General features: G+C 39.0%; 245 protein-coding genes, 3 tRNA genes, 5 pseudogenes, 6 riboswitches and 4 other annotated features (2 of these 263 only partly in view). Of the genes and pseudogenes, 151 read left to right on the top strand and 102 right to left on the bottom strand.

Features of this window, described 5'->3' with window-relative positions; all coding sequences use genetic code 11:
- Both C8270_RS03025 and C8270_RS03020 read right to left on the bottom strand, forming a co-directional pair.
- Positions 1 to 1,118, bottom strand: the 5' portion of a protein-coding gene (locus C8270_RS03025; protein WP_106495352.1) for a DUF1538 domain-containing protein. 388 nt of this gene lie to the left of the window's left edge; the window shows 1,118 of its 1,506 coding nt (coding positions 1-1,118); its start codon is at positions 1,116 to 1,118; its stop codon lies beyond the left edge, outside the window.
- A gap of 52 nt (positions 1,119 to 1,170) precedes the next feature.
- Positions 1,171 to 1,734, bottom strand: a complete 564-nt coding sequence (locus C8270_RS03020) for a site-specific integrase (RefSeq protein ID WP_106495349.1) — start codon at positions 1,732 to 1,734, stop codon at positions 1,171 to 1,173.
- Between the two features lie 326 nt (positions 1,735 to 2,060).
- Here C8270_RS03020 and C8270_RS20740 point away from each other — a divergent pair.
- The 4 genes and pseudogenes from C8270_RS20740 to C8270_RS02995 form a co-directional block, all read left to right on the top strand.
- Positions 2,061 to 2,159, top strand: a pseudogene (locus C8270_RS20740) (undecaprenyl diphosphate synthase family protein); the annotation flags it as partial.
- A gap of 197 nt (positions 2,160 to 2,356) precedes the next feature.
- Positions 2,357 to 2,731, top strand: a complete 375-nt coding sequence (locus C8270_RS03010; RefSeq protein ID WP_106495345.1) for a hypothetical protein — start codon at positions 2,357 to 2,359, stop codon at positions 2,729 to 2,731.
- Positions 2,732 to 2,775: 44 nt separating this feature from the next.
- Positions 2,776 to 3,351 (top strand): hypothetical protein, encoded by a 576-nt coding sequence (locus C8270_RS03005; RefSeq protein WP_106495343.1) that lies wholly within the window; start codon positions 2,776 to 2,778, stop codon positions 3,349 to 3,351.
- Positions 3,352 to 3,942: 591 nt separating this feature from the next.
- The gene (locus tag C8270_RS02995; protein ID WP_106495338.1) at positions 3,943 to 4,629 is read left to right on the top strand and encodes an RluA family pseudouridine synthase; all 687 of its coding nucleotides are present in this window, start codon (positions 3,943 to 3,945) and stop codon (positions 4,627 to 4,629) included.
- Between the two features lie 45 nt (positions 4,630 to 4,674).
- Here the strand turns inward: C8270_RS02995 and C8270_RS02990 are convergent, their stop codons facing one another.
- Positions 4,675 to 5,487: a YihY/virulence factor BrkB family protein gene (locus C8270_RS02990; protein ID WP_106495335.1), complete on the bottom strand. Its 813-nt coding sequence runs from the start codon at positions 5,485 to 5,487 to the stop codon at positions 4,675 to 4,677.
- A 240-nt stretch (positions 5,488 to 5,727) separates the two neighbouring features.
- Here C8270_RS02990 and C8270_RS02985 point away from each other — a divergent pair, with 240 nt between their 5' ends.
- Positions 5,728 to 6,579: a DUF72 domain-containing protein gene (locus C8270_RS02985; RefSeq protein WP_106495333.1), complete on the top strand. Its 852-nt coding sequence runs from the start codon at positions 5,728 to 5,730 to the stop codon at positions 6,577 to 6,579.
- Positions 6,580 to 6,724: 145 nt separating this feature from the next.
- Here the strand turns inward: C8270_RS02985 and C8270_RS02980 are convergent, their stop codons facing one another.
- The 3 genes from C8270_RS02980 to C8270_RS02970 all read right to left on the bottom strand — a co-directional run bounded on the left by C8270_RS02980 (position 6,725) and on the right by C8270_RS02970 (position 10,513).
- Positions 6,725 to 8,968, bottom strand: coding sequence for a bifunctional 2',3'-cyclic-nucleotide 2'-phosphodiesterase/3'-nucleotidase (locus tag C8270_RS02980; protein ID WP_106495331.1), 2,244 nt, complete (start codon positions 8,966 to 8,968; stop codon positions 6,725 to 6,727).
- A gap of 243 nt (positions 8,969 to 9,211) precedes the next feature.
- The gene (locus C8270_RS02975; protein WP_106495329.1) at positions 9,212 to 9,421 is read right to left on the bottom strand and encodes a hypothetical protein; all 210 of its coding nucleotides are present in this window, start codon (positions 9,419 to 9,421) and stop codon (positions 9,212 to 9,214) included.
- Positions 9,422 to 9,514: 93 nt separating this feature from the next.
- On the bottom strand, positions 9,515 to 10,513 hold the full coding sequence (locus C8270_RS02970; RefSeq protein ID WP_106495327.1) for an LLM class flavin-dependent oxidoreductase: 999 nt from the start codon (positions 10,511 to 10,513) through the stop codon (positions 9,515 to 9,517).
- Between the two features lie 229 nt (positions 10,514 to 10,742).
- Here C8270_RS02970 and C8270_RS02965 point away from each other — a divergent pair, with 229 nt between their 5' ends.
- On the top strand, positions 10,743 to 11,408 hold the full coding sequence (locus C8270_RS02965) for a YtxH domain-containing protein (RefSeq protein ID WP_158701580.1): 666 nt from the start codon (positions 10,743 to 10,745) through the stop codon (positions 11,406 to 11,408).
- 235 nt (positions 11,409 to 11,643) lie between these two features.
- On the opposite strand, the gene C8270_RS02960 is transcribed toward C8270_RS02965, so the two are convergent.
- A complete protein-coding gene (locus C8270_RS02960; RefSeq protein WP_106495323.1) occupies positions 11,644 to 13,248 on the bottom strand; it encodes a catalase in 1,605 nt (534 codons plus the stop codon).
- Between the two features lie 200 nt (positions 13,249 to 13,448).
- Between C8270_RS02960 and C8270_RS02955 the strand changes: the two genes are divergently transcribed.
- The gene (locus tag C8270_RS02955; RefSeq protein ID WP_106495322.1) at positions 13,449 to 16,190 is read left to right on the top strand and encodes a UPF0182 family membrane protein; all 2,742 of its coding nucleotides are present in this window, start codon (positions 13,449 to 13,451) and stop codon (positions 16,188 to 16,190) included.
- A gap of 110 nt (positions 16,191 to 16,300) precedes the next feature.
- On the opposite strand, the gene pdxK is transcribed toward C8270_RS02955, so the two are convergent.
- Positions 16,301 to 17,110 carry a pyridoxine/pyridoxal/pyridoxamine kinase gene (pdxK, locus tag C8270_RS02950; RefSeq protein WP_106495320.1) on the bottom strand — a complete coding sequence of 270 codons (810 nt, stop codon included), beginning with the start codon at positions 17,108 to 17,110 and terminating at the stop codon, positions 16,301 to 16,303.
- Positions 17,111 to 17,350: 240 nt separating this feature from the next.
- Here pdxK and brnQ point away from each other — a divergent pair, with 240 nt between their 5' ends.
- The gene (brnQ, locus tag C8270_RS02945) at positions 17,351 to 18,706 is read left to right on the top strand and encodes a branched-chain amino acid transport system II carrier protein (protein WP_106495318.1); all 1,356 of its coding nucleotides are present in this window, start codon (positions 17,351 to 17,353) and stop codon (positions 18,704 to 18,706) included.
- A 41-nt stretch (positions 18,707 to 18,747) separates the two neighbouring features.
- Here the strand turns inward: brnQ and C8270_RS02940 are convergent, their stop codons facing one another.
- Both C8270_RS02940 and C8270_RS02935 read right to left on the bottom strand, forming a co-directional pair.
- Positions 18,748 to 19,404 carry a GntR family transcriptional regulator gene (locus tag C8270_RS02940; protein ID WP_106495316.1) on the bottom strand — a complete coding sequence of 219 codons (657 nt, stop codon included), beginning with the start codon at positions 19,402 to 19,404 and terminating at the stop codon, positions 18,748 to 18,750.
- 98 nt (positions 19,405 to 19,502) lie between these two features.
- A complete protein-coding gene (locus tag C8270_RS02935) occupies positions 19,503 to 20,138 on the bottom strand; it encodes a DUF3298 and DUF4163 domain-containing protein (protein ID WP_106495314.1) in 636 nt (211 codons plus the stop codon).
- Positions 20,139 to 21,411: 1,273 nt separating this feature from the next.
- On the opposite strand from C8270_RS02935, the gene C8270_RS02930 reads away from it, so the two are divergent.
- The 3 genes and pseudogenes from C8270_RS02930 to C8270_RS02920 all read left to right on the top strand — a co-directional run bounded on the left by C8270_RS02930 (position 21,412) and on the right by C8270_RS02920 (position 23,377).
- Positions 21,412 to 22,200: an arginase family protein gene (locus C8270_RS02930; RefSeq protein ID WP_106495311.1), complete on the top strand. Its 789-nt coding sequence runs from the start codon at positions 21,412 to 21,414 to the stop codon at positions 22,198 to 22,200.
- A 68-nt stretch (positions 22,201 to 22,268) separates the two neighbouring features.
- Positions 22,269 to 23,004, top strand: a pseudogene (locus tag C8270_RS02925) (EcsC family protein).
- Positions 23,005 to 23,080: 76 nt separating this feature from the next.
- Positions 23,081 to 23,377: a heme biosynthesis protein HemY gene (locus C8270_RS02920; RefSeq protein WP_106495310.1), complete on the top strand. Its 297-nt coding sequence runs from the start codon at positions 23,081 to 23,083 to the stop codon at positions 23,375 to 23,377.
- Between the two features lie 189 nt (positions 23,378 to 23,566).
- On the opposite strand, the gene C8270_RS02915 is transcribed toward C8270_RS02920, so the two are convergent.
- Positions 23,567 to 24,340, bottom strand: a complete 774-nt coding sequence (locus C8270_RS02915; protein ID WP_106495307.1) for a DUF3891 family protein — start codon at positions 24,338 to 24,340, stop codon at positions 23,567 to 23,569.
- A gap of 180 nt (positions 24,341 to 24,520) precedes the next feature.
- Between C8270_RS02915 and C8270_RS02910 the strand changes: the two genes are divergently transcribed.
- The 3 genes from C8270_RS02910 to C8270_RS02900 all read left to right on the top strand — a co-directional run bounded on the left by C8270_RS02910 (position 24,521) and on the right by C8270_RS02900 (position 27,255).
- Entirely contained in the window at positions 24,521 to 25,372 is an 852-nt protein-coding gene (locus C8270_RS02910; protein ID WP_106495304.1) for a VOC family protein, read from the top strand.
- Between the two features lie 4 nt (positions 25,373 to 25,376).
- Positions 25,377 to 25,778 carry a hypothetical protein gene (locus C8270_RS02905; RefSeq protein ID WP_106495302.1) on the top strand — a complete coding sequence of 134 codons (402 nt, stop codon included), beginning with the start codon at positions 25,377 to 25,379 and terminating at the stop codon, positions 25,776 to 25,778.
- A gap of 283 nt (positions 25,779 to 26,061) precedes the next feature.
- A complete protein-coding gene (locus C8270_RS02900) occupies positions 26,062 to 27,255 on the top strand; it encodes an amidohydrolase (protein ID WP_106495299.1) in 1,194 nt (397 codons plus the stop codon).
- Positions 27,256 to 27,760: 505 nt separating this feature from the next.
- On the opposite strand, the gene C8270_RS02890 is transcribed toward C8270_RS02900, so the two are convergent.
- Complete coding sequence (locus C8270_RS02890; RefSeq protein WP_106495295.1) at positions 27,761 to 28,246, bottom strand: QueT transporter family protein; 486 nt, start codon at positions 28,244 to 28,246, stop codon at positions 27,761 to 27,763.
- 8 nt (positions 28,247 to 28,254) lie between these two features.
- Positions 28,255 to 28,299: riboswitch (PreQ1 riboswitch) on the bottom strand.
- 151 nt (positions 28,300 to 28,450) lie between these two features.
- On the opposite strand from C8270_RS02890, the gene C8270_RS02885 reads away from it, so the two are divergent.
- A complete protein-coding gene (locus C8270_RS02885) occupies positions 28,451 to 29,050 on the top strand; it encodes a lysophospholipid acyltransferase family protein (RefSeq protein ID WP_106495292.1) in 600 nt (199 codons plus the stop codon).
- A gap of 117 nt (positions 29,051 to 29,167) precedes the next feature.
- On the opposite strand, the gene C8270_RS02880 is transcribed toward C8270_RS02885, so the two are convergent.
- Positions 29,168 to 29,944, bottom strand: coding sequence for a TerC family protein (locus tag C8270_RS02880; RefSeq protein ID WP_106495291.1), 777 nt, complete (start codon positions 29,942 to 29,944; stop codon positions 29,168 to 29,170).
- Positions 29,945 to 30,298: 354 nt separating this feature from the next.
- Complete coding sequence (locus C8270_RS02875) at positions 30,299 to 30,499, bottom strand: CDGSH iron-sulfur domain-containing protein (RefSeq protein ID WP_106495288.1); 201 nt, start codon at positions 30,497 to 30,499, stop codon at positions 30,299 to 30,301.
- Positions 30,500 to 30,719: 220 nt separating this feature from the next.
- On the opposite strand from C8270_RS02875, the gene C8270_RS02870 reads away from it, so the two are divergent.
- From C8270_RS02870 to C8270_RS02860, 3 genes and pseudogenes are all read left to right on the top strand, one after another.
- Positions 30,720 to 32,354 (top strand): acetolactate synthase large subunit, encoded by a 1,635-nt coding sequence (locus tag C8270_RS02870; protein WP_106495285.1) that lies wholly within the window; start codon positions 30,720 to 30,722, stop codon positions 32,352 to 32,354.
- 96 nt (positions 32,355 to 32,450) lie between these two features.
- Positions 32,451 to 33,873 (top strand): annotated as a pseudogene (locus C8270_RS02865) (aldehyde dehydrogenase family protein).
- Positions 33,874 to 34,007: 134 nt separating this feature from the next.
- Positions 34,008 to 35,420: a LysM peptidoglycan-binding domain-containing protein gene (locus C8270_RS02860; protein WP_106495283.1), complete on the top strand. Its 1,413-nt coding sequence runs from the start codon at positions 34,008 to 34,010 to the stop codon at positions 35,418 to 35,420.
- A 77-nt stretch (positions 35,421 to 35,497) separates the two neighbouring features.
- On the opposite strand, the gene C8270_RS02855 is transcribed toward C8270_RS02860, so the two are convergent.
- Complete coding sequence (locus C8270_RS02855) at positions 35,498 to 36,712, bottom strand: MFS transporter (protein ID WP_106495281.1); 1,215 nt, start codon at positions 36,710 to 36,712, stop codon at positions 35,498 to 35,500.
- A gap of 73 nt (positions 36,713 to 36,785) precedes the next feature.
- The gene (locus C8270_RS02850; RefSeq protein WP_106495277.1) at positions 36,786 to 37,355 is read right to left on the bottom strand and encodes a DUF2087 domain-containing protein; all 570 of its coding nucleotides are present in this window, start codon (positions 37,353 to 37,355) and stop codon (positions 36,786 to 36,788) included.
- Between the two features lie 727 nt (positions 37,356 to 38,082).
- Positions 38,083 to 38,265, top strand: a riboswitch (cobalamin riboswitch).
- Positions 38,266 to 38,388: 123 nt separating this feature from the next.
- Here C8270_RS02850 and C8270_RS02845 point away from each other — a divergent pair.
- Positions 38,389 to 38,859 (top strand): acyl-CoA thioesterase, encoded by a 471-nt coding sequence (locus C8270_RS02845; RefSeq protein ID WP_106495274.1) that lies wholly within the window; start codon positions 38,389 to 38,391, stop codon positions 38,857 to 38,859.
- 31 nt (positions 38,860 to 38,890) lie between these two features.
- Here C8270_RS02845 and C8270_RS02840 read toward each other — a convergent pair whose 3' ends face one another.
- On the bottom strand, positions 38,891 to 39,334 hold the full coding sequence (locus C8270_RS02840) for a YaiI/YqxD family protein (protein ID WP_106495272.1): 444 nt from the start codon (positions 39,332 to 39,334) through the stop codon (positions 38,891 to 38,893).
- A gap of 373 nt (positions 39,335 to 39,707) precedes the next feature.
- Positions 39,708 to 39,866 (bottom strand): hypothetical protein, encoded by a 159-nt coding sequence (locus C8270_RS19685; RefSeq protein ID WP_158701579.1) that lies wholly within the window; start codon positions 39,864 to 39,866, stop codon positions 39,708 to 39,710.
- A 268-nt stretch (positions 39,867 to 40,134) separates the two neighbouring features.
- Here C8270_RS19685 and C8270_RS02835 point away from each other — a divergent pair, with 268 nt between their 5' ends.
- Positions 40,135 to 40,641 carry a GNAT family N-acetyltransferase gene (locus C8270_RS02835; protein ID WP_106495269.1) on the top strand — a complete coding sequence of 169 codons (507 nt, stop codon included), beginning with the start codon at positions 40,135 to 40,137 and terminating at the stop codon, positions 40,639 to 40,641.
- A 143-nt stretch (positions 40,642 to 40,784) separates the two neighbouring features.
- A complete protein-coding gene (locus tag C8270_RS02830; RefSeq protein WP_106495266.1) occupies positions 40,785 to 41,012 on the top strand; it encodes a group-specific protein in 228 nt (75 codons plus the stop codon).
- 741 nt (positions 41,013 to 41,753) lie between these two features.
- Here the strand turns inward: C8270_RS02830 and C8270_RS02825 are convergent.
- Positions 41,754 to 42,890, bottom strand: coding sequence for a conserved virulence factor C family protein (locus C8270_RS02825; RefSeq protein WP_106495264.1), 1,137 nt, complete (start codon positions 42,888 to 42,890; stop codon positions 41,754 to 41,756).
- 185 nt (positions 42,891 to 43,075) lie between these two features.
- Between C8270_RS02825 and C8270_RS02820 the strand changes: the two genes are divergently transcribed.
- Positions 43,076 to 44,449, top strand: coding sequence for a chloride channel protein (locus tag C8270_RS02820; RefSeq protein WP_199794632.1), 1,374 nt, complete (start codon positions 43,076 to 43,078; stop codon positions 44,447 to 44,449).
- A gap of 60 nt (positions 44,450 to 44,509) precedes the next feature.
- On the opposite strand, the gene C8270_RS02815 is transcribed toward C8270_RS02820, so the two are convergent.
- Positions 44,510 to 46,603 (bottom strand): MMPL family transporter, encoded by a 2,094-nt coding sequence (locus tag C8270_RS02815; RefSeq protein ID WP_106495261.1) that lies wholly within the window; start codon positions 46,601 to 46,603, stop codon positions 44,510 to 44,512.
- Positions 46,604 to 46,848: 245 nt separating this feature from the next.
- Positions 46,849 to 47,424 (bottom strand): TetR/AcrR family transcriptional regulator, encoded by a 576-nt coding sequence (locus tag C8270_RS02810; RefSeq protein ID WP_106495258.1) that lies wholly within the window; start codon positions 47,422 to 47,424, stop codon positions 46,849 to 46,851.
- Between the two features lie 161 nt (positions 47,425 to 47,585).
- On the opposite strand from C8270_RS02810, the gene C8270_RS02805 reads away from it, so the two are divergent.
- Positions 47,586 to 48,782 (top strand): class I SAM-dependent rRNA methyltransferase, encoded by a 1,197-nt coding sequence (locus C8270_RS02805; protein WP_106495255.1) that lies wholly within the window; start codon positions 47,586 to 47,588, stop codon positions 48,780 to 48,782.
- Positions 48,783 to 48,922: 140 nt separating this feature from the next.
- Here C8270_RS02805 and thrB read toward each other — a convergent pair whose 3' ends face one another.
- The 3 genes from thrB to C8270_RS02790 are packed head-to-tail and all read right to left on the bottom strand — an operon-like array spanning position 48,923 to position 52,181.
- Complete coding sequence (thrB, locus tag C8270_RS02800) at positions 48,923 to 49,825, bottom strand: homoserine kinase (RefSeq protein WP_106495253.1); 903 nt, start codon at positions 49,823 to 49,825, stop codon at positions 48,923 to 48,925.
- Positions 49,822 to 50,883 carry a threonine synthase gene (gene thrC / locus C8270_RS02795; RefSeq protein WP_106495250.1) on the bottom strand — a complete coding sequence of 354 codons (1,062 nt, stop codon included), beginning with the start codon at positions 50,881 to 50,883 and terminating at the stop codon, positions 49,822 to 49,824. The genes thrB and thrC overlap by 4 nt, the downstream gene beginning before the upstream one ends.
- On the bottom strand, positions 50,880 to 52,181 hold the full coding sequence (locus C8270_RS02790) for a homoserine dehydrogenase (RefSeq protein WP_106495247.1): 1,302 nt from the start codon (positions 52,179 to 52,181) through the stop codon (positions 50,880 to 50,882). Before C8270_RS02790 ends, thrC begins: the two co-directional genes overlap by 4 nt.
- Positions 52,182 to 52,337: 156 nt before the next feature.
- Between C8270_RS02790 and C8270_RS19680 the strand changes: the two genes are divergently transcribed.
- A complete protein-coding gene (locus C8270_RS19680) occupies positions 52,338 to 52,562 on the top strand; it encodes a hypothetical protein (protein WP_158701578.1) in 225 nt (74 codons plus the stop codon).
- A gap of 219 nt (positions 52,563 to 52,781) precedes the next feature.
- On the opposite strand, the gene C8270_RS02785 is transcribed toward C8270_RS19680, so the two are convergent.
- Positions 52,782 to 53,951 carry an MFS transporter gene (locus tag C8270_RS02785; RefSeq protein ID WP_106495246.1) on the bottom strand — a complete coding sequence of 390 codons (1,170 nt, stop codon included), beginning with the start codon at positions 53,949 to 53,951 and terminating at the stop codon, positions 52,782 to 52,784.
- Between the two features lie 243 nt (positions 53,952 to 54,194).
- Between C8270_RS02785 and C8270_RS02780 the strand changes: the two genes are divergently transcribed.
- From C8270_RS02780 to C8270_RS02765, 4 genes are all read left to right on the top strand, one after another.
- The gene (locus tag C8270_RS02780; RefSeq protein WP_106495244.1) at positions 54,195 to 55,730 is read left to right on the top strand and encodes a methyl-accepting chemotaxis protein; all 1,536 of its coding nucleotides are present in this window, start codon (positions 54,195 to 54,197) and stop codon (positions 55,728 to 55,730) included.
- A 211-nt stretch (positions 55,731 to 55,941) separates the two neighbouring features.
- Entirely contained in the window at positions 55,942 to 56,340 is a 399-nt protein-coding gene (locus C8270_RS02775; RefSeq protein WP_106495242.1) for a GntR family transcriptional regulator, read from the top strand.
- Positions 56,337 to 57,449, top strand: coding sequence for a DUF1648 domain-containing protein (locus C8270_RS02770; protein ID WP_234028466.1), 1,113 nt, complete (start codon positions 56,337 to 56,339; stop codon positions 57,447 to 57,449). Before C8270_RS02775 ends, C8270_RS02770 begins: the two co-directional genes overlap by 4 nt.
- Positions 57,450 to 57,472: 23 nt before the next feature.
- Positions 57,473 to 58,801: an alpha/beta hydrolase gene (locus C8270_RS02765; RefSeq protein WP_106495239.1), complete on the top strand. Its 1,329-nt coding sequence runs from the start codon at positions 57,473 to 57,475 to the stop codon at positions 58,799 to 58,801.
- 87 nt (positions 58,802 to 58,888) lie between these two features.
- Here the strand turns inward: C8270_RS02765 and C8270_RS02760 are convergent, their stop codons facing one another.
- The 3 genes from C8270_RS02760 to C8270_RS02750 form a co-directional block, all read right to left on the bottom strand.
- Positions 58,889 to 60,043 carry an AI-2E family transporter gene (locus C8270_RS02760; protein ID WP_106495238.1) on the bottom strand — a complete coding sequence of 385 codons (1,155 nt, stop codon included), beginning with the start codon at positions 60,041 to 60,043 and terminating at the stop codon, positions 58,889 to 58,891.
- A 290-nt stretch (positions 60,044 to 60,333) separates the two neighbouring features.
- On the bottom strand, positions 60,334 to 61,284 hold the full coding sequence (locus tag C8270_RS02755; protein ID WP_106495236.1) for an ATP-grasp domain-containing protein: 951 nt from the start codon (positions 61,282 to 61,284) through the stop codon (positions 60,334 to 60,336).
- A gap of 17 nt (positions 61,285 to 61,301) precedes the next feature.
- Positions 61,302 to 62,348, bottom strand: a complete 1,047-nt coding sequence (locus C8270_RS02750) for an LLM class flavin-dependent oxidoreductase (protein WP_106495235.1) — start codon at positions 62,346 to 62,348, stop codon at positions 61,302 to 61,304.
- A gap of 78 nt (positions 62,349 to 62,426) precedes the next feature.
- Positions 62,427 to 62,536: riboswitch (SAM riboswitch) on the bottom strand.
- A 214-nt stretch (positions 62,537 to 62,750) separates the two neighbouring features.
- Here C8270_RS02750 and C8270_RS02745 point away from each other — a divergent pair.
- The 3 genes from C8270_RS02745 to C8270_RS02735 all read left to right on the top strand — a co-directional run bounded on the left by C8270_RS02745 (position 62,751) and on the right by C8270_RS02735 (position 65,840).
- Positions 62,751 to 63,059, top strand: a complete 309-nt coding sequence (locus C8270_RS02745) for a DUF3219 family protein (protein WP_106495233.1) — start codon at positions 62,751 to 62,753, stop codon at positions 63,057 to 63,059.
- A 255-nt stretch (positions 63,060 to 63,314) separates the two neighbouring features.
- Positions 63,315 to 64,868 (top strand): BCCT family transporter, encoded by a 1,554-nt coding sequence (locus C8270_RS02740; RefSeq protein WP_106495230.1) that lies wholly within the window; start codon positions 63,315 to 63,317, stop codon positions 64,866 to 64,868.
- 141 nt (positions 64,869 to 65,009) lie between these two features.
- On the top strand, positions 65,010 to 65,840 hold the full coding sequence (locus C8270_RS02735; protein WP_106495229.1) for a squalene/phytoene synthase family protein: 831 nt from the start codon (positions 65,010 to 65,012) through the stop codon (positions 65,838 to 65,840).
- Positions 65,841 to 65,953: 113 nt separating this feature from the next.
- Here the strand turns inward: C8270_RS02735 and C8270_RS02730 are convergent, their stop codons facing one another.
- Complete coding sequence (locus tag C8270_RS02730) at positions 65,954 to 66,139, bottom strand: hypothetical protein (protein ID WP_106495226.1); 186 nt, start codon at positions 66,137 to 66,139, stop codon at positions 65,954 to 65,956.
- A gap of 95 nt (positions 66,140 to 66,234) precedes the next feature.
- Entirely contained in the window at positions 66,235 to 66,747 is a 513-nt protein-coding gene (locus C8270_RS02725; RefSeq protein WP_106495224.1) for a hypothetical protein, read from the bottom strand.
- A 229-nt stretch (positions 66,748 to 66,976) separates the two neighbouring features.
- Between C8270_RS02725 and C8270_RS02715 the strand changes: the two genes are divergently transcribed.
- Positions 66,977 to 67,717 (top strand): MerR family transcriptional regulator, encoded by a 741-nt coding sequence (locus C8270_RS02715; RefSeq protein ID WP_106495222.1) that lies wholly within the window; start codon positions 66,977 to 66,979, stop codon positions 67,715 to 67,717.
- A gap of 88 nt (positions 67,718 to 67,805) precedes the next feature.
- On the opposite strand, the gene thiE is transcribed toward C8270_RS02715, so the two are convergent.
- The 6 genes from thiE to C8270_RS02685 all read right to left on the bottom strand — a co-directional run bounded on the left by thiE (position 67,806) and on the right by C8270_RS02685 (position 73,213).
- A complete protein-coding gene (gene thiE, locus C8270_RS02710) occupies positions 67,806 to 68,387 on the bottom strand; it encodes a thiamine phosphate synthase (protein WP_442785821.1) in 582 nt (193 codons plus the stop codon).
- A 47-nt stretch (positions 68,388 to 68,434) separates the two neighbouring features.
- Positions 68,435 to 69,202, bottom strand: a complete 768-nt coding sequence (thiM, locus tag C8270_RS02705) for a hydroxyethylthiazole kinase (protein WP_106495217.1) — start codon at positions 69,200 to 69,202, stop codon at positions 68,435 to 68,437.
- Positions 69,199 to 70,008 carry a bifunctional hydroxymethylpyrimidine kinase/phosphomethylpyrimidine kinase gene (gene thiD, locus C8270_RS02700; protein ID WP_106495214.1) on the bottom strand — a complete coding sequence of 270 codons (810 nt, stop codon included), beginning with the start codon at positions 70,006 to 70,008 and terminating at the stop codon, positions 69,199 to 69,201. Before thiD (C8270_RS02700) ends, thiM begins: the two co-directional genes overlap by 4 nt.
- Positions 70,005 to 70,694 (bottom strand): thiaminase II, encoded by a 690-nt coding sequence (gene tenA / locus C8270_RS02695; protein ID WP_106495212.1) that lies wholly within the window; start codon positions 70,692 to 70,694, stop codon positions 70,005 to 70,007. Before tenA ends, thiD (C8270_RS02700) begins: the two co-directional genes overlap by 4 nt.
- Positions 70,695 to 70,766: 72 nt before the next feature.
- Positions 70,767 to 70,870, bottom strand: a riboswitch (TPP riboswitch).
- Between the two features lie 7 nt (positions 70,871 to 70,877).
- A complete protein-coding gene (thiW, locus tag C8270_RS02690; RefSeq protein WP_106495209.1) occupies positions 70,878 to 71,366 on the bottom strand; it encodes an energy coupling factor transporter S component ThiW in 489 nt (162 codons plus the stop codon).
- Between the two features lie 82 nt (positions 71,367 to 71,448).
- Positions 71,449 to 71,562: riboswitch (TPP riboswitch) on the bottom strand.
- Between the two features lie 163 nt (positions 71,563 to 71,725).
- A complete protein-coding gene (locus tag C8270_RS02685) occupies positions 71,726 to 73,213 on the bottom strand; it encodes a peptide MFS transporter (protein WP_106495207.1) in 1,488 nt (495 codons plus the stop codon).
- Between the two features lie 301 nt (positions 73,214 to 73,514).
- On the opposite strand from C8270_RS02685, the gene C8270_RS02680 reads away from it, so the two are divergent.
- The 3 genes from C8270_RS02680 (at position 73,515) to C8270_RS02670 (ending at position 75,978) form a co-directional block, all read left to right on the top strand.
- Complete coding sequence (locus C8270_RS02680; protein ID WP_106495204.1) at positions 73,515 to 73,952, top strand: MarR family winged helix-turn-helix transcriptional regulator; 438 nt, start codon at positions 73,515 to 73,517, stop codon at positions 73,950 to 73,952.
- Positions 73,953 to 74,078: 126 nt separating this feature from the next.
- Positions 74,079 to 75,578: a DHA2 family efflux MFS transporter permease subunit gene (locus tag C8270_RS02675; protein ID WP_106495201.1), complete on the top strand. Its 1,500-nt coding sequence runs from the start codon at positions 74,079 to 74,081 to the stop codon at positions 75,576 to 75,578.
- Positions 75,579 to 75,711: 133 nt separating this feature from the next.
- On the top strand, positions 75,712 to 75,978 hold the full coding sequence (locus C8270_RS02670; RefSeq protein ID WP_106495199.1) for a hypothetical protein: 267 nt from the start codon (positions 75,712 to 75,714) through the stop codon (positions 75,976 to 75,978).
- A gap of 35 nt (positions 75,979 to 76,013) precedes the next feature.
- Here C8270_RS02670 and C8270_RS02665 read toward each other — a convergent pair whose 3' ends face one another.
- Positions 76,014 to 77,369 (bottom strand): MFS transporter, encoded by a 1,356-nt coding sequence (locus C8270_RS02665; protein WP_106495196.1) that lies wholly within the window; start codon positions 77,367 to 77,369, stop codon positions 76,014 to 76,016.
- A gap of 163 nt (positions 77,370 to 77,532) precedes the next feature.
- Between C8270_RS02665 and C8270_RS02660 the strand changes: the two genes are divergently transcribed.
- The 4 genes from C8270_RS02660 (at position 77,533) to C8270_RS02645 (ending at position 81,138) form a co-directional block, all read left to right on the top strand.
- Complete coding sequence (locus C8270_RS02660; RefSeq protein WP_106495195.1) at positions 77,533 to 77,913, top strand: hypothetical protein; 381 nt, start codon at positions 77,533 to 77,535, stop codon at positions 77,911 to 77,913.
- The gene (locus C8270_RS02655; RefSeq protein WP_106495192.1) at positions 77,913 to 78,455 is read left to right on the top strand and encodes an aminoglycoside phosphotransferase family protein; all 543 of its coding nucleotides are present in this window, start codon (positions 77,913 to 77,915) and stop codon (positions 78,453 to 78,455) included. The genes C8270_RS02660 and C8270_RS02655 overlap by 1 nt, the downstream gene beginning before the upstream one ends.
- A gap of 153 nt (positions 78,456 to 78,608) precedes the next feature.
- Positions 78,609 to 79,757, top strand: a complete 1,149-nt coding sequence (locus C8270_RS02650) for a winged helix-turn-helix domain-containing protein (protein ID WP_158701577.1) — start codon at positions 78,609 to 78,611, stop codon at positions 79,755 to 79,757.
- A gap of 103 nt (positions 79,758 to 79,860) precedes the next feature.
- Positions 79,861 to 81,138 carry an MFS transporter gene (locus C8270_RS02645; protein WP_158701576.1) on the top strand — a complete coding sequence of 426 codons (1,278 nt, stop codon included), beginning with the start codon at positions 79,861 to 79,863 and terminating at the stop codon, positions 81,136 to 81,138.
- 503 nt (positions 81,139 to 81,641) lie between these two features.
- Here C8270_RS02645 and C8270_RS02640 read toward each other — a convergent pair.
- The 3 genes from C8270_RS02640 to C8270_RS02630 all read right to left on the bottom strand — a co-directional run bounded on the left by C8270_RS02640 (position 81,642) and on the right by C8270_RS02630 (position 83,319).
- Complete coding sequence (locus tag C8270_RS02640; protein ID WP_106495184.1) at positions 81,642 to 81,992, bottom strand: type II toxin-antitoxin system PemK/MazF family toxin; 351 nt, start codon at positions 81,990 to 81,992, stop codon at positions 81,642 to 81,644.
- Between the two features lies 1 nt (position 81,993).
- The gene (locus tag C8270_RS02635; protein WP_106495182.1) at positions 81,994 to 82,260 is read right to left on the bottom strand and encodes an AbrB/MazE/SpoVT family DNA-binding domain-containing protein; all 267 of its coding nucleotides are present in this window, start codon (positions 82,258 to 82,260) and stop codon (positions 81,994 to 81,996) included.
- 986 nt (positions 82,261 to 83,246) lie between these two features.
- Positions 83,247 to 83,319: transfer RNA gene (locus C8270_RS02630), tRNA-Ala, on the bottom strand.
- A gap of 408 nt (positions 83,320 to 83,727) precedes the next feature.
- Between C8270_RS02630 and C8270_RS02625 the strand changes: the two genes are divergently transcribed.
- The 3 genes from C8270_RS02625 to panF all read left to right on the top strand — a co-directional run bounded on the left by C8270_RS02625 (position 83,728) and on the right by panF (position 87,554).
- Positions 83,728 to 85,014: a S8 family peptidase gene (locus tag C8270_RS02625; RefSeq protein ID WP_106495180.1), complete on the top strand. Its 1,287-nt coding sequence runs from the start codon at positions 83,728 to 83,730 to the stop codon at positions 85,012 to 85,014.
- A gap of 828 nt (positions 85,015 to 85,842) precedes the next feature.
- On the top strand, positions 85,843 to 86,118 hold the full coding sequence (locus tag C8270_RS02620; protein ID WP_106495177.1) for a YhdT family protein: 276 nt from the start codon (positions 85,843 to 85,845) through the stop codon (positions 86,116 to 86,118).
- Positions 86,115 to 87,554, top strand: a complete 1,440-nt coding sequence (panF, locus tag C8270_RS02615) for a sodium/pantothenate symporter (protein WP_106495176.1) — start codon at positions 86,115 to 86,117, stop codon at positions 87,552 to 87,554. The genes C8270_RS02620 and panF overlap by 4 nt, the downstream gene beginning before the upstream one ends.
- A gap of 50 nt (positions 87,555 to 87,604) precedes the next feature.
- On the opposite strand, the gene C8270_RS02610 is transcribed toward panF, so the two are convergent.
- On the bottom strand, positions 87,605 to 88,630 hold the full coding sequence (locus C8270_RS02610; RefSeq protein ID WP_106495174.1) for a YeiH family protein: 1,026 nt from the start codon (positions 88,628 to 88,630) through the stop codon (positions 87,605 to 87,607).
- Positions 88,631 to 88,740: 110 nt separating this feature from the next.
- Between C8270_RS02610 and C8270_RS02605 the strand changes: the two genes are divergently transcribed.
- Positions 88,741 to 89,643 carry a LysR family transcriptional regulator gene (locus C8270_RS02605; protein WP_106495172.1) on the top strand — a complete coding sequence of 301 codons (903 nt, stop codon included), beginning with the start codon at positions 88,741 to 88,743 and terminating at the stop codon, positions 89,641 to 89,643.
- A 68-nt stretch (positions 89,644 to 89,711) separates the two neighbouring features.
- On the opposite strand, the gene C8270_RS02600 is transcribed toward C8270_RS02605, so the two are convergent.
- Both C8270_RS02600 and C8270_RS02595 read right to left on the bottom strand, forming a co-directional pair.
- Positions 89,712 to 91,703 carry an acetoacetate--CoA ligase gene (locus C8270_RS02600; protein WP_106495170.1) on the bottom strand — a complete coding sequence of 664 codons (1,992 nt, stop codon included), beginning with the start codon at positions 91,701 to 91,703 and terminating at the stop codon, positions 89,712 to 89,714.
- 244 nt (positions 91,704 to 91,947) lie between these two features.
- A complete protein-coding gene (locus C8270_RS02595; protein WP_106495169.1) occupies positions 91,948 to 92,193 on the bottom strand; it encodes a DNA alkylation repair protein in 246 nt (81 codons plus the stop codon).
- 70 nt (positions 92,194 to 92,263) lie between these two features.
- On the opposite strand from C8270_RS02595, the gene C8270_RS02590 reads away from it, so the two are divergent.
- Positions 92,264 to 92,467, top strand: a complete 204-nt coding sequence (locus tag C8270_RS02590) for a hypothetical protein (RefSeq protein WP_158701575.1) — start codon at positions 92,264 to 92,266, stop codon at positions 92,465 to 92,467.
- Positions 92,468 to 92,818: 351 nt separating this feature from the next.
- On the opposite strand, the gene C8270_RS02585 is transcribed toward C8270_RS02590, so the two are convergent.
- Positions 92,819 to 92,989 carry a YfhD family protein gene (locus C8270_RS02585; RefSeq protein WP_106495165.1) on the bottom strand — a complete coding sequence of 57 codons (171 nt, stop codon included), beginning with the start codon at positions 92,987 to 92,989 and terminating at the stop codon, positions 92,819 to 92,821.
- A gap of 193 nt (positions 92,990 to 93,182) precedes the next feature.
- Between C8270_RS02585 and C8270_RS02580 the strand changes: the two genes are divergently transcribed.
- Positions 93,183 to 94,052: a YitT family protein gene (locus tag C8270_RS02580; protein ID WP_106495163.1), complete on the top strand. Its 870-nt coding sequence runs from the start codon at positions 93,183 to 93,185 to the stop codon at positions 94,050 to 94,052.
- A gap of 93 nt (positions 94,053 to 94,145) precedes the next feature.
- Here C8270_RS02580 and C8270_RS02575 read toward each other — a convergent pair whose 3' ends face one another.
- Positions 94,146 to 94,943 (bottom strand): TIGR00266 family protein, encoded by a 798-nt coding sequence (locus C8270_RS02575; protein ID WP_106495161.1) that lies wholly within the window; start codon positions 94,941 to 94,943, stop codon positions 94,146 to 94,148.
- A 157-nt stretch (positions 94,944 to 95,100) separates the two neighbouring features.
- On the opposite strand from C8270_RS02575, the gene C8270_RS02570 reads away from it, so the two are divergent.
- Together C8270_RS02570 and C8270_RS19675 are read left to right on the top strand one after the other, a co-directional pair.
- Positions 95,101 to 97,053 carry an aconitate hydratase gene (locus C8270_RS02570; RefSeq protein WP_106495158.1) on the top strand — a complete coding sequence of 651 codons (1,953 nt, stop codon included), beginning with the start codon at positions 95,101 to 95,103 and terminating at the stop codon, positions 97,051 to 97,053.
- A gap of 20 nt (positions 97,054 to 97,073) precedes the next feature.
- A complete protein-coding gene (locus C8270_RS19675; RefSeq protein ID WP_158701574.1) occupies positions 97,074 to 97,250 on the top strand; it encodes a hypothetical protein in 177 nt (58 codons plus the stop codon).
- Positions 97,251 to 97,326: 76 nt separating this feature from the next.
- Here the strand turns inward: C8270_RS19675 and C8270_RS02565 are convergent, their stop codons facing one another.
- From C8270_RS02565 to C8270_RS02555, 3 genes are all read right to left on the bottom strand, one after another.
- Positions 97,327 to 99,315, bottom strand: coding sequence for an LTA synthase family protein (locus C8270_RS02565; protein ID WP_106495157.1), 1,989 nt, complete (start codon positions 99,313 to 99,315; stop codon positions 97,327 to 97,329).
- A gap of 165 nt (positions 99,316 to 99,480) precedes the next feature.
- Positions 99,481 to 100,050 (bottom strand): spore coat protein, encoded by a 570-nt coding sequence (locus tag C8270_RS02560; RefSeq protein WP_106498437.1) that lies wholly within the window; start codon positions 100,048 to 100,050, stop codon positions 99,481 to 99,483.
- A 163-nt stretch (positions 100,051 to 100,213) separates the two neighbouring features.
- On the bottom strand, positions 100,214 to 100,669 hold the full coding sequence (locus C8270_RS02555; RefSeq protein WP_106495155.1) for a hypothetical protein: 456 nt from the start codon (positions 100,667 to 100,669) through the stop codon (positions 100,214 to 100,216).
- 163 nt (positions 100,670 to 100,832) lie between these two features.
- Here C8270_RS02555 and C8270_RS02550 point away from each other — a divergent pair, with 163 nt between their 5' ends.
- The 9 genes from C8270_RS02550 to ilvA all read left to right on the top strand — a co-directional run bounded on the left by C8270_RS02550 (position 100,833) and on the right by ilvA (position 111,457).
- Positions 100,833 to 101,777 carry an MBL fold metallo-hydrolase gene (locus C8270_RS02550; RefSeq protein ID WP_106495154.1) on the top strand — a complete coding sequence of 315 codons (945 nt, stop codon included), beginning with the start codon at positions 100,833 to 100,835 and terminating at the stop codon, positions 101,775 to 101,777.
- Positions 101,778 to 102,372: 595 nt separating this feature from the next.
- Complete coding sequence (ilvB, locus tag C8270_RS02545) at positions 102,373 to 104,097, top strand: acetolactate synthase large subunit (RefSeq protein WP_106495151.1); 1,725 nt, start codon at positions 102,373 to 102,375, stop codon at positions 104,095 to 104,097.
- Positions 104,094 to 104,609: an acetolactate synthase small subunit gene (gene ilvN, locus C8270_RS02540; protein WP_106495150.1), complete on the top strand. Its 516-nt coding sequence runs from the start codon at positions 104,094 to 104,096 to the stop codon at positions 104,607 to 104,609. Before ilvB ends, ilvN begins: the two co-directional genes overlap by 4 nt.
- A 47-nt stretch (positions 104,610 to 104,656) precedes the next feature.
- Positions 104,657 to 105,691, top strand: a complete 1,035-nt coding sequence (ilvC, locus tag C8270_RS02535) for a ketol-acid reductoisomerase (protein ID WP_106495147.1) — start codon at positions 104,657 to 104,659, stop codon at positions 105,689 to 105,691.
- Positions 105,678 to 107,222: a 2-isopropylmalate synthase gene (locus C8270_RS02530; protein WP_106495144.1), complete on the top strand. Its 1,545-nt coding sequence runs from the start codon at positions 105,678 to 105,680 to the stop codon at positions 107,220 to 107,222. Before ilvC ends, C8270_RS02530 begins: the two co-directional genes overlap by 14 nt.
- A gap of 101 nt (positions 107,223 to 107,323) precedes the next feature.
- Positions 107,324 to 108,430, top strand: coding sequence for a 3-isopropylmalate dehydrogenase (gene leuB / locus C8270_RS02525; protein ID WP_106495143.1), 1,107 nt, complete (start codon positions 107,324 to 107,326; stop codon positions 108,428 to 108,430).
- Positions 108,431 to 108,448: 18 nt separating this feature from the next.
- On the top strand, positions 108,449 to 109,855 hold the full coding sequence (leuC, locus tag C8270_RS02520; RefSeq protein ID WP_106495140.1) for a 3-isopropylmalate dehydratase large subunit: 1,407 nt from the start codon (positions 108,449 to 108,451) through the stop codon (positions 109,853 to 109,855).
- Positions 109,856 to 109,866: 11 nt separating this feature from the next.
- Positions 109,867 to 110,457, top strand: coding sequence for a 3-isopropylmalate dehydratase small subunit (leuD, locus tag C8270_RS02515; RefSeq protein WP_106495138.1), 591 nt, complete (start codon positions 109,867 to 109,869; stop codon positions 110,455 to 110,457).
- 52 nt (positions 110,458 to 110,509) lie between these two features.
- The gene (ilvA, locus tag C8270_RS02510) at positions 110,510 to 111,457 is read left to right on the top strand and encodes a threonine ammonia-lyase (protein ID WP_106495135.1); all 948 of its coding nucleotides are present in this window, start codon (positions 110,510 to 110,512) and stop codon (positions 111,455 to 111,457) included.
- Positions 111,458 to 112,141: 684 nt separating this feature from the next.
- Here the strand turns inward: ilvA and C8270_RS02505 are convergent.
- The 4 genes from C8270_RS02505 to selD form a co-directional block, all read right to left on the bottom strand.
- Positions 112,142 to 112,477, bottom strand: coding sequence for a hypothetical protein (locus C8270_RS02505; protein ID WP_106495133.1), 336 nt, complete (start codon positions 112,475 to 112,477; stop codon positions 112,142 to 112,144).
- A gap of 66 nt (positions 112,478 to 112,543) precedes the next feature.
- Positions 112,544 to 112,936 carry a hypothetical protein gene (locus tag C8270_RS02500; protein WP_106495130.1) on the bottom strand — a complete coding sequence of 131 codons (393 nt, stop codon included), beginning with the start codon at positions 112,934 to 112,936 and terminating at the stop codon, positions 112,544 to 112,546.
- A gap of 75 nt (positions 112,937 to 113,011) precedes the next feature.
- On the bottom strand, positions 113,012 to 114,064 hold the full coding sequence (mnmH, locus tag C8270_RS02495) for a tRNA 2-selenouridine(34) synthase MnmH (protein WP_106495129.1): 1,053 nt from the start codon (positions 114,062 to 114,064) through the stop codon (positions 113,012 to 113,014).
- Positions 114,065 to 114,091: 27 nt separating this feature from the next.
- Positions 114,092 to 115,135 carry a selenide, water dikinase SelD gene (gene selD, locus C8270_RS02490; protein ID WP_106495126.1) on the bottom strand — a complete coding sequence of 348 codons (1,044 nt, stop codon included), beginning with the start codon at positions 115,133 to 115,135 and terminating at the stop codon, positions 114,092 to 114,094.
- 887 nt (positions 115,136 to 116,022) lie between these two features.
- Between selD and C8270_RS02485 the strand changes: the two genes are divergently transcribed.
- The 4 genes from C8270_RS02485 to C8270_RS02470 are packed head-to-tail and all read left to right on the top strand — an operon-like array spanning position 116,023 to position 119,150.
- Entirely contained in the window at positions 116,023 to 116,397 is a 375-nt protein-coding gene (locus C8270_RS02485) for a GntR family transcriptional regulator (protein ID WP_106495123.1), read from the top strand.
- A 12-nt stretch (positions 116,398 to 116,409) separates the two neighbouring features.
- On the top strand, positions 116,410 to 117,099 hold the full coding sequence (locus C8270_RS02480) for an ATP-binding cassette domain-containing protein (protein ID WP_106495120.1): 690 nt from the start codon (positions 116,410 to 116,412) through the stop codon (positions 117,097 to 117,099).
- 8 nt (positions 117,100 to 117,107) lie between these two features.
- Positions 117,108 to 117,929 (top strand): hypothetical protein, encoded by an 822-nt coding sequence (locus C8270_RS02475; protein ID WP_325034721.1) that lies wholly within the window; start codon positions 117,108 to 117,110, stop codon positions 117,927 to 117,929.
- A gap of 12 nt (positions 117,930 to 117,941) precedes the next feature.
- On the top strand, positions 117,942 to 119,150 hold the full coding sequence (locus C8270_RS02470) for a hypothetical protein (protein WP_106495115.1): 1,209 nt from the start codon (positions 117,942 to 117,944) through the stop codon (positions 119,148 to 119,150).
- 180 nt (positions 119,151 to 119,330) lie between these two features.
- Here the strand turns inward: C8270_RS02470 and C8270_RS02465 are convergent, their stop codons facing one another.
- Positions 119,331 to 119,930 (bottom strand): short chain dehydrogenase, encoded by a 600-nt coding sequence (locus C8270_RS02465; protein ID WP_106498436.1) that lies wholly within the window; start codon positions 119,928 to 119,930, stop codon positions 119,331 to 119,333.
- An 874-nt stretch (positions 119,931 to 120,804) separates the two neighbouring features.
- Positions 120,805 to 121,143, bottom strand: a complete 339-nt coding sequence (locus tag C8270_RS02460; protein WP_106495114.1) for a thioredoxin family protein — start codon at positions 121,141 to 121,143, stop codon at positions 120,805 to 120,807.
- Positions 121,144 to 121,309: 166 nt separating this feature from the next.
- Here C8270_RS02460 and helD point away from each other — a divergent pair, with 166 nt between their 5' ends.
- Both helD and C8270_RS02450 read left to right on the top strand, forming a co-directional pair.
- Positions 121,310 to 123,625, top strand: coding sequence for an RNA polymerase recycling motor HelD (helD, locus tag C8270_RS02455; protein WP_106495111.1), 2,316 nt, complete (start codon positions 121,310 to 121,312; stop codon positions 123,623 to 123,625).
- A gap of 45 nt (positions 123,626 to 123,670) precedes the next feature.
- Complete coding sequence (locus C8270_RS02450) at positions 123,671 to 123,880, top strand: hypothetical protein (RefSeq protein ID WP_106495110.1); 210 nt, start codon at positions 123,671 to 123,673, stop codon at positions 123,878 to 123,880.
- A gap of 26 nt (positions 123,881 to 123,906) precedes the next feature.
- On the opposite strand, the gene C8270_RS02445 is transcribed toward C8270_RS02450, so the two are convergent.
- The 4 genes from C8270_RS02445 to C8270_RS02430 form a co-directional block, all read right to left on the bottom strand.
- Positions 123,907 to 123,997: transfer RNA gene (locus C8270_RS02445), tRNA-Ser, on the bottom strand.
- Between the two features lie 10 nt (positions 123,998 to 124,007).
- A tRNA-Thr gene (locus C8270_RS02440) sits at positions 124,008 to 124,083 on the bottom strand.
- A 140-nt stretch (positions 124,084 to 124,223) separates the two neighbouring features.
- Positions 124,224 to 125,186 carry a lipoyl synthase gene (gene lipA, locus C8270_RS02435; RefSeq protein ID WP_106495107.1) on the bottom strand — a complete coding sequence of 321 codons (963 nt, stop codon included), beginning with the start codon at positions 125,184 to 125,186 and terminating at the stop codon, positions 124,224 to 124,226.
- Positions 125,187 to 126,020 carry a lipoate--protein ligase family protein gene (locus C8270_RS02430; RefSeq protein ID WP_106495104.1) on the bottom strand — a complete coding sequence of 278 codons (834 nt, stop codon included), beginning with the start codon at positions 126,018 to 126,020 and terminating at the stop codon, positions 125,187 to 125,189. It lies immediately after the preceding gene.
- A 92-nt stretch (positions 126,021 to 126,112) separates the two neighbouring features.
- Positions 126,113 to 126,217, bottom strand: a riboswitch (TPP riboswitch).
- 189 nt (positions 126,218 to 126,406) lie between these two features.
- On the opposite strand from C8270_RS02430, the gene C8270_RS02425 reads away from it, so the two are divergent.
- On the top strand, positions 126,407 to 127,183 hold the full coding sequence (locus C8270_RS02425) for an ABC transporter ATP-binding protein (RefSeq protein ID WP_106495102.1): 777 nt from the start codon (positions 126,407 to 126,409) through the stop codon (positions 127,181 to 127,183).
- Positions 127,184 to 127,224: 41 nt separating this feature from the next.
- On the opposite strand, the gene C8270_RS02420 is transcribed toward C8270_RS02425, so the two are convergent.
- Complete coding sequence (locus C8270_RS02420; protein ID WP_106495100.1) at positions 127,225 to 127,731, bottom strand: YusW family protein; 507 nt, start codon at positions 127,729 to 127,731, stop codon at positions 127,225 to 127,227.
- A gap of 872 nt (positions 127,732 to 128,603) precedes the next feature.
- Here C8270_RS02420 and C8270_RS02415 point away from each other — a divergent pair.
- The gene (locus C8270_RS02415; protein ID WP_106495097.1) at positions 128,604 to 128,801 is read left to right on the top strand and encodes a hypothetical protein; all 198 of its coding nucleotides are present in this window, start codon (positions 128,604 to 128,606) and stop codon (positions 128,799 to 128,801) included.
- A gap of 72 nt (positions 128,802 to 128,873) precedes the next feature.
- Here C8270_RS02415 and trpA read toward each other — a convergent pair whose 3' ends face one another.
- Genes trpA through trpE form a run of 7 tightly spaced genes read right to left on the bottom strand, consistent with a single transcriptional unit; the run spans position 128,874 to position 135,265 of the window.
- Positions 128,874 to 129,677, bottom strand: a complete 804-nt coding sequence (trpA, locus tag C8270_RS02410; RefSeq protein ID WP_106495094.1) for a tryptophan synthase subunit alpha — start codon at positions 129,675 to 129,677, stop codon at positions 128,874 to 128,876.
- Positions 129,670 to 130,875, bottom strand: a complete 1,206-nt coding sequence (gene trpB / locus C8270_RS02405; protein ID WP_106495092.1) for a tryptophan synthase subunit beta — start codon at positions 130,873 to 130,875, stop codon at positions 129,670 to 129,672. The genes trpA and trpB overlap by 8 nt, the downstream gene beginning before the upstream one ends.
- Positions 130,853 to 131,485: a phosphoribosylanthranilate isomerase gene (locus C8270_RS02400; protein WP_106495090.1), complete on the bottom strand. Its 633-nt coding sequence runs from the start codon at positions 131,483 to 131,485 to the stop codon at positions 130,853 to 130,855. Before C8270_RS02400 ends, trpB begins: the two co-directional genes overlap by 23 nt.
- Positions 131,475 to 132,275 carry an indole-3-glycerol phosphate synthase TrpC gene (gene trpC, locus C8270_RS02395; RefSeq protein ID WP_106495088.1) on the bottom strand — a complete coding sequence of 267 codons (801 nt, stop codon included), beginning with the start codon at positions 132,273 to 132,275 and terminating at the stop codon, positions 131,475 to 131,477. The genes C8270_RS02400 and trpC overlap by 11 nt, the downstream gene beginning before the upstream one ends.
- Complete coding sequence (gene trpD / locus C8270_RS02390) at positions 132,276 to 133,301, bottom strand: anthranilate phosphoribosyltransferase (RefSeq protein WP_106495086.1); 1,026 nt, start codon at positions 133,299 to 133,301, stop codon at positions 132,276 to 132,278.
- Positions 133,285 to 133,884 (bottom strand): anthranilate synthase component II, encoded by a 600-nt coding sequence (locus C8270_RS02385; protein ID WP_106495084.1) that lies wholly within the window; start codon positions 133,882 to 133,884, stop codon positions 133,285 to 133,287. Before C8270_RS02385 ends, trpD begins: the two co-directional genes overlap by 17 nt.
- Positions 133,868 to 135,265: an anthranilate synthase component I gene (trpE, locus tag C8270_RS02380; RefSeq protein WP_106495082.1), complete on the bottom strand. Its 1,398-nt coding sequence runs from the start codon at positions 135,263 to 135,265 to the stop codon at positions 133,868 to 133,870. The genes C8270_RS02385 and trpE overlap by 17 nt, the downstream gene beginning before the upstream one ends.
- A 66-nt stretch (positions 135,266 to 135,331) precedes the next feature.
- Positions 135,332 to 135,637 (bottom strand) — a binding site (T-box leader).
- A 46-nt stretch (positions 135,638 to 135,683) separates the two neighbouring features.
- Positions 135,684 to 135,929: a binding site (T-box leader), on the bottom strand.
- 301 nt (positions 135,930 to 136,230) lie between these two features.
- Between trpE and C8270_RS02375 the strand changes: the two genes are divergently transcribed.
- The 3 genes from C8270_RS02375 (at position 136,231) to ddlA (ending at position 138,481) form a co-directional block, all read left to right on the top strand.
- Complete coding sequence (locus C8270_RS02375; RefSeq protein WP_106495080.1) at positions 136,231 to 136,797, top strand: DUF6036 family nucleotidyltransferase; 567 nt, start codon at positions 136,231 to 136,233, stop codon at positions 136,795 to 136,797.
- Entirely contained in the window at positions 136,784 to 137,161 is a 378-nt protein-coding gene (locus C8270_RS02370) for a hypothetical protein (protein WP_106495077.1), read from the top strand. Before C8270_RS02375 ends, C8270_RS02370 begins: the two co-directional genes overlap by 14 nt.
- 213 nt (positions 137,162 to 137,374) lie before the next feature.
- Positions 137,375 to 138,481, top strand: a complete 1,107-nt coding sequence (ddlA, locus tag C8270_RS02365) for a D-alanine--D-alanine ligase (protein WP_106495075.1) — start codon at positions 137,375 to 137,377, stop codon at positions 138,479 to 138,481.
- 59 nt (positions 138,482 to 138,540) lie between these two features.
- On the opposite strand, the gene C8270_RS02360 is transcribed toward ddlA, so the two are convergent.
- A complete protein-coding gene (locus C8270_RS02360) occupies positions 138,541 to 139,101 on the bottom strand; it encodes a nitroreductase family protein (protein ID WP_442785787.1) in 561 nt (186 codons plus the stop codon).
- Positions 139,102 to 139,521: 420 nt separating this feature from the next.
- Here C8270_RS02360 and C8270_RS02355 point away from each other — a divergent pair, with 420 nt between their 5' ends.
- The 6 genes from C8270_RS02355 (at position 139,522) to C8270_RS19670 (ending at position 143,835) form a co-directional block, all read left to right on the top strand.
- A complete protein-coding gene (locus C8270_RS02355) occupies positions 139,522 to 139,812 on the top strand; it encodes a cupin domain-containing protein (protein WP_106495071.1) in 291 nt (96 codons plus the stop codon).
- A 27-nt stretch (positions 139,813 to 139,839) separates the two neighbouring features.
- Complete coding sequence (locus tag C8270_RS02350; RefSeq protein WP_234028465.1) at positions 139,840 to 140,103, top strand: amino acid decarboxylase; 264 nt, start codon at positions 139,840 to 139,842, stop codon at positions 140,101 to 140,103.
- A gap of 110 nt (positions 140,104 to 140,213) precedes the next feature.
- Complete coding sequence (locus tag C8270_RS02345; protein ID WP_106495066.1) at positions 140,214 to 140,666, top strand: nucleoside deaminase; 453 nt, start codon at positions 140,214 to 140,216, stop codon at positions 140,664 to 140,666.
- A gap of 340 nt (positions 140,667 to 141,006) precedes the next feature.
- Positions 141,007 to 142,806, top strand: coding sequence for a ribosomal protection-like ABC-F family protein (abc-f, locus tag C8270_RS02340; protein WP_106495064.1), 1,800 nt, complete (start codon positions 141,007 to 141,009; stop codon positions 142,804 to 142,806).
- A gap of 191 nt (positions 142,807 to 142,997) precedes the next feature.
- Complete coding sequence (locus tag C8270_RS02335; RefSeq protein ID WP_106495063.1) at positions 142,998 to 143,450, top strand: DUF2269 family protein; 453 nt, start codon at positions 142,998 to 143,000, stop codon at positions 143,448 to 143,450.
- A 13-nt stretch (positions 143,451 to 143,463) separates the two neighbouring features.
- A complete protein-coding gene (locus C8270_RS19670; protein WP_158701573.1) occupies positions 143,464 to 143,835 on the top strand; it encodes a hypothetical protein in 372 nt (123 codons plus the stop codon).
- Here C8270_RS19670 and C8270_RS02330 read toward each other — a convergent pair.
- The 5 genes from C8270_RS02330 to pepT all read right to left on the bottom strand — a co-directional run bounded on the left by C8270_RS02330 (position 143,783) and on the right by pepT (position 149,924).
- Positions 143,783 to 145,678, bottom strand: a complete 1,896-nt coding sequence (locus C8270_RS02330; protein ID WP_106495060.1) for a PTS fructose transporter subunit IIABC — start codon at positions 145,676 to 145,678, stop codon at positions 143,783 to 143,785. The genes C8270_RS19670 and C8270_RS02330 overlap by 53 nt on opposite strands.
- A gap of 12 nt (positions 145,679 to 145,690) precedes the next feature.
- On the bottom strand, positions 145,691 to 146,608 hold the full coding sequence (pfkB, locus tag C8270_RS02325; protein WP_106495058.1) for a 1-phosphofructokinase: 918 nt from the start codon (positions 146,606 to 146,608) through the stop codon (positions 145,691 to 145,693).
- The gene (locus tag C8270_RS02320) at positions 146,605 to 147,351 is read right to left on the bottom strand and encodes a DeoR/GlpR family DNA-binding transcription regulator (RefSeq protein ID WP_106495056.1); all 747 of its coding nucleotides are present in this window, start codon (positions 147,349 to 147,351) and stop codon (positions 146,605 to 146,607) included. The genes pfkB and C8270_RS02320 overlap by 4 nt, the downstream gene beginning before the upstream one ends.
- A gap of 190 nt (positions 147,352 to 147,541) precedes the next feature.
- Positions 147,542 to 148,543: a D-alanyl-D-alanine carboxypeptidase family protein gene (locus C8270_RS02315; protein ID WP_106495054.1), complete on the bottom strand. Its 1,002-nt coding sequence runs from the start codon at positions 148,541 to 148,543 to the stop codon at positions 147,542 to 147,544.
- Between the two features lie 154 nt (positions 148,544 to 148,697).
- Positions 148,698 to 149,924: a peptidase T gene (gene pepT / locus C8270_RS02310; RefSeq protein WP_106495051.1), complete on the bottom strand. Its 1,227-nt coding sequence runs from the start codon at positions 149,922 to 149,924 to the stop codon at positions 148,698 to 148,700.
- Positions 149,925 to 150,050: 126 nt separating this feature from the next.
- Here pepT and C8270_RS02305 point away from each other — a divergent pair, with 126 nt between their 5' ends.
- From C8270_RS02305 to C8270_RS02295, 3 genes are read left to right on the top strand one after another with little or no spacing between them, the layout of a single operon-like run.
- Positions 150,051 to 150,545, top strand: a complete 495-nt coding sequence (locus tag C8270_RS02305; protein WP_106495049.1) for a GNAT family N-acetyltransferase — start codon at positions 150,051 to 150,053, stop codon at positions 150,543 to 150,545.
- 26 nt (positions 150,546 to 150,571) lie between these two features.
- Positions 150,572 to 151,414: a sulfurtransferase gene (locus C8270_RS02300; RefSeq protein WP_106495047.1), complete on the top strand. Its 843-nt coding sequence runs from the start codon at positions 150,572 to 150,574 to the stop codon at positions 151,412 to 151,414.
- 23 nt (positions 151,415 to 151,437) lie between these two features.
- Positions 151,438 to 152,004 (top strand): DNA-3-methyladenine glycosylase I, encoded by a 567-nt coding sequence (locus C8270_RS02295; protein ID WP_106495045.1) that lies wholly within the window; start codon positions 151,438 to 151,440, stop codon positions 152,002 to 152,004.
- Positions 152,005 to 152,261: 257 nt separating this feature from the next.
- Here C8270_RS02295 and C8270_RS02290 read toward each other — a convergent pair whose 3' ends face one another.
- Positions 152,262 to 154,013 (bottom strand): methyl-accepting chemotaxis protein, encoded by a 1,752-nt coding sequence (locus tag C8270_RS02290; RefSeq protein ID WP_106495042.1) that lies wholly within the window; start codon positions 154,011 to 154,013, stop codon positions 152,262 to 152,264.
- Between the two features lie 196 nt (positions 154,014 to 154,209).
- On the opposite strand from C8270_RS02290, the gene C8270_RS02285 reads away from it, so the two are divergent.
- Positions 154,210 to 154,701: a GNAT family N-acetyltransferase gene (locus C8270_RS02285; RefSeq protein WP_234028464.1), complete on the top strand. Its 492-nt coding sequence runs from the start codon at positions 154,210 to 154,212 to the stop codon at positions 154,699 to 154,701.
- 277 nt (positions 154,702 to 154,978) lie between these two features.
- Here the strand turns inward: C8270_RS02285 and C8270_RS02280 are convergent, their stop codons facing one another.
- From C8270_RS02280 to C8270_RS02275, 3 genes are all read right to left on the bottom strand, one after another.
- Positions 154,979 to 156,094, bottom strand: coding sequence for an IS4 family transposase (locus tag C8270_RS02280; RefSeq protein ID WP_106495038.1), 1,116 nt, complete (start codon positions 156,092 to 156,094; stop codon positions 154,979 to 154,981).
- A gap of 372 nt (positions 156,095 to 156,466) precedes the next feature.
- Positions 156,467 to 156,667: a hypothetical protein gene (locus C8270_RS19665; RefSeq protein ID WP_158701572.1), complete on the bottom strand. Its 201-nt coding sequence runs from the start codon at positions 156,665 to 156,667 to the stop codon at positions 156,467 to 156,469.
- A 59-nt stretch (positions 156,668 to 156,726) separates the two neighbouring features.
- Positions 156,727 to 158,169, bottom strand: coding sequence for an amidase family protein (locus tag C8270_RS02275; RefSeq protein WP_106495036.1), 1,443 nt, complete (start codon positions 158,167 to 158,169; stop codon positions 156,727 to 156,729).
- A 201-nt stretch (positions 158,170 to 158,370) separates the two neighbouring features.
- On the opposite strand from C8270_RS02275, the gene C8270_RS20600 reads away from it, so the two are divergent.
- From C8270_RS20600 to C8270_RS02265, 3 genes are all read left to right on the top strand, one after another.
- Positions 158,371 to 158,505: an RAxF-45 family protein gene (locus tag C8270_RS20600; protein ID WP_267894827.1), complete on the top strand. Its 135-nt coding sequence runs from the start codon at positions 158,371 to 158,373 to the stop codon at positions 158,503 to 158,505.
- A 134-nt stretch (positions 158,506 to 158,639) separates the two neighbouring features.
- A complete protein-coding gene (locus C8270_RS02270; protein ID WP_106495034.1) occupies positions 158,640 to 160,172 on the top strand; it encodes an ABC-F family ATP-binding cassette domain-containing protein in 1,533 nt (510 codons plus the stop codon).
- 150 nt (positions 160,173 to 160,322) lie between these two features.
- On the top strand, positions 160,323 to 161,147 hold the full coding sequence (locus C8270_RS02265; RefSeq protein WP_106495032.1) for an aldo/keto reductase: 825 nt from the start codon (positions 160,323 to 160,325) through the stop codon (positions 161,145 to 161,147).
- 129 nt (positions 161,148 to 161,276) lie between these two features.
- Here C8270_RS02265 and mntA read toward each other — a convergent pair whose 3' ends face one another.
- Both mntA and C8270_RS02255 read right to left on the bottom strand, forming a co-directional pair.
- On the bottom strand, positions 161,277 to 161,573 hold the full coding sequence (mntA, locus tag C8270_RS02260; protein WP_106495030.1) for a type VII toxin-antitoxin system MntA family adenylyltransferase antitoxin: 297 nt from the start codon (positions 161,571 to 161,573) through the stop codon (positions 161,277 to 161,279).
- Complete coding sequence (locus tag C8270_RS02255; protein WP_106495027.1) at positions 161,566 to 161,874, bottom strand: HI0074 family nucleotidyltransferase substrate-binding subunit; 309 nt, start codon at positions 161,872 to 161,874, stop codon at positions 161,566 to 161,568. The genes mntA and C8270_RS02255 overlap by 8 nt, the downstream gene beginning before the upstream one ends.
- Between C8270_RS02255 and ybaK the strand changes: the two are divergent.
- The 13 genes and pseudogenes from ybaK to C8270_RS02195 all read left to right on the top strand — a co-directional run.
- Positions 161,816 to 162,157: pseudogene (gene ybaK, locus C8270_RS02250) on the top strand (Cys-tRNA(Pro) deacylase); the annotation flags it as partial. The gene C8270_RS02255 and the pseudogene ybaK sit on opposite strands and share 59 nt — an antisense overlap.
- Before the next feature lie 125 nt (positions 162,158 to 162,282).
- Positions 162,283 to 163,107, top strand: a complete 825-nt coding sequence (locus C8270_RS02245) for an aldo/keto reductase (RefSeq protein ID WP_106495023.1) — start codon at positions 162,283 to 162,285, stop codon at positions 163,105 to 163,107.
- A 65-nt stretch (positions 163,108 to 163,172) separates the two neighbouring features.
- Positions 163,173 to 164,099, top strand: a complete 927-nt coding sequence (locus C8270_RS02240) for a GNAT family N-acetyltransferase (RefSeq protein ID WP_106495021.1) — start codon at positions 163,173 to 163,175, stop codon at positions 164,097 to 164,099.
- Between the two features lie 142 nt (positions 164,100 to 164,241).
- Complete coding sequence (gene rsgA, locus C8270_RS02235; RefSeq protein WP_106495019.1) at positions 164,242 to 165,291, top strand: ribosome small subunit-dependent GTPase A; 1,050 nt, start codon at positions 164,242 to 164,244, stop codon at positions 165,289 to 165,291.
- Between the two features lie 26 nt (positions 165,292 to 165,317).
- On the top strand, positions 165,318 to 165,842 hold the full coding sequence (locus C8270_RS19660; protein WP_158701570.1) for a hypothetical protein: 525 nt from the start codon (positions 165,318 to 165,320) through the stop codon (positions 165,840 to 165,842).
- A 68-nt stretch (positions 165,843 to 165,910) separates the two neighbouring features.
- Positions 165,911 to 166,966, top strand: a complete 1,056-nt coding sequence (gene fni, locus C8270_RS02230) for a type 2 isopentenyl-diphosphate Delta-isomerase (protein WP_106495016.1) — start codon at positions 165,911 to 165,913, stop codon at positions 166,964 to 166,966.
- A 167-nt stretch (positions 166,967 to 167,133) separates the two neighbouring features.
- On the top strand, positions 167,134 to 167,994 hold the full coding sequence (locus C8270_RS02225; RefSeq protein ID WP_106495015.1) for an MBL fold metallo-hydrolase: 861 nt from the start codon (positions 167,134 to 167,136) through the stop codon (positions 167,992 to 167,994).
- An 89-nt stretch (positions 167,995 to 168,083) separates the two neighbouring features.
- The gene (locus tag C8270_RS02220) at positions 168,084 to 168,809 is read left to right on the top strand and encodes a DsbA family oxidoreductase (protein ID WP_106495013.1); all 726 of its coding nucleotides are present in this window, start codon (positions 168,084 to 168,086) and stop codon (positions 168,807 to 168,809) included.
- A 314-nt stretch (positions 168,810 to 169,123) separates the two neighbouring features.
- Positions 169,124 to 170,077, top strand: a complete 954-nt coding sequence (locus C8270_RS02215; protein ID WP_106495012.1) for an ABC transporter permease — start codon at positions 169,124 to 169,126, stop codon at positions 170,075 to 170,077.
- Positions 170,067 to 171,017: an iron chelate uptake ABC transporter family permease subunit gene (locus tag C8270_RS02210; RefSeq protein ID WP_106495011.1), complete on the top strand. Its 951-nt coding sequence runs from the start codon at positions 170,067 to 170,069 to the stop codon at positions 171,015 to 171,017. The genes C8270_RS02215 and C8270_RS02210 overlap by 11 nt, the downstream gene beginning before the upstream one ends.
- Positions 171,011 to 171,769, top strand: a complete 759-nt coding sequence (locus C8270_RS02205; RefSeq protein WP_106495009.1) for an iron ABC transporter ATP-binding protein — start codon at positions 171,011 to 171,013, stop codon at positions 171,767 to 171,769. The genes C8270_RS02210 and C8270_RS02205 overlap by 7 nt, the downstream gene beginning before the upstream one ends.
- Positions 171,770 to 171,824: 55 nt before the next feature.
- Positions 171,825 to 172,775, top strand: a complete 951-nt coding sequence (locus C8270_RS02200) for a siderophore ABC transporter substrate-binding protein (protein ID WP_106495007.1) — start codon at positions 171,825 to 171,827, stop codon at positions 172,773 to 172,775.
- A gap of 212 nt (positions 172,776 to 172,987) precedes the next feature.
- Positions 172,988 to 173,698 (top strand): SurA N-terminal domain-containing protein, encoded by a 711-nt coding sequence (locus tag C8270_RS02195; protein ID WP_106495006.1) that lies wholly within the window; start codon positions 172,988 to 172,990, stop codon positions 173,696 to 173,698.
- A gap of 82 nt (positions 173,699 to 173,780) precedes the next feature.
- Here the strand turns inward: C8270_RS02195 and hisC are convergent, their stop codons facing one another.
- From hisC to hisZ, 9 genes are read right to left on the bottom strand one after another with little or no spacing between them, the layout of a single operon-like run.
- Complete coding sequence (gene hisC / locus C8270_RS02190) at positions 173,781 to 174,866, bottom strand: histidinol-phosphate transaminase (protein ID WP_106495004.1); 1,086 nt, start codon at positions 174,864 to 174,866, stop codon at positions 173,781 to 173,783.
- Positions 174,859 to 175,500 (bottom strand): bifunctional phosphoribosyl-AMP cyclohydrolase/phosphoribosyl-ATP diphosphatase HisIE, encoded by a 642-nt coding sequence (hisIE, locus tag C8270_RS02185; protein WP_106495002.1) that lies wholly within the window; start codon positions 175,498 to 175,500, stop codon positions 174,859 to 174,861. Before hisIE ends, hisC begins: the two co-directional genes overlap by 8 nt.
- On the bottom strand, positions 175,491 to 176,261 hold the full coding sequence (gene hisF, locus C8270_RS02180) for an imidazole glycerol phosphate synthase subunit HisF (RefSeq protein WP_106495001.1): 771 nt from the start codon (positions 176,259 to 176,261) through the stop codon (positions 175,491 to 175,493). Before hisF ends, hisIE begins: the two co-directional genes overlap by 10 nt.
- Positions 176,261 to 176,974 carry a 1-(5-phosphoribosyl)-5-[(5-phosphoribosylamino)methylideneamino]imidazole-4-carboxamide isomerase gene (gene hisA, locus C8270_RS02175; protein WP_106495000.1) on the bottom strand — a complete coding sequence of 238 codons (714 nt, stop codon included), beginning with the start codon at positions 176,972 to 176,974 and terminating at the stop codon, positions 176,261 to 176,263. The genes hisF and hisA overlap by 1 nt, the downstream gene beginning before the upstream one ends.
- Positions 176,974 to 177,576: an imidazole glycerol phosphate synthase subunit HisH gene (gene hisH / locus C8270_RS02170; RefSeq protein WP_106494998.1), complete on the bottom strand. Its 603-nt coding sequence runs from the start codon at positions 177,574 to 177,576 to the stop codon at positions 176,974 to 176,976. The genes hisA and hisH overlap by 1 nt, the downstream gene beginning before the upstream one ends.
- Before the next feature lie 19 nt (positions 177,577 to 177,595).
- The gene (gene hisB / locus C8270_RS02165; protein ID WP_106494996.1) at positions 177,596 to 178,180 is read right to left on the bottom strand and encodes an imidazoleglycerol-phosphate dehydratase HisB; all 585 of its coding nucleotides are present in this window, start codon (positions 178,178 to 178,180) and stop codon (positions 177,596 to 177,598) included.
- A complete protein-coding gene (gene hisD, locus C8270_RS02160) occupies positions 178,173 to 179,456 on the bottom strand; it encodes a histidinol dehydrogenase (protein ID WP_106494995.1) in 1,284 nt (427 codons plus the stop codon). Before hisD ends, hisB begins: the two co-directional genes overlap by 8 nt.
- 6 nt (positions 179,457 to 179,462) lie before the next feature.
- Positions 179,463 to 180,089 carry an ATP phosphoribosyltransferase gene (gene hisG / locus C8270_RS02155; protein ID WP_106494993.1) on the bottom strand — a complete coding sequence of 209 codons (627 nt, stop codon included), beginning with the start codon at positions 180,087 to 180,089 and terminating at the stop codon, positions 179,463 to 179,465.
- Positions 180,090 to 181,328: an ATP phosphoribosyltransferase regulatory subunit gene (gene hisZ / locus C8270_RS02150; RefSeq protein ID WP_106494992.1), complete on the bottom strand. Its 1,239-nt coding sequence runs from the start codon at positions 181,326 to 181,328 to the stop codon at positions 180,090 to 180,092.
- A gap of 121 nt (positions 181,329 to 181,449) precedes the next feature.
- Here hisZ and C8270_RS02145 point away from each other — a divergent pair, with 121 nt between their 5' ends.
- The 4 genes from C8270_RS02145 to murB all read left to right on the top strand — a co-directional run bounded on the left by C8270_RS02145 (position 181,450) and on the right by murB (position 184,560).
- Entirely contained in the window at positions 181,450 to 182,259 is an 810-nt protein-coding gene (locus tag C8270_RS02145) for a histidinol-phosphatase HisJ family protein (protein ID WP_106494990.1), read from the top strand.
- Between the two features lie 105 nt (positions 182,260 to 182,364).
- Positions 182,365 to 182,745, top strand: a complete 381-nt coding sequence (locus tag C8270_RS02140; protein ID WP_106494989.1) for a DUF454 family protein — start codon at positions 182,365 to 182,367, stop codon at positions 182,743 to 182,745.
- A gap of 5 nt (positions 182,746 to 182,750) precedes the next feature.
- Complete coding sequence (locus C8270_RS02135) at positions 182,751 to 183,569, top strand: alpha/beta fold hydrolase (protein ID WP_234028463.1); 819 nt, start codon at positions 182,751 to 182,753, stop codon at positions 183,567 to 183,569.
- 67 nt (positions 183,570 to 183,636) lie between these two features.
- Positions 183,637 to 184,560, top strand: a complete 924-nt coding sequence (gene murB / locus C8270_RS02130) for a UDP-N-acetylmuramate dehydrogenase (RefSeq protein WP_106494987.1) — start codon at positions 183,637 to 183,639, stop codon at positions 184,558 to 184,560.
- A 50-nt stretch (positions 184,561 to 184,610) separates the two neighbouring features.
- Here murB and ehuA read toward each other — a convergent pair whose 3' ends face one another.
- From ehuA to ehuB, 4 genes are all read right to left on the bottom strand, one after another.
- Entirely contained in the window at positions 184,611 to 185,381 is a 771-nt protein-coding gene (gene ehuA, locus C8270_RS02125) for an ectoine/hydroxyectoine ABC transporter ATP-binding protein EhuA (protein ID WP_106494986.1), read from the bottom strand.
- A gap of 3 nt (positions 185,382 to 185,384) precedes the next feature.
- Positions 185,385 to 186,107: an ectoine/hydroxyectoine ABC transporter permease subunit EhuD gene (ehuD, locus tag C8270_RS02120; RefSeq protein WP_106494984.1), complete on the bottom strand. Its 723-nt coding sequence runs from the start codon at positions 186,105 to 186,107 to the stop codon at positions 185,385 to 185,387.
- On the bottom strand, positions 186,107 to 186,766 hold the full coding sequence (ehuC, locus tag C8270_RS02115) for an ectoine/hydroxyectoine ABC transporter permease subunit EhuC (protein WP_106498434.1): 660 nt from the start codon (positions 186,764 to 186,766) through the stop codon (positions 186,107 to 186,109). The genes ehuD and ehuC overlap by 1 nt, the downstream gene beginning before the upstream one ends.
- 158 nt (positions 186,767 to 186,924) lie before the next feature.
- Positions 186,925 to 187,830 carry an ectoine/hydroxyectoine ABC transporter substrate-binding protein EhuB gene (gene ehuB / locus C8270_RS02110; protein WP_106494982.1) on the bottom strand — a complete coding sequence of 302 codons (906 nt, stop codon included), beginning with the start codon at positions 187,828 to 187,830 and terminating at the stop codon, positions 186,925 to 186,927.
- Positions 187,831 to 188,403: 573 nt separating this feature from the next.
- On the opposite strand from ehuB, the gene C8270_RS02105 reads away from it, so the two are divergent.
- From C8270_RS02105 to ytzI, 3 genes are read left to right on the top strand one after another with little or no spacing between them, the layout of a single operon-like run.
- Positions 188,404 to 189,318: a ketopantoate reductase family protein gene (locus C8270_RS02105; protein WP_106494981.1), complete on the top strand. Its 915-nt coding sequence runs from the start codon at positions 188,404 to 188,406 to the stop codon at positions 189,316 to 189,318.
- Positions 189,319 to 189,330: 12 nt separating this feature from the next.
- Positions 189,331 to 189,762, top strand: coding sequence for a GNAT family N-acetyltransferase (locus C8270_RS02100; RefSeq protein WP_106494979.1), 432 nt, complete (start codon positions 189,331 to 189,333; stop codon positions 189,760 to 189,762).
- Between the two features lie 22 nt (positions 189,763 to 189,784).
- A complete protein-coding gene (gene ytzI, locus C8270_RS02095) occupies positions 189,785 to 189,916 on the top strand; it encodes a YtzI protein (protein WP_106494978.1) in 132 nt (43 codons plus the stop codon).
- A gap of 81 nt (positions 189,917 to 189,997) precedes the next feature.
- On the opposite strand, the gene C8270_RS02090 is transcribed toward ytzI, so the two are convergent.
- Positions 189,998 to 190,573 (bottom strand): M15 family metallopeptidase, encoded by a 576-nt coding sequence (locus C8270_RS02090; protein ID WP_325034719.1) that lies wholly within the window; start codon positions 190,571 to 190,573, stop codon positions 189,998 to 190,000.
- A 720-nt stretch (positions 190,574 to 191,293) separates the two neighbouring features.
- Here C8270_RS02090 and C8270_RS02085 point away from each other — a divergent pair.
- The 4 genes and pseudogenes from C8270_RS02085 to C8270_RS02070 all read left to right on the top strand — a co-directional run bounded on the left by C8270_RS02085 (position 191,294) and on the right by C8270_RS02070 (position 193,639).
- Positions 191,294 to 191,713 (top strand): annotated as a pseudogene (locus tag C8270_RS02085) (glycerol-3-phosphate acyltransferase).
- Between the two features lie 18 nt (positions 191,714 to 191,731).
- Positions 191,732 to 192,220 (top strand): DUF456 domain-containing protein, encoded by a 489-nt coding sequence (locus tag C8270_RS02080; RefSeq protein ID WP_106494976.1) that lies wholly within the window; start codon positions 191,732 to 191,734, stop codon positions 192,218 to 192,220.
- An 18-nt stretch (positions 192,221 to 192,238) separates the two neighbouring features.
- Complete coding sequence (gene thiD / locus C8270_RS02075) at positions 192,239 to 193,066, top strand: bifunctional hydroxymethylpyrimidine kinase/phosphomethylpyrimidine kinase (protein ID WP_106494974.1); 828 nt, start codon at positions 192,239 to 192,241, stop codon at positions 193,064 to 193,066.
- Between the two features lie 21 nt (positions 193,067 to 193,087).
- Positions 193,088 to 193,639, top strand: a complete 552-nt coding sequence (locus tag C8270_RS02070) for a cysteine hydrolase family protein (RefSeq protein ID WP_106494972.1) — start codon at positions 193,088 to 193,090, stop codon at positions 193,637 to 193,639.
- A 119-nt stretch (positions 193,640 to 193,758) separates the two neighbouring features.
- Here C8270_RS02070 and C8270_RS02065 read toward each other — a convergent pair whose 3' ends face one another.
- Positions 193,759 to 193,992: a hypothetical protein gene (locus C8270_RS02065; protein WP_106494971.1), complete on the bottom strand. Its 234-nt coding sequence runs from the start codon at positions 193,990 to 193,992 to the stop codon at positions 193,759 to 193,761.
- 5 nt (positions 193,993 to 193,997) lie between these two features.
- Complete coding sequence (locus tag C8270_RS02060) at positions 193,998 to 194,288, bottom strand: hypothetical protein (RefSeq protein WP_106494969.1); 291 nt, start codon at positions 194,286 to 194,288, stop codon at positions 193,998 to 194,000.
- Positions 194,289 to 194,875: 587 nt separating this feature from the next.
- Positions 194,876 to 195,101, top strand: a binding site (T-box leader).
- Positions 195,102 to 195,286: 185 nt separating this feature from the next.
- Here C8270_RS02060 and C8270_RS19655 point away from each other — a divergent pair.
- Genes C8270_RS19655 through serA form a run of 3 tightly spaced genes read left to right on the top strand, consistent with a single transcriptional unit; the run spans position 195,287 to position 198,287 of the window.
- Positions 195,287 to 195,487, top strand: coding sequence for a hypothetical protein (locus C8270_RS19655; RefSeq protein ID WP_158701569.1), 201 nt, complete (start codon positions 195,287 to 195,289; stop codon positions 195,485 to 195,487).
- Between the two features lie 49 nt (positions 195,488 to 195,536).
- Positions 195,537 to 196,697 carry a pyridoxal-phosphate-dependent aminotransferase family protein gene (locus tag C8270_RS02055; RefSeq protein WP_106494967.1) on the top strand — a complete coding sequence of 387 codons (1,161 nt, stop codon included), beginning with the start codon at positions 195,537 to 195,539 and terminating at the stop codon, positions 196,695 to 196,697.
- 3 nt (positions 196,698 to 196,700) lie between these two features.
- Positions 196,701 to 198,287, top strand: coding sequence for a phosphoglycerate dehydrogenase (gene serA, locus C8270_RS02050; RefSeq protein WP_106494965.1), 1,587 nt, complete (start codon positions 196,701 to 196,703; stop codon positions 198,285 to 198,287).
- A gap of 78 nt (positions 198,288 to 198,365) precedes the next feature.
- Here serA and C8270_RS02045 read toward each other — a convergent pair whose 3' ends face one another.
- Complete coding sequence (locus C8270_RS02045) at positions 198,366 to 199,664, bottom strand: MFS transporter (protein ID WP_106498432.1); 1,299 nt, start codon at positions 199,662 to 199,664, stop codon at positions 198,366 to 198,368.
- A 248-nt stretch (positions 199,665 to 199,912) separates the two neighbouring features.
- On the opposite strand from C8270_RS02045, the gene C8270_RS02040 reads away from it, so the two are divergent.
- The 3 genes from C8270_RS02040 (at position 199,913) to C8270_RS19650 (ending at position 202,673) form a co-directional block, all read left to right on the top strand.
- Positions 199,913 to 200,458 (top strand): GNAT family N-acetyltransferase, encoded by a 546-nt coding sequence (locus tag C8270_RS02040; RefSeq protein WP_106494963.1) that lies wholly within the window; start codon positions 199,913 to 199,915, stop codon positions 200,456 to 200,458.
- A 37-nt stretch (positions 200,459 to 200,495) separates the two neighbouring features.
- Positions 200,496 to 200,714 (top strand) — a binding site (T-box leader).
- 286 nt (positions 200,715 to 201,000) lie between these two features.
- The gene (proS, locus tag C8270_RS02035) at positions 201,001 to 202,398 is read left to right on the top strand and encodes a proline--tRNA ligase (RefSeq protein WP_442785820.1); all 1,398 of its coding nucleotides are present in this window, start codon (positions 201,001 to 201,003) and stop codon (positions 202,396 to 202,398) included.
- Entirely contained in the window at positions 202,380 to 202,673 is a 294-nt protein-coding gene (locus C8270_RS19650; protein ID WP_158701568.1) for a hypothetical protein, read from the top strand. The genes proS and C8270_RS19650 overlap by 19 nt, the downstream gene beginning before the upstream one ends.
- 8 nt (positions 202,674 to 202,681) lie before the next feature.
- Here C8270_RS19650 and C8270_RS02030 read toward each other — a convergent pair whose 3' ends face one another.
- Entirely contained in the window at positions 202,682 to 203,164 is a 483-nt protein-coding gene (locus tag C8270_RS02030) for a glutathione peroxidase (RefSeq protein ID WP_106494960.1), read from the bottom strand.
- A 212-nt stretch (positions 203,165 to 203,376) separates the two neighbouring features.
- On the opposite strand from C8270_RS02030, the gene C8270_RS02025 reads away from it, so the two are divergent.
- Both C8270_RS02025 and C8270_RS02020 read left to right on the top strand, forming a co-directional pair.
- Positions 203,377 to 204,390: a TAXI family TRAP transporter solute-binding subunit gene (locus C8270_RS02025; protein ID WP_106494958.1), complete on the top strand. Its 1,014-nt coding sequence runs from the start codon at positions 203,377 to 203,379 to the stop codon at positions 204,388 to 204,390.
- Positions 204,391 to 204,500: 110 nt separating this feature from the next.
- On the top strand, positions 204,501 to 206,408 hold the full coding sequence (locus C8270_RS02020) for a TRAP transporter permease (RefSeq protein ID WP_106498431.1): 1,908 nt from the start codon (positions 204,501 to 204,503) through the stop codon (positions 206,406 to 206,408).
- 81 nt (positions 206,409 to 206,489) lie between these two features.
- On the opposite strand, the gene trhO is transcribed toward C8270_RS02020, so the two are convergent.
- Positions 206,490 to 207,464 carry an oxygen-dependent tRNA uridine(34) hydroxylase TrhO gene (trhO, locus tag C8270_RS02015; RefSeq protein ID WP_106494957.1) on the bottom strand — a complete coding sequence of 325 codons (975 nt, stop codon included), beginning with the start codon at positions 207,462 to 207,464 and terminating at the stop codon, positions 206,490 to 206,492.
- A gap of 516 nt (positions 207,465 to 207,980) precedes the next feature.
- Between trhO and C8270_RS02010 the strand changes: the two genes are divergently transcribed.
- The 6 genes from C8270_RS02010 (at position 207,981) to C8270_RS01985 (ending at position 210,674) form a co-directional block, all read left to right on the top strand.
- Positions 207,981 to 208,229: a hypothetical protein gene (locus C8270_RS02010; protein ID WP_106494955.1), complete on the top strand. Its 249-nt coding sequence runs from the start codon at positions 207,981 to 207,983 to the stop codon at positions 208,227 to 208,229.
- Positions 208,230 to 208,257: 28 nt separating this feature from the next.
- A complete protein-coding gene (locus C8270_RS02005) occupies positions 208,258 to 208,455 on the top strand; it encodes a hypothetical protein (protein ID WP_106494953.1) in 198 nt (65 codons plus the stop codon).
- A 301-nt stretch (positions 208,456 to 208,756) separates the two neighbouring features.
- Positions 208,757 to 208,954: a cold shock domain-containing protein gene (locus C8270_RS02000; protein ID WP_017795660.1), complete on the top strand. Its 198-nt coding sequence runs from the start codon at positions 208,757 to 208,759 to the stop codon at positions 208,952 to 208,954.
- A 53-nt stretch (positions 208,955 to 209,007) separates the two neighbouring features.
- Positions 209,008 to 209,628, top strand: coding sequence for a hypothetical protein (locus C8270_RS01995; RefSeq protein ID WP_158701567.1), 621 nt, complete (start codon positions 209,008 to 209,010; stop codon positions 209,626 to 209,628).
- 57 nt (positions 209,629 to 209,685) lie between these two features.
- Entirely contained in the window at positions 209,686 to 210,375 is a 690-nt protein-coding gene (locus tag C8270_RS01990; protein WP_106494950.1) for a class I SAM-dependent methyltransferase, read from the top strand.
- Positions 210,375 to 210,674, top strand: coding sequence for a hypothetical protein (locus C8270_RS01985; protein WP_106494949.1), 300 nt, complete (start codon positions 210,375 to 210,377; stop codon positions 210,672 to 210,674). The genes C8270_RS01990 and C8270_RS01985 overlap by 1 nt, the downstream gene beginning before the upstream one ends.
- 18 nt (positions 210,675 to 210,692) lie before the next feature.
- Here the strand turns inward: C8270_RS01985 and C8270_RS01980 are convergent, their stop codons facing one another.
- The gene (locus C8270_RS01980; RefSeq protein ID WP_106494947.1) at positions 210,693 to 211,568 is read right to left on the bottom strand and encodes an NAD(P)-dependent oxidoreductase; all 876 of its coding nucleotides are present in this window, start codon (positions 211,566 to 211,568) and stop codon (positions 210,693 to 210,695) included.
- 70 nt (positions 211,569 to 211,638) lie between these two features.
- Here C8270_RS01980 and C8270_RS01975 point away from each other — a divergent pair, with 70 nt between their 5' ends.
- Positions 211,639 to 212,133 carry a GNAT family N-acetyltransferase gene (locus tag C8270_RS01975; protein WP_106494945.1) on the top strand — a complete coding sequence of 165 codons (495 nt, stop codon included), beginning with the start codon at positions 211,639 to 211,641 and terminating at the stop codon, positions 212,131 to 212,133.
- A gap of 64 nt (positions 212,134 to 212,197) precedes the next feature.
- On the opposite strand, the gene C8270_RS01970 is transcribed toward C8270_RS01975, so the two are convergent.
- The 4 genes from C8270_RS01970 to C8270_RS01955 all read right to left on the bottom strand — a co-directional run bounded on the left by C8270_RS01970 (position 212,198) and on the right by C8270_RS01955 (position 215,366).
- A complete protein-coding gene (locus tag C8270_RS01970; protein ID WP_158701566.1) occupies positions 212,198 to 213,328 on the bottom strand; it encodes a tyrosine-type recombinase/integrase in 1,131 nt (376 codons plus the stop codon).
- Positions 213,329 to 213,392: 64 nt separating this feature from the next.
- Positions 213,393 to 213,848: an ImmA/IrrE family metallo-endopeptidase gene (locus C8270_RS01965; protein ID WP_106494942.1), complete on the bottom strand. Its 456-nt coding sequence runs from the start codon at positions 213,846 to 213,848 to the stop codon at positions 213,393 to 213,395.
- 83 nt (positions 213,849 to 213,931) lie between these two features.
- Positions 213,932 to 214,702: a hypothetical protein gene (locus tag C8270_RS01960; protein WP_106494941.1), complete on the bottom strand. Its 771-nt coding sequence runs from the start codon at positions 214,700 to 214,702 to the stop codon at positions 213,932 to 213,934.
- 19 nt (positions 214,703 to 214,721) lie between these two features.
- Complete coding sequence (locus C8270_RS01955) at positions 214,722 to 215,366, bottom strand: helix-turn-helix domain-containing protein (RefSeq protein WP_106494939.1); 645 nt, start codon at positions 215,364 to 215,366, stop codon at positions 214,722 to 214,724.
- Positions 215,367 to 215,489: 123 nt separating this feature from the next.
- Between C8270_RS01955 and C8270_RS01950 the strand changes: the two genes are divergently transcribed.
- The 32 genes from C8270_RS01950 to C8270_RS01805 form a co-directional block, all read left to right on the top strand.
- Positions 215,490 to 215,723 carry a helix-turn-helix transcriptional regulator gene (locus C8270_RS01950; protein ID WP_106494937.1) on the top strand — a complete coding sequence of 78 codons (234 nt, stop codon included), beginning with the start codon at positions 215,490 to 215,492 and terminating at the stop codon, positions 215,721 to 215,723.
- Positions 215,723 to 216,415, top strand: a complete 693-nt coding sequence (locus C8270_RS01945) for an ORF6C domain-containing protein (protein WP_106494935.1) — start codon at positions 215,723 to 215,725, stop codon at positions 216,413 to 216,415. The genes C8270_RS01950 and C8270_RS01945 overlap by 1 nt, the downstream gene beginning before the upstream one ends.
- Entirely contained in the window at positions 216,415 to 216,726 is a 312-nt protein-coding gene (locus C8270_RS01940; protein ID WP_106494934.1) for a hypothetical protein, read from the top strand. The genes C8270_RS01945 and C8270_RS01940 overlap by 1 nt, the downstream gene beginning before the upstream one ends.
- 108 nt (positions 216,727 to 216,834) lie before the next feature.
- Complete coding sequence (locus tag C8270_RS01935; protein ID WP_106494932.1) at positions 216,835 to 217,116, top strand: helix-turn-helix domain-containing protein; 282 nt, start codon at positions 216,835 to 216,837, stop codon at positions 217,114 to 217,116.
- The gene (locus C8270_RS01930) at positions 217,113 to 217,397 is read left to right on the top strand and encodes a hypothetical protein (protein ID WP_106494931.1); all 285 of its coding nucleotides are present in this window, start codon (positions 217,113 to 217,115) and stop codon (positions 217,395 to 217,397) included. The genes C8270_RS01935 and C8270_RS01930 overlap by 4 nt, the downstream gene beginning before the upstream one ends.
- Positions 217,398 to 217,483: 86 nt before the next feature.
- Positions 217,484 to 217,657, top strand: coding sequence for a hypothetical protein (locus C8270_RS19645; protein ID WP_158701565.1), 174 nt, complete (start codon positions 217,484 to 217,486; stop codon positions 217,655 to 217,657).
- 108 nt (positions 217,658 to 217,765) lie between these two features.
- A complete protein-coding gene (locus C8270_RS01925) occupies positions 217,766 to 218,002 on the top strand; it encodes a hypothetical protein (RefSeq protein WP_106494930.1) in 237 nt (78 codons plus the stop codon).
- A gap of 87 nt (positions 218,003 to 218,089) precedes the next feature.
- Positions 218,090 to 218,890 carry a hypothetical protein gene (locus tag C8270_RS01920; protein WP_106494928.1) on the top strand — a complete coding sequence of 267 codons (801 nt, stop codon included), beginning with the start codon at positions 218,090 to 218,092 and terminating at the stop codon, positions 218,888 to 218,890.
- Complete coding sequence (locus C8270_RS01915) at positions 218,887 to 219,159, top strand: replicative helicase loader/inhibitor (protein ID WP_106494926.1); 273 nt, start codon at positions 218,887 to 218,889, stop codon at positions 219,157 to 219,159. The genes C8270_RS01920 and C8270_RS01915 overlap by 4 nt, the downstream gene beginning before the upstream one ends.
- A complete protein-coding gene (gene dnaB, locus C8270_RS01910; RefSeq protein ID WP_158701564.1) occupies positions 219,143 to 220,417 on the top strand; it encodes a replicative DNA helicase in 1,275 nt (424 codons plus the stop codon). The genes C8270_RS01915 and dnaB overlap by 17 nt, the downstream gene beginning before the upstream one ends.
- Entirely contained in the window at positions 220,407 to 220,613 is a 207-nt protein-coding gene (locus C8270_RS01905) for a hypothetical protein (RefSeq protein WP_106494924.1), read from the top strand. The genes dnaB and C8270_RS01905 overlap by 11 nt, the downstream gene beginning before the upstream one ends.
- A gap of 55 nt (positions 220,614 to 220,668) precedes the next feature.
- On the top strand, positions 220,669 to 220,935 hold the full coding sequence (locus C8270_RS01900) for a hypothetical protein (protein ID WP_106494922.1): 267 nt from the start codon (positions 220,669 to 220,671) through the stop codon (positions 220,933 to 220,935).
- Between the two features lie 39 nt (positions 220,936 to 220,974).
- Positions 220,975 to 221,322, top strand: coding sequence for a hypothetical protein (locus tag C8270_RS01895; protein ID WP_106494920.1), 348 nt, complete (start codon positions 220,975 to 220,977; stop codon positions 221,320 to 221,322).
- A 37-nt stretch (positions 221,323 to 221,359) separates the two neighbouring features.
- Positions 221,360 to 221,551 (top strand): hypothetical protein, encoded by a 192-nt coding sequence (locus C8270_RS01890; RefSeq protein WP_106494919.1) that lies wholly within the window; start codon positions 221,360 to 221,362, stop codon positions 221,549 to 221,551.
- A 42-nt stretch (positions 221,552 to 221,593) separates the two neighbouring features.
- On the top strand, positions 221,594 to 221,902 hold the full coding sequence (locus C8270_RS01885) for a hypothetical protein (protein ID WP_106494918.1): 309 nt from the start codon (positions 221,594 to 221,596) through the stop codon (positions 221,900 to 221,902).
- A 177-nt stretch (positions 221,903 to 222,079) separates the two neighbouring features.
- Positions 222,080 to 222,379, top strand: coding sequence for a hypothetical protein (locus C8270_RS01880; RefSeq protein WP_106494916.1), 300 nt, complete (start codon positions 222,080 to 222,082; stop codon positions 222,377 to 222,379).
- Positions 222,376 to 222,591, top strand: coding sequence for a hypothetical protein (locus C8270_RS01875; protein WP_106494914.1), 216 nt, complete (start codon positions 222,376 to 222,378; stop codon positions 222,589 to 222,591). Before C8270_RS01880 ends, C8270_RS01875 begins: the two co-directional genes overlap by 4 nt.
- Entirely contained in the window at positions 222,588 to 222,983 is a 396-nt protein-coding gene (locus C8270_RS01870) for a hypothetical protein (protein WP_106494913.1), read from the top strand. Before C8270_RS01875 ends, C8270_RS01870 begins: the two co-directional genes overlap by 4 nt.
- Positions 222,980 to 223,222: a hypothetical protein gene (locus C8270_RS01865; RefSeq protein WP_234028461.1), complete on the top strand. Its 243-nt coding sequence runs from the start codon at positions 222,980 to 222,982 to the stop codon at positions 223,220 to 223,222. The genes C8270_RS01870 and C8270_RS01865 overlap by 4 nt, the downstream gene beginning before the upstream one ends.
- 120 nt (positions 223,223 to 223,342) lie before the next feature.
- Entirely contained in the window at positions 223,343 to 224,002 is a 660-nt protein-coding gene (locus C8270_RS01860; protein ID WP_106494911.1) for a dUTP diphosphatase, read from the top strand.
- A 350-nt stretch (positions 224,003 to 224,352) separates the two neighbouring features.
- On the top strand, positions 224,353 to 224,478 hold the full coding sequence (locus tag C8270_RS20595; RefSeq protein WP_267894826.1) for a hypothetical protein: 126 nt from the start codon (positions 224,353 to 224,355) through the stop codon (positions 224,476 to 224,478).
- Positions 224,479 to 224,499: 21 nt separating this feature from the next.
- Complete coding sequence (locus tag C8270_RS01855; protein ID WP_106494910.1) at positions 224,500 to 224,685, top strand: DUF3954 domain-containing protein; 186 nt, start codon at positions 224,500 to 224,502, stop codon at positions 224,683 to 224,685.
- A gap of 177 nt (positions 224,686 to 224,862) precedes the next feature.
- A complete protein-coding gene (locus C8270_RS01850; RefSeq protein WP_106494909.1) occupies positions 224,863 to 225,042 on the top strand; it encodes a hypothetical protein in 180 nt (59 codons plus the stop codon).
- Complete coding sequence (locus tag C8270_RS01845) at positions 225,035 to 225,217, top strand: hypothetical protein (protein WP_106494907.1); 183 nt, start codon at positions 225,035 to 225,037, stop codon at positions 225,215 to 225,217. Before C8270_RS01850 ends, C8270_RS01845 begins: the two co-directional genes overlap by 8 nt.
- 29 nt (positions 225,218 to 225,246) lie before the next feature.
- Positions 225,247 to 225,720: an ArpU family phage packaging/lysis transcriptional regulator gene (locus C8270_RS01840; RefSeq protein WP_325034718.1), complete on the top strand. Its 474-nt coding sequence runs from the start codon at positions 225,247 to 225,249 to the stop codon at positions 225,718 to 225,720.
- Positions 225,689 to 226,231 (top strand): tyrosine-type recombinase/integrase, encoded by a 543-nt coding sequence (locus C8270_RS01835; protein WP_106494905.1) that lies wholly within the window; start codon positions 225,689 to 225,691, stop codon positions 226,229 to 226,231. Before C8270_RS01840 ends, C8270_RS01835 begins: the two co-directional genes overlap by 32 nt.
- A gap of 166 nt (positions 226,232 to 226,397) precedes the next feature.
- Positions 226,398 to 226,697 (top strand): hypothetical protein, encoded by a 300-nt coding sequence (locus tag C8270_RS01830; protein ID WP_106494904.1) that lies wholly within the window; start codon positions 226,398 to 226,400, stop codon positions 226,695 to 226,697.
- Between the two features lie 395 nt (positions 226,698 to 227,092).
- On the top strand, positions 227,093 to 227,407 hold the full coding sequence (locus tag C8270_RS01825; RefSeq protein ID WP_106494902.1) for a hypothetical protein: 315 nt from the start codon (positions 227,093 to 227,095) through the stop codon (positions 227,405 to 227,407).
- Between the two features lie 203 nt (positions 227,408 to 227,610).
- Entirely contained in the window at positions 227,611 to 228,198 is a 588-nt protein-coding gene (locus tag C8270_RS01820) for a hypothetical protein (RefSeq protein WP_199794631.1), read from the top strand.
- Complete coding sequence (locus C8270_RS01815; protein ID WP_106494900.1) at positions 228,170 to 230,011, top strand: phage terminase large subunit family protein; 1,842 nt, start codon at positions 228,170 to 228,172, stop codon at positions 230,009 to 230,011. Before C8270_RS01820 ends, C8270_RS01815 begins: the two co-directional genes overlap by 29 nt.
- A 36-nt stretch (positions 230,012 to 230,047) precedes the next feature.
- Positions 230,048 to 230,266, top strand: coding sequence for a DUF6148 family protein (locus tag C8270_RS01810; RefSeq protein ID WP_106494899.1), 219 nt, complete (start codon positions 230,048 to 230,050; stop codon positions 230,264 to 230,266).
- Positions 230,267 to 230,280: 14 nt separating this feature from the next.
- Positions 230,281 to 230,686 carry the 5' portion of a phage portal protein gene (locus C8270_RS01805; RefSeq protein WP_106494898.1) on the top strand. The gene runs 1,163 nt beyond the window's last position, so only the first 406 of its 1,569 coding nucleotides appear in the window; it begins with the start codon at positions 230,281 to 230,283; the stop codon falls past the right edge of the window.

The raw sequence follows: 230,686 nt of genomic DNA, 5'->3' as shown, positions 1-230,686 counted from the left end.
ACAACCTTCGCCTTCACATAGCCGCTCGTGACATCTTCTATCTGATCAGTAAGGACATGTACTGCCGGTTCAGCTAATATCGTAACGATACCTAAAACAAAGGCAATAACAATAATATATGCTTTATTATCCATGGATGCTAACGCATATCCTACTGTACTTCCAACGTCCATAAATCCAGCGTTTACGCCAACTAGAAACAAGACAAGTCCAATAAATGTTAAGAACAGTCCTACTAAAATTCTTTTGACTTCCTTCCCTGTCATTTTAAATGATTTTTTCTGAAATACAAGGAAAATTATTAAGATCGGTAACAAAGCTACAATAATTTCAGTGGTGATGGTTGGAAATTCATGTAGAAAAGGGCTGATTATCGAGTTTGCATCCGTATTCGTTTCTTCCAGACTCCCGGTCATTTTATCCGTTTGCATAATGATATTCATAATCATTACGGTTATGATGGCTCCTGTTGAAGCAATGGCTACTAATCCGAAACTGTCTTTCTCGGAAGCTTTACTATCTTTTTTTAATGTAGAAATACCTAAAGCAAGTGATAGAATAAACGGTACGGTCAATGCGCCAGTGGTGGCTCCGGATGCATCGAAAGAAATAGCTAAAAATTCAGGAGATGTAAATATCGCAAGTACAAAAATAATAAGATACAAGATTGATAATAGCTTGTATAGTGGAAAGTTGTAGACGATTCTGGTTAGACCGGTAGCAATGAGTAAGCCAATTCCGATTGATACAACAATAACAAGACTTGTCTTTGTTATCAGTCCTGACGTGACCATTTCAACCTGTCCGGCAAGGATGTGTAAATCAGGCTCGGCAATGGAGATAAAAAAGCCCAGTAATAAACCTGCAATTAATAGGATCCAGATCTTATTTGACCTCGCAATGGCTTTTCCGATTGCTTGACCGATTGGAGTAATTCCAATGTCAACTCCAAATAAAAAGATAGATAATCCAATAATGATTAAAATCGCTCCAATAATAAAGCGGGTAAATAGTGAAATGTCAAGAGGTGTTAGCGTAAAACTTAAAATTAATACCATAACGGTAATGGGGAGGACTGCCATTAAGACTTCTTTTAACTTCGAAACGAGTACATTCAAAATTCAGTCATTCCTTTCTCTTTTTTTACAGAATCAGAACCATAGTCGAGTGTTATAAATTGACATCCACTTTCACTAAATGGTTTTCATTTTTGTCAATTCCAATATAATGCAGCGTTTCAGAGGGCGAATGGTGATTTAAAATTTTTGCTATAAATGAGACAGCAATTCCTTTACGGTACGCATGATAACCGAATGTTTTCCTTAATGTATGTGTACCGATTTTTCCGGTCATTCCCGCGTCTTTTGCTGCCTTATTAACGATACGGTAAGCTTGTTGCCGGGTAATGGGATGATTATCCTTTTTTGATTTGAAAAGGTAGTCCATCTGATCGAAATCAATTTTGGCTAGATAAGTTTTTAGCTCTCTTTCCACACTCCTATTTAAATAGAAAGCTTTTCCTTCATGAGTACAGGGGTCTGCGATATGTAAAAAATCCCTGATTGCTGTTCCATTCCACACATCATTTACTTTTAATGAAAGTAAATCGCTAATCCTTAAGCCTGTATTAATTCCAAGGACAAAAAATAATAAATCGCGCTGTGAGTGCAGTTTCAATATCCTTTTAATTTTTTTAATGTCTTCAACATTCCTTATAGGCTCAACGAATTCCATAAGCAATCCTCCAATATCTCATGTTACATAATTATATCATACCTTATGATATGTAGCATTAATCTCCACCCCTATTTGTCGGAAAATTAATACAGTAAGCAGCAATTATGTATTTTATGGTAATACTGAAATTTAGTTCGGGGTAATTATTTGTTAATAACTCAACTTTTGCAGCGTGAAATGGACAAATAAGCCTTGATAGAATGAGGAAGGATGGAGATTCACTGCTCAAGTTGACTTGGATTAATCACATTTAATCAAGCTGTGACTGTTAGACTCTTTTCTATAAGCACGCGCATTTCCCGCCGTCCGGGATCGTTCCGGGTGGGGGGAAGAGGATAAGTAATTTCCTCCTATGGCAGTCCGCTGAATCGGAGCTGTATTTTTCGGATGTATATTTTCCCGATTTCACGGGGGAGATGCTTGCCAAGCGATTGGTCACAACCGGTGAACGGTTATTTGAGCGGATGAATGACACCATAACAATGAGAAATGAAAGATTTCTTTTTCCATTATTACCCCCATCCGGCGTCACTCCGCAAAACTAAACTGGGACAACAAACCTGTCCCCATGTCCCGCTTAAGATGATATACTTGCCTTGAAAGTCAAAGGGGGTTTGAAGTGAAAATGCGTAACAGATATATTGGTATGCTTATTGGTGGGATTATCGGGGTTGGTGTTACAAGTCTTATCGTGGGTAAAATGCAATGGGGATTATTAATCGGACTTCTTAGTGGTATAAGCATTGCTGAATGGAGAACAAAAGGCAAGGAAAGTCCAAGTGATGCTGAAACTGATAAAAATGTTGATAATAAAATTAGGAAATTTATGCTCTCAACAATGGGTTTATCCTTCTTTCTGTTGCTAATCTATTTGATTGTGTGTGATAAAATACTAGATCAACAATTCATTAAGGTAAGATATTTGATTTATTATGTTTTAGCAACATTCTTCATCTGTCTATTTATCGGACCTGCGATTCTAAGAAGAAAATAAGAGTTTAAAACTCCTGTAGTTTGTTTGAGAAAGGAGTGATTTAGATGAACATACTTATGGATATCCTATTTTTAATTGCCTTCGGTTACGCTGGTTATAGATTTATTCAGGTATTGATAAAAATGAAGCAGAATGTTATTTTTCCGATTAAAGAAGAGGAGATTGCTGCTATTCGAATTTACCAACAAAAACCGGTGAAATTTCCGACCTATACCGAACAAAAAGCCGGAATCATTATGTATTCCTTCATCCTTCTATTTGTATTGATTATGTTCTTCATCGGAAGGTTGTTAATGGACTCCGAGTTGTCATTCTATCCATTGATTCTTCTTCCTTTGTTCTATACATATAATTTTCTCGATTTATTTGCCGTAGCGGATGATGGCATAATTTGTGGTGCCCGCTTTATAGCCTGGAATAAAATTAAATCATTTGAATTTGTAAAAATTGACATCAACCATAAATATTATGGTTTCTCTAAAGAGGTCAATGATAAATATGAGTTGAGAATTAAGGGCAAATTTCGCTTTATCAGTTGTATTGTTACTACAGATGAAGTTAAGGAGAGGCTGAACAGTATTTTAAATGGACATGTAGCAGTGAATGAAAGGGGGGAATAACAATACTCCAGCCAGTGCGTCTATAATTTTAACAATCATAAAAAGACGTTAGAGTTAGACAGTTTAAGAAAAAGTGTTTTATGGGTGTTCTAGCCGTCCTTAAATATTCGATTCTCCCAATAGCGGCAATTAGCCTATTGGCACCATGGATAGCTGGTGCGGCGACAATGGCATACAGCTCTGTAAGTGTTGTTTCTAACCCCCTTCGATTAACGCAATGGCATATCATCATGCAAATGGTTTGTGGATTTAGTCACAGGTGATGTTACGTATGATGATGCAAAGGTTACTACGCAAGACATGCAAGAAGTGATAGAAGATCAAGGCTATGAAACGTTAATGGAATGAACCATAATTATTTAATAACATACAGAAAGAGAAAAATTTAAACAGTAACACCTCTAATTTAGTCGTATTTTCTGTAGAGTGGCTACTTTTAAATTCCTAGTGTGAGTTACTCTTTTACACAATTATGGACAAAGGTAGAATGAAGTTAAGCTATCAATAATTTAAACATATTGCTTTCTGCTTAAAAATTCCTCATTTTACCATTTTTAAAATACATGTATCTAAGGAGATTGAAAAAATTCTATGGATATACCCATTCTTTATGAAGACAATCATTTACTAGTGGTTGAAAAACCAGTTAACATACCTGTTCAGGAAGACAAATCTAAAGATAATGATCTTCTGACATTGTTAAAGCACGATTTGAAAGTTCGTTATCAGAAACCGGGCAATGTGTTTTTGGGGCTTGTTCATCGTCTTGATCGGCCAGTTGGTGGTGCAATGGTGTTTGCCAAAACGTCCAAAGCTGCTTCAAGGTTGTCTGATGTGATCCGCAGAAATGCACTTGAACGGAAGTATTTGGCCGTTGTCAGAGGGGCCCCAGCCAAAACGCGCGCAAAATTGGAGCATTATCTGATTAAAGATAAACGTAAAAACATTGTACATACCGTGCCTGCCAGTCATGAGAAGGCAAAAAAGGCGTTATTAAACTATGAAACAATTAATCGAATGAAAAACTTGAGTTTGTTGTCAGTAAAGCTTCATACGGGGAGGCCCCATCAAATACGTGTTCAACTTTCCGAATTAGGAACTCCAATCTATGGTGACCAAAAGTATGGCCAAAAGGTAAATAAACCTGGCCAGCAGATCGCACTATGGGCACATGAATTGCAATTCAAACATCCTACGAAAGATGAAGTGGTTACAATCAAGTCCTTCCCACCGAAAGAGTACCCATGGAATCACTGGCTAAATTATTGTAAAGGTTAAAAGGTGAAAGTAACAGGGCAGGAATTGCTCTGTTACTTTCTAAAATTATGGCTGTTTTTTATATAGGGATGCATTAATCATTCCACCGATGAGCAGGACCACAGCCGTAAGATAAAACCAGACCATCAAAGCAATGATACTTCCAAGCTGTCCATAGAATTCAGCGTAATTACCAATACCAGCAAATCTTGAAAATACAATGGATACAACTTGCCAGCCAATCGTTGCAAAAAGTGCTCCTGGAAAAACACCTCTCCACGGTACTCTGATACTAGGAACAACCTTGTACAGTATGGAAAAGAAAAGATACAAAAATAATGTGCCAAGTCCCCATCTCGTTAAAAACCATAAGCGGTACCATAATTCATCCACTGTGACCCTGGTTAGAACGTATGTACGGATAAAGTCCTCAATAATTGGGACAAGTAAGGAAAAGGAAAAAATGATCATAAAGCCTAAAGTAAGTAATAAATCACTAATAACCCCTTGTAGGAAGAAAGACTGTTTGCGTTTAATATCGTAAGCTTTGTTTAACGATCGGACGAGGGATTGGATGGCCATTGAGGCAAGCCAAAAAGCAGCTATGAGACTAAAAGACAACAATTCACCTCGTCCTTTATCCAATATGCTTTCCAATGTGTTACGGACAACGATATATGTATCATGGGGGGCAAACGGTTCGATCATGACAAGTATGTTATCCGGATCAATCTGCAGAAAGCTAATCAGAGAAAAGAGGAAAATTAAAAAAGGGAACAATGATAACATAAGATAATATGCCATTTGTGCCGATTGGTCATAGAATCGATCGGCAAAAAAGCGGACAAGAATTTGCTTAGTGGTTGTTATTAAATTCACAAATAAATTCTCCTTTCTCTCACGATAGCTGATGCATGTCCATTTAGTTTAATCCTATGACGAAAAACGTTTTTTTATCCAATCGAATCAGAAATTGACAGGGTTGACGATTTTACTTCTTTACATTCGTGACCCAGATCAAAATGTTGTGATGGTCTGTACTAGATGAGAAAGGTTCAGAAATCGTCATATGACTTCCACTTTTAATGTTATGCTAAAATAATAGCAGGAGGGAACGTGATGATCTATATAGGTTTAACGGGATGGGGGGACCATCATTCTCTATATCCTGCTCACATGAAAGCGAAAGATAAACTACCTGAATATAGCAGTCATTTTCCGGTTGTGGAAGTCGATGCATCTTTCTATGCGGTACAACCTACTAAAAATGCTTTAAAGTGGATGAGGGAAACACCGGAAAATTTCCGTTTTGTTGTGAAGGCTTATCAAGGAATGACAGGGCATCAACGTCAGGAACTTCCTTTTGCGACAAGAACAGAGATGTTTCAGGCCTTTAAGGAATCCTTACAACCATACCAAGATGCAAATAAACTGGCAATGGTGCTATTTCAATTTCCACCATGGTTTGACTGCAAGAAAGAGAATGTCGATTATTTACGGTATTGCAAACAGATGATGGGGGATATTCCGGTTGCGCTTGAATTTAGGAATCAATCTTGGTTTAACGATAAGTATCGTGCCAATACGCTTTCTTTTATGAAACAGGAGGGCTGGATTCATTCCGTCGCTGATGAGCCACAAGCTGGAGATGGATCGATTCCGATTGTGCCTGTGACAACGAATGAAAACATGACATTAGTACGGATGCACGGTAGAAATCTGCATGGATGGAATAAACCGAACGGAGCTGACACAAACTGGCGGGAAGTTCGCTATTTATACAAATATAATCGTAATGAGCTTTTGGAATGGAAAAACAGAATCATTCAGCTGACAAAGGATACGAAAGATATTATCGTTTTATTCAACAATAATTCGGGTGGAGATGCAGCGGGTAATGCGAAGGAGTTTCAAAACATGCTTGGGATTGAATATGAAGGACTTTCGCCAAGGCAGTTGGATTTATTTTGATAGGTATATACTGGAAAAAGGAGACTTGTACGGTAAGTTAAGCAATCCTTGATAAAATTTTGCTTAATATATATCTTATGAGTAAAGATCCCCTGTGGAATAATGTTTTCCACAGGGGATAAATGAACAAATGGAGGTCTCTCGTTTAATTCCAACTGTTAAGTAAACTTTGAACAGCATTATTTAAGCTTTCTTTCGCTTCTTTGTTAATGAATTTACCCATCGCTTTGTTGTTTAAATGTTTCAAGAATCCTTCCATCTTTTTAATAGCTTGATGATGATGACCTTTATTTAATTGATGTTCCGCTTGTTTTACCTTGTTGGTAAGTTTTTTGGCCAATGGATGATCCATATCACCAGATTGTTTGTATGCTGCAACATCCTGTTTAATCGAGGATAGTGTTACTGGTTCCTCTTCATCTGGCGTTAGATCCATCGCATATTTGGCAAAGCCGTCTGTCCCCTCGCTAAGATATGAGATGTTTCCGTCTTGCTGGATGAATTGCTGTGCTTCCGATGATGACTGGAATATAAGCTGTGCATCACCGTCAATCGGCGCAAATGACCAGTTATCGTCTGCTGATGGATCGATTGTGCCGTTTTCTTTGATATAATCGATTACTACTTGCCTGTTTTCTGCCTGTGGAGAAAGGACAATTTGGCTACCATCTAAACTCGGGAAGTTACCCCCTCCACCAGCACGGTAGTTATTTGTTGCAACGAGAAATTCCTGCTCGTCTTGAACGTTTTCACCATTGTATTGTAAATTCACGATGCGATGGGTATCCGGATTGATTAGTTCACCATCACGGTTATAGCGGGTTGGTTCTGTAACATCAATTTCATATGTGACACCATCGATCACATCAAAGTTATAAGTTGGAAAGTCATTGTTAACTAACGACTGCTCTTCCGATGCGTTCAGGTCAATTTGGTTAAACTGCCCCGCAGCCATTTCTAGCCATTCATGAATTTGATCCCCGGTTAGTTTTACAACTTTCAAGGTATTTGGATATACGTAAAGGTCAGATACGTTTTTAATGGCAATCGGACCTTCTGGAATATAGGTATAGTAGCTGGATCCGCTTCTGCCGCCGGCTTTAAATGGTGCAGCGGCTGATAAAATTGGCAATCCTTCATACTCGGTACCCTTAACAGCCTTTTCCGTGTACCATTTTTGTGCGTTTGAAACAATTTGTACCGATGGGTCATCTTTGACAAGTGCAAAGTAACTATAAATTGGTGCAGTAGTTTCACCAACTTGAGATCGAATATAGTCAAGTGTTGCCTGGTGATCTTCGGAAATGGCGTCTAAGATTTCTTGATCCGGTTCTACAAGTGCTTCACCGGTACTGTCATCGTAAATTGATTGTACTTCGGCACTGGAATCGATCACTTCCCAATTGTCTCCGTTCTTTTGGAGTTTTAGATCGATGATTCCTAAGTGGTTACCCCAGAATCCTGCTTCAACGGAAGGTACACCATTGATCGTCCCCTTTTCCAAGTTAACCCCAGGGATTTCCGCAAATGTCTTACCTGGAAAAACTTCGTGAGCATGGCCAAACATGATTGCATCAATGCCTTCCACTTCTGTTAAGTTGTAAGTGGCATTCTCTTCACGTTCCTTTAATTCAACAGACCCCAGTCCGGAGTGTGGAACTGCAACAATAACATCAGCACCTTGTTCTTTCATTTCTGGAACATATTTTTGAGCCGTTTCATAGATATCTTTGGTAATTACTTTTCCTTCAAGGTTTGTTTTGTCCCATTGCATGATTTGTGGTGGAACAAAGCCGATGACTCCCACATTTACCGTTTGTGTATTACCGTTTGAATCCATTACTTGTTTAGGTAAAATTTTGAATGGCTCAAAAAACGGCTGATCGTTCGTTGGGTCATCGTCACCATCGTCATAGTAGACGTTTGCATTGACGTATGGGAAATTAGCATCGTCAATTGCTTCTTTTAAATAATCGATTCCATAGTTGAATTCGTGGTTACCAATATTTCCTGTGTCATAGTCTAATAGATTCATCGCCTTGTAAACAGTATGTACTTCTCCTTCTTCAAGTCCTTTTTGGGCGATGTAATCCCCGAGCGGGTTACCCTGAATTAGGTCACCGTTATCAAATAGCATGCTATTGTTAACTTCGCTTCGGGCTTGCTTGATAAGCGTTGCTGTCATTGCTAACCCAAATTCGTTTGTCTCCTCATCTTGATAATAATCGTAATTTGCAAGATGTACATGTATATCTGTCGTTTCCATAAGTCTCAAGTTGACAGTGCCTTCTTCAGTCTCTTCTGCGCTTGCAGAGTTGTTACTAAGTGGTATAGAAATAAGCAGGATTGATAAGAACATGAGTGCAATTTTAATCCTAATTTTCATCATGAAACCCCTTTCAATTTTTTGTTCAATTACTAGATTAAAGGAAGATTAGCCATTTTGGAATAGAGCAATGGTAATGGGAGAAATGGATTAATATTGGTGTGAGGAAGGCTTGTTACGCAATTTATATATATTCGATCGCTCATGCTATAATAAAATGGAAAAGTCGCTAATGAGATGTGATTTAAATAAAAAGTGGTATGAATACGACTTCATACCACTTTTTCAATAGGGAAGAGTTGAATATTAAGAATTATTATTGACCTGCGATATTATTCTTTCGGCAATCGTTTCATTAGCAGATTCCAATTCTTTATGTTCATCAACCGAATCCCCTGCAAAATTATCTTCTTCATTTAAAGGATTATTCGTGTCTAATCCGTTATTGACACTAATCTCACCATCCATATTTGCCTTTGTCGGAAATGGGAACTTCTTTTTTGGTTTATCCGTCATTATTATCACCTCGTAAAATAGCTTGTGTACCGCAGTGTTTTTTATGCTATTGAACGGGAAAGTCGAAACTATATGGATCTTTATGTCAGATAATCATAACTGGAATGCTTCTGCGAGTAATTCGATGCCTCTTAACCGGTTTTGAAATCCTGAAACGTTTGGTATGATCATGACTTCATCCGCCTGAAACCAATTAGCAACCTTTTCAATCTCTTCTTTTACTTGTTGGGGAGTTCCAATGATCATGCGTTTCCGATTTTCGCTTACCTTTTCTTGCTCAACAGAACTAAAGCCTCTGCGTTTTGCAGTTTCAATTGAAGGATAATAGGCAGGGGGATTGTTCGATTCAACAAATAATAGCCATAAATCAAAAGCTTTAGCTATTTCCTCTGCTTCTTCCTCTGTATCGGCAACCACAGCAAATAGGGCTATCATGGTATTAGGAATTTCGAGTAAAGACGAAGGTTTAAAGTGTTTTCGATAATTGGTAACTGCCTCAATACCTTTTTCAGATGGGTTAGCAAAGTGTCCAAAAACATAAGCGGATCCGTTTTCTGCAGCAATTACCCCACTTCGGCTGCTAGTTCCGAGCATCCATATTTCTGGACTTGTTTTTGTTTTCGGAGTTGCCATCAACTTACGGAAGCGATGGTCTTCCAAGGTATTATCTGTAAGGTATTTTTGTAAATCCTTAACTTTTTGTTCATAGGATTGCCGGGTCCCTTTTTCTTCATTCAACGCTTTATTTACAATTTGATAACTAGGCGACCGACCTACACCTAAGTCAATTCGATTCGGATGAAGTGCCTCTAACATTCGAAAATTCTCTGCAACCTTATAGGAACTGTAATGTGGTAACATAACCCCTCCTGATCCGATACGAATAGTACTGGTAGAAGTAGCTAAATGCATCATCAGCATTTCTGGACTGCTGTTTGCAACTGACAATACATTGTGATGTTCCGACACCCAAAAACGTCTGTAGCCAAGCTGATCAGCTCGTTTTGCCAATTCTGTTGTTTGTAGCAATGCTTCACGTGCATCTGACCCTTCATCAACGGGTGAATAATCAAGAATATTTAAAGAAAACATTACAAAAACCCCTTTAGGTTAAAAATACAAAAGTGCTGTCTACAATTTTCCTATATTGCATGAGGGATAGCAATTAAATGAATTTTAATGGTTTCCCATAAAATTAGACTATTTTCCGAATAAATTTAAATGCATGGTACGAAACGTTATAGGATGTTCATATTCCATATTTTTTAGTATTATAGGTTATGGGCCTATTATAAGGATAAAATTTAGGAGGCAAACATATATGGCAGAGAAAAAGAAACAAAACAAAAAACAAGTAACAGGTAAAGGTATTGTAACAGGAACAATTGTTGGTAGTATGTTAGGTGTAGCTACAGCATTGCTTTTTGCTCCTAAACCTGGCAAAGAATTACGTGGTGACATTAGATTCCAAGCGGATACTGTAAGAAGTAAAACTGTCGACAAAACAAAAGAACTTGGCGATACTACAAAAGCTCAAATTACTGAAATTAAGACCGAGGTATCTAATAAATCAAAACAAGTTGATAGTAATAGTATAGATAAGGTAGAGAAAAGTGAAAAAGTGGATAATAAGCAAGATGCCCAATCGCAGTCAGATAAAATGGAAAAATCAAAGAAAAATGACACCGCTGAGAAGGAAATAAAAGAAGAAAAAGTACAACAAAATAAAGAGCCAAAAGAAGAAAAGGCAAAAACAAGCAAGAAAAAAATAGAAGCTGCAAATACAAAAGAAACGAACAGTAAAAAAAGTACGAAAAGCAAGTCCGCTTCCACAAAGCAAACATCGTCTACTTCAAAGAAAAAGACACAATCTAATAGCAGTAGTAAAGCAGAATCAAGTAAAACGACAGCAAATAAAAGTACGTCTAAGTCCGGAACAGATGCAAAAGAAAAAGCTGCTAAAAAAGCAACCGCTAAAAGTGAATAACTGCGTTTGATCTTGATCCGAGTAAAATCCAATTCTGAAAAAAGAAGAACCAATTCACCATAGTTACATGTAGAAACAGAATATCCTTAGTACTTGTATCATATTGACTAACGATATAGGATCTATGGTGAATATGATTCTTGATTAAATGTTATTTGTGTTAATTAATTGTTCATGTAATTGAATGATTAAGCCAAGCCTATTCCTAATGTGAAAATAGGCTCAGCTAAATCAACTAATATGGATTTGCATCATTCCCTTTTTGTTCAGCTTGTTTAGGGGCCTTTTCACTATCCTTATTTCCTATTGGGTTTTTGCTTGATCCATCCTTAACGGAATTTGCTAAACCTTCCCGTAAACGACGACCATATTCTTCATCTGCTTCTTCCGCAAGAGCGACCATTTTATCTTGAATTCTTTGGTCACATTGAGAGAGATCTCCAACTAGATTTGAAATTAATTCGTCTTTTTCCCAGTCTTCAAAACTGCGATAGGTTTGTCCAGCTTGCTTTGTGTTACTTTGTCTGTCAATGGGTTCACGAACAAGTTTTCCTTCAACCTTTGGTGTATGTTCTTTACCGACTTGCTCAGCTTCTTTTAATCCACCTAATATGGATGGTTCATAATTAATGTGAGGGTTTTTCCCAGGTGTATGCTCTGCTTCGTGACGCATTTGCCCGCCTTCTTGGTTTGTTGCCGTTCGTTTTTTAGCTGCATTAATTGGCAGCTGTAAATAGTTGGCCCCAACACGATAGCGTTGTGTATCGGAATAGGAAAATGTACGACCTTGTAGCATTTTGTCATCAGAAAAATCAAGTCCATCTACAAGTACTCCTGTTCCAAATGCTGCTTGCTCTACTTCTGTAAAGTAATTTTCGGGGTTTTTATTTAATACTAGTCTGCCAACTGGTAACCATGGGAATTGATCCTCAGGCCAAAGCTTTGTATCATCAAGCGGATCGAAATCCAATTCTGGATGGTCATCATCACTCATAATTTGTACATAAAGCTCCCATTCCGGATAATCACCACGCTCAATTGCATCGTATAAATCCTGTGTTGCGTGATTAAAGTTTGATGCTTGGATCTCATTTGCTTGTTTAACCGTCAAGTTTTTAATACCTTGTTTTGGTTCCCAATGATATTTGACAAGTACTGCTTCCCCCTCGCTATTCACCCATCTATAGGTGTTTACTCCAGAGCCTTGCATCATACGATAATTTGCAGGAATACCCCATGGTGAGTAAACAAATGTAACCATATGGAAGGTTTCAGGTGAGTTAGCACAGAAGTCAAAAAAACGCTGACTATCTGGAATATTTGAAACTGGATCTGGCCTAAATGCATGAATCATGTCCGGAAACTTCATCGCATCACGAATAAAGAAGATTTTTATGTTGTTCCCTACTAAATCCCAGTTGCCATCTTCTGTATAAAATTTGATAGCAAATCCACGTGGGTCTCTTAATGTTTCTGGAGAATGCCTTCCATGGATCACTGTGGAGAAACGAACAAATACAGGTGTCATTTTCCCTTTTTCTTGAAACACTTTTGCACGTGTATATTTTGAAACAGGTTCATCACCAGCCGTTCCATATGTTTCAAAATAACCATGAGCACCTGCTCCACGCGCATGAACAACCCGCTCAGGTACAGGCTCTCGATCAAAGTGACTTATTTTCTCAATAAAATCATAGTTCTCTAATGTTGCGGGGCCTCGGTTCCCAACGGTTCTGATGTCTTGATTATTGGTAACAGGATGCCCTTGTTTATTTGTCAGTGTATCATCGTTCTCGATATTGGTTTGAGGACTATTGCGATTTGATTGTTCGTTGGCCATTGGTCTCATCTTCTTTCTGTTATAGTTTTCGTCATTTACGTTACCCAATATAGTTTAAATAATGCATTCCATCAGGCGACTTTAGGATTCGTGATTTAGGGCGATGAAAAACATTTGAAACCTTTTTCCTTTTCATTCGTACGTCTATATGAATAGAATAGTTACATAGACTTATAAGTAAGGTTGGGAGGAGGGTAATATTGGATTTTAAAGAAACATTTAACATTACTCAGTCTAAAAAGTGGAAAAACGTATTGCGCTGGTTTGGGTATGTTTTATTAGTAATTGTATTAATTATGATAGTAGGCTTATTATCCAACCAAATGATTACGGATTACATCTGGATGGATTCACTTGGATTTTCACAAGTGTTTACTACTGTTTTGGGGAGTAAAGTTCTGCTTGGTGTGATTGGATTTGTCTTATTTGCTGTATGTACATATGTTACGTTTTTTTGGATTCGGCGATCATATATTAGTCACTTTGATCAAGTTCAGTTGCCGCAAATCATGTTTGCACGTAAAAAAATGACATTAATTATGCTGGGGGTTTCAGTCCTAGTTGGATTAATTGGTAGTATGATTACACAAGGAATCGGTTGGGAGCAAATGTTGAAATTTGTCCATCATGCTTCCTTTGGGCAAACAGATCCATACTTTAACCTGGATATTTCGTTCTACATGTTTGTATTGCCATTTTTAAAATTTATCGTTTTTCTATTACTAGGGTTGAGTATCTTTTTCCTACTACTGGAAGCAGGTGCTTATTCAGCATTTAAAATGTATCGGTCAAGTAGACTGGCGCAATTGCATCTTGGTGTAACACTTACAATCATCGGTTTGCTTTTAGCTGGGAACCATCTTTTAGGGCCCTATGGAACACTTTTAACAAACCAGGTAAACATTTTTCAGGAAAGTGCTGTTTACGGGTTAAGTTACACTGATAAGGTTATCAATATTCCGAAATCATATGTGCTCGCAGCAGTGGCACTTATCGGTACGATTTGGATGATTGTCGCATTGATTAGGGGAAAATTACGATCGATGGTTGCTCCTGTTGTGATTTATATTGGATTGGTGATCGTTGGACAACTGGCATCTGTCGGCGTGCAGCACTTTCTTGTATCACCAAATGAATTTTCCAAAGAAAAGCCTTTTTTGAAACACAATGTAGCATTAACTAGAGAGGCTTACGATTTGGATAGTATTAAGGAAATGGAACATCCCGGGAATTACTCGTTGGATGAAGCAATGTTGGATCGTAACAAGAAAACAATTGAAAATATACGGGTGAATGATTCAAGGCCGTTGCTTGAAGTTTATAACCAGTTGCAAACATTCCGTACGTACTATAATTTTAATGATGTTGATATTGATCGTTATAAAATTGATGGTGATTATGAACAAGTCTTTTTAGGAGCACGAGAATTGAGTACGGTTGACCTGCCTGATCAAGCCAAAACATGGGTTAATCGCTACTTAAGGTATACACATGGTTACGGGGTAACAATGAGCCATGTCAATCAAGTAACAAAACAAGGTCAGCCAGAGTATATGGTGAAAAATCTTCCGCCAGAAGGGGTGTTGGATGTTACGCGTCCACAGATCTACTTCGGGGAGGAGGATTACCAAAATGTTATTGTTAATAGCGGAGTAGATGAATTTGATTACCCGTCAGGAGATGAGAATGTCGAGAATCAATATGAAGCAGATTCAGGGATTCCACTACAAGGTATCAACCGTCTATTATTTGCTTTAAATGAAGGGTCTTTCCGGATGTTTATATCGGACCAAATTACCAAAGACAGCCAATTACTTGATACGCGAAATATTAAGGATCGTGTAAAAAGAATTGCACCATTTTTCACGTATGACAAAGATCCATATATTGTTGTCCGGGATGATGGTAGTCTTGTCTGGATTATTGATGCTTATATGACGGCAGAGCGCTATCCTTATTCAGAGCCTTATCAAGGTAATAAAAACTATCTAAGAAACCCTGTGAAAGTGGCTGTTGATGCTTATACAGGGGAAGTGAATTTTTATGTGAATCAACCTGATGATCCGTTAATGCAAACGTATCAAAACATGTTTCCAAAGTTATTTACGGAAGAAATACCGGATGATATTCTTGCACACTTCCGTTATCCGGAAAAATTGTTTACAACACAAGCGTCCATGTACGGAACCTATCATATGGAGAACCTAGAAGTATTTTATAACCGGGAGGACTACTGGCAGTTTCCAACTGAAAAGTACTTCAATGAAGATATTGTGATGGAACCTTATTACATGACGATGAAGTTGCAGGAAGAAAAAGATGAAGAATTTATTTTAATGATGCCTTACACACCGAAAAAGCGGCAAAATATGATTTCCTGGATGGGTGTCCGCAATGATGGGGATCACTATGGTGAAGTTTTTGTGTATCGTTTTCCAAAGCAAAAGAATATATACGGTCCACAACAAATTGAAAACCGGATTAACCAGGATAGTGACATTTCCAAACAGTTAAACCTATGGTCGCAAGGTGGATCAAAAGTTATCCGAGGAAACTTGCTGGCAGTGCCTATAGAAGATACGATTCTTTATGTGGAACCGGTTTATATCGAATCTTCCAATGCTACTTCCTTACCAGAAGTGAAGCGAATCATCTTGGCTTATGGAGATAATATCGTCATGGAGCCTTCGTTTGACAAAGCACTAGATAAGATGTTGAATCTAATTGATCCTGAACATCAAAGTGGATCGGAAGAAGGCGATGATGGAGACGAGGACGAAAAGTCAGATGAGCCTTCACAGCCGATTACAGGTGCGGATGAAACATTACAACAGTTAGCTGATCTATTTGATGCTTATCAACAAGCGTTGTCTGAGGGAAATTGGGAGGAAGCCGGTAAAATTATGAGTAACATTGAAAACCAGTTGGAAGAATCTCAGTAACTTGCTAACGTGATGCAATGGAACCTTAATGAAAACAGAGTCCCTTGTAGTTAAACTACAAGGGACTTTTTATGCCTTAATCGTATATCCGTCTCTGAGGTTAATGTTCATTATTCAGTAAATTTGTTATAAGCACCGTGCATAACCGGTCCTACATATTCGTTTAGTTTCCAGCCATGAGCAATTGCGGCTGTGACAAAGTCTTTTGCAGCTACAACCGATTGTTTTACAGGTTTTCCGTTTGCCAGGTTTGCTGTAACAGCAGCCGCAAATGTGCAGCCGGCTCCATGGTTATATGTTGTATCAAGCTTGTCCTTCTCTAGTAGGGTAAAATCGTTTCCGTCATAAAAAAGATCAATAGCCTTTTCGTGATCAAGTGCCTTTCCGCCTTTGATTACCACATTTTTTGCACCAAGTTCGTGAATTTTTATTGCTGCTTGCTTCATGCCATCAATGGTTTTGATTGGTCCGGTTTGTGCAAGCTGTCCTGCCTCGAACAGATTAGGTGTTGTGATCAATGCCCGTGGAAGAAGCAATTCGCGCATCGCATCGGTATTCTCTGGTTGTAATACCTCGTCTTCGCCTTTACAAACCATAACAGGGTCTAAAACAAATTTGTCAAGATTGTATTCATCAATTTTCCTTGCTCCGAGTTCAATGATATCTACCGAACCGAGCATACCTGTTTTCATTGCATCAACATTAACCGATAAAATGGTATCCAATTGCTTTTCAACAATAGCCACGTCAATTGGAAAAACATGATGGTTCCAGCCATTGTTTGGATCCATTGCAACCATAGATGTAAGGGCGGTCATACCATAAACGCCATGTTCCTGGAATGTTTTTAAATCTGCTTGTATACCTGCTCCGCCGCTTGAATCAGAACCGGCAAGTGTTAGTGTTTTTTTCATTGTCACCCCAAATTCCCCCAAACTTTCTCAATAATATTTTCTAATAATAGGATATACCAATTTTTCAGCAAATAAAAGAATTTCCGGTTTTATGGTTAAAGGTCGGGTTATAATAAGAGTTTTAAAAAATAATATTCTCGCAATATATTGCATTTTACAGAAAAAGATAGTATTATAATGTAACTGATATATTGCATATAAGCGATATTTGTTGATCTAGTTTTCATCGTAGAAGGAGCGAATCGTATGAAGGATAAACTTCCATTTTCATCCTATTTTGTGATAGGGGTCATGTTGTTTGCATTGTTTTTTGGGGCAGGTAATCTTATTTTTCCAGCACAGCTTGGGCAATATGCCGGAACAAATATTTGGCCAGCCGTGGTAGGATTTTTGATTACAGGGGTCGGGTTGCCATTCGTTGGGATCCTAGCAATGGGGTTTTCCGGGAGTCGCAATTTGGAAGAACTCGCAAGCAGAATCCACCCTGTATATGCGATCTTTTTTACATCAATGCTCTACCTGACGATTGGACCATTATTCGCAGCACCACGGACAGGTACAGTTGCATATAACGTTGGAATCGCGCCATTTGTGAGTGATGGATTTCAACAAGGTGGGTTACTCCTATTTTCGTTGCTATTTTTTGCTGTAACAATATGGTTGTCATTGAATCCTGCAAAACTCGTAGACAATGTTGGGAAAATATTAGCACCTGGAATTGTTGTTCTTCTAGCTATTCTTCTGACTATGGTTATTGTTAAGCCAATGGGGTCCATTCAATCGCCTCAGGACGCCTATGCAAGCGGAGGGTTCATCCAGGGATTCCTTGAGGGATATAACACAATGGATGCACTAGCTTCACTTGTTTTCGGCATTATTGTGATTAATGTGATTCGTTCGATGGGTGTTAAATCTACACGCGGTGTACTTTCTGCAACTGCAAGATCTGGTGCAGTGGCAATTACGCTACTTGGAGTCATTTATGTGGGTATTGCTTATTTGGGCGGAACAAGCACGGAAACATTCGGACTTTTTGCAACGGGTGGACCAGTTCTTAGCAGTGCGGCTTCCTATTATTTTGGAACGTTGGGGTCGGTGATGCTGGCAATCGTTATCACATTAGCTTGTCTGACAACGAGTATTGGGCTGGTGACGGCTTGTGCTGAATACTTTCACACATTACTACCGAAAGTCAGCTATAAAAAGTTTGTCTGGTTCTTTTCTGCCTTTACATTTGTGATTGCAAATTTCGGTTTAGCAAATATTATTACGTATTCGGTTCCTGTTCTAATGTTCCTATACCCGCTTGCGATTGTTTTAATGATTTTAACGTTTTTGTCACCTTTGTTTAACCATTCACGATTCGTTTATGTGTCAGCAACGGTTGTTACGTTTATCATTAGTGTTATTGATGGATTAAAATCATTATGTGATTCATTGGGAATTAATTACTTTGGATGGTTGCAACAGATTGTTTCTTTTTATGAACAGTTTCTGCCATTATACAATCAGGGGCTTGGATGGTTCTTCCCAGCCTTAATCGTTATTGCACTTACAGGCACAATAGTCCGGGTACAACGGTTATCTCTTGTTGAGGCATAAAATAAGCCGGCTTCCTTAAAAGGGAAGACCGGCTTAACTTTTTAACTTAATTTATGAAACTCATCAATTGCACGAAGCCAATTTTCCCGCATAATTGCTGAAACTTTTGTGATGTTGCGATCCTTCATTAGTGTAATGATGGTATCATGTTCTTTTATCGACTTCGCTGTTAGGATAATGGAGTTATGAAAAAACAATCTTCGGACATGTGACTGCAAAAAAGCGACCATTTTGTGGATATACGGGTTATTGGCAGTATCGACGATGATCTGATGAAACTCTTCATCAATTTTAAGTGCTGAAAAATAATTTTCCAAACGGATTGCCTTCGCAAATTGTTTGTTTGTATCTTCGAGTAATGTGATGACCTCATCGGTTAAATGCGGGATTGCCAGTTCTGCTGATAATGCTTGCAGTGCCGCTAAAGGTGGAAGGAGGTCATTAATGGACTCCCTTTCCACATCTGTTACTTGTGTTGCCTTTCCGGGATACATTTTCACAAAACCGTCAACCTCAAGAAGTTGCAACGATTCACGGATTGGTGTTCTACTGACTCCGAGCGCTTCCGCAAGTTCCGAGTCATTCAACTTTTCCCCAGGCTGCAAAGTACCGTCTATAATCCATTTTTGTAATTGGCTAAATGCGTTTTCCTTGGCAGATTTGCGGATTGGTTTGGAATGATCTGTTGGTATCGGCATTACAATTCATCCTTACTAAATTTTTTATCGTTTATTTAGTATTAGTATACATGAAAAATGCTTATTGGTATATGCAATATATCATTATATTCCATGAATTATTGGTTAACTGCCATTTTGCCAAGTGGTCCATTTTCGTCAAGGATATCGGTTAGTTCAAAGACAGAAATAGGGAACATTGGAAATCCAAAATAGTGAGGTGTGATTTCGATGGGTTGGAAATAAAGTACAAGTGATTTGTCCGCAATATAAAAGTCTTGGTTAGGTGATATCTTTGAAAGGCTATCCAACAACGGGATGTCTCGCTCATTGATTTGTTTTTGGATGATACTTGTGAGAACTTCTACATAATTGCTTCCAGGCTTAAATAAGTCTTTCAACTGGTATTGTTTTCCGGTTTTGCTATCAAACGTTAATGATTTCATTATCGTCAAACCATTTGCATGATGATATGCCATTGCGTAATTGGATAGTGAGAGACTAAGAATATTACGTTCATTAGTCTTGATTTCATAAGAGCCGATCATTTCTGCAAATGAATTAGCGCCTTGCTGTTGATACTGCTGTTGATACTGCTGGTGGATCAATGTTTGGGCTAGATGAGAGATTGTATGATTAATGGTTTGCTGTGAATGTACATTTTGTAAGCCAATCACTTGTGGGTAATAAATAGTGGTACCTTGTTGTTGGAGGGCCATTGTTTGAATGGAAACAGGTAAAGCTTGAGATGCCATGTCTATCATTCCTTTTTAGAAGAGTTTACAGTATCTTATTCATAATCTGGGATAATGTCCCTGATTCACAGGCGTTATATTTTTGGAATCATGTTCTCGGATTTTTTATTAGTGACTCAACTTTCGCACCAATAAAATAAGATCAAACAGTTAGCTGGGGCAAACTTGGAGCGTTTCTAACAACCTTGGTAAACATAAAGACTATTTTCTAAAAGATTGTGACTGCGATTATTCGTCCCCTCGAAAGCATTTGTGTTTTATATATAAAATGCGAGGTAACTAAGAAATTGCTCCCTCGCCGTTCCGGAAATACACTACGCTTTCCGGGGGCGGCTGCTGAGCCTCCTCGTGCTATGGTGCTCGTCGCGTTGCAAGTAATTTCGATGAAGTAGCGCTCCTCGCAACTCGAAGCTTATTCGGTGGATGTTTCGCTCGTCGCTCTGCGGGGTCTCACCTAGGCCTTTCCTCCCCCAGGAGTCTCCGCGTATTTCCTTCACTGGTATTACATTTACTACCGTTAACTGTAGTAGTATGTGTTCTACCGAGCCACATTCTACCGCTTCACTAGTCCGGGTGAGTGGAGGGTGGTGACTCCTCGAAAAAGAAAAGCACTTTTTCTTCGTGCGATGTATCGCTGGCGTAGCCTTCCTTGTCCTGCGGGAACAATGGTTTTCGGTGGGGCGAGTTAGCGCAGCCCCAGCACGTGTCCGAAGACCCCGCAGAGTGGTTTGAAAAGGAGGGTCGACTAAAACCGTCCTTTGCGGACAACGTCGACATACCCCTCGCCGGGGCAAGGAGGCTGAGGCCGTGCCCGCGGAAAGCATCCACCCGGAACGATCCCGGACGGCGGGAAATGCGCATACTTATAGAAAAAGAGCCCAGCAGTCGAAGTTTGTTTAAATGCGATTAATCCAAAGTCAACTTAAGCAGTGAATCTTCATCCTTCCTCATTTTATCAAGGCTTATTTGTCCATTTGAAGCTGCGAAAGTTGAGTTAGTGACATATTTTTACGGAAATGCTATACTTAATTCTGCGATGAGCTGATTTGTGTAAGTCAAAGGATACGCAATACATGTGAATGTGAACACATGATCTTTTGCCGCAAATTTCGTGAAGACGCCTGTACATTGTACAGGCGTCTTATTTTGTCTTGATCTATTTTTCATTTAAATGTCGAACAGAAATCTAACAATTAAGAATATAGAAGTGCTATAATTTATAGTAGAACATTAGGTTGCTTTCTATTCGTAATTAGATGGGGGTTTAAGGAAAATGGATAGTAATGTTACCGTACTAAACTTTGACCAAACGTATCATAAACAATCCTTTCTACAAGCTGAGAATTGTGAATCACTAGATTTTGAACAGATGCCGAGTACCAATTTGTTTTGTGAAAAAGAGTCCTTATTCCAGATTGATCAAAGGCTTAGACAACGAAGAATGAGTCAGATAACATTTCTGGGGAGTGGTAATTATCATTATGTTTCCTACTTATTATTGTCAGAGATACAAAGGCCATTTTCACTAGTGTTATTTGACCATCATACTGATATGTTTCCCAGCCCAAGTGATTCGTTGATTGCCTGTGGTTCATGGGTGCGGGAGTCACTAGAAAAGTTACCTATGCTAAAAAAAGTAATTATAATCGGTGTAAACGAAGATTGGCAACAGCAAATACCTTCGTTCGCTGAAGAAAAAATGGCCGTATACTCGAAACAATCCCTTCACACAGATTATTCCAACACAATTAAATCCATTATGAAAGAAATAGCTACAGACACAGTTTATATAAGTATTGATAAAGATGTATTGGATCTTAAAGAGGCTGTTACAGCATGGGATCATGGAACAATGAATTTAAATCAGCTTATGGAAATTGTTGAAAAGATCATCTCCGACAAGGATATTAGCGGTATTGATATTTGTGGTGAATATCCAATTAGCCCAACAAATGAATACAATAAACGAACAAGAGAGGCAGTAAAGAAAAATGAACGTGCAAATCGCATAATTATAGAACATTTAACACAATGTATTGGACTTAGCCCCTCCTTCAATTAAAAAAAGGAAAGACCATGATTTTCCTGATAAAATAAGGAGATCAGTTTGAATTAGAGGATGATATAAAAATGCCTGAATATGAAATAAAAGTATATGAAGAAATTCAAGCTTGGCAAAGGAAAATCTTAAAGCAGTCGAATCTACTTAACCGGATGTCAAAAAAAGCACAAACAAAAATAAACGGGATGATTCCGGAAAAGGTTCATCGTGTGATAACGGAAAGTATAAAGAACATGGTAAAGGCAACACTGTTTGGTTCAAACCTTATTCAAAATAAAAGGCAATCTAAGGGTATGAAGTCTTTACGATCGAGATGAACTGCTTCGGGAAAAGCTATCATCCTATCGGAAAACTGCGGTTGTAGAAGGAGCAGGGACAGGAGCGGGTGGCATTTTTCTTGGCCTTGCTGATTTCCCGCTGTTACTATCGATTAAAATGAAGTTTTTGTATGAAGTAGCTAGTATATATGGGTTTGACGCAAATAGGTATGAGGAGCGCTTGTTCATTCTTCATGTTTTCCAGCTTGCTTTTTCAAATGATGAAAAACGAAAAGATACATTTCGCATACTAGAGAACTGGGAGGCAGAAAAAGAAACGCTTGTCGATATGGATTGACGAGTGTTCCAGCAAGAATACCGAGATTATATAGATTTTGTTAAAATGCTCCAATTAGTTCCAGGACTTGGTGCGATAGTTGGTGCATATGCAAACTACAATCTCCTCGATCATCTGGGGGAAACGGCAATGAATGTATATCGAATGAGACTGTTGAACGAATACCCAAGGGATTATTTAGGGAACTAACTTTGAGTGTCTAATTTGTAATTCATACGAAAAACTGAAAAAATATAGAGTGAATAAACGGATGGGAGATAGTTAAATGAAATGTAAAATAAATCGCAACGCAGCTAAAGTTCTAAAAAAAATGTTGGAAAATGAGGAAGCAGAAGGGAAAATGATTCGTGTATATGTGACACACCTTCATGGTGATCATGCACATTACGACATTGAACTGGATACTCCGACAGAAAACGATGAGGTTGTAAAAACAGACAAAGATATTGATATCATCCTAGAAAAGGGCAATGAATATTTAGATGGTATCTGGATTCAATATTTTTATGTGCCAGAGGAGGAAATGGTTATTACGAATTCTTCCATGGGAATGCATCATTAATAAACAGCAACCACTTTTGTAGTGGTTGCTGTTTTCTACGCCTTAATTTTTAACCCCAAAGCCTTGGCGAATCCGATTGTTTGGTCAGATGATATCGTAAGGCTTCCATGTTATATTAAGCCGTTCAAATCTACTTGTATATAAACTAATTTCATTCAGTGGTGTGTTAGCATATGTGGGATCTCTTCTTTATTTTTCATCTGAAATAAGGTTTAGTTTGATTTCCTGGCAGGCTGCTTGTACATAACTAGGTATTAATCCATTACTATAAATGGCACCCTTTTCAACTAGTTTTTGCTTTAACACGATGGTTATGGGCTCTTCAAATGGAAGGCCTGGTAATATGATTGTATCCGGGTCTTTCCATTTAGGAGTTAACTTGGAATGATCAAGGAAATTTAACTTCTTAGAAACCGGGATCCCATCACGGAAAAAGGGGTGTTCATTTTCCTTTTTGCCACCGGGTTCATTTAGACATATGTATAAGGACAGGTTGTCAGATAGTTGCAGTAGATCATAATGGATAGTAAAAAGCTGTTTATCAAAGGATGGAAGTTTTGTAATTATCCGTTTCTGCCGTTCGTTTTCTTGATTTACAAATGCTTGCCCTGCTTTGGAAATATCATTTGCGAGAAAACGTTTATAATGTTCACTACATAATAGACCTGCATAGGAATCCTTTTGTTCAACTTGATCAATGCCATTTTTGTAAAAAACAAGCTTTGCAGGAGCGGGGAAGTCAATAAATGTGTAGGGTGCTTGTTTTTGATCATTCCAAAAAGGCTGTTCATCGATTGGCTTCCATGCACAGTCATGATGAAAAATTGCATATTCAACAGATTTTCTCAACTTTGCTCCCGGAAATGAGGATTCTTCCCAGTTGGCAATAAGTTCACCAGAAATGTGTGCATGGTTATCTTGTTCAATCATAATAAAATCATTGGCATGTTCACGTACAATCATGAGATCATCCTTTCAACTGTATTTATTTTCAGTATACAGAAAAATAATCCTCCGTTATAGCCTGCACGTAACAAAGAATTGACAAAGGGTAGTGTAAGAAATATAATTACTTACATAAAGTAATTAAATATAAAAAAGTAATTTATATACTTACAATGATTATAGAGGGGGAATATAAACATGGAAAAACAATTTTTCAAAGATCCAGCAACATATGTTGGGGAAGTTTCGATTAATGTTACAGATTTGGAACGTTCATTAACATTCTACAAAACGATTGTTGGATTCAAGGTGCTTGAACAAACGGAACAAAGGGCAGTATTAACGGCAGACGGAAAAACACCATTACTAATATTGGAACGGCCTGCTGATGTTGTGCCAAAAGTAGGGAGAACGGCTGGACTCTACCATTTTGCTATTCTGTTACCAACGCGTGCGGACCTATCAGCATTTTTACGGCATATAATTCAAATGAGAGTACAATTAGGCGCAGCAGATCATTTAGTGAGTGAAGCGCTATATTTTTCTGATCCAGATGGGAATGGCATTGAAGTGTATCATGATCGTCCATCATCTGAATGGAGTTGGGAAAATGGTGAGGTTTCCATGGCGACTGAACAACTTGATGGGGATAGTATTCTTGCTGAAAGTGCTCAGGAGTGGAACGGATTGCCGGAACAAACAGTTATGGGTCATATCCATCTCCATGTTAGCGATTTGCAAAAAACAGAAGAATTTTATATAAATGGACTGGGATTTACCGTTGTAACAACATATCCCGGGGCACTGTTTACATCAACTGGGGACTATCATCATCATATCGGATTAAACGTCTGGAATGGAGTTGGTGCGCCAATGCCAACAAAAAATAGTGTCGGGCTAAACTATTTTACACTTGTTTTTCCAAATGAAAAATCTAGAACAAGTGCGGTTGAGCGGTTGCGGCAGATTGGTGCCAATGTAACAAATGAACAGGATTATTATGTTACAGAGGATCCATCTGGGAATGTTATTCGGATGATGATGGACTGACAAAGTGGGGAAGTCGCCGGACGAGAGCGAAAAGTCGCCGAACGAGAGCGAAAAGTCGCCGGACGAGAGCGGAAAGTCGCCGGACGAGAGCGGAAAGTCGCCGGACGAGAGCGGAAAGTCGCCGAACGAAAGTGGAAAGTCGCCGGACGAGAGCGAAAAGTCGCCGGACGAGAGCGGGAAGTCGCCGGACGAGAGCGAAAAGTCGCCGGACGAGAGCGAAAAGTCGCCGGACGAAAGCGAAAAGTCGCCGAACGAAAGCAGAAAGTTGCCGGACGAGAGCGGAAAGTCGCCGGACGAAAGCGGAAAGTCGCCGAACGAAAGCAGAAAGTTGCCGGACGAAAGCGAAAAGTCGCCGGACGAGAGCGGAGTTCTGTATCCCTATCAAAAAAGGAACCTGCTAAACTAAAATGCAGGTTCCTTTTATTTTAATTGAAAATATGGCCGATTTTTTCCCTGTTGGTTGAATTTCAAGCGCTTTTAGATTATGGAGAATTTGTTCCGCCCTCGCGGCACCTAGAATCGTAAGTGAATGTAAATAAGTAGGATCGATATTCCTGCTCATACTAGTACATAAGAGTATAATTTAATTGTGGATTGAAATCATAGGTTTAGCGTGTATGTAAGGATTTTAATCAGTCGGTTCATGGATATGAATCTTATTGGTAAAAGTAAAAAGGGGAGGTATTTTTTTGAAAAACAAATTAATAGAAATGCTAGCGGAACGTAAAGATGAAATGATTGAAATTCGCCGGTATCTGCATGAACATCCTGAATTGTCCTTTAAAGAAGAAAAGACAGCCCAATATATAGCCGATTTTTATCAAGGAAAAGATGTAGAAATGGAGCGAAATGTGGGAAATGGTTATGGCATTATTGTCACGATAAATGGTGGAAAATCTGGTAAAAAAATTGGGCTCCGTGCAGATTTCGATGCACTGCCAATTACCGAAGAAACGGATGTAGCGTTTAAGTCAAAAAATGATGGTGTCATGCACGCATGCGGTCATGATGCACATACAGCCTATCTATTAATTCTTGCTGATTGTCTTATCCAGTTAAAAGATGAGATTCCGGGGACAATTAAAATTATTCATCAGCATGCAGAAGAGGTTCCACCCGGTGGAGCAAAAAGTATTGCTGAATCCGGCCGTCTGGATGATGTTGATAACATTTTTGGTATCCATGTATTACCATTGGGCGAAGCGGGAGTTGTTGGCTATCATAGTGGCTATTCTTTTAACGGAAGGACCTATTTTAAATTAAAAATTCAAGGTGTTGGCGGCCATGGTTCTTCTCCACACCTAGCGAATGATTCCATTGTAGCGGGCGCGCATTTTGTTACAGCCGTTCAAACCATTGTTAGCCGTCGATTAAATCCGTTTGATGCAGGAGTTGTCACGGTTGGTTCGTTCGATGGAAAAGGAACATTCAACGTCATTAAAGACAGTGTGGAACTTGAAGGTGATATACGTTATGCGGATGAAAAAATTCAAAAGGTCATTGCCGATGAATTTCAACGAATTGTAAAAGGGGTTGAAGAAGAATTTGGTGTGAAATGTGAGCTTACGTATACTGCTGATTACCCACCATTGTACAATGATCCTAAAGTAACTGAAATGGTTGCACAAAGCCTACAAAGTATCGATGATAAAGATATAACAGAAGTAAAGGAATTTCCAAAGATGGCACCGTCTGATGATTTTGCTTATTATCTGGAAAAAATCCCTGGCTGTTATTTTTACATTGGCTGTACACCAAAAGGAGTGGAAAATCCATACTTTAATCATCATCCGAAGTTTGACATTGATGAAGATGCCATCCTTGTTGCGGCGAAATCGGTTGGACAAGTTGTGTGTAGTTATTTTGGGTTAGACCAGAACTAAAAAATGTAAAGGAAGCAGCTTTAGCAGTGCAAGGCTGCTTCTAAAAAAATAAATAGGAACACTTGTTTTGTTGAAATGGTGTAGTATATTAGAAATAGAAAAACACCTCAGTCATTCCTCTATAAAAAATCCCCCAAAGGAAGTGTTATAATGGTTCTCACGACACTGGTGCGCGAAGAATACTCCCAGTACACCTATCATGACCACTTATTCAAAGAATTAATCCACACATTTTTGCAGAATTTTCGGAAATGTTTTATCCGGAAATTCATCGACATGTTGATTTTTCTGCTATCAAACCATAAAACTAAAATTGAATATTTAAAGGAAAAGATTTAACACAAAAACATCCCAGGATTTTTTGACTTGTTTGTCTTGGGATGTTTTTGCATACGTATATCCTCTATTTTTGTATTCGGATGGATAAAAAGCTTTTTTTAGTGACGTTGTTATGAAATAAAAAGAGAATTCACTCCCTAGTGAACTCTCTTTTACGTCCGTTTAGTTAAATTAATTTATCAAACTTTACACGCTTATTAAGGGCATACATGATTGGCATCCCCACCGCCATTACAACAAATTCACCGATAGCTGTTGTTAACCATGTAAATAAAAATGGTGCTCCGAAAGCTAGGCTTAATTCCCAGGCAATAATAAACATGGTAAATGTGAAGACAAGTGTGTTGATAATCATTAAAAGCCATTTGTTTTTAATATACCGCGCAATTATAATCGTAATTAATAATGAAATAATGGATTGCGATACCCCAAAAACAAGATCATACATACCTAATGGCGAAAAAAAGAAATTAGATAAAAAGACGCCTAATACAATTCCGAAAATGTACTTTTTGTTAAAAACAACGAGGTGATTTAGCACTTCCGGGACACGAAATTGGATATTGGTAAATCCAAAAGGCTGGATTAGTAACGACACTGCAATATAGACTGCAGCCAGCAAGCCGTTTGTGACAAGTGTATTTACTTTCATATTCTATTCTCTCCTTAGTTTTTTAACGTGGGATGGTCTCGAACCACGTGTCTTAAAAAGCAACTATTTCATTATAAAACTTTATCGGGTAAAATCAATAGGGAAGTGGCTTACGCAATAAAATTCCTTTGTATAGTACCAGGTGTTAATATCATATGTTAAAATAAAGGAAGCAGACTTTAAGATGGGGGAGTTGAAGATAACATGTATTATTTCGCTGCGTATCTTTTAAAAATAATATTGAGTCTATTTGGAAACATAAAGATATATAAAAGAGAAAATTTGCCACAATCAGGTGGTTATGTTATAGCCTGTACACATACAGGCTGGGTAGATATATTATGGCTTGGCATATCCGTATTACCAACGAAAATACATTATATGGCAAAAAAGGAATTGTTTCAAAACGGCGCATTAAAATGGTTAATGAACAAACTTAACGCATTCCCCGTTGATCGTGAAAATCCAGGGCCGAGTTCGATTAAAATTCCACGAAAACTACTGTCAAAAGGCGAAGTTGTTGGTATATTTCCAAGTGGAACAAGGACAAGTGACGAAGTTCCTTTAAAACGAGGGGCTGTAACCATCGCCGGTCATTCTAAGGCTCCTATTGTGCCAGTTGCATATGTGGGACCTAATAATTTTAGTGATTTGTTTAAACGTAAAAAGCCTCGTATCATTTATGGCGAGCCGATATATTTATCAAAAGAACTACCTAAAAAAGAGGCACTGGAAATAATGATGGAAGACTTAAACGATGCACTAAACAAGTTGAAACAAGAGCTAATGACATATCAGAAATAGGTATAGGAAAAACCCTGTCACAATATGAAATGTCCCTTTGTTAAGGATATTTTAATAAGCAGCAGGGTTTTCTTATGGGTGGAACTGATTCAATAGCATGGTTGTGAAATTAAATCTTTAGGAAGAGGAGCCGTGTTTGATCACTCCTTTTTTCTGTGAGCTACCTTTACCTGAAAGAAACCAGCCAATTACCGCAATGGCAAGAAGGACTCCCCAGAAGGTAAATTTCCACCCGGTACTATGGGAAAAGTCGTCAGGTAATAAGTTGACTGCCGGATGCGCCAAGGTTATAACAGCAAGTTTTACACCGACCCATGCAACAATCAGATATGCGGTTGTTTCTAAGCCTGGTCGCTTGTCAAGCAATGTAACAAACCAGGTGGCAGCGAATTTAATTAATATTAAACCAGCTATTCCCGCGATGACTACAATTGCAAACTTTCCTCCGTCCATTCCGCCGAATTGCGGTATTGGGGTTTCAGGAAGTGCCATGGCTAGTGCAACAGCTGCCAGAATAGAATCAATCGCAAAGGCGAGATCTGCAACACCAATTTTAGCTACGGTAGACCAGAAGCTATTACCAACAGGGACCTTTTTCTCCTTTTCCGAACCAAAATATTTTCCGATTACATTCTTTGCACCTAAGTAAATAAGGTATGCAGCGCCGATTGCTTGGACCTGCCATACATTTACTAGGAAGGATATCGTGAATAGGGCTGCGAATCTGAAAATAAACGCACCGATAATACCGTAGTTGATAGCACGTTTTTTTTCATCATCTGGCAAGTGTTTAGCTATTACCGCCAGAACAAGTGCGTTATCAGCAGACAAGATCCCCTCTAGTCCAATTAATACTAATAATGTCCATCCATACTCAAGCCAAAGTGATTCCACATCGACTTCTCCCTTCTGTGAATAAAAAAATAGAGGCTTTTACCAGTTATGTGGTAAAAGCCTCTAAAAAATACAAGACCTTTACCACATTGGCAAAGGTCTTGCTAACAACGCCGTAAGTTGCCAGTAAAGCCGAGAGTGTAATCACTCTGTAATGACGACTTTACAGTTAAAGCTACTCCCCTTTGAAAATCTACTTTCATTTAACCACGTTATGAATCATCTGTCAATGCTAACCTATTTTCGCTAGTAGACGAATAACTAACCTTCAGTTGTACATTGATCAGTTGTTAGTCTTGATTTTAAGTACGGGTTTATCAACGTCTTAGAACCCTTTTATTGCTGTTTTCCCTCTTATTCAGCTCGCGGTGAACTTTCAAATTCAACTTTTTTATGTGTCCCATCACAAAATGGTTTGTTGGAGGAATGTCCACAACGACACAATGAAACCGCCTTTTTTGTTTGAAAAGTGTTTCCTTCCGCATCCACCACTTCAAATGAGCCTGTTACAACATAAGGGCCATTATCGTTCACTTTGATATTTGCATCTGCCATTCTATCACCTCCCTAATAGTTTAAACAATACATGAACATGATAAACAAAATATAATTTAAAATTTTGGGAAAATAACCCTTGTCTATATTCTGTCTGTAGATTTCACCATCTGTCAAGGAGTTATTATCGACAAAGTTTGTGCGATATCTCACTAAAACATAATTTCATTGTGTTATGGAATACTATACAAAACAAAAAATTAGAGGAGGCATCATACAAATGAAAGCTTCGGATTTGTTTGTGCGCTGCTTGGAACAGGAAAATGTCAACTACATTTTTGGTATTCCTGGAGAGGAAAATACAGATCTCGTTGATTCGTTGATTGGCTCTAATATTGAGTTTATTGTTGTCCATCATGAACAAGCGGCTGCTTTCATGGCTGATGTGTATGGTCGCCTGACAGGAAAGCCAGGTGTTTGCTTGGCAACGCTTGGTCCTGGTGCGACAAATTTACTAACGGGAATCGGGGATGCCTATCTTGATTATGCTCCTGTTGTGGCAATCACTGGACAGGCTGGACTTGAGCGGATTCATAAGGAATCACATCAAGCCGTTGATATTGTTGGTGTTTTTGAAGAGATTACAAAATGGAATCAACAAATTCGTGTTCCTCATACGATACCTGAAATTATTCGCAAAGCATTTAAGACAGCGGTTCTCGATAAACCTGGTGCAACGCACATCGAACTACCAGAGGATATTGCCATGACGGATACAGAGGGTGAGGTATTACCAGTCACACCAATCCCGATATCCCGGCCAGCTGAAGAAGAGGTCAAGAAGGCGGCAGAAATTATAAACAAAGCGAAGAAACCAATTATTCTAGCAGGAAATGGTGTTATTCGCGATGGTGCAACAGAAATGCTGCGAGAATTTGCAGAATCTAAAAATATTCCGGTTGTAAATACGTTTATGGCAAAAGGAGTTTTACCATCTGATCATCCATTAACACTGTATACGGTAGGAATGCAGGCGAAAGACTATGTGTTGTGTGGATTTGATCGCGCGGATGTGATTATTACTGTAGGATATGATTTTGTCGAGTATTTGCCGAAATATTGGAATGATGAGGCTATGAATCCAATTGTTCATTTGGATACATTACCAGCCGAGGTCGATGCTTATTACCCAATCGAAAGTGAATTGGTTGGCGATGTGAAAGAGACATTGAAAGCTTTACATTCCGATGTAGAGAAAAAAGAACTTTGGCCGGAAGTAAAACAGTTAAAGTCTCAGCTTGTCGAAAAACTTCACGCTTCTGATGAGGTATCAGGAAGCCCGGTTAAACCACAGCGAATTATTGCGGATTTGAAGAAAGCTGAGAAGGGTGAGGCAATTGTCATTTCTGATGTTGGTGCGCATAAAATGTGGGTTGCCCGTATGTATCAACCGGAAAAGCCGAACCACACCATTATTTCAAATGGTTGGGCATCAATGGGAATTGCAGTTCCCGGAGCAATAGCTGCAAAGTTAGCAAATCCGGATAAGCCTGCTGTAGCTGTTACTGGTGATGGTGGCTTTCTCATGAATGGTGTTGAATTAGCAACGGCAAAACGACTTGGACTGGCTTTTGTAATTGTTATTTTTCATGATGCTAAATATGGGTTAATTGAGTGGAAGCAGCTGAACAAGTATGATCGAGCAAATGCAATTGAATTTACAGATCCGAATTTTTTAACATTTGCTGAAAGCTTTGGATGTAAGGGAATCCGGGTGAAACATTCAGATGACTTACTACCAGCGTTAGAAGAAGCATTTTCTAGTGACAACATTGTTATTGTTGATGTTGATGTAGATTATTCGGAAAACGTAGAGCTATCAAAAACACTTGGTGATTATATTTGTAAACTTTAGTGAGATGTTCAATTCTACAATAACTAACAAATTCCAATAGATCATTCGACAAAATCCGGGGAGTGACAGGCACTGCCCCAAAGGAGGAACCTAAAGATGACAAAGGAATGGCAATTATGGATTGGTGGCAAATGGCGAGAGGCAAAATCGTATGAACCATTAAAGAATCCACATACCGAAGATGAACTTGCTCAAATTGGACAGGCAGAGCCAGGGGATGCTGTAGAGGCTATCGTAGAGGCACATGCCGCCTTCCAGAAATTTAGAAAGTATCCAGCACATGCTCGGGCCAAAATTTTAGCGAATGTTGCCACTATCATGGAAGAACGTAGTGATGAATGCGCCAAAATCATTGCGATGGAGGGTGCGAAGTCAATTCGAAATGCACGTGAAGAAATAAGTCGTACTGTCCAAACATATCGCTTTGCGGCAGAAGAGGCGAAGAGTAATTATGGTGAACGGATTCCAATGGATGCAGCTGAAGGGGGAGAGAATCGGTTTGGCTTTACAATTCGAACCCCCATTGGTGTGGTGACAGCTATTACTCCATTTAACTTTCCTTTTAATCTTGTTGCACATAAGGTAGGTCCGGCGATTGCAGCGGGAAATTCAATTGTACTAAAACCTGCTGAACAGACACCGTTAAGCTCATTGTTTCTTGCAGAGATTTTTAAAGAGGCCGGCCTTCCAGATGGTGTTTCCGGGTAAGGGGGATGTATTGAGTGAAGCGTTAACTACTCATCCCTATGTGAAAAAGGTGACATTTACAGGTAGCGTAGAAGTTGGTCACATTATTCAGCAACAAGCAGGATTTCGTAAACTAACCCTTGAGCTTGGGTCAAACTCTCCTTTTATTGTTGATGAAGGAGTAGACATTGACAAAATTATTGAGCGTAGTGTAATGGGTGCTTTTTCTTACAATGGGCAAGTGTGTATATCGGTTCAGCGCATTTATGTCCATCAATCACTATACGAAGAGTTTCTGGAACGATTTGTCACTCGAACGAAGCAGCTTGTAGTTGGTTCTCCATTGGACGAAAAATCAAATATAACAGCTGTTATTTCAAGAAAATCGTTAGAACGCTTGCAAAGTTGGCTAGATGAAGCGGTTGAGGAAGGTGCAAAAATTGAATGTGGTGGAAAAGTAAAAGGAAATGTGATGAAACCAACTGTTCTGACAAATGTAAATCGCAATTCAAAAGTATCTCGTCTTGAGGTTTTTGGGCCAATCGTTTGCATTTTCCCATTTGATACATTAGATGATGCGATTAATGAGGCAAATGATTCAAGGTATGGATTGAATTCGGGCGTCATGACACCAAGCCTTGAACGGGCATTTTACGCTGCAGAGCGGTTGGAAACAGGCGGTGTTATTGTGAATGATATTCCAACATATCGGATTGACAACATGCCTTATGGCGGCTGGAAAGACAGTGGTGTTGGCAGGGAAGGTGTTAAATACGCTATGGAAGAAATGATGGAGCAAAAGTTTATCAGCTTTAAGACAGGTGATCAATAAAACAGGACCCGCCCCTATAAAAGGGGCGGGTCCTGTTTTTATATAGTCAATTCGTTCTTAGTCAGTAAGGGCGTAACAGGACAGATGTCACATGAATAGCATAGGAATAGACATTACAATTGGAGGAAATAAATATGCAAATTCATGTGGTACAACAGGGGGAAATGTTATGGACGATAGCACAGCGCTATGGTGCCGATGTAAATCAAATTATATTAGTAAATCAATTAGATAACCCGAACGTTCTCGTGGTAGGCGAGTCGTTGGTAATTCCAATTCCTTATCGTGAATATGTCGTTCAACCTGGAGACAATTTATGGGCAATAGCACAACGTTATGGTGTAACACTCCAGGAGCTTGCTTCAGCAAACAATATTACAAATCCTTCCCAGCTTTATGTTGGGCAAATGCTTGTGATCCCTTACTTTTCCCATATTATCCAACCGGGGGAATCACCCTGGACGATTGCTCAAAAGTATGGTATAACGCTCAACCAAATAATCCAAATGAACAATATTACAAATCCGACCACGCTATACCCAGGGCAAATTTTACGAATACCTATGGGGAACAGACCTGTAATAGAAACAAACGCCTATACAACTGAACTAAACGAACAAGGAAGGGGGGAAGTGTTATCTCTAGGAAGATATTTTACCTATCTTTCACCGTTTATGTACAGTATGCAAACAGACGGAACAATTACAGAAATGCAGGAGACTCCAGTTTTGGAAGCAGCCAGAGCCAATAATGTATCCCCACTACTTGTTTTGACAAATTTTACGGAGGGTAGTTTCAGTTCTGATTTAGCCGCCTCTATTTTAAGGAATCCTGAACTACAAGAGACCCTAATTACAAATCTGTTGGAAAAAATACGGGCTAAAGGTTATACAGGTGTGAACTTTGATTTTGAGTATGTGTATCCGGAGGACCGTGAAAATTATAATGCATTTTTGCGCCGTGTTGTAGCTAGACTCCATCCTGAAGGGTTAATCGTTTCGACAGCTCTTGCTCCTAAAGAAAGTGCCGAGCAAGAGGGGTTATTATATGAAGCACACGACTATGCCACTCAAGGTAACATCGTTGATTTCGTTATACTTATGACTTACGAATGGGGATGGGCTGGTGGCAGACCATGGGCCATTGCGCCAATTAATAAGGTACGTGATGTGCTAGATTATGCCGTTACTGTTATTCCGCGTAATAAAATTATGATGGGGATGCCGTTATACGGACGTGATTGGAAAATTCCTTGGCAGGAAGGAACGATAGCGCAAACTATTAGTCCGAAAGAAGCGGTCCAATTAGCGAAGGATCATGGTGTCGCCATCCAGTACGATCAAACCTACCAGTCTCCATTCTTTCGTTATGTAAGCGAAAATGGGCAAGAACATGAAGTATGGTTTGAAGATGCCAGAAGTGTTCAAAAGAAATATAATGCCATTAAAGAGTACGGACTCAGGGGAGCAGCATTCTGGGTGTTAGGTAATCCATTCCCGCAAAACTGGGCGGTTCTAGCAGATAACTTTATGGTTCGAAAGCTGTAGCGTCCATGAACATGTAAAACACCTCTGTCAAATTTGTGCAGAGGTGTTTCTTAATGTTGCGTATAGTTCACCATGCTTCACGATTGTAATTTCCTTTTCTCGTTTACGAGGTTTACCTTTGCAAATAAAATGGCATATAAAATGGTTAAAACAATATAGGTAATGCCTACAAGAAAACTTAATGTTCTAGGATTAAATACTTCCAGTAAAAATCCGGCCACACCCATAGAAAGGCCCAATGCTGTGTTCGATATCATTTGTGTCAATCCAAAAAATGTCCCTTGCCTTGATTTCGGTACGATTTTCATGATAAGTGTGCTTGAACAAATGTTGCTGATCCCTCCAGCGAATGTGATAAATAAAACAGTCAGAAGAGCAAACGAAAAAGTAGGAACAACACTTAACAGAAGATGACCACTACCCTCAAGAGCGATAAAGACCACAACTAACAGTACTAGTTTTCGCCTTAATTTAGTCGAAAAGAAAGAACTTATAATGAAACCTAACCCTAGCGCTGTATAAATCAATCCAACCCCAAGGTCTCCCTTATGAAAAATATCAAGTGCATATACGCTCATAAGAACATTATCAACCCCATTGGCTAAAGGCATGGTAATTTCAATAAAAATAAAGATAAGCAGTATGGACGACCCTGTAATTAACTTCCATGCGGATGGAGAATGATAAACGGGATTACACTTTTTCGCTTTCATGATTGTTGGGATGGTCATGTTCAAGATAAATAATGCTGATATAAGGTATGATAATCCGTCTAGTATAAATGGGAGATGCAAACCGAATAAATAGGAAATGATCCCCCCAGTGCTTGAACCTGCAACAAGAACAATGCCAACCATGATTTGTTCAATCGCGTTAATATACAATAATTTATCCTGTTTTACAAGCGTTGGAATGGCTGACATTCTTGTAGGGGAATAGATAGCTTCACCTGTAGCTAAACAAAATGCACTCAGGTACACAATCCATAAATCCCCTGATCCTTGCACAAGGATTGGTGATACCGCAAATGGAGTGCGTAATAGGTCAATTGTTATCAGTATTTTTTTCTTAGAAAATCGATCGGCTAGCATTCCACCGATTGGTGCTAAAAGTAAAAATGGAGCCATTCGTGTAGCAAACAGCAGTCCGATGGCAATACCAGATTCAGTAACCTGGTAAAGCAATGTGAGAATAGCTACTTGGGTAAAGCGACTTCCTATTCCATTAATAGTGCCGGACCAAAAAAGTTTTTGATAGTTTTTTTCTTGTTTCCAGACCAGCCAATTTTTCATTTATATCACCACCTAGTTATAATTCCATCTAATTTAATATGTATCTAATTAGTTGGTAAAAAAAATAGGCTGACTAGATCAGCCATAGTTCTTCTGGGTTTAATTCATACTCACTATTTTGCCTTGACATAAACTGGCACATGATGAATTCGCGTCTAATTGTTGCAAAGTCGCCATAAAATTGTTTTATGTGTTCATTGATTTCTTTTTCGCTGTATGTTCTGCCTTTTTCCAAACCATTTACAAGGTGTTCCAAAACAATAAGCTTCTTTTTACGTTGTGCGGGAATATTCTTTAGCTTTCCGTCTTGAAAGAAGTTTTGGATAATATTATATTTCTCTTCGTCATTAACCTGAAATTGTTCCATTTCCTTTTCTTCTCCAATCCTAAGAATGGCATCCGCCATAAATGCCAGCTTTTTCTTATTTAAATAAAAATAAATCGTATTTTTCTCTCTTCGCTGATAAATAATATCGATCTCTCTTAGTTTATTAATATGGTAGGAGATAGTAGGCGGCGTTAGCCCGAGCTTTCCGGCAATCGCTTGACCATGGAGCGGGCCATCTTTTAACAGGGCAATGATTTGAATTCTTGTTTTGTCTCCAATTGTTTTATGAAAGTTGACGATACGGTCCAGTTGCATATATGTAACCTCCTAACGCTTATCTAATTAGATTATAATCTAATTAGATAAGTATTACAACTCAACTTTCGCAGCGTGAAATAGACAAATAAGCCTTGAAAAAATGTGAAAGGATGGATATTCACTACTCAAGTTGACTTTGGATTAATCACATTTAAACAAGTTTTGACTGCTGGACTCTTTTCTATAAGTACACGCATCTCCCACCGTCCGGGATCGTTCTGGGTGGATGCTTTCCGCGGGCACGGCCTCAGCCTCCTCGAGAAAACCACTCTGCGGGGTCTTCGGACACGTGCTGGGGCTGCGCTAACTCGCCCCACCGAAAACCATTGTTCCCGCAGGACAAGGAAGGCTACGCCAGCGATACATCGCACGAAGAAAAAGTGCTTTTCTTTTTCGAGGAGTCACCAACCCTCCACTCACCCGGACTAGTGAAGCGGTAGAATGTGTCTTGGCAAAACACATACTACTACAGTTAATGGTAGTAAATGCAAAACCAGTGTATTTCCGGAACGGCGAAGGAGCAATTTTTTAGTTATTACACATTTTGTATATAAATCAACAAATGTTTTCAATAGGGCGAGTAATCGCAGCCTCAATCTTAACAGTCTTTAGGTTTACCAAAGTTGTTAAGGCAATTATTAGAAACGTTTCAAGTTTGCCTCAGCTAACTGTTTGATCATTAAAACACCCATAGAATTATAAAAGGTGATATACTAAATACAATTGAATACATTTGCCTTATGGTGACTTGTATAAAAAGTTGAAAAGGGAAGTTGGTGAAATTCCAACGCGGTCCCGCCACTGTAATGAGGAGAATCCTTTGATACCACTGTTTCAAAAGGGAAACGGGAAGGAAAGTGATTTGATGATTCGAAGCCAGGAGACCTGCCATAGGGAAGAACATTTTTAATCCTACGGGAAATAGGAGGGTGTTGCGTTAATACATATGATGTAACTAAATTTTAGTATGCATTTTACTTTTAACATCTTCTATTATGAAAGGTGTTTTTTATTTTAGGAGGATAATTCGATGGAACAAATAGCTATACAAGATTCTAAAACCGTTCAAACACGTTTAGTACTACCGCCGGATACAAACCATTTAGATACAATATTTGGTGGAAAAGTACTAGCTTATATTGATGAAATTGCTGCATTAACTGCGATGAAGCATGCAAAAAGTGCAGTTGTCACAGCGTCGATTGACTCTGTTGATTTCCTTTCTTCGGCAAAGGTTGGGGATTCATTAACATTAGAAGCATTCGTGACGTATACAGGGACAAATTCAATGGAGGTGTATGTGAAAGTTACCGCACATGATTTGATTAAAAATGAGGAAAGACTGACAACAGAATCCTTTCTTACCATGGTAGCCGTTAACGAAGAAGGGAAGCCGGTTCCAGTCCCGAATGTTTTTCCGGTAACCGAGGAAGAGAAAAGGTTATATCTTACGGCTCCATCAAGGAAAGAGAATCGAGAAAATCGAGCGAACATACGATAATAAAAGGGGGCATCGGAGCAGTGGGGACTAATCAATACTGCTCAATCACTTTTTTAAATAGTTCGCTAAACTTTTTTTCATCTTCAGCTGTAAACGCTTTGGGTCCTTTGGTACGTTTGCCACCTTTTCTAGCCATAGCACTTTCATAACGTGTTTGCAGGAGTTGATCGATATTCTCATTTGAATACGCGAATCCTTTATGATGCAAAACAATGCACCCTTTTGCTAAACCTAAAGAAGCAAGACCATAATCTTGTGTAACGATAATGTCATTTTTTTGTGCCAATTTCATGATTCGGTAATCAGCAGAGTCAGCCCCGGTGTCGACATAGATCGTCTCAACTCCTTGTGGCTCTTGGTTGTTGGAGTAGTGGGCAAAACTTTTTACAAGGAAGACAGGGATTTGATTATTTTTTGCAATGGAAATGATCGTATCCTTTACTGGACAAGCGTCAGCATCAACGTAAACTTTCATTGTTCTCTCTCCTGTTTTGTTTGATAGTGATAATGATAGCAGAAATTATTTGAAAGCACTAGATTTGTGGTTTTGTATGCTTTTCTACACTTCTTCTTTAGCAAAATTGGAGAATTAGACCAAAAGTATTGTTCGGTTTTTTAGGTATCATAAAGCTTCACCCATTACGCATTACGCAATTTTCAGCACTATTAGCTACCTTTTCTTTTTGTCTTAAAAATAATGGTTAGTGTTGTACAACTTATTAAGATCGAAACAATAGAAATAATGAAAGTTGTAGTTTGCACCAGATCAGCTCCTTGACTATTTTGTTATAATGAGGGTATGATATGAATATAATAGTGGTAAGGAGAGGGAATTGAATCCCTCTCACTTAGGTGTTTTTTCTAGAATCCTTTTCCGGTTGGGTCGGCGAAGGATTCTTTTCTTTCCGCCTATATAAATCCCGGTACGTTGTTACAATTGTGGTAACAAGCCCAACAACTGACGTAACAAGACTCACAATAGCCGTTAGAAGTGAAATCATATCCACTATTTTCACCCCCTTTCTGCAAGGGGTAGGGCTAATATCATACCCTCCATCTAAACATAGCCCAAGTTGTTAATTAAATCAGCAAAATAAAGTCAGATAAATTAAAATTTTTGGTCCTTTGATAAGTGAGTATCTTGTTCGGCTCATATTATGTGATTATCCATATATTTTTTTAGGTATCAGAATATTAGTTTAAAAATTGCACGTTATTGATTAAGATGAATCTAATCAATAACGTGTTTTTATTAAGTTAGAGAGAGGGATTATGATGAGATTGGAAAGACCAGCGTTAAAGTGGAAAGAGGAACACGAAAACTATGTGAGGGAATGGGGGCCTTCACGAATGGTGCCAAGCAGCTTTGATTTGGCGAAACATGAGACATATGAGGAATATTTACAGGCATTAGCTATAAGAGAAGGTGGAACAGACCGATGGCTACCAAGCACGAATTACTTTTTGATCGATGATAATGAACGGATTGTGGGGATGGTTGATATTCGTCATGATCTAAATGAGTTTTTACGAAATGTTGGCGGCCACATCGGGTATAGTACGCGGCCAACTGAACGAAAAAAGGGTTATGCGACATTGATTCTGGCAGAGGCATTGAAAAAGTGCAAAAAATTAGGCATTGACCGTGTATTAGTGACATGTGATGAGGATAATATCGGTTCTGCAAAGGTAATCATAGATAATGGCGGAATTGAGGATGAAGGTTTTGTTGATGACGATGGAACGGTAATGCGGCGATTTTGGATTAACAATAAAAGCTAGATAAAGGCCTGTATAGGCATCCCATTTTAATTCTTTTTCCCATTTGCCTATTTTACTTGTATTCGAGCTGTAGACTTAATAGATGTAAGAGAGATGCGTAAGTGATACAATCAAAATAAAGATAAAGGAGAGGGAGTGATTAAGTGGGATCATGCAACATTGATCATTCATATCAGGATGTTGTAAAGAAGTTGGAAAACCAGAAAGAGTTTTTGCCAGCAGATTTGTATGAACAAGTAAGTCGTTTTTTAGATAATGAACATTCCCAGGAAACACTTAATGAGTTATTCCATCTTTTAAAAAAGTATGACTTAGCCTCCAAAACGGAACAGGAAGATAGAGATAGGAAGTTAATCGCTTTAATTGTCTAAGATAAATAAGTAAAACTACCATCCAAACATGAAGCAGGATGGTAGTTTTACTATTTTCTAAAGGATTGGGACTGCGATTACTTGCCCCATCGAAGCCATTTGTTGTTTTTTACACAATAGAAGGATAATGCGCAGTAATGAAGTTCTCTTTAATGACACTTTCTTCCCGTTCCAATGGTATAGGAGTACTTGGACTCGCTCCGTCAGAATACTTCGCTTTCCATGGGCACGGCCTCAGCCTCCTCGGAAGCAAAGAGCGCTTCCTTGAAAAAGAATACCACTTTTTCTGCGTGCGATGTAATACCACTGAAGTTTTCCTTGTCCTGCGGGGTCTTCGGACTCGTGCTGTTCCCATAGGACAAGGAATGCTTCGGCAGCGTTACATCGCACGCAGAAAATCGAACTGTATTTTCAAGGAGTCTACGTATTCTGACTCTGCTAGTAGAAGTTCCCTAATTTTTGTGTAGAGATAGCATGTATATCAAGTAATAGCACCTACTAGCGAAGGGAAAACACGTAGACTCCTGCGGGAACAATGGTTTTCGGTGGGGCGAGTTAGCGCAGCCCCAGCACGTGTCTGAAGACTTCGAAGCGGCGGTTTTCCGCTTCGGAGGCTGAAGCCGTGCCCGCGGAAAGCGTAGTGTTTTCCCGTAGCGGTTGTCAAAGCTCCGAACTTGATTTCTAGTTACTGCGCATTATATATCAACTACGACATTAAAAAGCAACATTACGGGAGAAGCCTTATTGTTTTGTGGCTTGTGTCATTTGGTGCCAGATTGATCCTTCTGCTTTTTTGCCGCCTTCGATTCTGGCTAGTGCCATTTTGACCTGCATCCGAACTTCAAATTCTGGATCATCCAATGCATGTTGAAGGGCGGGTATTGCGGTTTCATCTCCGACTTCGTATAGATACATAGCAGCACGCCAACGAACAAGGCGATTTGGATCTGCTAACGCAGTTATCATCTCTGGAATCGCATCTGTGAAACCAAGATCTGACAGACAGTCTCCAGCGGTACGCCTAACATTTACTGCTTTATCCTTTAATGCTTTATATAAATATGGTAACACTTCACGTTCCTCGATCATGCCAAGATACGCGGTGGCTAGTCTACGAATGGATCCTTTTTCATCATCTAATGCTTTATTAAGAACTGGTAGATCTTCAATGGTTGGATCCGGCATTTGGTCGAGTGCGGCATAGCGTTCCTTCCAACTTGGATTATCAAGCATGGTAAGCGTAACCTTTTTCTCGGGCTTGTCACGACCTTCAGAATATGCATTTGATAATGCTACTTGAACCAATTGATGAAGTCTTTCTTCATCATAGCTGGCTATTATTTCCTCAACGACATCATGACCAATGGTATCCATCTCACCATAGCGAGGGCTTTGCTCCACCCATTTTCTTTCCATTAACATATTTTCGGATGCAACGGAGGCTTCCATTGTTGCTTCCGTAAACCGTTCAGGGAGTCCAAAGCGCTGCTCATTTTCCCCGTCCTGTAATTTTACCTGTACGGGTAAATTGCGAAACATCTGAATAAAAACTTTTACTTCACCAAAGTGGTCATCAGCTACAGATTCATTTGCGATAAGTTGATCCGTCTCTTCTTCAGTGGATCCTAGTACATCACGTACGGCTGGAAGGATTTCTTCCCATGATATGCGGGGATTACGTTCAAGTGCGATAAAGTCAATAACGCGATATAGTCCCTTCACACCATTGATTCTAAACAGACCCTTAACGTAATCTGGGGCATTGTCGATTTCGTCATTTAACTTATAATTCTCTGTTTGGCCATCGACTAATCGTTCATCAACGTTGATTTTCATGGAATGTGGACTTGGCGTCGGTTCGATTGAGACAATTTTCATTTGCTATCACCCTTGTATATTATACTACTGCTGATTTTAACAGAGTTGTTTCAGGTTATCCATTTAACGGCTTTGACTTATGGTCCAGTTTGCTTTTTACATTTTTTTAGTAATAGGACTATAATTAATAAGTGATGAGCTAATAATTATGATTAGGACTTGGTTTTGGGGAAGAGGTGAGAGCTTTGTTTCACATACGTTATATCGAACCACTTGTCATGCTTGCCACCTTGGTAAGGCGATTTTTTTTGGCTACATTAACAGGTGCCATTGTTGGAACCGGAACAAGTATATTTTTACAAGGCTTATTTTTTTCAATGGATAAGACCGCAAATATTCCTTTGTGGCTTCAAATGATCGTTTTACCTGTTGGAGGCCTGCTTAATGGACTTCTTATTTATTATGGTTATCGTTACTTGAAAGGGGACAAGAACGACTCTGTTATTGCGGCTGTTCATGAACAGAATGGGAAAATGCCGTATAAGTCGTTACCAATAAAGCCAATAGCTGCAATTATTACACTTGCATCTGGTGGTTCGGCGGGGAAAGAGGGGCCATGCTCACATATTGGCGGTACGCTTGCTTCCTGGGTTGGACACCTTGTGCGACTCAGTCCAGAAATGCAAAAGCGAATCGTTGCTTGTGGTGTCAGTGCTGGATTTGCTAGTGTTTTCGGAACCCCGATTGCAGGTGCGATTTATGGGGTGGAGGTACTGACAATCGGTCGTTTGCGTTATGATATGTTATTTTTATCTGTCATTGCGGGTGTTACTTCGTTTGAAATAAGTAAATTATGGGGGATTACCTACACGTTTTATCCATTTGAACATGTCTTTCCTTTTTCTGAAAGGTTGTTTTTGAAGATTATTTTAATTGGAATTCTGTGTGGCTTAGTGTCGTGGCTGTTCATTGAGTTGTTTGAACAGATACGGTTTGGGTTTGGTTATATCCAACGTCGCTTTCATATTTGGTATCCTTTCATGCCGTTAATTGGTGGTATTGTTTTATCACTTTTGATACTATTTGTACCAACAGAGTATCTAGGTCTTAGCTTACCGCTGATGGACAGGGCTTTAAATGGTGACGTCATTCCTTACTTCGGCTTTTTCTGGAAGGCACTGCTTGTTGCTATTACATTAGGGTCAGGCTTTTATGGTGGAATCGTTACACCACAGTTTGTTATTGGTGCAGTATCTGGTAATGTTTTTGCTAACATGTTGGGAGTTGATGCGGCACTTGGAGCTGCAGTTGGTATGGTTGCTGTCGTTGCTGCTGCCTCTAATACACCGATAGCTGCGATATTTATGGGGTTTGAGTTATTCGGAAGTGTTACTGGAGTATATGTTGTTGGTGCATGCATAACGGCATATATTATCATTGGACATCGTAGTGTATACCCAGACCAGCTTGTTGCTTATTCCAAGTCGATTTGGATGCACTTGGAACCGGGTTTATCGTTGGAAAAGGAAAGGACAAAGATTCATATTTCTTATGGCGTGTTAAGGAAATTAAGTAGATGGCATCATCAAAAACTTCGTGATAAAAATAAAAGAAAATAAAGTGATGGACCTGTTTCTTTCGTAAGCTAGCCTGAAACAGGTCCTTTTTCTTTCTGTAAGCTACTTTTTATCCTTTTCAAATAATACGAGTAGTCCTGGTAATAATACTCCTCTAATCAAGAACGTATCCAGTATAATTCCCACTGCTACAATAAAGCCAAAAACAAACAGCAATTCAATCGGTTGGGTCATTAGAACAGCAAATGTAGCGGCAAGAATAATTCCAGCCGACGAAATGACACCGCCTGTATTGGCAACTGCAATCTCGACTGCTTCTTTTACAGTGTGTTTCTTTCGTTCCTCCATAAACCTGGATATTAATATAATGTTGTAATCGACACCGAGCGCAACTAGGAATACAAAGGAATAAAGCGGTACTCGATTGCTTATTGTATCAATGTCAAAGAATAGTTGTGTTAAGAATGTTCCTAGACCTAATGCCGCAACAAATGATACGAGAATGGTTCCCATCATATAAATGGGCATTTTAAATGACCGCGTCAAAAGAATCAACATTAAAAAGATTAATATCGTTTCAATTGAGACAATAACGATTAAATCGCGGTTGTTTACAGAACGGTCGTCAACAGATGATGCGGTTTCTCCAGCAAAATAGAGTTCTCCATTCAAATTACTTTGATCAACAAGTTCGTCTGCATCATCTCTAATTCCTTCCAAAGCGTCCATTGTTTCAACAGCGTATGGGTTTTTTGCGAATGTTAGGCTATATGAGATTACTTTTTCATTATCTGTTACTTCGCTAATGTGAACATTATCAACTAACGGTCGTTCTGATAATGTATTGGCCAGTTTCTTCTGTTCTGTTTTCGTCACTGTATCATCTGACTCAAATAAAACAGTTGTAGGTGCCAAATCTCCAGGTTCAAAGTTTTCTTCTAAAATTTCATATCCTTCTCTGGAAGGCATATCTTCAGGGAAGGACTTCATTGTATCGAATTCATAGTCCAAATTTAGAACGTTGCTTGCTGAGACGAGCAGAATAATTCCAATGATAGCAACAGATACAGTCGGTTTACGGGTTACAAAACGTCCAACTTTGCTCCATATAGAACTTGTTTTCACGTGATTATCACCTACACGTGGTACTTTAGGCCAAAACGATTTTCTGCCAAACAACGTGAACAAAGCGGGAACTAGTGTAATGGATGCCAAAATCACAACGACCATTGCTGTTCCAAAAATAGGTGCAAAGTTACGGTAATCACCGAACTGTGCAAAAAACAAGACAAGCATGGCAGCTAATACTGTTCCACCTGAGAAAAATACTGGTATGCCAGATCCACGCATGGCCCATTTCATCGCATCATATTTGCTATCATGATTTTTCAGTTCTTCCCTAAATCGAGATAATACAAATAAGGAATAGTCTGTAACGGATGCGAATAATAAAATCGACATGATAGATAAGGATTGACTGTCCAACGTCAAACCAGCTTTGCCCATTATGCCAAGTGCCTGGTTTGTAACTTCATACACGAATCCTGCTGCAAGTAATGGGATTAATGCCAGTAACGGCGATTGATAAATGACAACAAGCAAAACCAAAATGATTCCTACAGTTGATAGGATGAGAACAATGTCAGCCCGGGAAAATAGGTCTAATGTATCTGTGGCAATCCCAGCCGGACCAGTTACATACAAGGTTAAATCTGTATTCTGTTCCGCTAATTTATAAACCTTTTCTAAAGAACGCTCGATTTCCTTTGTCTCTAAAGAAGAATCAAATGATAGTGGGATTAATGCTGTCGTATGGTCCTTTGAAAAAAAGCTTTCAGTTGCTTCTGGTGGTAACTTTTCTAGAGGAACAACATCTTTTACCCCATTAATTTTTTCCTTTTTGACGGTTTCTAGAAGCTTCGCAAGATCGTCTACCTTCACTTCGCCCTTATCGGATTGAAACACTAATAATGCAGGAATTCCATCGTTATCAGCGAAATAATGATCATTCTTTTTTTGGGCGATAACGGATTGCGCATCGTCTGGCAAGGAATCGATGCCGGAAACTTTATAATCATTAGAGCTTGGTGCGAGTCCTGCAAGCAGTATTGTTAAAACAAGCCATATTGCCAGGGTAATCCACATTCCCTTTCTTGTTGCAACATGGTCCGTAATATAATGAATAGCTGATTTCATTTTCTAACTCCCTTCATTTTTGGATAAGGTAACACTCCTGTCACTTTTACAATAAAAAAGTATAAAATTTGGCTCTAATTTGTACTCGGGTAGGACGAGCCACGTCCAGCTCCAGCGCTAAAGCTGTAGTGAGACTTCCTTCACCTCCGTACCTCGCTAAACGGGCGCTTGCGCTTTTGTTCTTATAAAAAATAAAATGACACATATGTCACTATCATTATCGATATATTTTTTGGATGTGTCAATTAATTTTTTATGAACATTCCATGACTAAGAAGCTCTTTTACAGATTGAACCCATTCTTCCTGTGTTAGAGAAAGTTGATTTGGTATTTCGATTGAATGGAAGATAAAGCTTAAGATTAATTCATCTGGGATATGTTCTTTTAATACTTTTTCTTCTCTTCCGCGCTTGATAAAAGACTTTAAATGCTCATATATTTCAAGATGGAGATCTCTTAGTTGTTCTTTTTTTATTTTCACCGTTTCATTAACGGTTCCTAAAATCCGGTTTGCCGTTATCAGAATACGACGGATTTTACTATGCGTGAACATAATAGTTAGGAGATATTCGAATTGGGTATCAAAGTTACGATAATGTTTTATCTTTTTTAGGTCTGTTAAAAATTGATTCATTTCAAAAAATGTATAATCTGTTATTAATTCAACTTTATTCTCGTAGTATTTATAAATGGTGCCTCTTGATACTTGCAAGCGATCTGCTAATATGCTGAAGGTAAACCCTTCATAACCGTGGCTAAGTAGGATATCTTTAGTCGATTGAAATAGTTCTTCCTTTGAAAATTTCCGTTCGCGAGCCATGTTTTCACCTCCCTATCATTATAATGAAATACGTAACGTTAAACAAAGGGATTCTTCTCGAGAACAGTGAAATAATATGGGAGGGACGGCTTTGGCTAAGCATGCTTTCACTTTTCGTTTAAGCATGCGATAATGAAGAAAACAATTGATGGGATGAAAATATGACGACAACAATTGACTTATATGTAAAACAGCAGCAGATAGCAAAATACAAAAAAGGATATCCGTTAATTCATAATGAAGTAGTAACGAATTCAGAGGAGCTAAAAAAGGAAGGTAGTATTTTTAACTTAAGGGATCAGAAAAACCAATTTATTGCAAAAGGGTACTATGGGAAACAGAATAAAGGACTTGGTTGGGTACTGTCATACAAGCAAAATGAAAAAATTGACTTTGTATTCTTTAAAACGAAAATAGAACAAGCCATGGAAAAAAGGAAGAATTTTTACATGGATCCAAACACAAATGCCTTTCGAATTTTTAATGGAGAAGGGGATGGCGTTGGTGGATTAACCATTGATAATTTCGACGGTTATTATTTGATCAATTGGTATAGTGAGGGAATTTATACATTCAAAGATGTGGTCATTCGCGCATTGGATGAGCTGGGAGATTACAGGGCCATTTATCAAAAAAGGCGATTCAATACGAAAGGCCAGTATATTGATGACGATGATTTTGTGAAAGGTGAGCGTGGTGAGTTTCCGATTATTGTACAAGAAAACGGGATGAATTATGCTGTTTACTTAAATGACGGGGCTATGGTTGGGATTTTTCTTGACCAGCGTGATGTCAGAAGGGTGATCCGGGATAAGTATGCAAACGGGAAAAATGTGCTAAATACTTTTTCGTATACAGGTGCATTTTCGATAGCTGCAGCTGTTGGTGGTGCTTTAAAAACAACTAGTGTTGACCTTGCTAAGCGTAGTAAAAGCAAGACAATTGAGCAATTTAGTGTGAACGGAATTGACTTTGAGCAACAGGATATTATCGTAATGGATGTATTCGATTATTTTAAATATGCAAAGCGAAAAAAATTGAAGTTTGATTTAGTTGTCTTAGATCCACCAAGCTTTGCACGCTCGAAAAAGCGCACATTTTCGACGGCTAAGGATTACCCTGTATTAATAAAGGATACAATTGATATCACTGAAAAAGATGGTGTTATTGTTGCTTCCACAAATAACGCGACTTTCGGAATGAAAAAGTTCAAAGGATTCATCGATAAAGCCTTCAAGGAAATGAACGTAACATATAAAATATTAGAAGAACATACACTGCCAAGTGATTTTTCTGTTTATCCTAGTTTTCCTCAGGGTGATTATTTAAAAGTAGTGATTGTGCAGAAGATTGGATGAGGGAAGGGGCGATAGGAAATATCAGATCTCCTATTGCCTTATTCCACATAATGGATAAACACTTAATTTTACTTTCAAAGAGAATTTACATCATCAAGCGGCCCGAAAAAGGCTGTTGGTTTATTTCACAGCCTTTTACTTCAATTGTTGTTTCGTGTAACTTGAATTCCATTGTGGTCAACCTCTAACGATTCAATCTGGTAATTAGGAAACATTATTTTCATTTGTTTCGCTATGTTATGGCCTTCCCCCTTAGGTATAAATGATATCATCGTAGGACCAGCCCCGCTAATAACAGTTCCATAAGCTCCATATTTTTTCGCCTTACTTTTGATGTCGTGATAATGCGAGATGAGATCTGCCCGATAAGGTTCATGAAATAAATCATTCTCCATCATTTTACCTGCTAATTTATAATCGCCGGTTAATAGGGACGCTATCATGAGATTGCTAATACTACTTGCTTCAGTAGCCTTTTCTCGAGTGAAGCTGTCTGGAAGTACCTTTCTAGCTGCTTCTGTTTTTAGTTCAACATTCGGAATATAAACGACTACATCAATATCGAGTGTTGGCAATTGTAAATATTCTTTTTTTTCATCCATTGTTTTAGCGGTTATAATAAATCCTCCAAATACAACGGCGGCAACGTTATCAGGATGGCCCTCAATTTCAATGCCGTACTGCAGTTTTTCCTTAGGTGTTAGGGCGAGATTACATAGCTGATTAGCCAGTTCAATCCCAGCCATAACGGCGGAAGCACTACTGCCCAGACCACGGGCCAAAGGGATTTCACTGTCTACTGTTATTTTACACATTGGCATGGAACGATTATGCCGTTTAGCAATGCGCTCGGCAATTTGAAAAATAAAATGATCTTCATGATTGCTGAAGTTAGGAAGTAATGGGGAGCGGTGTTCAAACTCCCATTTGTCATGCTCAACAACTTCCAATGTCAAATAACGATTTAAGGCTATACCTGCTGAATCAAAGCATGGCCCGATATTTGCCGAGCTAGCTGGTAGAGAAAGGCGGAACATATTCATGATTTCACCACATCTGTTATATAAGCGGTGACAGCCTCTTCATCGTTTGGTAGTGAGACAGGGTCAACATGCAGTTGTTCAACTACTGTCTGTGGGTCTTTTAACCCGTTTCCTGTAAGGACAGCTACGACTTTGCTGCCTTTCTCAATCGTTCCATTTTCACATTGCTGCATCAAACCTGCAATTGAAGCGCAAGATCCAGGTTCAGCAAAAACACCCTCTTTTTGTGCCAAAAGTGTAAATGCATTGATGATTTCTTCATCGGAAACGGAGGCGATTTTTCCATTGGATTCATCACGTGCGTTGACAGCTAGATTCCAGCTTGCAGGATTTCCAATACGGATAGCCGTGGCAACGGTCTCTGGTTGAGGGATGACTTTGTTTTGCACGATTGCTGCTGCTCCTTCAGCCTCAAAGCCAAACATTTTTGGTAGACCTGTTTGTTTCTCCTCGTGGTATTCTTTAAATCCCTTCCAATAGGCACTAATATTTCCCGCGTTACCTACTGGAATAGTGAGGATATCTGGTGCCCATCCAAGTTGATCACAGATTTCGAATGCCGCTGTTTTTTGCCCTTCTAATCGGTAAGGATTTACGGAATTGACAAGCGTAACTGGGGCATTTTCACTTACTTTTCGGACCATTTTTAATGCATCATCAAAGTTTCCATCAATTTCAACAATCTCAGCACCATACATCATGGCTTGAGCAAGTTTTCCTAGGGCTACTTTACCCTTAGGAATAACAATGATTGCGCGCATACCAGCCCTTGCTGCATATGCTGCAGCTGAAGCCGATGTGTTCCCAGTAGAGGCACAGATTACTGATGTACTCCCTTCTTCTTGCGCCTTCGCAACGGCCATAACCATTCCTCTATCTTTAAACGAGCCGGTTGGATTTGCTCCCTCAACCTTTCCGTATAGTTCCACGCCTAATTTTTTTGACAGATGTGGAAAGTGAATAAGCGGGGTATTACCCTCTTTCAGCGTAAGGGCGGGTGTTGCTTCTGATATAGGTAAAAATTCCGCATAATGTTTTAGTAATCCTGGCCAATTCATTTTTCAGCATCTCCTTCAACGCGAAAAGTACTTTCTACACTTTCCACTACATCTAGGTTGTTCAGTTTATCCATGGATTCCTTAAAATTCAATAAAGCGGTTCTGTGTGTAACAAGAACTACTTCGGCTAATTCATTTTTCGTGCGGGGTGTTTGTAAGATGCGCTCAAAGCTGATATCCATTTGATTAAAGAGATCGGAAATTGCGGCAAAAGCGCCAACCTCATCTTTAACATGCATCCGTATATAATGTTGCCCAAAACGTTGCTCAGGAGGGGTTAATTCTTTCCTGAAACGTGGCGAAACAAATCGTCTCCCATTAACACCTAAACGCATATTGGTAATGACTGTTACAACATCAGACATGATAGCTGTAGCAGTTGGCAGACTACCAGCCCCAGCCCCATAAAACATTGTTTCACCAACAGCCTCTCCATTTACATAAACTGCATTGTATTCATTTTTAACAGAGGACAATGGATGTTGATTTGATAGAAATGTAGGTTGAACACTGACCTCCACATTATGATTTTGGCAATGGGCGTATCCAATTAATTTCATCGTGTAGCCTAGTTTTTTACCATATTGCAAATCTGCTAGTGCTAGATTTGAAATCCCATTTACTTCTACATCGGATAGTTCAACATCTGTGGAAAATGCAAGTCGGGCCAAGATTGCCATCTTTCTTGCAGCATCCAATCCTTCCACGTCAGCTGTCGGATCGGCCTCTGCAAAACCAAGTTGCTGTGCTTCTTCCAGTGCACTTTCATAGGTGACACCTTCTTGATTCATTTTCGTTAATATGTAATTGGTTGTGCCGTTTACAATGCCCATTACCTGCTGTATACGATCCGAAACAAGACCATCTGATAAACCGCGTAAAATCGGTATACCTCCAGCGACACTTGCTTCGTAAAATAGATCGCATTGATTCTTGCTAGCAGCATCTTGTAATTCTGGACCATGTAGAGCAATTAAATCTTTATTTGCTGTAACGACATGTTTCTTAGTTGCGAATGCTTCAAGAATATGTTTGCGTGCTTCTTCTATTCCACCCATTACCTCGACAACAACATCGACTTCGGGATTGTGCAATACGTCATTGGGGTCGGTTGTGAGGTATGCTTGATCGACTTGGACATCACGTGCTTTTTCTAAGTTACGAACTAACACACTTTTTACGTTTACACCACAGCCAAGCTGGTGTACAAGCTCTTCCTGATGATCCTCAATCAACTTAATCACCCCAGAACCGACTACTCCTAATCCCAATAAACCAATAGATACGTTATTTCTCATATTTCCACCCCGTTTTCCAAAATATTAAGACACCCATTCATGATATTACTAGATATTTTAAACATCACATAGGTAGATAGCAAGCGTTTTTTGCATAATTATTTGAAAAGTTTGATGAAATCGCTTACAGGTAAATGATGCTTTTGGAGGTTTCAATTGTTAATGAGAGCAGTTGACGAGAACATCGACCCGAGAACGAGAACATCGACCCGAGAACGAGAACATCGACCCGAGAACGAGAACATCAACCCGAAACGCGAAAACATCGACCCGAAAATGAGAACATCAACCCGAAACGCGAGAACATCGACCCGAGAACGAGAACATCGACCCGAGAACGAGAACATCAACCCGAAACGCAAAACATCGACCCGAAAATGAGAACATCAACTCGTGCGCGAAATTATCAACCTGATCAAGATTCCAGCAGAGAGCAATTCTATAGTTACGTCGCAATTTATAGATATTGTGTAAAAGACAACAACCTTTTTAGAAAACAACTAATCTAGTGAAAAGTTCCTCGCTAATTGAATTTTTATGCAGCAAGTTAGTTTGAAAAGTAAAATTGAGATTAATGGATCAACTATAAAAAGACATGAGCTATGCTCGTGTCTTTTTGTATTTGGATATAGAAAAACCTCCGTACATAGAAAACAATGCTGTGCCTAGCGCGACAATTACGAGTAATCCCCCAATGGTTGGATTTTGTTCAACTGATGCCTGTTCGATGACTACTCCGCCGATTAGTGAACCGATTGCGATACCAAGATGTAGTGCTGAATTGTTCAGGCTCTGCTGTATGTCAGAAGTCTCTGGGGATGTTTCGATAAGATAGCTTTGCATAGCTGGCGAAATAGCCCAGCTCATTGCACCCCAAATGACCATGACAACCAGGAATACCGGTACGGAAAATGTAGTATATGGGATTGTGAAGATCGCAAATCCAAACACAATAATAGCTGTGATGATCGTTCGCTTTGTCCCCATTACATCTGCCAATGTACCACCAAATCCTCCACCACTTACTGCTGCTATGCCGAAAATTAGATAGATGATACTTATCCATGTTCCCTCAAGCCCCATAGTTGTTTTTACAAAGGGGGTCAAATAAGCATATAAGGTTGTGTGTCCTGCTAAGAAAAGAAATGTTGTAGCTTGTGCGAAAAATATTTTTTTGTTTTTTAATGTTGCTAACTGCTGGCCAATTGGGATTGATGGTTTTGGCTTAATCCTATCCATAAAGAAATAGACAGCTGCAATTGAAAAAGCAGTTAACACGCTAATAAGTATAAAAGGTGCCCGCCAGCCAAAAGCGTTACCTAATACTAATCCAATTGGGATACCTAACACAAGTGAGGCGCTGACGCCCATGGAAACAATTCCGATTGCCCGTCCACGATATTTGGGGTCAACAATACTTGGAGCCATTGTTAAACATAATATGATCAGTAACCCTCCACTTGTTGCAGATATGACCCGTCCGGTAAACAGTATGCTATAAGATGGGCTGAAAACTGTTATGATGTTTCCCAGTAAAAATATGATTAAAGAAATTAATGTTAAGCGTTTCCGTTCTATTTTCGCTGTTAAAATTAATAATATTGGTGAAACAATAGCAAAGATCAGTGAAAATATGGTAATTAAAAAGCCGGCCTGTCCAAGACTGACATTTAAATCCTCTGCTATTAAATCCAATATTCCCCCAATAATTAATTCAACCATCCCAATAACAAAGGCAATGATCATTAAGAAATAAACACGTTTGTTCATATTTATGCTTCCTCTCTGTTGTGTACCATTACAATAATAATTTTTAATGGAATGAAAGACAAGCATAAATGGGGTAATAGTTTTTCTTTCGCCAAAATTTTATAACAATATATCTAAAACATTTGGTAATTTTTGTCGATAATAAGGGGAAATGTGACCATGAGTACATGGAAACTATGGCTTTTCCGAAATAGATTGTTAGGAAGGTATGAAATTTCTAGTTAAAAGAAGGAGTAGTAAACAATGAAAAGAGAAAGAGATAAACTAATGCACTATATAGCTGGTGGGGTTATCGTTTTAGCAATTGTAGTAAATATTTTAGGCAGGTATTTTCATTTATTTAATTATTCTCATGGTGGTGGCAGATTTGTTAGTTCACATGAGATTGAAGCCCAATTTGGTTTAGCGCAAAATGTATTATTGTTATTACCTATTTTATTCTTTCTAGTAAGCCTATTTTTTTATGTCAAAGGTAAAGAACGTCAATACATTCCCGTTTTGTTAACGTTGGCGCTAACTTTTGGAAGTATTGCGATTATCTCCGGGGGGAGTGGTAGAGTAGAATTTCACTTTAGCATATTTATGGTAGTTGCTGCTTTAGGTTATTATCAAGATATTAAATTAATACTGATGATGACGATAATCTTTGCTATTCAACATATACTTGGGCTGCTTATTTTTCCAGAATTGGTATTTGGTGTAGAGCACTATATGTTTTCAATGTTTATCTGGCATGTTATATTTTTAGTTCTCACATCGAGTGCGGTTAGCTGGCAGGTGTATAGTGGCAAGAGGATAGAAAACTTTTACAAACAAAAACAGCAAGAACAGCGAAGGAATATTATCAATGAGATCGTTGGTCGCTTATCAATTACTTCTAGTCAAATTTCAAAGGTTTCAGATACACTTTCAGGCAATGCAAAACAATCACATAATGCAAGTGCGCAATTAGCCAGTTCTATGGAGGAAGTTGCAAGTGGTACCGAACAACAACTAGAAATCATTCAGGATAATATAGATGTGAATTCTGAAATAGATAATGGGATTCAACATATTAACCACACAGCGCAAACAGTTTCCCAAAACTCTAGCTCATCTGCAGAGAAAGCTAATTATGGAAGCAGCTTAATTGAAGACCTATTGGCACAGATGAAAGAAATTAATGCAGATGTTGACGATTCCTACTCTACGATTAAAGAACTTCACCAACGTTCCCAATCTATTGAAGGAATTGTTGGAGTGATCTCAGATATAGCAGATCAGACCAATCTATTAGCGCTAAATGCCTCCATTGAATCAGCAAGGGCTGGTGAGTATGGGAAGGGATTTGCAGTTGTAGCTGATGAAGTAAGAAGCTTAGCCGAACAGTCATTGGAATCATCGAAAAATATTTCAGGAATTATTGAGGAAATGTTAAAGGAATCAGACGAATCAGTTCAATCAATGAAAAATGTAAAAGATTCAACTACAGAAGGATTGAAAATAGCCCAAAATTCAAACGAAGTATTCTCTCATATTTCCGAGGTATCAAATGAAGTAGCATCGCAAATTCAAGGCGTCTCAACGTTGACAGAGGATTTGACTTCTTCATCAGGAAAGGTAAACAAGACAATGAAGACCATTTCTCAATCTGTGCAGCAATCTGTCGCTGGAACGAAAGAAGGTATCAAATCGACAGATCAGCAGTATAAGCTAACTGAAACGACATTTGATGTATCCAAGGAATTGAATGATTTAACAACAGAATTGGAGGATATCATTAACAAACTCAAAAGCTAGCGAACAAAAGACACGAGTCTACACTCGTGTCTTTTCGTTTATTAGAATGAATTAAACGCTGTACTTCCTGCTCTAATTTTAAAAGTTAATTGCAGATTAGTGCTTATTTTTCATTTGAGAAATGAGCACTAATTTTATATTTATATTGACGGTGTTGTTTATCTGTTATATTATATGTATAACAGATATCACAAAAGGAGTATGATTAGATGTGTATATAAAGTTGGATTTCGAATCAAATGAACCAATTTATACGCAATTAAAGCATCAAATTATTGCGGGTATTGCTAAAACTGAGCTTAAAGCGGGTGAGGGCCTGCCATCTGTTCGAGCTTTGGCGGCAGATATCGGAATCAATCTTCACACAGTAAACAAGGCGTATCAGCAACTGAAACAGGAAGGATTTATTTTGATACATCGGCAAAAAGGAGTCGTTGTAAACCCAGATGGCATACCACAGGCGGACGAGGATTATCGGAACGGGTTAAAGACCACATTACATCCATTGATTGCTGAATCAGTTTGTCGAGGAATCAGTGAACAGGAATTTATCCATTATTGTAGTCAATTATTTATGGAATTTCATGAGGGAGAGGGTGAGAAAAAATGAACATGAATATAGGGATTTTCTTATTAATTGCAATTATGATACCAGTGTTCATATCGTTTATGTTTATCCCATATTGGACCAGAAGAACAGAAAGTTTTGGGGTTTCCATCCCGGAAAAAGTGTATCATCATTTCGAAATCAAAGCGATGCGTAAACAATATACGATTATTATGGGAATGCTTAGTGTTGTAGTATTAGGTGTGTTTTTACTACTGTCAACTATGATTAAAGCAAGTGAAAATGCACTCAGTATTTTGTTTAGTTGTTTCATTTTAATTTATATCGTGTTTGGGTTTTTCGTTTACTTACGATACCATAACAAAATGAAATTACGGAAAGGAGAAGAAAACTGGTCAGGAGAAAAATCACAGCTTGTTGTTGTTGATACAGGATTCCACAAGCAAAAGATTACGTTTTCTAATCTATGGTTTTTGCTGCCATTTACAGTTGCTATCGTTACGATGATTATGATGCTAAATGCTTATCAGCAAATTCCAGATAGGATCCCGATGCAATATAACTTTTCTGGGGAAGTGACTAATTATGCGGATAAATCATATCGATCCGTTCTCTTTATGCCGATCATGCAAGTATATTTAACGTTGCTTTTTCTGCTTATAAATACCATTATCAGTAAAGCTAAACAACAGGTAAGTGCGGAGAATCCAGAGAAGTCAATGAGACAAAATATTACATTTAGAAGAAGATGGTCAGCATTTACGATTATTTCTGGAATCATGTTAATCCTTATGTTTTCTTTGCTGCAACTTTCCTATATTTATCCGATTAACCAACAAGTGCTTATGATTGTACCGCTAGTACTAACATTTGCCATTGTGATAGGGGCTATCGTTTTATCGGTAACAACTGGCCAAGGTGGAAGCAGAGTAAAAATGGGTAAAGGTGAAGACGGAACAATGATTGATCGCGATGATGACCGGTATTGGAAGCTTGGACAATTTTACTTTAACAAAAATGATCCGGCGTTGTTTTTAGAAAAACGGTTTGGAGTAGGTTGGACCAATAATTGGGCCCATCCATTATCATGGATCATACTTATCGCGATTATCGGTATAGCAGTTGGGTTGCCTATATTACTAGGGGTCTAGTACTTCATAAAAGGAAGGATTTAATGAAAAGATTATTAAAAGGGATTGCCGTTATTTTAATAACTTTTATGACAATGGGGTGCGATGATAATATGAAAAAGGATGAAGATCAAACGAAAGATAATGTTATGATGGCCAATATAGCCGGTACATGGAAAGGTCAAATCGAAACACCGGGCCAGCCTTTAGAAATCATTCTGAATTTTTCTGAAGGTGAAGAAAGGAATGGAACAATTAGTATTCCAATACAAAACGTTGAAAATATTCCTTTATCTGATATTGTGCTGAAGAGTAATAAGGTTTCGTTTATGATGCCACTACCTGGTCAGAGTATAAACTTTGAAGGGACATTGGAATCGAATGAGTTACGCGGGATATTTACACAAAATGGCCAAAGTTTCCCCTTTGTAGTTGAAAAGGGTGCAACAAATAACCAAGCGGAATCAGGGCAAGAGAATGAGGATTTCCTTTCAATTCAAACAAATAGTGGTGTACTGTACGGTTCCATCCTAGTTCCAAAGAAAGAAGATAAATCTCCTGTTGCTCTAATCATTCCAGGTTCCGGACCAACCGACCGCAATGGAAATGCATTGGGGTTACCTGGTAAAAATAATAGTTTGCAGCTTCTTGCCGAAGGATTAGCTGACAATGGAATCGCAAGTTTACGTTATGATAAACGCGGTGCAGGGAAAAATATTGAGGCCACAATAGCGGAAGAAGATATGCGATTTGATCAATTTGTTACCGATGCAAAACAATGGATAACAAAGCTAAAACAAGATGACCGATTTACAGATGTCATTGTGATTGGTCATAGTCAAGGGTCGCTTGTTGGGATGATGGCTGCGGAGAACTCTGATGTGAGTGCATTTATTTCGCTTGCTGGTGCAGGTCGTTCCATTGATCAGGTTTTAATAGAGCAGATAAAAACGTTACCTGATAATTTGTATGAGGAAAGCCAGGCCATCTTGGAGCAGTTGAAGCAAGGGGGAATTGTCAATAACGTAAGCAACGAATTACTAAGTATTTTTAGACCAAGTGTTCAACCATTTTTAATTTCGTGGATGCAATATAATCCAACTGACGAAATAAAACAACTTGGTATTCCATCATTAATTGTAAATGGAAAAAACGATTTACAAGTGCCTGTTGATGATGCAAAAAGACTTGCTGAAGCGAAACCAGATGCTACAACTCTTTTGATCGACAAAATGAATCATGTATTAAAAGAAGCTCCGACAGATAGAGAAGGTAACATGGCTGCATATTCCGACCCATCACTCTCATTAGCAGAGGGCTTCCTGGAAGGGATCATCGAATTTCTAGGTGAACATGACATCGTTGTAAAATAAAAATGCTGTTGCCGGGCAGAAAGCAATAATCACACGAAAACAGCCAATAGAAAAGGCGGCTCCCCGAAGCAACGGGGAAGCCCCCTTTTAGTTTTCTTCTTTTTGATACGCTCCATATTCCTCACCATAATAACGGTTATAGCGCGATTTAAATTTCCCGAATAAGTAAACAACAATTACTTTTACGATAGCGTAACCTGGAATACCGAGGATAACCCCGACAATCCCAAATAAATTTCCTGCTGATAACAGTACAAAAATAATCGTTAGCGGATGAATTTTCATTGTTCTTCCCATGATGTTTGGGGAAATAAAATGGCCTTCTAAAAATTGAACCACTGCCCAAACAATCGCTAATTTTAAAAGCATAAAAGGTGATTCGACAATTGCGATAATAATTGCTGGAGATATGGCAATAATTGGTCCTAGGTAAGGTACAACACTTGTTACCGCGGCAATAATTGCTAATGTAATCGCATATTTTAGGCCGATAATTAAATAGCCAATAAATAAAAGAATTCCGATACATGTAGCAACAATGATTTGCCCCTGAATATAGGAGCCTACTTGAACATCCATGTTGTGAATTATTTTATTTGCGTCATCTCTATATTTAGGAGGTATTAATTTTAAACAATATGCTTTAAACCTTTTACCGTCTTTTAATAGGAAAAATAAAATAAATGGAAATGTAAAAATGACAACTACGACATTTGTAAGTGTACTAGCAACATTACGTATTCCTTCAACTGCGCCGCCAAGGTAATTGCCGATTTTACTTGGCAAATCACTTAAATAGGATGTAAGCCAATTATATCCTTCCTCATAATAGGGACCTAAAAAGGAATGTTGGAACCATGATTTAATTCCGTCTCCCATTTGTCGCAAGTAGTTTGGGAAATTGTTTGCTAAATCTTTTACTTGTGACTCAATTGCCGGTGCGGAAAGAAGGGTAATCCCTGTTAATAAACCACTAATACCAAGTATGATAATGAGAATTCCCCAGATTCGCTTAATATGTAGACGCTCTAAAAGATTTACAATCGGATTTAATAAATAAAAGACAATAAAAGCCAGGATAATTGGTGGTACAATTGTTGAAAAAATGATGATGATGGGATTGAAAATAAATGATATTTTGTCATAAATATATATAGTAATACCAATAAGTATTAATAGGATTACCCCAAAAAATAAATCGCGACCGCCAATAAATTTCATAAATCGACTCGCTGTTTTCATATGGCTCCCCTTTCTCATTAACCGTATTATAGATGAAATCAGTTAAAAATTCCATAATAACAAAAGCGGAAGCGAACCGATGTTGACTTATCGGACGAAGGTAGGGAAGTCTCCTTATGACTTTAGCACTTGTGCTGAGACGTGGCTTGTCCTTGTCTGAGAACAAATTAGAGCCAGGTTTTATACTTTTATTACCCTCCTAAAAAAAACCGCGCAGTGTCGTAATAAGAGTATACGAACTACACGGGATTTTTGTTTCACTGTTTTCTATCATCAAGTTTGGAAATCAATCAGTAGGTCATTGATTTTACATTTAATTGGCTACCCAAGTATTTCGCCAATTCAAGCATACCATATTTGCCAGCTAACGCTTCAGCATCGGAGTTATAGTTTGTATTTGTGTTGATATCATAGGTATATATTTCTCCGTACTGATTATAGATGAATTCAATTCCAGCTACTTGGATGTTGTTTTGCCTTAGAAATGCTTCATATTTTTCGATAATAGGGTCATTAAAGTCCTCTATGATTTGGAACTTTGGCTTTTCTGATTGTTCCTCGCCAACAGGGCAAAATAAATCATCAATCGTGCAGGCGTCTGCAGGGCAAAGCTCAAACCCTTCTGATGTGTCCACTCTGACTGCATAAACAAATTTTCCGCCAACAAACTCACAACGTGTAATATACGGTGCAGGCGCCTCAATATATTCTTGAATAAGTGTAACGCCATCGATAGAAGGTTCAAATGTTGGACCGTAAACATATTCTTGTAATGCTTTGAGGGAATGGAATAGTTGTACGCCAAGCCCTTTCCCCGCGCGATTATGTTTTGTTATAAAAGAAGTTAATCCTGCATCTTTGGCGGCTTGAATGATCTGCTCTTTACCAACGGCAGCAATGGTTTTTGGTGTGCGAATTCCAGCGGCATCTAATGCCATGTATTGGTTAACTTTGCTGACCTCAAGCCTTAACGCTCGGTTCCCGTTTATCACATTACGACCGTGACGCTCAAGCCAGGATAATACTGCTTCCGTTAATTCTGGTGCAAAGCGATGACCTCTTGTATGGGACGATGCACTCATCCTGCTGTAAAAAACACCTTCAGGAGGGATGGTAGATAAATCAATTGTTCCTTCATTCAAATGCCACTCTTCATAAGGTAACCCCAGTTCATCTAAGCGTTTTGCTAAATGTGCAGTCCATTCACTATTTTCATGAATCACGTAAATCTTTCCCGACATATGATGAGACCTCCTATTTAAACTTGTTGTTTACGTTTTTCGTTAACTAGTGGCATCACTTGTTTTGAAAATCGTTCCATTTCTTCTAATTGAGGTGAGAACTGAAGGAGCAAGAGATCAACCCCAACATTCTCATAAGCAATTATACGCTCAGCAATTTGTTCAGGAGTTCCAATTAAATTTGGACGTAACCCTCGATTTGAAACGGAATAATCGTTTAATTTCACTTGCTGTTCAAGCTCGGATTTGTTTATAAAGTCTTGGTATCCCGCGTAACCCTCTGTATTTTTCACATCGGTAATTCGCTGCCACTCTGCTAATGCCTCTTCTTCGCTGTCCCGACAAATAATATAAGCAGACATACCGAATGATTGAAATGGTGATTTACCAGCCTCTGCACGACGTGTTTGCATATCCGTGATTTTACTGGAAATCTCCTCAACTGTTCCTCCATGCATTACATAAGCATCACATGTATTCACGATCGCTTGTTTTCCACGTGGGCTCTCTCCACCTGCATAGAGAACAGGATTCGGACGTTGCACGGGTTTCGGTTCTAAGTGTGTATCTGTGATTTCATAAAATTTGCCTTTATAACTGAGCGTTTTTTCTGTCCATAAACCTTTCATGATGTCCAAAAATTCCTCTGTACGATCATAGCGTTCATCGTGTGCCGTGAATTCCCCACCATATTGACGCGCTTCACCTTCCCACCAGCCGGAGACTACATTTAAAGTAAAGCGACCATTCGAAATATGATCAATATTAGCAGTCATTTTTGCAGTTACTGCTGGATTATGGAATACAGGTCGTATCGCTGCCATAATTTCAATCTTTTCTGTAACTGCAGCAAGTGCCGCTGCTGTTGACCATGCCTCTAGTGCATCATGCTCAACACCTTTTATATCATTCAAGTATAATTCAGCAATTAATGTTGTATCATATCCCCATTTTTCTGCTGATTGAATTACCTCCTTTGCATAATCAAAGGTCGGAGGCATATTTTCATCCTCCACATTTCGTAACCATCCACCAAAAATAGGTAACCAAAACCCGTATTTCATTCAAATCCTCTCCTTTTTGTTATTAAAATTTGAATCAAAAAAACTTCTTCGATAAGAAGAAGTTTTTGTCTGGCTTCCTTCTTATCTTTCAGAGCATTCAACTCTGCTGGAATTAGCACCTTCCTGACTTTCATCAGTGGGTTGCCGGGTTTCTTCGGGCCATTTCCCTCCACCACTCATAATAAGAATATGTATTAAACTAAAGTAATCATACCAGATAACTATGAATTGAAGCAATCAATTAAGTGAAATTTCACTCGTCAAGGGACTATGAAGGATGTTGCCCCTTTATTCGGCCGGTTCATTAACGAGGATTAAAAGAAACACAGAAGCAATAACAATAGAAATAACTAAATTCAACTGCTAGAATTTAATTAGATTTTAAGAAGGGTGGCAAAAATAATGAATCAAAAAGTGATCATAAATAATAGGACAATTAATGTGGACAATTTTTACGTAGATACAGTTATAAATAAATCTAGGGGCAAAGAATTACTTAAAGTAGGATTTGATTTTAAAGTCAACAGCAGTGACTACCACGAAATTACAACCTTGCTATATGCCAATGATTTCCATGTGAAAGTTCCAGAAAAAAATCTTGAATTTCCCGCAACCATTTACTCCTATTCAACGTCAATCACAAACCTCTATGAAGATGGTGCTGTTGGTGACTTTGCATTGGAATTAAAGGAGAAATCAGAGCTTAACTGAATACAACGTAACAGTTAATTTGTTGTAAACAAGCAATTTTCTATATTTGACGGATCCCATCAACATCCCTATAATGGTCAACTATGTGTTATTTATAAAAGGGCAAGTCGGTGGTTTTTCATAATTGTAGTTTGGTTATTATCTTCCATCCATCGGTCTGTGTGGAAATATGATAGAGGTTGTTCAAAAGTTACCAGCTAACATGTTGAACACGCACTTATCGACACTTGCTCCTAATCAATTAGGAGGAAAAGCGTGTACGAAAAAGAGAATAAAACAGATTGGACAGTATTTTTAATAAGTGGAGGATTTGTAATTTTATTTATTGTGTTATCTTTCATTAACAGCACAATGGTGGGCGATACGATTGTAAAATTATTTAATTGGTCTGCGAAGTATTTTGGAGCCTATTGGCAAGTACTGTTATTGGGGAACTTTGTAATTGGAATTTATTTTGTCTTTTCAAAGTATGGAAGGGTTCGTTTAGGGAATCAATCCGCACCGAAATACAATTATTTTAAATGGATTTCTATGATTCTTTGCACTTTACTGGCAAGTGGGGGAGTCTTTTGGGCGGCGGCTGAGCCAATGTATCATTATATGACCACCCCACCGTTATTCGGTGAAGGATCGGGCGATATCCCGGCTGCATTTGCACAGGCCTTTATGGATTGGGGATTTGTAGCGTGGGCCATACTTGGAACGTTATCAACCATTGTGATGATGTATGTGCATTATGTTAAAGGGCAACCGCTAAAACCTCGAGCAATCTTATATCCGATCTTCGGAGAAAAAGTTTATCATAAAAGTATTCTTGGTTCACTCGCTGATATCATCTCGATTATAGCAGTAGCGGCAGGAACACTTGGACCTATAGGATTTCTAGGTCTGCAGGTAAGCTATGGATTACATGATTTATTTGGTATTCCCAATGTGTTAACGACTAGCATTATTATTGTACTAGTATTATCGATGATCGCTGCTATTTCTGCGGCAACTGGTGTTGATCGAGGGATATTACTATTAAGTCGCATCAATATAGGTTTAACTATTTTGTTAGCTGCAGTTGTACTTATTATTGGGCCAACCATGTTTATTATTGATGCTTTTGTTTCCGGAGAAGGCTTTTATTTACAAAATTTCTTCACGATGTCATTGTACCGTGGTGATGAAGCCTGGCTTGGTGCTTGGACCGTTTTTTTCTGGGGATGGTTTCTTGGCTATGGCCCAATGATGGCGATTTTTATTAGTCGGATTTCAACAGGTAGAACGGTACGCGAATTGGTGCTTGCCGTTTCAATTGTTGCACCAATTGTGAGTAACTTCTGGTTTTCTGTAGTAGGTGGGACAGGTGTGTTCTTTGAATCAGAGAACCCTGGATCTATTTCTACCGCATTAAATGAGGCGGGCATGCCAGCTGCGGTTATGGCGATTATGGATCAACTGCCGATCGGTCTTATTATGGCAATTGGGTTTTTAATTGTAACCATTGTATTTGTCGCAACAACAGTTGACACGATGTCCTATACTACTGCTGTCTCTATTACGGGAACTGACCACCCATATCGTTGGCTGCGTGTATTTTGGGCGATTTTGTTCGGTCTATTTTCTATGGTGCTACTCGTAATCGGGGAAGGATCGATTACGGCGATTCAGAATATGATCGTCATTACGGCTGTACCCGTATCTTTACTGTTACTGCCACCGCTTTGGTTAGCGCCAAAAATAGTAAAAGAGATGGCGATTATGCAAAACATAGCATGGGAACGTGAAGGCAAGAAACCTTTACTTGTTAAAGAAGACGATTAAAAAATAACGGGGTACTTTTCTTGTTCGGAGGAGAAGTCCCCGTTTTTGTGCAGAATAAAAAGGAGATCCCCAACCCATAAGTATATAAATCATGTGAATTTTTTGTTATACTTAATATACCTCATGGTTTACAAAAGGAGGATGAACCGCTTGAGTCAGGGCGTTAAAAATTTACAAAAAGAAGCAATGCATGTACTGAAATTAACAAGTAGAACCTTCTATATACCAATTAGTCTTTTGAAACCAACCTTGAAGAGGACGGTCGCATCGGCTTACTTATGCATGCGAGCAGTTGATGAAATTGAAGATCATGAACAATTGGATTCGGAAACCAAGCAACATCTATTGCGCTCTACAAGTGAATTGTTGAAACGTAAATTTGATAATGATGCATATAGTCAATTACTAGATCCATATAAATCACTTTTACCTGAAGTAACAATTAGACTTGGCGAATGGATTACGGTTTGTCCACCAGAAATAGTTGACAAAATAAAGGAATCAACAAGTGTAATGGCAGCCGGAATGGCGGATTGGGCAGAAAAAGATTGGTATATTAAAGATAAAGAGGATTTAGATAACTATACCTATTATGTTGCAGGATTAGTCGGTGTCATGCTTTCCGATATATGGGAGTGGTATGATGGAACAACTACAGACCGTGAATTAGCTATTGGGTACGGCAGGGGTTTGCAAGCTGTTAATATTTTGCGTAACCAAGAAGAAGATAGTGAACGCGGGGTGCATTTTGTTCCAGATGGTTGGACAAGGGCCGATTTGTTCGAGTATACAGAGAAAAACCTTGCTTATGCTGATGCGTACATGAAGGATATTTCAACTCGGAATATTTTATTGTTTTGCAGGATTCCACTTGCGCTAGCGAAAAAAACGGTAAAAGCATTACAAGGTGGCAGAGAAAAAATTTCCCGTAATGAAGTAGAAACGATTGTTGAAGAAATAAAGAATGAATAAAGAGAAGCCACTGTTCATCATGAATAGTGGCTTCTTACATGCGAGTAAATAGAACTAGATATTTCAGCTAAGTATGAGAAACGAGGCTATGGTTATCAGCCTCGTCACTCGATTTATTTTCGAAATAGGGTTTTGACTCCGAGATATAGTACGGCTATGGCAAATACAGCCATGGATATTCCGCCAATCACCTCGAAAAAATTAGCTATTTCAGGGGTTATAACAGCTGAAGTTGGAAGGTTAGCTAGTCCGAACCCGGCTAAAACACAAGCTAAATACAGTAAAGCTAATTGATACATGGTAATCCCTCCTTCCCTTTAGATTATGTGGCAAAGAGGGATTGCGTTTGGATGGCCGTTTGTCTAAAGCCTAAAGGTTAGCTTAGTTCGCAGGTCTAAAAGCATTGAAAAGACTGAACTCTGTCTAGATCTACTCCGAAGTAGGACCACCTATTACCATACCATCTAAAACCTGCGACTGAATCTCTGCCTACATAGACTGGGAAAAACCAAAAAGAATTCCGATTTAACCAAACATATGTGAAACGGTAGAGACATCCGCGAATCGCACCTGGATCTACTGCAAATGTTTGAAATTGCGGCTTCTCGGGAGTAAAAGATGGTGGAGGGGTTGTAGGAGCACTAGCAGATTGACCATCCCCAGGAAATCCCTGTCCTCCAGGGAAGCTAGGCTGTCCCCAACCAGGGGGTCCGTATTGTTCTCCGCCTGGGAAGCCATGCTGTCCTCCGGGAAAGTGTCCACCTCCGGGAAAACCTGGGCTGCCTCCTGGCCCTGCACCAGGAAAATACGATTGATTTCCCCCTCCAGTGAAAAAATCAAATAGTCCTGGAATATTAAATTGCTGCCTTTCATCAACTTGATTATATGGTTGCTGATAGTAATTCATTATGATCATTTCCTCCCTATCATTTAATGATCTTTTTGATAACATCATAAAGACCTTTCCCTTTACTGTATGGATAATCGTCTAGCTTGGTATAGGCATTTATAATACAATTGGACTTTTTAAATGATTTAGATGGTGTTTTTTTGTTGGTAGAATTTTTCCTTTGTGTGTTGACTCTAACGTTACGTCATACTTTATAGTAATCATTAAAGGGAGGTTGCCAGTCACAATGAAGGTGAAAGAGGTTGCAGATTTAGTTGGAATTAGTGTGCGCACACTACATCATTATGATGAAATTGGATTACTAACTCCAGAAAGTACAACAGAATCTGGCTATCGTCTGTATTCCGATAGCGATTTGGAAGCATTACAACAGATTTTGTTTTTTAAAGAAATTGGCTTCCCTTTAAAAAAAATAAAGGAAATAATCAGTAGTCCATCATTTGATCGGAAAGAGGCTTTAAAGTTACATCGTAAAATGTTACTTGAAAAAAGAAGCCGTCTTGACCAAATGATTTCGACGATTGATAAAACGATTCAGCACTCGAAAGGGGAAATTGATATGTCAGCTAAAGAAAGATTTGAAGGCTTTGACTTCAGCCGTAACCCATATGAACAAGAAGCTCGTGATCGCTGGGGTGATAAAGCTGTCAATGAGTCAAATGCAAAAGTGGGTAACATGTCTAAGGGCGATCAGAAGACTTTAGAAGATGAGTTTAATGCATTGTATAGAAAACTTGCCGAAATTCGTCATGAACCACCTGAATCAGGTATAGCTCAAGAAAATATTGAGCTGAGGTTTAACTATTTGAATAAGGTTGGTACCTATTCATTGGATGCATTCAAGGGACTCGGTCAAATGTATGTTGAAGATGACCGTTTCACAAAAAATATTGATCAGTTCGGCGAAGGCTTAGCTGTATTTATGCGTGATGCGATGGCGGTTTACGCAGATAAAAATAAGAAATAACTTTTACTATGGAAGTAATGTGGAAACACAGCGCCTTTTAGGAAAGGTGCTGTGTTTCTTGCACTTCTGGAAAGTTACGTATTTAAATCTATAAATTTCCCACTGCTTTTTCAATATTTTTTGCCTTTGTTATAGCTGATATAACAGCTACACCATTAGCACCCGCCTCGATTACAGATGCAGAGTTTTGTGTTGTAATACCGCCTATACCGCAGATTGGTAAGTCGAGAAATCGTTCTCTTAATGTTGTAATCCACTCTAATCCTACAGCGAATTTGGCATCTGGTTTTGAAGTAGTATTAAAAACCGGCCCGGCACCTATATAGTCAACCATTTGAATAGGACTTGTTGATACTTCATGCAAATTTGATACGGAAAGTCCAATTATCTTATGAGGAAAAAGCCGACGTAATTCCTCAACGGATTTATCTTCTTGTCCAACATGAATCCCGTCTGCCTCAAGAGAATATACAAGTTCTATATCATCATTAACAATAAATGGAATATGATATTGTGTACAAACCTCACGAAGTTTATGTCCTAATCTCAATTTTTCATTTCCTTTTAATGCCCCTTCGCCTTTTTCACGGAATTGAAAGGCAGTAATTCCAGCTGAAATTGCTGATTGGAGTATTTCAACAGGGTCATGTTCGCAATTTTGACTACCCATAATGAGATACTTTCTCAAATTCTGGCTAAATGTTTGGTTCACCTGCTTCACCTCCCTAATTCATCAATCTCAAGCGACAGAGCGTCAATGAAACGAGGTAGAAATGTTCCAGGACCAGTAACTTCGGAGTATTTGATCGCATATTCGGCAGCCAGTCCATAAAATTCTACAGCGGTGAAGGCTTGTTGTTCGATTGGTTCATTGGTTGTAAGGCACGCTGCCAAAATTGAACCGAGTAAACATCCTGCTCCTGTAATTTTAGTAAGAAATGGGTGTCCAGTCTGATTTTGTTCCAAATGGTTCCCCGTACAAATAATATCTGTCTCCCCGGTAACAACAGCAGCGGTCTGATAAGTTTCAGCAACCTTGGCAGCAACTTCTGCAGTATTTCCCTCACCAACGGAGTCAGGTCCCTTCGTCTCCCAAGGTATTTGGACAAGATGGGCCATTTCACCCGCATTACCTTTAATAACTGTAGGCTTGACTACGCTTAGTATTCGTTTTACAGCATCATCCCGAAATGGCGTTGAGGCGACACCAACTGGATCAAGTACTACTGGTATTCCCTTTTCGTTGGCGGCTTTTCCAGCTTGAATCATGGCGGAAACCTCAGATGGTGTGATGGTACCAATGTTAATCAGTACTCCATCCGCTATCGATGCCATGTCGCCTGCTTCTTCCTCCGCTTTAGCCATGGCCGGTGTTGCACCAAAGGATAATAAACCATTAGCCGTAAAGTTCATGACAACCTGGTTCGTTAAATGGTGAATGAGCGGACGTTTATCCCTAACCTCTTTAATGATGTTACTGTTCATTGCTTGTTAACCTCCTCTAATCGTGTTGCCCAGTGATTTGTTGGTCCACTGCCATGTCCGATTGAAAAAGAATGGCGGATTGCAGCAGTTACATAATGTTTTGCTCTTTTTACGGATTCTGGTAAAGAAAAACCTTTACTCAATAATGCCGTTATTGCAGCAGAATACGTGCAGCCTGTTCCATGTATATTTTTTGTTTCAATTCGTTCAGAAGAGAAGCGGTACATTTCTTTTCCGTCATATAAATAGTCAGTTGCTTCCCCAGCTAAATGACCTCCCTTAACGAGGGCAGCTTCAGCACCGTAATTAATCACGATTTGTTCAGCAGCCTGTTGTAAATCGTCGATCGTTTTAATAGTCTCTCCGATAATATATTCTGCCTCTGGAACATTTGGTGTTACTAACGTTGTCCTGGGTAGAAGCTCATCACGCAAATAGTCTCGGGCATCTGCTGTGATTAATGAATCACCACTGGATGCAACCATTACAGGGTCCATGACAAAAGGAACGGATAAATGTGAAATCTTCCTGGCTATTGCATCCATTATGTCGATATTCGCAATCATTCCCGTTTTAAATGCTTGAAATGGGATATCCGAAATAACGGAATCGAGTTGTTGCACAATCATTTTAATAGGGAGATGGTGAACGTCCTGGACGCCAGTTGTGTTTTGCGCAACAACTGATGTAATCACAGACATACCGTAGCATGTGAATTCCTGGAATGTTTTTAAATCAGCCTGAATGCCTGCCCCACCACTTGGATCAGTGCCAGCAATTGTGAGTGCACAAGGTGTTTGGGTCATTGGTGTGTCACCAGTCTTTCTCCTGGCCACGCTTCACACGTGTATGCCATATCCCAAAAGGCTAATTCCAATTGGCAGCTTTTGCGGAATGCTTCTTTCATTCGCCCGATATCTTTACTTGAGGACTGATCTGCCAATTCATCTAAACGGGTTCGCATTTCTGTCGTGGTTTTTTCCATGCTTTCCTCAGCATAAAAGTTAATCCATGGATAAAACGCATGATTTTTAGATGGTTTATATGTTTTCATTAATTCCTTACCAATTTCGAGATATGTCCATGGACAAGGGAGTAATGCACAGATTATTTCAGGTAAACTACCCATTTGTGCATGATACATCATATGTTTCATGTAATGATCTGCAGTAGGTGGTAATGGATACCCTTGAAGCTCGTCATACTCAACCCCGATTGCCTCACAAAAGTTGTGGTGAGGATGGATTTCGCTGTGCAGTACAAACCGGATTTGTTCGTTAAAAAAGGACATATCTTTACGATTGTTTGCCTTTGATATCGCGATTCCATAAACGTTGATAAATGCGTTTAAGTACTCAAAGTCTGCTTTAATATAATGTGCTAATGCTTTTTTAGGCACATTTTCTTTGCCGATCCCCTGTACAAATGGATGGTTAAAAATTGCTTGAAAAATATCGTTATTTTCTTCTCTAAGATTTTGTGAAAATGTCATTGTCATGCCTCCTCGAATTTTTAGGAAGCTACTAAGGGAATAGAAAAGTAGATAAATAGAGAGGTACATATTTTTTCCTCTCGACCACTTCCCTCCGCTGGTATTAACCAGATCAGGTTCCAAGGGACTAAGGAATATTCCTATTCTCAGCTATTCTAGCGCCCCTAGTAGTTCTTCATAATACTAAATATTTTGTAATACTTGTCGTTGTTTCAAGCGAACAGCTATTACCCAGCCGATCAATGCGCCTGTTCCACTGCTTACTAGAAATGATGGGAAAAAGAATAATGCACCAACTGAACTTCCCATTAAAAAGTTGGCCAATGGTACGGCAAACAAGGAACCAACAATTCCAGTCCCAATGAATTCTCCAAGTGCAGCCCATACCTTTTTGCCAAATTTTTTATAAAGATACCCTGCCAGAAAAGCACCAATCATCCCGCCAGGAAATGCTAATAGTGTACCAAGTCCAAGCAAATTTCGGAGCACCCCAATCATAAAGGCGATCATAACAGCTGGAGCTGGACCAAGCATGATTGCCGCCATGACGTTGACCGCGTGTTGTACAGGGTAAGCTTTGGCAACGCCTGCTGGAAACCATAGAATTTGTGCTCCAATCGTTCCAATGGCTACAAAAACTGCCATTGTTGTTAGTAAACGCGTTCGATTCATTTATTTCCCCCTTTCTAATAAAAATAAAAAAGCTAGATCCTGATAAAAGGACCTAGCTTAGTATGGGATTCGTTTATGGACATAATGCCACTCACTACTTCCCTCCGCTGGTATTAACCAGATCAGGTCCATAAGAGTCGGAAAGCAGTTCGGCCTTCCTCTCAGCCCACAATTTTGGGCCCCCCTAGTAGTTGAACTATTATAAAATTTGCTTGTTGATTCTTATCTTAACAAAGGTACTTCCATTTGTCACCAGTCTATGACAATATTTAAATTTTTCTCTCTACGCATTTAAAAGAAAAAAGGCTGCTCCAAAACCAACAATGACAGTTTGGAGCAACCCTTTTCTTAAATTACGTTTAGTTAATCCCTCGCATGAACACGTGAATTTTCTTAGATGCAGCAAATAGAATAAAACCTAGTAAGATTGAAATTCCACCGATGATACCGAAATATAGAATTTCTGTATCCGGAGAATATAGTTTTACAATTTGGGCATTGATAGCCTGTGCTGACGCATTGGATAGGAACCATAGACTCATCGTTTGCGCTGAAAATGCAGCTGGTGCAAGTTTTGTAGTCGCTGATAAGCCAACCGGTGATAAACATAATTCTCCAATAACAACTAGGAAGAAGCTTAATACTAACCATAACGGATTGACAAGCGTATCTGTTCCATTAATGATGGCAGGTACAATCATCACGAGAAAAGATAGTCCGGCAAAAAATAGACCAAATGAAAACTTCTTCGGTGTTGATGGTTGGCTTTTTCCTAATCTAATCCAAAGCCAAGCAAATACAGGCGCTAAAAGAACGATAAATAGAGGATTCAATGACTGGAACCAGGAAGATTGAATCTCAAAACCTGCTAAACTCAGATCGGTTCGCTGATCAGCAAAACGTGCTAAAATAATCGAACCTTGCTCTTGAATCGCCCAAAACATAATAGCAGCAATAAACATTGGTATATATGCCAGTAAACGAGATCGTTCCACTTCAGTCGTTTTCTTACTGCGGTACATAACGATGAAATAGCAAGTAGGTATAATAATCCCTAGTATACTTACAATCATTGTAAATCCGTTAATCGTTAAGATGCCGGTTGGGATAGTGATTGCTCCCAATAGAATAACAATGATTGCCCCAATGCCAAATCGCTTAAATACAGTTTTTTTCTCTGATTCTGATAGCGGGTTTGGAACAGTCGATCCTGCAGGGCCAAGATATTTTCCCTTTGTAAAGATAAAAATAATTAGACCGACAAACATCCCGATTGCCGCTAAACTAAATCCAAGATGGAAGTTGTATTCTTGTCCAATTGTTCCGACAATTAATGGTGCAATGAGGGCACCTAAGTTTATTCCCATGTAGAAGATACTAAAACCTGAATCGCGACGGTTGTCTTCTTTACTGTATAAGTCGCCAACAATATTCGATACATTCGGTTTCAATAAGCCTGTCCCAATAATGATTAATGCCATTGAAATGAATAAAAATGTTAAGCTCCCTGGAAAGGAAAGAACAATGTGACCGAACATGATTAAAATTCCGCCATAGAAAGTAGTACGTGCACTTCCTAGTAAACGGTCAGAAATCCAGCCACCAATGATACCTGACATGTACACGAGCGAACCATATACTGCCATAATCGATGCGGCAGTTCCTTGATCAATTCCCAATCCGCCTTTTGATAATTCGTAGTACATATAAAATAATAGAATGGCACGCATTCCGTAGTAAGAAAAGCGTTCCCAAAATTCAGTGAAAAAGAGTGTAAATAATCCTTTTGGATGTCCGAAGAATCCTTTTTGTGGAATATCCTGAATATTTTGATTATTTGATGTCATGTTGTGACCTCCTTGTTTGACAAATAGAATTATACAAGATTATAAGCAAATTGAAAAGTTATTTATAACTCTAAATAGCGTAAATAGACGGAATAGTATGTTACCAAGGGCTGGATTAACCTTTAATTTTCAGAGAATAACAGCTTGAAAAAAAGGTGTTGACAGCCATGAACCTTGAGGGTATAATATCATCTTGTTATTAAAAGTCTTAGCGCTAAGATATTTAGTAGTTGTATTATTTAGTGGCGCTTATTTTGCTTGAAATCTAGTTTTATTTTAACTACGGGGAGTGATAGGCATTATGTTTGAAGATGATTTTCTTGAGCTAGAAGATACGTTTAGAAAAATCATGAAAAAGTTTCCTGGTGCATGGCAGGAACATACGAAATTAGGGTTTTCAAGGAATGAAGTTCTTCTGCTTTATAAATTAAATTCTGACGGGCAACAACGAGCTTCCGAGTTAGCTGATATCCTTTCCATCACTACCGGCGGATTAACGGGTGTTACTGATAAACTAGTCAACGGTAATTATATTGTTAGGCAGCGAGATGAAAAGGATCGCAGGGTTGTGTATTTATCAATCACCAGTAGCGGTAAGGAAATTTTAGAATCGATGTATGCCTCCAGAAAGGCGTTCATTAAGAAACTTACTAACAATATATCTAAGGAGGAATTGGTACAGTTTAAAACGATTGCTAATAAACTTCTAGCTAATTTTGAGGATAACGTAACACAGTAAAAGTTAGGAATACTGCTAGTTTTTATATAAAACTTTATGGGACTTGAGAATAAGATAAACTTCAGCACCCGCTATAAATGAGGCGAATGCCGAGTTTTTCTAAAAATATAGGAGATGAAATAAAGAATGACTGAGTCAACAACAATGAATGTGAGGAAAGGGCCAATTTTAGCTGTTATTATTTTAGGTGCATTTGTATCGCTCCTTAATCAAACATTAATGAATGTCGCCCTGCCCTCTATTATGGAGGATTTAAAAATAGAGGAAAGTACTGCCCAGTGGATAACAACAGGGTTTATGCTTGTTAATGGTGTACTCATCCCGATCACTGCTTTTTTAATGGAGAAATTCTCAACAAGGCAATTATTTTTAACGGCGATAAGCCTTTTTGCCTTAGGTACATTGATTTGTGGAATAGCCCCAGGATTTGTTATTTTGATGGCTGGTAGAGTTATTCAAGCTGTTGGTGCAGGTATTATAATGCCGCTTCTAACAACAGTGGTATTGGCCCTTTTCCCTGTTGAAAAACGTGGGGGAGCAATGGGTGTCATTGGTATCGCGATTATATTCGCACCAGCTGTTGGACCGACATTATCAGGATTCGTTGTGCAAAACTATTCATGGAGAGTACTATTTTATATTATTTTCCCGATTGCAGTACTAACGATAATTTTAGCAAGTATTTTCTTAAAAAACGTTACCAAGCAAACATTTCCGGATATTGATGTGGTCGCAATTATTTTGTCCACACTTGGATTTGGCGGTATTTTGTATGGCTTTAGTACGGCGGGTACGAACGGATGGACTAGTGCCTCAGTCATCGCCGGATTGATTATTGGTTTTATCGGATTACTCTTGTTTGTATGGCGCGAATTGCGTGTGGAAACACCGATGTTGGACTTTAGAGTGTTTAAAAGCGGAATTTTTTCGTTAACTACGATCATTAATATCATGTTGACAGTAGCTATGTTTGCTCCAATGCTGCTCATTCCAATTTATTTACAAAACATTCTTGATGTCAGCCCGATGGATTCTGGCTTAATGCTAATGCCTGGAGCGATTGTAATGGGAATTATGTCACCAATCACAGGTAAAATATTTGATAAAGTTGGTGCACGGCCTTTAGCGATTTTGGGGTTGGCAATCACTGTTGTAACAACATATTTGTTCACACAATTGACAGATTCTACTGGGTACATGTATTTGGTTATCATTTACACGATCCGTATGTTTGGGATGTCCATGATTATGATGCCAATTATGACTGCAGGACTTAATCAGTTGCCACAACGATTGCATCCGCATGGTACGGCTATGGTTAATACAGTTAGGGCTGTAGCCGGGGCTATTGGTACAGCTTTCCTTGTGACGGTTATGACAAATCAAGCAAAGGATAGTATAAAAGATATTATTATTTCTAACGGCTTTGACCCAACAAATAAACAAGAAATGCTTCATGCAACTAATCTGGCGCAGGTTCAAGGTATTAACGACGCATTTATGGTATCAACTGTATTTGCAGCGGTTGCGCTTGTTCTATCTTTCTTTATTAAGCGTGGAAGAACCTCTCAGGAAGAAAATCCAGAATTGGAACGGAAACCAGAGCTTGCAACAGAAAAAGCTTAACTAATAAAACCAGGCGATCGGGGAGTACCCGGTAGCCTGGTTTTTTACTGTTCTGGGCCCATCGGAACAACAGCATGGGAGTGCACGCCGGACGAACGGGAAAAGTCGCCGGACGAAAGCGGGAAGTCGCCGGATGAAAGCGAGAAGTCGCCGGATGAAAGCGAGAAGTCGCCGGATGAAAGCGAGAAGTCGCCGGACGAACGGGAAAAGTCGCCGGACGAAAGCGGGAAGTCGCCGGACGAAAGCGGAAAGTCGCCGGACGAAAGCGGGAAGTCGCCGGACGAACGCAGGAAGTCGCTGGACGAAAGCGAGAAGTCGCCGGACAAAAGCGGGTAGTCGCCGAACAAAACGGGAAAGTTACCGCATTAAAAGTGAAAAGCCCACCCAACGAAAAAACTGAACCCCGCACTAAAGTAAAGAGTATCCCCGGTCACATCACCCGTGGTTGCCTAAACGCCTTTGCCCCGGAAGTCTAAGCGCAAGTACAATCACAAGAATACAGAAAACTAGACTGGTTGCTGCAACAATATGCAGATGTTCTATATCCAAATGACTGTTAAATGCAAGGCCGAGCAAACAAGATGAAAGAATCGAACCAAGGTAGCGGCTTGTTTGGAAAAGTCCTGATGCTGAACCTGTTTCCTCGGGTTTAACCTGTTCATAGAGTGCAGTTTGCATCGAGATATTATTAAATCCATTGCTCATGCCAAGTATCGACATAATAATTAAAAACCACCATAATGCTGAGTCCTGCTGAAATGTTAGTAACAGTGCTGTACCAATTAAAAGCAGAAAGGCGCCGATAACGAGCGGTAATTTTGATCCATATCGGTCAATCATCCGTCCTGCAATTGGTGCAACAATGACACTAAAACCCGCTAGTGCAAGCATGATTAATCCAGTATGTTCTGCACTGTAATGGCGCGCTTGTTGTAAGAATGTCGGAAAGCCAAAGAAAAAGCAATAATAGATCAGATTAATACTGGTGAACTGTAAATAGATAAATGACACATTGGGGTTACTTTTTAACGATGCCAAATCTATAAAAGGTTCACGCTGATTTTTCTCATAAAAATAAAAGCTGATCGATGAAATCAAAAAGACAATCAATGCTGACCAGTGGATATTGTTTTCTAGGGAAAGCAGGAATAAAATCAGTCCGATCATCGATACAATAAAGAGTGCGATCCCGACAAAGTCAATCCGTTTTAAGTCTATTTTCCCTTGTCCTTTCTTCGGTAAAATAAAAATAGCCATCACAAAGGATAGAACAATAAATGGAAAGTTAATGACAAAAATCGATTGCCAGTCCCATGAGGCAATTAAAAAGCCACCGATGGAAGGACCGAATGCTGCTGAAGTGGACGCGAAAATGGACAGCGTAGCCAATGCTTTTCCTTGTCCTTCTGTAATATTTGTCCGCACCATACTCATCCCGCTAGGAAATAACGTTGAACTGCCAATAGCCTGAAGCGCGCGGCAGCCCAGAAGGAATGGATAGTTTGGCGAAAAAGGTGCTAACATAGAAGCACCTGCAACAAGGATTAACCCGGTCAAAAACAAACGTTTGGGACCGAACATGTCACTCAATTTTCCCATTACAGGCTGTGCAGCTGCACTTGCCAAGTAAAATATGGAAATAAGCCAGGAAGCATCTGCAAACGTTAAGGTGAATTCATGTTGCAGTCGTGTTAATGCAACGGAAATCATCGATGAATTTAGTGGATTAAGCAGTGTGCCAAGACCAATTGTCAAAACAAGCAGCCAAGGCTTTCGTATCGTTTGTGCCATACTGATCACCTATTTTTTATAAATTCGAATAACCCTAATCATATGTCAAAGCAGGGAATGTCGAAAATATTTTGCTCAAAAGAGATTTCCTCAAGAAGGCCGCACACCCAGGTCAGAAAGTCGTGGCTAATAAAACGCAAATCTTAATTTGGTGGTGGATAACATGACGAAAAGTAATATCAATTTAACGGAGAATATACGAAGCTGGGTAGTAAATTCAGTTGACCACAATGCTAAAATAATCACGACTGGGCAACTGAAAGGGAGTACATCGTCAACATTATACCGGATTTCCCTTCAGCTCGACCAGTGTGTGGAACATGTAGTATTACGCTTATTTGACAATGACGATTGGCTGTCAGATGAACCTGATTTAGCTTTGCATGAGGCGGGAAGTCTGTGTCTTGCGGCAAAAGCGGACCTTGAAACACCTGCGATAATCGCATTTGATGAGAAGGGCGAACATTGCGGGATGCCAACTGTTCTAATGACAATGCTCGAAGGTTCTTTGACTTACAACCTGATGATTGGACGGAATGGTTGATGGATTTGGCGGCAGCACTTGGCAAAATTCATGCTGTAGATGCAGATGGCTTTCATTGGACCTATTTCACCTATAACGATATTCCATCATTAGAAATACCATTGTGGACTAACTTTCCGCAAGCATGGAAAAAGGTTATTGAAATTGTAAAAGGTTCGCGGCCTAAAGTTAAGGATTGCTTCATTCATCGGGATTATCATCCTACCAATGTTTTGTATCGTAATGGAAAAGTTAGTGGCGTTGTTGATTGGGTAAATGCGTGCAGGGGACCAGCTGGCATCGATGTGGGACACTGTAGGTTAAATTTAGCAATGCTATATGATGTAGAAACAGCAGACAAATTTTTAGTGGCATACCAGAATGACCAAGGTAACTGTTTTACATATGATGTGTATTGGGATTTTGTTTCATTGATCGATATCCTTTTTGGTCCGCCAGTGGTATATCCAGGCTGGGAGGCTTTTGGTTTAACGGGATTAACCGATAAAATGATGGAGGAGCGATTGGATAGGTATGTTTTAAGTTTGCTAGAACGTATTTAACAGTATAATACGTGTTTTGTCTTTTAATAAACTTTTATTGCATTGACACATATCAATAGATAACAAAGTTTTTATAGTTTACCCCCTACACCCCAAATGTCCGTTTGCTATAATGAATTCAAGTATCTATTCCATTCAAACGAAGGTGAAATGATGGAAAAAATTAAGTTTTTTAATGGTGAATTTAAAGTAAAATATCGTTCCGAAGAGATTGTTTTGTTGCCGAAAGAATTTCAACTACTTCATTTTTTATACCAAAGTCCATCGCGGATTTTTACAAGAGAGGAACTCCTTGATGCAGTATGGCCAATGGAAGCTCCGACAGATAGGACTGTAGATGATCATATTTACCGGGTTAGAAAAAAGCTAAGATCTTTGTCCTCCGTGGTTAGCATTGAAACAGTCAGGGGACAGGGCTACCGATTGAAGCTTAGCAAAGAAGCGCATGCAAGTCCATTGTTAAAAGACGAGGAGGTCTCTTCTAATGTAAAAACGCTTTTTCACAAATATCATCTTTACGGCCAGGGGGATGCCTTAAAACTACTTGCAGAAAATCAGTCTGTGTTCGGCTTTGAACTTGATCAACAAAGTCGTCTCTATCTTCATTTCATGAGGGGGGATTTCAGGTGGTTTCTGGAGGAAAAAGAAATCTCCTTCTGGGAAAAGTGCTATTACCTTCTTCATATATATTCCTACATAGAAGCAGACAAGTATAAATGCCTTGATTACTTTACAAGGGCTTTGACTGCAAAAGAACTGCCAGAACACTACCGTCTCGAAATAAGATTACTGAACCGTTTGTCGTTTTTAATATATACGAAGCAGGTTGACGAAGCGGAAATCCTTCTCCTACAATCAGAAAAGGAGATTCACGAAAAGAATCTAGAAGGCTTTATACCCCTGATTTCCCTTACAGAGCTCTATCTCGCTGTTCTTAGAAGTGATACTGACAGGATTGACAAAAAGATGGCCGAAATGGAAAAAATGCTCGTAAAATACCCTTTCTTAAGAGAAAAAGCGATTTTTTATATTATTAAAGGAATAAAATGCATCACCTTAGAAAAAAAACAAACCGAAGCAGAGCATTATTTTGACCAAGGATTTGACCTGTTCCGGGAGGCCAAGTACATCCCGGGCGTATTGAGTAGTATAAATATTATTCTCTTCTTTCTAAACGAACTTCAAATAGAAAATAACTTATACGCTCATTACCAAAAAGTATGGGAAAGGTATGACGAAGAATACCAATTTGTCGAATTGAAGCGTCAAATTAGTAGCCGGCTTGATTTTTACTTGAAATAGAATAAATACTTCATGAACTCGAAAAAAGTACTATCCTCTGATATTCCTCTGATATTTACCCGTTATGCTGTTTATAGCGGAAATATCAGAGGAGGTATTACAAATGGAAAAACGTGTATCAATTTGGAGAGATAGAAATTTTATAAAGTTTTTTTCAGCCAATGGACTTTCTAATCTGGGAAATTGGTTTGATTTTGTTGCTGTGCTAATTTTGTTCCGGTATACATGGAAGGCAGATCCGATGGTGATTGCTCTTATTCCCGTCATGTATGCCATCCCGAGCATTTTGTTAGGGCAATTTGCCGGAGTGTTTGCAGATCGGAGAGATAAATTGAAAATCCTTGTCCATTCCGATTGGATTCGAGCGGGTTTGACCTTGTTGCTTGTTTTTATCCCTGTTCCAATGCTCGCCCTGCTTGTCCTTTTATTTCGCAATACGGTAGGGGTGATAAGTCTGCCGGCACAGCAAGGATTGATGAGAAGCATTGTCGATGAAGATGACATTATGAAAGCAGTAACGATTAATGGTAGTCTGTTTCAACTGGTAAAGGTGGTTGGTCCACTTATTGGGGGATCTGTAGCAGCTGTCTTTTCTCCTGATCTTTCAATTGTTATAAATGCTATATCGTTCACTATTTCAGGAATTATCCTTACACGGATTCATATAAAAAATCAAGATCCGGAAAGTAAGGAGAAAAATGACGTACCGGAACAATCAGGTTTTTTCGCTTCGTGGAAAGAAGGTTGGGACATCGTATTAAAAAGCAGGATCCTTTTGGCAAGTATCATGTTCGGAATTGTGAGTACCTTAACGATTCAGATGATCGATGCCCAGATTGTTACATTGTTCAGCGAAGTGTTTCCCGAAAAAGCGGAACTGACAGGCTGGGCAATATCAGCGATTGGAATCGGCTCCCTACTAGTTGTCCTGCTTCTGAACAGGCTGAAATCTATTCGAAAATACGGTTGGTTCTTCGGTACTGGGTGCTTGCTCATCGGTATGATGATCGGCGGGTTTGGATTCATGGCTGATTATCGTTTTATCATTGTAGCAATGGGTCTTGCTTTTATTGGTGGACTTGGCAATGGGATGACTTTTGCTGCGATAAACTACCTTATTCAAAAGGAACCACCAAAAGAAGCCATTGGGAGGGTTTCCGGGATATTGGATTCCACGTTAAGTATTCTATTTATAGCTGGTCCACTGCTTGGCGGACTTCTGATCAACCAGTTTGGCGTACTGGCAGCCTTTAGGATCATCGGTATCGGACTAATCATGATCGGAACTGTCGGAATTTTATTGCAAAAGTTCATCTGGAAGCAGAACAATCAAGCTGTAACCCAGAAAGAAATTGAAGGGGGGAGTAAAGCGGTATTCTGATAGAGCAATGGGATGGAGTCTGTGAAGTCAGGGGCTATGAAAATGTCAAAATCGCCAATTGATAAGGGATCATTGTTTCATCTTAACACCATTTGGTACTCTATTAACGTAATGTTACGAACAATTTGCTTTTCTTGTAACGACTGTAAAATACGGTTACATGCCATAGCGTTTCTTGATCATGTAACCGTATTTAAAATCCCTGGGTCAAATGTGAACGCAATCCTTTATTTGTAGAAAATCAGAGAAAGATGGAAAAACGTAGCCCCCCTTGAAGAGCAAGGAGGGGATCGGATGATGGAGCATATCTGGCTCGAACCGATGACCTCTTCGCTGCCCCAAGATGGTGCAGGAGCAATGGTATGGGATTCTATATCCTTAAATTATACCTTTTCTTTATGTTCTTCGGCCTAACTCCGGAAGTCTATGGGATTAATAAGTTAGAATAATTTTGTTTCTATTGTCAAACGCTTTTGGCATGGTAATCTGTCAATGATGCCCCCTCATTCATCAGGCTGATGTTCTTCATACACATAAGTATGTATCACCTGAACAACTTTATTAATAAGATCGTTAGGTGCCTTCCCCTTTATTTGTGCTTTTCTTGTTTTCCAATCCAAATTTTTAACTTGATCACTAATGACAACTCCGCCGACCGCAAAACCGTCTGGAATGTCGATATTAAAACCCCATTCTCTTTTGGTTCCACTAATAGGGCAAACAGTCGCATAACCAGTAACCCGATTGAATTTTTCGGGAGACAACACAATAGCTGGCCTGCGATCTGATTGCTCTGTGCCTGTTTGAAGGTCAAAATCTAAATAAATAAAATCCCCTCGATCTGGAACTTGCATCTTACAATTCTTCCTTTCCTATCGGTTCGCTGAAAAATTCTTCATAGGGGTTTTCACCATCACATTGTGCCAATAAATCATCTAATGTTGGCTTTTCCTTTGGTGTTAACTCAATGCCATTTTTCGTATCACGAATATCCAACTCTGTACCTTTTACAATTCCATATTTATCCGCTAGTCTAAAAGGTATACGAATACCAATGCTGTTGCCCCATTTTTGTGCAGTAACAGTCATTTTATACACCCCACTGTGATTATTTGTTTCCATTGTAACCCCTCTCTGGTAAAATGTATACTTTAGTTTATACATTTTCAAATAAAAAGATACATATTTTTGATCGAATAAGAAGAACACCTCCCCCTTAATTTCCTTTCAACACCTTTTTGTAACCTCAAAAAGTAAATGGGAGTGGCTTTGCAATTTGTATTGGAGTGGGTGTAGCAAGTGGCCTTTTATATAACAATATTACACTTGGTATTAGATTCGGGGTTATAAGGTGTGGCGGGCATGATAGCATTGAATGCGTGAGCCAATGTCTCTTGATACTGGCTTCTTGGCTCGTGAACCATGCCCGCAGAGGTTTCCGTGTCAAACCCGGCTATATACCGATCTTTCGGCACAGCGCCTAACATTAAATAGTGATAAGCCAAGTAAAAGATACTTAGAAAATCAATAATGAGCAATTATGATCCTTTTTTCTTCGTTCTCAAATTATTTGCAACCTAAGCTATTGTCTCTATAATGATCATTTTAGCCGACTAATCTGTCATATAAATCCATATAAAAGAGCCGCCAACGTCTGTGACCACGTATAATGATCACAGAGGTTGCGGCTCTTGTCATTTTTTTCTAAGAAAGGAGAAGTCAACTGTTTCCATAGCTTGACGGCTAGAACAGTTGACTCCCTTAACTATATGTCTATACTAGAATACCTTCATTCTATCAAACACTACATTAAAAATATCGACTGAATTGAAATTGACTGTGACTGTCCTGGCCGTATTTGCGATAGTGGAGCCACGGAGGTTATAAGCGCACGGTACGGTACAACATCAGATAGGGTCATTTGTTTTCGAACATCAATATTGCCTACCAACAAAAGAGAATCGGCAGAAAAGGAGATAAAAAATTTAAAAGGCAATCAAATTTACCGGATCAAATGTGAATTTATGTGAACTTGGTTATTTTTGGGGGATCAAAAGGGGAAGATGAATAAACGCAAAACCCCTTGATGGACAAGGGGTTTTGGATGATGGAGCATATCGGGCTCGAACCGATGACCTCTTCGCTGCCAGCGAAGCGCTCTCCCAGCTGAGCTAATGCCCCGTAGAAATTAACCTAACAATTATTTATTCTATCTTATTTTATATATGTCTTCAAGCAATTAGGAAGCATTTCTACAGTAAGCAGTCCCTAAGACGTTGTTGCGATAGTTCATTTGTAAATTTTTTAGAGAGTAAATATTTGTGTAATTTGGTTCGGTTATTCTTTTTCGCAATATATTGATGAGTTATCAGTTTACTAGAAAGGAGGACTTGTAAGGTTGTTGTGCTCGGAGGCAGAGTCTTGTAGGAGTGAACTAAGGGAAGAAACGACGTTGAATTGAAGCCACCTGTACTATTAATCTAGTTTTCAGCCTTTTTTCTATCTTTTTGCACCAATTCATTACTCCTCTTTTAGAAGTTTACGTACCATATCGTGTCACGTAAATTCTAAGAGAGGAAGGTTAAGTTTATGTTTGGCTTTTCTATGATTCAACTAGTTCGTCGCAGGGGAGATAAACTCGATAAAAATATAAGAAGCGAATTGATTCGTTTTTATTATCCCTTTCGTTCGCTGCCATGTTTCTTGCATCGCCCTTTGGATTATGTAAAGAAAAAGACAAAAAGCTTACCTGTAGTTATTGAATTTCAGCCTGATTCCTTTGAACATGGACTAAATGATGTAAAGAAGGCAAAATGTAAAATCCATCATCAGCACCCTTCTATTTCCTGTTGTTCTACTAAATTATCGATTAAAAAAATAGAACATTTACTTGAAAACTGTAATCACATCAAAAAGGTTTATTATGACAGGAAAATCACAACTTTGCTTGATGTAGCTTCACCAACGATTAATTCTGATCAGTTAAAAAAGTCTGGTTATACAGGGAAGGATGTAACCATTGCGGTCGTTGATACAGGTATATATCCGCACAATGATTTAGAAGGACGCATTATAGGATTTAAAGATTTTGTTCAAAACAAATCCGAACCATACGATGATAATGGACATGGTACCCATTGTGCAGGGGATGCAGCGAGTGATGGAGCAGCATCAAATGGATTGTACCAAGGACCAGCGTCTGATGCTAACTTAGTTGGGGTTAAGGTATTAAATAAAATGGGGTCTGGTTCACTTTCAACGGTGATTGCTGGAATTGATTGGTGTGTTCAAAATCAATCGCAATATAATATTAATGTTCTCTCACTGTCCCTCGGTTCTGATGCGCAGGAACCAGCTGAAGACGATCCCGTTGTAAGAGCTGTCGAAGAAGCATGGAATAATGGAATTGTTGTTTGTGCTGCGGCAGGTAATTCGGGACCTTCTTCGGAAACGATTGCAAGTCCTGGGATAAGCCCTAAAGTTATTACGGTAGGTGCGGCTAACGATAACAACACAGCCGATCGCTCAGATGATATAGTAGCAAATTTCTCAAGCCGTGGCCCAACAGTTGGTGGATTAATGAAACCAGATCTGTTAACACCAGGTGCAAACATTATATCTTTACGCTCCCCAAGATCCTATCTCGATAAAACAAATGCAGGAGCACGTGTCGATTCAAACTATTTCTCTTTATCAGGAACCTCAATGGCAACACCAATATGTGCTGGTGTAGTTGCACAACTTCTTCAAACTAATTCAAATCTAACCCCAGACCAGGTTAAGGAACAGTTCATTAATGCATGTAAAGATATAGGACAACCCCCTAATGTTCAAGGTAATGGCTATTTAGACGCTGCTCAATTAATTGAAGGATAGTGGAATCTTTTAAAATGGCTGTTTTATAAAAAGTTGTTGCTTTTTACACAAAAGATATATAATGCGACGTAACTGCTGGGCTCTTTTCTATAAGTACGTTCATTTCCCGCCGTCCGGGATCGTTCCGGGTGGATGCTTTCCGCGGGCACGGCCTCAGCCTCCTTGCCCCGGCGAGGGGTATGTCGACGTTGTCCGCAAAGGACGGTTTTAGTCGACCTTCCTTTTCTAACCACTTCCTTGAAAAAGTGCTTTTCTTTTTCGAGGAGTCACCACCCTCCACTCACCCGGACTAGTGAAGCGGTAGAATGAGGCTTGGTAGAACACATACTACTACAGTTAATGGTAGTAAATGCAAAACCAGTGGAGGAAATACGCGGAGACTCCAGCGGGAGGAAAGGCCTAGGTGAGACCCCGCAGAGCGACGAGCGAAACTTCCACTGAGTAAGCTTCGAGTTGCGAGGAGCGATACTTCACCGAAATTACTTGCAACGCGACGAGCACCCAGCTCGAGGAGGCTCAGCAGCCGCCCGCGGAAAGCGTAGTGTATTTCCGGAACGGTGGGAGAGAAATTTCTTAGTTACGTCGCATTTTATATCAACTACGAAATTAAAAAGCAACAAACATTATGAAAAGAGCCTTTAAATTAAATAGGGAAGTTTCAGAATTGCACTTTGCAATCATCTGATACTTCCTTTTTGTAGGAAAGGGAATTGTAATATTAAGATATGCAATTTTCAAACATTTACAACGGTATGGCATTTCGGTTATATTAATAATGAATATAAATTTAGGCATAATGTGGGGTTTTCGTGAAAAGAGGGGTAAAAAATGAAAGAGCATAACGATGATTATCGCTATAAAATTGCCAACAGAGAAGCATTAATTGGTGTTGGACTTGCTATTTTTAATTTTATTTGGTGGTTCGGATTTGCCTACGGACTAGGAGGAAAGGATCCAGCTGAGTATTCGTATGTTTTCGGATTGCCGGCCTGGTTTTTCTATAGCTGTGTACTCGGATTCGTTGTGATGGCAGTACTTGTAACAATCGTGGTAAAAAAATGGTTTGTTGCTATTCCATTTGATGAAGAAGGGGAAAATAAATGAACTTGCAAGCATTAGTTCCGTTAATTGGTCTGTTGGTAATCATTTTTGTCGTTGGTGTATGGGCTGGGAGGTCTTTAAAAACATCAAATACGTTTTTACAAGAGTATTTTCTCGGTAATCGGAATCTTGGTGGTTTTGTATTAGCGATGACGATGACAGCTACATATGGTAGTGCTAGTAGTTTTATAGGTGGACCAGGTACAGCCTATACAGAGGGCCTTGGATGGGTACTACTGGCGATGTCACAAGTAGTAACAGGTTATTTTGTTTTAATGGTACTTGGTAAAAAATTTGCCATTATGACCAGGAAATACCGTGCAGTAACGATGGTTGACTTTTTAAAAGAGCGTTATCAATCGAAATGGGTTGTCTTGCTATCCGCGATTAGCATCATTATATTTCTATTCTCCGCAATGGCAGCTCAATGGATTGGTGGTGCACGGTTAATTGAATCATTGCTAGGTATCCCCTATACGAGTGCATTATTCATTTTTGCTTTGTCTGTACTAATTTATGTAACAATTGGTGGATTTAAGGCTGTAGCGTTAACTGACGCGATTCAAGGGGTTATTATGTTAGTTGGGACACTCATCTTGTTAATTGCCACGGTTATTGCTGGAGGCGGGGTATCATCGATCATAACAGATTTAAGTACTGAAAACCCGAATTTAATTACCCCGTTTGGTGCTGATGGAAGTTTAACACCCGCATATGTATCATCGTTTTGGATACTCGTTGGGGTCGGGGTAGTGGCACTTCCGCAAATTGCTGTTCGAGCAATGTCCTATAAAAATGCACGGTCCATGCATCGCGCAATTATTATTGGGACAGTTGTTGTTGGGTTTATCATGCTGAACATGCATTTAATTGGGGTGTTTGCTAGGCCGATTTTACCCGATATTGTAGTCGGTGATAAAGTGATGCCACTCATTGCGTTGGAAGTCTTGCCAAATTGGCTTGCGGGTGTTGTTTTGGCAGCACCAATGGCGGCAATTATGTCAACAGTGGACTCACTGTTACTATTAGTCAGTTCAGCAATTGTAAAAGATTTATACTTAAACTATATTCAACCAAAAGCATCACATCGAAGGATCAAACGTTTAAGTATGGGTATCACCGCAATTTTGGGCATTATTGTTTTTTGTATGGCTTTAAACCCTCCTGATTTAATTATATGGTTAAATTTATTTGCTTTTGGAGGTCTGGAAGCAGCATTTATTTGGCCGATTGTTATGGGGCTATATTGGAATAAGGGAAATAAATATGGTGCAATTTCTTCCATGGTAACTGGAATCGTATTATATATTCTATCGGATACTTTTTATCCAAAACCATTCGGGCTGCACTCGGTTGTCCTACCAATTGTACTATCATTCATATCTTATGTCGTGGTGAGCCTGGCAACACAAAAAAGGATGGTCGAGGAAATCGGCTAGGGCATACTCAAAAAGCGTTCTCATAAATTTTGAGAACGCTTTTTAACAAACTATACTATAAAGTAAACAATAACAGATAAACATACAGATGTAATTCCCATTGCTAATAGTGGCCTCAGTGCCTTTGTGCGTAGATCTTTAAGGCTTACATTTAGGCCAAGCCCGACCATGGCAGCGGTTAATAGCCAAGTAGTCATGCTGAAAACGACATTCATAACATCATCGGATACTGGAATTGAATGACCAAACACATAGCTTCCTAAAATACTTAAAATAATAAAACCAACTAAAAACCATGGAAATTCAATTTTAGCATCCGTTTGTTCCGTGCCTTTGTTTTTTCGCTTCATAATATAAATAAAAATAAAACATAACGGTACAAGTAGGAATACACGGCCTAGTTTTGCAAGTAGGGCAATTGCTAACCCATCTTCACCGGCAGGAGCTGCTGCAAGAGCAACATGGGCAACTTCATGTAAACTTGAACCAGACCATACGCCATAATCGATTGCGGATAATGGTAAAAAGGGTCTTAAGATGGTATAACCAATGGCGAATATTGTTCCCATTAATGCAATAATGCCAACCCCTATTGCCGTATCTTCATCTTTTGATTTAACGATCGGTGCAACGGCTGCTATTGCTGCTGCTCCACAAACTCCTGTTCCAACACCAAGCAATAGTGAAATCATTTTGTTTGCCTTTAGAATTTTTGCTAACCAAATGGTCAAACAGATGGCGAAAATAATCACACCAGCGTCTCGAACAAGTAATCCTAAACCATCATGGAGAACGGTATCAATGTTTAATTTCAGACCATATAAAATAATTGCCGCTCGTAGTAACCGTTTTGACGAAAAGGCTATACCTGATCGAATTGCCTCGGGGTAGCCAAAGAACTGGCGATAAATAACAGCAATAATAATAGCACATGCCAATTGCCCAACACGATCAAACCCAGGTACCATTGCTAATAGATATCCTAGTAATGCAATAAAAAAAGTAAATGCAACTCCACCAAGCCATCTTCCGGTTGTGGAAGAACTTAAGGATTTTGTTGTATTTTCTAACGTCATTGCGACACCTCCTACAATTAGAGTAATGTATTTATTTTCATAAGGAAAATAAATCATTATAATAGTGACGATAAGTAAAGTTATATGATAGTTGAAAAGGCGGTATTGAAATGGATCAACATTTACAAGTATTTGTAACAGTAGCAGAAAAGAAAAACTTTTCCAGAGCTGCTGAAGAACTTCACATGACACAACCTGCTGTCAGTCAGTATATACGTACATTCGAGGATAATCTTGGCACAAGACTCTTAGAAAGAACGAATAAATACGTCCGTTTAAACAAGGCAGGTGGGATTGTTTATCATCATGCAAAGGAAATTCTTGGCCTTTACACAAATATGCAGCATCTTGTTGATGATTTGGTGAATAAAGCCAATGGTCCACTTTTGATTGGTGCAAGCTATACATTTGGAGAATACATACTACCGCGTATTATTGCTAAATTACTGGAAACTTATCCGGAAATTCAGCCTGAAGTTACAATTGGAAACACATCAGAAATTGCTGATTTAGTATCGAGTCATCAGTTAGACGTGGGTATTGTTGAAGGACATTTTAAGGGTCAAGAATTGAGTGTGGAGGAATTTGCTGAGGATTATATGGTAGTTGTTGCTTCTGCTAACAATAAGCTTACACAGAAAGAAGAACGTGTGAAAATAAAGGATTTGGAATATGAAACATGGATTGTTCGCGAAAACGGTTCAGGGACAAGGGAAGCAACTGAAAAAATGTTTCGCCATTTTGATTTTTTTCCAGCTAAGCGAATGAATTTTGGCAGTACCCAGCCAATTAAAGAGGCAGTAGAAGCTGGACTAGGGGTTAGTTTATTATCGCAATGGGCAATCCAAAAAGAACTACGAAATGGGGATTTGAAACAAATACAAATGGAGGAATTACCGTTTTCGAGGCAATTTTCAATCGTCACAAAATCCCTCTTTCAGACAAAGGCCTTAGAAGTGTTTATCGAATTATTACGTCATAATAAGATGTTGACTACGTTTAATGGTCATTAATAAAAAAAGGCCCTCCCGCAATAACGCACTAATTGCGGGAGAGCCTCTACAGTAAGCATACCTATATTTTAATTATTCGTTTCCAATTGCTCGTTAGCAAACCGCATAAAATAGTCTAATGACTTTGGATTGGCTAATGAACCCTTATTTACTACATCGTCAACTGGTTTTCCCATCAGGATTTTCTTAATTGGTATTTCAAGCTTTTTCCCATTCAATGTTTTTGGAATATCAGGGACCTGGTAAACAGCTGTTGGAACATGTCGTGGTGAGCATTGTTCCTTGATTTGTTTCTTTATAGATTGTTTGATTTCCTCTGTTAATTCTATCTTATCTTTCAACAAAACAAACAATGGTACAAAGGAATTCCCATTATGATCAGGAATATCAACTATTAAACTATCTGCTACTTGTTTTACTTGATCGACAGCACGGTAAATTTCACTAGTGCCAATTCTGACACCACCACGATTGATTGTTGCATCCGATCGGCCGTAAATCACACATGTATGACGATCTGTTACCTTCAGATAATCCCCATGTCGCCATATTCCTGGAAATTCATCAAAGTAACTATCATGTAGGCGGCTGCCATCACGGTCATTCCAAAAATAGATTGGCATTGAAGGGAATGGCTCAGTTAGCACGAGTTCACCTACTTCTTCTATTCGGGCCTTGGCCTGATCGTTGAAGCTTTCGATTTTCGCTCCAAGTCCACGACACTGTAATTCGCCGGCGTAAACCGGTAAGATTGGTGCTCCTAGAATAAACGCTGTACATACATCGGTTCCGCCGCTAGACGATGCAATCAAAAGATCTTCCTTAATGTTGTCATAGCACCACTGAAATCCTTCTGGCGGTAGTGGAGATCCGGTTGAACTAATGTTTTTTAAATGACTTAGATCAAAATCTTCTCCAGGTGTGACTTCATCTTTCATACATCCTGTAATAAAGCTTGCACTTGTACCAAAAACAGTCATTTTTGTTTGTTCGGCAAACTTCCAAAGCATGTTTTTATCTGGATATCCGGGGTTTCCGTCGTACAAAATAATAGTACTTCCTGTTAGAAGCCCACCAACAAGGAAATTCCACATCATCCATCCGGTTGTGGTAAACCAGAAAAAGCGGTCATTCTCACTCAAGTCAACATGGAGCGTTAGTGCTTTTAAATGTTCAAGCAAAATACCACCTTGACTTTGCACGATTGGCTTTGGTTTCCCTGTCGTTCCTGAAGAAAATAGAACCCAGAGTGGATCATTGAATGGTACATGTTCATAAGTAAGATTTAATGGTTCGGAATTAGTCGTTGCCTTATCCCATAATGTAACATTTTTAAGTTGGCTACAATTCGGATTTTTATTTAAATAGGGTATAACAATTGTTGCCTCTAGTGTTGGCAGTTCTGCTTGAATGTTTTCTACAACTGCCAAACGGTCAAAGTCTTTGCCGCCAAACCGGTAACCATCAACGGTGATCATTACTTTCGGTTCGATTTGTTTAAAACGATCAATTACGCTTTGTGTACCAAATTCAGGTGATGCGCTGGACCAAATGGCACCAAGGCTTGCAGTTGCAAGAAACGCGACAACAGATTCATAGACATTGGACACATATGCCACAACACGATCACCTTTTTGTACACCAATTTTTATTAAGGTTTGTTGTAGTGCTGCTGTTTCCTGATAAAGTTCGTTCCAGGTAATTTCAGAGGTTGCTCTTATCTCTGAGGAATGAATAATTGCTGGTTTATTATCAATAAAATTTCTAAAAACGTGTTCCGTATAATTGATTGTTGCTCCTGGAAACCATTTAGTACCTGGCATGTTATGTGATGTTAGGACTGCTTCGAATGGTTTCTCGGATTGGATATCAAAGTATTCCCAGATAGATTCCCAAAATAATTCGAGTTCTTCCACGGACCACTTCCATAGAGAATGATAATCCGCAAAGTCCAGGTTTTTATGTTGTTTTAGCCATTGCATATAAGCATAGATATTTGATGCTTCTTTTCGTTCTTCATTGGGTTCCCATAGTAATGTTCCCTCTTTAATATTTGCCATCCAATCCCTCCTGATAACTACTATTATATGAAACCGCTTACCGTGTGTAAAGTAACTGCTTTACAAAGTTTGTGAATATAAAAGGACAAATCCGACCAAAAGATTGGAAGGAATTGCCCTTTATTGACCTTACCAGTAAAAATTCATCATAGTAATAAATCAATAGATAGTGTTTCAATGTTTTAATCTTCCTATACAAGTGTATCAAAAAAGTAGAATGGATTGCAGTTAAAGGATTTGAAAATTATTGATTGTATTGGGCGTATTTGATGAAGGTTCTTTCATCTTCAACCAACCCGCATGTACCACATTGAATTCTGTAGTTAGGTCCATTATAAGCAACATGGAATACTTCTAAATTGTCCTCCGTGTAATCATTTATTACCTCACCAGTTTGAGCGTCCAATTTAACTGGTTTGGCTACTTGTTCAATAATATTAAAACGTGAACGATTCGTTTTGCAATTCGGACATCGATAGGCTTGTCCCATACAAACACCTCCATATTAAGTTTGTTCCATATTAAAAAAAGAATACAAGGAAATAATTGTAATGTGTGTTATGAAACATAGGGGTGGGGAGACCAGGAAACATCGACGCCAGAGAGAAAACATCGTCCGGAAAGCAGGAACATCGGCTCCAGCAAGAAAACATCGTCCGGAAAGCAGGAACATCGGCGTTAGAGAGGAAACATCATCCGGAAAGCAGGGAACATCGGCGCTAGAAAGAAAACATCGTCCGGAAAACAGGAAACATCGGCGCTAGAAAAAAAACATCGTCCGGAAAGCAGGGAACATCGGCGCTAGGAAGAAAACATCGTCCGGAAAGCAGGAAACATCGGAGCTAGGAAGAAAACATCGTCCGGAAAGCAGGGAACATCGGCGCTAGGAAGAAAACATCATCCGGAAAGCAGGAAACATCGGCGCTAGAAAGAAAACATCGTCCGGAAAGCAGGAACATCGGCGCTAGAAAGAAAACATCGTCCGGAAAGCAGGAAACATCGGCGCTAGAGAGGAAACATCGTCCGGAGACCAGGAACATCAGCGCTAGGAAGAAAACATCGTCCCTAAAAAAGTGGTCAAGTATGGATGTAAACCATACTTGACCACAGAATAACTAGCTTCTTTTTACACGATTATTCGCTGCCCTGCTTCTGGCTTGGGCCTGTTTATCATCTTCATCTGCAAATTCCTCAGCAAATTCTACATCAATTCCATCGGACAATTGTTTCTTTGGTGTTTGTGCCAGGTAATTATTTTTTCTTGATTTATGCTCATCTCTTCCCACAACTTACACCACCTTATGAAATATAGAATTTACATTTGTAGCTTGTGTACATTTTACCGATTCATACAAACGATTTAAGTTTACAAGAAATTGACAGGTTCATGAAACAAATTTACAATTATCCATGTGAGCGCTTTTCGGGGCAATGCCGACGGAGAGCTATTTTTTTGTTGGAGAGAGGATTTAAAATAAAATGAAAAAACAGCAAAACAAAAAACAAATGATATACGACTATGCGAAAGTAATTATTGGTGCCACACTTGTTGCGCTATCCTATAACATATTTCTATTACCGTCGAAGCTTGCCGCAGGAGGTATCTCAGGTGTAAGTACCATTCTTTATGAAATGTATGATTTAAGTCCAGCATATACGCAATTCCTGATAAATATCCCTATTTTTGTAATTGGATGGCTAACATTAGGAAAGGATTTTAGTGGTAAAACATTAGTAGGTACTTTTTGGGTGCCATTCATTATATTTCTTAGTGCGGATTTTCCTTACACGATTACAAACCCATTGCTAGGTACGATATATGGCGGAATTATACTTGGAATTGGCCTTGGGATTGTCTACAAAGGGAATGGTTCAACTGGAGGAACAGCAGCGATTGCTCAGATTGTCAAGAAATTTACCGGCTTATCGAGTGGTTACTCCCAATTAATTGTGGATGGGATAGTTGTTATCTCCTCTATTATTGTATTTAATTTGGAACTTACGTTATTCGCCTTAATGTGTATTTATATAACGAGTAAAGTAATTGATATGGTGCAATTACAAACCTCATCGACAAAGCTAATTTTAATTATTACAGAGGAAGAAGAAAAGATTCAGTCGATTATTCGTGACGGAATTGACCGTGGATTAACTAAAGTCCGATCAGTAGGAGGATATTCGAATAAAAGCAAATCAATGATATTATGTGTAGCGGAACAGACAGAGGCAGTATATTTAAAACGCATTTTACAACAGGAAGCACCGACTTCATTTGTAGTGTTTATTAATGCTTCTGAAATTCTTGGTCGAGGTTTCTCACTAGATAAATATTATGGACAAAAATTATAAAAGAAGGGGGAACGATGGGCATAACATCGTCCTCCAAAAAGTATAAGAATGTAGGCTTTATATCGCTAAACGTCAGCTTTTGCTTTTCCTATTTTATTTTCGGTCTCCCCCAAATAGGCCGTATAATCCTCCAGCAATACTCCCTTCCCCTTTAGAGCCACCTCTTTCCGGCATTGCTGCAAATACACGGCTTGCAAGTCGGCTGAATGGAAGGGATTGGATCCATACTTCTCCCGGCCCACGCAATGTAGCGAAGAAAAGTCCTTCTCCCCCAAATAATGCTGTTTTAATACCGCCAATAAATTCGATATCATAGTCTACATTACCAGTCATAGCAACAAGACAGCCTGTGTCAACCTTTAATACATCGCCAGGTTCAAGTACTTTCTTATGAATGGTACCTCCAGCATGTACAAAGGCCATTCCATCTCCTTCGAGTTTTTGCATGATAAAACCTTCTCCACCAAAGAACCCTGTACCTACTTTTCGTTGAAATTCGACTCCAACGGATACCCCTTTTGCCGCCGCTAAAAAAGCGTCCTTTTGACAAATTAATTTTCCATTTAGTTCACTTAAATCCATAGGAATAATTTTTCCGGGATAAGGGGAAGCGAAAGAAACATGCTTTTTACCAACACCTTCATTCGTAAAAGTGGTCATGAATAAACTTTCTCCACTAATGACCCGTTTTCCGGCACCAATTAGTTTTCCCATTAACCCACTTCCCTGATTTTTAGATCCATCGCCAAAAATTGTTTCCATCTTGATTTGGCTATCCATCATCATTAAGCTTCCTGCCTCTGCTATGACTGTTTCCTGTGGATCAAGTTCGACCTCAACAAATTGCATATCGTCACCATGTAGTTTGAAATCAATCTCATGATTATTCATTTTTTCCATCCCCTTTTTTCGTGATAATAGATGATACGGTTCAAAATTATTTCGGATTCAACTTTTATTATATTTCCTTCAAATAATTTTTTAAAAAACTTCATATACTAGTAGTTAAGAACATAATTCATTGTTATTTTACTTAGGAGGTAGTTACATGCCACTCAACATAACGCAAAAGCTAATTAAGGATCACCTTGTTGCAGGGGAGATGACACCTGGTGCGGAAATTGGTCTTAAAATTGATCAGACATTAACGCAAGATGCAACAGGGACATTGGTTATGCTTGAATTGGAAGCGATGGAATTAGATCGTGCAAGGACAGAAGCATCCGCACAATATGTTGATCACAATCTTATTCAAGTCGATAGTAAAAACCCGGATGATCATTTGTTTCTACAAAGTGCAACAAGGCGCTTTGGCATCCATTATAGTCGGCCGGGTAATGGTGTAAGTCATCCGGTCCACATGCAGCGACTAGCTAAACCAGGTAAGACATTACTGGGTTCAGATAGTCATACTTGTGCGAATGGCTGTATGGGAATGCTAGCAATGGGAGCAGGTGGAATTGATGTTGCATTAGCGATTGCTGGTGAACCGTTTTACGTGAAAATGCCTGAAGTTTGGGGAGTAAAGTTGACAGGCGAATTACCTGATTGGGTAAGTGCAAAAGATGTTATCTTGGAAATGCTTCGCCGTCATGATGTAAAAGGCGGGGTTGGCCGGGTAATTGAATATTATGGTCCAGGCGTTGAGAAACTAAGTGCAATGGACCGACATGTTATTGCAAATATGGGTGCAGAATTAGGTGCGACTGGAACTGTTTTTCCGTCTGACAAAGAAATAAAACGATTTTTAAAAGAACAGGACAGGGAAGATGACTGGATCGAACTTGTTGCCGATAAGGATGCAACATATGATATTCATGAAGAAATTAATCTTGCTGAGGTTGAACCACTAATTGCAAAACCTTCAAGTCCAGGAAATGTAGTAACTGTTGCTGAACTTGCTGGTACTCCTATCTATCAATCCTATATAGGCTCATCAGCAAATCCTGGCTTCCGTGACTTTGCGGTTGCAGCTGAGATAGTCAATGACAGGCACATAGCTGACGGAATGTCATTTGATATAAATCCAACTTCCCGACAAATGTTGACCGACTTGGTTAAAGAAAGTCACATTGCAAGTTTGCTTCAATCAGGCGCACGCTTGCATCAAGCAGGTTGTAACGGATGTATTGGAATGGGGCAAGCTCCGGCAACAGGGAGAAACAGTTTACGGACAACGCCAAGGAACTTTCCGGGACGATCGGGTACAAAAGAGGATAGTGTATTTTTATGCAGCCCAGAAACCGCTGCAGCTTCTGCGCTAAAAGGGGAAATCACGGACCCAAGAACGCTGGACTTTAAGTATCCGAAAGTAAAGGATCCGAGTAAGCCAACCGTCGATGTGAATTTATTAGATGAACCAATACCATTTGAAGATGCGAAAAAAGTTGAATTGCACAAAGGTCCTAACATTGCTTCCATACCAAAAATGGATGAACTCCCGGATAATTTAGAACTGCCAATTCTGTTAAAAATGGGTGACAATATTTCGACTGATGAAATCCTTGCTGGTGGGGCTCGTGTTTTACCGTTTCGAAGTAATTTACCGGAAATAAGTAAATTTACATTCGAGATTATTGATGAGACATATTATAAGCGTGGAAAAGAGACAGTTGACAAAGGTGGGCATGCAGTCATTGGCGGATTTAACTATGGGCAAGGTTCGAGTCGTGAACATGCAGCACTGGCACCAAGGTATCTTGGATTACGTGTTGCATTAGTGAAGGATTTTGCACGTATCCACTGGCAAAACCTTGTTAACTTTGGTGTATTACCTCTTACCTTCGTAAATGAGGAAGACTACGACAAATTAAGCCAAGGAGATGTTCTGGAACTTTCAGGACTGAAAAGCAAAATAGCTCAAGGCAATGAATTTAAAGTTGATGTAAAAGGAAAGGATCAACAAATTAAAGTCAAGCATACATTGTCTGAACGTCAAGTTGAGATAATGTTAAAAGGCGGAATTATTAATTGGGCTAAGGATCGTCAGCAGTTAACCTAGAAAAGGAGGGAATAACAAACATGGTGGATCGCAAAAATACATGCAGGGCTTGTGAAGGAACAGGAATGTTAGCAGATGATGAAGGATGGCAATATAATTGTAGTGTTTGTGGGGGAGATGGAATCCTTAGTCAAGATGATGCATCAAAGGGTGCTAGACTAATGTCGACCGATGAAAATAACCGATTGCTGGACTAGGACAATAGGATAAAAATAGGTAAAAAAAGAAGTAATCAATCGGAGAACTCTCCAATGATTACTTCTTTTTGGTTATTTATCTTTCATTCAGTTCGGATTCATCTGTCTGATGTTGATCCGTTTCCGTGTCATCTTCAGGTTGTGTTGCATTTTTACCATACATATACTCAGAAGAATCAACTGGTTCCCACTCATCATTTGGTGTATAGAATCTTAGTAGATCACCAAATAGTAGCTTATCTGAAAGCTTTAATTCATGTTGTACTTGTTCATTTTGTTCTTTCATTTCTTCTGTTTCTTCCATCTTTTCACCAGTGTCATTAGCGTAATAAGTTCCAGATAATTTACTATACTCTGGTGTAATAAAGTCACCATTACGGAACGTTACAAAGTCTTTGTGATCTTTTGAAAATAAGTCCGTACCAAATTGGATGTAATCTTGAGCATCAATTCCTACCAGGTGAAGTAATGTTGGCATGACATCAATTTCTCCTGAATATTCATGATTGATACCTTGCCCCTCAACACCAGGAACTTTAATCATAAATGGTACGCGTTGAAGTTGAGCACTCTTGAATGGTGTAATTTCTTCACCCGTAATTTGTTTCATTGCTTTGTTGTGATTCTCAGAAATACCATAATGGTCTCCGTAAATCATAATAACAGAGTCTTTGTATAACCCCGATTCTTTTAGATCATTAAAAAACTGTTCTAATGATTCATCCAAATAACGAGCTGTTTGGAAATACCTATCAACAGAAGGATCTCCAGTTTCTGCAGGTTCTATGGAAGTTTCGTCTGAATCAATTAAATAAGGATGATGGTTCGTTAGTGTTATCAAATGTGAATAAAATGGTTGTTCCAACGATTCAAGCATTGGCATGGATTCTTTAAAGAATGGCTTATCCTTCAAACCATAATTAATTACCTTGTCTTCAGCCATGTCATAATAACTGGAATCAAAGAACTTATCGATACCAAATTGTTTGTAAATTTCATCACGATTCCAGAACGATTTATTGTCACCATGGAATACTGCTGATGTGTAATCTTGTTGTTGTTTTAGAATTGCTGGAAGTGCTTGATACGTATTGTTACTTTTCGTTACGAAGGCAGCTCCCTGTGGTAATCCATAAATTGAATTATCTAAAATAAACTCTGCATCAGCTGTTTTTCCTTGTTCTGTTTGGTGAAAGAAATTGTCAAAGTACGTAAAGTTTTTACTTTGGTCATGAACCAATGAATTTAGAAATGGTGTTACTTCCTCACCATGTAATTTGTAATCGATCAAAAACGATTGAAATGATTCCAAATGAATTTTAATAATGTTCTTTCCTTTAGCGACACCGAAAAGTTCTTGATTTGGTTCAGCATACTTATTCTTTGTATAATTCTCCACTTCTGTAATATCGCTACTGTCTGCAAATACTCGTTGAGTTGATGAATGGATGCTTTGTGCAGCATCATATAATGCAAAATTGTATGAACCCAAGTATTTTACAATATAGTTTCGGTCAAATGTTCTTTTTAACAATTGTGGCCGGTCAATCTCTGCTAAGCCTAAGTTTACTGTAAAGACGATTACACCAACTGCCATAACGATTAATGGCTTTCTAACAGGCATGCGATTTATAGACCAGCTATGTCTGTTCCAAGCGAACAATGCAATTAGGATAATAACATCTAAAAAGTAAAATACATCATACCACTCTGCTAAACTAGCAATACTACCACCTAAGCTTCCGAAATTGTCTGTTTGTGTCAGTGTTGGTAGTGTTATATAATCGTTATTAAAGCGATAATATACAACATTTGCATAAAGTAGAAAGCTCATAAGAAAGTCGATAATGATTGTCCATATTCCCGCTCTTTTCCCTTTAGCAAATAGAGCGATACCTAGGAAAATTAATGCGGAACTCAATGGATTAATGAATAGTAGAAATTGTTGTAAACCATTTTGTATATCTAAATTAAATTCAAACTCATATATAACATAAGATTTTATCCATAGTAAAATTACCGCAACAAAAAAGAACCCCATTTTGGATGAAGGTATATTCTTCATTGTTTTTTCACCTCAAATTTTTTATTAAATATTTATGACCTCATTCCCGGTATTTTAAACCAATTTGAGGATAAATGCAAGTACTATACAAAAGTTACCAAAATGTTATAATAGCGGTGAAAAAGACTACCTGCCAATAGTAATTGACAGGTAGTTTGAAAAACATTAATGCGGCATTTGTCCTTGAACAGGAGCAAAGCTATTTTGGAATGTCTGCATATCTTGTTGTTGAAGTTGTGGTACTTGATAATATTGATTTTTATTTTGATATAAAAATACTTCATAGGCCATTTCAATCATATTTGGAACGCTATCAGCAAAAATACGTCTTAGTACAGGGTTGGTCATTTCCAATGCTGTCATGGTAAATGCGGACGCAGTTGATTTCAATGATCCCAGCATAAAACCAGATAAGCATTCATCATTCAACTCATTGACAGACTGACTTGGTGTCTTTGGTGCTGATGGCTGCATTCCATATACAACATTATTGTTTTGTTGCATTTCGTAGGACTGTGTTTTTACTGTTGGATCTTGACCAGTTTTAAATGTTTCCACAATTGTATTATATAGCTGTGTACAAAATGCACGATGTCGTTGTGCCATTGCCATTAACTCTTGATCTTGAATGTGTTGTTCATATAACAAATATTGTTCAAGTCCGCCTGTTAAAGTCGATAACGCCTCATGTGCATCAAACATATCATGTCCACCGTAATCCTGTTGTGATGGCATTTGTGGTGAACTTTGCAGGTTTTGTTGTTGATTTTGGTTTTGATTTAGCACGAAAAAACCTCCTAAAATTTGATCAGCGTTATTTTTTACTTTTCAGCAGAAATTATTCATAAGCAAGAGATAAGGAGCACCTGCAACTTCAACAATAATTGATCAAATTCTTTTAAGAACTAATAACTTCTTTAAATGCCTTTACCTTTTGTGTTGTCTCGTCTGTTAATTGCTTGACCATGACTACATTAGGCCTATCTTTTTTGGCTTCTGCAATGAGTGGATAGAGGCTTCTTTCAATGTCTTCATAGAATTCCGGGTATTTTTCCTCTACCTGTTTTTCAATTTGATCCCAATTTTCTTCCAGCTTTTTTCCAATCGCTTGAATATCTGTTGTGCTATCTGGTGATTGTTCAGTTTGGTTTTTCATTTCTTCTAAAGTGGCTAAAACGTTGTCGATGCTGCTGTTTATTTCAGAAACAATACTTGCACTTGTCTGGATATAGTCCTCAGTATTATTTTTATTTATTTGTTCCTGATTTCTTTCTGACTGCTCGTCACCGTTTGAAGCACATCCGGTTGTAATGATAAATAAAGAAGCAAATACACAATAAAAAAACTTTTTCATTTTGATCCTCCTATGTATATTGGGATATTTTCCTTAGTATGTTAAGCATGGAAAATTTTATACACATTTTTAGACCAAGGTGTAATAATAGCGAATAGTTTAACCATCGGAATAAATTGTTGTATAATTGTCAAAAAACAGATGATTTTGAGGGAGCGATTTTATGAACGATCAAAAGCCTATCCAAATTGACGAACGCATTTTCTTGATTGATGGTTTTGACCTAGGTGTTTCGAACCGTACAGGTACATATGTTATTGATGATGATATGCTGACATTAGTGGAAACAGGGCCAAGTCCATCGATTAAGCATATTAAAAAGGGATTGGACATGCTTGGCCTTTCGTTAGATCAGATCAAATATATAATTGTGACACATATTCATTTGGATCATGCTGGTGGTGCTGGTTTAATGATCAAAGAATGTCCAAATGCAAGTATAGTTGTTCATCCGAAAGGGGCGCGACATCTTGCTGATCCAAAACGATTAATTGCTGGTGCTCGGGAAGTTTATGGAGATAATTTTGAGAAGTTTTTTAAACCGATTGTACCTGTACCAGAGGAAAGATTGTTGGTGAAGGGGGAAGCAGAAACACTAAAAATTGGCCCGGAATGTACATTAACGTTTTTTGATACTCCTGGTCATGCCAAACACCATTTTAGTATTTATGACCCCGTCAGTAATGGAATTTTTACCGGTGACACAGTTGGAATCAGGTATGAACAATTGATCCGTGATGGCGTTGATTTATTTTTACCATCTACATCGCCAAATCAATTTAACCCCGTTGCAATGCGTAACGCGATAGAGCGAATACATAACATGGGCGTTGATCGGATTTATTATGGTCACTTTGGTATGACGGAAAAGGTGGATTATGCGTTAAGGCAAGCTTCAGAATGGCTTGCTATTTTTGAATATGAAGGTGAGGAGATCTTCAACCAAGGAAAAGGACATCAAGAACTTGCCGAAAGAATGCTACAACGTGTAAAGAAACATTTGCAAACGTTACACGTAGATGATGACCATGACGTTTACAAGATAATAGATGTTGATATGCATGTCAGTGCGCTGGGTATAATGGATTATTTTCACAAGAAAAGATAGTAGAAGGTTATTTATCATAAAACGAAAAGCAATGAATTCTAATCCTATACAATTCATTGCTTTTTTATTGCAAAAAATATTTTTTAGTTTTTACTAATTTGTCGTTCCCATTACCATGAAAACGATGTAAGCGCATCCAATTATTTCTGATTTGTCAAAAGTATCAAAAAAGTGAAAAATACATGTTGACTCTTTTGATAAAAAGTTATATGATAATTCGCAATATCATTATTAAAGCGATACAACAATATTTTGAACGCGATGACGGGAATAAAGGTATAAGTATCCGTATTCACAGAGATCTAGGGTTGCTGAAAGCCTAGAAATACATCTTATTCCGACATCTTCCCTGAGTGCTTAGCTGAACAGAGTTTTGACAAATTCTAATTAGGCTTAGCCGGGTGCCCCTAGTGCACCTGTTATCAAAGTAGGCTGATTACAGCCTCGTAAGGTAGTATTCGTAAGGATGCTGCAAACCTGGGTGGTACCGTGAAAAGGAAGGCTCTTTTCACCCCAAAAAATTCTGAACATATGCAGATTTTGGGTGTGAGAAGAGTCTTTTTAATTTATAAGATGCTAAGGAGGTATGGTGTAAGTGAAAACGGAGGTAAAGCGTGAAGAAGTGGATAGTGAAAAGAAGACAATAACTGGCGCCGATCTACTGATGGAAACATTAGAAGGGTTGGAAGTAGACACATTATTTGGTTATCCAGGAGGGGCTGTATTACCGATTTATGATGCTTTGTATCGTAGTAAGGCACCTTTTAAACACATACTTTCTAGGCATGAGCAAGGTTCCATTCATGCGGCAGAAGGATATGCTCGTGTGACCGGAAAACCTGGAGTAGTGTTTGCGACGTCCGGGCCGGGAGCAACAAATCTGGTAACTGGAATTGCTGATGCCATGATGGATTCATTGCCATTGGTTGTGTTCACAGGTCAGGTGGCCAATAGTGTGATTGGAACAGATGCATTTCAGGAGTCCGATGTCATGGGGATTACAACACCTATTTCCAAATACAATTACCAGGTAAAGCAGTTATCCGAATTGCCAAAGGTCGTTAACGAAGCATTTCATATTGCAACTACTGGAAGACCTGGACCTGTTGTAGTAGATATTCCTAAGAATATATCCACAGCAGAGTCATCGAATAAATTTGAAGGTAATGTTTATTTACCTGGATATCAGCCAACAACAAAGCCGAATCCATTACAAATTGTAAAACTGGCAGATGCATTGTCAAAGGCAAAGAAGCCATTGGTGCTAGCAGGTGCAGGTGTTTTATTTGCAAAGGCTTCGACTGAATTAAAGGAATTTGTTGAGAGCTATCAATTACCCGTAACAAATACGTTACTCGGCTTGGGAAGTTTCCCTGGATCCGATCCATTGTTTCTTGGGATGGCGGGAATGCATGGACGTTACGCTGCTAATATGGCGATATATGAGTGTGATCTGCTACTAAATATTGGAGCAAGATTCGATGACCGATTAACTGGGAAGCTAGAACACTTCGCCCCACAGGCAAAGGTGGCACATATAGATATTGATCCAGCTGAAATAGGTAAGAACGTACACACTGAGATTCCGGTCGTTGCAGATGCGAGACAGGGGTTAATAGCTTTAGCAAACAGTTCAATTTCAATGCCAGATCATAAGGAATGGTTAGATCAATTACAAAACAGTAAACAGCGTTATCCGTTTTGGTATGAGCGATCGGCAGACTTAATGTCACCGCAATGGCTAATTGAACAGATATACGAAAAGTCCGGCGGTGATGCAGTTGTTACAACAGACGTTGGGCAGCATCAAATGTGGGCGGCACAATATTATAGGTTTAATAAACCAAATAGATGGGTTACATCAGGTGGACTTGGAACGATGGGATTTGGTTTTCCAGCAGCGATTGGAGCTCAATTAGGTGCACCCGAAGAGTTAGTTATTTCAATTGTTGGCGATGGCGGATTTCAAATGACATTACAAGAGCTTTCCATTATAAAAGAAAGGAATTTACCAGTCAAAGTTATCATTGTAAATAATCAGGCATTAGGAATGGTCAGACAATGGCAGGAGAGCTTTTATGATAAGCGATATTCTGAATCGGTACTCGCAACGAATCCAGACTTTGTAAAGCTCGCTGAAAGTTATGGTATTCGTGGGATAAAGGTTGATTGTGAAGAGGACGTGAACGACATGCTAAACGATATATTTACCTATGAAGGACCTGTCGTCGTTGATTGTCGTGTGGTAAAGGAAGCGTGTGTTTATCCAATGATTGCCCCTGGGAAAGGGATTCATGAAATGATTGGGGTGACAAAATGAAGCGCATTATAACAGCTACCGTCCAGAATCGAAGTGGTGTCCTTAATCGCGTTACAGGAATGTTGTCAAAGCGCCAATTTAATATTGAAAGCATATCTGTAGGAAGTTCGGAAACAGAAGGTATATCTAAAATGACGTTAGTTGTTGATGTAAGTGATCATCAAAAATTAGAGCAACTAACAAAGCAGCTTAATAAACAAATAGATGTGATCAAAGTGTCAGATATTACCGATAAGGCTATGGTGGCCAGAGAACTAGCCCTAATCAAAGTGGTAGGTAGTGGTCAAGTGCGGGCTGAAATCCAAGGTGTAATATCCCCCTTCCGTGCATCGATTATTGATGTTAGTAAGGATAGTTTAACAGTACAGGTAACCGGTAAACCAGATAAGGTCGAGGCCCTAATTACCTTATTAAGACCTTATGGAATTAAGGAATTAACAAAGACAGGAATGACTGCTTTCCTCAGGGGACAACAACAAAATGTGACGGAAATTAATTATTTATCTATTTAGTTATCTGAACAATTTAAATTAATTTAAAATAGAGAGGATGCTTAAATATGTCAAAAGTACTTTATGAACAGGACATTCAAAAAGAGGTATTACAAGGAAAGAAAATTGCAGTAGTAGGTTATGGATCACAGGGGCATGCACATGCATTAAATCTTCGTGATAGTGGCTATGATGTTGTGGTTGGACTAAGACCTGGTAAGTCGCAGGTAAAGGCTGAGGAAGATGGTTTTACTGTTGAGACGGTCGCGAACGCGGTTAAGCAAGCAGATGTTGTCATGATATTGCTTCCTGATGAGCTACAAACAGCTGTGTATAACGAAAGTATTAAACCAAATTTAGAGGCTGGAAATGCGATTGCTTTTGCCCATGGATTTAATGTTCATTTTAGTCAAATTGTTGCACCTGAAGATGTGGATGTATTCCTTGTAGCACCAAAAGGACCAGGTCATTTGGTGCGGAGAACATATGAAGAGGGTGCGGGTGTCCCAGCTTTATATGGTGTAGAACAAGATGTGACCGGTCATGCAAAAGAACTTGCATTAGCATATGCACAAGGTATCGGTGCTGCAAGAGCAGGTGTGCTTGCAACAAGCTTCCAAGAAGAAACGGAAACAGACCTATTTGGGGAGCAAGCTGTTTTATGTGGTGGCCTTACTAACCTAATTAAAGCAGGATTTGAGACATTAACAGAAGCAGGCTATCAACCAGAAGTTGCTTATTTTGAATGTTTACATGAAATGAAGTTGATTGTTGATTTGATCTATGAGGGCGGACTTGAAAATATGCGTTATTCTATCTCAGATACAGCACAATGGGGCGATTTTGTTTCTGGACCGCGTGTCGTAAATGAAGAAACGAAACAACGAATGAAAGAAGTTCTTGCTGATGTGCAATCAGGGGAATTCGCTAAAGGCTGGATTTTAGAAAACCAAGCGAATCGTCCTAAATTTAATGCCACTAATGCAAAAGAAAATCAACTGCCAATCGAAAAGGTAGGAAGGGAGTTACGTGAGTTAATGCCTTTTGTAAAACAGCCATTGCAAAATAAGCAAAAGGATGTGAAAACATATGTCACAAATTAAGATTTTTGATACGACATTGAGGGATGGCGAGCAATCACCGGGTGTAAATCTTAACCAACTTGAGAAATTGGAAATAGCTAAACAATTAGAGCGCTTCGGAGTTGATCGGATGGAGGCAGGGTTCCCTGCTTCCTCTAAAGGGGACTTTAATGCAGTAAAAACGATAGCGGAAACAATAAAGGAGACATCCGTTACAGGCCTTGCAAGAGCGGTAAAATCCGATGTTGATGCTTGTTGGGAAGCGCTAAAAGGGGCTGAGGATCCTTGCTTGCATATATTTCTAGCAACTTCACCTATTCACATGACATATAAATTAAAGAAATCGCCACAACAAGTAATTGATACGGCTGTTGATATGGTAACGTATGCCAAACGGAAATTTTCTCAAGTGGAATGGTCAGCAGAAGATGCTTCCCGTTCCGATTTGGACTTTTTGGCACAAATTATTGAGCGTGTGATTGATGCTGGGGCAACCGTAATCAATTTACCTGATACGGTGGGGTATGCTACACCACTGGAGTACGGAAATATGTTTCGTTATATCAAAGAAACAGTACCAAATATTGATCGTGCCCAGCTTTCCTGCCATTGTCATAATGATCTGGGAATGGCTGTAGCGAATTCAATCGCAGCAGTGGAAAATGGTGCCACACAGATAGAAGGAACGATTAATGGAATTGGTGAACGGGCTGGCAATGCTGCTTTAGAGGAAATTGCAGTAGCATTGAAAATCCGTTCTGACCATTATCCATATACAACGGATTTAAAATTAAATGAAATTAAACGCACGAGTGACCTTGTCACAAAATTAACAGGTATGTATGTGCAAGCGAACAAGGCAGTAATCGGCCGCAATGCGTTTGCCCATGAATCAGGCATCCATCAAGACGGTGTTTTAAAAAATGCAGCCACTTATGAAATCATCACACCAGAAATGGTTGGTGTTAACTCGAATACTTTATTCTTGGGGAAACATTCAGGACGTCATGCATTTAAAGACAAGGTAGAAGAGCTTGGATACGAACTCTCCGATGAAAAGCTTAAAGAAGCATTTAATTTATTTAAACTTTTGACAGACCGAAAAAAAGAAGTGACGGATGATGATTTATTTACAATTTTGATGGAAATCCAAACCGATACTTCAAAAGTAGATAAATATCAATTGGAAATGTTCCAGGTCCAATATGGTACTGCTAACATTCCAACGGCCACCGTAGTTTTACAGAATCCAGATGGAGAATCCGTACAAACTGCCTGTACTGGTCAAGGAAGTGTGGAGGCTCTGTATAAAACATTGGATGCCCTTATTAAAGAGAATTTGCAACTTGTAGACTATCAACTTAATTCTGTTGGTCGCGGAAAAGATGCACTAGCCGAATCACACGTTCAGCTCGTAATTAATGGAGAACCAATGAATGGAAGAGGTTCAGCACAAGATGTGATCGAGGCCTCGGCGAATGCTTTCTTGAATGCCGTAAATCGCTATATTATTCAACAAAAAGCAACGAAAGAAAAGCAAGCTGTAAAATAAATGCTTTGTTCGCGTGGATTATTGCCATCTAACCCGCAGCCCGTATACATTTCGCTTTCCGGGGGCGGCTGATGAGCCTAAAAAATTGAGGAGGGGAGCGTATGAATAAACAAATTATTCTACTTCCTGGTGATGGTGTTGGGAAAGAAATTGTGGAGTCAGCAAAACTAGTGTTAAACACAGTTGCTAGTGAATTTGGTCATCGGTTTACATTTCATCAGCATGCTATTGGTGGAGATGCTATTGATCAATATGGAACACCTTTGCCGGAAGATACCATTAAAGCATGTCATCATGCAGATGCCGTTTTATTAGGTGCTGTTGGAGGGGCGAAATGGGACTCCCTTCCAGCCCATGTAAGACCTGAAAAAGGTTTACTTGGTATACGGAAGTCACTGGGGTTATTTGCTAATCTGCGCCCGATTAAAGGTTTTGCTCCTTTGTTGCATGCTTCCCCATTAAAAGAGGATGTGGTAAAAGGGAGCGACATTTTAATCATTCGTGAATTGACAGGTGGGCTATATTTTGGCAAACCAAGTGAAAGACGTGAAGATGGGAATGTGGTTGTCGACACACTGCATTATCAACGAAGTGAAATGGAACGGATTATTGATAAGGCGTTTCAAAGTGCTAGATTAAGAAACAAACATTTAACCTCGGTAGATAAAGCAAATGTATTGGAGTCAAGTCGGATGTGGCGTGAAATTGTTAATGAGAAGAGTAAGAATTATCCGGATGTGACCGTTGAACATCTCCTTGTTGATGCAGCGGCAATGAAACTTATCACACAACCTGATCAATTTGATACGATCGTTACGGAAAATTTATTTGGCGATATTTTAAGTGATGAGGCATCCGTTTTAACAGGATCATTGGGGATGCTGCCATCTGCAAGTGTACGAACAGATGGCGTTGGACTTTATGAACCAGTTCACGGATCAGCACCAGATATTGCTGGTAAAGGTATTGCCAATCCATTAGGTATGATTCTATCCGCAGCATTAATGCTTAGACATTCTTTCCAAATGGATGAGGAAGCTGCTGAAATTGAGGAAGCTGTTAATGCTTGTCTTGATCAAGGTTACCATACTGCTGACTTGCAAATGAAAGATGGAAAGCTAGTGGGCACAAAAGAAATGACAGAAACTGTGGTGGAGAATCTAACGACAAAAAGTGTTTCAAATAGCATTTGTAGTATGTATGTCTAATTGATGGAGGTGTATAAAATGGGAAAGCCTGAAACAATCATACAAAAGATTTGGAATAAACATGTCGTGCACAAAGAAGAAGAAAAGCCAGATTTACTTTATATTGATTTGCATTTGGTTCATGAAGTAACCTCTCCTCAAGCTTTTGAGGGGTTACGCTTGAACAATAGAAAAGTACGACGCCCAGATTTAACTTATGCCACAATGGATCACAATGTGCCAACTAGAAATCGGGACGTGGTAAATGATCAAATTTCAAAAAAGCAAATGGAAACATTGAAAAAAAACTGTGTGGAGAATGGCATTACTCTAGCAGATATGTACCATCCGGATCAAGGCATTGTTCATGTGATTGGTCCGGAACTAGGGCTAACCCAGCCAGGAAAGACAATTGTCTGTGGGGATAGTCATACATCCACACATGGAGCATTCGGCGCATTGGCTTTTGGTATCGGTACAAGTGAAGTGGAACATGTGCTAGCAACCCAAACATTATGGCAAGAACGCCCAAAGACATTAAATGTGCATGTGGAAGGTGAGCTAGGACCGGGAGTGACGGCGAAGGATCTAATTTTGGCCATTATTGCTAAGTTTGGGGTGCGTTTTGGAACTGGTTATGTCATGGAGTATACGGGTACGGCGATTCGGAATCTTTCCATGGAAGAACGCATGACTGTATGTAATATGTCAATTGAGGCTGGTGCGAGAGCGGGCTTAATTAGTCCTGATCAAAAAACAATTGATTTTCTAAAAGGAAGAGCTCACGTACCTCAAGGGGATACGTACGACAAATTAGCGGATGAGTGGCGAAATCTAGCAACAGATGAAGGGGCGGTCTTCGATAAAACCGTAACTATTAAGGCAGAAGAGATTGAACCACAAGTATCGTGGGGAACTAACCCTGGTATGTGTGTCCCAGTTAATGGAACAACACCTGACTTAAGTCAAGTTGATTATCAGGAAGATGTTGAGCGGGCATTGGAATATATGGGACTAAAGGAAAATCAGCCGATAACTTCAATTGAGATTGATCATGTTTTTATTGGGTCTTGTACAAATTCAAGGCTAAGTGATCTACAAAAGGCTGCAGCAATCATTGAAGGGAAGCAAGTTAAAGAAAACGTGAGAGCGATCGTTGTACCTGGTTCCTTCAGCGTTAAATTGCAAGCAGAGAAACAGGGGCTGGACGCTATTTTTAAACAGGCTGGTTTTGAATGGCGAGAGGCTGGTTGTAGTATGTGCCTAGCGATGAACGATGATATTGTTCCACCTGGGGGAAGATGTGCATCGACATCCAATCGTAATTTTGAAGGAAGGCAAGGGAATGGTGCGCGGACACATTTAGTTAGTCCAGAAATGGCGGCAGCTGCTGCGATAGAAGGCCGTTTTGTGGATGTCCGCCAATTTGCTGGAGTGCTTCATTAGGAGGGGGAAGAATGGAAGCTATACAAGAGCATAAAGGGCTGGTTTATCCGTTGAACCGTACGAATGTTGATACAGACCAAATCATACCAAAGCAATTTTTAAAACGGATTGAGAGAACTGGATTTGGGCAATTTTTGTTTTATCATTGGCGGTTTGATGATGAAGGAAATAAGCGGGAAGATTTTGAGTTAAACAAGTCTAAATATGATGGTGCATCCATATTAATAGCAGGAGAGAACTTTGGCTGCGGATCTTCCAGAGAACACGCACCATGGGCATTATTGGATTATGGATTTCAAGTTGTTATCGCTCCTAGCTTTGCGGATATCTTTTATAATAATGCCTTGAAAAACGGGATAATACCGATACAAATGGAGCAAGGACAGTTAAACCAATGGATGCGCCAAGCGGAGGTATTCAAGTTAGTATTACAGGTAGATTTGAAGAATCAAAAAATAATAGATGTTGATCAAAATGAGGTGCATTTCGATATTCCGGCGTATCATAAGGAAAAATTGCTAAATGGCTGGGATGAAATAGCATTGACATTGCAGCATGAGGATGAGATTAATGCATTCGAAAAAATAGTAGAATCATATTAAGGAGAGTGAGATAATTGGGGATTGCTTAACAGGTGAAAAAGTTCATACTGCGATGGAACGTTTAACTCCCATCGTTCACCGCACACCATTACTGACATCAGCAACAACTAATAAGTTAGTTGGCAAACAGGTTTATTTTAAGATGGAAAACCAGCAAAAAACAGGCGCGTTTAAATTTAGGGGTGCAAGCTTTAAGTTAATGCAACTGTCACAAGACCAATTGAATAAAGGAGTTATTACTGCTTCGGCAGGGAATCATGCACAAGGTGTTGCTCATGCCGCAGCTAAATTAGGTGCCGATGCGACAATATTTATGCCGGAAAAAACTCCACTTGCCAAGGTGAATGCAACACGCAATTATGGTGCTGACGTTGTACTTACAGGTGAGACATTTCAAGAAGCATATGAAGCCTCCATGAAAAGACAGATGCAAAGTGGATCTGTTTATATACATCCATTTGATGATTATGATGTTATGGCAGGTCAAGGTACAATGGCGATGGAAATGCTCAGACAAGAGGATCGAATGGATACGATCGTTGTCCCGATTGGTGGCGGTGGTCTAATAAGCGGAATAGCCGTTGCTGCTAAACATGTAAATCGTAATATCAAAATAATCGGGGTCCAAGCAAGTGGGGCACCTGCCATGTACGAGAGCTATCACACTAACAAAAGAAAGAATTCGAACGATGTATCGACAATCGCAGAAGGCATTGCAGTTAAACAACCTGGAAAGAATACTTTACCACTTATACAGGAATATGTAGATGATATTGTTACCGTAACAGATAACGAAATTGCTTCAGCGATCGTTTATATGTTAGAACGTAATAAAACATTGATTGAGGGAGCTGGGGCTGTTTCTTTAGCTGCTCTGTTTAAATATCGAAGTCAAATGAAGTCTAAACATTGCGGCATCATAGTTAGTGGCGGAAATATGGATATTAATACATTGCCAACGATTCAACAATTGGCAGAAAAGATGCGTTTTCCAGCATAAAGCGAAATGCCTTTTTCTAAAGGATTGGGACTGTGCCACTCGCTCCATCGAAGACATTTGTTGTTTCTTACACAATAGATATAAACTGCGACATAACTAGGAAGTTGCTCTCCCGCCGTTCCGGAAATACACTTCGCTTTCCGCGGGCGGCTGCTGAGCCTCCTCGAGCTGGGTGCTCGCCTGAGTTGCAAGTAATTTCGGTGAAGTATCGCTCCTCGCAACTCGAAGCTTATTCGGTGGAATTTTCGCTCGTCGCTCTGCGGGGTCTCACCTAGGCCTTTCCTCCCGCTGGAGTCTCCGTGTATTTCCTTCACTGTTTTATTTTTTCGACTACCATCTATTAGTAAAGGGATATAAATACGAATAAGATGGGTGATTGGAGCGGAGGGCAGTCGACTCCTGCGGGAACAGCACGTGTCTGAAGACCCCGCAGGAAGTGGTTTTCTTCCGAGGAGGCTGAAGCCGTGCCCGCGGAAAGCGACTGCCTGCAGCGGAAATCACGTTGCTGTTACGTTTATATCAACTATGAAATTAAAAGGGCAACAAACATTACGAAAAATATTAAAATGCCTGTCACCGTATTTCGGGCTGACAGGCATTTTAATATTTTTCGTACATAATTTTTCACCGATTGAAGCTTACATTAAATGGGTGATTATTCATTCTGTTGTAATGGAAACTATCTTATGCACGTCTTAGTTCATGTACCCAAACTTCCAAATCAGGATCCCAGACTGCACCGTGATGAATGGATGTAAGTCCATGTTTGTACTCATCCAAACTTTCGTAGCCTTCCTGTCTCGCATTTTCTTCGGTTACATTGCCAAGCTTTTGCGGGTAAATATTTTCCACAATAAATGGATGACCATCTAATGTTACCGTATCACCGGGATCTGCATACCGGTCATTCCGGCGTACAGAAGTTTTTTCACCTTTGACTATTTTGTCAATATCCTTTTGAATGGAAACGAGCTTATTTATATCATACTTTTCTGGCCATGTTTGTTTATTGTTATCCATTTATATCCGCTCCTTATGAGTATGATATTCCCTTGTAAGAAGTCATGAAACACATTAATCGAACTTTTACTGCTTTTCTTCTGTTTTCATAAAAGTGAGGATAAAGAAGAAAATGAAACTTAACAGCAATATAGAACCGCCAACGATAAAGAAGACCGTATCAACAGTTTCGTTTAAATTGAATGGCTTCAGGTAATACAGCCACATTCCAATGGTTAATCCAGCTGCTCCAATAATTGCTGACCAAACATGTAGTGTGGCTATAACCGTTTTCGCAGGTGTAAAAACTTTATAATATACAGCCCATGCAAATAGGGTTAACCACCCAACAACAAGAATGTGGGCATGTACTGTTTTAAATTGGTAGCTTCCTGATCCTGCCATATGTGAACCTAAAAAGGCACCTATTACAGCAAACAAAGCTGAAAATCGCAGTAGGACTTTACTATATTTAGACAAAAATAATCTCTCCTTTACTATAATTCCATATCTATTAGAATAGATTATGAATATGAACGGAAGATGAACGAAAGATTACATTTGCACGTGCTGAGGATATAACTGTCCCATAATTTCTTCAATCTTTTGCAAAGCGTCCTCAACATTCTTTGCGTGGATATGCACCTTTTTGTTATCTGGATATTGTTGTGCAGCATACTCATATCGTGGGTCATAATAATATTCAAGCAATAATTTAACTGCTTGTGAATAATCACCGTTTTGCAAATCCTCGTCAATTTCCTTAGCAATCGGGGTATGAATCCGCTTTTTTATAATCTGAAATGCCTCCAAGAACGCCTCGGGAGAATTCCATGGCTGATAATCATCTAGTATATTCTTGATCCGTTCCTCGACTGGGAGGTCAATAAAAAGTTGCATTCCTTTTTCCTTTTTTTCATAAAGGAAATCTGGAAGTGTTACTTTGCCAATTCGTTTGCTTTCACCCTCCAAAAATACAAATGATGCATCTTGGTAGTCTAGCATTTTTTGGACTAACTGTGACTCGAATTTCTTTTGATTACTTGGTTCAAGTCCAATTTGCCCAAAAATGGATCCGCGATGACTGGCCATTCCCTCTAAGTCAAGAACAGGATAACCATTTTCGGATAGCTGTTTGAGGATTGCGGTTTTACCTGTCCCTGTGTAGCCATTCAACACATACAAGTCGGGTTTGAAATTTTGCTTATCTAACTCATTAACTACCCATTGACGATAAGTTCGAAAGCCACCAGTTAACCGGGTCGCTTTGACTCCCATTAAATCAAGTACGGTTGCTGCCGTTTTACTTCGCATTCCACCACGCCAGCAGAAAACGGTTTTGGGTGCCTCGATTTTTCGAAATTCAGCAATGAAATCGGGTAGCTTTGCAGAAAAAATTTCAAGTCCTCGTTCTTTTGCAGCTTCTGGCCCCACCTGCTTATAAATCGTTCCTACTTCTGCTCGTTCGTCATTGGTGAAAATAGGAATATTAATGCTGCCTGGTATCGTTGCATCATGATATTCTTTTGGTGAACGGACATCAATTAATGCATGACTTTCCTTGTTTTGCAAAGCAAATAGGTCCTGTAGTGCTATATCTTGAAACATCGAATACGTCACTTCCTTACAATCAAACTATTGAACAGTAATCTGTCCATTCTTTCCTTCGACAATTTCGCCAATTATTTCTGCTTCGACACCTTTTCCCTGTAAATCCGTAAGAAGTGAATCAGCATCTTCATTGGCCACCGAAATAAAAAGTCCGCCAGATGTTACTGCATCACACAAAATCCATTTATCAATTTGATCCATTGTTTCCGAGAAAGTTACGATATCTTTCACATGGTCAAAATTATTTTTCGTTCCACCTGGTACTGCGCCAGATTCAGCAAGTTCTTTCACTCGTGGCAAGATAGGTACTTGCTCAGCATTGATTTGGATTTCTACGTTACTTCCTTGAGCCATTTCTGATGCATGACCAAGTAGCCCAAAGCCAGTAACATCTGTACATGCATGCACATCATATGCCCCCATTGTTTCAGAGGCTGTTTTATTCAGTGTTGTCATAACCTCTGTAACACGATTGACTTCTTCCTCGTTGAGTAAATCATTTTTAATTGAAGTTGAGTAAATTCCTACCCCAATTGGTTTTGTCAAAATAAGTTTATCACCAGGTTTTGCCCCAGTGTTAGTTCTTACTTTATCAGGATGAACGGTACCTGTAACAGCAAGTCCAAACTTTGGTTCCTTATCATCAATAGAATGTCCGCCAACAAGTGCTACGCCAGCTTCTGCCAATTTGTCCCCAGCACCACGCAATATTTCAGCTAGAATGCTTTTATCTAATGAAGAAATCGGAAAAGCAACGATGTTAAGAGCAGTTATTGGCGTTCCACCCATTGCATATACATCGCTAATCGCATTTGCTGCAGCAACTTGACCGAATGAATAAGGGTCATCGACAATCGGTGTAAAAAAGTCTACAGTCTGAACCAATGCGGTGTCATCGTTTAGTTTATATACACCAGCGTCATCACTTGTGTCTAGCCCAACAAGTAAATTGGGATTTTGAACGGTTGGCGGCAAAGAACGCAACACCTGGGATAAATCTGCCGGTCCTATTTTACAACCGCAGCCTCCTTTAGATGAAAGTGAAGTAAGTTTTATTGAATTTGCCATTTGTGATCATCCTTCCATTAAACACAATATTATATAACGAGATATGTTAATTTTAACACACGGGAAATCTATATGCCGTTTCCCTGCATTGTAAAAGGTTCAAAAAGGCTCTATTCATAATGTTTGTTGCTTTTTAATTTCGTAATTGATAGAAAATGTGACGTAACTGCCGGGCTCTTTTCCGTAAGTACGTTCATTTCCCGCCGTCCGGGGTCGTTCCGGGTGGATGCTTTCCGCGGGCACGGCCTCAGCCTCCTCGGAAGAAAACCACTTCCTGCGGGGTCTTCGGACACGTGCTGTTCCCGCAGGAGTCACCACCCTCCACTCACCCGGACTAGCGAAGCGGTAGAATGTGGCTTGGTAGAACACATAATACTACAGTAAACGGTAGTAAATGCAATACCAGCGAAGGAAATACACGCAGACTCCTGGGGGAAGAGAGGCATCGGTGAGACCCCGCAGAGCGACGAGCAAAACTCCCACCGAGTATGCTTCGAGTTGCGAGGAGCGCTACTTCACCGAGATTACTTGCAACGCGACGAGCACCTAGCACGAGGAGGCTCAACAGCCGCCCCCGGAAAGCGAAGTGTATTTCCGTAGCGGTGATTATTGCGCATTATATATATATTGTGTAAAAAACAACAAATGCCTTCGATGGGAAGAGTAATCGCGGTCCCAATCTCTTAGAAAACTGCCTATTTCAAAAAAATGAGGTGACTAGCGTTAACAGAAGATAAAATTCATTGTTGACAAACATAGTGTATTAACCATATAATACACCTCAAGGGCGTATTAACTGCTTAATACATATTTTTATAACCTTAGTGTATTAATCACATAATACACGTTAAAAAGTTACACATCTAAGAAATATAGGAGCTGTGTCTATGAGGAACGTGAATTTTAATAATCGGGATCCTGTATATGTACAGGTTGTTCGTCACTTTAAAGAAGAAATCGCAACAGGCATGCTTGAGCCAGGACAGGAAATCCCATCACGACGAGAATTAGCAAACAAATTGAAGATAAATCCAAATACTGCGCAACGAGCATATAAGGAAATGGAGGAAGAAGGCTTGATTTATACAGAACGAAACTTGCCTAGCCGCATTACGAAGGATGAACAGATCTTAGGGGCGGTGAGAGAAGAGCTTATTTTAGAAGCGGTGGAATCCTTTGTAAGCTCCATCCGTTCTATTAATGTCCCAGTTGAAGAAGTAATCGATATGGTGAAAGAAAAATATACAGAAAGCAATGAATAGGAGGGTTATCACATGATTGAAATAAAAGACCTCAAGAAAAAGTTTGGTCGCAAGCAGGTACTACATGATGTTTCATTCACAGCGAATAAGGGCGAAATCACATGTTTGATCGGAATAAATGGTGTGGGGAAAACAACGATTTTAAATGCAATCATGGCGCTAACACCGATTAATGGTGGACAAATTTTAATCAATGGGGAAAAAATCAATAAACACAGCTTCGAGAAAGTAACCTTTATTCCCGACGCAATTACCATGTTATCGCAAATGCGAATAGCAGACGCAATGGACTTTATGAATGATTTTTACGACTGCTGGAATCAGGAACGTGCAGTAGAATTACTCGGATTTTTCAAGTTAAAAGAAACCGACCGAATTTCTGATCTATCGAAAGGTAACACAGCAAAAGTGAATCTATTACTCGGCTTAGCAATGGATGTTGATTTCATATTAATGGATGAACCATTTTCTGGGATTGATATGTTTAGCAGGGAACAAATTGCTGACGTATTTACTAGTCATTTAATTGAAGATCGAGGGGTAATCATCACGACCCATGAAATTAACGACATTGAACACTTAATCGATAAGGTAGTGTTGTTAGATAATGGAAGTGTATTGAAGCAATTTAATGCAGAAGAGGTCCGTGAAGAGGAAGGAAAATCCGTAGTTGATGTCATGAGAGAGGTGTTTCAAGGATGAAGCGATATATGAAACTGGTTAATTTCGAGTTCAATCGGTTTGTAAAAATTTACGTGGTCCTGTTGGCAATCACGATTATTGCTCAGATCGCTGGCGTAATTGTCAAATCGAGAGGTTACTTAGCAGAAGCAAATGAAGCTATTAATGAAGATATGATACCAAAAGCGCAATTTCTATCGGAGACGGGGCCGATGAGTTTGCCGCAAGTTGTTAGAAGTGTATGGTTCCTTGGACCAATTGCATTGTGTATTGCAGCGATAGCATTTTACATCTTTTTCATTTGGTATCGTGATTGGTTTGGGAAAAACACGTTTATCTATCGACTACTGATGTTGCCAACTGCAAGATTAAATGTGTTCTTTGCCAAAATCACCACAATCTTAATAACTACATTTGGTTTTGTCGCAGTTCAATTAATTTTATTGCCAATTGAAAGTACTGTTTTAAAATGGATGGTGCCAAAAGAGTTTCGCATGGATATGGGTATAAAGGATATCATTGGCAATATGCCCGAGTTGACCCTTATTATTCCGCAAAGTTTTATCGAGTTTATTCTTTATTATGGTGCCGGCTTGATGGCGGTTGCTGTCCTGTTTACGGCAATACTTTTTGAACGGAGCTATCGTTTGAAGGGGGTTTTTATGGGAATCATATACGGTGTTGTGGCTGTTGCTGTTTTCCTTGCCCCTATTCTGATCGAAAAATTTTTACAAATAAACTATTTCTATCCGCTGGAAATGCTGGCACTGGAGACGGTTATGGGGCTAATCGTTCTTGCAAGTTCCATTTGGATGAGTGGATTTTTATTAAATAAAAGAATCAGAGTGTGAGGAGGGAATATCATGATGAAAAAATATTGGAAGGCCATTGCTATTTTGATAGTAATCGTACTATCTATTGGAACGTATTATATCCATTCCATTGTGTCAGCAAGCCAATATCCGGAATTTGTTATTAAAAAGCAAAGTGGCGATGAAAAGGAAATAGAAGGGCTAAATGTAAGTGGTAGCTACCAAGTTGGTTCAACTTACGAAAATTTGGAAATAACAGCGGATGGGTCGCTATATGATGGTGAACGTTCATTTTTTGACCGAATACAGGGAACGCAGCTTTTTATTGGACAACTGCGAAAAGAATATCGTAGTTTTATGCGTGGGAAAGGGTTTAATCCTGCTGCTTATTTTGAAAATGAAGATTTTCTTGCCTATGGGGATGTATCCTATCAAATTAGTTCACTACGGCCAAGAGATTATGACTTTGAGATTTCCATTTTGGATAAAAAGAGTGATAAAACAACTACATTTACTTTAGGTGTTCCAAACAGCGGGGACATCAATTATATCCAGGTCTTAGATGTACAAATGGTGAATGATAAATTAAAGGTGCTTACACATAATACATTGCAAGATTACAACAACTCCGAGTTTCATGTTTACGAATTTAATGTGGATACGAATGGGTTGACGGATGATGATACGATTATATCAGCGGCAGGACAATCAGGAACTAGAAAAACATATACAGATGTTTCTTTACTAAATGAAACAAATGTTATGAATGCCCATGAGTATGCTATTTTAAGCAAAATTGAAGGTGAACAGGTGCAACTTGAGGATGGGACGTATACATCAAAAGAAAAAAGTAATGGGCTGATTGCTTATAATTATAAAACAGGTAAGAAAGAAACAATTAAATTACCCGAAAAAATTCAGGGGCAGGAGTTTCATTCGTTTGATGGAACATCGGTCTATGGTGTTGAAATGAATCAGGATGGGATAGTGATCACACCGTATAATATCAAGAAACAAATAATTGATGAGGAAATCTCGATGCAATTATCTGTTTCAAATGATGTAAAACCATCCTTTGAAATTAGAGATGGCAAATTATATGCACTGCAACACCTTACCAATTTAAAGACAACAGCTAATTTGGTAGTAGCAGACCTTAAATCAGGTGAAACCTTGTATAAAGGGGAAATAATCAAGAAGGACCCAGCCGCTGGAAATGATGAGTATGAATTATTTTTGTCTAATGTGGTGATTCAGTAGAAGAAAAAACTAGCTTATGAAATTAATCATAAGCTAGTTTTTTTGATCAAGGTCAGTACCTAAAAGACTTTGTTTTGTTACACATAAGATAGAAAATGCAACACAGTTACAACGTTTTACCTGGTTATAATGTTGACTGAGTGCTAGGATCCACTCCGTCAGAATACGAAAGGGCCTTGATTAGTAAACCTCATAATTTTGTCCGGTTTGTGCGCCTAGGACGCTTTTCTTGTAAGCTAATGCAACGCGACTGGCAGGGACAGGGTCGAATCCTTGGAAGAATTTTTCTAACCTTTCCCATGATTCCTGAACGGCATTCGGACTCACGCTATTGATCCTAACTCCTCTAGGCATCTCAATTGCGGCTGATTTTACGAATGCTTTCACACCGCCATTAGCCATTGCTGCTGAGGCTCCTTGTCGTATTGGATCGTCCATCATGATACCAGTTGTTAAGGTGAAGCTTCCATTGTCACGAACATTGTTTAAGCCTAATAATACCAAGTTAATTTGACCTTTCAGTTTGCTTTCAATTCCCTTTTCATTTAGTTCGGGTGTTAATTCCGTGACAGTGGCAAAATTAGCGCCACCTGAAGCATTTACTACTGCATCGACATTGCCAACATTCTCGTACATATTCTTAATGCTGTCTACGGAAGTGAGATCAACCTGAACATCTGCGCCATTTCGCCCAGCACGGACGACTTCATGATCACCCGCCAATTTTTTTGTGATTTCTTTTCCAATTGTGCCACTAGCACCAACAATAAGTATTTTCATATGTTTTATACCTCTTTTCATTAGGCTGTTTTCGTAAACTTTGTTGCTTTTTAACTTCGTATATGAAGGATTATGTGCAATAGTGAATATTACAAGGACTTCAATTGTACTAATTAACAGAGGTGCTTGAATACGCTCCACCAGAATACTTCGCTTTCCGCGGGCACGGCTTCAGCCTCCTTGCCCCGGCGAGGGGTATGTCGACGTTGTCCGCAAAGGACGGTTTTAGTCGACCCTCCTTTTCAAACCACTCTGCGGGGTCTTCAGCTCGTGCTGGGGCTGCGCTAACTCGCCCCACCGAAAACCATTGTTCCCGCAGGAGTCTTCGTATTCTGTCTCCGCTGATAAGAATTTTCTGGATTGTGAGTAGTTGTTAATGATTTTAATATTAAGTGGCTTTCTTCTCCCACGAACAGAAAATCAGACTTAGGCTTGGGGGAAATGCGAGACTCCTGTGGGAAAGGAACTGTCTGAAGACCCCGCAGTGAGCGGTTTTTGCTCGCGAGGAGGCTGAAGCGTTCCCCACGGAAAGCGAGTATTTCCCCCAAGCCGCGATTTCCACTCATCTTGTAAAGAATGAGAGGAAGTCACATAAAAGTTACTGCGCATTATATAGCTTATGTGTCATAAACAACAAGTGTTTTCGGTGGGGCGAGTAATCGCAGTCCCAATCCTTTAGAAGACAGCCTTTCATTATAATTGTGAATGAAACTATTTTTGTTCTTTTGATTTATTGTACAAATCAAGTGAATATTAATAATGGAAAAGTTACAAAATGAATCACATCTGTAGATAAATGTATGTTAAAAAACGAAACTTATGCTTGCCTTTAGGGGATGTAAATATGGGGAAGAAAATTAAAAATGTAGCTGGGTCATGACTCAGCTACATTTTTATATATTTTATTAATCTTTTCATCTAATTGATCAAGATGAACAATCCTTGCTTCCCGTATATATTCTTTTCCATCAACGAAAAATAAAAGCACTGGTACGGTGAAGACAGAAAACAGACTGGCTACTTCCTTTACTTGTTCAGCATTAACATGACCTAGTTTGATTTTTGGATAATGAGTCATTAATTCATTCACTTGGGGAAATAAGCCATGACAGACACTGCAATTAGGTTGGGAAATAAACAGAAAGGTTAATGGATTGTTGTTTATGAAGTTTTTTAGCATTTCAATCGAGGTTAATTCTTCAAAATCTCCCAATTAAAAAACCCTCCAATTCTACGGTTGCATTGAAGTTGAAAAAGTAGTAATATATTTATATGTGATTGACTTAAATAAATCTAATAAAAATTATCCAATATTATCATACCACATTTGTATTTGGAAGTCAAAGAATAAATTACAGGGGTGAAACGGAGACGATATGATGCGTAGTAAAAATGAAAGTCGTGAAGCGGAACAGCGTCGGGTTGATAAGGTTATTGATGAGATTAACCAAAAAGAAGTGAAATTGTATGCAAAAGCTACTGGATTAAAAGAAAGTGTCATCGACCTTCGAAAAAACTTTTGGGACGATGTAACGGTTAATCTGGATGAACCTGACGATGTGATAGAAACCCAGGCAAGTATTAAACAGCAGGCAGAGCTATTATCAGAAAGAGAAAGGTTTCATGGCAAAATAGGAGAAGAGTTAAAGACATTAAAAAAACTTAAAAATTCCCCGTATTTTGGACGGATTGATTTTTGGGAAGAAAGAGAACCCGAGAGTGAACCAATCTATATTGGAATTTCCTCATTAATGGATAATGAGGACGAGGATTTTTTGGTTTATGATTGGCGAGCGCCGATTTCGAGCCTTTATTACGATTACTCTCCGGGTGAAGCTAAATATAAAACAGTTGATGAAACAATTAACGGTGAAATTACGCTAAAAAGACAATTTATTATTCGTGATGGCATAATAAATGGAATGTTTGATACCGGTGTAACAATTGGTGATCAACTTTTACAACAAGCGCTGGGCAATAATGCGAGTACGACAATGAAAAGCATCGTAGCTACTATTCAAAAAGAGCAAAATAAAATTATTCGCGATGAAAGAAATAAATTACTAATTGTTCAAGGTGTTGCTGGAAGCGGAAAGACATCCGCAGCACTACAACGAATTGCTTACTTAATGTATCGATATCGTGAAACGTTAACTCCTGAAAATGTTGTCCTGTTTTCACCAAATCCTTTGTTTAGCAGTTATGTCTCCAATGTACTTCCCGAATTGGGTGAAGCGAATGTGAAACAAACAACATTCCATGAATATTTAGAAGCAAAAGTTGGTGAACAACTATCAATAGAATCGCCATTTCAGTATATGGAATATAAGTTAGCCGGAGTACGGGATGACCAATATCGTACAAAAATGGAGAGTATTGACTACAAATCAAGTTTGAAATTTAAACAACATGTGGATGAATTTGTTGCTTATTTAGCGAATGAGGGGTTGCTTTTCAAAACTATTTCATTTCGTAAGCAAGTTCTTGTTTCAAAAGAACAAATTCAAGATTATTTTTATTCCTTAGATCCAGCTATTGCAATACCAAATAAAATGGAGCTTGTGACAAAATGGCTGCTTGCAGAAATACGAAAACAACAGCGGGAAGAGCAAAATAAAGACTGGGTTATGGAGCAAATTGAATTACTAGATAAAGAGGATTATTTAGAAGCATATAAGCACACACAAAAACAGGATCAGATGGAGGAATTATATGCATCTGGTTCGGAAGAGGAATTTTTACGAAAGGTAGTTGTAAAAAAGGTCTTTTCCGTGTTGAAAAAGCGAATAAAGCAATTTGAATTTGTTAATGTGTTTGCAACGTACCGAAAGTTTTTTAAAGAATGGAGTCCAAAAGAAGTGCCGGAACATTGGAATCGTATTAGTGAACAAACTGTTTCAGAGCTCTCCCGGAATTTTCTATCATGGGAAGATGCTGTGCCATATGCGTATTTTCAAGGCCAAATATTGGGGGACAGTGCTGATCGGTCGGTCCGCCATTTGTTTATTGATGAGGCGCAAGATTACTCACCATTCCAATTTGCTTATATAAAAAGCGTATTTCCTTATACGAAAATGACGTTGTTAGGTGATATTAATCAAGCGATATATACGCATGCCGTTGAAGGAAGTCCACTTATTCCAGAAAACTCACAAGAAAATCATGAACGAATTGTGCTCACAAAAAGTTATCGTTCGACAAAACAAATTGTTGAGTTCACAAAGTATTTTGCCCCTGCCGGAGACATAATTGAACCGTTTAATCGGGAAGGAACTAAGCCGGATCTTGTGGAAGTTAACGATAAGGTAGATATCAATAAAACGTTGCAAATAAAAATAGAGGAATTAAAGGGGAAGGGGCATGAGACGATTGCGGTTATCTGTAAAACGCAACAAGAAAGTGAAGCCACTTTTGCAATGTTAAAACCTGAGTTGCCTGTGAAACAGCTAAATGAAGCATCGCGTACTTTTGAAAAGGGGATATTGGTTCTTCCGGTTTATTTGGCAAAAGGCATTGAATTTGATGCTGTCATCATTCCAGATGCATCCGATCAGAAATATGCTTTGGAATCAGATCGAACACTTTTTTATACGGCCTGTACACGGGCGATGCATGAATTAACTATGATGCTAGCAGTTGGAGAAAAATCCCTATTTATCATGGAGGCTCCGCAAGACAAATACAATGTTGTTTAGTTTGATTTTTTTACATTAATGACAAACTAAAAAGGGGCGATTGGTATGAATTTTGTACATTGGTATGATTGGATAACACCGACGAATCCTTTTGCAGCAGTGTTCTTGAGTATGTTATTAATTCTTGGAGTTGCAATTATTGCTTGGTTTGAGGATAAGAAAAACTTTAAAACACCAATTCTGATATTGCTAACTGGATTTATCTTTTCGATTGTTGGAGTGTTTTTTCTTCATTCGATTGGATTTTATAAGTAATGAGCGAGGCTGATTATGTAGTAAAAAGGAGAAAGTGGGATTCGAACCCACGCGACGCGTAATGCGCCCTAACGCATTTCGAGTGCGTCCCCTTCAGCCGGACTTGGGTATTTCTCCAAGGGAAAAGTGGTGCTGGTGAGAGGATTTGAACCCCCGACCCCTTCATTACGAGTGAAGTGCACTACCAACTGTGCTACACCAGCATTAAATAATAATCATTTAAAATCACAAAGAAAATGATAATACATTTTCGCATTTTCTTCAACTAATATGCAACCGTGCAGCCATAATTTTTGCGGCCGCACGGTTATTCTTTCCCATTGTAGGGGCTTCCAGTTCCATTCTAGTTCTGATTAAAAAACCAAGATTTGAAATCTACTGCTTTAGCTTCTTGTTCTTCAACGCCCTTCATATAGTTAATTCTTCTTTGTGCTGATGCTTGTGTTACTTGCTCATCTGCATGATACGAAGAACGTACAAGTGGACCTGATTCACAGTGGCGGAATCCTTTTTCCAGAGCAATTTCCTTTAGCTCGGCAAATTCATCCGGATGATAATAGCGTTCTACATTCAAGTGCTTTTTCGTAGGCTGTAAATATTGTCCGATTGTCATAATGTCCACATCATGCGCTAATAAATCATCCATTGCTTGAATAATTTCTTCTTTTTCTTCGCCTAATCCAACCATAATACTGGATTTTGTTGGTGTTTTTGGGGCAATTTCTTTTACCCGCTGGAGCAATTGTAGCGAACGATCGTACATTGCTCTTGCGCGAACACGTTTGGTTAACCGGCGCACTGTTTCGATGTTATGGTTAAAAATATCTGGCTCACTGTCCATTAAAGTATGCAGGCTTTCATAATCACCTTTCATGTCAGATGGTAAGATTTCAATCGTGCAACCAGGGTTTGCCCGACGGATTGCCCGAACGGTTTCCGCAAATACGGCCGCACCACCGTCATTTAGATCATCCCGTGCTACGGCTGTAACAACGACGTGTTTCAAGCCCATGATAGCTACAGATTCAGCAACACGAGCGGGCTCTCCCCAATCCAATTCGTTTGGTAGTCCAGTTTTTACTGCACAAAAACGGCAACCACGAGTACAGGTATCCCCTAAAATCATAAATGTTGCCGTTTTTCGTTCACTCCAGCATTCGTGGATATTTGGACAGCGGGCTTCCTCACAAACCGTATTTAATTTCTTATCCCGCATTAATTTCTTAAGCCCTCTGTATGATTGATTCGTGTTGATTTTGGTTTTTAGCCAGTCTGGTTTTCGTATGTATTCTTCTTGTTTAGCCATTTAGTACACGCTCCTTAGATTATGTTTGAAGTTCCAATCGTTATTGCTATATTTTGCTTCAGCAAGCTGGTACACTTCATTCCATTGTTCAGTGGTTAGTTCAAATGGGAATAGCCCAATGTCTACCCCTGTTTCGAACCCTGTTTTAAACGCGTTTTTCATGGTGTCCATAGATACATGTTGTTTTGTTTCTTGATTGATTGTTGTTGCTTTTTGACCAAATGCCTTTCGTTTCCTTTCCCGGATTTCCTCACTTGGAAAGCAGAACAAATCAAAAAGCATTGTTTTATCAATGGACCGTGGTATTGATCCATGTTGCAGCAGTATCCCTTTTTGACGTGTCTGGGCGTTTCCCGATATTTTCTTCCCGCCTGCCATTAGCTCATACAAGGCGGGTTTTTCAAAGCACACGGCGGAGCGGCTCTTGTCTGTTTTGTTTGTTTCCGCATAATTTGCCGTGATACCTAACTTGGTATACCCTGCAAAAATGCCTTTTGAAAGTATGTAATAAGCTTCTCCGACCGATGCAGGGATATAAGGTTTATCTTCTGCAATGATAATGCTGTAGGTCAGTTCATCATCGTGTAAAACAGCGCTTCCACCTGTTAGACGGCGAACAAGGGGTATTTGATAGCGGTCTAATGCCTCCAGTTCAATTGCCTTATCAACATCCTGAAAATAACCTAAGGAAAGGCTTGGCGTAGACCACTGATAGAAACGTAAAATTGGTGGTATTTTCCCCTCACTATGCCATTGCAATAGCATCTCATCGAGTGCCATATTAACTGCTGCATCACATATCCCAGTGTCGATAAATCCCCATTCATCACGCACATGAATCGCCTCCTTATGTTGATGTTGGTACTGTTAGTAACCTGAAAAATAACGGGCTGCACCCAGTGGAGTGCAGCCCGTTTGTATGTATGATACATGCGACTACACTTCCCCACGCTGGTATTACCTAGATCGGGTGCGAAGGGTCAGAACGAAGATGTTCTTCTCAGCTCATGAAAGCTCCCCTAGTGATTTTTTTATTTTATTTAACAATTTCTATAGTAAAGGGATAGATGTAAATTGTAAAGCGAATTGGAAATTTTATCTGTTTCGGGAATTTTCCTGCTCAAATAGGTTGTTTTTGTAATTAACCATCTGTAATATATAATAAAATTCGTAATAAATGGGATTAATAGATTCATTTGTTAGAGCGGGGAGGAATAGGATTGAATAAAATAGTAGATATGCAGCAAGTTTCGTGGAAAAGGCAAGGAAAAACGATCTTATCAGATATCGATTGGAAGGTTGTAAATGGAGAACATTGGGCAATTCTTGGACTAAATGGGTCAGGCAAAACAACTTTATTGAACATGATAAACGGCTATATTTGGCCAACGAAGGGCAGGGTCAACATACTAGAGAAGCCATTTGGCCAAACGGATATCCGGGAGTTGCGAAAATCAATTGGCTGGGTCAGCTCATCCCTTCAAGAAAGAATGAAGGGGACAGAGCGCGTCGAGAATATTGTCGTCAGTGGAAAATTTGCGTCGATCGGGTTGTATGAAAATCCAACAGAAGCTGATTTTGCAAAGGCCTATCAACTTTTGGAACTACTTCACTGCAGTCATTTATGGGGAAGAGCCTATCAAACTTGTTCTCAGGGGGAGAAGCAAAAGATCCTTATCACACGAGGTTTGATGGGATCACCGGATTTACTTATATTAGATGAACCAACAAACGGCCTTGATTTTATTTCCCGTGAGGAATTAATGAATACTATTAACCAATTAGCTATACAGAAAAATGCACCAACGATCCTGTTTGTAACCCATCACATAGAAGAAATCATGCCTATTTTTACACATACACTCTTGCTAAAGCTGGGAACGGTTTATGGTAGGGGAAAACGAGAGGAGATGTTAACGAAAGAATATTTATCGTGCTTTTTTGATTTACCTGTTCAAATTGACTGGAGTAATGATCGAGCATGGATGACGCTTTAGTTACGGAAAAAGGCCTCTAATCATAAATAGAAGGCCTTGTATTATTTTCTGTCCTCGTATTCAAGCTTTGTCTTATCCTTAAAAGTAATCTCCACTTCAAATTTTGTATAATCATCTGGTAAGTCAAATGCTTTTAAAACTTGTTCTACAATTTCTGCCTTTTTTGTATCCTGGGTAATGGAAAGTTTTTTGACTTTAGGGTAGAGATCATGAAAGGCTTCCTCACCCTTCTTATAGACATCATTTACTGAGTCTTCTATTTTTGCATCAGCGAATTCGGTGTTGTATTCCCGTTCAATTTCTACCTCGTACTCCTTATCATTATTATAGCTAACTTCCAATTCGAAATCAGCATAATCCAGTTCTCCCATCATCTCGGCCATGTCTGTTTTGTTTTCACCATTACTATTCGCATTACTATCTTGGTTCTGCACATTCGAATTGGCACCGTCATCACTAGGGGCACTGCTGTCATTTTGTTGACTTCCACATGCAGTTAATAGTATGAATAGTGACAATGCGAGGATAATATGTATGAATCGTTTCAATTCAAATTCCTCCAATTACAACCATTATATATTACTACTCAACTTTCGCACCGATAAAGTAAGATCAAACAGTTGGCTGAGGCAAATTTTGAACGTCTCTAATAATCGCCTTGACAACTCTGTTAAACATAAAGACTGTTAAGATTGAGACTGCGATTACTCGCCCTATTGAGAACATTTGCTGATTTATATACAAAATGCGAAGTAACTAAGAAATTGCTCCCTCGCCGTTCCGGAAATACACTACGCTTTCCGGGGGCGGCTGCTGAGCCTCCTCGTGCTAACGCACTGCGGGGTCTCACCTAGGCCTTTCCTCCCCCAGGAGTCTCCGCGTATTTCCTCCACTGGTATTGCATTTACTACCATTAACTGTAGTAGTATGTGTTCTACCAAGCCACATTCTACCGCTTCACTAGCCCGGGTGAGTGGAGAGTGGTGACTCCTCGAAAAAGAAAAGCACTTTTTCTTCGTGCGATGTATCGCTGGCGTAGCCTTCCTTGTCCTGCGGGAACAATGGTTTTCGGTGGGGCGAGTTAGCGCAGCCCCAGCACGTGTCCGAAGACCCCGCAGAGTGGTTTTCTCGAGGAGGCTGAGGCCGTGCCCGCGGAAAGCATCCACCCGGAACGATCCCGGACGGCGGGAAATGCGCGTATTTATAGAAAAGAGCCCAGCAGTCGCAGTTTGTTTAAATGCGATTAATCCAAAGTCAACTTGAGCAATGAATCTCCATCCTTCCTCATTTTATCAAGGCTTATTTGTCTATTTCACGCTGCGAAAGTTGAGTTACTATTTTGCCCTTTTGGGGGATAAATTAAACAATGATTAGGATAAGACAAAAAAGGTAAAAGATAATTAGAGGTGATAATAAAGTTATGTTCACATTCGATTCATTTTCTTCTCGATTAGTATTCTCAATTATTATATTAATCATTTTGCTGTTTATTATCTATCGATTTCGAACTGGCAAAAACACGGAGAAAGGTTCACTTGCTATGATGAAAGAAAGATTGGAAAAAGGGGAGATTTCACGGGAGGATTATGATGAAGCAAAGAGAAGGCAGGGAAAATGATTGGTTTAGCATGAAGTAAGTGCACCGGCTGCTGTCAGCAACAGCATGCAGATGCACTTTTTTATTCAATAATTAGCGTGTACCAGAGCTAACACTGGTATTATGGATGCTTTTCTGGATTAGCTCCTTAATCTCAGCCAATTTACCCTGATGCAACAATTCCACGATTTTACTTCCAACAATAACCCCATTACAAGCAGATCCTAGTTCCTTTGCCTGTTTTGGGTTCGATACACCAAACCCTGCTAAAACAGGAACGTCAGTCATTTCTGTTAATCCTTGCAAGTATTCCTTTATATTCGTCTGATGGGCAGCTCGAGCTCCGGTTGTTCCTTTAACCGAAACAGCGTATAAAAAGCCTTCTGTCCGCTTGGCTATTTCTTGGAGACGTTCCCTTGGGCTAGTTAAAGAAGCCAAGCGAATCAATGCGATTGACTTTTCATGTAAATGGTCGACCACGAGTGCTTCTTCTTCAAGTGGTAAATCAGGAATAATAACACCGTCCACGCCTGCCTGCTCACAATCCGCTGCAAACTTTTCGATACCATATTGGTAGATTGGATTCAAATAGGCCATAAATATGATTGGCATACTAAGCTTATCCCTAAAGCCTTCTAATGTCCTAAAAACAGAAGCGAGCGTTGTCCCGTTATCCAGTGCTCGAATACCTGCCTCTTGAATAGTTGGGCCGTCTGCTACTGGATCAGAAAAGGGGATGCCAAGCTCTACTGCAGAAGCACCACATTCCTGCAAAAATAATAAACGCTCTTCTAAACAATCTAATCCACCATCACCAGCCATTATATAAGGGACAAATAACTTCTGCCCAGTGACTAATTTTTTCTGAAAAACTTCCTGAATATGCTGTTTACCCATTTTTGTTTCCCTCCAATGCAGCTTTTACTTGTTCGACATCTTTATCACCACGGCCTGATAGACAAATGACTAGCGATTGGTCCGGGTCCATTTCTTTTGCCAGCTTTATCGCATATGCGACTGCATGGGCACTTTCCAATGCTGGAATAATTCCCTCCGTTTTGGATAAATACTGGAATGCCTCTAATGCTTCATCATCGGTAATCGATGTGTAGGTCACGCGTGATGTATCGCTTAGATGGCTGTGTTCCGGGCCAACACCAGGATAATCAAGGCCTGCTGAAATCGAGAATGCCTCTTGTATTTGCCCGTGCGTATCTTGTAATAGATGTGTCATCGTTCCATGTAGTACACCAATATCCCCCGCGGTTAATGTTGCCGCGTGTTTGTTTGATGCGATTCCGGCACCGCCAGCCTCAACACCATACAATTTTACAGTTTGATCTTGGATAAACGGATAAAACATGCCCATTGCGTTACTGCCGCCTCCAACACATGCGACAACAGCATCTGGTAGATTCCCAGTTTGATCTTGTATTTGTTTTCTCGTTTCCGCGCCGATGACGGATTGCAGATCACGAACAATTTTGGGAAAAGGATGTGGACCGACAACAGATCCTAAAATATAATGGGTATCTTCCACATGACTGACCCAGTAGCGCAATGCTTCGTTTACGGCGTCTTTTAATGTACCGCTACCTTGTGAAACACTTTCAACCTTGGCTCCTAATAATTCCATCCGAAAAACATTTAGCTTTTGCCGGCGGATATCTTCTTCTCCCATAAATACGACACATTCTAGATCAAGCAGTGCACAAACAGTGGCTGTTGCGACGCCATGTTGTCCAGCACCTGTTTCCGCGACAACTTTTCGTTTACCCATTCGTTTGGTTAGTAACGCCTGCCCAACGGTATTATTGATTTTGTGTGCACCAGTATGATTTAAGTCCTCTCGTTTTAAGTAGATTTTTGGCCCACCAAGTTGGTTGGTGATATTTTCGGCATAATATAATGGCGTTTCTCGTCCAACATATTGCTTTAAATAATAGTCTAGTTCTTCGGTGAAATCAGGATCTTTCATTGCTATTTCATATGCTTCCTCTAATTCTAGCAAAGCAGGCATTAGTAGTTCCGGAACAAACCTGCCACCAAATTTCCCGTAACGTCCTTGTTTATCAGGCATTGTGTATGTTGTCAATTTGCTCATCCTTTCGTTTTGCGTTTATGATAAATTGTTTTATTTTGTTGACGTCTTTATGGCCATCTGTTTCCACACCGCTTGAAACATCAACACCGGAGGGGCGGGCAGACGCGATTGCATCCTGTACATTTTCTGGCTGAAGACCGCCGGCAAGGATAATTTTATCTGGATCTAGATTTACCTCTTTGAGCAAATCCCAATCAAATGTTGTGCCGTTTCCACCACGATTTGCACCTTTTGGACTGTCTAGCAAATAATAGTCACACGGGAATGTTTCCATTGCCGTGAAATTTTCCGGCTTCATGGAGAAAGCTTTTATAACTGGAGTACCTAGCGATTCCGCATATTCTGGTGTTTCATCTCCGTGTAATTGAATAAAATCGAGACCAACCTGCTTGGCAATGCTTCTTACTTTCTGTGATGGCTCATTAACGAAAACACCAACCTTTTTAACTGTCGAAGGAAGGGTGGCCGCTAACTCTGCAGCTTTAGCGGGTGTTATTTGCCGCTTGCTTGGGGCAAATACAAACCCAATAAAATCCGCCCCTGCCTGAACTGCTATATCTGCCGTTTCCTGCGTTGTAATCCCACAGATTTTAACGAGCATGTGGGATCTGTCCCTTCGAAAGCGGAACCCGCAAATCTTGAAATGTTTTGGTAAGGTTATCAGATCGCATCAATGTTTCGCCGACTAATACACCCTTTACTCCAACATTCTCCAATCGCTCCACATCAGCACGCGATTTGACCCCACTTTCTCCAATCAGTAGTGCTGATGAATTTTTGACCATTGGCGTAAGTTTTTCCGTCACATACAGGTCAACTTCAAATGTTTTTAAATTACGATTGTTGATCCCAATGATGTCGGCATCAAGTTCTACAGCAATCTCCATTTCTTCCTCATTGTGCACCTCACAGAGTACATCGAGGTGTGAACTTTTAGCGTAGTTGTAAAGTTTCTGCAATTGATCCCTTTCCAATGCGGCAACGATAAGTAGAATAATATTCGCCCCAGCTGCTTTTGCCTGATCAATCTGGATCCCATCAATCATAAAGTCTTTGCATAGTAAGGGAATGTCTACTGCTTCCCGTATCGCTCTTAAATCATCCATTGATCCGTGAAAAAATGTTTCATCGGTTAATACGGAAATGGCCCCTGCGCCCAGTGCTGCGTATTGCTTCGCTTGTTCGACTGGATCTACCTCCATTTGGATGGCACCTTTAGATGGTGATGCTCGCTTAATCTCGGCAATGACGTTCATATTTTGTGATTCCGCAAACGTCTTTCTAATGGAAGGGATTGTTTGTTTGGATGCATGGGTAAACTCACCTTCGTTTGCTTTTAATTGTGCTATTTCTCTTTGTTTCTGCTGTAAAATTTCATCTAAAATCGTCATTTATATCGCCTCACTATGAATTTTTTTACTGTATGAAATTAAGTTTTGCAATTTCTCCATTGCAGCACCTGACATGATGCTTTCTTTGGCCATTGCAACGCCTTCTTTGATCGTTGTTGCGGCACCATTCGCATATAAGCCAAGTCCAGCGTTTAATAGGACAGTGTCTAGATGAGGACCTGGGTTTCCTTTTAAAACGTTACGTAAAATTTCGGCGTTTTTCTTGGCATCTCCACCACGGATTTGATCGTTATCGTAAACAGGTAAATTCACTTCTGAAGGGTGAAGGGTGAACGATTTCACGTTTCCTTTATCAAGCAATGTAATGTGGTTATCGCCAGCAAGTGATGCTTCATCCATGTACCCCGCACCATTAATAACGATCGCACGCTCACGCCCAAGTTTGTTTAACGTTTCTGCCATCATTGGCAATACATCACGCCGATTTACCCCGAGTAATTGTGTGTTCAGTTCAACAGGATTTGTTAGTGGTCCAATTAAATTGAAGATCGTCGGAATCCGCAAATCCATTCTGACCTTCATGAAACGTTTAATTTTTGGATGGACATTTGGTGCAAATAGAAAAGCAATTTTATTTTCGTTTAAAATCTCTTCTACTTGTTCTTTTGATAACGCCAATGAAATACCCAATTGTTCCAGAACATCCGCACTGCCAGTTTTACTTGAAATACTGCGGTTGCCATGTTTCGCAACAGTTATGCCAGCGCCTGCGATGACAAATGCAGCGGTAGTACTAATGTTGAAACTATTGGAACCATCACCGCCAGTTCCGCAGTTATCCATCGCATTTGGGAAGCTGTTTGTTGTTTGTAATGAATGTTCGCGGATAATCTGAACAAGCCCAGCAATTTCCTCCGCTGTTTCACCTTTTGCGCGCAATGCAATCAGAAATGCACCAATTTCGCTGTCTGAAATTTGGTCTGTGAAGCATTGAGAAGCTGCTTCTTTCACCTCGTTTAATGATAAATCTTGTTTATTTGCCAATTTTTCAAGAAAATTTCTCATACCTAGTCTCCTCTCTCATCTCTGCTAAAAAGTTTCTAATGATTTTCTGGCCTGTATCAGTTCCGATTGATTCGGGGTGAAATTGTACACCATACACTGGATACCCCCGATGTTTGATGGCCATGATTTCATTGTCATCCATAGAGCTAGCGGTGATTTCAAGCTCCATTGGGAAGTCCGCCCGATCAACGATTTGTGAATGGTATCGCATCACCTCTAGCGGCTGGGGTAGGTAACTGAATAAACCTAGCCCGTTATGGGTAATTCTTGATGTCTTTCCATGTTTGATCGTATCGGCCTGCTTGATCTTCGCCCCTAACGCAGCCGCAATAACTTGATGGCCTAAACAAACACCTAAAATGGGTATTTTTTTATAAAAGGTATTGACCATTTCGATACAAATACCTGCTTGATCTGGTAATCCGGGTCCAGGAGAAATAACGATCGCATCCGGATTTAAAGTTTCTATTTCCTTTAGACTAATTTCATCATTGCGGACAACATTTACCTGTTCGTTTTCCTCAGAAAAATATTGATACAGGTTATACGTGAATGAATCATAGTTATCAATGAGTAAGATCATATTGGGCCACCTCCATTAATGATTTCGCTTTGTGTAATGTCTCTTGAAATTCCTTTTCCGGATTCGAGTCATACACAATTCCAGCACCAGCCTGTAAGTAGGCGATTTCTTCTTTTATGACAAGGGAACGAATTGCAAGTGCAATGTTAAGATCGTGATTGAAGTTGATATAACCGATCCCACCAGCATAGACGCCGCGTTTCGTTTCTTCCAATTCATTAATGATTTGCATTGCGCGAATTTTCGGCGCTCCAGACACAGTACCCGCCGGGAGGCATGCGCTCAGTGCTTCCAAGCTTGACATCCCTGCTTTTAACTTTCCATGAACTTCGGAGACAATGTGCATCACATGCTGATATTTTTCTATTTTCATATAGGTTGGAATCGTAATACTGCCAACCTCACATACACGGCCAAGATCATTTCTGCTTAAATCGACCAACATCCGATGTTCCGCAAGTTCTTTTTCGTCTGTGAGAAGCTCTTTTTCCAGCATCGCTTCTTCTTCCTCTGTCTGTCCGCGTGCTCGTGTTCCTGCGATTGGATTGGTGATAACTGTATTACCTGACGTTTGAATTAAACTTTCTGGTGAGGCACCTAATACGAGATATTCGTCAAAATCGATATAAAACATATAAGGAGAAGCATTTGCCTTTCTTAGCTTTCGATAAAAAGAAAAGGGATTGCCGGAAAATCTTGCTTTCATCCGTTGCGATAATACAACTTGAAAGATGTCTCCTCGCTGAACCCGCTCTTTAGCAGTCTTAACTTTTTCTTTGAATGCTTCTTCCGTGATTTCCGGTTGAAAGTGAACAGGCTCAATTTCATCAGTGTCAAGTTGTTTTTGATTGCTATTTAGTACATCCTGTAAACGTTCCAGACGCTCATCAAGTACTTTTTCTGGCCGGCCGTCAAGGTTCATTGCAACCAAATAAACAGTTTCGGTCCGGTGCTCAAAAACAATGACATCTTGATAAAGCATCAGATGAATGTCAGGCATGTTTTGCTCATCCGGCAAAGCTTCGCCAATGTCCTCGAATTGCCGAATGGCGTCATAGCCAATATAGCCAATAGCTCCGCCGTAAAAGGGGAAGGGGAGGTTGGTTTCTATTTTTGGTAAATTTTTTCGGACGTACTGTAATGCCTCTTCGGATAAATTCTTCTGCTCGCCACTGCCATGGTGCAAAATCCTTGTAGTGCCCCCTTCGCCAATAATTTCTTGATATGGATTTGCTCCAATAAATGAAAATTTTCCTTTCTGTTCATGTTGGAATGAACTCTCTAACAGGAATTTTTTCTTACCGGTTAATCGGCTAAAGATCGTGATTGGTGTTAGTGTATCGGCATTTTGCTTGATTACTTTATATGGGAGAGTTGTCATATGTTAAAACCCCTTTCGTTTTTGATGAAATAAAAAAGTCCTCTATAAACACATGTGGATGTGTTTATAGAGGACGATTATGACCGCGGTGCCACCTCTGTTGAAAACCGGCTAATGCTGGCTTTCATCTTGTTCGGATACGGGATTAAGCTGTTCTTCTACAGCTATGTCTAGCGCATACGCCGCTATACGGTTGTTTCCGCTTTTCCTTATATCCTATCCGTATAACGGCGGAGCTCCGTGTTTCCCTACTTTTGTTCAAGAAACCTCTCGTAAGGCCATTCAGCTTTTATCCACGTGCCGGAATTACACCACCACCGGCTCTCTGTAACGCTTCAGGAAAAGCTTACTCTTCTTACTCAGCGATTTTTATATATGCAGTTACGTATTCTGGGTACACAAAAAGGTCCCCCAATCCCAAAAGGACGAGGAACCCGTGGTACCACCTTTATTAGCTAAAAAACAGCTCACTTTGGTAATATCAAGTATCATTACTTAATATTTGTCTCTTGTAACGATGAGACGTTCGCCAAAGCCTACTGCAATTATGGTTCGGTTTGGAAGTTCAGAAGTCCATTCGTCTAACCAATACTGCTAGTTTACACCAACCACCAGCTCTCTAAAAGTACTTGGATAGAGTACTATTCTTCGTCATCACTGTTCGTGAATTTAATTATTGAGATTAATAATAGGGCAATTACTTTTAGATGTCAAGGGAAAAATGAATTTTTGCAAGATTTTTTTCTTAATCATTTTTTAGTTTGTCTGTTTTTGCATTGTTTGTTGCTTGTGAAAAAATATTAATTAGACACAACTTCAAAAACAACAATCTTTTAGAAATAGTTTTTATTTTTGTGGTAAGTATCTGACTATGGTCCAGTGACTATATAAGAACAGATTATAAATCGTATCAGAAATGGTATAATTAATATGTACAGAAATTCTGCAATTCAGGGGGGAGTAGTATGACGGAATCTAATAATATTGGATTAATGGATAAAGATAAACTGTTAAACATATTTGATTATCTAAACGAACGACTGAAAGAAAACCAGCTTCAGCTTGAGCTAACTATTTATGGCGGTTCCATTATGACAATGGTGTATGACAATAGACCAGCCACTAAAGATATTGATTGTGTATTTAGCGAAACAAATGCAAAATTGTTAGAAAACATATTAACCCTTACCAAATTCACTTTTAATCTTTCTGATGGATGGATAAATGAGGAGATTAAAGAACCGCTGAAATCCATTCTTAAAGAAGATAAAGAGACTTATAAAATATACTCAAACCTAAAAATACTGAAACCTCAAGCAGAACAACTGCTGGCGATGAAACTATTAGCCGCCAGACCTGAACCTGCCAAAGATTTTGTAGATGCGTATATACTATGTAAAGATTTAAATATTACAACAAAAGAGGAACTTCTAAATGTTTTTAGTAATTATATACCATTAACTCTAATTGGGGAAAGACAAATGATGTTCATAAAATATTTAGGAGAGGATTTAGGTTATGATTGGGAATAAGCATTTGCAATCCTTATTTGCGTATTCAGATGAAGATACGGCATTAAACCAATTATTGGAACTGATAAAGTCAAAAGACGAACAATTTATTAAAAGCCTGGGTACACCGGTGGAAATAAATTTATGCAATGAAGCAGAATTGAAATACTTAACGAAGGTGTCACCATTAATAGATTATTATTTGCAAATTCAGGGTATAGAGGTCCCAAATTGGCTTAGAGATGAGAAATTAAAGTTTGATAAACCTTATTATTTCCCCAAACGAATAAGTGATTTTGAGAAACTAAAGCTACAGTATACAAATCCATCTCCCTTTAGGGCAAAAAATGTCTATTATGATTTGAGCGGAATTGAAAGGGTTTGAAAAATAGGGTCGCACTCTCTTGGAGTTAATTGTTTTCGCCGAAATAAAGCGCACTGCCCATTACAGGCAGTGCGCTTGACTCGTTTTCCTGATTTCAGGTTTATGCTGTCGCAAACAAGCTATTTTATGCTATTTTAAATACATGAGAATTTTATTTATTTTAAGGTATTAGATCTTATAGGGTTAAAGTATAAGAAAAAGGGAGTTCTGGTGATGACAAAGAAAAAAGTGGGAATTATTTTTGGCGGTAAATCCGCAGAACATGAAGTATCCCTACAGTCGGCGAAAAATATTGTGGAAGCAATTGATAAAGATAAATATGATGTTGTATTAATAGGCATTGATAAACAAGGAAAATGGCATTTGAATGACCAATCTTCTTATTTATTAAATGCAGAAAACCCGAAACTAATTCAGTTAAATAAATCGAATGAAAATGTGGCAATTGTTCCTGGTGAGAACGGAAATCAACTGATTAATGCAGCAAGTGCTGTAAGTCTTGATCAACTGGATGTGGTATTTCCAATAGTGCACGGGACGCTAGGGGAAGATGGAAGTTTGCAAGGGATGTTACGCATCGCAAATCTCCCGTTTGTCGGACCAAGTGTGTTGGGCTCATCGATCTGTATGGATAAGGAAATTGCTAAACGCCTTTTGGAGGCATCAGGTATAAACGTTGCCAAAGGTTTTGCATTTACACGAGCCAAGAAAGACAAAATTGTTTATGAAGATATTGTCGCGCATTTAGGAAAGCCAATGTTCATTAAACCAGCAAATCAAGGGTCATCAGTTGGCGTCAGCAAGGTTTCCACTAAGGAAGAGTTTGAAAAGGGGATTGCAGCTGCATTTCAATATGATCATAAAGTAATCATTGAAGAAAATGTTGTCGGCCGTGAAATTGAATGTGCCGTACTTGGCAATGAAGAGCCTACTTCATCTTTACCAGGTGAAATTCTACCAAATACAGAGTTTTACTCATATGAATCGAAGTATATTGATGAGAAAGGCGCGGAATTAGCAATACCGGCTGAGTTGCCTGAGGAAATGGTTAAAAAAGTTCAACAAGTTGCGGTAGATGCATTCACAACACTTCAGTGTGAAGGACTTGCTCGTGTTGATTTCTTCCTAACCGATTCAGGTGACATTTACGTGAATGAGGTGAACACGTTACCGGGCTTCACCAGAATTAGTATGTATCCAAAATTGTGGGAAGTAAGTGGTATTTCCTATCCGGAATTGATTGATAAGTTGATTGAGCTAGCAATAGAGCGACATGAAAATGATAGAAAGCTGAAAAGTGCTGTTTGGGATGAGGAATAAGTGATAAATATTAAAAGACATCATAGGTTATAAAAACCTTTGATGTCTTTTTACTTACGTTATCCTTTAAACGTCGAAAACTTCTCAACAACCGAAATTCTATCTTTTTTGACTGGCCCTTTATCAAAATAGCCAAGATGTAGAAGGCCAACAATTTTTTCATCTTCGCCTACATTTAAGATTTCCTTCATTTTCGGGTCGTATATGTGGGGGTTTGTTTTCCATACAACACCAAGCTGTTTTTCCCATGCTAATAGCCAAAAGTTTTGGATCATACTTGCAGTGGCACCGAAGTTTTCATCGTATTGTTTTTCCGTTTCGGGAACTTGCATAATGATAGCGAGGAATGCATTTGGTTCATTTAGATATTCTTCGCGGTTTTCTTGCCTTTCTTCTGGATAGGTTGCAGCAACTTGTTTGGCAAAGCTTTGTTTTTGCTCTGGTTCGATAAAAATAAAGCGCCATGGTTGTCGTAGCCCATGGGTTGGTGCCCAAATTGCATCTTCTAATAGTTCCAACACGGCTTCTTTTGTTACAGGTTTATTATTGTAGCCTTTTTTTACGGATCGTCGTTCGCGGATAACTTCTGCAATTGTAGTTTGCTCTTTTACTTCTTCCACTAAAATCATCTCCTTTGTAATACCGACGCATAAATGATAATTATTATCAATTAAAGTAAGTGTAACCGAAAAGGTGATTTAAATCAAAGAAGATTAGTTTTTCTCCACTTTTTGAAAATAGCTAGCTTATAAAAGATTGTTGTTTTCTGCACAGTGGATATATAATGCGCAATAATCACCGCTACGGAAATACACTTCGCTTTCCGGGGGCGGGAAATGAGCGTACCTATGGAAAAGAGCCCAGCAGTTACTGCGCATTATATATCTACTACGAAATTAAAAGGCAATAAATATTTCGAAAAAGAGACTCGTAAATATATATTAAGTGTGATGGTCATCACGTTATTTGATGGATGTTTCAGATATACTATGGGTGATTAAACTAGGAACTATAAAATTGTTGGAGGGGTAGTGACTTAAATGGAACTTATTTCTGTTTCACATGAACTAACGAAGCCAGTGGAAGCTAAAAGAGTTTTCCGCGATGAGGAACGGGAAATTATGCATATCAAGCTTATGGAAGGTGAAGTAGTAAAAGAACATGATTCACCTAAGCACGTGTTTATTTTTGTGAAAAGCGGTAGTGTGGAATTTACAGTTAATAATGAAACACACACCATTAATGCAGAAACCATTTTGCATATGGATCCAAAAGAAAGACATGCACTAAAAGCGTTAAGCGATGTTTCCATTCTTGTTATGAAATGTTAGTTAACCAAACTTCTATGGTCGATCGAGGTGAATAAATTGCTAGATGTGCAGTTGGAAGGGAAGCGAGCTGTTATTGATGTTCGTGAGCGGATTCTCAAGGGGGAGCATCCGCGAAATGAAATTTTTGATTATGTGAAGCAAGCTCCAGTAGGAACGATATTCGAAATCCATTTGCCACATCAAGCCCCACCGTTGATTGGTGGGTTAGAAAGGTTTGGCTTAAATGTGGTAGTCGATCAGCCTGAATTGGGTCATTTTCGGATGGTAACGGTGAAACTGGATGAAATTTAGGTGAAAAATGCAGTTATCCTAACGGAATAGCTGCATTTTTTCAAAGACACGTAAAACTCATTATGAAATGATATAATGCAGGCAAGCCAAAAAGTGAAGGAGGATGCATGATGGATAAATTCATGGAGCGTGCTATTGAATTGGCAACAGAAAACGTGCAGGAAGGCGGTCAGCCGTTTGGGGCTGTATTAGTCAAAAATGGCCATCTTGTGGCAGAAGGGGTGAACGAATTACATAAGCGTTTTGATGTAAGTGCCCATGCGGAAATGCTAGCAATAAGACGTGCACAGAAAAAGATGCATACAACCGTTTTGGAAGGGTATACCATGTATGCAAGCGGTGAACCGTGCCCAATGTGTTTAACTGCCATGAGCTTTGCCGGAATCGATCAGGTTTATTATTGTAATTCAGTCGATGATGCAGTTGATGCGGGACTAGGAAAGTCGAAGGAAATCTATGATGACTTGCAAAAGACAAAGGAAGAGCGGTCAATAAAGATGGAACAAATGCCGCTAAGTGACGGGCAAAAGGATCCGATGAAAATTTGGAAGAAACAATCATAACTTCTAGAAACTATTGACAGTAACAATTCACACCGGTATGATAAAAACAATAATATATGAAGGAGGTTCTATCCTGCAATGAAGTAAACCCATGTTTATTCCAATTAATCTTGAGAATAGTATCAAGATAACGTTTCTGTGAATGAAACAAATGGGATACGTGTGTACTTTTGCAGGATAACCGTACTTTACGGAAGTTTAATAGCCAAAATGTGTTTTGACTGACCACTCGGCTGTTTTATCTACCGCTTTTATTTTGGTATATCCATATCTCCATTGCATTCATTCGCAGGACAGAATCCTGTGTTTTTTTATGAAAAAAATGAGTGGGGGTATGGATATGTTTATTTTTAAAGCAAAGGGGCTTCGGAAGGAATGGAACGGAAAAGCATTATTTAATGATATCGATCTAGAACTTAAAAAGGGGGAGCATGTTGCATTATATGGACGGAATGGTTCAGGGAAAACGACATTATTAAATGGATTGCTCGAACGGTTACAATTTGAGGATGGGGACATAACACGGTTTGTTCCGCTTGAGCAATGGGGAATGCTTGAGCAAAACCCGAATGTTGATCCATCCATTACGGTAATTGATTATGTTCAATCAGCTGCAGAAAATCGCTATTACTTAAAAAAAGAACTCGAACAAATTCAAGTAAAATTAGGCAATTCTAATACCGAATTACTAGATGAATATAATACGATTTATAATCAGTTTTTAACATTGGACGGATATAACCTTGAAAGTGAAGCAGAAAGGTGCCTACAAGAGGTTAACCTAGATGAGTTAACATGGGAAAATTCCTTTCAGCAGTTAAGTGGTGGGCAGAAGACACGAGTACAGTTAGCCTGTCTAATGATGCAGAATCCGGCATGCATTTTGATGGATGAGCCGACAAATCATCTGGATAAGGAGACAATTGAATGGCTGGAAGAGTGGCTACAAAACTTTACTGGAGCAGTATTATTTGTCTCACATGACCGGTACTTTTTAGACAAAACAGCCCATCAAATCTATGAACTTACATTTGATGAATGCAGGCGATATGCCGGTGGGTATACAGACTACCGTAGACAAAAGGATATAGAACTGCAAACCCAGGAAACTCTTTATCGGAAACAGAGGCAAAAACGAGAAGAACTGTTGCAAACTATTCAGCGGTATCAGCAGTGGTTTCAACAAGCACATAAGGCTGCCGGACAAAACGATTTTGCACGGTCAAAAGCGAAAAAGAATGTGTCCCGGTTTAAAGCTAAGGAAAAAGAATTGGATCGGCTGGAAGCAAATCGAGTAGCAAAACCGCAATCCGATAAGCAGTTGCAGTTAAACTTGGAAGGGAGTGGATTTTCGGCAAGGCGACTTTTGCATATCGACAATATTACGTTTTCTTATCCTGACAAAGAAACACTTTTTACCGACTTTACAACATCCGTAAATAGAGGAGATCGTCTTGCTGTTGTAGGTCCAAACGGTTCTGGTAAATCAACACTGCTAAAACTTGCTATTGGCAAACAACAACCAACGCAAGGGACGGTGACATATAACCCACAAACAAAAATTGGCTACTTTGCCCAAGAACTGGACAATTTAGATGGTGAGAAAACAATTCTTGATAGTATGCTGGAATTGCCGGATATGACACAATCAGAAGCACGTACCATACTTGGGTGTTTTTTATTTTCACGAGAAACAGTATACAAAAAAGTCAACGATCTAAGCATGGGAGAAAAGTGCCGTGTCGCATTTCTTCACTTGTATTTCAGTGAAGCAAACCTTCTTGTCTTAGATGAGCCAACAAATTTTTTAGATGTGGATACAAAAGAAATTATGGAGGAAGTATTAGCTTCCTACCCTGGGGCTATTATGCTTGTTTCTCATGATCGATATTTAATAAAAAGAGTAGCAAACCGAATTATTGAACTTGGTAATGGTGACATTGTTGACTATCATGGGGATTATAATGCTTTTCTAGAGCATAAAATGATGAGAATGCAGGATGTGAATAAAGAAAATGAAATCCGCGAGTTAGAACTTAAACTAACACAATTAGTGACAATGGATGATGAAACAAAGCGAAGGCAAACACTTGAAGAAATAAAGGAGGTTAGAGAAAAACTTGATGAATTGAAACAGTAGACTCACTGAAATCAAGTGGTAAAGGCGGGTATCAAGAAAAATGTTACCCGCCTGATAAAGCTGCCGTCATAACAGACACAAAGCTGTGACAAAAAAGTTACGTAAAGTGGCGAATGTCACAGCGCTACATGGTACCAATTAGTGTATGATAATAATATAGGTAGAATTTGTTAGTTGGAGGTAAGTAACCCGTGACATTCTATATGTTTCTAGTCTTTATACATATTTTTTCTGCAATATTAGGAATGGGGCCTGGTTTTGTTATGATTTATATCGTAACAAAAGCAACCACGATGACAGAATTACGCCACGCTTATGTAATACGAAACCGGCTGCACATTTTTGTGATGGTTGGAGGAACGTTGCTACTCGTAACCGGGTTATGGATGGGAGCTTTAAACCCGTATCTATTCCATGCTGGTTGGTATGTAACAAGTTTAATCCTTTTCTTAATCGCACTCGGTTTTGGACCAACTGTTTTGTCGCCAAGGTCGAAGCCGGTCAAAGCACTTTTGAAGAATTATGCTGGTGATGACATTCCAGATGAGTACTATGTCTTATCGAAGAAGTTATTTTTTTATGAACGAATAGAGAATGTTATTTTTTTAATCGTGATTGCGTTGATGATCACCAAACCGTTTTAGGGCTGTTCACGTTATGAAACCGGTAAAGTCGCCGGACAAACGGAGAAAGTCGCCGGACGAACGCGGAAAGTCGCCGGACGAACGCGGAAAGTCGCCGGACAAACGTAGAAAGTCTCCGAATGAACGTGCAAAGTCGCCGGACAAACGGAGAAAGTCGCCGGACGAACGCGGAAAGTCGCCGGACAAACGGAGAAAGTCGCCGGACGAACGTGCAAAGTCGCCGAATGAACGCGGAAAGTCACCGGACGAACGAGCAAAGTCGCCGGACGAACGAGCAAAGCCCCCGGACAAAACAAAAAATCGAGCACCATACTTGATGGTGCTCGATTTTTTTATGCTGTTTTTTCGATGTTCTTTTTCAATAACCCAACAAGCAGGGCTGTGACAATAGATCCGATAATGATTGCTAATAAATATAGTAACGCTTTTCCAAGGCCGCCATCGACTAATCCGATTACGAAAATGCCGCCGTGTGGTGCGCGGAGTCCGATATCAAATAACATTGATAGTCCGCCTGTAACAGCAGCACCAACCATAGCAGATGGAATTACCCTAGCTGGGTCAGCTGCGGCAAATGGAATAACGCCTTCTGTAATAAAACAAGCACCAAGTGCGTAAGATGTTTTTCCGGCCTCTCGTTCTTGTTTGGTAAAACGTTTTTTAAATAATGTTGTAGCAAGTGCCATACCGAGTGGTGGTACCATCCCAGCGGCCATTACTGTTGCGATAAAAGTATAGTTATGTGCATCTAACATGGCAATGCCGAATGTGTAGGCGGCTTTGTTGACGGGACCACCCATGTCGAGGGCCATCATCGCACCTAAAATAATTCCAAGCAGTACTTGGTTTGTGCCACCCATGCCTTCTAAAAATGCTGTTAGGCCTGTGTAAATTTTCGTTAATGGTGGATTGATCATCATCATGATTAATCCAGTAATTGCAATACTGAACAATGGGAAGAATAGGACCGGTTTTAATCCTTCCAATGAATCTGGTAATTTCTCGAATGCCTTTTTGACAAGCAATGTGACATAACCGGCGAGGAAACCTGCGATCAGCCCACCGAGAAATCCAGAACCACCCGCAGCACCTTCTGCTCCCGTAACAGTGGTGGCGATTAACCCACCAACCATACCTGGTGCAAAACCTGGACGATCGGCAATACTAGAAGCAATAAAGCCGGCAAGTACAGGAACCATCAGGAAGAAGGCTTTTCCGCCGCCAATTGTATTCAGCATATAAGCAAATGCATTGTATTCCGAACTGTTCGGATCAGCAGAGTTAATTCCCCAGAAAAAGGATAAGGCAATTAAAATCCCGCCACCAACGACAAATGGCAGCATGTTTGAAACACCGTTCATTAAATGTTTATAAAAGCCGCTTTTCTGTTCTTTGTCAGTTGACTTCACCTTTGTTCCTTCCCCTTGATATATTGGTGCGTCTTGATTTATAGCTCGATTTAATAAGTCGTTCGCTTCATGGATGGCTTTTCCAACGCCTGTTTCGATAACTGGTTTTCCGCTGAATCTCTCCATTTCTACCTTCGTGTCGGCAGCGACGATGATTGCATCAGCATCAGCAATCTCCTGATCTGTTAAGCGATTTTTTACACCACTTGATCCATTCGTTTCAACTTTAATGGTAATTCCCATTTCTTTTGCAGTTTCGGATAACTTTTCTGCAGCCATGTACGTATGGGCGATCCCAGTTGGACAAGCTGTTACGGCTAAAATGTTACTGGTGATTTCCTCTGTTTCTTCAGGGCCATCTAATTCTGTTTCTTTGGCATTTACCGCCTCTAAAATTTGCGCTTTCGTCGTAGCCTGGTACATTTTATCTTGAAATTTTGGATCCATTAAAAAAGTTGACAATCGTGATAGTGCTTCTAAATGGGCGTTGTTTGCTCCTTCACTTGCCGCAATCATAAAGAATAGGTGGGCGGGTTGACCATCTAATGAATCATAATCTATCCCGTCAGAAGAGCGACCAAACGCAATGGCTGGTGTTTTTACTGCTGCCGTTTTAGCGTGGGGAATGGCAATCCCTTCACCAACACCGGTAGTGCTTTGTTCTTCACGTTCAAAAATGTTTTTAAGAAATGCGTCTTTATCGTTAAGCCTGTCAGCGCTGTTAAGCTGGTCAGCCAATTCGGACAATACCGCGGATTTAGAAGTAGCTTTTAAATCCAGTTTAATTGTATCTTCTTTTAATAAGTCAGTAATTTTCATTTGTATCACATCCTAATCTTGGAATGGAATAACTTCAACGCTATCCAAAAGTTTTGTTACATCTTCCTTTTGGCATAAATCCGTCCGAAATGCTGTTGCACTGCCGCTTGCTACACCATAACGAAATGCCTTGATGGGATCATCATCATTTAAATAGGAAGCAATAAAACCTGAAACCAATGAGTCTCCGGCACCTACCGTATTGACGATAGTACCTTTTGGGGCCTTTGCAACGAAAACATGGTCCTTTGCTGCTAGAATAGCCCCATCGCCACCCATCGAGACAATCACATGCTGTATGCCGTTTTCCACAAGTTGTTTTGCAAGCTGGACTGCTTTAGCAATACTTGTGACTTCTGTATCGAATAATTCACCAAGTTCCTGTTGATTGGGTTTGATTAAAAATGGTTTTGTATTGATTAAATTTTTCAGTGCTGAACCCGATGTATCAAGGACGAAATGCACGTTATTATGTTTACATATATCCGCTATTTCCTGATAAAAAGACTGGGCAATGGAGTCAGGTAAACTGCCAGCTAAAATAAACCAATCCCCTTCACGCAATGACTTAACTTTAGCTAGTAGTGCTTCTTGCTGTTCCGGTGTAATTACAGGCCCCGGCCCATTTAATTCTGACTCTTTATCTGCCTTAATTTTGACATTAATACGTGTGATTTCTGAGGTGGTTACGAAATTGGTTTGAATTCCTTCTTGTTCTAAAAAGTCTGTAATATATCCACCAGTAAAACCACCGGAGAATCCCAGAGCGGTACTGTTTTTACCGAGCCTTTTCAGCACTCGGGAAACATTAATTCCTTTACCGCCCGGATAATAGTACACGTCTTTGCTTCGGTTTAACTCACCAGTATGAAACTCCGGTAAATAAACGGTGTAATCAATTGATGGGGTTATTGTGCATGTATAAATCATGTTGTTACCACCTTTGTCGTTTGAGATAGTGCGAATAGATCCTGTTGTTCGATATTATTTGTAAGCAGTTCCGCTGCATTTAAGTCGATTATTTTGGCAAAACTTACTTTATTTAGCTTCGTATAGTCTGCTAAAACATAAACTTCCTTAGCTAGAGAACTGGCAATTTGTTTCACTTGAGCTTCTTCGGGGTCGGGCGTTGTGTATCCATATTCCGCATGAAAGCCATTAACACCAAGGAAGCATTTGTCAAAACGATAATTCTGTAGGGACTGTACTGCCTGTTGTCCGATTAGTGCACTTGTTTTTGATTTGACAAATCCACCAGTTAAATAGGTGGTAATCCCGTGTTCGATGAGTGAATCTAGATGAGTTGGTCCGTTGGTAACGACAACAGCATCTTTGTTTTGTAGAAAAGGGATAATTTGTAATGTTGTAGTCCCAGCATCAAGGAAAATACAATCATCTTCTTCTACAAGTCCGGCTGCATAAGTTGCAATTGTAATTTTATCTTGAATGTTTTTGGATGATTTTTCAGAAATGCTGTATTCCTGCAATTTACGTTCTGTTAGTGTTGCTCCACCATGGATACGCTCTAATTTTTGTTGGCTTTCAAGTTCTGTCAGGTCCCGTCTTATGGTTGATTCGGAAGCAGATGTAGCATCAATAATATCTTGAAGTGTTATAGTCTGTTTTTCTTTTAGTAATTGTAAAATCATTTCATATCGTTCTGTCGTGAGCATTTATGCAGCATCCTTTTTTCCTTTATTAACTTTATTATAAGGGAAACGTTTGCATATAACAACCAAAAACAACCAACATCATTCAAAATCGATCATAGAATTACGCTTAAATTACTCCGGTTTCCACCTGATAAAATAAAAAGGTTCCTGCACCCAAATGGATGCAGGAACCTTTTTATTTTTCTTTTTTCTAAACCGCGCCTAAGTATTCCTCAAGCGTGATCTGTTTTTCATAAATAACTGTTGCAGCGTCTTTTCCTACGTAGCGTAAATGCCATGGTTCATATTGATATTCAGTGATTGCTTCTTTGTCTTCTGGGTATCGAATGATAAACCCGTAGTTATGCGCGTTTTCTTTGATCCATTTTCCTTCATCAGTGTCGCTAAACTCAATCGTCAACTGATAGTCTATGTCTGGGCTTGTAATGTCCATTGTCAGTCCGGATTGATGCTCACTTTCACCAGGTCGTGCACTATATTTATTTGCAGCTTCCATGCCATCTTTCGCAGCGTAGGCATCAAACAAGTTCTGCTGTCTGTCATATGAGCGGTAGCCTGATTGCGCAAATAGGTCTATTCCAGCTTTATCACCAGCAGCAAACATTTTCTCAAGTGCATCAGCTGCTTCTTTTCGCATGTATTTCTTTGGTATATCTTCGGTGAATGGAAAACGGACATCTGGAATAACAAGATCATCTGGTTCAAAGCCAGTGGGTAATGCGTGATGTTTATTTACCAGGACAAGCGTATCTTTCGGATTTGTTACCGTAATGGTTTCAGCTTTGCTGGCTGTTACATCTTCTTTTGCGAATCCATTCCCGGGTTCTATTTTAAATGTTCCATCCAATGTTTTCTTTAGCCATTTTTTGGTGTCTTGATCATAAATGCCAGTTGCAGCGAGTTTAACTTGCTGTGATTGAAAGTCTTTGATTGCTAGTTTTGTATCAGAGTTGAATGTGTTTTTGTCAGTGATTGTGTAGCCAATTTTAGCGAGTATGCTGTTTAATTGTTTTACATCCTCATCCTTTGAACCTTCTTTTAGTTGAGGATCTGGCAGTACTAATTCCGAGTTTCTTGTGCCGTCGTTATCCTTTTTTTCACTCTGATCTGATTGTTGTTCATTTGTACATGCTGTTAGAATGAAAATACCCATGATCACCATGATGATGACGGGCAGCGACTTTTTAACCATCTGAATAAAATCTCCCTTTTACGTGCTAAATTTACCGTCTACTATTATAGCACGAGGATGGAGAGAACGTTATGAGTAATTTTTCACAAAAAAAGTGCCAGACCCCACTTCATTCAAATCCTGTGAATAGGATAGGAGGGCCTGACACCGAATATTAACCTCGTTCTTCAAACAACCTGCAAATCTCCACAATTACATTTGTCGCTTTTTCCATATTGTCAACGGAGACATATTCAAATTTACCATGGAAGTTTTCACCAGCAGCGAAAATGTTAGGCGTCGGTAGTCCTTTGTAGGATAGCTGAGATCCGTCCGTGCCACCGCGAATCGGTTGCACGATTGGTTTGATATCTAGATTTTCCATTGCCTGATATGCGATATCAACAATTTCTTTTACCGGTTTAATTTTCTCGCCCATATTGTAATATTGATCTTTCATGGCCAATTCCACTGTATCTTCTCCATATTTGTCCTTCATTGCTTGTACATTCGCTTCCATTGTTTCTTTTCGTTTTGCAAAATTGTCTTTGTCAAAATCGCGAATAATATAGGAAACATTGGTATTTTCCACGTCACCATTTACCGAAATTAAATGGTAAAACCCTTCATATTTTTCGGTTTGCTCTGGTGTTTCTGTTTCAGGGAATTTGGTGATAAATTCAGCTGCCATACGTCCTGCGTTAATCATTTTATTTTTTGCTGTTCCAGGATGTACGCTGTTTCCTTTAAAAGTAACCTTCGCTGCAGCGGCATTAAAGCTTTCATATTGCAGTTCACCAAGAGGCCCGCCGTCCATTGTATAGGCAAAAGCAGCATTGAATCGGTCCACATCAAATTTATGTGGTCCGCGGCCGATTTCTTCATCTGGTGTAAAAGCAACACGGATTTTCCCATGTTTTATTTCCGGATGGTTAATCAAGTACGCCATTGCTGTCATAATTTCGGTGACACCAGCTTTGTCATCCGCACCAAGTAATGTTGTTCCATCAGTTGTAATCAATGTATGCCCTTTATAACTAGGCAATTCGGGGAAATCTTTAGCTGATAACGTAACAACCTTGTTAAGTGCGATATCGTTTCCATCGAAGTTTTCAACAATTTGCGGATTGACATTTTTTCCAGTGAAGTCTGTTGCGGTGTCTACATGGGCAAGGAATCCAATTGATGGAATATCTTTTTCCGAATTGGCAGGTAGCGTTGCCATCAAGTACCCATTATCATCGATCGTTACATCGGACATACCAATTTGCTTCAATTCATCGACAAGCATGTTTAAAAGATCCCACTGGCCAGGGGTTGATGGGGTTGTTTCACTGTCCTCGTTTGACTGTGTATCCACTTTGACATATGTAGTGAACCGTTTGATTAGTTCGTCTTTCATTTTCAGTCATCTCCTTTTTCTTAAAATAAGCATATCACAACACCAATTATTTTTCGTAATGAAAAGGTATCGGCACCACGTTTGTCGAACTGTTTTTAGATGAGAAAGAAGAGTGGGGGGAAGGCGATGATCAGAGAAGTTAAGGAACATGACGCAGAAGCATTACTACAATTGATCAAACAGGTGGATAGTGAGAGCGCGTATATGCTGCATGATCCGAATGAGCGAACAACTACGGTGGAATCGCTGAGGAAAATGATCACTACTTTTGCAAAAGAGCATAATTCAATCATTTTGGTTGCGGAAGAGGACGGTCAATTGGCTGGCTACTTTTTAGCAGTTGGCGGAAAAGTGAATCGTACAAGACATAGTGCTTATTTGGTTATCGGAATTCTTAGGGAACATCGTGGGACAGGGATTGGTACAGCCTTTTTTACAAAGGCCGAAAAATGGGCATGGGAGCATGGCCTACATCGTCTAGAGCTAACGGCTGTTATCGAAAATGAAGCAGCGGTTGGTTTATATAAAAAAGCTGGGTTTGTAATAGAAGGTGTGAAAAAACATTCCTTATGTATAGAGGGAACTTTTAAGGATGAATATTACATGGCGAAATTGTTATGATGGAAATAAGAAATGGAGGGATTTGCATGTCAGTTTTGGTATCATCTGATTGGTTGGAGAAACGCTTGAAGAATCATCCGGAAAGTACAATAGTTGTTGATGTCCGGTTTTCCTTGACTGATCCGGAAGCGGGGAGAACAGCATATGAAAAAACGCATATTCCTGGTGCGGTTTATTTGGATTTGAACAAAAATCTATCAGGTCCTGTGAAAGAGCATGGGGGCAATCATCCATTACCTGATATGAATGATTTTGCTGAAAAATTAGGGGAAATCGGCATTGACAATGAAACGACTGTTGTTATTTACGATCAGGATAATGATATGTTTGCGGCGAGACTTTGGTGGCTGTTAAATTATGCAGGTCATGACCAGACACATATTTTAGACGGTGGCTTAACAGGTTGGATACGGGATGGCCATGTAACGACGAATAAAATCCCAGTACAATCTGTGAAACAATTCAAGCCAGCTGTACGTGCAGATGAAGCTATTCATATTGAAAGTGTGAAGGAAAAGCTAGAAAATGGGTCAGCTGTATTGCTAGATTCGCGTGCAAAAGATCGTTACCTTGGTAAGACGGAGCCATTGTATACAATGGCTGGTCACATACCCGGGGCTAAAAACTATTTTTGGAAAGATGTACTTGCTGAAAATGGATTGTGGAAGAATGATAAAGAGCTAGCATCTCATTTTGCGGCACTTTCCAAAGATGATGAGATCATTGTCTCTTGTGGGTCTGGTGTGTCAGCCTGTCCTAACGTGTTAGCGTTAAAAATGGCTGGTTATGAAAATGTGAAACTATATCCGGGAAGTTTCAGTGATTGGATATCCTATGAGGAAAACGAAGTAGAGAAGGATGCTGAGTAAACATAGAATGGGGAATACAAATAATGACGAGGCGCTGTGAATGGGCAACATCAGATCAAATTTATATCGATTATCACGATGATGAATGGGGGAGACCAACACATGATGATCGGGAATTATTTGAAATGCTTTGTTTAGAAGGAGCACAGGCAGGATTAAGCTGGATTACAATTTTAAAGAGACGGGAAAATTACCGGGCAGCTTTTGATAATTTTGATCCAAAACTAGTAAGTGCATATGATGAAAGTAAAATAAATGAGTTACTCCAGAATGAAGGAATTATCCGCAACAAACGGAAAATCCATTCCGTTATAACAAATGCACAAGCTTTTTTGCAGGTACAGGAAGCGTTTGGTACGTTTGATTCTTATATCTGGCAATTTATTGGTGGGGAGCCTGTTTTAAATGACTGGGCGACACATGCTGAAGTTCCTGCTGCGACGAAGGAATCAGAACAAATGAGCAAGGATTTAAAAAAGCGTGGATTTAAATTTGTTGGACCAACCATTTGTTATGCGTTCATGCAGGCTACTGGAATGGTGAATGATCATACGATGGATTGCTTTTTGTATCATGGAAAGAATAAATAGGGAAACAGCTACTTCGATAGGAAGTAGCTGTTTTCAGATTACAGTTATCATATTGTTTGTTGTTTTATGCCCCCGCAGCCCGTATACACTCCGCTTTCCGGGGGTGGCTGGGAGCCTCCTCGTGCTAGCGCACTGCGGGGTCTCACCTATCCCTCTCTTCCCCCAGGAGTCTACGTGTATACGGGCTGCTAGCGGGAGGAAATATATGCTTAGATATTTCTTCAGGAATAACAATCTTTTATAAAACAGCCTTCAATTTACAATTTAAATACTCTCAATTCATCATGAAGCTGTTCTGCTAATTTAGCTAATTCATTAGCGCTGCTAGATACTTCTTCCATTGAACTGGATGTTTGTTGTGCTGAAGCTGCTGCTTGTTCAACGCCAGCTGCTGATTCCTCTGAAACAGAAGCAATATCACCGATTAGATTGTTCATGTCGTTACTATTTTCGGCAATATCTTTAAGGTTGGTAGAAATTTCAGAGATTTTATGAACCATGTCGGACACGGATTCATTAATTGTGTCAAAACTTTTACCTGTGGCCTCAATTTGGCCTGTTCCTTCTTTAACCTCGTTATATCCTGTGTTTAAAGAATTGACAACGTTATTTGTTTCCGTTTGGATATTCGTGACAATCCCTGTGATTTCTGTAACGGAATCAGTTACCTGCTCGGCAAGTTTTCTTACTTCATCGGCAACAACTGCGAATCCTTTCCCGTGTTCACCTGCTCTAGCAGCTTCGATAGCTGCATTTAATGATAAGAGATTCGTTTGGTCTGCAATATCTTTAATAACAAGGACCAACTTAGAAATTTGATCGGATTGTTTGTCCAATCCCTGTACTTTATCAACTGCTTCCGTAACAATCGTATCTATTCGTTTCATTTGATCAACAGATTTTTTCATCATGTTCGCACCTTCAGTTGTTAGTGCAAGAACATTGTCTGAATTAGTAGCAATCTCTTGGCCGTTTTGTTCCGAAATACGCACTTTCTGTACAAAGTCATTCATGTTCTCAGACAGATTCGATGCACTGTTTGCTTGTGTTTCTGCACCGGCTGATATTTCTTGCATCGTTGTAGCAATTTGTTCGTTTCCTTCTTTTACTTCGTTGGATGATTGGGTCAATTCTTCGCTTCTAGATGAAACAGATTCAGAAGCGGAAGATACTTTGATTAGAATATTACGGATGTTATCTTTCATCTGATTCACTGCATTGGATAATTGCCCAATTTCATCTTTACCATGATAGTCCATTGATTCAATTAACAAATTCCCATCTGCAACTTGTGAAGTGATGCCGACAACCTTCTTTAAATTTCCTGTTATCCTTCTACTGATCACAATCATTAATAGAACCCCAGCTCCTATTGCTAAAACGATAGCTACGGCAAGTGTTACAATGCTGTAAGTCATATTGGATTTTGCACTTTGAACAGCCTTGGTTTGTGACTGGTTCACAATTTGCATTAATTCGCTCATTCGTTCTGTGTTCTTCATCCGCAACGTGCTTGATTGATCCCTAAGTGATTGTGTCATGTAATTTTGACCTGAATTAATGGCTGCAGTCAAATCGTTTAGGAACATATCATTAATCTTTTGATCCGCCTTTTGGATCTCAGAAAACAGTGCTTTTTGTTTGTCCGTATCCATTTTTGGCTCTATCTTACTCTCTAGCGTATTAAATTGCTCTTGATACTTTTTGAATTCATCAACGTATTTCTCATTACCGGTAATAATAAAATCTGCAATTTGTACATCTTTTGCTTGAATCAGTTCAGCCATTTTAGACATATCATTCGTGCGTGCACTTCTTCTATCTACGGCATCAATATCCTGCTGTCCCTTATATAACTGCAAATATACGATACCACCAGCAATTAAAAATAGGATCGCTGTCAGCATAAAAACAGTCACATATTTCTTACCGATCTTCATATTATGCCAATTACGCACCTTTTCAGTTTTTTTGTTTGACTTTGGTTTCTTTATTTTGTTTTTCTTCATACAATCCCCCCAAAAACGCATTTTTTTATTATATCGGCATACTTCGTCTAAGTATTAAGTACTATTTTTATTTTCCGAAACATAATTTTCTAACACTTGAAACCAAAACAATTATTCTAGTAGAATAGCAAATTGTGTGCATTGAAACGGAATAAATTTTGGTTGGCAGGTGAGACAAATGACTTATTCGGCTTTTTTGGAAAAAGAAAAAGATAAAATGGAAATAAAAGAAGAATTGGATACGTTGGAAATTCAATTAGCAAGGATGCAAAATAATATGAAACAAATTGCTAAAAAGTCAGAGGTTATTAGCATTGATCGTGCTCGAGATGAGCAATTGGTCGTGATTTATGCAGATAAAAAGGAAGATACTTTTCAATTAATGTTGCACGATTGTAATTCCTCATATCGTGGTAAATGGCATTCGGCAATCCAGGTTGAGTTCAAAGGTGATGATACGCTGCATATTGCGGATATAAAAGGGGAACAAAATAAGGGCTATGGATCTGTTCTGATGAAGCATCTTAAAGAGATGGCGCGTGATGAAAATGTCCAATATATAACAGGGGACATTGTGGAACGGGACTTCGACCATGTTCATCGCCTTGAGTATTTCTACAGTAAGCATAATTTTGACGTGCAAATTAATCACGACGAACAACACGGCGCAATTATTTGGAACGGATAACTGGGACATGGGGAGAGGTTAGCCGTTCCACTTGGAATAACGAATTCGCTTTCGTTAAAACAGGTAATTCTTTTCCGTTCCGCTACTGTTATTTTTCTATTTATACAATTAAGTCACTAGCGTTGCATAAAACTAGTCGGAATGTTCTGTAAACATTATTTCTGTAATTTTTGCCAAAAAGTCAAAGTCCAATTAAAGGTGGCTCTGTCCATCTGGTAAAATTATACAATTAATACAAATTAATACAAATTAATACAACCTACGACAATATCATTTATTACGGTACTGTCTTATTTTCAAACCTATGTAGCCAAATGTAAGCTGGTTTCCATAACGCGGCCTTTAACCAACGAGTAATTCGAAGCAGTGATTTTTTGCTTTTCCTTTCTAGTTGGATGAGCACATGCAAACAATAGGTGATGAGCGCAATATAGATTTGATTTTGTAACGCTGTTTCACTCATTCCGTAAAAATGTTTGATTTCCACGTGCTGCTTTAACCATTTGAAAAATAATTCGATTGCCCAGCGTGATCGATAAATATCACTAATTTCTTGTGGTTCCAAGTCAAATCGATTCGTGATTAATCGAAGGATGTTTCCCTTCGTATCCATCACTTCAAGAAGACGAAATACGTTTTCGCACCGATTTTGTGTGGATCCTATGTAAACCATTCTGTCAGATAGAACCGATGATTCAGCTGGAACGGAAAAGGAACATACTTCACGAATGACGGCATTTTTCTTTATTCTGGATGCAAAGAAGTATCCTTCGTCTGTCATCCTGTCAAATCGTTCGTAATCCACATAGCCGCGATCAAAGACGTACATGGCTTCCTTGTCATCAACGAGAACTTCAAGCTGATTACGATCATGTTCTTTCGCCACTGTGATCTCAGCTTTCTCAGGATAGACTGTATCTTTATCCATGAAAACGAGTCGTAAATGTAGTTTCACACCAGCCTTTGTTTTACGGAACTTTGCCCACTTATAATTGGTTAGGTTAAGAGGCAAGGTGCTAGAATCGATAATTTTTAATGGCAAATTCTTGTAGGCCTTATTGTGATATCCACGTATCTGCTGCACAAGATCGGAAAACAGGGTCGCTAGTATGGATGGATCAATTTCTTTATTCTTTCGGGAAAGCTGTGATGCACTAATCGATTCAAAACCAACAGCTTTCTGAAAATCTGCATCCAATAAAGCGTCACTTAATGCTTGGAGCCCTTCCGTTTCGTGTACTTGTGCATAGAGCATCAGTTTAATGTAGGCTTCAGTCGTAAGTTTTTTGGTATAGCTATCTTGATTTAAGTTTTTAACTTGATTAAAAAGTTTTTTAGTATTTATAGGTGCAATCCATTTACCAAATGCTGATTTTGGTGTATTCTTGTCCATGTTGTTGGTCCTTTATATTGGATTTGGACAGGAAAACCACCTGACCTATTCATTATAAAGGATTTTTTGTTGTCTATACAGTCAAAAATTGAACATTACCAATATTTTTTATTATTAGATATAATTAATGCAACGCTAGTGCAATTAAGTGTAAGTTACAAAACGTAAGAGGTGTGGTCCATTTTAATAGATCAAATGAGGCCACACCTTTTAAGTTTGGCTGTTTTCTAAAAGATTGGGACTGCGATTACTCGCCCCACCGAAAACATTTGTTATTTATGACACATAAGCTATAAACTGGGACGTAACTATAGAATTGCTCTCCGCCGGACTCTTGATCGGGCCGATGTTCTCGTTCTCGGGTCGATGTTTTCACGTTTCGGGCCGATGTTCTCGTTCTCGGGTCGATGTTTCACGATTCGGGTTGATGTTTTCGTGTTTCGGGCCGATGTTCTCGCTCTCGAGCCGATATTTTCCCCTCGCGCCGATATTTCGGGTTGATGTTGCCTCGGCTGGGTTCAACCACTCAGCCCACATTAAAGTGAAAGAAAACATTACAACAGGAATTTTCACTGTGTCGTATTTTATATCAACTGCGAAATTAAAAAGCAACAAACAGGGCCTTAAGTTTATCACTTTAACCTAGGTGCTTTCCTATGTTTCGTTGCTTGTTCATACGCATAGGCTAATTCTATCAATTGTGGTTCACTAAACCCGAGCCCCGTGAACGTTATTCCGACTGGCCGTCCACCTGTTGTATAACCAGCAGGAACGGTAATGGAAGGGTAGCCTGCTCTTGCTGCAATATCACACCCTCCGTAATTGATGAAGAGCAATGCATCCAAATTATGCTCCGTTATGACGTTATCGATTCCTTCATCCTGGGATAGTCTAAGATCTGTTAACCTATCTGTAATATACTCTCCCTCTATCAGCAATCCGCTTTTTGCCTCGGATTCTAGCAATACGGTCTGCCCGTATTTCAGTGCTTCCTTAGGATGTGTGTGGTTATAATGAATTACGTCTGTCAAAGAATGAACGGGAACACTTGACGGCAGATCCGCTAAATACGCATTTAAGCCATTTTTAAATTCATGGAACATGACACTTGACTTTGGCAGATCAATAGGAAGCTCAATTGAATCATCGATGATTGCGCCTAATTTTTCCATATCTTCTAAAGCTTTGTTGAGAATGTCTATCTCATCGTCGGTAAAGTACTTCAGATGCTGCTGTGATACACCAATTCGTTTGGCTTTTAATCCACCCTCATTTAGAAACGGTGTGTAATCCGTAATGATCTCCCTATTTATTGCTGTTGCTGGATCGTTTGCATCAACTCCTGTTAGTGCACTTAACAGAATGGCTGCATCTTCTACTGTTCGTGTCATTGGCCCAGCCGTGTCTTGGCTGTTTGCAATCGGAATGATACCAGTGCGGCTAACTAACCCGACTGTTGGTTTAATTCCAACCAATGAATTACTACTTGCTGGACTTAGAATTGATCCGCTTGTCTCCGTACCGATTGCACCAGCAGCAAAGTTTGCAGCGATTGCAGCACCAGACCCGGAGCTGGATCCACCCACATCAAATTTTCCTGGACCATAAGGATTTAACACTTGCCCACCCATGGAGCTGTATCCGTTAGGCATGTTTTCCGCCATGAAATTTGCCCATTCGGTTAAATTGGTTTTCCCTAATAGTACAGCACCAGCTTCTCGGATCCTTGTAGTGATAAAGGAATCCTTACTGGCATAATGGTTTGAAAGCGCAAGGGATCCCGCAGTAGTATGCGTTTTATCGGCTGTATTGATATTGTCTTTTAACAAAATCGGGATTCCATGAAGTGGCCCACGAATACTGCCTTTTTCTCTTTCCGAATCAAGTGCTTCCGCGATATGCAATGCGTCAGGGTTTAGTTCAAGAACAGCATTTATTTTTGGGCCGGTATTATTGTATTTGGCGATTTGCTCTAGGTACATTATTGTTAGTTGCTTCGATGTTAGCTCGCCAGATTTTAGAGCCTGTTGCATGTCATTGATTGTGGCTTCGCTTAGTATGAATTGGAATGACATAGTTTCTCCTCCGAAAATAAAAATTAATTCACTATATAGATATATTCTAATTATGACGGCGTTTTTCCTTCATAATAGGAAAATATAATTATTCACTGTATTGAAATTGATGAATAGACGCCATATCCACTAATTTTCATAGTTGACTTCCAGTAATTTTTCCAATAAACTAAAAACAACTTATCAAAGGAGGTGGATTAGATGATTCGTACTGGCAGTGGCATATCTAAGTTCAAAGAATACCTTTGGATGCGTTATGCAATTTTTTCCAATATTTCTGTGCAAGGGACAAGTATGCACTTTTTTAATAAAAATATATGGAAAAAATACCAGTAAGGGACATCTATCCACAACGGAATTATTAGATAAAGACGGTGGAGTGTTTGCTCTGTCGTCTTTTTTTGTACTTGAATCAAGTATAAGTTTCTTCTACAAATGGATGAGGTCTCTTCAATACGGAGGAAGAGAAGATGATTGTTTCAAGTTTACAAAAAGTAACCCAAACTTTTGGTGCGAATACGATTTTTAGTGACTTAACATGTGAAATAAACCATGGAGATAGAATCGGTTTAATTGGAAGAAATGGTGAAGGCAAAACAACATTACTCGATTTGCTGGCACGAAAAACCGAACCGGCAGTAGGGACTGTTACATGGAAGAAAGGATTAACGGTTGGCCTTCTAGAGCAATCCCCAGATGTAGATCTTGGACGGAAAGTCGAAGCTCTATTATATGATGTGTTTTCATCTATTAATGAAGTAAAAAAGAAAATGACGAATTTAGAACAATCCATGTCACACGAAACAGACCCAGATAAACTAACACGTATGGTTGAAAAATATGGAATTATGCAGGAGAAGTTCCAAGAAGATGGAGGGTATGAAATTGATTCTCGGATAAGACGGATCATGAGTGGGTTGCAACTAACCGATTTAGCTGAAAAGGAATGGCAGCAATTAAGTGGCGGTGAACGTACAAAGGTTGGGCTAGCCAAACTGTTATTAACAGAGCCCGATTTACTCCTACTTGATGAACCAACCAATCATTTGGATCTACCAGCGATTGAATGGCTGACGGATTTTATCAAGCAATATACGGGAACTGTCATGATCGTCTCGCATGACCGATATTTCTTAGATGAGAACGTAACATCCATTTTCGAAATGGATCAAGGCGAGCTAATTCGTTATTCGACCAACTACACAGATTATGTAAAAGAGTGGGCCAATCAAGCAAATCCACCTAATGATGGACTTCATCGCCGGGCAAAAAGCATGGAGAAAGCGCTCGCCCGAATGGAAATCATGAAAAGACCAATATTAGAACAGAAAAAAATTGATCTTGATTTTCAGATGGATAAACGTAGTGGGAAAGATGTGTTTATTATGGAAAATGTATTGAAGGAGTTCGGTGGAAAGGAACTGTTTTCCGGAGTTAATATGCATGTGCGTTTTCAGGAACGGATTGCGATTGTAGGTGAGAATGGAAGCGGAAAGTCAACTATACTGAAGATGGCTTTAGGAATGGAGAAGGTTGATGAGGGGATGATAGAATCAGGCAGCAATTTATCAATTGGATTCCTCTCCCAGCATATGCTTGAGTTGAATGGTGAGCGGTCAATATTGGACGAATTCCGGGATCAGGTCCATGTAGCGGAAGAAGAAGCTCGCGGGATACTAGCCAAATTCCTCTTTTATGGAAAAACAGTATTTCAAAAGGTTAAAAGTTTGAGCGGTGGGGAACAAATGCGGTTACGGTTAGCGCAATTAGTTCATCAGAATCACAATCTGCTTATCCTGGATGAACCGACTAACCACTTGGATATTGAATCAAAAGAAGTGCTGGAGGAGGCGCTTATGCAATTTACCGGAACCATCATTGCTGTTTCCCATGATCGCTATTTTTTGAATCAATTGTTTCCGATTACTTATTGGCTGGCTGATAAAAAAATGACTAGATACGAAGGAAGCTATACGTTTGCAAGGGAAAAACGCAATAACTAGATTGGAACTATGTATGTTAGTGATTGTTTTCATTAATGTTTTCATTTTCAACTTCCTAATTAAGATGTGCTTCTTGTTTTTGAATGCTTTTTTCCAATAAAGGGTTATGGTAAACTAAACTACACTACAGCAAGAAAGGAAGTCGATGAAATGCAATACATTACACTAAACAATGGCTTAACAATGCCGCAACTGGGCTTCGGTGTATGGCAAGTACCAGATGAAGAAGCAACACCTTCCGTATCCAAAGCACTAGAAGTTGGATTTCGTTCCATTGATACAGCAAAGGTATATGAAAACGAGCTTGGGGTTGGGCGTGCATTAGCGAAAAGTGATGTACCGCGTGAAGAACTTTTTATTACAACAAAGGTTTGGAATAGTGATCAAGGATATGAAAATACATTAAAGGCATTTGATACAAGTCTAGAAAAACTAGGATTGGATTATGTGGATCTCTATTTGATTCATTGGCCAACACCTGAATATGATGAATATGTAGAGACATATAAGGCAATGGAAAAGCTATATAAAGATGGTCGTGTGAAAGCAATTGGTGTTTGTAACTTCAATATTGAACATTTACAGCGCTTGTTGGATGAGTGTGAAGTGGTACCAGCTGTAAATCAGGTTGAATGTCACCCATTCTTACAGCAAAAAGAACTGAAAGATTTCTGTAAAAAGCATGATATTTACTTAGAAGCATGGAGTCCACTAATGAGCGGTGGGGATGTTTTAAATAGTACAGAAGTAAAAGCAATTGCAGATCAATACGGCAAAACACCAGCACAAGTTATTATTCGTTGGCACTTACAGTATAATAACATTGTGATTCCAAAATCTGTTACACCATCACGTATTGAGGAAAACTTTGATGTGTTTGACTTCGAATTGAGTGATGAGGATATGCAGAAAATGGCCGAGCTTGATCGTAATCAGCGCAAAGGGCCTGAGCCAAGTGAAATGAATGCACGATAGAGAGTAGAAAAACAGGCGTGAGACGAATCTCACGCCTGTTTTAATGTTTGCAAATTGTATCTCAAGAACTAGAAAAAGAGTGAAACGGGAAAAATAGCTACCGTTTTTAGGGAATCCTCAATTAAAAAGTTAGTCTGCTGAGTAAAGTGTTTTCCCGAATTTCATAATTTCATTTTTTAATTCGGTGGGAGCATTTTCAAACTTGATTAAATCTACTAAAAGCAATGTGTCTAATTTCTCTTCCAAATCAAAGCTAAATTCATTCCATTCCTTTTCAGACATGGTAGGAGCAATGAAGGCTAAATCAATATCAGATTTCTCAGTATTATCCCCAACTGCTCTAGAACCAAATAGAATAATTTTATTAATTGCATTCATACTTTGACCAGTTGTATATAATTGGTCTTTGAGTCTTTGGTTAATCATCAAAGGATTCACTCCTGCTTTCATGAAATTTAGCCTTTAAGTACGTATAGGTCTTCTTCATTTCCGGAAAGTAACTAATAATATTTTTATGAATACTTCTTGCCTTTTCTTCATCATATATTTGGGATGTTTCATTTCTGTCACGAAGCATCTGTAACCATGCATGTTCATTGTCAAGCCAATCAATTTTGTAAGCTTGTTTTAACGCTTCTCTAGGAGTTTTTGTTTCAATACCACATGAGAAGATTTTCAAGACATTGGTGACATCCGGGGATAAAACAGGTATTACAGTTGCTTGCATCCCAGCTGAAAAAGAACTGGATTTGAAAGAATTTGCTAAGATAAGTGGCAATAAAAAGGTTGAAATGCTACCGATGAAAGAATTAGAAGACACAACAGGCTATATTCGCGGAGGCTGTTCACCTATTGGAATGAAAAAGCATTTTCCAACTTATGTGGCAGTACAGGCTGAATCAATGGACACAATTATTGTTTCTGCTGGAAAAAGAGGAATGCAAGTGGAGCTGACCCCGAGCGATTTGCAGAGGGTGACTGATGCAGTGTTTGGGGATTTTACTGTGTGAATGAGGCAAAAAATACGGTGTGAGAACGTTACATTTTTTAATTTATGCAGTAATTTAATTTCTTGAAGGTGAACTTTTTTAACGATAAACTTAAAGAATAATTAGAAAAGAAAGGGAGCGAAATCATGGAATACATTATGCTTAACAATGATATCCGCATACCGCAACTTGGCTATGGTGTATGGAAGGTTCCAAATGAAGAAGCAACACCTTCAGTGGAGAAAGCGTTAGAAACAGGCTATCGTCTGATTGATACTGCAAAAATCTATGGGAATGAACGTGGTGTTGGGGAAGCGTTGGCAAATAGCCGTGTGTCGCGAGAAGATCTTTTCATTACGACAAAAGTGTGGAATAGTGATCAAGGCTATGAAAATACGCTAAAGGCATTTGATGAAAGTCTTGAGAAACTTGGTCTGGATTATGTGGATCTTTATTTAATTCATTGGCCAACACCAAAATATGATGAGTACGTTGAAACATATAAGGCATTAGAAAAGCTGTATAAAGATGGACGTACGAAGGCGATTGGCGTTTGTAATTTTGATATTGAACATTTGCAGCGGATTATGGATGAATGTGATGTAATCCCGGCAGTAAACCAAGTAGAGTGTCATCCATATCTACAGCAAAAGGAACTAAAGGAATTTTGTAAGAAGCATGGTATTCGGTTGGAGGCATACAGTCCTTTAATGAATGGTACGGATGTTCTGCAGGATAGTGTTATCCAAGAACTGGCCAATCAGTATGGAAAAACACCAGCACAAATTATTCTTCGCTGGCATTTACAATCAGATGTCGTTGTTATTCCAAAAACAGTAACACCTTCTCGCATGGAAGAAAATTTAAACGTATTTGATTTTAAACTTAGCAAAGCGGATATGGAGAAAATTGCTGGGTTAGATCAGAACCTTCGTCATAACTCGGTTCCTAATGAAATGAATAAACGATAGAATAGGAAAACAGATGTGGGTAGGCACATCTGTTTTTTTCTAGTTAAGAAGGATTAATTGGATTAATGGCGAATATAGTAGTAGATGTTTCATACTTTAATGGAGAGATACTAATGTACAAGTTAATTAATGGAAATGACATTCCAATGAAGGAAGCAGCTAATTTTATAGCACAGTGGAATCAACAAGATGTCCATCACATTGGGTATTGCGGAACTACCGCTGGGGAGATAGTTGACTATTTGGCTACTGATTTAACCGACGTTCCCTATGAAAATAGTTTTTTAGGTGTAGTTGATAATGGGAAAATGATTGGTTTGCTTGGGTTTGATGCCGATTTGGAGGACGCACAGGCAGAATTATGGGGGCCGTTTGTTGATCCGGGATATGATGCGAATATTGCCATTTGGTTGTGGGATGAGCTATTACGCATCATACCACTAGAAATAAAGCATGTTAGTATCTTTTCCAATATCGAAAATAGTCTCGCGACGGAATTTGCTGAAAGGCTAAATTTCGAACAAAAGACGGATCAAATTGTTCTGCTATTTGAAAGAGGTAAATTAGGCGAATTGCCAAAGCATTGGGCCCTGGAATTAATGCAACAAGGTTACGGCTCATTCATAGACTTACATGATAATATTTTTCCAGATACATATTTTAACGGCCATGAAATTATCGATCGGTTAACTGCCACACAAAAAGTATTTGTGATAAAAAGTGAGGAGCGATTAGCTGGATATGTCTATGTTGAAGCGAATCCCGAGTATGGAGAAGGGTCAATTGAATTTATTGGAGTTGACTCAATGTATCGAGGGAATAGTTATGGGAAAAGCTTATTAGCAACAGCTGTTCAATGGCTTTTTACATTTGATTCCATTAATGAAATACAATTATGTGTAGCAGCCAATAATAAACAGGCAATCGGTTTATATCAATCAGTTGGATTTCGCTTGGAGCATGAATTACATTTTTTTGTTAGGGAAATGTAAATATACGAATCTATTTTGAAAGGAGTGGTGTTTTATGATTTTAACTTATCGTATTTTTAGAAACTTGAACACACAGATCAAAATGGAGGAACGGTCAGCGTAACCAGAACTTTTCCTCCAACCATTAAGGAGGAAAACGAATTTGAATAGTATTGAAGGACTTGGATGGGACGTCTCCATTCAAGATGCGGAAAAAGACAAATTAGCACGCGTAATAGCTGTGCAGAAAAACAGCTATCGTATTTCTGATGGAGAAGTGGAATTCTTTGCCCATTTAAGCGGGAAATTTTTAAACCTGGCAACTAACTCGATCGATTTACCTGCAGTGGGTGATTGGGTTGAGGCACAGAAATTAGTGGACGAACGAAAGGCAGTTATTCACCGTGTTCTGCCCCGTAAAAGTCAGTTTGTCAGACAGGCTGCCGGACTGAAAACTGAGGGACAAATTGTTTCCGCGAATATGGATTTGGTTTTTATTGTGAATTCACTTAATCATGATTTAAATTTACGTAGAATGGAACGGTACATTTTGGCAACTTATGAAAGCGGGGCTTCCCCTGTTGTGGTGCTTACAAAATTAGATGAATCCGCGCCAGAAGAAGTGATACAGATAACTGCCCAAGTGGAAGAGGTGGCGATTGGCGTTCCGATTATTGCAATAAGCAGTATAAGCGGAGAAGGCATGGAGGAATTAATGGATTATTTGCCAGCGCAGAAAACAGTTGCGTTGCTAGGGTCATCCGGTGTTGGGAAATCCACATTGGTAAACAAATTATTTGGCGAGATTGTGCAGGAAACCAACGATATCCGGGAAGCCGATAGCAAAGGACGTCATACAACAACACATCGGGAAATGTTTATTCTGCCAAATGGTGCATTATTAATCGATACACCTGGAATGCGTGAACTGCAATTGTGGGAAGGAGATTCAGCAATTGATACGACATTCCAAGATGTTGAGGCACTGGCATTGGAATGTCGGTTTACGGATTGTCAACATGATACAGAGCCTGGGTGCCGCGTGAAGGAAGCGTTGAAATCTGGGGAGTTAGCTGATGAACGATTTCAAAGTTATGTGAAGCTGCAGCGTGAACTGGCTTTTGAAAAACGAAAACAAGATCAAAAAGCCCAGTTAGAGGAAAAAAATAAATGGAAGAAAGTTTCTAAGGAATTGAAAAGGAAGTATAAATAATCTAGGAATGTGAACAGCTTCCCCACTTGTTGGGGAAGCTGTTCAATCGTCCCGAGAACGAAAACATCAGCCCGAGAACGAAAACATCAGCCCGAGAACGAAAACATCAGCCCGAGAAAGAAAACATCGTCCCGAGAAAGAAAACATCGTCCCGAGAAAGAAAACATCGTCCCGAGAAAGAAAACATCGTCCCGAGAAAGAAAACATCATCCCGAGAAAGAAAACATCGTCCCGAGAAAGAAAACATCGTCCCGAGAAACGGAAAGATGTATACAAGACAAACATCATCCCGAGAAAGAAAACATCGTCCCGAGAAAGAAAACATCGTCCCGAGAAAGAAAACATCGTCCCGAGAAAGAAAACATCGTCCCGAGAAAGAAAACATCGTCCCGAGAAAGAAAACATCGTCCCGAGAAAGAAAACATCAGCCCGAGAACGAAAACATCAGCCCGAGAAAGAAAACATCGTCCCGAGAACGAAAACATCGTCCCGAGAAAGAAAACATCAGCCCGAGAACGAAAACATCAACATTCACTTTCCTTCCAAAATAGGCTGAAAACAAGTAAACTGGACTGAAAAGGGATAGTGTTTCGAATATAGAATTGGAGGATATATTGTAATGGATATAGGAATTAATAAGCGTAAAACCGAACATATTCGACTGTGTTTAACGGAGAATGTGGAGGGAATTAATAAAACAACCGGATTAGAAGGAATTTCGTTCATACATAATGCATTACCTGAAATTAATTTTACCGATATCCAGTTGGGCTCGACTTTTTTACATAAGAAGGTTAAGGCGCCATTGCTTGTGAGTTCAATGACTGGTGGTTCGGAGCTTGCAGAAAAAATTAATACCAATTTAGCTGTGGCTGCTGAAGAAAGAGGTTGGGCAATAGCGTTAGGTTCAACCCGTGCACTTCTCGAGAGTGATGCACATAAGGAATCTTTCTTAATTCGTAAACATGCACCAACTGTTCCGTTAATCGCCAATATTGGAGCAGTGCAATTAAATTATGGCTATGGTGTAGAAGAGTGTCAACGCCTGGTTGAATTAACCGAGGCCGATTCAATCTATTTGCATCTAAATAGCCTACAAGAAGTAGTTCAAGATGAAGGGGATTTGAATTTTAAAGACTTACTTCCGAAGATCGAAGAAGTTTGTAAATCATTAGATGTTCCCGTTGGGGTAAAAGAAGTGGGCTTTGGAATTGATGGAACTGTTGCTGAAAAACTATATAATGCAGGTGTTTCTTACGTCGATGTTGCCGGTGCTGGTGGAACATCATGGAGTCAGGTTGAAAAGCTACGTTCTAAAGATCCATTGCGAAAAGCTGCCGCGGAGGCTTTCAATAGTTGGGGAAATCCGACCAAAGATTGTATTGTTTCGGTTAAAAGTAAATTACCTGACATTCCAATTGTCGCAAGTGGTGGCATGAAAACAGGTGTTGATGCTGCCAAAGCAATGACGATCGGAGCAGATATGGTTGGCTTCGCTAGACAATTACTACAAGGGGCAACAGAATCGAAAGAAAAAGTAGTGCAGGCAATGGAACAAATTGAGTTTGAATTGAAAATGGTGATGTTTGGCATTGGTGTTCAATCAATTCATGAATTGAAGAATACCAATCAAGTTAGTATTATGGGAAAATCCTTGTTAGATGAAAATAGCTAAAATTAAAGGGGAAGGAATTTAACGGTTCACATGTGCGAGGTATGATACAAGAAACACATTTTATTAAAAAAATTTGCAAAGCTGACTTAAACGAATCGTTTACGTCGGCTTTTTGCGTATATTTTCCAATTATCCTTCTAATACTAATAAAAAATGGAGGGATAGCGATGGATAATCATATGCATGAAAGCAAAGACACAAAACCAATTCCTATGACATCAATAACAAGTGGAACGGGACAGGAAGTTAGCAATGATGTTTATTATTATACGGATCAGATTGTGAATGTTAGTTTTATTGGCTTGCCGGAGGATGGGAAGTGGATTTTAGTAGATGCGGGCTTGCCAAAAGCTGCTCCGGAAATTTTATCTGTGATTAATAATCGATTCGGGAAAGGTAGTAAACCCGAGGCAGTCGTGTTAACACATGGGCATTTTGATCATGTAGGAGGGTTAATTGATCTGATAAATGAATGGGGAGAAGTTCCCGTTTATGCACACGAACAGGAACTTCCTTATTTAACGGGAGAAAAAAGTTACCCCGAGCCAGATCCAACTGTAGAAGGTGGACTGCTTGCCAAGATTTCATCAATCTATCCGAATGAACCGATTAATGTAGGAAAGGCTGTAAAACCATTGCCTTCAAATAACACGATTCCAGGATTGGATGACTGGAAATGGATCCACACACCAGGGCATGCGCCAGGACATGTATCACTGTTTCGAGAAAAAGATCGTACGTTATTGGCTGGGGATGCCTTTATAACAGTTCGGCAAGATTCCTTTTATAGTGTGTTAATGCAAACAGAGCAAGTGAATGGTCCGCCAAGATATTTAACGACCGATTGGCATGCTGCGTGGGAGTCAGTAAAAAAGCTAGCCGATTTAAAACCGGAGTTGGCTGTTACCGGGCATGGCCATTATATGGAAGGAGAAGCTTTAACAAAGGGATTGCAAAACCTTGTGGAGAATTTTGAACAGATTGCAGTTCCAGACTATGGGCGTTATACTGACGGGAAGTTGCATTAAATAGCCTTTTTCTAGTTAATTGTAAGCACAATATTATTAAATAAAAGTTTTCTTGTGCTACAATATCTAGTGAAATGAGGTGTTTCAACATGAAAATTGAAATATGGTCCGATTTTGTGTGCCCTTTTTGCTATATGGGAAAGCGCAGGTTGGAAAATGCTTTAGAACAGTTCTCGCATAAAGATGATGTTACAATTGAATATAAAAGTTATGAGCTTGATCCAAATGCGGAAAAAAACCCTGGTAAAACAATCCATGAATTAATGGCTAAAAAATTTGGTTCAACAGTAGAAAAAGTGAAAAGTATGAATGATAACATGGCAAGGCAAGCAGCTGAACTTGGCTTGATATATAACTTTGATACAATGCAGCATACCAATACACTAGATGCTCACCGTGTTGCTAAATTTGCTGAGAGAAAAGGGAAAGGAAAAGAAATGACAGAACGCCTTTTAAAAGCATATTTTACGGATTCGAAGCATATCGGAGATCCGGAGACATTAAAAGAACTTGCTGGTGAAATTGGGTTAGATCCGGATGCTATCAATACTTTACTTCAATCAGATGATTATTTAGCAAAGGTACGTGCAGATGAGGAAGAGGCAAAGCAAATTGGAGTACAAGGTGTCCCATTCTTTGTTTTTAATGAAAAATATGCTGTATCAGGTGCACAGCCAACAGACGTTTTTACAGAGGTATTGGATAAGGTTTGGGAAGAAGAAAGTGAAAAGCCTACTTTGCAATCATTAAATCCAAAAAAATCTGAGACAACGTATTGCACGGATGAAGGCTGTGAGGTAGAGAAAAGGGACTAAGCATCTTTACGAAAAGCTAACCCCTTGAAAGGATTCAATCCTTTCAAGGGGTTAGCTTTTTTTATGGACGGAAAAGGTTATCTAGAGATTCCCCATAAGAATTGAAGAAATAACTCCTATCCAACTGTTTATGTCTAATCAGCTTAAGAAGCCTTCCATTTCACAAAAATGTGATATTTGTTACAAAAAATCCATTGACGTGTTTAGTTATTCTGTTATAATCAAATATAGAATCTAATTGATAATGAATATCATTATTAATTAGATCGGTTTAAAGGTAATAACAATTCTAAATTACAGTGAAGGATATTTATATGAAAATTCGTTATTTGGTTATAGCGGTAATCGGCTTGTCATTCTGCTCGGTGTTCATCGGAGTATCCGAAGTAACACCATGGGATATTTTTAGCTTATCTGAGGAACAGGTCGAAATTTTAATGATTAGCCGTTTACCGAGATTAGTCAGTATTTTGATTGCCGGGATGAGCATGAGCATCTGTGGGTTGATCATGCAGCAGCTTAGTCGAAATAAATTTGTTTCACCGACAACCGCTGGAACGCTTGATTCAGCAAGACTTGGTATCCTAGTTGCTTTAATGGTGTTCACTACTGCCAGTCCAATGCAAAAAATGCTTGTATCATTTGCATTCGCCTTGATTGGTACATTCATCTTTATGAAAATACTGGAGAAAATTAAATTCAAGGATGCCATTTTTATTCCACTAGTTGGTTTGATGTTTGGGAATATCATTAGTTCGCTGGCAACATTCTTTGCTTACAAGAATGATCTCATTCAAAATATGTCCTCATGGATGCAAGGTGATTTTTCGATGATCATGAGTGGCAATTATGAGTTAATGTTTGTCAGTATCCCAATCTTAATTATTGCTTATCTGTTTGCAAACAAATTTACCATAGCGGGAATGGGAGAGGATTTTTCCAAAAACTTAGGATTAAATTATCGACAGGTCGTTAACATTGGATTGATTATCGTCGCTTTAGTTACAGCATCTGTCGTCTTATCGGTTGGGGTTATTCCGTTTCTAGGATTGATCATCCCGAATATTGTTACGATTTACCAGGGTGACCATTTGAAAAAAAGCCTATTACATACAGCATTGCTAGGAGCTATTTTCGTACTATTTTGCGATTGTATTGGTCGCGTAATTATTTATCCGTATGAAATTCCGATTAGCTTAACGGTTGGGGTTATCGGAAGTGGTATATTTATTTATTTACTGTTAAGGAGAAAGAAATATGGGCTATAAGAAAAAGACAATTATCCTGGCAGTAATCGCAGCGGCTCTGGCAGTTCTTTATATTGTGTATGACTTAAGAGGGAATATTGGCTATATCCTACCACGACGTATTATCAAAGTAGTTGCCATTATTTTAACAGGATCAGCCATTGCATTCTCAACAACCGTGTTTATGACCATTACGAATAACAGGATTTTAACGCCAAGTATATTAGGGCTTGATTCACTCTATTTATTAATTCAAACGTTTATCATCTTTATGTTTGGTTCGAAATCACTCGTGATGATGAGTAGCAATATCAATTATTTTGTTTCGATTGGGATTATGGTACTGTTTTCACTAGTTCTTTATCGCTTCTTGTTTAGAGGAGAGAAGAACAATATTTACTTCCTATTGTTAGTTGGGATGATCTTAGGTACATTTTTTGGAAGTTTCACAGACTTTATGCAAGTGTTAATCGATCCAAATGAATTCATGGTTGCTAGGGATCGAATGTTTGCTAGCGTTAACAACGTAAATGAAAATCTCGTTTATTTATCATTGGCGCTAATTGTACTTGTAACCATTTATTTCATACGATTTTATAAATATTTAGATGTGCTGGCATTAGGGAAAGATGAGGCAATCAATTTAGGTGTTCCATATGATTATGTTGTTAAACGCTTACTTATCATTGTGGCTGTTTTAATTTCCGTCGCAACAGCCTTAATTGGGCCAATTACCTTTTTGGGTTTACTAGTTGTCAACGTGTCATATGAATTTTTAAAAACGTATCGGCATTTTTACTTGATTATTGGTTCAATCCTAATAAGTATAATTGCATTATTAGGTGGTCAATTTATTGTCGAAGAAGTATTTACGTTTCAAACGACAACAAGTGTCATTATCAACTTCATTGGTGGTATTTACTTCATATATCTTTTGTTAAAGGAGAATAAATCATGGTAAATATTAAAGGTGTTTTTAAAAAATATAACCATAAAAAAGTAATTGATGATGTTTCTGTGAATATTGAAAAAGGAACAATCACTTCATTTATTGGTCCAAATGGTGCTGGAAAGAGTACATTGATCTCGATGATTAGCCGGTTAATTACAAAGGATGACGGCGAAATTACGATTGATGGGGAAGATATTACGAAAGCAAAAAACAATGAATTAGCTAAGAAAATCTCAATTCTAAAACAATCCAATGCGATCAATCTTCGCTTAACAATAAGGGAACTTGTTTCATTCGGACGATTCCCATACTCACAAGGGAGGCTTAAGCAAGAAGATTGGGAGAAAGTGGATGAAGCAATTGATTATATGGAGCTACGAGAAATACAGGATAAATACTTAGATGAGCTTAGTGGGGGACAACGACAACGCGCACATATCGCGATGGTTATCGCCCAAGATACAGAATATATTTTACTTGATGAACCATTAAACAACTTGGATATGCGACATTCAGTTCAGATTATGAAAACATTACGGCGCCTTGTAAACGAGCTTGGAAAAACGATTTTAATTGTCATTCATGATATCAACTTTGCTTCGTGCTACTCTGATCAGATCGTTGCACTTAAAGATGGAAAAATTGTAAAACAAGGCCCAACCTGTGATGTGATTGATGAATGTGTACTGAAAGATATTTATGATATGGATATTAATATTAAAAATATCAATGATAATCGGATTTGTGTGTATTTTGCATAACATAACTTTTGCTATTAAAGAATAACAAAAAATTAACATGAGAGGGTTTAATTATATGAAGAAATTTATTGTATTTATTATTGTTAGTGCTTTAGCAGTTTTTGCTACAGCGTGTGGAACATCAGAATCAGATGAAAGCAGTAATGGTGATGGCAACACTGAAAAACAGGAGAAAATTAATGTAACACATGAGTTGGGCGAAACAGAAGTACCCAAAAATCCTGAGAAGGTAGTCGTGTTTGATTATGGAACTTTAGATACACTGGATAAATTAGATGTTGAGGTAACCGGTGTACCACAGGGGAATATGCCGACATACCTTGAAAAATTTGAAAGTGATGATTACGAAAATGTTGGTAGTCTGAAGGAACCGGACTTTGAAAAGCTTGCACAAATCAATCCGGACTTGATCATTATTTCCGGCAGACAATCGTCCTTATATGATCAATTGCAAGAAATAGCACCGACTATTTATCTTGGTGTAGACACAACGAAATATATGGAATCATTTAAAAGTAATCTAGCAACGATTGGTGAAATTTTTGATAAAGAAGATGAAATTAATAAAGCGTTAGATGAACTTGAGCAATCAATAGCTGATGTAAAGGAAAAAGCTGAATCAAGTGATAAAAGTGGATTAATCATTCTGGCAAACGATGATAAAATCAGCGCATACGGTCCGAATTCAAGATTTGGGATAATTCATGATGTGTTCGGTCTTCCAGCAGTTGATGAAGGGATCGAAGTGTCGACTCATGGAATGAATGTCTCGTTTGAATATGTCGTTGAACAAAATCCGGATATTTTGTATGTGATCGACCGTGGAGCAGTTGTTGGTGGAGAATCTTCTGCTAAACAAGTTGTTGAAAATAAACTAGTTAAAAAAACAAATGCATATAAAAACGACAATATCGTATACTTAGATCCGAATTACTGGTACCTTTCTGGCGGCGGACTTGTCTCTGTTCAAGAAATGGTTAATGAAATAGCGGATAGTTTACAGTAATATTTACCAAAGAGGCAGCCATAAGGTTGTCTCTTTTCTTCAAATAATACTACGGAATAATTATGGAAAACGTGTCATGTAATTGTTAACTATGGTGTTAAGCGTTGCTATGACAGTAATCCATTGATAGAAGCGGTTCACTATGACTTGCTATTTGTACAATGGTTGTGTTTGAATGAAGGGACAAACGAAGGAAATGAGGAAAAACATATATGAAGAAATTTATTATGCTTGCGATAGCATTATGTATAGTAACAGTATTAGCTGCCTGTGGTGATGATACCGATTCAGCAAAGAAAAATGATAATGAAACAAATACGGAGGAACAAGCTAATCAGAAGGTTAAGATAACGGATAAGGAAAAGGTAAATAATGATGATGTTGTCGTTCAAATAAATGGTACGGATGTAAAAGGTGATCAATACAATGACGTTTACGCACAGACAAAAACGTTAATGAATCAATATGGGGAAGATGTTAGTGATCAAGATAAATTAAAAGAGCAGGCAATGAATGTTCTCGTTCAGCAGGAGCTACTGAAACAGGATGCGAACAAGCAGGGCATTACCGTTTCGGATGAAGAGGTTGAATCCGAATTAGACAAAATGAAATCAGCGGGCAAAGATAAGTTTTCTCAAGTATTGGAACAATATAATCTTACCGAGGAGTCTTATAAGGATCAATTGGCATTTGAGCTCACGTTGAGGGAGTATATTGATCAGGAAATCACAGGAACTGAAGTAACCGAAGAGGAAATAAAGAGCTATTATGATAAGTTGAAAGAGCAAAGTGAAGACGTCCCAGAACTTAAAAAGGTAAAAGATCAAATCAAAAGCCAATTAACTACCCAAAAGGAAAATGAAAAAGTACAAGCAAAAGTTAACGAACTAAAAGAAGATGCGGAAATCAAGAATATGATCTAATAAAAGCCCCCTTCCATTAATATTAACGGTGGAAGGGGGCTGGTTTTTAAAACGTGAGGAAGTCACTTATCAATCATCGTAATTAGATTTTGATGGTCCTTTGGCTAACTTCAGCAATAACTAGCTTCAGTTTCCTGAAAAAGCTATCCATTTCCCCATCCGTACCGATTGTGATCCGTAAATAATTTTCTATTGGTTGTTTGTCAAAGTGCCGGACAAGCACATTATTTTCTTTCAGCTTTTCATATAGCGGTTTAGCCTTACATTTATAGTGACTGGCAAAAATGAAATTTGTCGCTGACGGGAGAACAGTAAACCCATTTCGCTTCAATTTTTCCGTAACCCATTCACGAGTTTGAATAATTTTTTCCGTTGTTTGTAAAAAATATCGGTTATCGGAAATTGCCGCTCCTGCACCAGCAATTGCTAAACGATCCAATGTATATGAATTAAAAGAATCCTTCATACGGGTTAATGCCTCCATTAAATTGGCGTTTCCTAGCGCGAATCCTATCCGTAATCCTGCAAGTGATCGTGATTTTGACATTGTCTGGACAACGAGTAAATTATCGTACGTATGAACAAGCGATGCTGCGGAACCGCCGGAAAAGTCGATATAAGCTTCATCAACAATGACAACTTGATTTGGATTGTTTTCCACTATATCAACAACATGTTCCAATTCCAGATAGATTCCAGTCGGTGCATTTGGATTAGGAAAAACTACGCCCCCATCTGATTGGTAAAATGCATCAACTAAGATGGAAAAATCCCTATTAAGTGGGACTTCTTCATAAGGAATGCCAAACAGTTTCGCATATACCGGGTAAAAGCTGTAGGTAACGTTCGGGAAGCGGATAGTCTTACCTGGTTCAAAAAAAGCCATAAATGACAGTGCTAATATTTCATCAGATCCATTGCCAACAAATACATTTTCTTTCTTTAGTTGATAGTAATCTGCAATCTTTTCTCGCAATGGATCCGCTGTTGGGGAAGGGTATAGCTGTAAATTATTTTCCATCTCCCATTTTATTGCTTCGATTACTCTTGGTGATGGTGGGTAAGGATTCTCGTTTGTATTTAGTTTTATAATATTTTTGTTATCAATTTGCTCTCCGGGCACATATGGCTCTGTTCGTTTTGTCAGTGTACTCCAAAATTTACTCATTTTCGTTTCCTGCCTTTTGTAGATGCCGTTTGTAAAGTTCTTCTCTAATATTTTCAATGGTTACATCACGAATTTCCATTAAAACGAGTGTGTGATAGACAAGATCAGCAATTTCCCATATCAGTTCATCAGTACCAGGGTTTTTAGCACCAATAATGACCTCACTTGCTTCTTCCCCAACCTTTTTTAAGACTTTATCGATTCCTTCCTGAAATAAGTACGTTGTATAGGATCCATCAACAGGGTTTTTTTGTCGATTCTTAATTGTCTTAGCAAGCTGGTATATCAGATCAAATTGTTGTGTACTATTTTCATAAAGCTGTTGATAAAAGCAGGTCTCGTTTCCAGTATGACAGGCTGGACCTTGTGGCTCAACTAGTACCAATAGCGCATCGCCATCACAATCATACGTTATCCGTTTAACGAGTTGGTTGTTCCCAGAGGTTTCTCCTTTATTCCATAACTGCTGTCTTTTTCGGCTGAAAAACCATGTTTCCTTTGTTTCAATGGTTTTCAATAGTGCGGTTTCATTCATGTATGCAAGGGTTAATATTGCACCGGTTTTACTATCCTGGATAATCGCAGGAATCAACCCTGTCTCATCAAACGTAATCTGTTCTATATCTACTTCCATGATGGTTCCCTCCTCATTGAAATACCGTTCGCAGCTAAGTAACTTTTTAGATCAGGTATCGTAATTTCATTGTAATGAAATACAGAGGCTGCCAGAGCTGCATCTGCTATCCCTTCCTGTAAAACAGCAGCAAAATGTCCATTCTCACCAGCACCACCACTTGCTACAATAGGAATATTTACTACCCTTGCAATGGCTTTTATTAGTTCAAGATTGTAGCCATTTTTGACACCATCAACATCCATAGCGTTGATCACAACTTCTCCTGCCCCGAGTTCTTCTCCACGCCTGGCCCATTCAATCGCATCTATTCCTGTATCTATTCGTCCACCATTTAGGAACACAGACCAACCGGATGATACCTTCTTCGCATCGATTGATAGTACAATACATTGACTGCCGAATTTTGCTGCTGCTTCTTTTATGAGGGTAGGGTTTTTAATTGCTGCACTGTTAACGGATACTTTATCGGCACCTGCACGAAGGACACGGTGAATATCATCAACCGTCCGCAATCCACCTCCAACAGTGAAAGGTATATTAATTTTTGTAGCAACTTTTTCGATAATGTCCACAAAAATATCTCGGCCTTCATTGGATGCTGTAATATCATAAAACACGAGTTCATCTGCACCATTATCATTGTATTGCTCAGCTAATTCAACAGGGTCTGCTACGTCACGAATTTCCTGAAATCTTTTTCCTTTGACTACTCTGCCTTGATCAACATCAAGACAGGGGATGATTCTTTTCGCGAGCATTAATACTGTCCCTCCATTAGCGATTGGAATGACAATGAACCATCATATAATGCCTTTCCGATAATAGCACCATATAAGTCCAATGATCTTAATCGCTCAATATCGTCTTTACTTGACACGCCACCAGATGCGATGATGTTAATCGAGGTCGCTTCGTTCATTGCTCGTAGTTCGGAAAAATTCGGCCCAGATACCATCCCATCTTTCAGAATATCTGTATAAATAACAGTACCAATGCCGAATTGTTCTAGTTCCTTTACAAGATCTATCGCTTTTACGTTACTCATTTCCACCCAGCCATTTGTAGCAACATAGCCATTTCGAGCATCAATGGAGACAGCGATTTTATCCTTGTATTTTTCAACTGCTCTCTGTAAGAATACTTTATCGTTTATGGCTGCTGTTCCGATAATGACTCGATTGACACCTAGGGATAAATACGTTTCGATAATATCCATGGAACGAATGCCGCCCCCGATCTGAATCGGGATAACTGTATTATTTACGATCGATTGGATTGTGGCGCTGTTCATCGGATCGCCAGTTTTTGCGCCATCAAGATCAACAATATGAAGATATTCTGCTTGTTGTTTTTCCCATTGAAGGGCTATATTTGTTGGAGAATCACTATAGACTTTTTCTTTTGCGTAGTCGCCTTGAATCAAACGTACACATTTTCCATTACGAATATCGATTGCTGGAAAAAGGATCATCAAATCATCTCCCCGAAATTTTTCAATAGCATTAGTCCGTTCTTTCCGCTCTTCTCTGGATGAAATTGCATCCCAAATATGTTGTTTTTTTGTACAATCGCAGGGATTTCTACACCATAGTGGCAACTGCTTACAAGCTGATCAGCCGGCATTTTGTCAACATAGTAGGAGTGGACAAAATAGACAAATGCCTGGTCATCGATATTGGTTAATAGGGAGCACTGCTTTTGTTTAGCGAGTGTGTTCCAACCCATATGCGGCACCTTGACCGAGTCATCCATTCGTTTTATGATGCCCTCAAGAATGTTCAAACCATCCCATTCGCCGTTCTCCAGGCTTTTTTCATAAAGTAATTGCATGCCAAGGCAGATACCAAGAATAGGCTTTCCTATCTTGGCTTGCTGTTGCAGTATTTCTACCAATCCATATTGATTCAGTGCATCGATTGCATCTTTAAAAGCACCGACTCCTGGTAGAATAATAGCTTTACTGTTTGTAATGGTTTGTTTATCGTTGGTTAAGCAAGATTCCAAATTTAGTTTGGTTAACGCAGATTGTAAACTTTTAATATTCCCTGCACCGTAATCTATAATTGCAATCATTTATTATATCTCCTTCTTGTCACAAGGACCCCTTTGTTGACGGAATACCTTTGATACGCGGGTTCTCCATGGTAGCTTCATCAAGTACACGTCCAAATCCTTTGAAAATAGATTCAACGATATGATGGCTATTTTTTCCATATAGTAGATTGACATGCAGGGTTACCTTTGCATGATTAACAAATGCTCGGAAAAACTCTTCAACCAGCTCGGTATCAAATACACCAATTTTATCCTTTAGCCCTTCAACGTGGTAAACAAGGTGTGGACGTCCACTTATATCCAATGAGAGTGTAGATAAAGCCTCATCCATTGGGGTTGTTATCGTTGCATACCGGTTGATTCCTTCTTTCCTCCCTAAAGATTCATGGAAGGCTTGCCCAAGCACGATGCCGATATCCTCAATGGAATGGTGTTGATCGACATCCAGATCACCATTACATGTGATGGCTAAATCGAATAATCCATGCTTCGTCATCAATGTCAGCATATGATTGAAAAAACCAATCCCTGTATCTATACGGGCTTCACCAACACCGTCAATATTAAAAGTTAATTCAATCGCAGTTTCAGCAGTGTTTCGTTGAATAGAGCTGCTACGCATTGTCAGCATCCTTTCTTATTTGAATCGCATTAGCATGTGCGGTTAGACCCTCTACTTCTGCTAAGGTTATGATCGCCTCAGAAGCTTGCAGGAGGGAAGACTTTGTGTATTGAATAATGCTCGATTTTTTAACAAAGTCATATACGCCCAGTGGAGAAGAAAATGCCGCCGTTCCATTCGTTGGCAGCGTATGATTTGGTCCGGCAAAGTAGTCGCCTAATGGTTCAGGTGAATTTGGGCCTAAAAAAATAGCTCCTGCGTGTTTAACGAAATGCACATGTTCGGATGGTTGTTCGGTCATCAGCTGTAAATGTTCTGGGGCCAGTTTATTTACCAATTCAAAGGCATTGTTTAAATCGTTAACTAGAATAATCTTTCCGTTTTGATTTAACGACTTTTGGATAATAGCCTGACGAGATAGTAGAGTAATCTGCTTTTCTATTTCGCTCTGTATCGCCTGCGCCTGCTTTTTGCTTGTAGTTATACAGATGGCTGTTGCCTGTTCATCATGTTCTGCCTGGGAAAGTAAATCTGCTGCAACAAAAGCCGGGTTTGCAGATTCATCTGCAACAACACAAATTTCACTAGGTCCAGCAATCATGTCAATCGCTACATCCCCAAACACCCATTTCTTTGCCCGGGCGACATAAGCATTACCTGGACCAACGATTTTGTCGACCCTTTCAATCGTTGAAGTCCCATATGCGAGTGCAGCTATTGCCTGTGCACCGCCAACTTTAAAAATCTGATCGACACCTGCTTCAGATGCTGCTACCAATACATAAGGATTTATCTTCCCATCCGGCTGTGGTGGCGTTACTAGGCTTATTGAATTTACCCCTGCCAGTTTTGCTGGGATAACATTCATCAAGACGGTAGATGGATAGGCAGCTTTACCACCAGGGACATAGACACCGACTTTATCGAGGGCGGTAACTTTCTGCCCAATTACATTTCCATTCTCATCGCTCATGTACCAAGATCGTTCCTTTTGAGCTTCATGAAACCGTAAAATATTTTCTTTTGCTTGTTGCAGTGCACTTATAAAATTCTGCTTTACTTGGTTTCTAGCCTCTTTCATTTCAGCATCGGAAACAGTAATTGTATCAAGCTGCACTTGGTCAAATTTCTCCGTATAATGGAGCAGTGCCGCATCGCCATTTTTTCTTACCTGGTTAATGATTTCTAAAACAATTTGATCACGTGTTTCGTCTGAAAAAGTGTCTGTTCTATTTGAGTCTGACGCTATATACGCTTCATGTGTTACTATTTTCATCGGGTATCACTCCAAAGCCTTATTAAGTTGCTTCATAAACTGGTGTACAGCAGTTGACCTTGTGGCAAAACTAGCTTTGTTCACAATTAATCTCGTGCTAATAGCTTCAATGGTATCAATTACTTTTAATCCGTTTTCCTTTAGCGTTGTCCCTGTTTCAACAATATCGACAATAACATCAGCTAGACCAATTAATGGTGCCAATTCTACGGATCCATTTAGTTTGATCGTTTCAATTGGAATGCCACGTGCTTGAAAATATGTTTTTGTAACGGTTGGATATTTAGAGGCTACGGTTAGCTTTTGTGCGTTTTCCTCTGTTTTATCTGAAACTCCAGCCAGAACAAATTGACAGTTTCCAAAATCGAGATCCATCATGTCATACACGTCAGCTTGTGCTTCAGTGATATTATCCTTGCCAACAATCCCGATATCCGCGGCACCTTTTTCAACGTAAGTAGGTACATCAATTGCTTTGACATATATTAGTTTAATCCGTTTATTGTCATCATAGAAAATTAGCTTTCTAGACTTTTCGTGGAATGCTGGAAAATGAATATCAGCCTTGTTTAATAGGGCAATGGTTTGTTCAGCGGTTCGACCTTTTGCCATCGCCAATGTTAGGTAATCCAATCAAAGACCTCCCCCAAGTAACTCTAGTAATTTCTTTGTCGTTGAGAATGATTGCATAGAATGTTGATTGTTAACCAAATTTTGATTTTCTTCATAATAGACAATGCTGGATGATGAAGGAAAATCTCTTACGCTATCAATAGGGCTAATTAGTACACGAAATCCTTGATTACGTAACGTAGATGCAGTTGATAAGGCTTCTTTTTGTTTACTAGTTGTGTAATAAATAAGGACGTCTATATGTGATTCTTCACCTGAAATCAGGGATTGCTGTTCTAAAACTGAAAAAATAGAATCAACGTCACAAGCAAATCCAATTGCAGGCATTACCTTGCTGAATTGCTCGGCAAGGTGATCGTATCTTCCACCCATCAAAACTGGTTTACCAAAATTTTCAACAAATCCTTGAAAAATAATATCGGAGTAATAATTCATATGGTTAATCAAACCTAAGTCAAGCGAGATAAATCTTTCTACCTCATATAATTTTAGAACGTCGATAATCTTGGTAAGATCTTGTAGCTTCCTATCCATCTGGCTATTAAGGGATACGGACTTGGCACGTTCGATTACATCTTCAGGATTCCCGTATAATAACGGGATTTGCTTCAATGCGTATTTGTCTTTCGTGTCGATTGACAATTTTTTTAGGAAATCTTTCATTCCGGAAAAGTCTTTTGCTTGAATTATCGCTTTTAGTTGATCTGTCTCCTGTTTAGAAATGTGTATTTCACTTAATAATTCTTTGAAAAAACCGGCATGCCCAATTTCTAATTTGAAGTCGGTAAAACCAAGATCTTGTAATGTGTGAATGGCTAATGCAATGACTTCAGCATCCAATGCGGCGCTTTTTGGTTCAAAATTTTCAATCCCAGCTTGTGTATGCTCTCGTTTATTCGGCTGCATTGCCAAATTCCGAAAGACTGTTGAAATGTAATACAGTCGTTCTTCACTTGGATTCAATTGATTACCAGTTGCAACCATTCGTGTAATAGGAATGGTGACGTCTGGCCGAAGCACTAATACTTTACCATTTGGGTCAATCACTTTTATCATTTCATCGGTGTCAATGGTCCCGGTGGTTGTCTGGTATAGATCGTATTGTTCAAATGCAGATGTTTGCACATGGCGATATCCATACGTGGAGAAACGTGCCTTTATTTTTGCTAATAGCTGTTCCTTTTTTTCGAATTCATTGAGACGGAGCGTATTCATTTTATTAAGAACGTCAATAACCATATAAAATCTCCCATTCTCTAACTATTGCTTTATCACTTTATTACTTTATTTAATTAAAGTTATATAGTATTCTAATAATTAACTCGATAAAAGTCAAGAACAAGTGGGGGAATCTTTAAAAATGTTTGATTACCATGTTCATAGCAAATTCTCAGCAGATTGCGAAACTCCAATGGAAAGAAGTATTGAAAAGGCAATCAAGATCGGATTGAAAGAAATTTGTTTTACGGATCATATTGACTATGATTATCCAGATACGTCCATTACGTTTGATTTTGATTTGACCAAGTACGATCGGATGATTACACAATTACAGAAAAATTACGCAGGACGATTACAGATTAAAAAAGGTTTAGAAATTGGTATTCAACCTCATCTCTTGGAAAGATATGCGAAATTAATTGATAAGGACACGTTTGATTTTGTGATTTGCTCGATGCACACCACAAATAAACTGGATTTGCATTCGGGAAGTTTTTTTAAAAACAAAACAATTGATGAAGCATATGCTGCGTATTATGATGAGTTGCTTTTTTGTGTGAAGCATTTTAAGCAGTACCATATTTTGGGGCACATTGATTTAGTAAAAAGATATACGAGAAGTGAGGTGGGAGAGCGTAATAACTTCCATGATGTTTTAAGGGAAATCTTTAAGATCATTATTCCAGAAGGCAAAGGAATTGAATTAAATACATCCGGATTTCGTTATGGATTAACAGGCGGTATGCCAAGTGAGGATATTTTAAGACTATATAAGGAGACAGGTGGTGAAATCATTACATTAGGGTCCGATTCCCATATAGAGGAGACAATAGCATTTCAATTCAAAGAATCACTTGATTTACTTCAGCGAATCGGATTTCGTTATCTAACAACATTTGAAAAGGGAGAACCAACATTACACCCAATTGAGACGATAATGTGTAAATAGAAAGCATAATTATCACTAAAATTTCTATAGCCAATAAGGAAAATAACTGTAGTAGATGATATAATTAAAGTAGATAAAAATTTGTATGGTTGGTGTGAATAAATATTGAAGCAACTAAAGAAGGCACTCCTAATCATTTGCGGAACTATTTCCTTAGTGTTTGGGCTATTAGGGATTATTTTGCCGTTATTGCCAACAACACCATTACTTTTGTTGGCGGCGGCCTGTTATGTTCGCAGTTCGAAAAAATTATATCATTGGTTGATTACCAACAAGTATGTCGGTTCGTATATTAAGAATTATCGAGCAGGCAAAGGAATACCATTGAAGGCGAAGATTATCGGTGTTTCTGTATTATGGATTTCGATGGGGTATACCGTATTCTTCGTTATACCGCTAGTTCTTGTTAAACTACTGCTGTTAGCAATAGCGGCATTTTTCACGTGGTTTATTTTAAAGCAAAAAACATTGTTGTCAGGAGAGTAAAATTGTTGAGAAAGAAACATATACTGCAAATAGCATCAATAGTCATGATCATTGTTCTTGTTTTGGTAATTACGTATTTACCGAAACAGGCTAATTCACAACAAAATTCCTCTTCTGTAACCGTTTTTGTTCATGGGTATAAAGGAACAGTGAATTCATTTGGTGGTATGTTGGGGCGATTTGAACGAAACGATTGGGGTAATAAAGCATTGATTTATCACGTCTCAAATACAGGAGACGTTAACGTATATAATCTTAATAAGGGAAAACTTGAGCCTGTCTTCATTCAGGTTATTTTTGAAAATAATCGTGCAAGTTTTGAAGATACTGCAACATGGCTATCGCTGGTTATGCATCACCTCAAAGAAACGTACCAGATTGATTCCGTTAATCTCGTTGGACATTCGATGGGTGGATTGGTTTCATTAAAATATGTGGAAGAATACCAGGAGAAAAACTTATATCCTGTAACCAATAAGCTCATTACGATTGGCAGCCCGTTTGATGGAATCTATAGTCAGCATTATTTTCAACTTAATCACGATGCAGCAGCAAATGATCTGAAACCAAATTCATCAGCTTTACAACGCATACAATCAAATAGCCAGTCGATTCCGAAAGATCTGGCGGTATTTAGTATTGGCAGTACTGGAGACCTGGTAGCAGTACCGGAAAGTGTTCAAGAACTGCGCATGATGATACCGGCAGATCAACTAACAGAGGTCATGATTGAAAATGACCATTTAGGCCATAGTGAGCTACATGAAAACGAACAAGTAGACGAATTGATTCATTCATTTCTGTGGCAAGAACAAGCACAATAACTTACAATAATAATGATGATAAAATAAAAATGTGTACAGTTAGATTACTTTAAAAGGAATGATTTAAGTGGTGAATGATCATCATACGTACGAAAAATTAATAGCAATTACATCAGCGAAAAATGTGATGGTTGATGAACACTTAAAAGATCATACGTATACCCGCTTAGGTGGGAAAGCTGATTTTTATGTAACACCAGAAACATATGAACAGGTGCAGGAAATCGTTAAACTTGCCAATGAGGATAATCTTCCCTTTACAATGTTGGGAAACGGTTCTAATTTAATTGTGAAAGACGGCGGTATTCGAGGTATTGTCTTGAATTTACAGCAGTTAGCCGCTATTACTTCTGACGGAACGACAATCGTTGCCCAAAGTGGTGCACGAATTATTGATGTTTCTCGTGACGCACTAGCAAAAAAACTGACAGGACTGGAATTTGCGTGTGGGATTCCTGGTTCTGTTGGTGGCGCATTGTTTATGAATGCCGGTGCGTATGGGGGAGAAATAAAGGACGTATTGGAAAGTACAATTGTGGTTGATAGGGAGGGGAACCTTCTTACTCTTTCAGCAAATGACTTAGATTTGGAATATCGGTCCAGCAATATTCCTGAAAATGGTTACATTGTACTTGAGGCAACTTTTTCATTAAAAGATGGAGAATACGATGATATAAAAGCTATCATGGATGACTTAACATTCAAAAGGGAATCCAAACAGCCCTTGGAGTATCCATCATGTGGTAGTGTATTTAAGCGACCACCTGGATATTTTGCCGGTAAACTTATTCAGGATAGTGACCTTCAGGGAAAACAGATTGGTGGGGCACAAGTGTCTTTGAAACATGCTGGTTTTATCGTTAATAAGGATCATGCATCTGCCGAACAGTATATTAATCTGATCCATTTTGTACAGAAGACGGTCAAAGAAAAATTCGGTGTCAGCTTGGAAAGAGAAGTTAAAATCATTGGTGAGGATATGGGAGAATAATAAAAGCTGTGAACAAGATATTGTTGTTCACAGCTTTTATTAGATCTTAATTAGTGTCTAAATCGATGCAAAAAGCTTTGCAGACGTTCGTTTGTTGAATTCTCAAGAACATCCATTGGAGGGCCCTGTTCCGCTATTACACCATCGTCTAAAAATATAATACGATCAGCGATATCGCGAGCAAACTCCATTTCGTGGGTAACGAGCACCATTGCCATTTCGCCCTCTTTCGCAATATCACGGATTACCTCAAGGACCTCACCAACAAGCTCTGGATCGAGTGCGGATGTTACTTCGTCGAACAGCATGATTTTTGGACGCATTACTAAGGCACGGGCCATTGCGACGCGCTGTTTTTGTCCACCAGAGAGCTGACTTGGATAACTATCAAGCTTATCACCTAATCCGACTTTCTCCAACATTTCAATGGAACGTTTTTTGGCAGTGGCCTTAGCTTCTCGTTGGACATGGATTGGTGCTGTCATACAGTTTTCCAAAATTGTCATATGTGGAAAAAGGTTAAAGTGTTGAAACACCATGCCAATATCGCCACGTACTTCCCGTAAATGTTTTTCATTTGCGGGAACGAGCTTTCCTGCTTTCTCCATGTGCCATAGGTTCTTACCATCAACAATAATACTTCCAGATGTCGGTTGCTCAAGCGTCATTAACATACGGATAATTGTTGTTTTACCAGATCCACTTGGTCCAATTAAGGCAACTTTTTCTGCTGGTTTAATGTCTAAATCTATTCCTTTTAGTACTTTTACATCACCAAAAGATTTATGAACATCGTTATACATTACTATCGGTTCTGTCATTTATTATACAGCTCCTTCGTTTTCCTGAATTGGCTTACTTCCAGTAGTTGCTTTCTTATCAAAGCGTCGGTTCATTTTTCTCTCCAGTTTATTAATAAGAATAGCTGATGGGTAGCTTAATAGTAAGAAAAGAATAGCTACAATAGTTAACGGCTCAAGGTATTTCCAGTTTTGCGCCCCGAACTCGTTTGCCATGAATAGAATACCAGATACGCCAACGGTCGATGCCAAGGGAACTTCTTTGAACATAATAATTAAATAGTTTCCTAGCATTGGAATTGTCGGCGGTATGGCTTGTGGCAGAATAATTTTTGTCCACTTTTGACGGGTCGAAAAGTTTAATGCTCTAGATGCTTCCCACTGCCCATTCTCAACACTGTCAATTCCTGAACGGTATACTTCACCAACATAGGTACTATAGTGAATACCTAGCCCTAGGATTGCACTTGTAAATGGACTTAATGTCATACCAATACCAGGTACCATTGGCCATGCATAATAGATGAAGAATAACTGAACAAGTGGTGGTGTCGAACGAATAAACTCCATAATCCATAATAATACCCATTTGACGGGTTTTATAGGAATCCGTCTAATAAATGTCCAAATAAAACCAAAAATTAAGGCAAATAAGTAACATGCGATTGTTAATCCGATTGTAATACCAAGCCCTTCTAATACAGTAGGGAGGGCATCAAAGAATATATCCCAACTCCAATTATTCATTAACTAGCCACTCCTTTCTTAGATGCACTTTCCATTTTTCTTGTTAACCAGATTAATGGAAGTGCAAGAATGAAGTAGAATACAAGTACTAATAAATATACAGTTGGTGCCTGCGACAGATTGGAACTACGCAAAATATCTCCATAATATAAAATATCCATCATTCCTATTAAAGAGACAAGTGATGTGGATTTTAACATTAAGATTAGGTAGTTACCAAACTCTGGAAGCATCATCCGTACTGCTTGAGGCAAAATTACAAGTCTCATACGCTGAAAACGTGACATATTTAATGCTGTGGCTGCCTCTGTTTGTCCTTTTGCAACAGATTGAATCGATCCGCGAACAATTTCAGACATATACGCACCATAGTTTAACGAAATTGCTAATACACCAGCCCAGAAATCACTACCAATCTCAATACCGAATAAAATTGGCAATGCATAATAAAGCCAAAATAATTGTACGATTAGTGATGTACCACGGAAAACCTCCACATAAAAACCAGTAAACTTTCGAAGGATAACGTTATTAGAAAGGCGGCAAAACCCCGCAATGAATGCCATTAAATATCCCAATACGATGGAGGCTAGAAGAACGGTAACGGTTATTTTGACACCCTGCATCAGGATGGGGAAAATATCTGCTATCGCATTAATAGTAATCACTCCTTTTATTTTAAAGATACTTCATGTATTGGATTACAAATATCCCGTACCAGCACTACACTGGTATTTTAAACAAAAGCATAGGGTCGGACCCCCTAGGTGAGGGAGCCAGACCCTATGGAGTCGTTGTCATTATTTAGAAAGAAATCTTAATACTGTTCACCACTGCAAACCCCTTCAGTAGTAATATCAGCTGGAACTGAGTTGCCTTCAGCACTGAATCCATTAGCTTCTAAGAGTTCTTTTATCTTGCCATCTTCTTTCAACTTAGCTAATTTTTCATTGTATGCTTCTCTTAATGCGTCATTATCTTTATTAAATGCAGCAGCACCATAACTTGGAATACCTTCAATATCTGGTTGTTCAAAGTCACTTACGAATTCAAGCTTATCATTACCAGAAGACTCCAATGCCATTTTTACTGTCATTTCAGTTCCGGTTGTTGCATCTGCACGACCAGATTCTACTGCTGAGAATGTAGCTGGAATGTCTGGAGCACTGTCGACTTGATCATCACTTACACCTTCATGCTTTACATATTCATGTTCTGTTGCTCCAGCCATGATCGATACGGTTGCATCTGTATTAGCGATATCTTCATAGCTGTGTAGGTCTAGTGGGTTACCTTTTTGAACAATAAGCCCTTCCCCATACATCATTTCCGGTTCACCGAAGTCCGCATTCGCGCAACGATCTGGGTTAATCGCCATACCAGCTGTAATAACATCAAATTTACCAGCATTTAAACCAGGAATTAGTTGACCGAAATCGGCAAGCTGTCCTTCCATGTTATCAACACCAAGTTCTTTAAAAACAGCTTTTGCGATGTCCACTGCAGCACCTTTTAGTTCCCCATCATCGGTCTGATAGGCGTAAGGTTTTTCGTTAGCAAAGCCAACTGTTACAGTGCCTTTCTCTTTTAATTCATCTAATAAAGTCCCATTACCTTCGTCGCTGTCACCGTCACCGCCATCGCTGCTTGCATCCTCTGATCCGCATGCAGCTAGTAGCACGAGTGTGAAGCAGAATACTGACATAAGTAATAATTTCTTCATTTTCTAAATGACCTCCCCTTTTATTTTGAAAAGGAATTTATGTAAAATTCCTTTTTATCTATTAATTAAGTATATGTGGACGAATGCTGAATCCCTTTATTTTACTTAACTTCAGATTCAAGTTTTTAATAAGCCTATACATATTACTTTCGTTTTAGGAAAAATATACTGGTTTTTTATTACACTTAAGTTAAGGAAAGGAAAAATTCCCAAGGGATTAAGTATAAGTAAAACTTCAACATTCGCTATAAGAGGCGAATGTTGAATTTTTCTAAGAGAAAATAGTGTAGTGATTGGTTGCTTATATGCGGACACACTTTAATAGTAAAGATATTTAAAATGATTCACAAATGTGATATTTTTAGATAATTCCGATTTAGATCGCATATTTATTGGTGAAGTGTATTAAGCTGTCTTATACCAAAATATGCTTGTATATATTGCTTCATGCTTGTGTATCCTAAAAAATTGCCAAAATTAACGTAAATGGAAATTTATTTGCGGTGCTAGATATGGACAAATTATAGGAAAAAACGGTACGATATAATATATAATTCGGATGGAGGGATTTGGATGGATGTAGTTGTGGTTGGCGCAGGTGCATTAGGCTCTTATTTCGGGGCTCGTTTTCTAGAAGGTGGGGCAAATGTTACCTTTTTAGTTCGGGAAAGACGCGCTGGGCAAATTCAAGAGAATAAGATTTATGTAACGAGTGCATTAGGAGACTATCGTATTGACGATCCTAACATAGTAACAGATGTTGCAGAAGTCGATAAAGCTGATCTTGTATTAGTAGCAGTAAAAGGCTATCATTTGTCTGGAGTGTTAGAAAATCTTAAAGCATTAGTAGATAAAGGCGCTTACATTTTACCTATTCTAAATGGAATGGAACATATCAGTTACCTCCAGGATCAATTAGGAAAAGATGCGGTACTTGGTGGGCTATCCTTTATTATTGCAACATTGAATGAAAAAGGTCATGTTATCCATTCGAGTGATTTCCATGATCTGATTTTTGGCCCACTTGAGCCTACCCAAACAGCAATTTGTAAGGAACTTGAAGAACTCTGTAATCAAGCAAATGTAAACGGCGTAAATAGTGATACTATTTCATACGAGTTATGGAAGAAATATGCCTTCATCAATGCGTTTTCTGGTATTACAACTGCTGCGAACTTAGCAATAGGTGAAATTCGTAAGCATGACAGTACATTTCGGATTGCGGAAATGATACTACAGGAAATGTGTGTTCTTGCAAAGGCCTATCATGTTGAGCTACATGATGACGAGGTGGAAACAGCGAAGAGTAAATTAATGAACCTGCCAGATGAAACAACCTCATCCATGCACCAGGATCGGCGGAAAGGATTAACACTTGAGGTAGAACATCTTCAAGGTGGGGCCATTCGTTTGGCAAATGCAGTTGGTGTAGACCTTCCTTATCTTGAGGCTGTTTATGGGTTGATTAAACCGTTTGAGAACGCATAAGGAGAAAACACCATGTATAAATTAAGAGAAGCAAGAATGGAAGACTTTCCAATGATATCTGAGCTGAGTGACAACAATGAGAATATTCACTTAGCTGCTGATGAGGGTGAAATGGGGAAGGATCTGTTTGAAACTATTTTAGTGCAGGATGATACAAGGTTTTATCTTGTGGAAAAATCCGGAGTTATTGCTGCCTTTTTGGTATTTCGCATTGATCTAACAGCAAATGAATTTCAGATACAAAAGCTTTCAATCGTTTCCAGTTATGAGAATAAAGGTCTTGATGAACATTTATATCAAAAAATGGAGAAATTAGCTAAACAAAAAGATGTGGAACGATTAATCACCACAATTACAACAAAAAATCCGAACGTACACCAATTTTTTTCACGAAAAGGCTGGGTGAAGCAAAATGGTGTGTATGTGTTAAACATGAATGAATAATACCGCATAAGGAGATAGAGGTATGCTGCCTACCATAATAATAGGAATTGTAATTATGTTAATTGTTCTAGTTATGACCTTGTTTTCTATATCAAAAGGGTATGCTTACAAACATACTGTTGATCCACTTCCTGAAGAGGATAAGGAAAAATAAATACGACGAAAAGACCGCAAATGGGAATTAAAGCGGTCTTTTTGCATTGTATTCGTTTATGGATGGATGTGAGCAGTTTCTTCATTTGTTCTTATCAATCTTTGGTCGTAAGCCTTTTTGTAACTGGTTAATGGTCAGGCCAAAATCCATTTGTAAATGGGGATAGTCCTTAAAGTGTTTCCAATCTCCGCCCCAAGTAAATCCCAACCTTTTTGCTATTTCGGCTACTTCAAACCAGTCCGACTGGCCATTGTTGTTGCCATCATACTGTATATCCCAAATAACGTTTCCCTCAGGGGCCCTTAAGGCATAATCGAATGCTAGTCCATAATTGTGGTAAGACTCGCCGCCTTTTGAGTAAGTGACAATATTTCCTCTCTTTGATCGACCTTGTGCATATAATTCATTCTGGCGTTTAATTGAACGCACTTCTTCCGTGATAACGACTTGAATACCAATATCCTTTGCTTTTTTTACTAATGTATTTTTCTTTTTCTTTACTGTTGGATGGAGTTCAGTGGGGTTTGGTGCTTCTTCTTTTTGGTCAATATAGGGATCGGGATCATCCATTTTATTATAGAGTACGATGATTGCTGTGAAAAAAAGAATGATCATAATCCATGCTAGGAAGTCTTTGTTGTACTTTTTCTTTTTCAAGGTAAATGTTCTCCTTTTGATGGTATATCAGTGAATATATGGTTTATGGTGGTTTGGTATTTTAAGTGAAACGTTTTTAGACAGGATCCGTATAATAGTGTAACCCGGGTAGCTTGATGTGTCGATTGTATATAGAATATTAAAGGCTTTTTTCGTAATGTTTGTTGCTTTTTAAATTCGTAGTTGAAGGATTAAGCGTAATAATCACCGCTACGGAAATACACTTCGCTTTCTGGGGGCGGCTGTTGAGCCTCCTCGTGCTGGGTGCTCGTCGCGTTGCAAGTAATCACGGTGAAGTATAGCTCCTCGCAACTCGAAGCTTACTCGGTGGAAGTTTCGCTCGTCGCACTGCGGGGTCTCACCGATGCCTCTCTTCCCCCAGGAGTCTGCGTGTATTTCCTTCGCTGGTATTGCATTTACTACCGTTAACTGTAGTATTATGTGTTCTACCAAGCCACATTCTACCGCTTCACTAGTCCGGTGAGTGGAGGGTGGTGACTCCTGCGGGAACAGCACGTGTCCGAAGACCCCGCAGGAAGTGGTTTTCTTCCGAGGAGGCTGAGGCCGTGCCCGCGGAAAGCATCCACCCGGAACGATCCCGGACGGCGGAAAATGAACGTACTTATAGAAAAGAGCCCAGTAGTTACTGCGCATTATATAGCTTTTGTGTAAGAATCGCCAATCTTTAGAAACAGCCATAATGGAAAAAAGGGGGAGGCAATGTTTTACTTTCTAAGCTGTGTAATTGGTTATTTATTTGGCTGTATTCATGGTTCGCAAATTGTTGGTAAATATAAGAAAGTGAAAATAAAAAATACGGGCGTAAAAAATGCTGGAGCATCAAATACGACTATTTTTACTTGGGTGGAAATTTGGGATTTTCGTTGCACTTATTGATATTTTTAAAGCTACATTATCAATTATATTGCTGTTATATATATTAAATGAAAATGATATCACAGGAGAGGCGCAAACATTAATGGTTTATTAACGACTTATTATTTCTTTGGAATCGAGCCAATGTTGGTTGTTGTATTGCTTTCCATTTTGTCAACAATGAAACATATTGAAAGTTATAAACGTATCTTAGCCAAAGAAGAAACAAAACTGTCCAGTATGTTTCAAAAGAATACAAAATAATGGAATTAGGTGATGGTGATGGTCATTGATATTCTCATATGGATTACAATTATTGCATTATTTGTTCTCAGCTTTGTAGGAATTATTTATCCAATTATCCCATCACCATTTGTGATTTGGGTTGGATTCTTGTTGTATCATTTCCTGATTGATGCGGAAGAACTTACGATATTATTTTGGGTGGCCATGGGTATTTTGACTGTTGTTCTTATTGGAGCGGATATAATCGCAAATAGTTATTTTGTTAAGAGGTTCGGTGGCAGTAAATGGGGTGAACGGGCTGCGGGAGTTGCAGTTATCCTAGGTTCATTTGTAATACCGCCATTTGGTATTATTGTGTTGCCGTTTATTGTTGTATTTACGATCGAAATGATACAAAAACGCACTACTGGGGAGGCTGTTCGTGCATCGTTTGGCTCCTTAATTGGATTTTTAAGTGGGGCAGCTGCAAAGGTTATTATTCAACTCATCATGGTTGTATGGTTTATAATGGTCGTAATAATGTAATAGAAGGGAATCGATAACATGATAAATCCACCACGAGTTTTGACATTTGCCGGATCTGCAGCAGGAGGAAGTGCTGGAATACAGGCAGATTTAAAAACATTTCAGGAATTGGACGTATATGGGATGAGTGTAATTACAGCGATTGTTGCCCGTCATCCGGAAACGAATAAAAATGTCCACCCGCAAACACTAGAGGCAATCGAGGCACAGTATACGACAGCTATGAATCAAGTTGGAATAGACGCTTTGAAAACAGGAATGCTTTTTTCAAAGGAAGTAATTTTGAAAACAAGTGAAATAATCAAGGAATCAAAAATAGATCATATTGTAGTTGACCCGGTTATGGTTGGTAAACTTGATTCAAAATTGCTTGAGGATGATGCAATTGAAGCAATGAAACGCAAACTTTTACCATTAGCTACCATAATTACACCGAACATGCCAGAAGCGTCGTTTTTGCTAGATGAACGTAAATTAACGAATGTGGAAGATTTGAAACAGGCAGCTGTAGACCTTCATCATTTGGGACCGAAGTATGTTCTGGTAAAAGGTGGACGACTGGAAGGACCAGCAATTGATGTTTTATATGATGGGGAAAGCTTTACAACGTTTGAGGCACCTCGGATTGACACAGTCAACACAAGTGGGGCGGGTTGTACCTATTCAGCAGCGATTACGGCACAGTTAGCCAAAGGAAAAAATGTCATGGAAGCAGTGGAATCAGCGAAGGGATTTGTTACGACAGCAATTGAGTATGGGTTTTCCTACACTGACAAAGTTGGTCCGACCTATCATGCCGCATTACGAACAAGAGGGGAAGCACATAAAATAACAGTACGACGTTAATATATAATTGGAGGGTTTTAAATGGGGAAACGAGCACTAATTAATATTGATTATACGTATGATTTTGTTGCCAAAGACGGAAAGCTCACAAGTGGGGAACCTGGACAAGCAATTGAGGAGAAAATTGTGGGACTGACAAAGGAGTTTATCAATGCAGATGATTATGTCGTGTTCGCAATTGACGCACATGAATCTAGGGATAACTATCATCCAGAGTCAGCCTTATTTCCAGCCCACAATGTAATCGGAACAAAAGGTCGAGATCTTTATGGTGAATTGGCTACTGTCTATGAAACACATAAAGACGCTGATAATGTTTATTATTTTGACAAAACACGCTACAGTGCATTTGCCGGTACTGACCTGGAAATCAAATTACGTGAACGCGAAATTAACGAGGTGCATCTTGTAGGAGTATGTACCGACATTTGTGTGTTACATACTGCCGTGGATGCGTACAACAAGGGGTTTAATATCGTTGTTCATCAAGATGCGGTGGCTAGCTTTAATCAAGCAGGACATGAATGGGCATTAGGACATTTTGCGAATACACTTGGTGCGAAAGTTGTTTGAACAGGGGATAGTGTTAAAGGAAGCATATAGTAGCAATTTTTTTCCTGATAAACGAATAAGGCTGTCTTAAAAGGTCACAAGTTGTAGTCATAATGAGACAGCCTTCTTCATTTAGGAGGTCAGCCTTTACTTTCAACTGTTATGGCAAAATCATAGCGTGCCTGTAACTGTAATTCACTCCAATGGACTACAACAGAATAGTAATACTTTCCATTATCTTTGGATGCAGTTATTTTATTATCTGTTACTGTTACTTCCATATTTACTTTTTCGTCTAATCTTATTTCTTTTACCTTAATTTCATCGGGTTCAAGTAAAAAGGCGTTTGGATAAGGATCGGTGGTAGACATCACAAAAACTATTTTTTCCCCTGCTTTACTTTCAATGGAGGAATCCCATTTAAAAGTTCGCTTGGTGAGGTTGATCCCATAGAACAATTCCCTTTTCTTTCTTTCCAACACCAATTATCTAATACCGTGCCCGTTGTGTTCCCATAAACATTTCCAGCATACACATTAAGATTTGGAAGGGTGACTGTTTCATTGTTAGTTTCGTTTAGTGAACTAATTTCTTTACCTTCAACTACTTTTTCACTCGAAATCCCGCATAAAAGAATCAACACTGCTGCAATAATTATCAATTTCCGCATGTAATCTCTCTTTTATTGTCAATAAAAATTACTATCTTAAAAAATATGAAAAACATAGTGAATTAAGAAGGGATTTTCAGTATATATTACGGCACCTCGAAAGTGACCTTGTCAATTCCATTTAGATTGCAACGATAAGATTCTTTGCCCATTTGTATTCCATCTTCTATTAACCATATATCAATGTTGTGCCTAAACAATCCTATAATTATACATATATTTTTTATCCCATATTCGGTAACGCTATCTGGAGGCTAGCCCTCGCACCCAAAAATGGGGATGACGGATCAAAAACATTTAGATACGAATTTATAATGAATCATTATAGGAGTTTGAACATCGTAGTAATACCTCCTCACCTCATTCAAATAAAATAAGTATAAATTTTCATTATCCTATTTTAACCCAAAAAGTTATCATATCTATTTGGTTTTTTGAATGGCAGGTAAATACCTCAAAAATTTCATATCATACCCACTCTTCGATTAAACGCTTACAAATAAATCATTAATTCTAAATTGTCAAAATTGCTATTGACATTCCACTTAAATTTGCTATGATTAGAAAAATTAAGTTTTCACAGATATATAAATATAGTGAAGAAGACAGGTGCATTGAATCGGGTTCTTTAGAGAGCTGGTGGATGGTGTGAACTAGTGAATCCGGCAATGGACAGCACTTTGGAATAGACAGGTTGAAATTGGAGTAGATCTGTCCGGTATATGCCCGTTAAGCACTGAAACCAATGAAGACTGCTTGTTATGCAGTGAAAAAAGGGTGGTACCGCGTGAGATCAAACTCTTCGCCCCTAAACTACTATAGGGGGTGGGGAGTTTTTTATTTTAAAGTTGACTTCATGAAAGGCTGTTTTCTAAAAGATTGGGACTGCGATTACTCGCCCCACCGAAGCCGTTTGTTGTTTTTTACACAATAAAAATAAAATGCGATGTAGTGATAATTCTTTTTGTGACGTTTTCTCTCACTCTAATGTGGGTTGAGTGGTTGACCCCGATCTCTGGAAACATCAACCGGAGCATGAGAGCATCAACCCAAAACGTGGAAACATCAACCCGAATGCGAGAACATCAACCCGGAGCGATCCGGGACGGCGGCAAATGCGCGTACTTATAGAAAAGAGCCCAGCAGTTACGTGGCATTTTCTATCAACTACGAAATTTAAAAAACAACAAACAATGTGAAAACAGTCTAATGAAATAAAAGAAATTTTCACGAGAGGGGAGACGAAATATGTTACAAGACACAAGTTTACTTCGTATACCTGGGCCAACGCCAATACCGCCAAGTGTCCAGCGTGCAATGAACCAGCCGATGATTGGGCATCGGGGCATCGAAACCAAGGAACTTTTAGGGCGAATTAAACCGAAATTAAAGCCCGTTTTTGGCACAAAACAGGATGTGATGATTATAACTGGAAGCGGCACTTCTGGTTTGGAGACGGCTGTTGTAAATACAACTAAAGCTGGTGATGAGGTTCTGGTGATTGTTACGGGTGCCTTTGGGGATCGGTTTGCAAAAATTTGTGAAGCCTACCAATTAGTTGTCCATCGCCTTGAAATCGCATGGGGGGAGGCGATTGATCCGGAACAGGTCAAGGAATTTTTACAAAAAAACCCCCAGTTAAAAGCTGTCTTTGTGACATTCTGTGAGACATCAACGGGCGTATTAAATCCAGTAGCAGCGATAAGTAAAGCAGTACATGAAAACTCGGAAGCTCTTGTTATTGTGGATGGGGTTTCGTGTGTTGGCGGTGTAGAAGCAAAGATGGACGAATGGGAGATTGATATTCTTGTTACCGGTTCACAAAAAGCGATGATGCTGCCGGCCGGGTTAACTTTTGTTGCAGCTAGCAAGCGGGCCTGGCAAGTGATTGAAACAAATCCACAGCCAAGATTTTACCTTGATTTGAGAAAATATCGCGATAATCTAGCAGGAAATTCTACACCCTATACTCCGGCTTTATCCTTGCTGTTTGGGTTGGAACAGGCTTTGACCTTAATGGAAATGGAAGGATTGCAACAGGTTTACGATAGGCATGTAACAATGATGGCAATGTTACGTAGTGCAATGAAAGCATTAGAGATTCGTTTGCTTACAAAAGATGAGGCAGCTTCGCCTACCATTACAGCTATTCAACCAGATGATATTGACGTCGCAGAGAAATTAAGAAAACAAGTTAAACAAGAGTTTGGCCTTGTTATAGCAGGTGGTCAGCAACATTTAAAAGGCAAGATCATCCGGATTGGTCATATGGGCTATTGTGCGCCACAGGATGTTTTGCAGCTTGTTAGTTTACTAGAGTTAGGTTTAAGCAGAATAGGGAAACAAATAGATTTAGGGCAAGGTGTAAGAGCGGCACAGGAAATTTATTTGCATAAGGGAGGAGAGTAATTCATGACATATAATGTATTGATTAGTGATCCACTAAGTGAAGATGGTATTTTTCCATTACGAGAAGCGGAGGATGTCGAGATTGTTTTGGAAACGGACCTAACAAAAGAATTATTGCTGGAACGAATACCACACGTTGACGCATTATTAGTAAGAAGCCAAACACAAGTAACGAGGGAAGTTATCGAGCGGGCGTCACGTCTAAAGGTAATAGGTCGGGCAGGTGTTGGGGTAGATAACATTGACCTGGAAGCAGCGACAGAGAACGGTGTGATTGTTGTTAACGCCCCTGATGGAAATACAAATTCCGCTGCGGAGCACACGATGGCAATGCTTACATCTTTAGCAAGAAAAATACCTCAAGCTTTTTACGCATTGAAGCAAAACCGCTGGGACCGCAAAAAATATATTGGTGTGGAGCTGAAAGGGAAAACATTAGGGATTATCGGGCTCGGTAGGATTGGTGCGGAAGTCGCTGCCCGGGCGAAAGGACAACGAATGAATGTGGTTGCTTACGATCCATTTTTGACCGAAGAAAAGGCTGAGAACATGGGGATAGGCTATGGCACGTTTAATGAAGTACTGCAGATAGCAGATTTTATTACCGTCCATACCCCATTATTAAAGGAAACAAAACATATCATTAACAAGGATGCTTTTGCCATGATGAAGGATGGTGTACAAATCGTCAATTGTGCACGTGGCGGGATTATCGATGAAGAAGCATTATATGATGCGATTCTTAGAAAGAAAGTGGCGGGAGCGGCATTGGATGTATTTGAAGAAGAACCAATTCATCATCATAAATTATTGGAACTACCCGAGGTTATTGCGACACCACATTTGGGTGCTAGTACAATTGAAGCGCAAAAGAATGTAGCAATTGATGTAAGTTTCGATGTTGTTGAAATACTCCGGGGTGGTTTGGCACAGAATCCAGTCAACATACCCTCTGTCCCGCAAGAGGTAATGAAAAAAATCGAGCCATACTTCTATTTGTCGGAAAAACTGGGAGCATTCCTCGCTCGCTTGGAAAATGAGGTAGTGGAAGAAATTTGGATTTATTACGCAGGGGACTTAGCAGATATGGAGGTTACCCCTTTAACACGAAATACAGTTAAAGGGTTATTAAAACGACACCTTGGTGACCATGTGAATACCGTAAATGCGGCTTTTTTGGCGGAAAAGAAGGGGATAACGATCCATGAGCAAAAAACTTCTTCAACCAAGGGCTTTACCAACCTGCTAACAGTCGAAACAAAAACAAAATCCGGCAAACGAAAAGTGGCAGGAACATTGCTAAACGGCCTTGGTGCACGAATTGTGAAGGTTGATCATTATAGTATGGATGTCGTTCCAGAAGGTCATATGGTTTTTATTCACCATAAGGACCAGCCGGGGGCAATCGGCCGGGTTGGCAGTCTGCTTGCTGAAAACGATGTGAATATTGCTACCATGCAGGTTGGCCGTACCGAAATAGGTGGCGATGCAATCATGATGCTCGTGATTGATAAGCAACTAGAACAAGATGGATTGGATCAGTTACTAGGGCTTTCGGATATTTACCATGCAACTGCTGTAGATTTATAAAAAGAGAGCTACGGTTTGTTTCCGAGAATGATTTTCAAAGTAGAAAGGCGTGTATGATTAATCAAAGGACTGGCACAACTATTGTTCGGTTGCGCCAGTCTTTGAATCCAAATTTTCCAGGTGTTCCTCGGCGAATTTTAACCCGAACGTTTCTGGTGACATTTCATCTGCCTTTGGTAAGCTTCGTAATTTTGGATGGATGAACCAAACGATCGATACAAATGCTAGCCCCAAGCCAGTTACAGCAAATATTAACGTGCTGTTTGTAATGGTTGCAAAATATCCACCAGCCAATGAACCAAGTGGCATGGCAATTGTCGACATACTAGCTGATACGGAGCCAACTCTCCCCAATAGCCGATTTGGCACAACGGATTGCACGGTAGCTGCAAAGATAACGTTTGTTCCGCCAACTGGTATCCAGGCAATACCATATATAACAATGGCAAGATACGTCCATGGTAAGGTGGCGGATAAAATCCAACACACAGCACCGAATAAAAACGCGATGATCGAAAACAATCCTACTTTAAATTTCCCCATCCAACTTGCAAACAAGGCACCAATTAAAGCACCTGTCGACATTGCTGCTAGATAGAAGCCATATATTTCTGATCCACCCCGTTCATCCGCAAATGCCGGCAAAATCGCCATTGCACCGCCAATGGCGAAGTTTGCAACAATAGAACCAATTAGAAAGGTCGCCATTAATGAGCGAAATACAATGGAAAAGCCTTCTTTTAAATCGATTACATATTTTTTAATTCCCAGAACAATTCCTTTATCTTTAGTGGTCTTTTGCTCAACAGATGAAGGAATCTTTAACGTTAAGAATAATATTGCTGCAACGGCAAATGTTAGAGAGTCGACAAGATATAATGTTACTGCACCAACAAATGCAACAAGTACCCCCGACAACGCATTAAATACTAAGTCAATTCCTTGATAAGCAAAGGAGAAATAGGAATTTCCTTTTACCAACTGGTCCTTCGAAAGGATTAACGGCAATGCCTTTGACTGTGAAGGATAGGCAAATTGCTCGATAAAGGAAACGATTGGCATAATAATCAATACGATTTGTACGGTTAATACATCAAAATAATAGGCGATCGGAATGGTTAGAATGAGAATTGCCTGAAGCACTTGTGTGATAATTAATGTTCGTTTTACCGGCCAGCGATCAACGAACGGACCAGTGACAAATTGTAATGATGTAGGGAGTAATGTTAAGAAACCAGCAAGTCCGGAATAAAAGGCATTTTCGCCTAGCGTGTATACAAGCCACATTGCTGCCACGTAATAAATACTGTCGCCCATATTGGACACAATTCGACCTAACAATAAAAACAAGAAATTTTTATTTTTTAATATCCTCATTATCACTTTTCCTCTCATCAATTGGAATTTGAAACTCTTCCTCCTCAATTTGGAAACCAAGATGCAAGAAATAATAGGTATTCGTTTCTTCTGATGTTTCCTACTGATTAAAGTATAAGGGGAAGGGAGGTTTTGTTTAACGTCTGGTGGGATGAATTCACCTCATACTAGAGTCTGAATTTTAATATTGTCTGGATTAATTCAACTATAGTAAAATTAACTTCAAACATGGGAGAGGGGATCGTTGAATGGGAGGACTTTTTTCACAAAATTGTTTTGATGATTATTCCGTCAGATTGGCAAATGAACAGGATACTGCAATAGTGCTCCAGCTATTGAAAGATGTAGCAAACTGGTTAAGGGAAAAGGGAATTCAGCAGTGGGGTTATCTCGGAAGTGGTGGAGAAGACCAAGAAATTAATCAGGATATCTTGGCCGGAACGACTTATGTTGTGGAAGATGCTCAAGGAAATATCGTGGCGACCTTTAATCTCTCTCCAAAACAAAACGACTGGGACGTAGAAATGTGGGGCGAACGAAATGATGAGGCCTATTATTTGCACAGGCTTGCGGTAGCTCGAGGTCACCATAATCAGCAGATCGGAAAAAGGCTTTTGCGTTGGATCGATGACAACATGCTAATGAATGATGGTTATTTACGATTGGATTGTGTGGCGGGGAATCCTGTTTTAAACGATTATTATCAGCAGGCAGGATTCACGTTTTCCGGGTATACGGGTGAAGGAGAGGACAAGTTTTCCAAGTATGAAAAACCTTTGAGCAGAAAGGCTTGACTTTACTTTTTGATCCATATATATTTAACAATACATAGATGAAACGTTGATAAGGATTAGTACAATTGAAACGTCTTTCACAAGAGAGGAAATGGGTGGTGCAAATTTCCAAAGACGCAATTGGAACCTGCCTTTAAGTTCGCCATCACGAAAGATGTGCGCGGTTGATAACCGTTATGAAGTAAAGTGGCATGACAGAGTCCGTGTATGCTCTCGACTGCAACAAGGGTGGTACCACCAAACCTCGGTCCCTTTTATGGGATACGAGGTTTTTTATATGGGACATGGGGACAGGTCGAGACCACTGAAAAAGTCCAGTTTACAAAAATGAAGAGCATACTAAATACAATATATAGATGCTTGAATTTAACAACATCACGAAATATAGTAGTTTGTTCAATGTGACTTTTTAAAGTGATTACTTTTTCAGTGGCCTCGGACAGGTCCCTTGTCCCGTTTTAAAAGATACACATAAACTAATACTTTTTAAAGAGGTGTTTGGATTGGGTAAAAATAAACAATTTGTAGAAAAGGTAACCGCAATGGAGGACGATTTCGCTCAGTGGTATACCGATGTGGTAAAACAGGCTGAACTTGTCGACTATGGTGCGGTTAGAGGGACAATGGTTATTAAGCCATATGGTTTCGCAATTTGGGAAAACATTCGCGATGAACTGGATCGGAAATTCAAAGAGACAGGACATTCGAATGTTTATTTTCCATTATTTATTCCGGAAAGCATGCTGCAAAAAGAAAAGGATCATATCGAAGGATTTGCACCGGAAGTAGCCTGGGTGACACACGGTGGTGAAGAAGAATTAGCGGAACGGATCTGTGTTCGTCCTACTTCTGAAGTGCTGTTTGGTGAGTATTATGCAAAAAATATTCATTCTTATCGGGATCTGCCAATGCTTTATAATCAGTGGAGCAATGTTGTCCGCTGGGAAAAAACAACCCGTCCATTCCTGCGTACATCGGAATTTTTATGGCAGGAAGGTCATACTTGTCATGCTACAGGTGAGGATGCCCAGGAAGAGACGGAAAGGATGCTCGGTGTTTATGCCGATGTCTGTGAAAACTATTTGGCGATCCCCCTAATTAGCGGACGAAAAACGGAGAAAGAAAAGTTTGCCGGAGCTGATTACACATTAACAATTGAAAGCCTAATGCATGATGGTAAGGCATTGCAATCTGGTACGTCTCATTATTTAGGGACCGGATTTGCAGAGGCATTTGATATTCGTTACTCGGATAAAAACGGTGAACAAAAACCAGTTCATCAGACATCATGGGGAATGTCCACTCGTATTATGGGTGCGTTGATCATGGTCCATGGTGACAACCGTGGCTTGGTAATTCCGCCAAGGATTGCTCCAACACAAGCGATGATAGTACCAATCGCCCAGCATAAAGAGGGTGTTTTGGATAAAGCATATGACCTGCGTGATAAGCTGAAAAATGTAGCTCGCGTTGATATCGATGCTAGTGATAAAATGCCTGGCTGGAAATTTAATGAGTATGAAATGAAAGGAATCCCTGTTCGAGTTGAAATGGGTCCAAAAGACATAGAAAAAGAACAAGCTGTACTTGTACGTCGAGATACTGGTGAAAAGGAATTCGTTGCTTTAAACGAACTGGAAACCCGTCTACCGGCATTATTAGAAGAAATTCAGCAAGGTCTGTATGACAAAGCGTTAGCACACCGAAATGAAAAAACAGCAGTCGCAACAAACATGGATGAATTTAAACAAACGCTTGAACAAACAACCGGATTCATTAAAGCAATGTGGTGTGGCGATCAGGCTTGTGAAGAAAAAATTAAGGAAGAAACGACAGCAACCTCTCGCTGCATTCCTTTTGAACAGGAAAAAGTTGCTGACACATGTGTATGCTGTGGGGAAGAAGCAAAAGAATTGGTTTATTGGGCAAAAGCATATTAATTTTTAAAAACCGAGCGCTTGTAAAGCCGCTCGGTTTTTTACATCAACCCCAGCGAGAAAACATCAACCCCAGCGAGAAAACATCAACCCCAGCGAGAAAACATCAACCCCAGCGAGAAAACATCAACCCCAGCGAGAAAACATCAACCCCAGCGAGAAAACATCAACCCGAGCGAGAAAACATCAACCCGAGCGAGAAAACATCAACCCGGAGTCAGCGTGTGCTAGCGAAAAAAATCTATGAATCAGAATCCTTCCAAATAAAATTAATATAAAGGTTATGTTATTCTTCTAACGCTTTTTCAATATCTTTATTTATGCTTTCAGGCTTAGTTTGAGGTGCATACCGATTGATGACATCACCGTTCTTGCTGATCAGGAATTTCGTAAAGTTCCACTTAATCTGCTTTGTCATCAGGCCTGGCGCTTCCTCTGTTAAATACGTGAATAAAGGGTGCGCATTTTCCCCTTTAACATCTACTTTGCTAAACATTGGAAAAGTCACCCCGTAGTTTCGTTGGCAAAAGCTCGAAATTTCCTGGTCATTACCGGGATCTTGATGATGGAATTGATTGCATGGGAAACCAAGTATCTCAAATCCGTGTTCATTATGACTTTTATAAAGCTCCTGCAACCCGGCAAATTGTGGGGTGAATCCACATTTGCTTGCTGTATTCACAATAAGGAGTACATCCCCTTTATAATCGGCTAATGACTTTTCTTCACCACTTATCGATTTGACAGAGTAATCATAAATACGAACGATAATCGTCTCCCCCTTTTTTTAAAGATTAGCAACCTATTAATCAAGTGTCAAAGGGTGCGTTTATTTTATGAATTTTCTTAAAACTTGAATAGGAGGCGAAAAAAAGTTAAAATATATAATAAAACGTTTTCAACTAAAAATGAAAACGTGTTTTATGCAATTGCTGTGATAAGCAATAGGTTTTAAATAAAAATTAAAAGGGGGAGTTTAGTTTGAGAAGGAGAACACTATTTTTATTTGTCCTAATTCTTACTGTCGGCATGATTTTGAGCGCATGTGGTGAGAGTGGGAAAGGTTCCAGTTCTGATTCTGGTTCAGATGATGGTGGTGAAAAGGAAGCAAAAACCAATCTAACCTTGGGAACTGGTAGTGTCGGCGGTGTTTATTATCCATTAGGCGGTGAGATGTCTACGCTTTGGAAGGATAATATCGACGTAGATGGCTTCGATGTTAGTTCAGTAGAATCCGGTGCCTCTGTAGAAAACATCGCTAAGATTCAGTCCGGTAACTATCAATTGGGAATTGCTCAAAATACTACTTTAATCAGTGCTGTTAATCAAACAGGCGAATTTAAAGGAAAAGAGATTGATAATGTAGCAGTAATTGCTTCGCTTTATCCAGAAGCAGTGCAAATTGCTACATTAGAATCAACTGGTATTGAATCAATTGCTGATTTAAAGGGTAAAAAGGTTGCAATCGGACCTCCGGGTGGAGCCACTCGTGAAGCAGCTGAATTAATTTTGAAGGCATATGGTATTGAAGAAGGCGACTATGAAGCATATGAAGAAGGTTTTGGTGATGCAAAAAGTAAATTGCAAAACGGAACAATTGACGCTTCCATTGAAGTAGTGGGTGTTCCATCTTCTTCAACAGATGAATTGCAGGCATCTACAAAAGAAGTAAAGCTTCTTAGTATTGAGGGAGATGCTTTACAAGAAGTAGTTGATAATAGTCAATATGAGGCATATACGGTTGAACCTGGAACGTATGATTGGCTAGACGAGCCAGTAGAGACAGTTACTGCGATGGCATTGCTTCTTGGTTCAAAAGATCAGGTTAGTGAAGATCTTGCTTATGAACTTACGAAAACGTTGGTTGAAAAATCCGGCGATATGTCAATCGCACAAGCAAAATTAATTAAAGAAGATAGCATTCTAACTGGTGTAGGTGATTTACCAATCCACCCAGGAGCTCAAAAATATTTTGATGAAGCTGGTATTGAATAACAAAAAGAACCGGACGCTATTGTCCGGTTCTTTAACCTCAAAAAACATATGAATGGAGGGTAAAACGGGTGGCTACACAAAATTCAAAAGAAATTGATAAGCATGAACTGATGGCCAAATACGATAAAGAAAGTACTTTTCGTACAAATTTAGGTCCATGGGGTTGGGTAACACTTATTATTGGTGGAGCATTAACTATTTTCCAACTTTATACAGCATTTTACGGATCTAAAGTATCCATCATTCAAGGTGCGATTCACCTTGGTGCAGGATTAAGCCTAGTATATTTGCTGTATCCGATAAAATCATCAATGACAAAACGTAGAGGTGTTCCATGGTATGATGCTTTACTAGCTCTCGCGGCCCTAGGCACTAATTTCTATATTATTTATCATTATGAGCGTTTAATTAACGACGCTATTATATTTGGTTTTACAGCATTTGACCAAATTGTGGCGACTGCAGGAATTCTGCTTTTATTAGAAGCAACAAGACGTGTTGTTGGACTTCCAATTGTTATTATTGCAATTATCGCTTTGCTGTACGGTCTTTTTGGTCAATATATTCCAATTATAGGACATGCTGGTTATGACTGGCCTTCGCTTGCAACAGAGATGTTCTTTAGTTCAAGCTCCATATTTGGTACCCCTATTCAAATTTCATCCACGTACATTTATTTGTTCCTATTTTTCGGGGTAATTTTGGTCAAGACAAATATCGGACAGTTTTTTAATGACATTGCGTTAAGGCTTACAGGGAAATATACTGGTGGAACAGCAAAAGCAGCTGTAGCAGCCAGTGGACTGCAAGGGATGGTAAGTGGGAGCTCCGTTGCGAATACGGTTGGTTCTGGTTCATTTACGATTCCAATGATGAAAAATGCAGGATTTAAGCCCCATTTCGCTGCAGCTACAGAAGCTACAGCATCAACAGGTGGACAGATTATGCCACCGATTATGGGTGCCGCTGCTTTTATTATGGCATCGTATACAGGAGTTCCGTACAATGAGATTATTATAATTGCGATCATCCCAGCGGTTCTCTATTTTTCGGGTGTCTTTTTAGGTACACACTTTGAAGCAAGAAAGCAAGGTATTTTAGGACTTCCAAAAGAGCAATTGCCTAAATTAAAAAATTTAGTCAAACGACTGGATTTATTTTTGCCGCTTATTATAATTGTTGGTTTCCTACTTGCTGGGAAAACACCAACTTATGCAGCATTATTCGCTATTGTTACTGCATTTGTTATAAGTTTTTTCAGAAAAGATACGAGAATGTCATTTAAAGGTGTTATTAAGTTGTTAGAGGAGGGAGCCCGGACTGCGCTTCCGGTTATCGCAGCCTGTGCGACAGCAGGGATTATTGCAGGAACCGTAACCACTACAGGGTTGGGGCCAAAAATTGCGGGTGGAATTATTGAGCTTGCACAGGGTCAATTCTTCCTTGTCATGTTTTTCACGATGATAGCATGTATCATTTTAGGAATGGGCTTGCCGACAACAGCAAACTATGTTGTAACAGCAACAATGGCAGCACCAGCATTATTGGCATTTGATGTTCCGGTGATCGCGGTTCATATGTTTGTGTTTTACTTTGGTATTGTCGCAGATATTACGCCTCCAGTCTGTTTGGCGGCCTATGCAGGAGCTGGTATAGCAGGTGCAAACCCAATGAAAGCCGGGGTAACTGCTGTTAAATTAGCTATTGCGGCGTTTATTATTCCATATATGTTTGTTTCGCAACCTATCTTGCTATTACAAGGCGATGCGAATGTGATGAACGTATCGATAGCGGTTATTACTGCCTTGCTTGGAATGGCGAGTATTAGTGCAGCATTGATTGGTTATTTTGTTCGTTCGGTAAACTGGCTAGAGCGAATTATCATGATTGGCGCTGGATTGTTGCTCGTATATCCAGATTTTAAGTTCTCATTGGCTGGATTAGTGATTTTCGGAGTAATTGCAGCAATGCAGTATATTAAAGGAAAAACTGATAAAACAAAAAGATTGACAGCCTAAAATGGGACATGGGGACAGATCTAGTGTCCCAGTATCCCATAAAAAAAGACGTCCTCATAAGGGGACGTCTTTTAAAAATCATTATGCTTTTTGTTTCGTGTTTTCCTTTTCAATATTCTCCAATTTCTCTTGAATTTCCTCTGGAGATAAATTATGTTCCTTTATATACATGTTACGTGGGCTAACTCGACATTCGTGTGTACAACCACGCATATATTTATGCTCATTTTCTTCTGAACAGAGAATTTGTTTATTACATTCAGGATTTGCACAGTTGACGTAACGCTCACAGGGTTTACCATCGAAATAATCGACACCTACAACGACATGCTCTTTCTGGTTAACTGGAACAGAAATGCGTTCGTCAAATACATAACACTGACCATCCCATAATTCGCCTTGAACCTGTGGATCTTTGCCATATGTTACGATTCCACCGTGAAGTTGTCCGACATCCTCAAAGCCCTCTTTTAATAACCAGCCTGAGAATTTTTCACAGCGGATCCCACCAGTGCAATACGTTAAGACACGTTTACCCTCAATCAGATGTTTGTTTTCTTCTACCCATTGGGGAAGCTCACGAAATGTTTCCACGTCGGGTCGAATAGCACCGCGGAAGTGACCTAGGTCATATTCATAATCGTTGCGTGCATCTAATACAATTGTATCTTCATCCTGCATCGCTTCGTAAAAATCTTTTGGTTCTAAATATTTACCTGTTGTTTGATGTGGATCAACATCTTCATCTAATCTGAGTGTTACAATTTCTTTGCGGTGACGCACATGCATTTTTTTGAATGCGTGACCATCATGTACATCAATTTTGAAGACCATATCAGTAAACCTTGGATCATTCTTCATTGTTTCCATATATTTATTGGTTTGCTCAATAGTTCCAGAAACTGTACCATTAATCCCTTCATGGGCAATTAACACACGCCCTTTTAGTTCCAGGTCTTTACAAAATTGCAAATGCTGCATTGTAAATTCTTCAGGATCCTCGATTTGGACATACTTATAGTACAATAACACCTGGTATTGTTTACTTTCTTCCATTTTATTTACCACCTATCATTCATATTTGCAAGATATAAATGTTTGGTAGTCCGTATTTTTTTATAATCTTGCAAGTGAATATTTTATCAATACTTAAGGTTTTTGGCAACTGCAAACATGTGGATATTGTGAAGTGTAAAATACTGGTGTATGCTGAATAATTCTTTGTGGGATTGGAGCAATCTTTAATGTTTGTGATTAATTAAGGGAGTAACAGGCCTTTTTAAAAGTATTGACAATTCACTTGTCCAAAATCATCATAATATTAAAATATATAGTAATGAAAGGGGGATTTTATTGAAAAGTAATGCACGTGGCTACTCTAAGGCATCGTCAGACTTTTCGAAAGTTGGCTCAGGGGAAGTAGTATCCAAAATCAGACGGCTCCATCACATATGTTAAAAATACTGATGCAGGTCCTGTTAGATTATATAGGTCAAGTCCAAAATCTAATCAGGTTCCTACGTTAAACTTCAAAAAGGAAAAAATCAGATATTAAAATAAGGAGGAATTCTCGTGGATCTACGGAAACTACACGTATGGGAACCTGTTGGAAAAATTAATGGTGAATTACATTTAATGGGGGTGAAGTATCCGGTAGGTAGTTTACAATTAAAGTTTGAGGACGATTCTGGAATAGCGTATATATTTATCTATGATCGGGTTGTTGATGGACGGTATGTATGGTCTTGCCGCTTTTCAGAAGAATGGACAAGAGGTGATTTATCTTTTATCGCATCAGAGGCTCGAAAAAAAATTCGGTGAAGATAATCAAGATTGCTTCTTCTACAAAATGACCAATTCCGACTTTGTTGAGTGGTACGATCAGTTAATTGGTCCTGGAAGTGAAATGTACCCCCATATTGAACATCATATTTATTTCACGTCAGATGATACGTTTGAAGTATTGAGTGAATATGAACCAAGAATCATCGTTTCAGAGTTAAGTGAACAAGAGAAGGAAGACTCCGATAAAGATGAAAATAGGTAATAAAATGTTTTAGCTGCAGGTGTGTTTGAGAATGTAGACCAAATTGTGAGAGTAAAGGTCTATGTGACGAAAGATTATGGTCTTAATGGTATTGAAAGATATTTTACTAATCAGATAAATATTAATTCTTTTTGGAAAAAGTAACAAATAACTTGTAATTTCGTTTAATAAGGGGTAAAGTTGAAAGTAGCAAAAGGAAATTGAAGTTTGAATAATACTTTACGATCTCTTTATCAAAGTGGTGTAAAAGTATTTATGATTCAATTACTTTGCACGATATTTGTATAAGGAGGTCATTTTAATGACTGGTAAAGTAAAATGGTTTAACGCAGAAAAAGGCTTCGGTTTCATCGAACGTGAAGATGGCGACGATGTATTCGTACATTTCTCAGCTATCCAAGCAGAAGGTTTCAAAACGCTTGAAGAAGGTCAAGACGTTGAATTTGAAATCGTTGAAGGTAACCGCGGACCACAAGCAGCTAACGTAGTTCGTCTATAATAAATTTGAAGAGAGCTTATCCAATTAGGGTAAGCTCTCTTTTTTTGTTTCAGGTGAGAAAGTCTTCCATGGCGGGGGAGCATCGGAACGGGAGCGAGAACATCGACCCGAAAAGCGAAACATCGGCGCGAGTGCGAAAACATCGACCCGAAAAGCGAAACATCAGCCCGAGCGCGAAAACATCGGCCCGAGTGCGAAAACATCGACCCGAAAAGCAAAACATCGGCGCGAGCACGAAAACATCGACCCGAAAAGCGAAACATCGACCCGAAAACAGAAACATCAGCCCGAGCGCGAGAACATCGTCCCGAAAGCAGAAACATCGGCGCGAGCACGAAAACATCAACCCGAAAAGCGAAACATCAGCCCGAGTGCGAAAACATCAACCCGAAAAGCGAAACATCAGCCCGAGCGCGAGAACATCGTCCCGAAAGCAGAAACATCGGCGCGAGCACGAAAACATCGTCCCGAAAAGCGAAACATCAGCCCGAGTGCGAAAACATCAGCCCGAAAGCAGAAACATCGGCGCGAGCACGAAAACATCAACCCGAAAAGCGAAACATCAGCCCGAGCGCGAGAACATCGTCCCGAAAGCAGAAACATCAGCCCGAAAGCAGAAACATCGTCCCAAGCAACCGACCAGGCTTTCTAACAATCCCGCAACCTTTCCATAAATCGCAATCTGCATTATGATGTAATTAGGATTATTATATAAAAGGGAGTGTGGGAAAATGGTTTCATTCGACTGGCAAAAGGAAGCGCAAGAACAGTGGGATAATCGTGCTGCATTTTGGAATGAAAAAAGCACCGGCATGTGGGATAGCGGAAGTCGGAAGGATATTGTTCCTTTTATTGAAAAACATCTCGATAAAAAAAGCAGCGTTTTAGACATTGGTTGTGGGGATGGGTATGGATCCTATAAATTACATGACGTGGGGTATCATGTTACAGGGGTTGATCTTTCTAGTGAGATGATTCATCGTGCCAAAGACCGTGTTCCAAATGAAGAAATTGAATTTTTGCAAGGAAACGTAATGAACTTACCGTTTGATAATAACAGCTACGATGGGATGATGGCAATTAATGTTCTAGAATGGACAGAACAGCCAGCAAAAGCACTTTATGAGTTGCATCGTGTTTTAAAGAAAGACGGACTTCTATGCATTGGAATTTTGGGACCGACAGCCGGACCGCGTACAAACAGTTACCCACGGGTTTACGGGGAAAAAGCAATATGTAATACATTGATGCCCTGGGAGTTTCAACGATTGGCATCTGAGATCAATTTTGAGTATGTGGATGGATTTGGTGTTTATAAGGAAGGCGTTAAAAAAGAAAACTATCAAGGGCTGTCATGCGAATTGAAACAGGCATTGTCATTTATGTGGGTGTTCATGTTACGAAAAGAAGGTGATGTGTAATGGATAAAAAAGAAATGGAACAAAAGGTTATTAAAAGTTACCAAGATGATGAGAAAATGATGATCCTGATTTTTGCGCAGTGGTGTATAAATAATGATTTGGAGCCAAAAGATTTATATATGGAGGCTTATCCAACTCAAGGGAAAAATCACGCATTGGACGAAGCACTGGAGTTAACCGTTCCAAAGGCAGAATCTGATGAAATTCCTGATCTGACAGTTTTAAACGTGCTCCAGCTATTTGGCAATGATGATTTAGCTTTTATCGTCCAAGCAGAAATCGATAAACGAGAAGGATAAGCTGCTATTTTCTTTTTCTTACCTATCAAATAATTTTATTAATGCTTGTGTTCCGCTGTCACTTTCACCGCTTTCCGCTAATTGTTTATACAACTTGAGGGACAGTGCTAAGCCGGGGGTGGACATCTCCATCTCTTGAGCGGATTCCAGAGCAATTGTCATGTCTTTAATAAAATGCTTGACGAAAAATCCTGGGGCATAGTCACCCTCAATCATTCGTGGTGCTAAGTTGGATAATGACCAACTTCCAGCGGCTCCTGTTGTAATACTGTCCAAAACACGAACAGGATCAAGGCCGGCCTTCTTTGCATATACTACTGCTTCACATACACCGATCATATTGGAGGCAATGGTGATCTGGTTGCAAAGTTTCGTATGTTGCCCGGCGCCAGCTTCCCCTTGTAAAATGATTTGCCCGCCAATTACGTTAAAGATTGGCAGAAGCTTATCGAATACTGTTTGATCACCGCCAACCATGATTGCTAACGTGCCATTTTTAGCACCAACATCACCACCGGAAACAGGCGCATCTAACGTATGAAGGTCTTTTTCAGAAGCAACATTTGCAATTTCTTTCGCTAAAGCAGGTTTAGAGGTTGTCATATCAATTACATATGTACCTGACTTTGCATTATTTAGAATGCCCGCTTCGCCAAAATAAATTTCCTCCACATCTTGTGGGTAGCCAACCATTGTTATAATAACATCAGCTGCATCAGTTAACTCAACGATCGTATTTTTCCATAATGCGCCATTGTCGAGAAGGGTTTGTGCCTTTTCTTTTGTCCGGGTATGAATTACTAATGGGTATCCCGCCTTCATTAGATTTTCGGCCATGCTTTTTCCCATAACGCCTGTTCCAATGAATCCGATAGTTGTCTCATTTGCCTGCATCGTATCGCTACTCCTTTTGTTTGGTATACATTGTTATTTCGACAAAGATAAACGAAAGTCCTTTTCATTTATGGTATATTTAGTAAAAAGTGAAAAGGGTGTGGGGAAAGTGTGGTATATAAAGTCATTTCAAGAGATTTCTGTAGAAGAGTTGTATCAGCTTATCAAGGCACGAATTGATGTGTTTGTTGTGGAACAAACTTGTCCTTATGAAGAGTTGGATAATAATGATCAAGATGCAATTCATTACTTCCTTAAAATCGATAATGAAATTGCTGCTTATGTACGGATTTTGCCAAAGGGGTTGAAATATCCTGAGGCCTCGATTGGAAGGGTATTAGTTGTAAAAAAATTTCGCGGTAATGGATATGCGAAACAGATTATGCAAAAAGCAATAGCGTTTGTGAGGGATGAATGGAAGGAAAACAGGATAAAAATACAGGCACAGGAATATTTACAACATTTTTATGCTTCTTTTGGATTTGAACAAATTTCAGATGTTTATTTAGAGGATGATATTCCCCATATTGACATGATTTGGGAGAAAAACACTCATAAAGGTTGATATATCAATGTTTTATAACGGTTTGTCCTCCCATTTTGGCGAAAAAGTCACAGGATAGTAACATTTATTTTTCATTTGTTATTTTTTGAAGCATATCACCGAATTTGCCTCTGATTTTTTCAGAGGCATTTTCTTTCATTTTTTTAGTTACATGTGTGTATATTTCCAACGTGGTTTTCGAATCCCTATGACCGACTCGTTGCATGATGGTCGGAAGATCGACACCAGCTTCTGTCAACATGCTTATGTGCGTATGCCTGAAAATATGCGATGTTGCGTGTCGCTTTATTTTGGCCAGACGTAAAATCCGTTTAATTCGTTTATTTATATCACCACGAAAGTATGGCCTGCCGTTCAATCGGGCGAAAACATAGTCCATGTCTTGATAATCATCTTGTAAACGATATTTCATTTTATGCTCATCGTTTCTTTGGACCAATTTGCGTAACATGTCCATGATTGGTTGTTCCATTTCAATTGTGCGCACAGAATTATTGGTTTTCGGAGTATCAAGTGTGTAAGTGTACATGTTTTGATTTTTGCTATAAACGGTTTTTAAGACATTTATTGTATTATTGTTAAAATCTAAATCAGATTTTTGCAACGCACACAATTCCCCAACTCGCATACCGGAAAACGCAAAGGTGTAAAAAATTTCTTTGTCTAAACGTTCACCATAAATAAGAACAGCCGACAGAAATGTTTTCAATTCCTCACGTTCCCAGTATTTTTCAGCTGTCTTATCTGTCTTTAAATCATCTAATGTCTTTTTCTTTTTAGGCAGCACTACATCGGTTACGGGGTTTTCGCTTATCAGCCGATGCTTTTTTGCAAATTTAAAAATCATATTGGCGCATGCATTAATGTTACGGACTGTGTTTTCTTTGCGGCCCTTAGCCACTTCTTGAATAACATTTTGATAAAATAAATGATCGATTTTATCAATCGGTTTTTTAGCCATCTGTTTATTTAATGCTTTCATTTCCGTAGTTCTGGCATCAATAGTACTTTCTTTCACATTTGTTAGCTTGTATGTTTTCATCCATTCCTCTGCCAATTTATCAAAAGTGATATTTTTTGTGATCTTTCTATTAACGCCTGCGTTTGTTTGATTATCAATTTCAGTCAATACTTTTTGTTTTGCTTCTTTTTGTGTTTTACCACGGCGTTTAATTTGATTTCTTTTACCTGTCACCGGATCGCGAGGACCATCCTCGACACAAACCCACCTAAACTGCCCGGATTTTATCTTGATTTTTTCACAATGCATGGTCAGTCACCTCGTATATAAATTTACTTTGATACATCGACAATCGTCTTTGAGCGAATTCAAATTCCACATTAAATAGATTCATAACTTCATAAACATTTTTTACTCTAGAGTCCGACAACATGAAAGTTGGAATACAGAAATGGTATGCAAAATAATTAGCCTGGTTCTCTTGCAACTCATTAAACAAATAATGCATTACAAGCTGGTTGCCAACGTGTAGTAAATAATGACCAACTTCATGACCGAAAGACTGCCATTCCTGTTGTATTGAAGTTTTTTTTAACACAATAGTGTCGTTAAACCTCATATTCGCATCTGCATAATAAATTTTTAGATTAAGAGCTTTGGCTAAACTTTCAACTCCCAGTTGCTCCGGACAATTGATTGATAAATTGATATATAAATCCCTTATATAATCTTCTAAGCGTGTGTAGTGAATCATGTTGACCCCCTATAATCGGAATGTACGTTCCCTTTTTGATTTAAAAAAAGATGTACATAGTAATGCACACCTTATAATATTTTTTATTTCTTTATAGCTTCGATTAGCTTAGAAAAAATTCCGTTTTTCTTTTTTGAGCTTACTTTAAATTCATTTTTATCTCCTACGGATTTAACAGTTGTAAATGCATTGTGATCTATTAGTCCTATTTCTTTTAGATAAGAAACCGAGGTCTTATATGAAATGGTATTCGTAGATGCTCCTTCTATTTCATAATCTCCAACCCTAAATGTACCAAAGTATCTCAAATCTGCGCCTGAATAAAAACGTATAGATTTCAAAAATGAATTATCATTTACTTTTTTCTCTGCGAAACTATAGAACTTTTCTTTATGAACTGAAGTGTCCAAATTCGCGTGTCTATCATCGGATAAATAACGGTATATTGAGAAAATAAAGAATGCTATACGATCCTTTAAATCTAGTTTGTTGAAAATGAGATCATACAACGATTTTTTTCCGATGTATTTTGAAAAACAAAACCCTTTGTTAGTGGCATATTTCATTAAACCTTCATTTGGTTCATCATCATGATCAGTTACTCTACTAATTAATGCTGACAAGTCTTCGGAAGTTGCTTCCTTTGGTAATTTAATACCTAGGTCTTTAGCGTATCCTAGTTGTCTTTCAGTTGGTTTCGGGTGTGGTATTATCTCAACATCGAATGGTTCCTGATAACCATCGTTAATCATTATCATTTTTGCATGTTTATTTGAATGCGCATTAATTTTACGCGTCCTTTTTCGATTTGTTTCAGTATATATCCCCGAAATCTTGTATCGATTGTAGTTCAAAGAAATCACCCCATAAAAATTAATCCTTCCTACTTCCTTTATATTTTATATATTTAATCATGTTCAGAGCCTCGTCACGCTGCTCATCAGTCATATTTCTCCAGTCTTTGAACATGAGGTTAGTCTTTGGGTCACTGAGTAATTCTTCAAATTCTTTATTCATACTATTTTTTAAGGACTTAATTTTATTGATTAATTTTTCTGTCATATAAAAAGTAACAAACTCGTCATTAAGTTCTTTTAATTCATAGTTATCTGCTAGATAAGTAATTAATTCTTCCACATTCATATCATTAGGGATCCTTGCAAGTGGGATTCCGTATCCTGTAACAATAGTCCCTTTTGGTATTTTACCTGATGGATTTGCTGTCGGATATAATGTATGGTTTCCGGAAGGGTCTTCATCCGGATTGTAGCAATTAATGTAAAATGGTTGGCGGTCAATATATCCAGCAACAGTCAGCAAATCCATGTAGCTATAATTATAAGCTTGTGAAATTAGCTTTAAAGTTTCCGGAGTTGGTTTGACAGGAGCACCAGTTCTTTTGTCTTTTCCTTTTTCTATCGTATCTAAATATGTATGACTGATTCCTATTCGTTTACTGGCTTCTCTTAAAGACTCTTTTCCACGCAATTCTTTTAAAAGTTTTCCTAATTTATTCATTATCCATCACCTGTAATACATACTTTACACTCTAAGAAAATAAAAATAAATAAATAACTTGTAAATCATTGTTGACACGTTTGTTATACATGTGTTACATTATATTTGTAGGAGGTGTTATACATGGATAACAAGCTAAGAGAAGTTCGAATAGACATTGGTATGTCAGTGTCAGAACTGGCAAGACGAACTGAAACTTCTCGTCAAACTATTACTAATATTGAGCTTCACGGACAAGAACCATCGGGTACTTTGATGTTAGCTATTGCTTATGCATTAAATAAGGACCCGAGAGAAATTTTTTTTACTGATGTTGTTATACAAGAATTACAAGACGAAAATAAGGAGGTTGTTTAATGAATCAATTAACAAAGGTTTTCGATGGTAAAAAGTTAAGAATTATTAATTTAAAAAATGAACCTTGGTTTGTAGCTAAAGATGTTTGTAACATTTTAGAACTTACAAACCCTTCAAAAGCTGTTAGTCGATTGGATGAAGATGAACGGTCTAACTTCAAGTTAGGTCGACAGGGTGAAGCGAATATCGTAAATGAATTTGGTTTATATAATTTAATCCTTGGTAGCAGGAAACTTGAAGCTAAACAATTCAAACGCTGGATAACACATGAAGTCATCCCGTCAATTCGAAAAACAGGTGTATATCAAACAGAACAACCCAGAAATCAATTAGAAATTTTACAAAGCACGGTAAACGAATTAGTGATCCAGGACAAACGAATCACTAATTTAGAAGAAACTATGCGCATTGATGGCGGTCAAGAGCATACGTTAAACAAAAAAGCAAAACAAGTTGTTGTTGATTTCCTTGGCGGAAAAAGGTCGCCTGCTTACAAGAAATTGGGTTTTAAAGCCTTTTCCGAATTTTGGAGGGACTTTAAAAATCATTTTGAAATACCTCGATATGGTGATTTGCCAAAGAAAAGGTTTGATGATGGATTACGTTTTATAGAAATATGGCAACCATCAACAAGTCTAAAAATCGAAATTGATAATGCTAACTATCAACAAATAGTGCAGGATGTGATCTAATGCCAATCACGACATTTACCAATGAAGAAATCCAAACACTCGTAACGGAAATTAAAAATCAACTAGTCCCGGTTCTAATCCAGGAATTAAGAGAAAAAGAACTACCACCATTATTAACTCGCAAACAGTTCATGGATCTAGTAGATATTAGCGCGAATAAATGCAATGAACTGTTTCATAGAAAGGATTTTCCAGTCAACCGGGAACTTGGTCATCCGAGAGTGGTGACAAAAGATTTTTTCAATTGGGTAAGCGCGACCAACCAAAATGCAGATGAGATTAACTTTAAGCAAAGTTTAAAAATAATCTAGCAAACTACCATATGAGGAGGCCGTACTTACATAATACAACAGTCAGCGAAGAAATACTGCCCATCCTCCGCAAACAATGTGCAATGGTTGCACAAGGGGGTGAAAACGTTGGAATTTGGTCCAGTCTTACGCCGTATGCGAAGGGTTGCTGATATTAGTCAGGAAGAAATGGCAGAAAAGCTGCACATATCAAGGAGCAATATATCGCGACTAGAAAATGACAAGCTTGATTTAAAAGCAGCTGATTTAATTAAATGGTGCAACATTACAAATAATCCAGATGTTATGATGGCATTCATTTACGGGACAGATGTAGTTACATCATTAATAAGTACAGGAGCATCGCAATTAATTACAGGAGCAATTTTATTTTTAGGAGGGCTTCTATGACAGTGAAATTAGAAAAACAATTTTTGCCGGATGATATTTATAGAGCAAGTCAGGAATATTGGTGTTCATTGGATCTACAGTGCATGATCGCAGAAAAGCTTGTTAGTGGTGATTTTGATGCCGCAAAGAACATGTCTATTGATCTAACAAAGTCACTGCATGAGCTTTCAAAAATGAGCGACAAGAAACACGACCAGGATGAACTCAATACGTTAATGGATGAGTTAATACAGCAAGGTGTCGCATTTGAATTAGTAAGGAGATACAGCCATGAGCGATAGATTTTACAAGGTGTTTCACGCCGCCGGTTTTGTAGGGGTCTTAGGCTTTTTATACTATGCGCTTGTGACTTGTTAGGAGGGTGGACATGAAACAGGAAATGGACGGGTTACTGCAAATCGCTAGAGATTCTGATCAAGAGGTTGAATTTTTACGGAAGTTTTATTCTGTGATGGAATCAGCAGTCAAGCTAAATATCGACCAAAGTACTAAATCTATTGCAGATCATGCATTGTGGGCGTTGCAAGAGGTAAAAAAATAACCCGTGCTGACAACACGAGTTTGCGTTAAAAAAATAGTATTTTTCTCATCATATCACGATAATCCAGCAAAGGCAAGTCGCCTTTGCTGTTCAAAAGGTGGTGATTAGATGCAGCAGACAATAATTTATGATTTTTTGGGGACAAGCTTTGACCCGATTTTCCAACAGTTGCAACAGCTGGAAAAAGATCAACAAGTTACTTTTGGAGAAGCAACAATAAGGCTTAATCGGGCAGGAATTTATGAAGTATCGACATCCGCAGCACATGAAGGTTTTAGTGTGATTGACAGATGTTATGACTATATATGTAGTTTGTTTGGCAGCGATGAATTTAATTCTGGTTGAGTTAAAAACGGATGAATAAGCTAGCTTGTACTAGATTATATGCTGTGATAACCGAATGTATTCATAGAATCTCAAGGAGGAATGCAAGTGGCTAAATTTAGAATGGTTCATACAGAGTTTTGGGATGACCCGAAAGTTGTAGAAGAGATGACTCCAGAAGATAAACTTTTTTTCTTGTATCTTTTGACGAATTCAAATACGACTCAAATCGGAATCTATCAGATCACCAAAAAACAGATGGCATTTGATATTGGATATTCGATCGAAAGTATTAATTCATTGTTAGACAGGTTCATTAATTATCACGGACTTGTCATTTATAACACTGAAACAAGAGAAATTGCTATAAAAAATTGGGGCAGATACAACTTCAATCGTGGAGGAAAACCGATTCTTGATTGTGTGAGATCTGAACTGAAATTAGTAAAAGACGAATCCCTGATTCCATTTGTCGGTGATCGTATCGAACGCAGAGAAATCAAAGAGTTATACGATACGTACTACGAAACGTCAACGATAAGTGGACAAGAAGAAGAAGAAGAAGAAGAAGAAGAAAAAGAAGAATACAATGTCCGTGATCTGTTCGATCGCTATATATCTAAAAATATTATTCAACACAATAAAATAACGAATCCAACCAGATCTGCAATTAAAGCAAGATTAAGAGATTACTCCTATGAACAGCTTATTCAAGTAATCGATAATTATGCAGAAGTTTATTTTAGCGATAACCATTGGTTCACGCACAAGTATACATTGGCAGATCTAATGCGTGACAAAGACGTTAGAAAATTTATTGATGATGCTGATCCATTAAAAAACTTTGCTAAACGTTCCTCACAAGTCGGTTCCAAAGCAAAGAGCAAGGAGGATTTTGACCTATCATGAATAGAGAAAAAGTCTATGAAGTTCTTAAATTATTAAGCGAGGCGTATCCAACTTTCGATTTTGATCAAGGGAAAATCAACACCTGGACAAGGTTATTAAAAGACCAAAACCCAGCAGTGATCATGAAAAATGCAGAACAATATGCAATTGAAAATAAATTCGCGCCAAGTCTATCTGATTTACGCGAGAACAAAAGGGAAGCATACACAAATGACTTTTTGAAGAAACTTGACCAATGGGAGCGTGAAGCGATTGGACACAAACCTTGAGGCAGAATACGGATTGCTAGGATGCATATTGAAAAAAGGCGAGCTTATTAAAGAACTCACCATACAGGGAAAGCATTTTTCCAATACGTCTAATCAAATTTTGTTCAAGGCCTTAAGAGAGATTGAACAAAAAGGTGAACCGATTGACATGGTAACGGTTGTTATGACTTTGGGAAATAAATTGTCAAATATAGGTGGGAAACCTTACCTATCAAAGTTGATGAACAGTGTCGCTAGCCTGGAGCCTTTTAAAACTTATGAGAAATATATTATCGATTCCTGGAAAATCCGTGAAGCAAGGAAAATACAGGAAAGGGAAATATTTAATTTGGACGACTTATCTAAGATTATGAGTCAGTATTCTGAATTAGAACTAGAAAATAACGATGATGACTACAATCATGCAGAATCTTTAAAAAGGCTCTATGAAAATATTGAAAAGCAAGACAAAGGGCTTAGCGGCCTTGATACAGGATTTATCGATCTGAATAGAATGCTGGATGGGTTCCAAAATGGTGATCTAATCATTTCAGCTGCAAGACCTAGTGTTGGGAAAACAGCCAAAATGTTAAATCATGCTGTTGCGCATTGCGAAAACGAAGGATTAACTGCAATATTTTCGTTAGAAATGGGTGAAGAATCATTAAACAAACGTATGATTTCCGCGATAGGTAGAATCGATGGCCATAAAATGCGAAATCCGAATCAGTTTTTTGACTCAAATGATTGGGACAAATTTTCAAAGGCTTTAGGCGAACTAAGCAACATGAATTTACATATTTACGATAAATCGGGGCAAACAGTTCAATACATTCGTAGCAAAGTTAGAAAACTGAGAAGAATGTACCCCAATAAGCCTATTTTAGTATTAATTGATTATCTGCAACTAATCCGGTCTGGAAAAAAGTACGAGTCCAAAAACATTGAAGTCGGTGAAATAACCCGTAGTTTAAAAGAATTGGCAAAGGACATGAAAATTCCAGTTTATCTACTTTCACAGTTATCAAGGGGAGTTGAAAACAGGCAGGACAAAAGACCTTTGATGTCGGACATACGTGATTCTGGAAGCATTGAACAGGATGCAGATGTGATTGAATTTTTATACCGCGATGATTATTACAATGGCGAAAGTGAAAAAAGAAACATCATTGAGGTCATAGTAGCGAAGCAACGCAATGGCAAAGTTGGAACGGTTGAACTAGCTTTTAAAAAAGAATACAACCTATTTGTTAATTTGGATCATCGTTATGAATCTTAAGGAAGTTTACACGGAGGCCATTTCTGGTGAGTTTGAATCTTTGTCGTTACTAATTGAATTTCTGGTGTTCGAAAAACAAGTATTGACCTTTGACGATGATCGAAAAGAACTAGATCTCTATTTCAAACCAAACAATAAAGCAAGAATGAACAAATTGTTACTGGAATATAGAACAAAGTTAGGTGAATCGGCTTGAGAAGGTGCGTTATAGATACAAAATGTGCGATAAGAAGGGATGAACGTGGTCTAGGATGAGCACTGCTACTTCAAATATTAAGCGAATCTATAAAATCAGAAAAGAACGTTTGGAAGATGGAGCCCTTGTCTATTGCTTATCCGATTTAGAAATAATCTTTTCGGAAGGTTTGATTAACGAAGTCACAATTTTATACGAACAAGGGCACGAACCCGAGGAAATCGGACAGGCGATCAATCGGGATCCGGATGAGGTTTTTATTGCTCTATTTCATCAAGCAAGACAAGGGAGGATTAACAGGTCGTTTGCTAAGAGGATGTAGATCTTTTGACGAAAATGCGCATAAAGGAGAGATAAAATTATGAGTTCAGAAAAACAACAAAACAATGTAAATGAATTACTTAAATTAATTAAAGAAAACCCTGATTTAGATATTGTTCCCATGGTGGATACAGACGTTGTTGCAGGCGACGATTTCGGTTGGTGGGTAGCAGGATGGGGTAGTGCTAGCATTGAAGAAATCTATGATCATAACGAAAGATGTTATGTGCGTTCAAAAGATGAGGATGAAGTTGGTGAATTGATTTATGACAGGTTAGAAATGAATAATCCAGCTTGGTCAGACACTTATTTACAAGAACAAACCGACAAGGAATTGAAGGAGATTGAGTGGGATAAAGTCATTGCTGTAAAGATATCGGTACCTTAATGTCGCAGTTCGATAAAAAAACGAAGGATGTGTTCTCATGAAAGCAATTGATGTAATGCAGGAACGTGATGTAATGCAGGAACGTCAAAAAGCAATCATCATCGATAAGCTGCACAGCATGAGTTACTACAACACAGACGGCAAATCATACGGACAATTAAAGCAACAGTTGGCAATCGAATCATTTAAACAAATAAACGTAGAAAGCAGTCAAAATGGGTGGTTTTAGTGAATATAAGACACAAAATGTGAAGTAAAAGGAGATGTGAAAATGAAGGTATTCAGAATGAACGATTTTGATTGGGTATGTGCTGAAAGTGAAGAACAGGCAAAAGAATGGTATCACAATGAAACTAGTGTGGATATGAAGGATATCGAGGAAGATTTTGAAATTTGGGGAGAAGTTCCACTCTCTGACCATATGTGGTTGAATGAAAGCGAACTTCCTGTTGAGGAATTGAAGAAATCTCAAATTATGGAACGACGTTTTGGTGAATTATGGATTCAAAAAACATTCGGTTGGGTTATCGAACACGAAAAAATAACCAAGCCTTGTATTATTTCATCAACAGAATATTAATGCACATAACGATGATGCGAAGGAGTGAATATAGTTGAATGATGAAATGTCATTGAAAGAAAAGCTGTTCTGGTATTGTTTAATCCAACCAATTGTGGTAGGTGCTACTGTCTTTATTTTGTTAACTATCTTTGAATAGCTCGGTATGTATTAAATCACGACACAGGAGGTATATAAATGACAGCAACAACCCAACTAAAAGGTCATAAAATCGAATTCCTAAATGGGGAATGGGTATTTTCAGACAAGAAGGAGCCGACGGTCACAACATGGGAAAACAGACTGTGCGGGCATTGTGGATTGAACAATACACCAGAAGGGCATGACGGATGTTTAGGAACCCTGCCAGGTGTAATGAATGCCTGTTGTGGGCACGGACAAACAAATGAAGCGTATGTACAGTTTTTGGACAGGCATTGCGTCAGAGGTAATGACGCGCTTGCGATTATGGATATTTTAAAGGGTGAATCACATTGAAAAATCCACTACTAAAGCAAAAGTATCAAGAAGGTTATGAAGAAGGCTATGAACACGGATATATAGTTTCGTCAGATTTTCGGGATGACATCCTAATTGAATCGTTTGCTGAATTTATTGATCGGTTGCGGTTCAAACATGGGATTGGCGAAAAGACAGTCAAGAAGATCAAATCGGAATTTAATAGGGAATTTGGGGAGGAATCAAAATGAACGAATGGCTAACTACTGGACAAATGATCGATCGGTTGAAAGTTGGGGGAGTTGCCGTTGGCGATGCCAGTGAATTAGGAATAGAAGTAAAAGTTTTCAAAGATAAAACAGGTCATATCAAACTTTGTGATTCAGAAGGGTTAATGATGCTAAGTGCAGGTTTTGTTGATTCTGTTCAATGGCGTATCCTGCCGAACCATGTATCTTTTGAAGAAGCTATGCGAGCTTATAAAAAGGGTAAAGTAGTCAATTTTTATTATGAGGGCATACACACAGCAGTTATTAATCCGGAATTTTACGATAAGGAAAGCTTGGATGAACTTTTATTATCCGATTTTACGCTTAAAGAATTATTAGAAGGCAAATGGACAATAGAAGGTGGCGACCAATGAAAATCGCAGTAAATGAACAACCGCAGCAATTTTATCTAGCACTTAAGAAATGGACTCCGGCAGTAGGGCATGAGATTAAAGTAGGACAATATCGGTTTAGCGCAATTCCTGTGAAAAACATTATCAGAGTTTCGGAAGTTACTACTGGTGCAAAACTTTACGATATTCCCGTTAACTTTGCAATCGAAACGTTAACGGCTACCAAAGGGTTCAATTTATTTTTTCTATCAAATTGGTGAATCGATCGAACGAATCATCGAGAAACAAGATGATTTTGATGCAATGCTGGCGGATGTGCAACAAATAGCATTCGACACTTTGGGCGAAATGCCAGTTATTGAGGATGTGGAGGTAAAGCTATGAATCTAGAAAAATTAATAGACATGCAGAAGGCTTTAGATAATAGAATCATTGAGGAAAAAGGTCTGCAAGGAAAAGATTTAGTTGCAAATACTTTTGTTGCTTTGCAAGTGGAATTAGCTGAATTTGCGAATGAGGGCAGATGGTTTAAACATTGGAGTAATGATAGGGAACCCAGGACGTGGTATCCGAATGAAAAAAATGTATGTGAATCTTGCAAAGGTGAACCGATATTTTTTAAAAATGGAAAGATTGTCGGGCAATGTGATGATTGCGATGGTTGTGGAGTACACTTTCATAACCCGTTATTGGAAGAATTTGTTGATGGAGTGCACTTCTTTTTATCGATTGCGATTCAAAAGAAGTGGGAAGATGCCCTTTATATTTATGAAGAACAACTAGATCCGGATGAATTCGATGGAGATTTAACAGGATATTTTCTAGAAATGACGTACTTTTTAAATGGTTCTTACATGGAGAAAAATCATGATAAAGAAATGATCGCGGGTTTTCCTGTCAACGAATATTATTTTCGATTAGCATGGATCACTTTTCTGAATATCGGGATTAATGGATTTGGCTTCACACTAGAACAAATTTACAATGCCTATCTCGATAAAAATAAAATAAACCATGCGAGGCAAGTAAATGGGTATTGATGAACGAGAATCAATAATAGAGCAACTCGCATTAATGACTGGATATAACCGGAGTGTATTCGAGCAATTAAGCAATGATCAGTTAAAAAAGGAGCTGGAAGAACACTTTTAGAACAAATTCGCGGTTATGAAAATTAGTTGAAAATATATCCGCACAAGTTGGATTTGCAATTACACCAAGAACTAATACATACATAAAAAATCGCTTGTGCGGGTTCGAAAAAACAGCGAACGAGAAGGTGCAGAAATGACATTAATCATAACAGGATTTATTACTTTGGGAACATTGTTTGTCTCGTCAATAGCTGGATATATGGCTATTTATCAGAAACGGAAAGGAGAGATTGAGCATGAGTGAAGAAATTAAAACTTATCCCGAAATGAACAAATCTATAAAGTACATTTTAAGCATGTCGGATGAGTTTGGCGATCAATACATTCTTGCTAGAATTTGCAACACATCGGCAGAACAATAGATTAGTTCGGGGGGTCGGCATATGACGGACAAAATGAAGGTTGAAGTTGATTTGCACGAGAATTGTTTGTATATCGTAAAAGATGGTCAACTAACAAAGGTACAAGCAAAAGAGTTCGGCCAGGATTTAATTATTTGGAAAAACGGACAGGTATTGGATATTGATCGGAGTGAACGGACTAGGGTAAATGGACAGGAGGTTATTTAATGCAATTGAATCAACTGAATACACCAATTTGTTATTTAAAAATAAGTATCATAAATACAGATTAGTGATTTCTTGGAAATAAGTCCTTACCGAAGAACGGACGGGCATCAATCTTTAGCAGCATGTAGCTGTTTTAGGGTTGGTGTCCTTTTTTATTACTTTAAAAGGAGTGATTGAATGGAGTTCATTGTAGCGTATTGGATTGTTGGATTTTTATTAGCGATTGTTCAAAAAGAGCCTGTTAATGGTAGCAAGCAAGAAAATTCAATATTCATCTTTCTATTAATTTTTATTGTTATCGCATGGCCATTGTTTATTTTTATCCGTTTGCTGATCGGAGGAAAAGCCGATGTCTGATCAGTTACGAAAACAGTTGAAAAAATGGTCTAAATCGAGCAATTCATCCCCTGATAAGAAAAAGCGCCACGAAAAACAAACAGAGAGGTTATCACATGAAGATTTAGAAGAACTGATGGGCGTTAATCGCCGAACATATAAAAGAACTCGTGGTGGAGCATTCAAACAGAAATAATCGTAAAAATAATGGAAAGGGTGTTGTTAATGCAAATGTCATTCATGTTACCGGAAATCGATAGGGAAGCAACAAAAAAAGAAGTTGAGTCATCTTTAGAGAAATATCAGATGTATTTATTAATGGATCCGGAAGAATTGCAACCTAAAATAACTCAATCGTTCAACCTTGCGCCCGCAGCACCAAATAATCAATTCCATTCATCTACGGAAGAAATTGCGTTAAAAAAGGTTGACCAGGAGAGAAAGCGCAAGGAGTACTTATTGAAGATCCAGAAGGCTGTAAATCGTTTATCTTTTAAAGAACGTTCAATCATCATCAATCGGTATTTGAAGGATGATGATGTCTATGATTATGAGGTATATAATGAGCTTGGTTATAGCGAAACTAATTACTATCGTATTAAATCGCGCGCATTTTATAAATTGGCATTCATACTACGAATTGAGATTTATAAGGAGGTGAAGCAAGATGAACTTTGTGGAACCGATTCGAGATCCTGATAAGATAGATAAAATAAAAGAATACTTGAAAAGCAGGAATAAAAGAAATTATATTATGTTCCTGCTTGGTATTACAACAGGATTACGTATATCCGATATTTTAAAGCTTACAAAGGAAGATATATTGAAATCCCACATTGATATCAAAGAAACGAAGACAACCAAAAGAAAGCGAGTCAAGATACCAGGGTACATCAAGCGAGAGTTAACTTCTTATGCAAAGACATTAGATGAAGGAGATTACGTCATACAAAGCCGACAAGGGTGCAATAAGGCAATTGACCGTTCCACTGCTTACAGAATACTTCGAGAGGCGGCTGAATATGTCAATTTAACCGAGATAGGGACACATACATTAAGGAAAACATTTGGCTATCATTTTTATAAGCAAACAAACAACATTGGTATGTTGCAGGAGTTATTTAATCACAGTGACCAGCAAACAACGAAACGATACATCGGCATCAACCAGGATGATTTAGATCAAGCAATGGATAAATACAGGATTTAACTGTTTATTTTATTTTTTTTTATTGCATCAACATAATTTTATACAACGTGCACTCAAATTTAGAATTGACATAGAGCCTTTTGTCTCAAGGGGTTTGGCAATCGAGTGAGTGCAACAGTCTATATATTATAATGTACTGTGTTAGATAAATTAGGAGGTTATTAGTATGAAAATTGAAGAGGCGAGGGACAGAATAAGAGAGTTAGAAAATTATATTGAACAAATAAACAATTACCAAGCTGATACATTTGAAAAAGAGTCCATATTTCTTTATGTGCAGTTGGAGAGCGTTACTAAGGTTGCGGTTGAATTAAACAAAAAAGGGTATAAAGTAGGTAATAGGAAAGTCATTAGTAAGGATGTTTCAGATATTATAAGAACAAAAGCCACTGACGACCTACATGCTATGGCCAAGAAATTATTCAATAACAATAAAGGGAGAGCGCAGAAAAGAGGGTGGGTGTAATAAAAAAAGTGGGAGACTATTGAAAGAAAATAAAAAGAGCATTTACCGTTATACAAGTTATTATGATATTAATGAAAATTGTTTAAAGGCACTCCTGCTAATGCGTGGGTGCTTTTAATATTAGTTGAATGTAGGCTACTCCACTTCTGGTGACAATGAATGCCATGTCGTTGTTGCTCATAACTGGCATCCTCCTAGGAAGCGGTGATCCCAGCCGTGAAAGGAATGGATCGGGACGGCAAGCCATCCGCCGAAGCGAGAGATGGCTAACTTATGAAAGTATCCAATGACCCAACCGGGAGGGTAACGCGCCAAAGGGTTACGCCTGATAAGCGGTACTAGCTAGGCGCCTTTGGGTATTTTTATAAGTTAAGGATGGAGGGATAAATATAAACATGGATAATACTATTACTGTCCAGGGTAGAACGTACAATGCGCAGGAAGCACATGATAAGTTAAAAGAGTTAGCTAAGGTCATTAATAAGGTATTCAATAACATTAAGGACTTCGTCTCTCGGGTAGTTCGATATGTTTATAAGAAAGCAAAGAGTTATGTAGAGTATATCCGGGACCATGCACCAGTAGGATATAAGCGATGCCTAAAAATGGATAAGCTAAGGGAGTATGAAAGGATGTCTATAGGCAAGAGCAACAACTGGTGTAAGCAGCACGGACTTCATGTGAGAAGAAAAATAAAAAATAAAAATTAACTTTAAAATAATTTATCAAAAGTATTTTTCGCGGAAAAGTTTTGCTGAAATTGTTTCTAAAAATAAAAAAGGTACTTTGAGAGAAAAAAATTTCTAGCGGGTGCTTGCGAGCCCGGAAAAGCGCTAGTTTTTTATTTGAAAAGTTCGTTTCGTTTTCGCTTTGAAATTCTTGGGAAATAATTTGGAGGAGGTGGACAAACCCCTTGAAGGACAATGATTTGAAAGAAAAAGGTTTTATTGTTACTACATCGGAATTATGCGAAATCCTCAATCTTAGTTCTCGTCGTATTCAACAACTAACGAAAGAGGATGCGTTGATTAGAGCTGCACATGGTAAATATGATTTAACAGCATCCATTCAAGCGTATATAAAATATATGAATGAAGTACCGAATGAAGAATTAAATAAGACGGAAGAGGAAGCGCTGTGGACGAGGGCTAGACGACAAAAAGCAGAATTGGAACTTCAAATCATGAAGGGGGATCTCCACCGTTCTGATGATGTGAAACGAGTAATGAACAATATGTTAAGCTCTTTTCGTTCTAGGATATTGTCCATCCCTTCAAAATCCGCGGGACCATTACAGGGAAAGACTGATTTCAATGAAATAAAAGGTATTTTAAAAAATGCTGTTTATGAAGCCCTTGCAGAACTCGCTGATTATGATCCTTATGTCTTTTATGCAGAAAGTAAAGACAAACTATCGATAGAGGATGAAGACAGTCCCGTAGAGGTTGAGCAGGTGGATGAGGAGATTCAAGATGGTATCCGTACAAAGAAGAAAAAATGATACGGAATCACTTTTTGTTGGGATTATCAAGGAGATTGTTACACCTCCACCTGATCTAACAGTTTCTGAATGGGCTGATATGTATAGAAAGTTATCAAGCGAATCATCTTCTGAACCAGGGCAATGGAGAACAAGCAGAGCTCCTTATCAAAAAGAAATAATGGACAGCGTAAATGACAGTAACACAGAAAAAATAATCATTATGTCCTCGGCTCAGGTGGGAAAAAGTGAATTGTTATTAAATACTGTTGGTTATCATATAGATTTCGATCCATCTCCGATTATGATGCTGCAACCAACTGTTGATTTAGCAAAGTCGTTCTCGAAAGAACGTATTGCACCCATGCTTAGGGATTCACCTACTCTGAGAAAAAAGGCTGCTGATGATAAAAGTCGCGATAGCGGAAACACCGTCATGCAAAAGTCGTTCACCGGTGGTTATATTGCTTTAGTTGGAGCAAACGCACCTTCTGGATTGGCATCAAGACCAATCAGGATATTACTTGCCGATGAAGTTGATCGCTTTCCTGTAAGTGCTGGATCTGAAGGAGATCCTTTATCGCTGGCTGAAAAAAGAACAAATAACTTCCCTAACAGGAAAAAGATCTTTGTTTCTACACCGACAATAAAAGGTGCTAGCCGCATTGAAGCAGAGTTCGAAACCAGTACACAAGAACATTGGCATCTACCATGTCCATCATGCAGAGAGTATCAACCCTTACGTTGGTCACAGATAAAATTTGATTATGACGATGAAACCAAGGAAGTAAAAAGTGCACATCATGCCTGTAAATACTGTGGCACGCTTCATGATGAATTTGAATGGAAAGCCGGAAATGGAAAATGGGTTGCTGATAAGCCTGATGTCAAAAATAGAGGTTTCCATTTAAATGAATTAGTAAGCCCGTGGAAACGTTGGAAGGAAATTATCTCAGATTTTAAAGATGCAAAGAAAAAAGGAAAAGAATCTTTAAAGGTTTGGGTAAACACTTCCCTGGGCGAAACATGGGAAGAACAGGGAGACGGGGTTAAGTCAGAAGGATTGTTGGGTCGGCGTAAGGAATATGGATGTGAGGTGCCAAATGAAGTTGCGGTGCTTACTTCAGGTGTTGACGTACAGGATAATCGTTTGGAATACGAAATAGTTGGATGGGGCCCTGGCAAAGAATCGTGGGGGATTGAATACGGAGTGATCATGGGTGATCCGGGTCAAGAGTTTGTTTGGAAATCATTAGATGACGTCATACTCAAAGATTACAAAAGACAAGATGGAAATGTTATGAAAGTAATGAGTACTTGCGTTGACTCCGGTGGCCATCACACATCAAGTGTCTATGATTACTGTAAAAAAAGAGAATATAATCGAGTGTGGGCTATCAAAGGTGTCGGTGGTACTGGTCATAGCTTTATCAAGAGACCTAATCGCCGTGATCAATATGGTATCTGGTTATTCACTATTGGTGTAGATGTCGGGAAAGATGATATTGTTTCCAGGTTAAAAGCAGAACCTACTCAAAATGGTTATTGTCATTTTCCTATTGATCGCGAGAAAGGCTATGACGATTATTATTTTAAAGGTCTCACAGCTGAACATCGTGTGACCCGTTATAAAAACGGTCAACCAACAATCAAATGGGAATTAAAAACATCGTCTGCAAGAAATGAACCATTTGATTTGCGGAACTATGCTACTGCAGCATTGGAGATTTTGAATCCTAATTTAGATGCAATCAAGGAACAATTGGAAAACGGAAAACCCTTACCTGTAAAAAGAAGAAGACGAAAACGAGTGTTATCAAAAGGGATTAAGTGAGCATCCGAAAGGGTGTTTTTTATTGGGGGAAAAGACATGAATGAGCTGGAAAGAGCGAAAAAACATTTAGAATCGTGGTTGGATGCGGAATTAGCAGTCTCAACGGGTCAATCTTACCGAATAGGTACTAGGCAGTTAACAAGAGCGAGGATTTCAGATATCCGTAAACAAATAACTTTTTGGAAACGTGAAGTGAATCGGCTACAAGGCAAGGGAAGTAGAAAGGTGTTTCGTGCTGTTCCGAGAGATTTTTGAGGGGGTGACAGAAGATGAACATTATTGATAAGACAATTTCCTTCGTGTCTCCTAATAGGGCGTTGAAGCGCATGGAATCACGAAATAAAATAAACCTACTCAATCAAGGTTATGGAGATCACGGAGCGAGCACGAGAAAAAAGAGTATGCTAGGGTGGTTTGCTAGATCCGGATCCGTACTAGAAGATATCGAGCGTAATATTCCTAAGCTAAGGGAGCGTTCGAGGGATTTATACATGGGAGCCCCTCTTGCTACTGGTGCTTTAAAAACCATACGGACAAATGTGGTCGGCAGTGGACTAAAGCTTAACTCTCAAATTGATTATGAATATTTGGGCATGACCTTAGAAGAAGCTGATGCTTGGGAAACGAAAGTGGAAAGAGAATTCAATTTATGGGCGGATTCCGTTCACTGTGATG

The organism is Lentibacillus sp. Marseille-P4043, assembly GCF_900258515.1.
In the GTDB taxonomy this organism is placed as follows: Bacteria; Bacillota; Bacilli; order Bacillales; family Amphibacillaceae; genus Lentibacillus_C.
Note: the sequence above shows the minus strand (reverse complement) of the source record. Positions and strands in the feature narration are given on the sequence as shown.

Bases quoted from the DNA above. Each gene is read 5' to 3' on its own strand.
- C8270_RS02105 (WP_106494981.1), top strand. From the start codon at position 188,404: ATGGATGTAGTTGTGGTTGGCGCAGGTGCATTAGGCTCTTATTTCGGG.
- C8270_RS02885 (WP_106495292.1), top strand. From the start codon at position 28,451: ATGTATTATTTCGCTGCGTATCTTTTAAAAATAATATTGAGTCTATTT.
- C8270_RS02560 (WP_106498437.1), bottom strand. From the start codon at position 100,050: ATGCCATCACAACAGGATTACGGTGGACATGATATGTTTGATGCACAT.
- C8270_RS03020 (WP_106495349.1), bottom strand. From the start codon at position 1,734: ATGGAATTCGTTGAGCCTATAAGGAATGTTGAAGACATTAAAAAAATT.
- C8270_RS02555 (WP_106495155.1), bottom strand. From the start codon at position 100,669: ATGAAAAAGTTTTTTTATTGTGTATTTGCTTCTTTATTTATCATTACA.
- C8270_RS02060 (WP_106494969.1), bottom strand. From the start codon at position 194,288: ATGCGGAAATTGATAATTATTGCAGCAGTGTTGATTCTTTTATGCGGG.
- C8270_RS02985 (WP_106495333.1), top strand. From the start codon at position 5,728: ATGATCTATATAGGTTTAACGGGATGGGGGGACCATCATTCTCTATAT.
- C8270_RS01925 (WP_106494930.1), top strand. From the start codon at position 217,766: ATGCAGCAGACAATAATTTATGATTTTTTGGGGACAAGCTTTGACCCG.
- thiD (WP_106494974.1), top strand. From the start codon at position 192,239: ATGATAAATCCACCACGAGTTTTGACATTTGCCGGATCTGCAGCAGGA.
- C8270_RS20595 (WP_267894826.1), top strand. From the start codon at position 224,353: ATGAGTGAAGAAATTAAAACTTATCCCGAAATGAACAAATCTATAAAG.
- C8270_RS01860 (WP_106494911.1), top strand. From the start codon at position 223,343: ATGAATCTAGAAAAATTAATAGACATGCAGAAGGCTTTAGATAATAGA.
- C8270_RS01965 (WP_106494942.1), bottom strand. From the start codon at position 213,848: ATGATTCACTACACACGCTTAGAAGATTATATAAGGGATTTATATATC.
- C8270_RS02825 (WP_106495264.1), bottom strand. From the start codon at position 42,890: ATGAAAATTGTCTCAATCGAACCGACGCCAAGTCCACATTCCATGAAA.
- C8270_RS02810 (WP_106495258.1), bottom strand. From the start codon at position 47,424: ATGGCTCGCGAACGGAAATTTTCAAAGGAAGAACTATTTCAATCGACT.
- C8270_RS19675 (WP_158701574.1), top strand. From the start codon at position 97,074: ATGGTGGATCGCAAAAATACATGCAGGGCTTGTGAAGGAACAGGAATG.
- C8270_RS01990 (WP_106494950.1), top strand. From the start codon at position 209,686: ATGGTTTCATTCGACTGGCAAAAGGAAGCGCAAGAACAGTGGGATAAT.
- C8270_RS01940 (WP_106494934.1), top strand. From the start codon at position 216,415: ATGCCAATCACGACATTTACCAATGAAGAAATCCAAACACTCGTAACG.
- C8270_RS01915 (WP_106494926.1), top strand. From the start codon at position 218,887: ATGAATAGAGAAAAAGTCTATGAAGTTCTTAAATTATTAAGCGAGGCG.
- C8270_RS02590 (WP_158701575.1), top strand. From the start codon at position 92,264: ATGAAACATAGGGGTGGGGAGACCAGGAAACATCGACGCCAGAGAGAA.
- C8270_RS02620 (WP_106495177.1), top strand. From the start codon at position 85,843: ATGAAAGAGCATAACGATGATTATCGCTATAAAATTGCCAACAGAGAA.
- C8270_RS02655 (WP_106495192.1), top strand. From the start codon at position 77,913: ATGGATTTGGCGGCAGCACTTGGCAAAATTCATGCTGTAGATGCAGAT.
- C8270_RS02565 (WP_106495157.1), bottom strand. From the start codon at position 99,315: ATGAAGAATATACCTTCATCCAAAATGGGGTTCTTTTTTGTTGCGGTA.
- C8270_RS02470 (WP_106495115.1), top strand. From the start codon at position 117,942: ATGATGAAAAAATATTGGAAGGCCATTGCTATTTTGATAGTAATCGTA.
- trpC (WP_106495088.1), bottom strand. From the start codon at position 132,275: ATGACGATTTTAGATGAAATTTTACAGCAGAAACAAAGAGAAATAGCA.
- C8270_RS02315 (WP_106495054.1), bottom strand. From the start codon at position 148,543: ATGGTTAAAAAGTCGCTGCCCGTCATCATCATGGTGATCATGGGTATT.
- C8270_RS02665 (WP_106495196.1), bottom strand. From the start codon at position 77,369: ATGGCACAAACGATACGAAAGCCTTGGCTGCTTGTTTTGACAATTGGT.
- C8270_RS02020 (WP_106498431.1), top strand. From the start codon at position 204,501: ATGGCCAAATACGATAAAGAAAGTACTTTTCGTACAAATTTAGGTCCA.
- hisB (WP_106494996.1), bottom strand. From the start codon at position 178,180: ATGCGTAGCAGCTCTATTCAACGAAACACTGCTGAAACTGCGATTGAA.
- C8270_RS02770 (WP_234028466.1), top strand. From the start codon at position 56,337: ATGAACATGAATATAGGGATTTTCTTATTAATTGCAATTATGATACCA.
- hisIE (WP_106495002.1), bottom strand. From the start codon at position 175,500: ATGGAAGTAGATATAGAACAGATTACGTTTGATGAGACAGGGTTGATT.
- C8270_RS02675 (WP_106495201.1), top strand. From the start codon at position 74,079: ATGACTGAGTCAACAACAATGAATGTGAGGAAAGGGCCAATTTTAGCT.
- ddlA (WP_106495075.1), top strand. From the start codon at position 137,375: ATGACAAAGAAAAAAGTGGGAATTATTTTTGGCGGTAAATCCGCAGAA.
- C8270_RS02215 (WP_106495012.1), top strand. From the start codon at position 169,124: ATGAAAATTCGTTATTTGGTTATAGCGGTAATCGGCTTGTCATTCTGC.
- C8270_RS02965 (WP_158701580.1), top strand. From the start codon at position 10,743: ATGGCAGAGAAAAAGAAACAAAACAAAAAACAAGTAACAGGTAAAGGT.
- C8270_RS01900 (WP_106494922.1), top strand. From the start codon at position 220,669: ATGAGCACTGCTACTTCAAATATTAAGCGAATCTATAAAATCAGAAAA.
- C8270_RS02300 (WP_106495047.1), top strand. From the start codon at position 150,572: ATGTCAGTTTTGGTATCATCTGATTGGTTGGAGAAACGCTTGAAGAAT.
- C8270_RS02745 (WP_106495233.1), top strand. From the start codon at position 62,751: ATGAATCAAAAAGTGATCATAAATAATAGGACAATTAATGTGGACAAT.
- C8270_RS02660 (WP_106495195.1), top strand. From the start codon at position 77,533: ATGACGAAAAGTAATATCAATTTAACGGAGAATATACGAAGCTGGGTA.
- C8270_RS02005 (WP_106494953.1), top strand. From the start codon at position 208,258: ATGACCAATTCCGACTTTGTTGAGTGGTACGATCAGTTAATTGGTCCT.
- C8270_RS02530 (WP_106495144.1), top strand. From the start codon at position 105,678: ATGTCACAAATTAAGATTTTTGATACGACATTGAGGGATGGCGAGCAA.
- C8270_RS02290 (WP_106495042.1), bottom strand. From the start codon at position 154,013: ATGAAGAAAAACAAAATAAAGAAACCAAAGTCAAACAAAAAAACTGAA.
- C8270_RS02815 (WP_106495261.1), bottom strand. From the start codon at position 46,603: ATGAAATCAGCTATTCATTATATTACGGACCATGTTGCAACAAGAAAG.
- C8270_RS02275 (WP_106495036.1), bottom strand. From the start codon at position 158,169: ATGTCATTCCAATTCATACTAAGCGAAGCCACAATCAATGACATGCAA.
- mntA (WP_106495030.1), bottom strand. From the start codon at position 161,573: ATGATTAACCAAAGACTCAAAGACCAATTATATACAACTGGTCAAAGT.
- leuD (WP_106495138.1), top strand. From the start codon at position 109,867: ATGGAAGCTATACAAGAGCATAAAGGGCTGGTTTATCCGTTGAACCGT.
- hisF (WP_106495001.1), bottom strand. From the start codon at position 176,261: ATGCTCGCGAAAAGAATCATCCCCTGTCTTGATGTTGATCAAGGCAGA.
- selD (WP_106495126.1), bottom strand. From the start codon at position 115,135: ATGGCAAATTCAATAAAACTTACTTCACTTTCATCTAAAGGAGGCTGC.
- hisH (WP_106494998.1), bottom strand. From the start codon at position 177,576: ATGATTGCAATTATAGATTACGGTGCAGGGAATATTAAAAGTTTACAA.
- trpE (WP_106495082.1), bottom strand. From the start codon at position 135,265: ATGACAACTCTCCCATATAAAGTAATCAAGCAAAATGCCGATACACTA.
- C8270_RS01870 (WP_106494913.1), top strand. From the start codon at position 222,588: ATGAACGAATGGCTAACTACTGGACAAATGATCGATCGGTTGAAAGTT.
- C8270_RS02375 (WP_106495080.1), top strand. From the start codon at position 136,231: ATGACGGAATCTAATAATATTGGATTAATGGATAAAGATAAACTGTTA.
- C8270_RS02270 (WP_106495034.1), top strand. From the start codon at position 158,640: ATGATTGTTTCAAGTTTACAAAAAGTAACCCAAACTTTTGGTGCGAAT.
- C8270_RS01835 (WP_106494905.1), top strand. From the start codon at position 225,689: ATGAACTTTGTGGAACCGATTCGAGATCCTGATAAGATAGATAAAATA.
- C8270_RS02860 (WP_106495283.1), top strand. From the start codon at position 34,008: ATGCAAATTCATGTGGTACAACAGGGGGAAATGTTATGGACGATAGCA.
- C8270_RS02220 (WP_106495013.1), top strand. From the start codon at position 168,084: ATGAAAATTGAAATATGGTCCGATTTTGTGTGCCCTTTTTGCTATATG.
- proS (WP_442785820.1), top strand. From the start codon at position 201,001: ATGGAGGACGATTTCGCTCAGTGGTATACCGATGTGGTAAAACAGGCT.
- ehuD (WP_106494984.1), bottom strand. From the start codon at position 186,107: ATGAATAATTGGAGTTGGGATATATTCTTTGATGCCCTCCCTACTGTA.
- thiM (WP_106495217.1), bottom strand. From the start codon at position 69,202: ATGAACAGTAACATCATTAAAGAGGTTAGGGATAAACGTCCGCTCATT.
- C8270_RS02735 (WP_106495229.1), top strand. From the start codon at position 65,010: ATGAACCGCTTGAGTCAGGGCGTTAAAAATTTACAAAAAGAAGCAATG.
- hisA (WP_106495000.1), bottom strand. From the start codon at position 176,974: ATGATCCTTTTTCCAGCAATCGATATTCGTAATGGAAAATGTGTACGT.
- C8270_RS02670 (WP_106495199.1), top strand. From the start codon at position 75,712: ATGAAAGCGAGAAGTCGCCGGATGAAAGCGAGAAGTCGCCGGATGAAA.
- C8270_RS02790 (WP_106495247.1), bottom strand. From the start codon at position 52,181: ATGAGAAATAACGTATCTATTGGTTTATTGGGATTAGGAGTAGTCGGT.
- C8270_RS01815 (WP_106494900.1), top strand. From the start codon at position 228,170: ATGGTATCCGTACAAAGAAGAAAAAATGATACGGAATCACTTTTTGTT.
- C8270_RS02580 (WP_106495163.1), top strand. From the start codon at position 93,183: ATGAAAAAACAGCAAAACAAAAAACAAATGATATACGACTATGCGAAA.
- C8270_RS02280 (WP_106495038.1), bottom strand. From the start codon at position 156,094: ATGGACAAGAATACACCAAAATCAGCATTTGGTAAATGGATTGCACCT.
- ilvA (WP_106495135.1), top strand. From the start codon at position 110,510: ATGGAACGTTTAACTCCCATCGTTCACCGCACACCATTACTGACATCA.
- thiD (WP_106495214.1), bottom strand. From the start codon at position 70,008: ATGACCCAAACACCTTGTGCACTCACAATTGCTGGCACTGATCCAAGT.
- C8270_RS02305 (WP_106495049.1), top strand. From the start codon at position 150,051: ATGATCAGAGAAGTTAAGGAACATGACGCAGAAGCATTACTACAATTG.
- C8270_RS02575 (WP_106495161.1), bottom strand. From the start codon at position 94,943: ATGAATAATCATGAGATTGATTTCAAACTACATGGTGACGATATGCAA.
- C8270_RS01890 (WP_106494919.1), top strand. From the start codon at position 221,360: ATGAAAGCAATTGATGTAATGCAGGAACGTGATGTAATGCAGGAACGT.
- C8270_RS02265 (WP_106495032.1), top strand. From the start codon at position 160,323: ATGCAATACATTACACTAAACAATGGCTTAACAATGCCGCAACTGGGC.
- thrC (WP_106495250.1), bottom strand. From the start codon at position 50,883: ATGAATTGGCCAGGATTACTAAAACATTATGCGGAATTTTTACCTATA.
- C8270_RS02605 (WP_106495172.1), top strand. From the start codon at position 88,741: ATGGATCAACATTTACAAGTATTTGTAACAGTAGCAGAAAAGAAAAAC.
- C8270_RS02195 (WP_106495006.1), top strand. From the start codon at position 172,988: ATGAAGAAATTTATTATGCTTGCGATAGCATTATGTATAGTAACAGTA.
- C8270_RS01840 (WP_325034718.1), top strand. From the start codon at position 225,247: ATGCAAATGTCATTCATGTTACCGGAAATCGATAGGGAAGCAACAAAA.
- C8270_RS02320 (WP_106495056.1), bottom strand. From the start codon at position 147,351: ATGCTCACGACAGAACGATATGAAATGATTTTACAATTACTAAAAGAA.
- fni (WP_106495016.1), top strand. From the start codon at position 165,911: ATGGATATAGGAATTAATAAGCGTAAAACCGAACATATTCGACTGTGT.
- brnQ (WP_106495318.1), top strand. From the start codon at position 17,351: ATGAAGGATAAACTTCCATTTTCATCCTATTTTGTGATAGGGGTCATG.
- C8270_RS02255 (WP_106495027.1), bottom strand. From the start codon at position 161,874: ATGCAAGCAACTGTAATACCTGTTTTATCCCCGGATGTCACCAATGTC.
- C8270_RS02995 (WP_106495338.1), top strand. From the start codon at position 3,943: ATGGATATACCCATTCTTTATGAAGACAATCATTTACTAGTGGTTGAA.
- C8270_RS02910 (WP_106495304.1), top strand. From the start codon at position 24,521: ATGGAAAAACAATTTTTCAAAGATCCAGCAACATATGTTGGGGAAGTT.
- C8270_RS02055 (WP_106494967.1), top strand. From the start codon at position 195,537: ATGTTACAAGACACAAGTTTACTTCGTATACCTGGGCCAACGCCAATA.
- C8270_RS02645 (WP_158701576.1), top strand. From the start codon at position 79,861: ATGGAAAAACGTGTATCAATTTGGAGAGATAGAAATTTTATAAAGTTT.
- C8270_RS02245 (WP_106495023.1), top strand. From the start codon at position 162,283: ATGGAATACATTATGCTTAACAATGATATCCGCATACCGCAACTTGGC.
- C8270_RS01955 (WP_106494939.1), bottom strand. From the start codon at position 215,366: ATGAATAAATTAGGAAAACTTTTAAAAGAATTGCGTGGAAAAGAGTCT.
- C8270_RS01855 (WP_106494910.1), top strand. From the start codon at position 224,500: ATGACGGACAAAATGAAGGTTGAAGTTGATTTGCACGAGAATTGTTTG.
- C8270_RS02750 (WP_106495235.1), bottom strand. From the start codon at position 62,348: ATGAAATACGGGTTTTGGTTACCTATTTTTGGTGGATGGTTACGAAAT.
- C8270_RS01950 (WP_106494937.1), top strand. From the start codon at position 215,490: ATGGATAACAAGCTAAGAGAAGTTCGAATAGACATTGGTATGTCAGTG.
- C8270_RS02205 (WP_106495009.1), top strand. From the start codon at position 171,011: ATGGTAAATATTAAAGGTGTTTTTAAAAAATATAACCATAAAAAAGTA.
- C8270_RS02780 (WP_106495244.1), top strand. From the start codon at position 54,195: ATGAAAAGAGAAAGAGATAAACTAATGCACTATATAGCTGGTGGGGTT.
- C8270_RS02475 (WP_325034721.1), top strand. From the start codon at position 117,108: ATGAAACTGGTTAATTTCGAGTTCAATCGGTTTGTAAAAATTTACGTG.
- helD (WP_106495111.1), top strand. From the start codon at position 121,310: ATGCGTAGTAAAAATGAAAGTCGTGAAGCGGAACAGCGTCGGGTTGAT.
- C8270_RS02855 (WP_106495281.1), bottom strand. From the start codon at position 36,712: ATGAAAAATTGGCTGGTCTGGAAACAAGAAAAAAACTATCAAAAACTT.
- C8270_RS02680 (WP_106495204.1), top strand. From the start codon at position 73,515: ATGTTTGAAGATGATTTTCTTGAGCTAGAAGATACGTTTAGAAAAATC.
- thrB (WP_106495253.1), bottom strand. From the start codon at position 49,825: ATGAATATGTTCCGCCTTTCTCTACCAGCTAGCTCGGCAAATATCGGG.
- C8270_RS02330 (WP_106495060.1), bottom strand. From the start codon at position 145,678: ATGAAAATTACTGACTTATTAAAAGAAGATACAATTAAACTGGATTTA.
- C8270_RS02640 (WP_106495184.1), bottom strand. From the start codon at position 81,992: ATGCAAGTTCCAGATCGAGGGGATTTTATTTATTTAGATTTTGACCTT.
- C8270_RS02485 (WP_106495123.1), top strand. From the start codon at position 116,023: ATGAGGAACGTGAATTTTAATAATCGGGATCCTGTATATGTACAGGTT.
- C8270_RS02980 (WP_106495331.1), bottom strand. From the start codon at position 8,968: ATGATGAAAATTAGGATTAAAATTGCACTCATGTTCTTATCAATCCTG.
- C8270_RS01985 (WP_106494949.1), top strand. From the start codon at position 210,375: ATGGATAAAAAAGAAATGGAACAAAAGGTTATTAAAAGTTACCAAGAT.
- C8270_RS02040 (WP_106494963.1), top strand. From the start codon at position 199,913: ATGGGAGGACTTTTTTCACAAAATTGTTTTGATGATTATTCCGTCAGA.
- C8270_RS02930 (WP_106495311.1), top strand. From the start codon at position 21,412: ATGGATAGTAATGTTACCGTACTAAACTTTGACCAAACGTATCATAAA.
- C8270_RS02145 (WP_106494990.1), top strand. From the start codon at position 181,450: ATGTTTGATTACCATGTTCATAGCAAATTCTCAGCAGATTGCGAAACT.
- C8270_RS02875 (WP_106495288.1), bottom strand. From the start codon at position 30,499: ATGGCAGATGCAAATATCAAAGTGAACGATAATGGCCCTTATGTTGTA.
- hisZ (WP_106494992.1), bottom strand. From the start codon at position 181,328: ATGGTTATTGACGTTCTTAATAAAATGAATACGCTCCGTCTCAATGAA.
- C8270_RS02765 (WP_106495239.1), top strand. From the start codon at position 57,473: ATGAAAAGATTATTAAAAGGGATTGCCGTTATTTTAATAACTTTTATG.
- C8270_RS02730 (WP_106495226.1), bottom strand. From the start codon at position 66,139: ATGTATCAATTAGCTTTACTGTATTTAGCTTGTGTTTTAGCCGGGTTC.
- abc-f (WP_106495064.1), top strand. From the start codon at position 141,007: ATGTTTATTTTTAAAGCAAAGGGGCTTCGGAAGGAATGGAACGGAAAA.
- C8270_RS20600 (WP_267894827.1), top strand. From the start codon at position 158,371: ATGATTCGTACTGGCAGTGGCATATCTAAGTTCAAAGAATACCTTTGG.
- C8270_RS02225 (WP_106495015.1), top strand. From the start codon at position 167,134: ATGGATAATCATATGCATGAAAGCAAAGACACAAAACCAATTCCTATG.
- mnmH (WP_106495129.1), bottom strand. From the start codon at position 114,064: ATGTTTCAAGATATAGCACTACAGGACCTATTTGCTTTGCAAAACAAG.
- ilvC (WP_106495147.1), top strand. From the start codon at position 104,657: ATGTCAAAAGTACTTTATGAACAGGACATTCAAAAAGAGGTATTACAA.
- C8270_RS01850 (WP_106494909.1), top strand. From the start codon at position 224,863: ATGGAGTTCATTGTAGCGTATTGGATTGTTGGATTTTTATTAGCGATT.
- C8270_RS02685 (WP_106495207.1), bottom strand. From the start codon at position 73,213: ATGACATCAAATAATCAAAATATTCAGGATATTCCACAAAAAGGATTC.
- serA (WP_106494965.1), top strand. From the start codon at position 196,701: ATGACATATAATGTATTGATTAGTGATCCACTAAGTGAAGATGGTATT.
- C8270_RS02355 (WP_106495071.1), top strand. From the start codon at position 139,522: ATGGAACTTATTTCTGTTTCACATGAACTAACGAAGCCAGTGGAAGCT.
- C8270_RS02465 (WP_106498436.1), bottom strand. From the start codon at position 119,930: ATGAAAATACTTATTGTTGGTGCTAGTGGCACAATTGGAAAAGAAATC.
- C8270_RS02915 (WP_106495307.1), bottom strand. From the start codon at position 24,340: ATGATTGTACGTGAACATGCCAATGATTTTATTATGATTGAACAAGAT.
- C8270_RS01865 (WP_234028461.1), top strand. From the start codon at position 222,980: ATGAAAATCGCAGTAAATGAACAACCGCAGCAATTTTATCTAGCACTT.
- C8270_RS02570 (WP_106495158.1), top strand. From the start codon at position 95,101: ATGCCACTCAACATAACGCAAAAGCTAATTAAGGATCACCTTGTTGCA.
- pepT (WP_106495051.1), bottom strand. From the start codon at position 149,924: ATGAAAGACGAACTAATCAAACGGTTCACTACATATGTCAAAGTGGAT.
- hisC (WP_106495004.1), bottom strand. From the start codon at position 174,866: ATGAGTAAATTTTGGAGTACACTGACAAAACGAACAGAGCCATATGTG.
- C8270_RS01810 (WP_106494899.1), top strand. From the start codon at position 230,048: ATGAATGAGCTGGAAAGAGCGAAAAAACATTTAGAATCGTGGTTGGAT.
- C8270_RS02450 (WP_106495110.1), top strand. From the start codon at position 123,671: ATGAATTTTGTACATTGGTATGATTGGATAACACCGACGAATCCTTTT.
- C8270_RS02070 (WP_106494972.1), top strand. From the start codon at position 193,088: ATGGGGAAACGAGCACTAATTAATATTGATTATACGTATGATTTTGTT.
- C8270_RS02595 (WP_106495169.1), bottom strand. From the start codon at position 92,193: ATGGGACAAGCCTATCGATGTCCGAATTGCAAAACGAATCGTTCACGT.
- C8270_RS02240 (WP_106495021.1), top strand. From the start codon at position 163,173: ATGGCGAATATAGTAGTAGATGTTTCATACTTTAATGGAGAGATACTA.
- C8270_RS02890 (WP_106495295.1), bottom strand. From the start codon at position 28,246: ATGAAAGTAAATACACTTGTCACAAACGGCTTGCTGGCTGCAGTCTAT.
- C8270_RS02000 (WP_017795660.1), top strand. From the start codon at position 208,757: ATGACTGGTAAAGTAAAATGGTTTAACGCAGAAAAAGGCTTCGGTTTC.
- C8270_RS02870 (WP_106495285.1), top strand. From the start codon at position 30,720: ATGAAAGCTTCGGATTTGTTTGTGCGCTGCTTGGAACAGGAAAATGTC.
- lipA (WP_106495107.1), bottom strand. From the start codon at position 125,186: ATGGCTAAACAAGAAGAATACATACGAAAACCAGACTGGCTAAAAACC.
- thiE (WP_442785821.1), bottom strand. From the start codon at position 68,387: ATGGGTAGTCAAAATTGCGAACATGACCCTGTTGAAATACTCCAATCA.
- C8270_RS02505 (WP_106495133.1), bottom strand. From the start codon at position 112,477: ATGGATAACAATAAACAAACATGGCCAGAAAAGTATGATATAAATAAG.
- C8270_RS02345 (WP_106495066.1), top strand. From the start codon at position 140,214: ATGGATAAATTCATGGAGCGTGCTATTGAATTGGCAACAGAAAACGTG.
- C8270_RS01845 (WP_106494907.1), top strand. From the start codon at position 225,035: ATGTCTGATCAGTTACGAAAACAGTTGAAAAAATGGTCTAAATCGAGC.
- C8270_RS02975 (WP_106495329.1), bottom strand. From the start codon at position 9,421: ATGACGGATAAACCAAAAAAGAAGTTCCCATTTCCGACAAAGGCAAAT.
- C8270_RS02940 (WP_106495316.1), bottom strand. From the start codon at position 19,404: ATGCCGATACCAACAGATCATTCCAAACCAATCCGCAAATCTGCCAAG.
- ehuA (WP_106494986.1), bottom strand. From the start codon at position 185,381: ATGACAGAACCGATAGTAATGTATAACGATGTTCATAAATCTTTTGGT.
- C8270_RS02725 (WP_106495224.1), bottom strand. From the start codon at position 66,747: ATGAATTACTATCAGCAACCATATAATCAAGTTGATGAAAGGCAGCAA.
- C8270_RS02045 (WP_106498432.1), bottom strand. From the start codon at position 199,664: ATGAGGATATTAAAAAATAAAAATTTCTTGTTTTTATTGTTAGGTCGA.
- hisD (WP_106494995.1), bottom strand. From the start codon at position 179,456: ATGAAAATAGTAACACATGAAGCGTATATAGCGTCAGACTCAAATAGA.
- C8270_RS02850 (WP_106495277.1), bottom strand. From the start codon at position 37,355: ATGCAACTGGACCGTATCGTCAACTTTCATAAAACAATTGGAGACAAA.
- trhO (WP_106494957.1), bottom strand. From the start codon at position 207,464: ATGGAAGAAAGTAAACAATACCAGGTGTTATTGTACTATAAGTATGTC.
- pfkB (WP_106495058.1), bottom strand. From the start codon at position 146,608: ATGATTTATACATGCACAATAACCCCATCAATTGATTACACCGTTTAT.
- tenA (WP_106495212.1), bottom strand. From the start codon at position 70,694: ATGACATTTTCACAAAATCTTAGAGAAGAAAATAACGATATTTTTCAA.
- C8270_RS02715 (WP_106495222.1), top strand. From the start codon at position 66,977: ATGAAGGTGAAAGAGGTTGCAGATTTAGTTGGAATTAGTGTGCGCACA.
- C8270_RS01930 (WP_106494931.1), top strand. From the start codon at position 217,113: ATGACAGTGAAATTAGAAAAACAATTTTTGCCGGATGATATTTATAGA.
- C8270_RS02625 (WP_106495180.1), top strand. From the start codon at position 83,728: ATGTTTGGCTTTTCTATGATTCAACTAGTTCGTCGCAGGGGAGATAAA.
- C8270_RS02080 (WP_106494976.1), top strand. From the start codon at position 191,732: ATGGTCATTGATATTCTCATATGGATTACAATTATTGCATTATTTGTT.
- C8270_RS02200 (WP_106495007.1), top strand. From the start codon at position 171,825: ATGAAGAAATTTATTGTATTTATTATTGTTAGTGCTTTAGCAGTTTTT.
- C8270_RS02635 (WP_106495182.1), bottom strand. From the start codon at position 82,260: ATGGAAACAAATAATCACAGTGGGGTGTATAAAATGACTGTTACTGCA.
- C8270_RS02480 (WP_106495120.1), top strand. From the start codon at position 116,410: ATGATTGAAATAAAAGACCTCAAGAAAAAGTTTGGTCGCAAGCAGGTA.
- C8270_RS01905 (WP_106494924.1), top strand. From the start codon at position 220,407: ATGAATCTTAAGGAAGTTTACACGGAGGCCATTTCTGGTGAGTTTGAA.
- C8270_RS02785 (WP_106495246.1), bottom strand. From the start codon at position 53,951: ATGAACAAACGTGTTTATTTCTTAATGATCATTGCCTTTGTTATTGGG.
- C8270_RS01830 (WP_106494904.1), top strand. From the start codon at position 226,398: ATGAAAATTGAAGAGGCGAGGGACAGAATAAGAGAGTTAGAAAATTAT.
- C8270_RS02610 (WP_106495174.1), bottom strand. From the start codon at position 88,630: ATGACGTTAGAAAATACAACAAAATCCTTAAGTTCTTCCACAACCGGA.
- leuB (WP_106495143.1), top strand. From the start codon at position 107,324: ATGAATAAACAAATTATTCTACTTCCTGGTGATGGTGTTGGGAAAGAA.
- C8270_RS02970 (WP_106495327.1), bottom strand. From the start codon at position 10,513: ATGTTTTCTTTAAATATTCTTGATTATTCACCCGTTGATGAAGGGTCA.
- ytzI (WP_106494978.1), top strand. From the start codon at position 189,785: ATGCTGCCTACCATAATAATAGGAATTGTAATTATGTTAATTGTTCTA.
- C8270_RS02805 (WP_106495255.1), top strand. From the start codon at position 47,586: ATGACGACAACAATTGACTTATATGTAAAACAGCAGCAGATAGCAAAA.
- C8270_RS02100 (WP_106494979.1), top strand. From the start codon at position 189,331: ATGTATAAATTAAGAGAAGCAAGAATGGAAGACTTTCCAATGATATCT.
- C8270_RS19670 (WP_158701573.1), top strand. From the start codon at position 143,464: ATGAAACCGGTAAAGTCGCCGGACAAACGGAGAAAGTCGCCGGACGAA.
- C8270_RS02295 (WP_106495045.1), top strand. From the start codon at position 151,438: ATGACGAGGCGCTGTGAATGGGCAACATCAGATCAAATTTATATCGAT.
- trpA (WP_106495094.1), bottom strand. From the start codon at position 129,677: ATGGGTAAACAGCATATTCAGGAAGTTTTTCAGAAAAAATTAGTCACT.
- C8270_RS02210 (WP_106495011.1), top strand. From the start codon at position 170,067: ATGGGCTATAAGAAAAAGACAATTATCCTGGCAGTAATCGCAGCGGCT.
- C8270_RS02650 (WP_158701577.1), top strand. From the start codon at position 78,609: ATGGAAAAAATTAAGTTTTTTAATGGTGAATTTAAAGTAAAATATCGT.
- C8270_RS01980 (WP_106494947.1), bottom strand. From the start codon at position 211,568: ATGCAGGCAAATGAGACAACTATCGGATTCATTGGAACAGGCGTTATG.
- C8270_RS01825 (WP_106494902.1), top strand. From the start codon at position 227,093: ATGGATAATACTATTACTGTCCAGGGTAGAACGTACAATGCGCAGGAA.
- panF (WP_106495176.1), top strand. From the start codon at position 86,115: ATGAACTTGCAAGCATTAGTTCCGTTAATTGGTCTGTTGGTAATCATT.
- C8270_RS19645 (WP_158701565.1), top strand. From the start codon at position 217,484: ATGAAACAGGAAATGGACGGGTTACTGCAAATCGCTAGAGATTCTGAT.
- C8270_RS02755 (WP_106495236.1), bottom strand. From the start codon at position 61,284: ATGTCGGGAAAGATTTACGTGATTCATGAAAATAGTGAATGGACTGCA.
- trpD (WP_106495086.1), bottom strand. From the start codon at position 133,301: ATGAGAAATTTTCTTGAAAAATTGGCAAATAAACAAGATTTATCATTA.
- C8270_RS02840 (WP_106495272.1), bottom strand. From the start codon at position 39,334: ATGAAAGTTTACGTTGATGCTGACGCTTGTCCAGTAAAGGATACGATC.
- C8270_RS03005 (WP_106495343.1), top strand. From the start codon at position 2,776: ATGAACATACTTATGGATATCCTATTTTTAATTGCCTTCGGTTACGCT.
- C8270_RS01885 (WP_106494918.1), top strand. From the start codon at position 221,594: ATGAAGGTATTCAGAATGAACGATTTTGATTGGGTATGTGCTGAAAGT.
- C8270_RS02385 (WP_106495084.1), bottom strand. From the start codon at position 133,884: ATGATCTTACTCATTGATAACTATGATTCATTCACGTATAACCTGTAT.
- C8270_RS01945 (WP_106494935.1), top strand. From the start codon at position 215,723: ATGAATCAATTAACAAAGGTTTTCGATGGTAAAAAGTTAAGAATTATT.
- C8270_RS02845 (WP_106495274.1), top strand. From the start codon at position 38,389: ATGGAACAAATAGCTATACAAGATTCTAAAACCGTTCAAACACGTTTA.
- C8270_RS02835 (WP_106495269.1), top strand. From the start codon at position 40,135: ATGAGATTGGAAAGACCAGCGTTAAAGTGGAAAGAGGAACACGAAAAC.
- C8270_RS02935 (WP_106495314.1), bottom strand. From the start codon at position 20,138: ATGGCATCTCAAGCTTTACCTGTTTCCATTCAAACAATGGCCCTCCAA.
- C8270_RS02550 (WP_106495154.1), top strand. From the start codon at position 100,833: ATGAACGATCAAAAGCCTATCCAAATTGACGAACGCATTTTCTTGATT.
- C8270_RS02600 (WP_106495170.1), bottom strand. From the start codon at position 91,703: ATGGCAAATATTAAAGAGGGAACATTACTATGGGAACCCAATGAAGAA.
- ehuB (WP_106494982.1), bottom strand. From the start codon at position 187,830: ATGAAGAAATTATTACTTATGTCAGTATTCTGCTTCACACTCGTGCTA.
- C8270_RS01880 (WP_106494916.1), top strand. From the start codon at position 222,080: ATGACAGCAACAACCCAACTAAAAGGTCATAAAATCGAATTCCTAAAT.
- C8270_RS01975 (WP_106494945.1), top strand. From the start codon at position 211,639: ATGGTATATTTAGTAAAAAGTGAAAAGGGTGTGGGGAAAGTGTGGTAT.
- C8270_RS02920 (WP_106495310.1), top strand. From the start codon at position 23,081: ATGAAATGTAAAATAAATCGCAACGCAGCTAAAGTTCTAAAAAAAATG.
- C8270_RS01895 (WP_106494920.1), top strand. From the start codon at position 220,975: ATGAGTTCAGAAAAACAACAAAACAATGTAAATGAATTACTTAAATTA.
- C8270_RS02370 (WP_106495077.1), top strand. From the start codon at position 136,784: ATGATTGGGAATAAGCATTTGCAATCCTTATTTGCGTATTCAGATGAA.
- ilvN (WP_106495150.1), top strand. From the start codon at position 104,094: ATGAAGCGCATTATAACAGCTACCGTCCAGAATCGAAGTGGTGTCCTT.
- C8270_RS02415 (WP_106495097.1), top strand. From the start codon at position 128,604: ATGTTCACATTCGATTCATTTTCTTCTCGATTAGTATTCTCAATTATT.
- C8270_RS02400 (WP_106495090.1), bottom strand. From the start codon at position 131,485: ATGCTCGTTAAAATCTGTGGGATTACAACGCAGGAAACGGCAGATATA.
- C8270_RS02960 (WP_106495323.1), bottom strand. From the start codon at position 13,248: ATGGCCAACGAACAATCAAATCGCAATAGTCCTCAAACCAATATCGAG.
- C8270_RS02760 (WP_106495238.1), bottom strand. From the start codon at position 60,043: ATGAAAACAGCGAGTCGATTTATGAAATTTATTGGCGGTCGCGATTTA.
- thiW (WP_106495209.1), bottom strand. From the start codon at position 71,366: ATGAATCGAACGCGTTTACTAACAACAATGGCAGTTTTTGTAGCCATT.
- leuC (WP_106495140.1), top strand. From the start codon at position 108,449: ATGGGAAAGCCTGAAACAATCATACAAAAGATTTGGAATAAACATGTC.